Here is a 230,686-nt window from a genome sequence, read left to right as displayed (position 1 = left end):
CGCTGGCAATCATAATAGTAGCCACTGGGGTTTTAAACTCATGCGTCATGTTATTGATGAAATCTGTTTTCATCTCCGACAGTTTTTTCTGCTTTAAAATGGCATACAGGGTATAGGAGAAAATAAAAACAAGTACCAGTAACAGGCCGATGGATGAGGCGAGCGTTGCACTTAGGTTGGAAATAATTGCCGAATTTTTATCGGGAAAACTAACGAAAAGCATTCCGGGATCGCGAAAGATATCGTTTCCAAACAAAGGCGTTTTATAGGTGTTTTCGGGTAAAAATTCTCCTTTAACGTTAGATGCCGTCATATAAATGGTCGAATCTTTTCTGGCTAACGAAATCCTGTAAGCCGGCTCCAGTGAAATATTATTGGCCAGGAGTTCTTGCTTTAATAAACGGCCTAAGGAGCTAAAATTAATGCGTTTATAAATTGGCACATTGGTTTCCTGAAGTTCTTTAGATACATCCTCAACCACACTCGATCGGGTATATGAAAAAGTATCTTTGCCCAATGCAGCAATTTTCAGTTCTAACTTTTTCCTTTCAATCTCATCCTCGCGCTTAAATTTTTTCTGTAAATCGTTTGGGATCTTTGGAACATTTGCGAAACCAGGAGTGCCATCTCTGGGATCAAAAACCAAATACCTTAACGTATCGGGCAAACTTTGCAGGCTTTTAAATTCAAATGCTTTTGGTGGTGCTGTAAAAGGTTTAGTGCGCATGCTATAGCCTTTAATAATAAGGCTCTTAATATCAATAAACGCATCCATTTGCAAATCCAGTTTATCACCGTTTTTCGAACTCAACGAGTTATATTCCCGTTCAGAAATCACATTGGGCGCTCGGTAAGATACACGGATAATACTATCTTGCTGGTTCAGGTAACTCTCAATCTGATTTTCCCTTTCGGCTTGCCGCAGCTCTGCCTCTTGTACATATTGTTGCCGTAAATCCTTGATGTCTAACGCCCGTTGCCTGGAGTCTTGTAGTTGTTTCAGTTTATTTTCTGCGTCTTTCCGATTTAAGTGATCGGCAACATTTCTGCGCTGTAGTTTATTTACTACCGATGTTAGCGTTTGATTTACCTGCTCATCAAAAAGCTGAGATTTTAGTTTATACGATTCCCTGATGTAATACAGCTGCATTACAAAAACACCAAGCAAAGCTACTGTCATTAAAACAGTAATTAACCAAAAACTCTTTTTCTTCATGAACTAGATTGGTTTTAAGATTAAAAAAACCAGAGCATAATCTTCTTAAATCTAAACAGATATCAAAAATACTGATTAGCTAAACGAAGTGTTTGTTTTTAACATATTTTAACAGCGCTGAGAAGACTTCTGAAGTTTTTCTGTGGCACGGGCCTGGTAAACTTCAGAAGTCTAAGCGATGGAAGAATTTCGGATGTCTGGCAAAAGGGGCAAAAAAAATGCCGAGACTAAAGCCTCGGCATGGTTCAAAATTGTTTGCTTAAAAAAGATTCTTTATTTAGAAAGGCAAATCATCATCTTCACCTGGTGCATTGCTTACATCAACCGGAGCTGCATAAGCTGGTGTAGCTGCTGGAGCACCTGCTGCAACTGCATTTATGCGCCAAATAACCAAACTGTTAAAATATGATGTTTTACCTGCTTTATCTGTCCAAGGGCGACCACGTAAATTAAAGAAAACCTCAACCTCATCGCCTGCTTTAAATGTATCTAATAATGCAGTTTTATCTTGTAAAGCCTCAAAACGGATATATTCTGGGTATGTTGGATTTTCTGCGTATTCTACTATTAAATCACGTTTTTTAAACGTTTCACTTACTTGTTGTGTGGCACCTACTTCGTGTACTTTTCCTTTAATTTCCATATCTAATACTACTTAATGTACTATAAACATCAAATCTCTATAATTTTATTGATAACTTCGCATATATTATGATGCAAGTTTTCCACAATAAAAGCAAGGTTATTATCACCTGCAACAAGCGCCTTTCGCCTTATTTACAAGAAGAAGTTAAGGCTTTAGGTTATACCATCGAGCGGTCCTTTGCTACTGGTGTTGAGCTCAATATCACCCTTACAGAGTGCATTAAGCTCAATTTGAACTTGCGCTGTGCCAGTCAGATTCTATATGCCATAAAAAGTTTCAAGGCCATTACGCCCGATGATTTATACAATGAAATTGCAGCCATTGAGTGGGAAGAACTGATTGATTTTTCGGGTTATTTCTCGGTAACCTCAAATGTTGATAACCCAAATATTACCACGCCACTTTTCGCAAATTTAAAAGTAAAGGATGCAATAGTAGACCGCATGAAAGAGAAAAAAGGCATCCGCCCTAACTCTGGATCTGATGCAAACAAAACAGTAGTGCATTTATACTGGAAAGATGCAGACGCCGATGTTTTTATGGATACTTCTGGCGAAACCCTTGCCAAACACGGTTACCGTAAAATCCCCGGAAAAGCACCTATGTTAGAGGCTTTGGCTGCTGGGGTTATTTTAGCCACCAACTGGGATAAGAAATCGCCATTTATTAACCCAATGTGCGGTTCAGGAACTTTAGCTATCGAAGCAGCGCTGATTGCAACCAACCGTGCACCTGGATTATACCGCATGAATTATGGTTTTATGCATATATTAGGTTATAACGAAGAAGATTTTTTCGCTGAGCGTAGGATTTTAAAAGATCAGGTAATTAAAAATGTCGACCTTAAAATCATAGCTTCCGATCTTTCGGAAGATGCAGTTGAAGTAACCCGTAGAAATGCTAAAACTGCTGGTGTTGACACTTTAATCGAATTCGAAGTTTGCGATTTTGAGTTAACACCGGTTCCTGAAGATGGCAAAGGTGTTGTTGTTTTTAACCCTGAGTATGGTGAGCGTTTAGGAGTGCATAGCAAGTTAGAATTGACTTATAAACGTATGGGCGATTTTATGAAAACAAAATGCAAAGGCTATTCTGGATATATTTTCACCGGAAATCCTGATCTTGCAAAGAAAATTGGATTAAAAGCTGCTAAAAAAGTTGAATTTTATAATGGTAAATTAGATTGTCGTTTACTAGAGTATGAATTATATGATGGTTCTCGCCGGGCGCCATTAATTGAGGCCTAGTCTTTTTCATTGAAAATTAATATATTACGCTCTCTTACGTACCATAACGTAAAAAATTTTGAAGAATATGGAATTTGATGACATGGACCATATGCCCGAATGGGAACATTTTAGCCGATTTGGCCGGGATGATGAGGATGAAGAAAATCTATCAAGTGTTGATGCAGAGAAGGTCAGACTAAAAGTGACCAGGGCTAAAAGCCTTTACAACCAGGCAAGAGCCGTATATAAATATGCTGCCCTGTTCTGCGAAACACTGGAAGGAGAGATGGCCGAAATGACCGCTAACTTAATTATGCAGAATGCCCTCATGTTATGCCCTAAAATTGTTGGGGCAGAAGGTGCAGATATGTATATTCTAAGAATGGAAAATGCCTCTATTATCCGAACCAATTGCCGTGAATTAGAAACCCAGGTGAGAGCAGCAGATATGTTCGAAATCTGCACTCCAGAATATAAAGACATTGTTTTAGACGAAATTGAAAAATTTCGTCTACTCTTTATCGAATGGGTTAAATATTTCGAAAAAGACGAATTTGAAGATGACTGGGGCCTATATTAACCATAGTAATTAATTTGTCTGCATTTTCTTACTCCCTCCTTTTCTCTTATTGATTTCACTGCATGTTTTAAACATGCCATATCATTCCCCTCTCCTCTATTTAAGCACAACAAAACACTGATTATAAGACAAAAACAGAACACTTAAACATTTAGGTTATTTTTTTGTTGTAACATTTAGTTCATTAATCGTTTCTCGTAATTCCCAATAGTGCTAGAATTAATACTTTTAAAAACTGTTGCGGTTAAAGTTTCGTACATAATGAAAAAACATTAAAAAAATTTATCCCTTTTTTATGGAAGATGTATTGGCTTTAAAGACAAAGAATGTTGCCGGGAATATCAGAAAAATTAGAGAATACAGAGACTATACTCAAGATTATCTGGCGGCGAAATTAAAAATATCTCAAAATGCTTACAGCAAAATTGAACTCGGTTATAGTAAATTAACGATCGATCGTTTGTTTCAAATTGCAGCAATTTTGGAGGTTGAAGTATCTCATTTATTAACCCTTAACCACAATGATTTAATTAAAATTATTGCTGATGATGAGAATAGGACAGCAGCTGCGAGTTAATACCAGGTGCTGTTGATATCATTTCTTTTACCCTGCAAATAATTCCAATATCTTTGGAACAAATTTAGAACTATGCAGGCTGCCATTCAAAAAACCATCGATTTTGTTCAGAAAACATTGGCTAATGCCGAGGCAGGGCACGATTGGTTCCATATCGAACGTGTTTTTAAAACCGCTCAAAACATTAATCAACAAGAAAATGGCGATGAGCTTGTAGTAGCCTTTGCCGCATTGTTGCACGATATTGCTGATCCTAAATTTAATAATGGCGATGAAGAACTGGGCCCGAACATGGCTGCTTCATTTTTAGCATCGATAGCTGTTGATAATGAGGCTATTGCCCATGTTAAACTGATTATCCAGAACATGTCGTTCAAAAATAGTTTTGATGGCACTGGTTTCACCTCAAAAGAAATGCAAATTGTACAGGATGCAGATCGTTTAGACGCCATCGGGGCCATTGGTATTGCAAGAGCATTTACCTATGGTGGATTTAAAAACAGGGTACTTTACGATCCGGCTATTTTACCCAAAGAACACCTTACCAAAGAAAGTTATAAAAATACCACCGCGCCTACTATTAACCATTTTTACGAAAAACTGCTGCTCTTGAAAGACATGATGAATACTGAAGCAGGGAAAGCAATAGCCGTTGAAAGACACAATTTTATGCTGCTTTACCTGGAGCAATTTTATAAAGAGTGGGATGGCAAATAATCAGCAATAAGCCACAAAAATACCTAATAGTAAGTATTCCGAAACCGTGCATCAGGACTTAACTTTACAAAAATTAATCCTCATGCATCCTTATAAACTAAAATACCATAAAAATAGTGTTTTGTTAATCGCGATGGTTGGCATTCCTGTGTTCTTCATTTCCTTAATGTTGTATTGTCTTTTTAGTTTGCCTTCATCGCTTTCCGAAACGTCCACTTTGATATTTGTTTCGCTATCAATTATTTTAATGGCACTACTTCTATTATGGATTACCAAAACGCAGATTTTTGTACACAGTAAGATTTTAATCAGTGAAAAAGGCATAAGCTTTAAATTAAAAAGCACTTCTTTCTTATACCGGAGAAATGAGTTTTTTTCTGGATGGGAAAACGTAACGAGTGTAACCGAAATGTTCGATAATCACAATGGAGGTTACTTTTATCAAATTGAATTTAAAGACCCGGATTTCGTGGCAAACTTTAGTCCACTTAAAAACCATGAAACAGAGGCCGACCGTTTCTTTTCTGAACTGCAATACTATCAGGAAAGTTATAATATTGCACATCAACTGCCAATAAGTAGAAAGCTTAATCCTTCGAACGGTTTTTAGTTAACATTATTATTCCAAAATAGAATAGGTTAAATAAATCTATTTGCTAATATTTTTAGTTATTAGACTATCTTTGTTAGTAAATATATCCCTATGTTCGATCGAATCCGTGAAAAATTAAATATTCTTGCTGACGCCGCTAAATATGATGTTTCTTGTTCATCAAGCGGCGGCACGAGAAAAAACATCAATAAAGGCCTTGGCGATAGCCATACATCGGGCATTTGCCATACCTACACGGAAGATGGCCGGTGTGTTTCGCTTTTAAAAATCCTCCTAACCAATCACTGTATCTACGATTGTTTGTTCTGCGTTTCACGGAAAAGCAACGATGTAAAACGTGCGGCCTTTACCGTAGATGAAGTGGTAGAATTGACCATGAATTTTTATCGCCGTAACTATATTGAAGGCTTGTTCTTAAGTTCAGGAATTTTCAAGAATGCCGATTTTACCATGGAACGGCTGTTGTTAGTCGTTAAAAAACTCCGTTTGGAACAGAACTACAACGGTTATATCCATTTAAAAACCATTCCAGGCGCCAGTGATGAACTGATTAAGGAAGCTGGCTTATATGCCGACCGGATGAGTATTAATTTAGAAATGCCAACTGAAGCCGGCCTGAAGCTCTTGGCTCCAGAAAAAAATCATGATGATGTTATTAAACCTTTGGCATTTGTACAACAACAGATTACAGCATTTTCGGCAGATAAAAAGTTAATAAAACATGTACCCAAATTTGTACCCGCCGGACAAAGCACTCAGATGGTTATTGGCGCCACACCAGAGAGCGATAAAGATATCATGTACACTGCAAATGCCTTTTACAAAAACTTTTCGCTAAAAAGAGTTTATTATTCTGGTTATGTACCCATTAGCAACGACACGAGGATGCCTATACTTGGTACACAACCACCACTGCTTAGAGAAAACAGGTTGTACCAAACCGATTGGCTGATGCGGTTTTATGGCTTTAAAGTACAGGAAATTTTAAACGATGCCAACCCAAACCTTGATATTGATATCGATCCAAAATTGAGCTGGGCGATTAGAAATATGCAACATTTCCCCGTGGATATTAATACGGCTGATTATAAAATGATCCTCCGGATACCGGGTATCGGTGTAATGTCGGCTCAAAAAATTGTGCAGGCCAGAAAGTTCGGAAAACTCAGGATTGACCAGTTGAAAAAAATCGGCGTAGCTTATAACCGGGCCAAACACTTTATTGTTTGCCTGGATAGCCCTTATCAGCTGAAAGATTATCAGGGCACACAGATTAAGGCTTTTATTTTGGCCGAAAGCCAGAGTAAATATTTAAAAACAGATAGCAACCAGATGATTTTATTCTAAAAACCCCCAAGACCGTCATTTCGAGCGGAGTGCAACGAAGTCGAGAAATCTGTCTCAATAGATCTCTCTCCCGAAGGTTAGGGACTACACTTCAATCGATATGACGACCAACTTAAAAATCATATGACCTACATTTTCGATGGCACTTTTCAAGGTTTATTAACCGCTGTTTTTGAGTGGTTTGAACGTAAGCCGGGAAAAGTTGTGCTAAAATCCACTTCAATTTTTCAGCCTGAAGCTTTTGTGGAAAGTTTTACAGTTAATACCAATGCAGAAAAAGCAGATCGGGTTTGGGTGGGGCTGCAAAAGAAACTCAAAAAGGATTGGCAGCGCAAATATTATTGCACCTATTTATCAGAAATACCCGAGGCTTACAACCACCTCTTCCAGTTTACTGTGTACATTTTCCAAAATCAGTTGGGTGCAGAAAGTAATTATGGCAATCCGCATGTAATTGCACTGGCTAAATATGCCAAAAGTGTAGAAAGAGAAAAACACAGAATGGAAGCATTTATCCGTTTTCAAAAAACTGGTGACGGGATATTTTATGCCAATATAGACCCTGATTTTAATGTACTGCCTTTAATATCCAGTCATTTTAAAAACCGTTATGCCGATCAGCCCTGGGTAATTTACGATTTAAAGCGCAAATATGGTTTGCATTATAATTTAACAAGCGTTGAAGAAATTACGATCAGCTTTAGCAACGGTGCAGATAAGCAAAATCTTGCGCCAGTTTTAATGGACGAAAGTGAGGCATTGTACACTACCCTTTGGAAAGATTATTTTAAAAGCGCCAACATTGTCGCGCGGAAAAATACCAAACTGCATCTGCAGCATGTACCTAAAAGATATTGGAAATATTTAACAGAGAAAGTTCCAATTTAGCTAACAAGGTTGGCAAACTAATAGCATAAAAGTTAGTAAGTTGTCAACGCTGAATATCCATACAATAAATCTGGCTAAAAAAAATCAAAACTTACTGCCATGCTGACACCCGTATTCTCAATTAGCGTGAAAAGTTTGACAGTTTGGTGAAAATTTGTCCCGCTAAACCGCTTGGCATAAAAAGTGTTAATTGTAAGCTTAGTTAAAAAACTCAAATCAAAATAAAAAAATAATAAAAGTTATGGCGTTAAACCTTAAACCAATTGCTGGCAGTTCGAACAGAGTAATAGTTGAACCGGCTGCGGCAGAAGAGAAAACTGCATCAGGTTTGTATATCCCTGATACTGCAAAAGAAAAACCATCTAAAGGAACTGTAGTTTCTGTTTCTGAAGAAGATGCTGAAGGTAAAAAAGCGAGTGTAAAAGTTGGCGATGTTGTAATTTATGGTAAATACGGTGGTACCGAATTCCCTTACGAAGGTAAAGATTACTTAATTATGCGCGAAACTGATATTTACGCTGTTGTTGGGTAATAATTAATGATTGAATGGCTCAGTGTTTCAGTGAGTGAATTCAGCATAAATCAAAAAACAAAAGAATAGGAGAGAATATTCAATCATTCTCTTGTACAATCATTCAAAATTTAAAAAATAATGTCAAAACAAGTAAAATATAACGTAGAAGCTCGTGACGCCCTGAAAAGAGGTGTTGATATTCTTGCAAATGCAGTAAAAGTAACTTTAGGTCCAAAAGGCCGTAACGTAATTATCGATAAAAAATTCGGTTCACCAGCAATCACTAAAGATGGTGTTACAGTTGCAAAGGAAATCGAATTGAAAGATGCGGTTGAGAACATGGGTGCTCAAATGGTTAAAGAAGTAGCATCAAAAACAGCTGATATTGCTGGTGATGGTACTACTACTGCAACTGTACTGGCTCAGGCAATTATTACTACAGGTATTAAAAACGTTGCTGCTGGTGCAAACCCAATGGATTTAAAACGCGGTATTGACAAAGCGGTTGCTGCTGTTGTAGAAAACTTAAAATCTCAATCGCAAGCGGTTGGTGATGATAATAATAAAATTAAACAAGTTGCCTCTATCTCGGCTAACAACGATGAAGTTATCGGTTCGTTAATTGCTGAGGCAATGAGCAAAGTTGGTAAAGATGGTGTAATTACTGTTGAAGAAGCAAAAGGTACTGAAACTGAAGTTAAAACAGTTGAAGGTATGCAATTTGACAGAGGTTATTTATCTCCATACTTTGTTACCAATGCAGATAAAATGGAAGCTGAATTAGAAAATCCTTACATTTTAATCTACGACAAAAAAATCAGTAACATGAAAGAATTGTTACCGGTTTTAGAAAAAACTGTTCAAACTGGCAAACCATTGGTAATCATTTCTGAAGATTTAGATGGCGAAGCTTTAGCAACATTGGTCGTTAACAAAATCCGTGGTTCGTTAAAAGTTGTTGCTGTTAAAGCTCCAGGTTTTGGTGATAGAAGAAAAGCAATGTTAGAAGACATCGCGATCTTAACCGGCGGTATTGTGGTATCAGAAGAAAGAGGTTACAAATTAGAAAATGCTGATTTAACTTATTTAGGTTCTGCTGAGAAAGTTGTTGTTGATAAAGACAATACAACTGTAATTAACGGCGCAGGTAACTCAGATGATATTAAATCACGTGTTAGCCAAATTAAATCTCAGATCGAAACAACTACATCTGATTACGATAAAGAAAAATTACAAGAGCGTTTGGCTAAATTAGCAGGCGGTGTTGCTGTTCTTTACGTAGGTGCAGCTAGTGAAGTTGAAATGAAAGAGAAAAAAGACCGTGTTGATGATGCTTTACATGCAACCCGTGCGGCTGTAGAAGAAGGTATTGTTGCTGGTGGCGGTGTTGCTTTTATCCGTGCGGTTGAAGCTTTAGCTAACCTAAAAGGCGCTAACGAAGATGAAAACACTGGTATCCAGATCATCCGTCGTGCTATTGAAGAGCCATTACGTCAAATCTGCGAAAACGCAGGTATTGAAGGTTCTATTGTAGTTCAAAAAGTTAAAGAAGGTAAAGCCGATTTCGGTTACAATGCACGTACTGATGTTTATGAAAACTTAATTGGTGCTGGTGTTATCGATCCAACTAAAGTAAGCCGTGTAGCATTAGAAAATGCAGCGTCTATTGCAGCAATGTTATTAACTACTGAAGTTGTTTTAGCAGACGAACCTGAAGAAGGTGGTGCTCCAATGCCTCCAATGGGCGGCGGTGGCATGGGTGGTATGATGTAATACCATTCTGCAACGAAACGATTTCGTGTAAAAATACACCCTCAAGGCCTTATGCCTTGAGGGTTTTTTTATGCCTTATTGTAGCAAAAACGAAGCTTTATCGATTCTATAACCCATTCATTTAGTTGATGTTGGTGTAAAGTTTTATAAGCGTAGTACTAAAATCACGTTCTTTGCAAACGAATATTTATTGACGCGTCTTAGGTCTAATACTCATCTCTGAGATTTGATTAAAGCAAGGTTCACTAACAAAGCTTCCAGAACGCAATAAAATCATTCCCTAGTGTTAGAGATTTATGAAGATTCGTTGTAAAAGGAAATGGCTTTCTTTTGTCCTGCTTTTTGGGGCATTTTTGTTCACGTCGAATGTTTTCGCGCAGGTAACCATTGGCACAGTAGACCCAGGACCATATACACCGGGCAGTACCATTGCCGTTCCTTTTAAAGTACCAACCAGTTGCATATCACAGGGAAATCAATTTCAACTCTATTTATCAGATCAAAACGGCGATTTCACTACAGAAACGCTTATCGGTAATTATGTTGGTTTTTATAGCACCTATATAAACGGATTACTCCCTACAGGCCTTACACCCGGTACAGGCTATCGCGTTCGGGTAAAAACTACCTCTCCGGCCACAGCAAGCAACCCTTCTACCCCTTTTGAGGTTAAGACAGGAGCTGCTGTTGAAGCAAAATTAACATCAACATTATTAAATGCAACAAACGACGAAACTTTTGGCACCTGCACCAGTAAACCCAATAATTCGTTCTTTCTAAAAAACGAGTCTACAGCGAACAGTTCAGTTACTGCGGCAATAACCGATGAAGTAAACGGAGGTGCACCATCCCAAATCACCTTTCCTACAGCAATACAACCTTTCACCGCTCAACAGGCACATTATACCCTTTATACCAAAGCCGTGATGCCAGATGGTTCGGTTGCAACAAAAGCATATCTGCTAATAAACAATAAAGCGATAACGGCCTTTGGCAACACCGGAAATGCGGCATTATGTTTACCTACAGCCAATTTTACCTTTAATGTAGATGTTTCTTCAAGTTCGGGAATTCAAAACAATTTCCCTGGAGATATTTATACCATTACATGGGGTGATCAGACTACCACTATCCACACCCTTTGCGAAATTATTGCCAACGGTGGAAAGGTAACACATCTTTATAGCAGATCGTCTTGTGGAAGTGTTTCCACGTCAAGTGCAGGAACAATTTACAATGCCTTTGATGTATCCATCAGGGTATCGAATGCTTTCTGTACTACCATGGGTACACCCGTTTCTTCCTCCGCTAAAGTTGTGGTAAAACCGATAAATTCATTTGTTTTTAATACGCCAAGCTGTACCAATACAGATGTTACGTTTGTTAACACTTCTGTTTTAGGCGAAAATCCAACCACCAATACACCTGGATGTACACCCAATAACATCACCTATAACTGGTATGTTGATGGTGTGATCATAGAGTCTGACAAGCCAAAATCATATAATTTTGTATACAAGTTTCTTACGCATGGAGAACATACCATTACACTGGCAGCCAAGAATATTTCGACCGATTGCGATCCAGATCCTGTAGATATGAAAATATGTATTCAAGATCCGCCGAAGCCAGCATTTAGTTTACCATCTACCACCATCTGCTCAGGAACAATATTAAAAGCTTCCGATCTTTCAGTTTTAGATAATATTTGCGATGCAGCCAACAGTTACTTTTGGTCGGTTTCGCCTGCGGTTGGTTTTACAGGAGGCACAAGTGAAACAAGTAAAGAACCTGAGTTCAATTTCACCAGTCCAGGTACCTACACCATCACCTTAAATATTACTACGCCATCTTGCGGCGTAGTTGCAAGTCCGCCACAAACTGTTGTGGTAAATGAAAGTCCGGTAGCTACACTATCACCTGATATCACATTGTGTAATCTCGCTACTTACGATTTTAACAATACCACAACCGGGCCAACCCAAACATTAATAACTGGCACTACAAAAGATTTACCCGATAGTTATACCTGGACAGTTTCACCATCAGGATCGGGCATCTATAGCTTTACTAGCGGCACAACCGCCAATTCTAAATATCCATCGATAAAATTCGATAGTTACGATACTTATACCGTAACTGTTGTACACAAAAACAATTGTGGTACTGCCAGCGATACCCAAATCCTAACCTTCAGTACGGCCCCCGTAATTAGTGCGGGTCCAGATCAAAATATCTGTTTTAACGACCCTAGTTTTACACTTAACGGAACCATAACCGGCGCGACCACTACGCAAACCTGGATAGGAGGTTTAGGAACATTTACACCTGGCAGAAATGATTTAAACGCAACCTACATACCAACAGCAGCCGAAAAAACAGCGGGTACGGTTACTTTACGGTTAAGGGTTACTACTGCACTGGCCGCCCCCTGCAACCAGATTGATGATGATATCATTCTTAAAATAAAACCCAATATCAGTTTAACGAGCGTAGCAGCTAAAACCATCTGTACAGGTAATAGCGTTGCATATACCCCAACTTCTGCAGTAGCGGGCGTAACCTACACCTGGACAGCTACCGGAACCACGACTGCAACTGGCTATACAACCAGCGGAAGCGGGCCCATTAACGATATCCTCACCAATACCGATCTTAATGCCGATGCAAGCGTAACTTATATCATCACTCCCCATTTTGATGGCTGCGATGGAACGCCATTTAATTTAGTGGTTACCATTAAACCTAACCCTAGTGTAACACCAACAGTAGCCAATTCGACCATCTGTAATGCCACTTCTTCGGCCATAACCTTAACAACAAACCTAACAGACGTAAACTATACTTATACCAGCGCGATAACCGGAGCAATAACCGGAAATAGCAATAGAGCGGTAGCATCGGCAGGAGCACAGATCAACGATCTTTTAACCAATTCAGGCACCACCACAGGTACAGTAACTTATACCATTACACCTGTATCTACAAACGGCTGTCCCGGTCCACCTGCCAGCATTACCATTACGGTTTTGCCAAGCGCAACCCTGCCAAATGCCGGTCCGGATGAAGCGATCTGCAACACCAGCGCTTACACCTTAAAAGGAAATACACCAACAGTTGGCACAGGCAAGTGGACAATCGTTACCGCGCCAACAGCTGTAACTTTTGCTGATGACACACAGGGCAATACAACAATCAATGGTTTACTGGCAGGAAATAGCTATACCCTTAGATGGACAATAAGCGATACCAATTGTTCCACATCCAGCGATGATGTTCAGATTACGGTTAACCCGCTCAGTGTTGGTGGCACAACCACTGGCGACGTAAATGTATGTGCGGGTGCAAATGGCGGAAACATCAATTTAACGGGGCAGGTTGGAAATATTATCCGCTGGGAAAGATCTATCGATAACGGAGTTAACTGGTCTACAATTACCTCAACAGCAAATCCATATGTATTTTCTAACCTCACTATAAGCACGCAGTACCGCGCAGTAGTACAAAGTGGTAGTTGTGCAGAAGCCGTATCAACCGTAAGCACAATCACTGTAAATCCGGGTACTGTTGCAGCAAACGCAGGCGTAGATCAAAACTTGTGCAGTGGAAATGGCATTACTTTAAATGGCAATAATCCCACACCTAATAGCGGTATGTGGACTTTAACATCAGCACAAGCAGGCATTACCATAACGAACCCTGCACTGTACAACACTACCGTTACTGGTTTGGTACCAGGGCAAACTTATACCTTCAGGTGGACTATTTCTGGTTTCAATGGCTGCCCTCCATCTGTAGATGATGTAACGGTTACCTATTACTCACCTGTTACCAATAATATTGGGCCATCATCAGTACCAGTTTGTGCCGGACAAAGTATCACCATTACGGGCGATACCCCAACAGGCGGAACAGGAACATTCGCTTACCAATGGCAAAGCAGTGCTGATGGAAATACCTGGAGCAATGTTCCTTCGGCCATTAATAAAGATTTAAGTCTAATTGTAAGCACCTCAACCTATTTCAGAAGATTGGTGAACAGCACCATCTGTACTTCAATTAGTAATTCGTTACAAATTACAGTTTTGCCAGGTCTAACCAACAATACCATTTCTGCCGATCAAAACATCTGTATCGGCGCAGCTGCTGCAGCTTTAACTGGTGCGGTACCGAGTGGTGGCAGCGGAACTTATGTGTACCAATGGCAATCGAGCTTAAATGGAACAGCCTGGAGCGATGTATTGGGTGCGAACAGTGTAAACTTTACACCACCAACACCAACTATAAGCATTTATTACCGTCGATCGGTAGCCAGCGGCCCTTGCAGTAACAACTTAAGTAACCAGATTAAGATAACGGTTAATCCACATGCCCAGGCAGAAATTACCTATAATAAAAATGTTGGCTGTGCCCCTTTTATTCTAGATGCAAACAATATTGCTGCAACATTATATCCCGATAGAAACAGTGTTTATACCTGGTTTGCCAACAATGTACAAATCGGCATAGGATCAACATTTCCGGGTTACACCATCATGAATGGTAACGAAAGCGTAACCATAAAACTCGTTGTTACCAGTAGTTTGGGCTGTAATACGGATGAAAAAAGTGAGGTATTTAGCACGCTTCCAGTAATTACGCCTTCTTTTACTCCAAGTATATCTGAAGGCTGCGGCCCGCTTAATAATGTTACTTTTACCAATACCACGACTCCACTTACCGGCGCAACATTTAAATGGATTTTCGGCAATGGACAAACATCAACTTTAGCCCAACCACCAGCTCAAACTTTTTTGGCAGACCCAACCGGAAAAGACATTGTTTATGAAGTTACCCTAGAAACCACCACACCATGTGGTCCTCCAATTATCAAAACCGCAAAAGTTATCGTGCATGCAAAACCTGTTGCTATATTTTCTCCTGATAAGACCACTGGATGTTCTGAATTACTGGTAAACTTTATAAATACTGGACCCGAAAGTGCTGGCACAACCTATACCTACAATTTTGGGGATGGTACCACTTCAGATCCTCTTACTGATAGGAGCACAATAAGCCATACTTTCAAGACACTCGTAGTAAAGGACTTTATTGTGAATATGACAGCTAAGAATAGCTGTGGCGAGGCAAATGCAATTCCAGTTGTAATCAGGGTTTCGCCAAATAATATCATGCCCGCCCTAGTGGTAAATGGTAATGAGAAAAAAGGTTGCGCCCCTTGGACTGTAAATTTTTTAAATAACACCAGTGGGGCAAGTCGCTTCATTTATACCATTACTAATGAAGATTCTGGAGAAGCCCCTGTCCTGATCTCGACCACCAGTACAGGTGTTTTTCCTTACACTTTCTTTAAACCAGGACGATATACCATCAGACTAGATGCGGAAAATGATTGTTCCAAAAATTTTGCCACAGAAACCGTAACGGTTTTGGAATCGCCAACAGCCGATTTTACAGCAGATAAGACAGTAGGCTGTACCAATCTTATTGTTAAATTTAAAAACAACAGTAAAGGTGCAATAGCCTACACTTGGGATTTTGGCGATGGTTCTCCAAAATCAAATGAATTTGAACCACAGCATACCTTTTCCAGTTCAGGAATAAATTATACCGTTACCCTAACGACTTCTGGTACTGAATGCAGCACTCCTGTAAGTAAAACCGATTTTATCCACATTGTTGCGCCACCAGTGGCCACATTCACCGTTAGTCCCGGGAACGAAGTATCTATTCCCAACTATTCATTTGCTTTTAAAGATATCAGTACCGATGCCGTAAGCTGGGAATGGACTTTTGGTGATGGATCTGGATCAACCTTACAAAACCCAAACCATACTTATGCCAACGAAGGCACTTATACTGTAACCCTGAAAGTGCTGAACAAAGAAGGTTGTTCCTCTAGCACTTTCCAATCAGTTCGGATTATTGGTGTGCCGGGTTACTTAAATATCCCCAATTCATTTATGCCCGCAAGCGCAAAAAATGAGATTAAAATCTTTAAAGCAAAAGGTCGCGGCATAAAAGAATGGAACATGTCTGTTTTTAATAAATGGGGACAATTACTTTGGGAAACTACTAAACTGGATGATGGTGCACCGCTGGAGGGCTGGGACGGCACTTATAAAGGACAGGAACAGCCGCAAGGTGTTTATTACTGGAAAGTAGATATAAAATTTATTAATGGCAGCGATTGGAAAGGAATGACTTACGATTCATCCCCTCCAAAGAAAACGGGTGTAATATATTTAATAAGATGATGATGAGAGGGATAATATTATTTTGGTTTGCGTTAGTGTTGCCGTTAATGATTTCGGCGCAAGACCACATTTATTCGCAGTTTTACAATGCTCCTGTTTATTTAAATCCAGCTTTAACAGGTCAGTTTGAGGGCGACATTAGGTTTAATGCTTTATACCGCAACCAATGGACGGGTTTAGCAAGTGATTTTTCATACATGAGTGCTTCTGGCGACCTTAATCTACGGAGACTAAACAGTGGCATTGGAATAATTTTTAACCGTAGCAGCGAGGGCACAGCCTATCTGGTAAAGAATAATATTGCTGTAAGTTATGCTTACATTATCGGGGGAGACAACTTTGCCCTTTCATTTGGATTACAGGGTGGCATCACTAACCAAAAGCTAAACTGGGATAAACTTGTTTTTGGCGATCAGATCGACATCAACACGGGCTATATTCCTGGTAGTATTTCTGGCGCCGAAAGGCCAAGTGTGGATAGCCGGTATTATTTCGATTCAAATGCAGGGGCCAACCTGGTGGTGGGAAAATTTATGATGGGATTAGCGGTACATCACCTTAACCGTCCGGATGAATCCTTATCGGGTTTTCAGGCCAAGTTGCCGATGCGTATCTCAGGCAATTTAAGCTACAAGTTAACCCTGGTGCCAGATGAGTACGATCGCGATGGGAATTACCTCATTCCATCCATTGTTGCCTACAAGCAGGGCAACGTAAAATCGTTCAGTGCAGGTATGCAATATAAATATGCGGGCATAAACGCAGGTATATGGTACCGCAATGATGGCAATTCGAATGGAAATGATGCGATTGTGTTTTCTGTAATCTTCGATATTTTTAACCGTAGAACAAACGGCGAAAAATTCAGGCTAGGCATCAGTCACGATGCTACAACCTCTAAAATCAACTATACCAATACTGGCGGAACATCCGAAATTGGTGTGGGTTATGAAAAATATTTTCCAAATAGTTCGAATGGTGGCAGGGCAAATGGCCTAAGATGTTACGATTTTTATTAATTTGCCTTTGATAATTCAAAGCGATGAACGAGATCATAGACCAAAGCCATTTCATTACACAAAGTGAAATCAATAAATTTCTATTGGCTACCCTGCTTTGTGGCATAATCGGCGCAGAACGAGAATACAGAAGTAAATCTGCCGGACTCAAGACCATGATGATGATTGGTTTGGGTGCCACCCTATTTACCATCCTGTCCATTAAAATCGGGCCAACCAGTCAAGACCGCATTGCCTCGAACATTGTTACTGGAATCGGTTTCTTAGGCGCAGGGGTAATTTTCAAAGAAGAAAACCGTGTTAAAGGGCTCACCACCGCCTGTATCATCTGGATTGTTGCTGCAATTGGAATGGCTGTAGGCTCAGGTTATTACGAACAAGCTATAGGGGTTACCATTGTGGTTTTATTGGCGCTGATTATTTTCCCCTTTTTAGAAGAAATTGGCGACCGTCGTTTTACCAAAAGGCTTTACCGCATTGTTAAAAGACAGCATTCACATGGCGACGTAGAAAGCTATGAAGACGTTTTCCGCGATAGCAAACTTAAACCGCAACGAGGGAAACACCAATTGGTAGACAATATTATCACTGGAAACTGGACGGCAACGGGAACGCCCAAAAACCATCAGAAATTTGTAGACCGTATGCTTAAAGATGATGACATTATAGAGTTTGATTTTTAACCGGGTCGAACAAACCTACCCTTTGGGTTTGTAAGGCCAGTTTTTTCTCGTCAACCACCATCGTGTCCGACCAGCGGTCGTGCCAGGGATCACAGGGATTACTGAGGCCGCTAATTGCATTAAAAGGGATCACGCGGATCATATTTCGCGTAAATGCTTTTTGAAAATCGATCTCGCTACCATTTAAATTTACTGCCTTTGTTCCTGTAATGAGTTTCCCGATTGATTTCCCATGTGAAACAGCTTCTATTAAACTCATAATAAAGCCATAACAAACCATAGCGATCAATCGGTCTAAAAGATCATTAATTCCATCTAAAATTCCAGGAAGTAAAATTCCTATACAGATGTAAATGCCAAAAAGAATGATGTAAAAGACAATTAAGTCAATGATATAATTGGCGAGTCTTTTGCCAGAGCTGGCGCGACAGTATTCTAAATCAATTTCTTGATAGTTGTTGTTGAAGTCCATTTTAGAGCCTTTAAATTAGATCTTTCTAAGGTAAAATATTTTCACCACGGGCCAAAATTAATTTATTCAAAATCATAAAACAATCATAGCTTTGTGTAACTATATTCATAATGATCAAGGAACAAATTTCAGTTTTCGATATTTTTAAAATAGGCATAGGCCCATCCAGCTCACATACCTTAGGTCCGTGGCGGGCCGCACAACAGTTTACAGCTTCGCTTACCCAAAACAACTTGATTGATGAAATTGAGGGTATAAAAATATTGCTTTATGGTTCGCTTGCCAAAACAGGTAAAGGCCACGGAACCGATGTAGCTATCCTACTCGGTTTAACAGGAGCCGATCCTGTAACTTTTGATGTTGACGCCGTTACCCCTACTTTCGAAAGCATCCAAAGAGACAAGAAATTAAACCTTGCTGATCATTTAATAATCGATTTTGATTATAACGACGACCTGCTTTTCCTTTTTGCCGAAAGTTTACCCTTTCACCCAAATGCAGTTACTTTTCAGGCATTTTTAAAAGATGGAAAAGCATTTTCAGAAACCTATTACTCTATTGGTGGTGGTTTTGTTGTAAAAGAAGGAGAAGACAATAGTAAAAAACCACAGGTAGACCTTCCCTTTCCTGTAGAAAAAGCAAAAGACCTTTTACATTGGTGTTTATCTACAGGTTTAAAGGTGAGTGAAATCGTAATGGAGAACGAACTGGCCTGGCGCACTGAAGCAGAGACAAAAAAAGGCATCCTGCAGCATTTTGCGGTTATGCGCGATTGTATTTATCGCGGATGCCATACCACAGGGTTTTTACCGGGCGGTTTAAACGTGGCGCGAAGGGCATTTCCGCTAAATAAACGATTAATTGGTAAAAGTGAGTATTCAGATTATAATAGCTGGGTAGAAGCCATTAGAAAAGGTGGAAACGGCTTTAATTATACTTTAGACTGGGTAAGCTGTTTCGCGCTGGCTGTTAATGAAGAAAACGCATCTTTTGGTCGTGTGGTAACTGCCCCTACCAATGGTGCCGCAGGGGTAATTCCAGCCGTATTGCAATATTTCATTACCTTTTGCGATGGTTACAGCGAAGAAAAAATCATCCAGTTTATTGCCTGTGCTTCAGAAATAGGCAGTATTTTCAAAAAAGGAGCAACAATATCAGCTGCTATGGGCGGATGTCAGGCCGAAATTGGCGTTTCCTCAGCCATGGCTGCTGCAGCGCTAACGGAGTGTTTAGGCGGTTCACAAAGGCAGGTTTTAATGGCTGCAGAAATTGCCATGGAACATCACTTAGGCTTAACCTGCGATCCGATTGGTGGTTTGGTACAGATCCCTTGTATCGAAAGAAACACCATGGGCGCCATTAAAGCCATCACAGCCAGTCAGCTAGCCCTGCAAAGCAATCCTGATAAGGCAAAAGTAAGTTTAGATGCAGTAGTAAATACCATGTGGGAAACCGCTCTGGATATGAATGCCAAATATAAAGAAACATCAGATGGGGGATTGGCAACCAATATTCCGATCAGTTTGCCAGAATGTTAATTCAACATTGTTGCAATAAAATGACCGGTGTTATTGATTTATTACAAATTTTCCGGCGCCAAATCAACAAGTATTTTTACATTCGCTGAATTATTAATTATTCATAAAAAATGATCAACTACACAAAAATCAGTGTGATTGGCTTGGCTTTGTCGTTATCTATATCGGCGACTTATGCTCAAGACAATCTCGTTAATTCTTTAAAAAACAACCAAAGCGAAAACAGTGCTGCTTCTTTTAAGTTCACTGAAGTGATTAACCTGGCCAATACGCCAGTTCAGAATCAAGGATCTTCAGGTACTTGCTGGAGCTATTCTACCAATTCATTTTTAGAATCAGAAATGATTAAAGCGGGTAAACAGCCCGTAACATTATCTCAGCTTTTTTCGGCCCGTAACGCTTACGTAGAAAAAGGTAAAAATTACGTGCGTATGCATGGTGCGGTTTCATTAGGCGATGGCGGTGCTTTGCACGATGTAATCAACATGTACAGAAAATATGGTGCGGTTCCGCAAGAGGTATATACCGGATTAAATTATGGTACTAAAATCAATAAAACTGCAGAACTTGGCGATATCGAAAAAGGTGTACTAGAAGCGGTTGTAAAGAATGCAAATGGTGAGTTAACCCCAAACTGGTTAAAAGCCTATACTGGTGTAATTGATGCTTATTTAGGTGCTGTACCAGAAAACTTTACCTATAATGGCAAAAAATACACGCCAAAAACTTTCGCTCAGGAAGTAGTGGGTTTAAATGCCGATAACTATGTTGAACTTTCATCATTCAATGATCATCCATTCTATAGCAAATTTACTTTATTAGTGCCTGATAACTGGTCTTTCGATCAGGTTTATAACGTTAAAGTGAACGAGTTAACAGACATCATCGATAACGCTTTAAAAGGTGGTTATACTGTTGCATGGGCTACAGATGTAAGCGAAAAAAACTTCAGCTGGAAAAACGGTGTGGCTTTTGTTCCGCAAACACCTTTCTCAGATATGACCATGAAACAGAAAGCAGATATGTTTAACGGCCCGCAGCCAGAAATGGAAATTACGCAGGAGAACCGCCAACTTGCTTTCGACAACTATCAAACAACCGATGATCATGGTATGCACATTGTTGGTTTAGCCAAAGATCAAACAGGTAAAGAATATTATATCGTTAAAAACTCTTGGGGAGCGACTAACGATTATAAAGGATACTTATATGTAACCAAAAACTACGTAAAATATAAAACAACAGCAATTTTATTAAACAAAGCAGGTATTCCATCTGCAATTTCTAAAAAATTAGCTTTGTAATTAAACCTAAATCATTCAAGGAGCCGCAGAAGAAATTTTGCGGCTTTTTTTGTGGTATTAACCGCAAAGGGCACGAAGGTTTTCGCAAAACCTAATGGTCGTCACCCTGAATTTATTTCAGGGTCTATCCTAGCAAGAAAGATGCTGAAACGAGTTCAGCATGACGATCGTAGTAAGAAATTGTGTTAAAATTGGTCACGGCGGGTAAATGTTAATCAAACTTAAGCGCATAAGACTTCCTCCGCGCTCGCATATTTTGCGGTTAAAAACCGAGATAATTTTAAACCAGCCCTGAATAAGTTAATACCAACCACCATAAACCCGTGGTGATAAAACACAATAAAATTCCGATTCCAACCACCAGATTAGAAAGCTTAGGATTAAGGTTATACTGATCGGCTACCACACCGGCGGTTACCAGTGTTGGCATAGCCATTTCGAAAATCGTTATTTTGGTAATCATTCCATTCATGCCTAAAACAAGTGCCATAACCAAAACTATCAATGGCGCTAAAATCAGTTTATACAATAAAGCAAAGCTGATGTGCTTCAGTTCTTTAAACCAACCGCCAAATTTTAGCTGTAAACCTATTGAAAACAATGCCAACGGGCCAACCGTACCAGCCAGTTTTTCGAATAATGGATCTAATGAAGAAAGGTCAATAAAACGCGGGAGGGTCAACGCTAAAACACAACCAATAAGCGGTGGAAAGGTCATTACTTTTTTCAACACCAATTTCGGGCTTAACTTTTGATTCTGCGAGGAGCGGATGGCTACAATAACACCAATGGTAGATAAAAGCATAAAGGTAACCTGGTCGCAGATAATGGCGACAGCCAGTTCTTTTTCGCTAAAATAAGCCACAATTAAAGGAAACCCTACAAATGAAGTATTACTTAAAGAACTGGTTAGTTTTAAGCCACCAGCAGTGGCTTTGCTAATATTCTGGATGCGACTATACAGGGCAATAAATAACCAACCAAATAGCCAGACACAAATTGGTGCCAGCATAGGAAAGAATAGATCCTTAGTCCAGGTAATGTGGGGTAGATATTTAAAAGAAACTGCCGGTAGTGCGATATAGATAATCCAGGCATTAATGCCTTTGTGCGCATCATTGGGTAGCGATTTGCTTTTTCTGAAAAGAATCCCGGCTAAAATGCATAAACCTATAATAATGAAGTTTGCCATTGTTAGCGTAAAGATAATTTATAAAAGAAAAACGCCAATAAGAAATGTACTTATGGCGTTTTAAATATTTTATACCGAAGGTTTTGGTTTTTTCTTTTTGTTCCAAACCTTTTTCTTGCCCTTATGTTGAGGTCTCTTTTCTTCCACATGGGTAATTTCCATTGCAGCTATACTTTCTGGTAGTGGCATGCGGGGAACTTCCTTCTCGATTAATTTTTCGATGTTATCGAATTTACGCTTATCTCTTCCATTAACCAATGTAATGGCCGTCCCTTTGGTTGCAGCTCTTGCCGTACGGCCAATACGATGTACGTAATCAGCCGGATCGCCAGGAACATCATAATTGATTACCAAGTCGATTCCCTCTACGTCGATTCCGCGGGATAATACATCTGTTCCGATTAAAATTGGCAATCTCCTGTTTTTAAAAGCCAGTAAAATATCTTCGCGTTCTTTCTGCCCTAAGTCGGAGTGAAAAGCTTCGGCTTTAATGCCCAATCCTTTAAAGGTTTTATACAGCGCTTTTACTTTTTCCTTGGTCGAAACGAAAATGATACTGCTTTTGTATTGCCCGCTTTTAAAAATATCGGTTAATAAGGCCTGTTTCTGTTGGTCGTGGATGTTATAGGCTTGTTGATCGATCCCCTCAGCAGGTTTAGCTATTGAAATGGTAATCTGCTTCGGTTCGTGCAAAATCTTACCCGCCATGGTTCTTATTTTCGGTGCCATTGTAGCCGAAAACAAAAGTGTTTGCCTTTTCTTCGGCAGGTAGCTAATAATGCGGATAATATCATCGTAAAAGCCCATATCCAACATTCTATCTGCTTCATCTAAAATTAAATGCTGCAAATGCTCCAATTTTAACACGCCTGAGGATAAATGTGCCATTAGTCTGCCTGGAGTGGCAATAATAATATCTACGCCATCCCGCATAGAACGTTTTTGCTGTTCATAAGCGATACCATCGCCCCCACCGTAAACTGCTAAAGAACTGATATTGGTAAAATAAGCTAAGGCTTCAACCTGTAAATCGATCTGTTGCGCAAGCTCGCGTGTTGGAGCCAGGATTAAAGTATTGTTGTGCCTATCGGCAGCTTTGCTAATTTTATCCATTACGGGTAAAAGGTAGCTGGCCGTTTTTCCTGTACCGGTTTGAGCGCAGGCAATCAGATCATGATTATCTAAAATTACCGGGATGGCTTGTTCTTGTATTGGAGTAGCGCTTTTATACCCCATAGCCATTAAGCCTTCGTATAAATCGGGGTTAAAATTAAAATCGTTAAAATTCAATCTATTGTGTTTATGTCTTTTAGCAAAAGTACCTTAAAATACCGCTAATAGCAAACCGCATTTTAATATCGATATGTTAAATGATTTTGAAAGCCATATGGGCAACGTTTTAGGTGGGATAAAAACAAAAAAGCCCCGATTGTTTATAACAATCGAAGCTTGGAAATTATAATAGACGAAACTTAGTCTACCAGAATATCTTTCTCTGGTGTATTCGTTTCAGGGTTTTTAGGTAGAGTAACCTTCAAAATTCCATCAGCATAACTGGCTGAAATATTTTCTACTAAAACTTTTCCATTTAGGCCAAAAGCTCTTTCAAATGTGCCGTTGCTATATTCTCTGCGACTATACTTTTTAGCTGAATCGCCTTCTTCTTTAGCTTGGTAAGAAATGGTTAATACGTCATCTTTAGTAACCACCTTTAAATTTTCTTTAACCAAAGCTGGTGCAAAAAGCTCAATAATAAAGCTGGTTTCTGTTTCTTCTATATTAGCAGGGACTTTTCTGAAGCCCTGGTTAAACATCGCATGTTTGTGGTGACCGAAAGGACCACCAAAGTGCCTTCCAAATCTTCCTTCTGCACCAAAGCGACTATGCATCTTGCCCGAATGGCATTTATGTTCGTTGTACATTCTGTTTAATTTTAATTGTTATTTATTCTGTTAATTTATCGGCTTAAGCCAATATTAGTTGTAAGCCGCCTGCTCCGTTTTAGGGACACCCAATAGCTGTGTAATAATATTTGCGTAGGGATACGATGGCGAGAAAACAGCGTAATCAAATTTTAAACCCCTTATCTGAACCAAAATATCATCGATAAATTTCATCGGCTCAAGCAATGCGCTGATTAACCCTGATTTAGGTTTCGCTTCTTCATCAATTGCCTTTTTCTCTTGAAAAATATTCAGTTCCTGATTGTAGGCTTTAAAGTCAGCACCGATTTGTTCTATAGGAACTTTAAATTCATCCGAGCTAAAGAAAGTTACCTTCTCTCCCCGGGTAATCAGTTCGTTTGCCATATCTAAAATCGGACTAACATCGGCCTGAGATGGATCGCTTAAAAAAAGTACCTGTGACATAACGTTATCTATTTACTTGGTTTATACTGTCAACAGGACTAATCACGGTATCATCCATTTTTCTGCTGTGGTGACTGTAACTATGGTTTCTATGATGTTCTTGCCGGCAATCATCACGATAATGCCTGTTTTTAAAATCTAACCGGTCGCGGTATCCATTCTGAACGGCCAGTACATTTAAGCTGTAAAAAGTTCCTGCGGCAACAGCCAATGCCAGTAATATTCTAAATGCTCTCATGGCGGTTAATAATTTACGTTAATGTTGTTAACTGTTCCATTGCCTTGTACGGTTGGCCTGTACCATTGGTTATCGATCGGCACAATTGGGTTGTAATGATTCTCGAAACCATTAAAGCGGTTATGGAAATAATGGTGGCGCCTACCGATAAAAATTCTGAACATGAAACCGATCAGCGCGATGGCCAATATAAATTTGAACACAAATGGTATGAAGAAAGCGACTGCGCCAAGTACAATCCCGAATCCTATGGTTTTTAATATTTTTTTCATCTCCTTATAATTTTAAAGCACGGTAATCAATTCACCGTAAATGAGTTGAGTTACCAACACTGTTGTTTTTGTTATTTATATAAGAAGACGGCGCACTTTTATTTTTACTTTAAAATATTTTGATTTTTTTTATTTACTAAGAAATTTCATGCGCTGATGTCATCCTGAGCAGAGTCGAAGGATTTTTCAACGTATTGGTCGGTGAGACACCAACCGATAGAATTAATGACAATAAAAACAAAAAGCCCCGAATTTAATCGAGGCTTCCAAATTATTCCTTATTGCGATGGTGACCCCATCCGCCACACCTCCGTTTATATTCTTCCTTAAATTTTGCCCGCTCCTCTTCATTCATCGAATCCCATTTAGCACGCATTCCCCGGGCGCGTTCACGGAAACCATTATGCCCCCCATGGCCACCTTTATTAAAGTTCCCAAAAAGCAACCGGCACAGCACAAGTAAACCGAGCGCTTGCCAATAATTAAGTTTGCCTGCATGTGCCACCTCAGGTAAAATCCAATTCCATAAAAACATAACCACATAACCCAATACCGCTGCAATAAGCACCGCCACAGGTAAAAAGAAAATAAATTTCTTGCGCCGATTAAAATTTCTATTCATCATGTCTGCAAATTTAATAGTTAATAAATTCCTGATATAAATTTTGTAAACGGTTACGCAGGTGTTTTACCGCATAACCCTTTCTTGATATTAATGTTTTGATATTCTCTCCGCTTTCATCCGCCAGTTCCTGAAAAGTGCGTTCTTCCAATTCGTTCTGAACAAACACATAACGCTGATTCTCCGGTAGTTCTTCCAAGGCCAAAAACAGTTGATCCCAGAATAGCTTTTTTAAACTTTCTTCTTCTGGCGAGTAAGCCTCGGCAAGTAAAATTTCTTTAAAATTGATTTCGCCATCTTCACCCTCGAAAGTGAAATCTTCTAGCGATTCTTCTTTTTGTTTACGGTATTTATCTGTGATCTTATTTCTGGCCACCCGGTATAACCAGCCACTAATCTGCTCGATGGCGCCAGCCTCGGGTTGATTGCTGAGCTGAAACCAAACATCCTGTAAAATATCTTCCGCATCCTCATCTGTATTCACCCTTCCACGGATGAAACTGAATAAGCGCTTACCATAATTGGCAACCGTTGAAATGATATTTTGAGGTTCGTTTGTTGGCACTAAATTTTGCTTAATAACCCAGTAAACGGATGAGACTCAATATTACTTTAAATTTTCCTTACTTTTTTCAGAAAATCGATTTTTTAAATCAAAACAGACTGATTTTTAAAGACTTATAGCGATCCTTTTTTAAGTAATTCTTCGTACAGTTTTTGATAAGTCGGTGCAGCAATACCAAGTTTTTCGGCTTCGCGTACAATGTAGCCTGTTAACGACTCAACTTCTGTCTGCGGTTTTTGATTAAGATAATCGCGGTGCATGGATGAGGTAACCTCGTAGGGCATCGATTTCATTGTATTTAATGTTTTACCCGAAATGTCATCACTAATTGTTACGCCTTTAGCCAGGGCAAGGTTTTTTACTTCTTCAATTAACTTCAGAACAGTTTCAAGGTTCTCTTCCAGTACCTTTCCGATAGGGCAATCGAAATAGGATGTGGAAGTAGCCGTAGGGGAAATAAATATAAATTTTTCCCAGATGGCGGTAGAGATTTTATCCGAAACCGTTACATCGATTCCTGCGTCAAGCATTAAATCTTTCAGATGTAAAACCGCTTCGCTTATTGGTCCATCCATACCAAAAGATAGCTTTTGAATGTTCCCAGAGTTTTCGATTATACCCGGCGATTTAATTTTGGAAACGATAAATGCACAACCTTTTATAACATTTGCTTGGGGCAGGATTTCTAAAATTTCATCACTTGCACTAACGCCATTTAAAAGTGGCAATAATATCGTTCTGTGGTTGATTAAGGGCTTTAACTTTTCGATGGTTTGTTTTAAATCGTAGCTTTTCGTGCAGATTATGATATAATCGGCCACGCCAATTTTATTATAATCATCGGTAGCCAGATATGGCTTAGTTACAAAATTTTCGCTCCCTTTTATTACAGTTAAACCCTGGTTTTGTATCGCCTTTAAATGTTCGCCACGGGCAACAAAAACAACTTCTACATCATTTTCACTGGTGTATTTCTTCGACAGTAAGCCGCCGAAATATCCACCTACGCCACCAATTCCTATAATAACAATTCTTGTTTTATTTAGCATGTTAATCTTAATATGATAAATAGGTTATTTCAATGCACCCGTTGGGTTATTTCCTTTATCCACTACCGTTTTAATATTCCCGTCTAAATCAGAAACATATATTTTGCTATGCGTAAACGGTTTTTCAGCTCCGCTATAAAAAATCCGATCATCGGCAGTAAGAAAAACATAAGGAACGTTTATACCTTTTGGAGAAATACGCGTCACTTTTTTACTGGCCAGATCTAAAACATAAACTGCTTCGCTCGGTCCAGTTAATCCATCCAAAACATCGGCATTCCCTGCATTAAAGATTAGTTTCGTTCCGTTTTTTGTATAAAAGAAACGGTTGCTACTTGCTATGGAAAATTCTTTCCCGATCAAATCGGCTATCAATTTGGTATCGATTAACTTTCCACTACGATTAAAGGTGTAAAGCTTGGTAAGATCCTGTCCGACAATTTCCCTTTCATTTTTCCAGGTTGGGGCATAAACATTTATTTTAGATGCACTATCGAGCATCACATATCCCGAGTTATCGGTTTTTATAACGCCTATCTTCCATAGGTTTTTACTGTTAAAAATATTGAAAGCGATCGCACCTCCGTCAGGCGACCACATGGCCTGATAATAATTATGGCTATTTACCTGCAATTTTCCCTGGCTCTTGTTTTCCATATCGGCAACCCAAATAGATCTGTTCCCGGCAGAATCGCTCAGGGTATATGCCAGTTTATTTCCATCAGGAGAAATTGCCGGATCGGTAGCACCGCCGAACGAAATCTGTTTCATGGTATCGATACTCGTGGCTACAATTTTATCTCCATCTTGATAGGCCAGCGCGAAATTTTTACTGCTTAAAGAAACAGTATCTAAAACAGCTTTAGCATTTTCTGCCTCGGATTTATTGCTATTGCAGGCGGTTATTGTAATTGAAATTACAATACAAGCAAAGGCAAATGGTTTGTTGAACTTCATCATGTGCAATTTTACAAATAGTTTTCGTTTCTGTTATTCAGGACACCTTGCAGAAGCTATATTTTACTTAATACAAACTTTGTGCAGGTCGATTTTATCCTTCGCTATGGTTCCTGTTCCCCACGAAGCCACAATCAATACCTACACTTAAATCTAATTCGATCTGTGAGATACAGACCAAGGAAGAAGGACACAAACCGTGGCAATTGATTTCTTTCCGCCGTGGTTCGTGTTCTCATGAACCAAAATTAAACAGATTAAATCTTTTTCTTGTCTGCGTAACCAAATACTTTTTGCAATAATGTGGTGCTTCTTGAGCTGAAGTTGCTCCTGATCTTGAGTTCTTCCTTTGCCACTTCAATAAATAAACCATCTATTGCTTTTTGGGTAACGTATTCGGTTAAGTTGGTATTTACGGGTTTAACCAAAGGCAAACGGTTATATTGTGTTGTTAAATCACTGTAATACCTGGTGGCATTTACTTTATTTAAACTTGTGGTTACAATGGGGCTAAATTTTTGCATCAGCTGGGAAGTAGTTACCCTTTTAAAATATTCTGTTGCTGCGTCTTTATTACCTAACAGGATATTAGTCGCATCGGTTAAAGTCATCTGTTTAATGGCTGATATAAAAATGGGCTTTGCTTCGGTAGCAGCATCTTCTGCGGCACGGTTTAAGCTTACAATCACATTATCGCAAAGTTTGTTCAAACCTATGCCGCGTAATGTTCTTTCAACCTTTTGTGCTTCAGGAGGCATCAAAATTTTAACGGCCAGATTGCCTAAAAAGCCATCTTTAAGCGAAAGCCTGTCAGCACCTGCAGAAACACCAATTTGCAGTGCTTCCTTAATCCCCTGTCCTATTTCAAAAGTAGATGGCGTTCCGGTAGCAGCTGTGGTAGTGCCCTGTTTTTCGGTTACTTTTTTAAATATATCGCTCAGTTTAATCTGTGCGCTAACATTTAGGCTTGCAAATACCAGTATAGCTAGTGATGCCGATAAAATATTGATCTTTTTCATTTTTGTGTGTTTAATCATGTTTAGCAAAACAACTGCCATACTTTCTTATTTGCCTTCAAAGATAAGCCTTTGCACTTGGCAACAATGTTAAACCACTTAAAAAGATAGTGAACAACGTAAAATATTTAAGACCTTCTCTTCCTAAAAAATTAGTTTATGTCTCATCACTCAGAAATATTTTTTATACTTGAAAGATAATTCGAAATAGCTACCATTTTTTTGAGGTTTATAAAAAATACAGCTGGGAACGCCCAGCAAGACGACGCCAAACTGATTGCCGAGTATAGAAATACGGGCGATTTAGACGCGTTGGGTACGCTTTACAATAAATATATGCATTTGGTATTCGGGGTTTGCTTAAACTACTTCAAAGATGAAGAGCAAAGCAAGGATGCGGTAATGCAGATTTTTGAAGAACTGGTAACGAAGCTGAAAATACATGAGGTACAGAACTTTAAAAGCTGGCTTCATGTTTTAACGCGGAACCATTGTTTAATGGCGCTACGGAAATCGGCGAAGCAAAATAATGTCTCATTAGACGATACTTTTGTGGAAAATAGCGAATTTGTGCATCTTGATATAGACAACACAAAAGAAACGCAGCTTACCATTATGGAAAAGTGTATGGAAACTTTGCCCGAAGAACAGCGAAAAAGCGTAGATTTATTTTATTTACAAGAAAAATGCTATAAAGAGGTGGCCGATATTACAGGCTACGACATGCTTAAAGTTAAGAGTTACATCCAAAATGGTAAGCGGAATCTGAAGATTTGTATAGAGAAAAACAGTAGTGAATAACGATTGGTTAGATATTGATGTTCTGGAAGATTACCTGGATGGTAAGCTTGATGCTAAGGCTATGCACTTTATAGAAAGACAGGCTTTGGAAGACCCTTTTGTTGCCGAAGCATTGGAAGGACTAAAACAATCGCCCAAACGCAAGCAAACACTTTCTATTTTACAAAAACAACTGTACGACCGTGTTTCGGAGAAACCTATAAAACGCAAGCTTTGGGGCATTACTACCCAAAGGTTAAGTATTGCAGCAACCGCAACCGTAGCATTTATTGCGGTAAGCATTTTATTCTTTATGCGCGAAACTAACCGCAGGAATGCAGAACTTGCTGCCCATAAACAGGGCGGCGTGATGGTTCAGTTAGATAGTACTACAGCAATTGCTTCAAGTCAAGCTAAACCTAAAGAAGATACGGTTACGCAAAACTCTACAAAGGCAGCTTTGATAGATAAGGCAATTACAGCCGCAAAAACAGGGGATTTAGCGAAAAACACTAAAGCAAAACTTGTATTAGAACGGACAAAGCAACAAATGGCCGAGGTAAAAGAGGCGAAAATTGTAACCGAGAGCAATCATGCTAAAGCGAAAAGCGCGGTAGGCTTTGGCAATTACAGACCAAGCCCGGTTACGATAAGTGAGACTGTAGCGGCGCCAGCGCCAGCAATAGGCTCAAGTAAAATTGCGTTTAGTGGGAACGTTGTAGACCAAAGCAATGGCCAACCTGTTCAGGGTGCTGTGGTAAAGTTAGCTGGCTCTAAAAATGTAACCGCAACAGATGCTAAAGGTTATTTCTATTTACCTGCTGATAGCAATGCAAAAGATAAAGACTTATTGATTAATGCCATTGGCTTTAAAGAATTACCCGTAGCTGGCCTGCAAGACCCTAACGCGATAAAAAGTGCCTTAAGTGGGAATAAATCGCTAAATGAAATTGCATTAATTACAGGTTCGAACGGTCATAAAAAAGAAAATATTGCTGCACCAAAAATCACATTGCGGGCAGAACAAAACCTGGATGGGAAATCAGCTGATAGCATTACGAAACCTGTTCCCGTGTCTACCATCAACTATAACCAATACTTAGAGAATAACAATAAGCTTTATAACCCTAAAGGCCCGGAGCAATTTGTGATTTTAAGTTTCAAAGTTAAAAAGAACGGGCGGCCAACAAACATTGCTGTTATAAAATCCCTTAACAAAAAAGCTGATGCGGAGGCAAAACGACTGATTCAAGAAGGCCCGGATTGGGTATTGCCTAAAAACGGAACTGATTTAGTAGAAATAAGCGTTAAGTTTTAATTTTCAGCCATTTATTACGGGCTCAGCAAAAGGTTTCACGCACCCAATATTTCCTAATAACTTTCTATTTTTTTTAAAATTCACTCGCATGTCAGTCTGGGCGTACTTGAAGAAAACCACAGAGGACATAGAGAAAAAGCACAGAGGACATGAAGTTAGGCCCAAAAGCTCGGTGTTACTCCGTGTAAAAACTCCGTGGCCTCTGTGGTAAACACCATAAACCTAAATGCTCTCTGTGGTAAAAAACTAACACCAACAAAAAAGACCAAGGCAATTAGCCTTGGTCTTTTAGGTATATTAAAGGATTTTGTTTTTATTTTAAGTAATAGATCACCGCATAAATAATGGCCGCTAATGTGGCCGAAACCGGGATAGTTAAAATCCAGGCCCAGATTAAGTTGATGGTTACACCCCAACGTACTGCAGAAACGCTTTTTACTACACCAACCCCCACAATCGAACCCGTAATGGTATGCGTTGTAGAAACCGGAATACCGAAATGCTCTGTAATACCTAAAGTTACTGCTCCAGCACCTTCAGCAGCAACACCTTCCAGTGCGGTTACTTTGGTGATTTTGGAACCCATTGTTTTAACAATTTTCCATCCCCCGCTCATTGTACCTAACGATATTGCCGAATAACAGGCAATTGGTACCCATGCAGGCATGGCTTCGAAATTAGGAATTACTTTTGAAGCGATTAAAGCTGTTGCAATGATTCCCATTACCTTTTGTGCATCATTACCCCCGTGAAAGAAACTTAATGCAGCAGACGACAGCAATTGTAGGCGTTTAAACCATTTCTCGGCAGTTGCTGGCTTAGCATAACGACAGATATTGATAATGATCAGTGTTAATACAACTGATATAACCATACCGATTATCGGTGCCAGTACAATGAAAGAAACAATTTTTATTACATAACCCATGTTTACAGCATCAAGCGGGCTAGCGCCTATAAGTAAAGCATGTGTCATACCTGCACCAGCAAAACCGCCAATTAAGGTATGTGACGAACTTGAAGGGATACCATACCACCAGGTTAAAAGGTTCCAGATAATTGCAGCAACTAAACCTGCAAGAATAACTTCTAAAGTGATATAATTTTCGATTACCGTTTTAGCAACTGTATTGGCTACTTTGTGGTCGGTAAAATAAAAGTAAGCAGCGAAATTGAACAACGCAGCCCACAAAACCGCCTGAAAAGGCGTAAGAACTTTTGTAGAAACAACTGTTGCAATCGAGTTAGCGGCATCGTGAAAGCCGTTAATGTAATCGAAAGCAATAGCCAGAATTACAACAACAACCAATAAGGTAGTTACCATGTTTGTTTTTTATTAAGCGTTTTTAACCAAGATAGTTTCAAGCACATTCGCCACATCCTCACACTTATCTGTCGCTTTTTCTATCGTTTGTAAAACCTCTTTTTGTTTAATTAATTCAATCGCATTGGTTTCGTATTCGAATAAACGGGCTACCGCTAATGTAAATACATAATCAGCCTGGTTTTCGCCACTGTTAATACGGATACAAGCATCGGCAATTACACGGATATTTTTGAAACTGCGTAATTCTTTAATTGCTTTATCAATATCAGTACACATTTCTACCAAAAGCTCGGCAATTTTAACAATCGGCTCGTTAATGGTATTCATGTTATACATCTGCATACGGTTTGCAGTACCATAAATATAATCGGCAACATCATCAACGGCAGTGGCCAATGCATGGATGTCTTCTCTATCAAATGGCGTAATAAAGTTCCTGCTCAGTTCAAGAAAAATTGAATGGGTAATATCATCACCTACATGCTCCAAGCGCTCAATTTCTTTAAAAATTGTTTTTCTGCTTTCAGCATCACCCGTGCTAACCATTTCTAAAAGGGTTTCTGCAATTTTTAATGCATTGCTACCTGCTTGTTCGAAAAGCGGATGAAACTTTTTGTCTTGAGGTGTAAAGAACTTAAAAATATTGTTCATGTTAATTTTTAATATGTTGCAAAGCTACAAGCCCAATGTTAAGTTAATGTTAATTTCTTAATTATATTAACTAATTATTAGCTTATTTAGCCAGGCGTAGCTTATTTCTATACTTTTAGGTAACTGACAATGAAATAATTAAAGAAGTTCATTGGGCCATTAGTGTATTAGTTTGCCCTGCTTCTGTGTAATTAGTGCCTTCGTAACAAAAGAATTAAGGCTTGTGTACTGCTAAAAAGATGCAAATTATCCGCCTTTTTGTAGTGTAAAAGCAAAGGTAGTACCTATGCCCGGTGTACTTCTTACCGAAATGGTTTGTTGGTGTGCCTCTAAAATGTGTTTTACAATGGCTAGGCCTAAACCCGTACCTCCAACTTCTCTCGCCCGGTGGGTATCGATGCGATAAAAGCGTTCAAATAAGCGCAACAAATGTTTTTCTTCTATACCGATGCCATTATCGGTAACTTCGATCAAAACCTGGTCGTGCAGTTCAAAAATTTTAATGGCTGTTTCGCCACCATCAATACCATACTTAATACTGTTTACCAGCAAGTTAATTAACACTTGCCTAATCTTTTCACGATCAGCCGAAACCAGTGTAATGGCAGTATATTTATCTTTAAAAAAGAGTTTAATGTTTTTTGCTTCAGCACGATCTTCGAGGTTTTCCATTACCTCTTTCGCCAATTGTACAAAATCGAATTTCTGGTAGTTAATTGGCGATTCGCCTGTTTCTAATTTTGAAATAACGTCTAAATCATTGATTAAATAACTCAGTCGCTCTACATTGTTTTCTGCTTTTTTTAGGAATAAAACAGCCTGATCCGGATCATCTACCAAACAGTCCTGTAAAGTTTCGATATAGCCCTGGATGGCAAAAAGCGGGGTTTTAAATTCATGCGAAACATTTGAAAGGAATTCTCTTCTAAACTGTTCCTGTTTTTTTAATAAATCTATTTCTTTTTTCTTTGCGCCTGCCCACTCCTTTACTTCCTGCTCAACATCATTAATCGGATCGGAGCTCACGTACTCACCAAGCGCATCTTTTAAATCTTTGCCTAATTTAAGGTTATGGATGAGTTTGTAGATGAGTTTGATTTTGGTATAAATATATTTTTCCAACAGATAATAAAAAACCAAAAAACTGCACAGAAACGATACGCCAAAAGAAATAGCCATGTAATACAGGCTATGCTGAAAATAAAAATTAACCATCCCGATGGAAAGACCAACGGCAAGAGCAGTAAATAAAACCAGCACACTCAATTTCATGCTGCAATTTAAAGCTTTTTATGTTAAATGTGTGTTAAGAGACAAAGGCTATTGATTCATTTTTTACGGAGTATTAAAAAAACAAAAGAGGTTGTATCATAAGTTGTGATTCCATTTAAACTTGTCACGTAGAGCTTCCCGATGAATCGGGACAGGTAGTCGAAACGCTTTGCGAGGAATCTAAACAGGTCCTTCAACAGGCTCAGGATGACAATTCTATATTTATGATACCGCTTCGTTAAAAAACAAAAAAGCTTTCCCTTTTGAGGAAAGCTTTATAAAATACGGATAAGTATTACTTATTTCTTTGTCGAATCTGTTTTAGCCGGAGTCGAAGCAGCAGGTTTAGTGCCGTTTAAATTTCCGCCAAGTGGAGATGGTGATGGCGTTTTATCTAAACGCTCTTGTATAGCTGAGTTTCCAACTGCAGCAGTACCACCGCTGGTTTTAGCAATTGTAGTAACAGCAAGGGTTAACACTACTATAACGGTTAACAATACCCACGATCCTTTTTCTAAAACATCGCCAGTACGCTGTACACCAAACATGTTACTGGTGCCACCGCCTGTAGCTAAACCTCCACCTTTAGGGTTTTGTACTAAAACAAATAAGCCTAAGGCCACACACGCAATAATTAATAAAATGATTAAAAAGGTTACCATGGTAATATTATATTTTAAAATTTCTTTTCTATAGATTGGATAAGGTCGGCAAAGTAACGGCTTTTTTCCGGATATTTCAAACTTAATTTTTTATAAGTATCTATGGCTTTGTGATAAAGCATTTGCTCGATATAAATTTTAGCTAAAGTCTCCGAAACAAGGTCGTAATTATCTTCTGCGCTTTTCTTTGCCTTATTTTCATTGTCTATCTGTTCTGGCTTTGGAGGCTTGATTGTTGGATCTTCTTTTAAGAACCGCTCGATAATTTCAGCTCCCTTTGCATCTTTAATTTCGGCAGAAGGATATTCTGCTAAATGATCGGCTACCTCGAAAGGAGTTTGAATGTGAAAGATATGCTCCACATATTGCTGTTGAAACTCAGCTCTTTCTTGCAATTGGTTGTTTTGTGGCTGTGGTTTTACCTTACCAGCGTTAGGGTGAGCATAAGGCTGAAAAATCTGCTCGTGCTCTTTACGGGTTTTAGCCAACCACCATAAAAACGTGTACGGAAGCTTATCGTCGTTATATTGCGAAACAAAATTCCTTTCAGGCTCATCAGGAACAACCGTTTCAATTTCTGGTGCGGCCGTAACCACATCCGTACTTAGTTTTTGTTCAAAGGCAAAAAAATCGGTAGCAGCAACACTTTCAATAAAAGAATCATCATCTGCAGGTAAGTCCATGAAATGACTATCAATACCTGGCAGGTGATTTGGCATTTCTATAGGAATTACTGGGTTTTCTGAGTGAAGATCTGGAGCTATTTCTTCAAAAACGACCTGTTTATCCTGAGTATTTTCAGCAGCTGCCTCGTTAATTTCTTCTTCTGTTGTTTCGCGGACTGAAACCATATTTAATATATGGAACAGTACATGTCCCTGGCTATAGAGCGCGGCTTTGGGCACTGCTGATGCATTAGCCTTGGCTAACAGTAAATGAATAGGTTGAGCATATGGAAATTGCGTCACCATTTCCTGCAACATGGATACATGCTCTGATCCAACCTTTCCAGGTTGCGCAAGTAAATCTGCCAGTAGCTTTTTGTTATCCATTATCGAGGTTTGCCGCTAAGTTAAAAAAATGTAGACGGGTTTTGAAAATTTTGTCTTTTAGAATCCTGCTTTATTTACCACTGCGCAAATGCACGGTTAAAAATATCTTCCGATAATTGTTTGTTAATATTTTCGATAGCTCCAGGCAATAAGGTTTGAATTGGTGCCCCACTGATTGGAAAATCGAAATATTTGGTAAAGCTTTCTTCAAAACTTTCTTTTTCGTGTTCTTTTATATTGTTTTTATACTTTACAGAAACGGTTATGGTTAATCTGTTTGCACCCGAAGTAGGTGTAGCACTATTTTGAAGCGCAACCGGCTTAATATCATAACCCGTTATTCTGCCTTCAAATGATGCATCGCCTTCACCAGTAGGAGAAATAATCAATTTGGTCTGATTACGGATCCGGGTTTTTAACGATTCGGTAATCTGATTGCTTAGCGTTGGTACCACCAATGGTGCATTATTTTCAAATACGCGGACAACCACTGTTTTTAATCCTGTTGTTGATGCTCCACTGAATTTATAAGAACAAGCGCTCAGTATTGTAGCAACAAGGATTAAAGCAAATATTTTTATTTTCATCAGTTGTATAATTATTAATCTATTGCTCATTGTTTTTAAAGGCGATGAACTTATAAATTTAATTCTTTAATTTTTCTATACAGGGTACGCTCTGAAATGCCCAATTCTTGCGCAGCAAACTTACGTTTACCCTTGTGTTTTTTTAATGCTTTTTTAATCAGATCTGATTCCTTATCCACTAACGATAAAGATTCTTCTACCTCTTCGGCCTCGTGCGCAAAATAATCAGCATTGTTATTGTTGTTGATGTTATTATTGCTTGGTGTAGGTTGCTGAATGGTAAAAGCATGCTCTTGCCCTGCAGGCAGTTCTACATCGCGGTACAGCTGATTGATATACTGTGGATTATCTGCCAAAACGGTAGCGGTATTTCCACCGTGCTGAATAATTTCGGCAACTAGTTTTTTAAGCTCAACCATATCCTTCTTCATATCGAAAAGTACCTTATACAAAATATCTCTTTCTGTAAAATCTTCTTTCGACTGCGCATTAATCGTCATCGGTAGGTTACTTCCGGCCTCGTTCGGGATATAGTTTAAAATGGCTTGTCCGGTTACATTTCGGTCTTTTTCCAATACGCAGATCTGCTCGGCAATATTTTTTAATTGACGAACATTACCCGGCCAGCTATAATTGGTTAAGATCTGAATGGCATCTGGCTCCAAATGTAATGCAGGACTACGATATTTATCGCTAAAATCGGCAGCGAATTTTCTGAATAATAAATAAATATCTTCTTTACGCTCTTGCAAAGCCGGTATGCGCAATGGAACGGTATTTAACCTGTAATATAAATCTTCGCGGAATTTTCCGTTTTTAACACGGTTATATACATCAACATTGGTTGCGGCAATAATGCGAACGTCTGTTTTCTGAACTTTAGATGAACCTACGCGTAAGTATTCGCCGCTTTCTAAAATACGCAGTAAACGTGCCTGTGTACCTAAAGGAAGTTCAGCAACCTCATCTAAAAAAATGGTTCCGCCGTTTGCTACTTCAAAATAACCTTTACGTGCCTCGTGGGCACCTGTAAAAGATCCTTTCTCGTGACCAAACAATTCAGAATCAATGGTTCCTTCGGGAATGGCGCCACAGTTTACAGCAATAAAAGCACCGTGTTTACGGGCGCTCATTTGATGGATAATCTGCGAGAACACCTCTTTACCACTACCACTTTCTCCTGTTATTAACACCGACATATCAGTTGGTGCTACCTGGCTTGCAATATCGATGGCACGGTTAAGCAGTGGCGAATTGCCAATAATACCGAACCGTTGTTTAATATTTTGTGTATCCATTTATTCTTTCTAAAGTTACGTCACTCTGAACTTGTTTCAGAGTCTTTCAATTAAGATGCTGAAACAGGTTCAGCATGACGGGATTTTATGATACTATTTTACCAATTAGCGTAGCTGATGTACATTTTTCGATAAATACATTTGCATATTCGCCCGGCTTAACGCCTTCAATTGCAGGAAAAATCGCCATTGCTCCGCTATCTCCTCTTCCGCAATAATCCAGATCAGACTTTTTAGAAGTGCCTTCAATTAAAACACGAACGGTTTTACCTACCCACTCTTGTAAGCGCATCAACGAATGTGCCTGTTGTTTAGCTAAAATCTCAGCTAAACGGCGTTTTTTTACTTCTTCAGGAATATCATCTTCCAATTTACGGGCAGCTAAAGTTCCTGGTCTTTCAGAATAAGTGAAGTTATAAGCAAAATCATACTGCACGTAATCCATCATACTCAGGGTTTCCTGATGCTCTTCTTCTGTTTCTGTACAGAAACCAGCGATGATATCGGTAGAAATTGCACAACCGGGAATAATGTTACGGATAGCATCTATACGATTAATATACCACTCGCGGGTATAAGTCCTGTTCATTAACTCCAATATGCGGGTATTGCCTGATTGAACTGGCAAGTGAATATAATTACAGATGTTATCGTATTTAGCAATAGTATGTAAAACCTCATCGGTAATATCTTTAGGATGTGAAGTAGAAAAACGTACCCTTAAATCAGGACTAACCAAAGCTGTTTGCTCCAAAAGCTGCGCAAAATTTACGGTTTCTGTTCCATCTTCTGATGTCCAGGTATACGAATCTACGTTTTGGCCTAAAAGTGTAACCTCACGGTAACCGGCTTCAAATAAACCTTTTGCTTCTTCTACAATCGAATGTGCATCGCGGCTGCGTTCGCGGCCACGGGTAAAAGGAACCACACAGAAAGAACACATATTATTACAGCCTCGGGTAATGGAAATGAAGGCGGTAATTCCGTTGCTGTTTAAACGCACCGGACTAATGTCTGCATAAGTTTCTTCACGGGATAAAAGTACGTTAACCGCTTTATGTCCGCTTTCTACCTGCTCAATTAAGTTAGGCAGATCGCGGTAAGCATCAGGGCCTACTACTACATCAACCAAACGTTCTTCTTCTAAAAATTTAGATTTTAAACGTTCTGCCATGCAGCCCAAAACGCCAACAATTAATTTCGGGTTACGGCGTTTTTCGACACCAAATTGTGATAAGCGGTTCCTAACCCTGGTTTCAGCATTTTCGCGGATAGAACAGGTATTGATGAAGATTACATCGGCCTGGTGATAATCCCCTGTTGTTTCAAACCCTGTTTCAGAAAGAATAGAAGCAACAATTTCGCTATCAGCAAAATTCATTGCACAACCATAACTTTCGATATATAATTTACGGGCATCGGCTTTAATTGGTGTATCTAAAATTAAAGCTTCACCTTGCCTTGTTTCATCGTGCGTCTTATCCTGTACTTGTAAATCAATCATTATTTAAAAACATTTTGGGGATTGCAAAAATACATAAATAAAATTAAAAGTGACAAATTGACATATTTTGTTTAAATGTTTACAGTACGATTATGATCCTTCGACCTTTCACGTCATTTAGAGACACAAAGCAATCGTAAACCATAGTGTTAAAACAACAGCGTTAAGATTAGTCCGTATATGATTTATTTATAATGAGAGATCAAAAGTTTTTGGAAATGTAGGGTTCTGTGTCAATGGCAGGCTGCAGTCCCGCCCCCGCTTCTCCCCAATTGAAAAAATTGTGGCATCCCGCTACGGTCCCTTAGGTTTGAGAAAGATTATCAAAGAATTAAATTTGACAAAGGAAACCTTAAAAGCAGAGGTGAACTATGCTGCGATCCAGACTTACGATCTAGAACCTGTAACAGACCTCTGCTTTTTAGTTGAACAAGAACCATATAGAATTTTAGTCTAGCGGACTATTAAGGGATTCAGTTTTATTCAACTTTAGGATTTCCATTTCACTTAACCGTAAAGTTATGAATTATGAACTATTTGTTGGAATAGATATTTCCAAATCAACCATCGATGTTGCTGTTGTTACACAGGCCTGTTTCGAGAAGCCCCTCCACCATGTTTTTAAGAACAGCTATGATGGCTTTGGCCTAATGCTGGAATGGCTTTCCATACATGGTATCGCGCTTAAGAAGGTTCTTTTCTGTTGCGAGCATACAGGTATTTATATCTGCCCCATAACCAACTTTATGCATGCAAATGATTTATCTATATGGGTTGAAAACGGGCTGCACATTAAGCGTTCCATTGGACTTAAACGGGGGAAATCTGATAAGGCTGACGCACAGGCAATCGCAAGCTATGCTTTTTCAAATCAGCACAAAGCCCGTCCTTACCTCCTTCCTTCGGCAACAAGCTCAAAACTCAAACACCTGCTGGCACACCGCGAACAGTTGGTAAGACACCAGACCTCTTTTAAATGCACCTGCTCAGCGCTTAAAGGATTTGATAGGGAGAACGCTGGCTATTGCATAGCCGATAGCCAGGAAATGCTTGCCCTTTACGCCGAACGGATAAAAAAGGTAGATATCGAGTTGGCAGCCTTAATAACAGAGGACCAGGAACTAAACGAACAGTTCAGCCTTGTGCAGAGCGTGCATGGGATCGGAAAGCAGACGGCTATGTTTATCCTGATCCATACTGAAGCCTTCGCTGCATTTTCAGACTACAGAAAGTTTGCGAGCTATTGTGGAATAGTCCCATTTCCACATAGCTCGGGGACGAGTATACGAGGGAGAAACCGGGTAAGCAACCTCGCCAATAAAAAACTAAAGGCGTTACTGACCATGTGTGCGCTAAACACGATAAAAAAAGATAACGAATTCAAACGATACTATGATCGAAAAAAAGCTGAGGGAAAAAACGCTATGTGTGTACTGAATGTGATAAAAAATAAGCTACTGAGCAGAGCTTTTGCTGCTGTTAAAAGAGGTACGCCATACCTCCTGGAGCCTGCTGCATAAATCTAAAGTAATGCTTCTCAGAAAAAAAACTTTTTATTTGCATAAACCATAGAATACAGGTTTAGATTACATCTGTCCTTGCTACTATGAGGGGTTTCCATACCACTGTCCTAACCCACCTAGCCCTTGGCGAAGTGGTACCCTGCAGGCAGGAGGCACGACGGCCAAAGCGTACAAGCGAAGCAAAGGAACAAACGGTGTTACTTGTCCTGCCCTTGCGCTCCAAATAAACTTAAAAGACAACATCACCTTATGTAGCGAGAAATTAACTTGCGTTACTCAGCATCTTCTTTACTAAGATTGCTCCGTCGTTCCTCCTCGCAATGACGATAAACGGAGAAAACCTTTCGCTCTTCAATCTGTTACCTATTGATAAGCCATAACAAATGACAGCTCAGCATAGAAATAAAGTTTGGATCTGGATAGGAAGCATATTCGGCATATTGATTTTAATTGTTGCATTTGGCGCCATGTTTTTAAGTGCCCGATGGAAACCTATATTAACCGAAAAAATTAAGTCTGGGGTTTATAACGGCTCCCATCACCTGTACCGGATAAATTTTAAAAGCATTAATTTAAACATAATTACAGGTAGCCTGGCACTGCGCGATGTTACACTAATACCTGATACGGCCGTTTTTGACAGCTTAAGGAAAATACAATTAGCGCCTGCCCATACTTTCGAGCTTAAATTGAAGAAACTGCAGATCAGCCGTGTTGGAATATTAACGGCCTACTTTAAAAAGCGGATAGATGTAAATGAAATCCTTTTACAAAAGCCATCTATCAATATGATTTTTAACAAAGTAACCAAGAAAACCGATAGCATAAAAGATGAAAAATCGCTTTACGAACAGATTTCGAAAACTTTTAAATCGGTACATGTTAAAAGCATTAAAATTATAGATGCGGATTTCGACTATATCAACAAAACCGCAGCAAAGAAAACCAAAAACTCGATCAAACACCTCGATATTAACATTAATGATTTCTTGTTGGATTCACTGTCGGGAAATGATACAACAAGATTTTATTATACCAAAGATGCATCTTTTCAGCTTGCGGGTTATAAATCGATAACGAAAGATAAAATGTACTCCATGAGGGTTGACACCATTAAAGGTTCTACTGCATCAAAAAAAATAACGGTTAAAGGATTTAAACTTACACCATTGTACGATGAGCTTGCTTTTGCAAGAAAATACAAGATCCAAAAAGACCGGTATAACCTCAGTTTTGATAAAATAGAATTTAACGGTGTCGATTTTATTGGTTTAAATACCGACCAGAAACTTCATGCAAAATCGTTGAGGATTGGCCCTGCAAATGTAGAAGTTTTTATGAGCCGCGAATCGCCACCTCCGCCAGGATTTGATAAAGGCCAAAACTACCCGCATATGGCCCTAAAAAGATTAAACATGCCTACCCTGATCGATACGGTAAAGCTGAGAAACATTAATGTGAAATATTCGGAATTTAATCCTGCAAGCAAAAAAACCGGATCAGTTGATTTTAAGGCCCTAACCGGAAACATTTTAAATGTAACCAACGATAGTTTGCAATTGCGCAAAAAGAACCATGCTCTGGCAGATTTAAACGCTCTTTTAATGGGTACCGGAAAGCTGAATGTAAAAATCGATTTTAACCTTACCGATAATAATGGTGCATTTACCTACAGCGGGAATCTGGGTAAATTTGATATGAAAAATTTAAACCCACTATCGAAATCGTTGGGCCTAGTTGAAATAGAGAGCGGAAATATACAACATGTTGATTTTAAGGCGAACGGAAATTTAAGATCTGCATCGGGATCGATGAATATGTTGTACACCGATTTAAAGGTGAAGTTATTATCAGACAATATTGATGGAGAGGGGACCAAGGAAAAAGGTTTTTTATCTTTTTTGGCCAATGCCATTTTAGTTAAAAATGAAAATCCACAAAAAGGTGAAGCACCAAGAACAGCAAGCATGGCCAATACCAGAATTAATTCGGCTTCCTTTTTTAACCTGATGTGGAAAACCGTTTTTGTAGGCATAAAGGATATTGTAGGTGTTGGTGTGGTACCTGAAAAGAATCCGGTAAAACAACAAAAAGTAATCGCAAAGAAAATAAGGGAACAAAAACGGGCAGACAGAAAAGCAGCGCGGAAGGCCCGGAGAGAAAAAAACTGATCTTACATTTTTCAAATATATGTTTATAACCGTATATTGCTAATAAAACCACAGCCTCTCATTTTTTAATGCCTGATACCAGAAAATACCGCTATAAAGTTTTTAAATGGATTGCGTGTACATTACTCAGTGTTTTTATTGTACTTGCAGGTATAGCCTGGTTGTTAAATGTAAAATCCCGCCCTATTTTAACCGATAGGATTAAAACACTGCTATATAAATCAACCGATAGTTTATATACCATTAGTTTTACAAAGGTTTCTACCAATGTTTTTACGGGCAATGCCACTTTACAGAACGTAAAAATAATACCTGATACCAATCGGTTTAAGCAACTCATCGCCTTAAAAAGAGCCCCAAATAATTTATATACGGTTTCTTTAAAAAAGCTGGTAGTGAGGCGCTTCCACCCATTAACCTTGTACCGAGAAAAAAAACTTCAGTTGGAAGAAATCATATTTGATAAACCTGAGGTAACAATGGTTAACCAGCAATTTGCTTTTAACGAGGGCCGTGCGCCCAGGCCCATTAAATCACCTTACGATATTATCTCTAAAAACCTGAAAGAGTTTAGCATTAAAAGCATCAGGTTTAAGGATGTAAGTTTTAAATACATCAATAAAAATGTACCCAATTCAGTACCTTTCTCTATTGACGACCTCAATATTACCTTAACCGACCTGCTGGTAGATTCTACCTCTGCTGAAGATCCTTCACGTTTTTACTTGATTAAAGATATTGTGATCAATCTGAATAACTATGTATACCATACGCCAGACAAGATGTACAATATCCAATTAGATAAACTGGATTTCAGGGCAACAACAGGTAAGTTAAGAATTAACAGTTTTGCTTTGGTACCACTGCACGATGAAATGAACTTTGGCAAGGTTGCCGGGTTTGCGAAGGAACGTTTCAACATCAAGATGAGCGACATTATGCTTAATGGGATTGATTTGCCTTTATACATTAGTAAACAAGAACTTTGGGCAAAGGAAATGGCCATTACCAATGGTTTCGTTTCGGTATTTAACCATAATGGCCTCCCCCAAAAACACCAGAAAAGTAAAATCGGAAAATTTCCCCATCAGCTTTTGCAGCTTGTTAATGCGCCTATTCTGGTCCAGAAAATCCAACTGAAGGATATAAATGTGAATTACGCGGTTTACAACAATGAGAGTAACCAAAAGGGGCAGATTGCTTTTGAGCACACCTCTGGCATTATAAAAAATGCCACCAACCTCGATAAAATTAAAGCCATAAACCCAATTATGGAGGTTAACCTAAATACTTACCTATTTGGGCAGGGAAAGCTTGATGTAAACTTTATATTTGATCTTACCGCTAAAGATGGTGCCTTTTCTTACAATGGCGTTTTACACAATTTTAATGCGCGGGTCTTAAATCAGATTACCAAACCCTTAGGCTTGGTCCGCATTAACCGCGGGAGTGTAGATAAATTGAAGTTCAATTTTAAAGCGAACGATTTAGGTGCAAAAGGGACGGTAGCGTTCTCCTACTACGACCTTTCTGTAGCGCTGATGAAAAACGATCCTGAAAAAGATCACCTGGTTACCCGTGGTTTTCTTTCTTTCTTAGCAAATGCTTTAATTATCACATCAGAAAACCCCGGTCCGGACGGGAAGTTAGTACCTGTAACCGTAAATTACAGCAGGCCGGCAAATACATCTTTCTTTAATATGATCTGGAAGAGCCTTTTTACAGGCATAAAATACAGCATCGGTATTACTGAAGAAAAGCAGAATGAAGTACGTAAGCATATTGCAAAATTTAAAGCCATGCGGGCCAATCATATGCAAAGGAAACAGAAGCGCTTAGAGCGCCGGATAAAGCGTGAACGGGAACAAAATGAAAAGCGATAACATTTTGTAACCTTTTCTTATCTTTATTCTCTAAACCTTAAACTAAAATTATGATTATTGCCCTCATTATTATCGGATTTATATTCCTTATCGGGATTTTCTTTTACAACTCGCTTATCGGGAAGAAAAACCAGGTAACCAATGCCTTCTCAGCCATTGATGTAATGCTTAAAAAGCGGTTCGATCTTATTCCAAATCTTGTTGAAGTGGTAAAACAGTATACTACTTACGAGCAGGGAACCTTGACCAAAATAGTTGAACTAAGATCTAAAGCCGGCTCACCTAACATCAGCAATGCAGAAAAAGCAGATTTAGATACACAATTGAGCAGCAGTGTGAGAGGTTTAATGGTTAACATCGAAAATTACCCTGATTTAAAAGCCAATACCAACTTTATTAACCTGCAAACCACCTGGACCGAAAGCGAAGAACAGATTGCCGCTGCCAGAAGAACCTATAATGCTTCGGTAACCGACTACAATAATTCGATTATGATGTTTCCGGGGAGTTTATTTGCCGGAATGTTAAATTTCCAAGCCATTGCCGTTTTAGAAACCGCTGCCGAGGAACGCAAAAACATTAGCGCAAAAGAGCTTTTCAATAATTAATGTCGTTCGATGTTGCAAATAATGTAGCCTTACAGCAAGTTTTGGCTACAATGGAGGTAGAGCGCAAAAGAATTGCCAGCACCCAAACCAAAGGCTATATTTTTATTGCCGCGGGCATTCTGCTCTGTGTTATAGGCTTTTTCGTAGGTTTTCCTATTCCTGGTGTAATTGGCGGCTTAATACCTCTTATTTACGGCGGTGTTTTGTTATTTAAGATCAACGATTCTTTAACAGCTTACCAAAATGCCTACAAAACCAATGTAATTGGTGCTGCCCTTAAATTTTTAGACGAAAGCTTATCGATTAATCCCTACCAGGGAATTGAAGCTTCGGAGTTTATGTACACACAGTTGTTTACCAATGAGCCTGATCGTTATAAAACAGAGGATCTGGTAACAGGACGTGCTGATAAAACCCAGTTTTACTTTGCCGAGGTACATGCTGAATATAAAACCGTAACCCAAACAAAAGATGGAACGCGAACAGAGTGGCACGACATTTTTAAAGGAATCATTTTTGCCGCTGATTTTAACAAAAAGTTTAATGGTGTAACCATTGTGAGGCCAAAAGATTTCGGGGCAGCTTTTGGCGCATGGTTTTCAAAAAATCTGTTTTCTTTTGGCAGTAATGATGTTATCCAATTGGAAAATCTAGACTTTGATAAGACTTTTGTGACTTATGGCTCCGATCAGGTCGAATCCAGATACATCCTTACACCTGCCATGATGGAGCGGATATTAAACCTCAACCATCAAACAAAATATAACATCAGTTTATCCTTTATCGAATCGAGGATGTATATCGCTTTCCCTTTGAACCGGAACTATTTCGAAGCACCTGTTTTTAAATCGTTGCTAAGTCCGGAAACGGTGAATGAAGATGTCTCCACCATAAAGTTTATGTATGATATTGTTAAGGAACTGGATCTGAATACAAGAATTTGGGGTAAGGAATAAATCCGAAGTTAAGCAAGGCAGGGGGCTAGACCTACGAAGTCTTTCCAGCACACCGGCCATCTGAAACTTCGTGAGTCTTCGGCGCTAGCTCAAATGCTTTTTCACAATTTCTTCGAGTGCAGCAATATCAAATGGTTTCGATAGGTAACTATCGGCACCAGCTTCATCGGCTAATGAAGATATATCATTATTGGCCGAAAAATAAATTACCGGAATGTGCTTTAAATCAGGGTGATTTTTTAATGCCTTAGTGGCCTGTATCCCTCCCAGATCGGGCAACCAATTATCCATAAAAATTAAATCAGGCATATACGCTGCAACCTGTTCTTCTATATTATTGGCATTTTCAGATGTTTTTATCTCATACCCGGCATCTTCCAAAATAAATGTACAGAGATCAAGGATATCCCTATTATCATCAAAAACAAATACTTTTTTTGCAACTATCATATTAACCTCCGAAAAGCAATTAATCATTTAACTTATTTATATAATCAGCCATATCGTGGCTATCCAATATCGCATGCGGCTTAACATTCTGCACAGCCTGTTGCGGCATATACGGCATTATGGCCGTATTTGGATTCTGTATAACCACCCTACCTCCAAAATTGTTTACACTTTTTAACCCTTCTACTCCATCGGCATTAGACCCTGAAAGTAAAATACAGACCAGTTTTTCTCCAAAAACCTCAGCTGCTGACTGAAAGGTAACATCAATTGATGGTCGGGAATAATTTACTTTTTCCGAATAATCTAAAGATATACTTTGGTCGTCCTCTATCAGCATATGATAATCTGCAGGCGCAATAAAAACTTTGCCCGGGCTTAAAAACTCTTTTTCTTCTGCTTCACTAACCTCCAGTGTAGTTCGCGATTTTAGCAAATCGGTTAAAAGAGATTCGTTACTTGCCTTACGGTGGATCACTAATACAATAGGAAAACCAATATCGTTCCTTAGCGCAGGAAAAATTTCGAGCAATACATCTAAACTACCCGCAGAGCCACCAATAATTAATGCACCACAAGAGGTAGAATCTACAGTTTCCGCCATATTTTCTCCATTTTAACCCTTTTGTATTCTTTGGCTTTTGGCCAAAATTCCAAACTTTCTTTACTTCCTAAGGCAAGGTACCCTAATTTCTCGATGCTACCATCAAATAGGTTAAATACTTTATGCTGTAAGTCTTTATCAAAATAAATTAATACGTTTCTACATAAAATTAGCTGAAACTCATTAAAAGAATGATCGGAAACCAAATTATGCGTAGAAAAGATCATCTTACTATTTAAGCTTTCATCAAATTTTGCCAAAGAGTAGTTCGCCGTATAATAAGTAGAAAAATCTTTTAAGCCACCCGATTGCAGGTAATTCTCGGAATACTGCTTTAAATAATTTAAGGGAAACATCCCTTTTTTTGCCTTATCTAAAACCGATGGATTAATATCGGTGGCATAAATAAGCGATTTATTAAGCAAATTAAGTTCCTTTAAAACAATGGCAAGCGAATAAGCCTCTTCTCCGGTAGAACAACCTGCCACCCAAATACGGATAAACGGATAGGTACCCAACACAGGGAGAACATCGTTGCGCAGGGATTTATAAAAAGAAGGATCGCGAAACATTTCGGTAACGTTAACCGTAATTTCCTCTAAAAAACGCTTAAAATATTGCTTATCTGTTTTAACCGCGTAACGAAATTCGGCGAAACTTACAAAATTATCCAGTCCGTAAAGGCGTATAATTCTCCTTTTTATTGATGCATGAGAATATTCCAGAAAATCATATCCATGGCTTTCCAAAACATCATTCAACAGGATTTCTACCTGTTCATTATCTATCGCATCACTTATCACCTGTTATTTTGTAAAATTTTCGATTTGCATTAATAACTCGTCAACATTTATCGGTTTTGAAACATACCCCGATGCGCCTGCGCTTAAGCAACGTTCCTTATCGCCAACCATGGCCTGGGCAGTTACCGCTAACACAGGTATATTCTGCATTTTAGCTGATTTTTTCATGGCTGCAATAGCCTGATAGCCGTCCATATCCGGCATCATCATATCCATTAAAACGATGGCAACATTGTCGTGTTTCTCCATGATAGAAAAACCCTCCTGGGCACTTATAGCAGATAAACAATCGAAACCTTTGGCCTTTAAAACAGCTTTTAAAGCAAAAATGTTTCGGTTATCATCATCAATTATGAGAATTAATTTTTGAGGCATAAAAATAAAAATGGTTTATGATTTATGATGATTTTCGTATAACCAAACTCTTAATAACGATATCAGCTGATCCATATCTACCGGTTTGCTGATATAATCAGATGCGCCTGCAGCAATACACTTTTCGCGATCGCCCATCATGGCTTTTGCCGTAACGGCCAAAATAGGCAGGTTCCGGTATTTAATATCCTGCCTGATGGCTGTTGTAGTCTCGTAGCCATCTAGTTCCGGCATCATCATATCCATTAAAACAACATCAATTTCAGGGTTTTCATTTAATAGCTTGAGGGCTTCCTTACCATCGGTAGCGGCTACCACCTTCATCTGGTGCTGCTCTAACATCTTGGTTAAAGAGAAGATATTACGCACATCATCATCCGCCACCAGAACCGTTTTACCAACTAATACATCCTGTAATTCGGAAAACTTTTTAGGTGTTTTGCTTTTCTCCTTGCTTTTTTCTTCTACCAGATGAAGGAACAAACCTGCTTCATCCAAAATACGTTGATAAGAATGCGCCGTTTTTACAACGATGGAATCAGCATATTGCTTGATGCGGTTTTCTTCTCCCTTTGAAAGGTTTTTACCTGTGAAAATGATGATTGGTAAATTCTCTAAACCTGGTGTTTTCTTTACCACTTCAAGGGTTTCGTAAGCATGTTTATCAGGAATACCCATATCCAAAATCACGCAGTTAACCTCCGGCTTATGCAGCGCAGAAACACTTTCGTTTACCTGGTTAACAATTTCTGTCTGGATATTAAAATTGCTTAAAAAATAACTTAATGCCTTGGCATGTTGTTCGTTTTCTTCTACAATAAGTACCTTTTTAGGGTGACGGCTTAACGCATGCTCTAATTTTGAAAATATTTCCTGCATGTGCTCAAAGGCAAAAGGTTTATTTATAAAATCTACCGCGCCTTTTAACAAACTTTCTTTCTTAACCTGTAAAGAAGACATGATGTGCACTGGAATCGGACGTGTTGAAGGATCCGATTTCAGCTCTTCCATTACCTGCCAACCATCTTTAACGGGCAGTTGGATATCGAGTAAAATGGCAAGTGGTTTAAAGGTTTTCGCCATTTCAATCCCTGCATCGCCACGAACGGCAACCAAACCTTTATAATTTCTTTTTCGGGTAAAATCCAATAGTGTTTTGGCAAAAGGGGTATCGTCTTCGACAATTAAAATTACCTTATCATCAGGCTGAATATTATCCCGGTCATCTTCAACCTCTTGCGGAATATTTTCGACCGTTAAGTGGCTCACTTTTTTTACCGGAGCCTCTAAGGCGATTACAGGTTTCTCTACCTGAGGTACAGCGCCATCAAAACCTTTATTTTTATCAATGGGCAAGGTAAGTGTAAAAATACTTCCTTCACCCTCTGTGCTTTTTAAATCAATATATCCGCCCAATAGTTTGGCCAGCTCCCTACTAATTGAAAGTCCAAGGCCTGTGCCACCAAATTTGCGACGTGTAGAGCCGTCGGCCTGTTGAAAGGCTTCGAATACCATACCTTGCTTTTCGGGTGCAATGCCTACGCCCGTATCGGTAACTTTAAATACCAGCGCACCTAACTTTTCATTCTTATTAATATTTAGGGTTACCGCACCTACGCTAGTAAATTTAATAGCATTTGATAACAGGTTTTTAATAATCTGCTCTAAGCGCATTTTATCGGTATGAAAAAACTCAGGTACTTCTGCCGATTTTTCGATAACAAAGTTCAGGTTCTTATCTTTAGCCAAAGGATTAAACAGCGAACGCATGTTAAAAATGATCTCATCAACCTTAATATTTGTCCGATCGAGTTCCATTTTGCCTGCTTCAATTTTAGAAAGATCTAAAATTTCGTCTATTAAACTTAAAAGGCCCTGACCTGAACTTTGGATAACCTCTGCATATTCCTGATGCTCGCGGTCCATAGCCTCATTTTCGGCCATTAATCTCGATAATAACAATATCGAATTAAGTGGTGTTCTTAACTCGTGCGACATATTGGCCAAAAACTCTGACTTGTACCTCGTACTCAGTTCTAAGGCTTCTGCTTTTTGCTGAATTTCTATATTGCGTTCTTCAATCAGTTCATTTTTTTCTTCCAGTAAGCTGCTTCTTTCTTCAAGCTCCTGGTTGCTTTGCAACAATTCTTCCTGCTGCACGCGTAATTCTTCTTCACTGGCCTGGAGTTTCTGTGCCTGTGCTTCTAGTTCTGCGTTTAAGCCTTCTAATTCATTATGCTGAACTTGCAACTCTTCTGATTGTGCCTGTGTTTCTTCTAATAATTGCTGAAGCTTTTGTCTGTTCTGTGCGCCCAACAACGCGGTACCCACATCAGATAAAACCAAGTTTAAAAAGTGTAACTGCAGGTCGCTGTATTTACCGACAGTGCCTAATTCTAATCCACCTATTGAAATTTCATTTCTAATAATTGGAAGTACAATTAACTGTGCTGGTTTAATGTTTCCGGTAGCGTGTGTAATGGTTAATTCGTTCTGTGGAACATCATCCAGTAATATAGGCCTACCTGTTTTAACCGCCTGGCCGATTAAGCCTTGGCCAAGTTCTAAGGTTTGGGTTAGATTTTGTCCTTGCAAAGCGTATTGCCCTTTTAAATGCAGGTATCCGTCGTCTTTAAATAAATAAAGGGCACCGATCTGGCTTTTGGTATAATTGGCCAAAAACTCAATAATATCTTCTGCTAAATGGAAAACATCTTTTTCGCCAACCATTTTTACATTTAAGTTAGCTACACCAGTTTGCAACCATTCGTTCTCTTCTAATGTATCGAAAGATTTTTTCAATGATGATGACATTGTATTTAACGAATCAGCAAGTTCGCCAATATCATCCTGGGTTTGGCTATCGAGTTTTACGCCATAATTACCGCTGGAAATTTGAGAGGCAATTTCCTTAATGGCTACAATACGTTTCTCCATCTCGTATTTTTTATCCTCAATCTCTTTTTGAAGTTTAACGCGCTCATCAAAATCGACAGATACCTTTCTATAAAAAAACAATGTGATGAGTATTGCAAGAACGGCAGCAATTAAAATCAGGATAGGGGTATAAGCCGTAAGTTTATTTAGCTCAACGGTGCGGCTTTCGAGCAACCTTTTTTCTTCTTTAATCATTCTGGTTACCACTGCACGTGCCTGATCCATATAGGTTTTACCCTCTAAGAGTACCGTTGGATCGATCTGGCCACCTAACGATTTAATTTCTATTGTTGAGGTAATGATATTGAGCCTACGGGCCAGAATATTTCTTAATTCGGCAACATTTTTTTGTTGAACAACATTATCCTTCGTTTGGGCTTCTATCCTGTTTAAGGCAGCCATCGCTGTATCAGTAGACCCGTAGTACGGCTGAAGAAATATTTTGTTTCCAGTTAAAAGATAACCTCGTTGCCCCGTTTCGGCATCTTTTAAGGTAGAAATTACAGCTTCGGTGGTTAAGATAACTTCGTCACTATGTTTAACCAGTTCGGTACTTTTAATCAGGTTATTGATACTTACATAAGAGGCAAGTGAACTTATAAATAGAATAATTAGCGACAGGCCAAGGCCCAAACGTAAATTATTTTTAAGAGTTGTTTTCATTATATGGATTAAGGATAATTAGATCTGGTTTTTAAGGATTTCTTCTTCTGTGGTAGGGATGATAAAATAAAATTCAGAACCCTCGTCCGGCACACTGTTTACCCCAATTGTACCTCCATGGCGGTTAATAATTTCCGAACAGATATACAAGCCTATTCCAAGGCCATTAAACCGGTTGCTGTTATCTTCTACCCGATAAAATTTATCAAAAATCTTATCTTGCTGCTCTTTTGAAATACCAATACCAAAATCTTTTACAGCAAGATAAAGTTTTTCATCTTTAATATTCGTGGTTACATTAACCTGATTGGTACCTGGGGCATATTTAATAGCATTCGTAATAAAATTGATCACCACTTGTTCCAAGCGCATTTCATCACCAAATATCATTTCGTCTGTTTTGCCCAGTTTGCTGATTTTAAAATCGGGATTAGATTGCTGCAACATCTCGATGGCATTGTTTACCATATTATCAGCACAAAAACTTTTCATGTTAAACTTCATCTTTCCACTTTCAATTTTTGAAATATCGAGCAGATCGACAATTAATTCGTTTAGTTTTTCGAGCTGGGTACTCGCTTTTTCGAGATGATTCTGGGCCATGGTTTTATCATCTCTGTTGAGGCTGCGCTGCAACAACTGAATATAGCCCTTTACACTGGTTAAAGGTGTTTTTAACTCATGACTGGCAATGCTGATAAATTCGTCTTTTTTATGTTCGGCCTGCTTTCGGAATTCGATTTCTTCAAGCAATTTTTCCTGCACCTCGTTAAGCTTTCTATTCTGCTCGTAAATTCGATAAAACGTTTTTATTTTAAGGAGCAGCACATTAATATCAACAGGTTTGGTAATGTAATCCAGTCCACCGCTAAGGTATCCTTTAGTAATAAATTTTAACTCTGTATTTACAGCCGAAAGAAATATAATGGCGGTATCTTTTGCCTTGCTAAACCCGGAAATGGTTTCGGCTACTTCGAAACCATCCATATCTGGCATCTGTACATCGAGAATAATCAGGACATAATTGTTTTTTAAAACTTTTTTCAGCGCTTCTTCGCCAGATGATGCGGTATCAACCTCAAAACTGTGTGCCTGTAATACTTTCTGTAACGAGATCAGGTTTTCGGGCCTGTCATCAACTATAAGGATCATCTTTATTAAAACAAATAAGAAGCCGGGATAATTATGTTTGGTTTTGAGATAAAAACCTCATTAACTGTAAACAAACAATGCGCTTTTAAAAAAGTTTTGATTTTTTATAAATTATTTGAATTAAAAGTATCGCCCTGTCTAATATCTCCCGTTTCAAAGCCTTTTTTAAACCAATACATACGCTGTGCAGAGGTGCCGTGGGTAAAAGAATCGGGCTGAACATCGCCTGTAGCCTGTTTTTGCAATTTATCATCGCCTATGGCATTCGCAGCAGTTAATGCTTCTTCAATATCTCCTTCATCCAATTTAAAATCTTTAAGGTTTTGGGCATTATGCGCCCAAAGTCCAGCAAAAAAATCGGCTTGCAACTCTAATTTCACTGACAAGCGGTTGTATTCTTTTTCGCTCACCTGACCACGTGCCCGATCTAATTTTTCAGAAATTCCCAGTAAATTTTGAACGTGATGGCCAACCTCATGTGCAATTACATAAGCCTGTGCAAAATCTCCGGCAGCACCGAAACGATTCTTTAAATCATCATAAAATGATAAGTCGATATAAACTTTATGGTCGCCAGGGCAGTAAAACGGCCCTACATTAGCGCTTGCGTTCCCACAGGCCGTTTGTACAGCTTCTCTAAATAACCTGAGTTTAGGATACTCATATTGTTTGCCCATTGCCTGAAATTCCTTATCCCATACCTGCTCGGTTGATTCTAATACACCCGCTACAAACTGTGCCTGTGGATCGTTAGCTGGTACACCCTGTTTAACTTCTTCCGTACCTGTAGTAGCAGGAAGTTGACTAACCAAGCCAGTTAAATCTTTGCCGAAAATTAGGCCGAGCACTACGATTATTATACCGACACCGCCACCAAGGATGGTTTTCCCACCGCCACCGCTTCTTCCGTCTTCTACATTATTACTGCCTTTACCAAACCATTGCATAATTTACTTTTTTAGTTTAATGAATAACCTTAATTATGGGACAATTGTTATACTAAAGTATAAATTATTTTTATTGATTTATTCTTTTGGATTATTGCAAAAAAAGAAGCCGGGTTTTATACCTGGCTTCTCTGTATGATCTTCCTGCATTCGCAGAATGAATGCTAGCTATTAAAAACAGCAATTGCTTTTGTTATCCTTGTTTTAGTTTCTGCTGTGCCCAACAACACAGCAATATTAAAAACACCAGGCCCAAATTTACCGCCCACCAGCATAATGCGGAAAGGCAACATCAATTCTCCTGGTTTAAAGCCCTTTTCTTCGGCCAGGGCTTTAAAAGTTGCTTCGGCAGTACCCGCATCAGTTAATAGTAAACGATCAGCAAAAGCATTAAAAAAATCGGCTTTTTCTACTGTCCATTTTGGTTTTACCGAGTTTACATCATATTCTGCCGGCGAAGTAAAGAAGTAACTGCTCTGTACCACAAAATCGGGCAATAGTGTACAGCGGTCTTTAATTAAATCAATAACAGTATTTAAAAAAGTATTATCATTTACTTCAACTCCTGCTTTTTCCAACTCCGCCTTTACGCCTGCCGCTAAGCGCGCAGCGCCCTGCGATTTAATCCACTCATGGTTATACCATTTGGCTTTTTCGAAATCGAATTTAGCCCCTGCCTTACTAATTCTTTCTATAGAGAATTTTTCTTCCAGCTCTTTTAACGAGAATAACTCCTGGTCGGTACCATCATTCCAGCCTAAAAGTGCCAGCATATTGATAAAAGCTTCGGGCATAAAACCCATTTCTTTAAATCCTTTGGTTACATCGCCGGTTTTAGGATCGGTCCAGTTCATTGCATAAACCGGAAAACCTAATCGGTCGCCATCGCGTTTGCTTAATTTTCCATGTCCATCTGGCTTTAAGATTAAAGGCAGGTGTGCCCATGCAGGCATCTCCGCTTCCCATCCTAAATACTTCCAAAGTAAAATATGAACCGGTGCCGAAGGCAACCATTCTTCACCCCTAAAAGCATGGCTGATTTCCATCGCTTTATCATCAACCACAACGGCTAAATGATAGGTTGGCATTCCATCAGCTTTTAATAATACTTTATCATCAACCAACGAAGTTTCGAAACTTACATCGCCACGAATTAAATCATTAAAATGTACAATTTCATCGGCTGGTACTTTAATGCGGATAACATGTGGCGTTTTTGCCGCTAACAACTCTTCAACCTCACTAATGGTAAGGGTTAAAGAATTACGCATCTGCATGCGTGTAGCCTGTCCGTATTGAAAATTTGGGATTTCCTTACGTTTGGCGTCTAAATCTTCTGGAGTATCGAAAGCATAATAAGCATAACCATCGCTAATCAGCTGTTCGGCAAATTTCCGGTAACTCGGCTTTCGCTCGCTTTGGCGGTATGGGCCATAAGCGCCTGGATTGCTTGGACTTTCATCAGGTGTAATTCCGCACCAATCTAAACAGTTAACGATATATTCTTCAGCGCCTTCTACAAAACGGTTTTGATCGGTATCTTCTACTCGAAGTACAAAAGTTCCGTTATTTTTTTTGGCGAACAAATAATTGAACAAAGCGGTGCGTACACCACCTAAATGCAAACCTCCGGTTGGGCTTGGGGCAAATCTTACTCTAACTTTCTTATCCATAATTGGTTTGTTGAGCGATTGGCGTTAGGCGTTGGGCGCTCTAGCGCTTACCGCTCTGCGCAAAACGCAAGACGTTGCAAAGATATGTTTTTCATCCATTTTATAGTGTTTCATATATGATGAAGCTATTATGTATTCGAAATGATTGCTCAAGGTTTTTTAAAAAGCATAATGGTTTTATGTTTTTTCCGTTTTGTTATTGTAATTTGCCTAGCTAAAGCATGAATCCTTATCAAAAGAAACGCCGCTGGAAGTTTTTCCTTCTTATTTTTGCCATATTAATTGGCATTGCTTCAGTATTTTACACCGATTCTTTTGTAAAAAAAATGGAACGCGAAGAGGCAGACCAGTTTCATCTGTGGGTGAAAATTCAGGAACGGGCCATGTTTCTTTACGATAATGACGATTATCGTGTAATTGTAGAAACGGTACGTGCAAACACCAAAACACCTGTAATCTTGATCGATTCTGCTGGAACGATTACTTCTTTTTTTGGTTTAGACAGTACTAAAACCAATTACCCCGTTGCAGATGCTAAACTCACTTACGATAGTTTATATTTTGTACGGCAGTTAAGGCAGATGAAAGCAGAGCATCCGCCAGACGAAATGAATTTTTTGGGCAAAAAATTTAAGGCTTACTATCGCGACTCCTTCATTCTGACACAGCTGAGGTACTTCCCATACATCCAAATGGGGGTTATCTTCCTTTTCCTTTTAACAGCTTATGCAGCATTTAGTTCTGCGCGGAAAGATGAACAGGACCATGTTTGGGTAGGTTTAGCTAAAGAAACGGCACACCAGCTGGGTACACCAATATCATCACTCATGGCCTGGACAGAATTGATGAAATCGAAATTTGATGCAGAAGATGATCCGCTTATTGCCGAAATGGAGAACGATATTAAGCGTCTGGAAATCATTACCGACCGTTTCTCTAAAATCGGCTCTAAACCTATACTCGAAGATCATACGGTTTACATTGTAATCAGCGATTTTATCCGCTATTTTAAAGTACGTACCTCAGATAAGGTTAAATTCAGCATTACCGGCGATGAGCAGGTAAGGGCGATGTTAAACGTTCCATTATTTGATTGGGTGATTGAAAACCTTTTAAAAAATGCAGCAAACGCCATCGAAAACGAAGGGTCGATCTCCATTAACATTATAGAAAATTTAGCCAAAGAACAGGTTTTTATTGATGTGAGCGATACCGGAAAAGGCATTCCGAGGTCTAAGTTCGATGCGGTTTTTCAACCAGGCTATACTACACGTAAACGCGGTTGGGGTTTAGGTTTATCGCTTACCAAGCGTATTGTAGAAAATTACCACAGCGGAGAAATTTTTGTAAAAGACTCTGAACTGGGTAAAGGCACAACTTTTAGAATAATATTAAAAAGCAGTTTAAGATATGAACCGACCACAGCCTAACGAATATCCAACTTGGGGCGAAACTTATATCAGTAAAGTAGATCGAGATATTTTCGAAATTTTAAACGATCAGATACTAAGTATTCCGGCTTTGTTTAGGGCAAACGCCGATAAAGCTGATTACGCCTATGCCGAAGGTAAATGGACACTAAAAGAAATGCTAGGCCATATTATTGATGCTGAACGTGTTTTTGCCTTTCGCATTACTTGTTTTGCCCGAAAAGAACAGCAGCCTTTACCAGGTTTCGAGGAAGATGACTATGTAACCAATGCCCGTTTTGCCGAGCGTGATCTGGATGATCTTATTGAAGAGTTTATTGCACTACGTAAAGCCAACTTATACCTTTTTAAATCTTTAAATGAAGAAGAACTAAACAGAAAGGGAATTGCTTCGGGCAGGGAAATTAATGTAAAATCTATTTTATTTATTGTGGGTGGCCATATTATCCATCATGTTTACATTTTAAAAGAACGTTACCATGTGGTTTAAAAACTTTACGGTTGATGAGCTAAACGACCGTCCTAAAAATCATTTAGGTGCGTTGCTCGATATCCGCTTTACCGAAATTGGTGAAGATTTTATTATTGGAACTATGCCTGTTGATGAACGTACACATCAACCTGCAGGGATTTTGCACGGCGGCGCCTCGGTGGTTTTGGCAGAAACCTTGGGCAGTATTGCTTCTTATATGTGTATAGATCCTGAAAAGTATGTTGCTGTTGGTTTAGAAGTAAACGCCAATCATTTAAGGCCAGTAAAAAGTGGTTTGGTAAAAGGCATTTGCAAACCTTTACATATTGGGGCCAAAACCCAGGTTTGGGAAATCAAAATTTACGATGAGCGTGGAAAGATGAACTGTATTAGCCGTTTAACTGTTGCCATTATTAATAAGCCGCAGTAAATGTGCTGTCAGATGTTACCATCTGACAGTTATATTAATGCTTGGTCTTTTTTGTCAGATAGAAATATCTGACAACACAATATCCCACAGCACTAAAAAAATAAGAGAAATCAAGTTTTGAACAACTCTTGTTCTAAAACCTGACTCCTCTCCGATCCCCATCAGATGAAAGCATCTGACGGCAGGACTTATTTAATAATTAAAACTTGTTATTATCCAGCCATTTCTTCTCTACAAGGTAAGAAACGATTAAACCCAGTCCGCCGAAAATTCCGATGAAACCAAAGTAAATGGCTACCGATTGTCCTTGTTCACTGCGCGTCATGTCGCTGCCGAATACCCCTCTAACGGTGAAGAGCGCTACTAATAAACCTATTCCCAGGCCAACCAAAAGTAAACCGAACTTTAAACTTAAAAACGGTTTTGGTGTAGCCTTATGCACACCCGGATCGATTCCCCTTTCGATCATTGCCATTTTCTCTTTGTTTGATAGGTAACGGATTCCGAATACCATTGCGAATGCACCTAAAAAAAGTGAGATTGGGACTAATATACCTTCCATGATTATAATTTTTTAATTTATTAATATTCTATTGTTTAAATTGAACCGTGTTCTGTGTATTATGACTACACACTTTTTAATCAGGTTACACCCTTGCTGAAAAAAAATCGATAGCTTTATCAAACATTAAAAATTCCCTTGTACAGTCAGTTAAAAAATATAGAAATCTTTAAACTGCTCAGCATTGAGGCTTTAGAAAGGTTAGCGGCTGTATCTAAGCGGGTAGAACATCAGAAAGGAACGATTTTAATCTATGCAGATAAAACAGAGCCTTATTTCTATATCCTCGAAAGTGGTATTGCCAGAGCCTATTCCGACGGCCAAAACCAGCAGATAACCTTCTGGTTTGGACAAAGTGGTGCAGTTCTTTTTTCTTTTAACAGCTATATTAATAACAGCCCCGGATACGAAAACATTGAGCTATTGGAAAACTGCAGTTTAATTCAGATCAGGCTAGCCGATCTTTTTTCGCTTTACGATCAACATTTAGAAATTGCCAATTGGGGCAGAAAAATTGCAGAACAGGAATTAATTGCTACTGAAAGAAGATTAATCGACAGGGCTTTTAAAGGGGCAGCAGAACGTTATCAGGATTTTCTAGATCAATCTCCCCAGCTGATCAAAAGAGTAGCTTTAAAACATATTGCCTCATACCTGGGTGTAACACAGGTTACCCTGAGCAGAATAAGAGCAGCCCATAAATAAAATCATTTTTTAACATTTGTAAAATGCTGCCCGATAAATGTGCCTTAAATTTGCAGAAACACATTTATCATGAACTGGATTATCTTAATTATTGCCGGCCTTTTTGAAGTTGGCTTTACCACCTGCCTTAAATTATCGAACAATTTTTCGAATATAAAATGGAGTACAGCTTTTTTTGTTTGTATTATTTTGAGTTTCTTATTGCTAAATAAAGCAACCCAAACTCTACCTATGGGAACTGCTTATGCTGTTTGGACGGGTATCGGTGCCGTGGGCACGGTAATTATCGGCATTTTTTATTTCAATGAACCAGCAACCTTTTGGCGGATATTTTTTATCTGTACGCTCATCGGTTCTATTGCCGGTTTAAAGTTTTTCGCTTCGAATTAACACACAAATTCCGAAGTTTACCAGGCTTAAAGCGTAGGCAAAACTTCGGAAGTTTCCCCGGAACCTAAAAGATTCATTTTTGAGGCTGCTTGTGCACCTACGCTGTTTGTAAACCTGATGGCAGCGGCAGCTCCCGACTTCACGTCGGGACTACAGCGGACAGCAGGACTGCAATCTCCAATGAAAAACCATCCTTTCATTTCCAGTCAATAAAAAATCATATCGCCTATTTATCAACTAATTTTCTTTTCGGAGCGCAGTGCCTGTACAAGAAATCAAGTTGGTTCCCGTGTTCCGCTTGTACGCTTCGGCCTCGTTCCTCAGCCTGCAGGGTACCGCTTCACCCGGGGCTAAATGGCCAAAACAGCATTTCATATTCAGGGTTTTCAGGGCGCCACAACTTTGTGCGTAAACCTGATGGCAGCGGCAGCTCCCGACTTCACGTCGGGACTACAGCGGACAGCAGGACTGCAATCTCCAATGAAAAACCATCCTTTCATTTCCAGTCAATAAAAAATCATATCGCCTATTTATCAACTAATTTTCTTTTCGGAGCGCAGTGCCTGTACAAGAAATCAAGTTGGTTCCCGTGTTCCGCTTGTACGCTTCGGCCTCGTTCCTCAGCCTGCAGGGTACCGCTTCACCCGGGGCTAAATGGCCAAAACAGCATTTCATATTCAGGGTTTTCAGGGCGCCACAACTTTGTGCGTAAACCTGATGGCAGCGGCAGCTCCCGACTTCACGTCGGGACTACAGCGGACAGCAGGACTGCAATCTCCAATGAAAAACCATCCTTTCATTTCCAGTCAATAAAAAATCATATCGCCTATTTATCAACTAATTTTCTTTTCGGAGCGCAGTGCCTGTGCAAGAAATCAAGTTGGTTCCCGTGTTCCGCTTGTACGCTTTGGCCTCGTTCCTCAGCCTGCAGGGTACCGCTTTACCCGGGGCTAAATGGCCAATACAGCATTTCATTTTTAGGTTTTTTCAAGGCGCCACAACTTTGTGCGTAAACCTGTATTCTATGGTTTATGCAAATAAAAAGTTTTTTTTCTGAGAAGCATTACTTTAGATTTATGCGGCAGGCTCCAGGAGGTATGGCGTACCTCTTTTAACAGCAGCAAAAGCTCTGCTCAGTAGCTTATTTTTTATCACATTCAGTACACACATAGCGTTTTTTCCCTCAGCTTTTTTTCGATCATAGTATCGTTTGAATTCGTTATCTTTTTTTATCGTGTTTAGCGCACACATGGTCAGTAACGCCTTTAGTTTTTTATTGGCGAGGTTGCTTACCCGGTTTCTCCCTCGTATACTCGTCCCCGAGCTATGTGGAAATGGGACTATTCCACAATAGCTCGCAAACTTTCTGTAGTCTGAAAATGCAGCGAAGGCTTCAGTATGGATCAGGATAAACATAGCCGTCTGCTTTCCGATCCCATGCACGCTCTGCACAAGGCTGAACTGTTCGTTTAGTTCCTGGTCCTCTGTTATTAAGGCTGCCAACTCGATATCTACCTTTTTTATCCGTTCGGCGTAAAGGGCAAGCATTTCCTGGCTATCGGCTATGCAATAGCCAGCGTTCTCCCTATCAAATCCTTTAAGCGCTGAGCAGGTGCATTTAAAAGAGGTCTGGTGTCTTACCAACTGTTCGCGGTGTGCCAGCAGGTGTTTGAGTTTTGAGCTTGTTGCCGAAGGAAGGAGGTAAGGACGGGCTTTGTGCTGATTTGAAAAAGCATAGCTTGCGATTGCCTGTGCGTCAGCCTTATCAGATTTCCCCCGTTTAAGTCCAATGGAACGCTTAATGTGCAGCCCGTTTTCAACCCATATAGATAAATCATTTGCATGCATAAAGTTGGTTATGGGGCAGATATAAATACCTGTATGCTCGCAACAGAAAAGAACCTTCTTAAGCGCGATACCATGTATGGAAAGCCATTCCAGCATTAGGCCAAAGCCATCATAGCTGTTCTTAAAAACATGGTGGAGGGGCTTCTCGAAACAGGCCTGTGTAACAACAGCAACATCGATGGTTGATTTGGAAATATCTATTCCAACAAATAGTTCATAATTCATAACTTTACGGTTAAGTGAAATGGAAATCCTAAAGTTGAATAAAACTGAATCCCTTAATAGTCCGCTAGACTAAAATTCTATATGGTTCTTGTTCAACTAAAAAGCAGAGGTCTGTTACAGGTTCTAGATCGTAAGTCTGGATCGCAGCATAGTTCACCTCTGCTTTTAAGGTTTCCTTTGTCAAATTTAATTCTTTGATAATCTTTCTCAAACCTAAGGGATGGTAGCGACAGCTCCCGACTTCACGTCGGGACTACAACGAACAGCAGGACTACAGGCCACCATGGAAAACTGTCCTTTCGTTTCCAAAAAACTAAACTATTAGCATAATTCGTATCGTTATTGATAAATAATAAATTCCTTTAATCATGTTTCAGGTGTAACCTACTTATCTTTACTGTAGTCTTATTGCTAAACATGGAGCAAAAACCTACAGATTTAGAGCTGATCCAAAAGGTATTGAACGGCGAAACCGATCAGTATGCTTTGTTGGTAAAGCGCCATCAGCGATTTGTATTTACGCTTGCTTTAAGGTTTTCGAAAAACAGGGAAGATGCCGAAGAAATTGCCCAGGATTGCTTTGTAAAAGCATATAAAGCATTGGGCACCTTTAAACAAACAGCTAAATTTAGCACCTGGCTGTACACGATAACCTATACTACGGCGATGACTTTTTTAAGGAAAAACCGTTTAGATACTACGTCGATACATGATGAAAGCACCATTTTACAGCTGGAAAACCAGACCTCCAGTTTTAACGCAAATGGCTATGAGCGGCAGGATAGCCATGCTTTTTTAAATATTGCCATTGCCCAGCTTTTACCAGACGATGCTGCTATTATTACCCTATTTTATAAAGGTGAACAGAGTTTAGAAGAAATTGGCGAAGCACTGCACATGGAACCCAACACAATAAAAGTGAAGTTGCACAGGGCCAGGCAAAGACTTAAAGAAAAATTACAATATTTGTTAAAAGATGAAGTAAAGGAGTTACTATGAACACAATAGAACAACAGCTTTGGGATTATATTGACGGGAATTTGGATGATGCTTCAAAAAAAGCCATTGAAGAAAAAATTGAATCGGATGCTGAGATTAAATCCCAGTACGAGGATCTGCTAAAGCTTAATTTAGTTTTTGATGGGCTCGATCTTGATGAACCTTCTATGTCTTTCAACAGGAATGTGATGGAAAGTATTGCCTTAGTTCCCGCCCCTATGGCGATGAAAACAAAGGTCGACAAAAAGATCATTTACGGCATTGGAGGCTTTTTCGTGGTCTCGCTACTAGCCATATTAAGTTATGTATTTTATAATGCTAACCTCGAAATGCCTCAATTCGATTTGAAAGTGAATTTCGATTTCAACTTAGAGAAATACATTACGTCTACGGCTATTTATGCCTTTCTTTTTGCAGATCTGGTAATCGGATTAATCTTTCTCGATCAGTTTTTAAGAAAAAAAGTGGCTCAGAAGTAAGATATAGCTTAATGGTTCCCGCAGCTCAAATTGATTTACGCAGATTTATGTTCATCTGCGCCTTTCGCGGAATCTGCAGGAACTCAGCAATATAAATTTTAGCCCAGAGTTCTTAAAATTTCCAATCCCTTTGGCCATTCACCAAAACCGGCATCGGCATTAATATGGCCAGCATTACCGATATTAATAAATTCACTTCCCCAATTTTCAGCAAAAAATTCAGCCCTTCCTATTGTTACCCATTCATCATTTGAACTGGCTACAACAATGGTTTTAAAGTTTATTTTATCTAAAGGCACGTGATCAAAACCAACCGTTGAGAAAGTATATCGGGGTGCTTCTAAATCACTTGGTGCAACGAGTAAAGCTCCTTTAATTTTCTTTTGATATTGTTTTGCCCAATTGGCAATTGCGGTACAGCCCAAACTATGGCCGATTAAAATCACATCATCCAAATTATAATCAGCAATGGCCTGATCTATTGTTTCAATCCAATCTTTGCTGGCAGGTGTATCCCATTCTCGTTGATTAATCCGGATAAAATGATCTCCAGAATTTTCAAAATGCGTTTGCCAATGATCTGGACCAGAATTACCCAAACCAGGAACAATAAAATAGTAGGTCATAATAAGTGAGAATAGATCCTGAATGGAATTCAGGCAGCGAAAAATAAAACAAAAAAAGGCCGCCATCGCAAGAAAGCAGCCTTCTCTGTAAATATGATAAATAAATTAAATTACTTTCACATTAACGGCATTTAAGCCTTTTTTACCGTTAGCAACTTCGTACTGTACTTTGTCGTTTTCACGGATTTCGTCGATAAGACCTGTTGAATGAACAAAAATTTCGCTATCTCCATTTGCAGGTACGATAAAGCCAAAACCTTTAGTTACATTGAAGAATTTTACTGTGCCTTCTTGCATTGTATTAAATATTAAAATTAAGTATGCAAGGTAAGTTTTAATTTTTAAAATCAAAATAAATTTTAACATTTTTTTAACGTTAAAATTTTGTAAATAGCAGATTACTAAGGCTTTTTAATTGCCTTCCCAATCATAGTTAAAGTAATTTCACTGTTATGTGGAATCCCGAGTGTTGTTCCGGGAGCCACATCAAAAAGGTTTCTAACATAGATATCTGCTATCCCCTGAGCCACCTTTTTTTTAGCTTCAGCATTCTCGGGAAGTACATTATAAATCGTTTTTACGTGTATGCTTCCCTGAAAATCTACCACCGCCGCAACCTGGTAAGCAAAGTCTTTGTAAGCCCGATCTATCCGGATAATATATTGCGGAAACATATAATCATACGCTTCGGTCCTGTTATTCGCCCGATCAACCGTGCTGATTTTTTCTACTCTTACAATTTTACTTTTTGGTATAAACTGAACCGGATCTGTTGCAGCAAAAGCACTATCGCTATTCAAGTTAACTTTGGCAGCACGCTTCTCTATAAAAACAGTATCAGCCTTGCTTGGTTTTTGCAGATCGGCAGCCTTGGCCTTCAATTTGTTTTTAATATAATCCTGCGCATAAAAAGTCATATTTACATCCGAGCGAACATCTGAGGCAATTACTTTTCCATCAACCTGAATCCGCTGAAAAACCAAACTATCCTTACTGATGTGTTTTACTTTAAAAAATTCCGCAGCAAAATTATATACATTTCCATGATCGTACTGCATATAGAATTTTTGCATTCTTTGCTTCTGTGGACTCCATGCCGACATGGTATCTTCCTTAACCACTTCAATGATCCAGGATGGTTTTTGCATAAAACCTTCGGCATTAAAAGAAAGTCCGGTTTTAAAACGGCGTTTTACCTCTTGATAACGGATGCCTTTTACAGGCTCGAAAGTAAAATCTCTTAAAGTTGGGTCGCTGGTTTTAGAGCCAAACTTACATGCAGAAAGCATCAGCACAAAAAAGAAAAAGTATATCGTATTTTTAATCATTTCAACAAAAATCTTTGGCTAAAATAAGTTTTTTTAACCAGAGCTAAACATGCTGTTATAGATGCAGGTTATCTCCGTGTTTGTTTTTTCACCAAAATGACGTTAGCTACTTTGCGCTGCCCTTCGTGGTCCCATTTTTTATTATCTGTTGGATAGTTGACAACACCATTATCAGGCATTCCGTTTACCCACAAAGTTGTAGAACCCCCACCATCAAAATTTAGGGCACTGGTACAGCCTAACCAGCGCATTAACTTGGTTAGCTCGAACAAACTCAGGCCTGCGGAGTTTTCATTTCTTCCATCAACAGTTAACAAAATCACCCTGCCATTAGGCTTTACCCCTAAGCAGGTACGCGGATGGCGCAAACGGCTAAATCCGGTCGTATCTAGCTTTTCATCAACATAGTTTAAAGTTAATAAGGGGCCATTTAACAAAACATCCTGAGCGGCCAGTTTTGTTTCCCAATCGCTTGTTCCATCCCATTTTTTGATCGAAATTTTTCCGTTCTCAATTACAACTGCTGCTTCCTGATGCCTTGCCCGATTTCCATTTTTATCCAGGCGGTTAGTATTGATGGTTTTTCCATTAACGCGAACAAAATCTACCGAACCTCCATTTTTTACATCGAAAAAATTGCCGTTTACTGCGGCAATTGCTGTATCACGTAATCCAAAGTTACTGGTGTTAATCAGTTCCTTTTCTTCTGCTCCAATTGCAAAAACCGCCTTCCGGCCAGTATTTTTTATTTCTAAAAAAGAAATGTTTTCGTTTGCAGCGAAAAGATTTTTCTGATCGAAGTGATGCCGGAACAAAACCACCTGTTTGGCAATTCTGTTCTTATGCCATTTGGTTTTAACAATGGTAATTGAATCGGCATTTTGGCCAAATGCTGAGAAAGAAGCTGTAAATAAAACAACCGCAAAGAATAGTTTTTTAAACATAATCCTGTTTTGCGATAAAATTAAAAAACTGCTGTGTGTTTAGCTTAAAGCATCAAAAATTATACAAAGGGATTAAATAGATTCATCGTTTCGAGCGAAGTACAACCAAGCCGAGAACCACGAAGTGCTCAGCGAAGCTAAATCTGCTGCAATAGATCTCTCCCGAAAGTTCGGGATTGCACTGCAGTCGAGATAACGAACCTTTGGCTGAAAACCTTATAGGTTTGGCCCAAAAAAAAGCGGAGCGATCAATTTAATGATCTGCTCCGCTTTTTTAATGATTGAGTTTTGAATGAGAGAATAATTGAATTTGGATGCTGTATCACATACTATTCTCTAATTCAATACATCTATCATTTATTTCTTAGGATCTAAAATATCTTTAATTCTGATATTCAAATCTTCGTAATGTGCTTTAGTAATGGCATCACCGGCTGCTGCCCTGGCTTTTGTAGTTGCCAACAAGGTTTTTAACTCTGCTCTAACCAATGGTCTGATATCAGATAAACCAACATTGATTGGTGTTAAACCGTAACTTGCTGCATAATCTACCGGGAATCCAACCGGAAGTTCTGCTTCCTTAGTCATTAAATCCTGTAAACGGTCTACATAAGCACGTTGTAAATTACGTTTAAATGCATCTGCTCTTCCTGCAACAAAAACCGACGACCTTAAGTCCGTAAATAATTCAGGTAAGGTATACGCTTTTGCTGCACCGTTTTTAGTTTCGTTATCCAACAAACGAGCAATACGTGAAGCGGATAATAAATTGCCTAAAGTATTCGCTTGAACACTTTTAATGCGATTTAGCAATACACCATTATCAAATTTACTGAGTTGATCATTACTGATTAACCAAAGCGGGGTAGTAAATAACTGTTGATTGAAGAAAGCAACAGCTTCTTTTTGTTTTGCTTTAGGCAAATAAGCATAAACAGGCCCTTTTTGCTCGTAGGTTTTAAAGTTTTCACTTAATCCACCAACATTTGTTGCCACATGTCCCATATAACGGTTAAACTGGCCAACAATTTCAGTGTAGATTTCTTTTAAATCGCTATAGTCTTTACCTTTTTGATAGGTCCATTTTTCTACGTTAGGCAAAATGCGTTTTAAGTTGGCAATACCATAAGTACTTGCTTTCATTGCGTTGTCGCCCAAATCTTCGCTCTGCAAGCGAGGATCTAATGAAGTTCCCTGACGGCCATAGAAATACAAAGGATTACCTGCATTTTTCAATGTCCACTGATCTAAAATTTCTTTTTCCTGTTCTGCGGTTTTGTTTCCAGGAATCCAAGAATATCCCCATTTCACTACCCATTTATCGTATTCTCCAATTTGAGGGTGAAGTTTGGTTACACCATCGCCAGGTTGAGCGATGTAGTTAAAACGCGCATAATCCATAATAGATGGTGCAGTACCATGTTTATCTGTAAATGCTTTTGAACGTAACGAATCAACCGGGTAAGCATAACTCGAGCCAAAGTTATGTGGCAAACCTAAAGTATGGCCAATTTCGTGTGAAGAAACAAAACGGATTAATTCGCCCATTTGCGCATCCGTAAATTTAGCTTTACGAACTTCAGGGTTAATGGCTGCCGTTTGTACAAAATACCAGTTACGCAATAGGTTCATTACATTATGGTACCAACCGATATGCGTTTCTAAAATCTGTCCGGTACGGGGATCGCTAATGTGCGGACCATAAGCATTTGCAATATCTGAGGCAAAATAACGAACAACAGAATATCTCGAATCTTCTACGCTAAATTGAGGATCTTGTTGAGGCGTTGGTGCTTCTCTACCTATAATGGCATTTTTGAAACCTGCAGCCTCAAAAGCTACCTGCCAATCATTAATTCCCTGAATTAAAAACGGCACCCATTTTTTAGGCGTCGCAGGATCGATGTAAATTACAATTGGTTTTACTGGTTCTACCAATTCACCACGTTTATAGGCGTTAGTATCTTTCGGGACTAAATTCCAGCGGTGAATGTAAGCGGTACGCTCTGCCTTTTGTGCGTTGCTCCCGTAATCAATCTGCGATTGACCAAAGAAACCAACTCTGCTATCCATTATCCTTGCTTTTACAGGAGTTTTTGGCAATAATAACATCGATGTATTGAATTCGAAAGTGACTGCTCCATTACTATTGTCTGTTGGAGATTCTGCTGCGCGGTAAGTTTTAGCTGTTTTTACCTCAACGTTAATAGGGAAAGTTTTTACCGTATCGATGTAAGAGCGTGTTGCATCGTACATGGTAACTTTATAAGCTTTACGGATCTGATCGGTAGCACCAATGGCCATTACATCACCGTTATAAAAGTCGGTCACATCAATTACCACACCAGTAGTATCTTTGTTATAAGCTTTAATTTCAAAGCTGGCTAAGATTTGTGCAAGATTAGAATTTTGCACCGATTCGTACATATCGCTATTGGGATCGGCCTTTGTTGAATAACTTGGTACACGGATGTAAACCTGTTTACCTCTACGCTCCCATTTCCATACCTGTTCATTTAATTGTTCACCACCATATTGCTGGTTGCCAACTTTTACTCCTGCCGGTACTTTTGCCAATCGGGTAACCACAAGCATTTCGCGGTTGATCATTGAATCCGGTATCTCAAAATACCATTTATCGTCTACCTTGTGTGTTTTAAATAAACCGTTTGTTGTTCTGGCTTTTGAGGTAATTACTTCAGAAAATGGTTTAATTCCTTCTTTTTTGGGTGCCGCTGCCGGGGCTGCAGTTGGAGCCGCAGGAGTAGCCCCTTTTGTCGTTTTAGATTTTTTCTGGGCATATACCGAACCTGATCCGGCTACACCAAGTACTACGATACCTGCGAGAGCAAGTACCTTAAAGTTTTTCTTCATGTGTATATAAAAGTTAGTTTGCTTGGCAATAAGAGGTTAAAGTTAGAACCTTGTTACACGACAATTCTTTTGTAACTGGAAAATTACGCTTTTCAGATCCTCTTTTCTAGCCGGACTACTTTAAAATAGACTTGATTATCCCTAAAAATTTCAAAAATTACACTTCGATCTGCTTTTGATTTAAACATTTCAGTAAGTTCATTTAAAGAATAGGCATCTATACTTTTGAAATTTACCGCAATAATTTCATCATCAGGGCATAGTCCTGCTTTTTCTGCCGGACTATTTTCGTCTATTTCTCCAATCAGAACTCTTTTATACTCTTTCTGATCGAGATAAAGCACCATACCTACCATATCGTGTTCGAAAGGAGTTTTGCTTAAACCATTTGGCTTAACATAAATAAAACCTCCCTGGTAATTAAACTGGATATTAAATTTCCGCAACAAATCAGCCCCAACGTTCCCGTTCCGTTTTGATAAATCGATCTTATCCGCAATACTCTTAAAATCAGGGAATCCTGCAACAACGTCTTTAAAAACATAGCCGCCTAAATTAAACTTGTCTACACGGCCAACATATCCCTTAATCTGGCCGCTAAGGCTCATCCCTAAATTTGCTTTAATTTTTTTTTCAGGTAGCGGGAATTCGGTCCCATGGAGCATTTCGAGCGATAAAGCATGGCTGGCTCCTGTGTCCATTAAAAATCTGGCCTCAACTGTTTTACTGCCTGGAACATCAACAGTGCCTAAAATATAGGGCTTCTGATTCTCGATCTCGATGGGTATTTTTTTGCCGCGGTATTTAATTTTGGCATCGTAATCATAAATAATCAGCCTGTTTTCACTATATCTTATATCAACAATAAAGCTATTAAAAAAACTGAAGCCCAGCAAGCCGTAAATTTTCAGGCCCAAATGCCCCGAAAGGTTAAAGAGATCTTCTTTTAAGATTGCTGTTGGTATATTCTTAATGCTTGTACTGCCTACCTTAACATCCAGACTTTGAGAAACATAGGCTTCAACTGTTTCAATGCCCAAGCCAGATACTTTAATTTTACGGAGTTTACTAAAATTCAACGAATCGATAATCGATGGATCGGTAATAATCATAGGTCCAACTCCGGTATCAAGAACAAAATCATAAGGCCCCTTACCATTTACATACACTGGGATAACCATTAGGTTTTTGATGCACTTAAAAGTAATTGACTGTTTTTGCCGGTTTCTTTTAAAAAGGAATTCCTGGCCAAACCCAGAAAAAAAAAGAAATACCAACCCCACACAAATTGTTAGTTTGCGTAAACAGATTATTACACCGGGGTTATATTTGGCTAACATTAAACTAAATTTAATAAATTAGTTGATAATTATGCCCCCTAAATTTAGAACATGTTTCCTTTAAAAAATCATAATTTTATTTTTCTCGCATTTGCACTATCTATTTGTTTGTTAACAAGTTGCTCAACCAATAAAATCATTTCAAAAAAAGTAGCTAAAGAATTTAAAAATTCACAGGTAATCAAACAATATCAGGTTGGCTTCGCCCTTTACAATCCTGTAGATAAAAAAATGGTTTTCCAGAAAGATGCCGATAAGTATTTCACCCCGGCATCTAACACCAAACTTTATACTTTTTTTGCCAGCTTAAAAATGCTGCCAGATTTGATGCCGGCTTTAAAATATATTGAACGGAATGATTCATTGATTTTTTGGGGTACAGGCGATCCGGCTTTTTTACAGTTTGCTGTAAAAGACAAATCGGCTTACAATTTTCTTTTGGCTTCGAACAAAAAACTATTCTTTTCTCCCGGACGATATTCTGGTAGTTTCTTTGGCGATGGCTGGTCGTGGGATGATTACGATTATTATTATCAGCCAGAAATTACCGAAATGCCAATTATGGATAACATGGTTACTTCTACTTATGCCAGTCCAAATAAAATCAATATCGAACCAAGGGTTTTTGCCTCCTGTTTCGAAATAGATTCTACAAAAAAGACGGGCAGCTTTCAGGTAAGCAGAGATTTTTTAAGCAACCGTTTTCATTATCCTGCCGTTTCAGTGCAACCAGGCTACAATCAGCAAAACCCATATAAAACCAGTATGCAGGTTACCGTCGAAATATTATCAGATACCCTGCACAAACCTGTCGGCATTATAAACTTAAAAATACCATCGTATGCTAAAACTTTATCGGGTGCGAAGCGTGATTCTGTTTTAAAACACATGATGCTACCCAGCGATAATTTTATCGCCGAACATTTGTTATTGGTTTGCTCCAACCAGATTGGCGATACACTGAGTACAACGAAAGCGATCGATTACATTACGAAAAACTACCTTTCTTTTTTGCCTGATAAAGTAAAATGGGTTGACGGATCTGGTTTGTCCCGTCAGAATTTATTTACGCCGCGTGATAATGTATACCTCCTTGATTCCATTTACAGGTTGGTAAACAATCCGGAAAAGCTGTTTAGTCTGTTACCTGCAGGTGGTAAAAGCGGCACATTAAAAAGTGCTTACCCAAAAACCGACAAACCTTTTGTTTTCGGGAAAACAGGTTCGCTCGGGGGTGTTCATAATCAAAGCGGGTATGTACTCACAAAAAAAGGCAAAATGTACATTTATTCTTTCATGAACAACAGCTTTGTAAAACCAACTGCCGAGGTACGTGCAGAAATGGTGAGGATAATCACTTATATACACAATACTTTTTAAGCATATGTAGTCTCAAAAAACACCGAACCTATGAAAAAATTCTACTTATTGATTGGCATTTCTACCCTGCTTATCATATCATCTTGTAAGAAAAATGATCCCATAACCGATCTTACAGAACCTCCTATCCCTACTACACCATATATTCCCGACAATAGCTTTAAAATTGTAAGCTATTTTCCAAGTTACCGAGATCCAGCCAGTGTTGCCGATTCGAAGTTCAAAATGATTACGCACCTCTTTTATGCTTTTCTAAATCCCAATACCGATGGAAGTTTAGCAGCGTTAGCACAACCGGGCCGATTTACAACCGTAATGCAAAAAGCAAGGGCAAATGGCGTAAAAACCGGCATTTCGATATCGGGCACGAAAAGTATTTTTGTAACCATGGCGGCATCTGCAACGGCTAGAAACCTGTTTGTAAAAAATGTGCTCACTTTTGCCAAAACAAATAATCTGGATGGTATGGATATGGATTGGGAATATCCAAGCACCAGCGATGGCTCGGCAGATAATTATGTATTATTAATGAAAGAGCTTTCAGATTCGCTACACAAATACCATAAATTTTTAAGTGCAGCCATAACCCCTGGTGTATACGCCGGCAGTATTCGGGATGGATTAAAATCGGAAGTTTTCCCTGTTGTAGATTTCTTTAATATTATGGTGTATGATGGCATTGGCTGGGATAAAAATGAGCCTATACAACATGCATCCTATAATATGGCCGTTGCCAGTTTAAATTATTGGTTAAGTACCCGCGGCATGCCAAAAGAGAAAGCTGTTCTGGGTATCCCGGCTTATGGTAAAAATGCCAACAATTCAGCTAAGGCCTATCGCGATTTTGTAACAGCGGGGGCTGATGTAAGTTTAGATAATGCATCAATTGATGGCGTTCAATTTTACTTTAATGGAACCATAACCACCAAGAAAAAAGCTAAACTCGCCAAAGATATTGCAAATGGAATCATGTTCTGGGAATTCTACCATGATGACAATGGCGATAAATCTATTATCCGTGCTGCCAATGATGAGCTTGGAAGAAACTACAATTAATATGAAACCTAACTTTAAATCGATTGATCAGCCTTTTTCTAATCACATAAATATTGAGGGGAACACCTATTTATATTTTGGAGGGACGGCCTATTTGGGCATTCCCAAAAATCAGGACTTTATTCATCTGTATATTAAAGGGATTAAAAAATTCGGTTTAAACAACGGAACAAGCCGCACCAACAACATTCAGCTTGGCATTTATGATGATGCCGAAAAAGTAGCTGCAGCACGCTACGGAGCAGAAGCCGCACTGATTACTTCGAGCGGGTATTTAGCTGCACAGCTTACCGTTAAGGATTTATCCAGATTGGGGGAAGTAATTTATGGCCCTGCAGCACACCCTGCACTTTGGTTGGTAGAAAATCAAACCAAAAACGTAAAATTATTTCGAGATTGGGAACAGGAAACGATTGAAAGAATAAATTCATCTGAAGAAAAAACCTGGATTTTGATCAGTAATTCGATGAACAATCTTATGCCAGAAATTTATGACTTCGATTTTGTAAAAGAGATCCGTAAGGATAAAAATATAATCCTTGTTGTTGATGATTCGCATGGAATAGGCATAAACAACAATGGCATGGGGGCCATCGTAAATCTTCCGAAACAAGAAAATATCGAAAATGTAGTGGTTGCCTCCATGGCAAAAGCACTAGGGATAGATGCAGGTATTGTTTTGGCCCCTAATAAAATCATCGATAAACTTAAAAGTACAAATACCTTTATTGGTGCTTCTCCATCTGGTCCGGCAGGGCTTTATGCATTTATCCATGCTGAAGAAATATACAAGACAGCATTAAATAAACTGAAAAGCAACATGCTGATGTTTGAATCGACATTAAATCTTACCTGGAAACACGAATATGGTTTTCCTGTATATTTGCTGGGCGATGTTAATTTCTCAGAACGCCTTCTGCAAGAGCAAATCTTAATTTCATCTTTTCCATATCCAAATCCTAACGACACACCTTTAGATCGTATAGTACTTTCCTCCTGGCATGAGAAAGAGGATATTGAAAGGCTGATAACAGCTATAAATTTTTAACCTTTCCTTATCCAATTAATTTTTGAATATTTATAACATGAAAAAACTGCTTGTATTACTGTCGTTAACGCTCCTCTTTGCCAACATAATTTCAGCCCAAACGACCACAGTTTGGATTGTTAGGCACGCAGAGAAAGACAAGTCTAACCCACAGGATACCAACCCTAATCTCTCTGATGAAGGAAGAATAAGAGCAGGAGATTTAGCAACTTACTTAAAGAAAGTAAAGTTTGATGTTGCTTTTGCCACACCGACAAAAAGAACGCACCAAACATTAGATTCATTGGTGATTCCGAAGGTAATCGATTATAAAGACGTTAAATCGCTTGTAGACAGCATTAAAACCAATTACGTTGGCAAAACCATTATTGTAGCAGGCCATTCTAATACCGTACTCGAGATTATTGAAGCCCTTGGCGGCAAAAAACCTAAAGAGGAATTAACAGATGATGATTACGATTACATTTTTGAACTGGCTGTAAAAGAGGATAAAGCGAAGGTAAAAATGGAGCAATACGGGAGGCCACATCATTTGTAATTTGTGATGTCAGGTGTTACCACCTGACAATTATAGCGCTAAATTTAGTGTAAGATGGTAACATCTTATACCACTGAAAATATCAATCCGAAAGATCCTGAAACAAGTTCAGGATGACGATCACGATTGATTAATAACCATTAATAAGTCAAGGAAATTAAGATTTACACGGAGGCACTGTGATTGCTTCGGTCGGCTCTTATCCAGCCTCGCAATTACGAATTATGCCAGGGTATACTCCCAGCCCAATGAACTAATGACTATTGAACAAATGAACTAGTGGTTAATGAACCTCTAAAGCTTCTCGAAGGGAATATCCATCAAATCGTACTTTTTCCACCCCGAGAAATCGTAGTGCCACCATTCGTTCTCTAGTACATTCATCTGATATTTACCCATTATAGCAATTAGAAAATCACGGTTTTTCTTAGCCTCAGGCGATACCTTTTCATATTTCGCCGCAGCAGCAGCCAAGAAACTATCGTAAGGGGTCGGCATGGTTACTTCTTTGCCAGTTTTCAGATCAATCAGCGTTAAATCTACCGCACAGCCCCTATTATGTTTAGATCCTTTCGCCGGGTTAGCCACAAAATTTTTATCACTGGCCTTTTTATAAAACTCAACGGTAATAGCATAAGGCCGGTAACCATCGAATATTTTCAAGCCATAGCCTTTTTTATTTAATTCTTTTTGGATTTTTTTTAACGATTCTACTACTGGTTTTCGGGCAAAAGCCCTTGCCTGTTTATACATGACCTGCTGCATAAAATTATTCTTAGTGGCGTAGCGGATATCTAATTTAATATTGGGAATGGCCTTTTTGATTTCAACCAATTCGTTATTCGGATCTGTTTTTATAGCTGCCAGGTATTGATTATAGGAACTCACCACCACCAGCTTTTTTACGGCAATGGGTTTATTTTGGGCGCTAACAACGACTGAGAGGAAGAAAAATAACGTAAAGAGATTGATTTTCATATAAATTGGTATTTGGCATAGGGCATTACCACTGTTAAGTTAAAACAGTTGTCAGTCTGAGCCTGTCTAAGACTTTTACATTTGAATAACCAACAAAATGTTTTTCGATAAGGACATTTCGTGATTTATCCGCTAAATCGATAGTCTCGTTGCTGCAAAGTTTTATTGATTCGAAACCACCAATAATTCAAGATCCTTAAATGGCAGATTGAACATATCAGCCAGATCTTTATTGGTACAATTTCCTTGATAAATATAAAGTGCTTCACGAATACCCGGGTTATTCCACACCATGTTCATTAAACCTCCAAACTCACCAATATCTAATAAAATAGGCGCAAAAATGTTCGTCAAAGCGTACGATGCCGTTCTTGGCACACGCGAAGCAATATTTGGCACACAATAGTGAATTACATCGTATTTTCTAAACACTGGATTGGTGTGATTTGTCACTTCAGATGTTTCAAAACAGCCCCCTTGATCAATACTTACATCAATTACCACCGAATGTGGTTTCATCCGGGCAACCGTTTCTTCCATTACGATGCATGGACTACGCCCGTGAGTAGCCCTAATGGCACCGATTACTACATCGCAGGTTACAATAGCCTTATTCAAAACAATAGGTTGCATTACCGAAGTAAACACCCTGCTTCCTAAATTATTCTGCAGGCGGCGTAAGCGGTAAATGGAGCTATCGAAAACTTTAACCTCGGCCCCCAATGCCAATGCTGTTCTGGCGGCATATTCGCCCACCGTTCCAGCACCCAAAATAACAATTTCCGTTGGAGGAACTCCAGTAAAGCCACCGAGCATTAAACCTTTTCCGCCCGTTACATTGCTCAAATATTCTGCAGCAATTAAAATAGAGGTCGACCCCACTATTTCGCTCATCGCGCGTACCACGCTGAGTACATTACCTTCATCGCGAAGGTTCTCAAAGCATAATGCATTAATTTTTTTATGCATCAATGCTTTCAGATAATCCTGCTTTAGCGTTCCGGTTTGCAATGAAGAAATAAGCGTTTGCCCTTTATGCATCATCTCAATCTCTTCCAACATGGGCGGTGCAATTTTCACCAGGATATCAGCATCGAAAACTTCTTTTTTATTGTAGGCAATTTTAGCGCCCTGCTCTGCATATTCGGTATCAGAAAAATTAGCCCCAGTACCAGCTCCACTTTCCAAAACAACACGGTGCCCATTGTTTATCAATAATGCAACAGACAAAGGCGTTAATGCAATTCTATTTTCCTGGAAAGAAATTTCCTTGGGTATTCCTATATATAGACTGTTTTTTTTATTTCTGGTTTCTAGCTTTGCCTCTTGCGTTTGTAGTAAACCCTGACGAGCTATATCGGCCATTCCTTCGCGTAATCCTGTAGCCATGTTGAATTTAAAATTTTGATAGTTTTAGGTTGTTCAAGGTAAGGAAAATCTGTTAATTTATTGATAACTAATTGTTATACCTTCGAAAATCTGAATAATCTGCGGTTTTCATCCAGCACATTTATCTCAATTTTAATATGTTTTTCGGGTAGCAACTCTTCCACTCGCTCAGGCCATTCTATTAAACAAACGCCACCACCATAAAAATATTCTTCATAGCCCAGATCATAAGCTTCATGAATATCTTTTATTCTATAAAAATCGAAATGGAAAACCGAACCCTTAGGACTTTCATATTCATTGACGATAGAATAGGTAGGGCTCGAAACCACATCGTCAACACCTAAATGTTTACAGAAATTTTTAATGAAGGTTGTTTTCCCGGCACCCATATCACCCTCAAAAATGAAGACTTTTTGGCCACTGGCAAAATCTGAAAGCTGTTGTGCAACAGCAGGTAAATCGGCTAAACTGTTAACTTCGATATCCATTTTAAGAAAATAAAGGCAAAAGTAATACATAATTGCATTGCTTTTGCCTTTTATAGGTCGTCATTTCGACCGTAGTGTTCCAAAGGAACTCCTTCGGAGGAGAAATCTTTCCCGAATCATCTCGTCAAAGATTTCTCTCCCGAAATTTCGGGACTGTGCTCCAGTCGAAATGACGAATTTATTTATGTTTTACCTCGGCGAATACGTCACCACCGGAATAATCATTTCTTCGAGTGAAATACCTCCATGCTGAAAGGTTTCATTATAATAATTCACAAACTGATTATAATTATTCGGATAAACGAAATAGCTGTCTTCTCTTGCAAAAATATAACTGCTGCTGATGTTGATTTTAGGCAACAAGGCATCATGAGGGTTTTTAATCAAAAACACTTCTTTTGCATTGAAATTAAGGTTTCTACCTTGCTTGTATCTTAAATTGGTGTTTGTGCTCCTATCGCCTATTACTTTAACCGGTTTTTTAACACGGATGGTTCCGTGATCGGTTGTAATGATCACTTTTACCTTTTTCTGTGAGATTTTTTTCAATAAGTCCCAAAGTGGCGAATGCTCAAACCAAGATAAAGTTAACGAACGATAAGCGGCATCATCATTAGCCAACTCGCGGATCATCTGCATATCCGTGCGGGCATGACTTAACATATCAACAAAGTTGAATACAATGGCATTGAAATCATTCTGCAACAAGTTATTGGTCTGATCAACAAGATCTTTGCCCTGCTCAAATGTGAGGATTTTATTATAACTGAATTTACAATCTTTTCTTAAACTACGTTTAATGTTATCGGCTAAAAAGGCTTCTTCGTGCATGTTTTTTCCGCCCTCATCATCATCGTTCTGCCACAGCTGTGGGAAACGTTTCTCCATATCCAAAGGCATCATTCCTGAAAAGATAGCGTTACGGGCATATTGTGTTGCTGTAGGCAAAATGCTTGTATACATATCTTCTTCATCGATCCTGAAATATTCAGAAATTAGCGGATTAATGATTTTCCACTGATCGTAACGTAAATTATCAATCAGAATAAAAAAGACAGGTGTGGTATCGTTAATATGTGGGAAAGCTTTTTTCTTTAACAGCTCATTAGAAAGCAACGGGGCTTTATCTTTTTCTTTAATCCAACCTAAATAATGTTCTTCGATAAATTTAGTAAACTGTGTATTGGCCTCCTGTTTCTGCATGGTTAAAATTTCATGCATTTGCGGATCATCGAGTTTTTCAAGTTCCAGCTCCCAAAAAACTATTTTTTTATACACATCCACCCACTCTTCATAATTCAGCCTATCGCCCAACGTCATGCCTAATCGACGGAAATCCTGCTGATAAGCCATAGAAGTTTTCTCACTTACCAGGCGTTTGTTATCAATCAGTTTTTTAATGGTTAACAAAACCTGCTTAGGGTTTACTGGCTTGATCAGATAATCATCAATCTTACTCCCAATCGCATCCTCCATTAAATTTTCTTCTTCACTTTTGGTAATCAGCACAACAGGAACATCCGGATTCAGGTTTTTAATGGCCGATAAGGTTTCAATTCCACTCATCCCCGGCATATTTTCATCCAAAAAAACCAGGTCAAAATGAGCTTTCCCAAATGCCTCCAACGCATCGTTCCCATTGGTAAATGTAGTTACATGATAACCTTTATCATTGAGCAATAATATATGAGGTTTTAATAAGTCGATTTCATCATCGGCCCATAATATTTTAGTTTCTTGCATGTTATTGTAAAAATAGGTAAGTATTGCCTTTTAATTTTGGCAGGTAAATCAAACTATAAATAAAAATAGCAATTTTTGTACCGTATCTATCTATTTAACTATTTTTAACGATTGAACAAGAAGAAAATAATAAATGACCCCGTATACGGTTTCATCAGCATTCCGTCCGAATTAGTTTACGATGTGATCTCACATCATTATTTCCAACGTTTGCGTTACATCAAACAGCTTGGAATGACTCATTTGGTTTATCCAGGTGCATTACATACGCGTTTCCACCATGCATTAGGCGCCATGCATTTAATGAGTTTGGCCATAAATCTTTTAAGAAGTAAAGGACATACCATAACCGATGGCGAAGAAGAAGCCGCCATTTTGGCCATTTTACTGCACGATATCGGCCATGGCCCTTTTTCGCACGCATTAGAACATTCTTTAGTAACTGGAATTAGGCACGAAGATATTTCGGCAAAACTGATGCACGATCTAAATGTGCATTTTGACGGGCGGTTAGCCCATGCCATCGAAATTTTTAATGGCACCTATCCTAAAAAGTTTCTTCATCAACTGATTTCCGGCCAGTTAGATCTCGATAGAATGGATTATTTAAACCGCGACAGCTTTTTTACAGGTGTTAGCGAAGGCGTAATCAGTTTCGATCGGATTATCAAAATGTTTAACATTTATGATGATGACCTGGTGATTGAGGAGAAAGGCATTTATTCTATCGAGAAATTTTTAATTGCCCGCAGGCTGATGTATTGGCAGGTTTATCTGCACAAAACCGTTATTGCTGGTGAGATGATTTTGGTAAAGCTATTAGAGCGTGCAAAAGAATTATCAGCCGCTGGAGCCGATTTATTTGCTTCACCATCATTAAATTATTTCTTAAAAAACGATATCAACGAGGCCAATTTCTTTGCGCAGCACGAAAATCTGGAGCATTTTACCAACCTGGATGATCAGGATATTTATGCAGCAGTTAAGGTTTGGGCCAAACATCCCGATAAAATTTTGTCTACGCTGTGTAAAATGCTCACCTCAAGAAACCTATATAAGGTAGAAATGGGTAACGAAAAAGCAAGTGATGACCGCGTAAACTTTTTGCAGGATGCAGCCATTAATTTATTAGAAATCAAGCCAGAAGAAGCAAGGTATTTTGTTTTTACCGATTCTATTCAAAACCGTGCATATAACGCAAGGGTCGGAAATATCAAGATTCTGATGAAAAATAACGATATTGTTGATATAGCAAAGGCATCTGATTTGTCTAATCTGGAGTCGCTACAGAAAACGGTAGAAAAATATATCCTCTGTTACCCCAGAGGGATTTAAGGTTATTTAACAAAATATTTAGGTTTTAGTGCCGTTTTAAGTCTTATTATTGTGTAAAATATACACAGTTTAACCCGAGCAGGTTTTTTTGTTCATATCAATTTAACATATACCTTTGTACGATGCAATTTACTGCCACGCAGATAAGTCAGTTTCTAAACGGTTCCATTGATGGTAACCCCGATGTAGCCGTTACCGAACTTTCTAAAATAGAAGACGGAAAGGAAGGCTCTTTGTCTTTTCTTTCGAACCCTAAGTACGAAAACTTTTTGTATTCTACTCAGGCGTCAGTTGTGATCGTATCGAAGGATTTCGCCCCTACACAACCATATACCAGTACATTAATACGTGTAGAAAATCCATATAGCGCCTTTACAATCTTGTTGGATAAATATAATGAAGCCGTTAATGCCCAGACCGCACAATCTGGAACGGATAAACTGGCTTTTGTTCACCCAACTGCGAAAATTGGCAAGAACGTGTTTATAGATGCTTTTGCCTATGTTGCCGAGAATGTAGAAATTGCCGATGGCTGTAGAATAAATGCGCAAACCTTTATCGGTGCGAATTCTAAAATCGGCGAAAACAGCACTTTTTTCCCTGGCGTAAAAATTTATCACAATTCGATAATCGGCAGCAGGGTCGTTATTCATTCCAATACCGTTATCGGAAGTGATGGCTTTGGTTTTGCTCCGCAAAAAGACGGTACTTACAATAAAATCCCGCAGATTGGAAACGTTATAATCGAAGATGACGTAGAAATTGGCGCAAATACAACTGTAGATCGTGCAACAATGGGATCAACAATTGTAAAGAAAGGTGCAAAAATCGATAACCTGATCCAGATTGCGCACAATGTAGAGATTGGCGAGAACACCGTTTTAGCCGCACAGTCGGGCATATCCGGAAGTACAAAAATTGGCCCCAATAGTGTTGTTGGCGGGCAAGTTGGAATAGCCGGACACTTAACATTAGCCAAGGGCACTCAGATTGGTGCACAGGCTGGTATCAATTTTAATATTACAGAAGAAAATAAACAATGGCACGGTAGTCCGGCGCAACCATTGCGCAACTGGATGCGTGCCTCCGTAATTTTCAAACATCTTCCAGATGTAGAAAAAAGAATAAACGCGCTCGAAGAGGAATTGAAAAAGCTTACAGCTGAACTGGAAAAGAATACAATACACAATGAACGTTAGACAAAAAACGATTAAACAAGAAATATCGGCATCTGGTGTTGGTTTACACACAGGTGCTAATGTTACTTTAACATTTTGCCCGGCCCCGGAAAATCATGGCTTTAAATTTCAGCGTATTGATTTAGATGGCCACCCGATTATCGAAGCCGATGCAGACAACGTTACCGATACCTCACGAGGCACTACGCTTACCCAAAATGGTGCTAGCGTAAGTACTGTAGAACACGTAATGGCATCGCTGGTTGGTATGGACCTCGATAACATACTCATTAAATTAGACGGACCAGAAACGCCAATTATGGACGGTAGTTCTATCCAGTTTGTTGATTTACTGGAGGAAGTAGGTACAGTTGAGCAAAATGCAGATCGTGAGTATTTCACCATTCCGCATAACATTACCTATACCGAAGAAGATAGAAAAGTAGAAATTGTAGCCATGCCGTTAGACGACTATCGTTTTACGTGTATGATCGATTACAATTCCCCTGTTTTGGGCAGCCAGCACGCCGGCATTAATACCATTGCAGAGTTCAAGAAAGAAATTGCTTCTTGCCGTACTTTCTGTTTCCTTCACGAGTTGGAATATCAGTTATCGCACAATTTAATTAAAGGCGGCGATTTAAATAATGCCATTGTAATTGTAGATAAAGAAGTTACGAAGGACGAATTAAGCCATCTGGCGAAATTGTTTAACCGTAAAGACATTGATGTTGCTCCTCAAGGGATTTTGAACAACATGGAGCTGCGTTATCAAAACGAACCTGCCCGTCATAAATTATTAGATATGATTGGCGATTTAGCTTTAGTCGGAATGCATTTAAAAGGGCATATTATGGCTGCCCGCCCTGGCCACGCCGCGAACGTTGCCTTTGCAAAAAAGATTAAAGCAGCGATTAAAAAAGAAAAAAACAAAAAAATACAAAAGGTATACGATCCAAACGCAAAACCATTATTTGATGTAGTTAAAATAATGGAGATTTTGCCGCACCGTCAACCGTTTTTATTCGTTGATAAAATCCTGGAACTTTCTAAAAATCACGTGGTAGGTGTTAAAAACGTAACCATGAACGAAGAATTTTTTAGAGGTCACTTTCCGGGAGCTCCGGTATTTCCGGGTGTATTGCAGATTGAGGCGATGGCCCAGGTAGGCGGAATTCTTGTACTGTGTACCGTTCCGGATCCTGAAAATTACCTTACTTATTTTTTAAAAATAGATAACGTACGTTTTAGAGCTCAGGTTCTTCCTGGCGATACTATTGTTTTCCGTTGCGATTTACTCGAACCAATCAGAAGGGGCATTGCCCAGATGAAAGGCGTAGGTATGGTTGGCGAAAAAATCGTTGTCGAAGCCGAAATGATGGCTCAAATTTCAAAAGTTAAACAAGCAGAACCCGCCCAATAATGATACAACCTTTAGCATATATACATCCTCAGGCAAAGATTGCCGAAAACGTGGTAATTGAACCTTTTGTAGTGATACATAAAGACGTTGTGATTGGAGAGGGAACATGGATCGGATCGAACGTTACCATTATGGATGGTGCACGTATTGGTAAAAACTGCCGCATATTTCCTGGCGCTGTTATTTCTGGCGAACCACAGGATTTAAAATTTGCCGGCGAAATTACTACTGCAGAGATTGGCGACAATACCACGATACGCGAGTGCGTTACCATTAACCGGGGTACCAAAGATAAATGGAAAACCACGATCGGCAGTAATTGTTTAATTCAGGCTTATTCGCACATTGCGCACGATTGTGAGGTTGGCAATAACTGTATTTTCTCAAACAGCACCACTTTAGCCGGTCACATTACCATTGGAAACAATGTAGTTTTGGCAGGTTTGGTTGCAATACATCAATTTGTTAAAGTGGGTTCTTATGCTTTCGTAACCGGTGGTTCATTGGTACGTAAAGATGTTCCGCCCTATGTAAAAGCGGCCCGCGAACCACTTTCATACGCGGGGATTAATTCTGTTGGTCTGCGCAGAAGAGGTTTTACCAATGAGCAGATTGACGAAATCCAAGAGATTTATCGTGTACTTTTCGTAAAACACAATAACGTAACGAAAGCTTTAGACATGATCGAAGCCGAATTTAAACCAACAGAAATCCGTGATGAAATTGTAGATTTTATCCGTAATTCTAACCGTGGTGTAATGAAGGGCTTTGGAATGGGAAGCTAATTAAGATAGAAGGCTGAAGGGTTTGAGGTAGAGGGTAAAATCCATTGCCTTAACCAAATTCAAACAAATATTCATGAGTGATTTAACGCTAATCAGAACCGATTCAGACAATGCCGATTTTAGGACATTGGTTGCTTTATTGGATCAGGATTTAGCCATTAGAGATGGTGATGATCATACCTTTTATGCGCAGTTTAACAAGGTTGATGCTATTAAAGAAGTGATTATTGCCTATCAAGATGGAACTGTTGTTGGCTGCGGTGCCATAAAACCTTTTTCAGCAACAGAAGCCGAAGTTAAAAGAATGTTTGTACATCCAGATTATAGGAAGCAAGGCATAGCTGCTAAAGTTTTAAATGAATTAGAAAACTGGGCTACTGAACTCGGTTTTGCTGCATGTATTTTAGAAACCGGCAAAAAACAACCCGAGGCCATTGCACTTTACCAAAAAGTGGGCTACCACATTATACCCAACTACGGACAATATATTGGCGTTGATAACAGCGTTTGTATGACTAAACCGCTTATCGCTAAGCCCTAAATGCCCTGCTGCAAATGAATATCTCTTTAAATAATGTTGGCAGAAGGTTTAATAAAGAGTGGATTTTCAGGAATTTAAGTACTGAATTTTCTTCTGGTAATAGTTATGCAATACTGGGACCTAATGGCTCTGGAAAATCAACGTTATTGAGTGTTCTAACGGGTAGTTTATCTCCTTCTGAAGGAGAAATCTCGTTCTCAGATACCAAGGAAATTCCTGTAGAAAATATCTACAAATACATCAGCCTAGCTGCGCCGTATCTCGAACTGGTTGAAACATTTACCTTAAAAGAGAGCATTGATTTCCATTTTAAATTCAAAAATTTTGCTCCGGGGCTCGATTCAAAAAAGCTGATCACTATACTGGGACTAGAAAAAGCAGCGAACAAACAAATCAAGTACTTTTCATCGGGAATGAAGCAAAGAACCAAACTAGCTTTGGCATGTTGTACCGATACACCAATTTTATTTTTAGACGAGCCAACGAGCAATTTAGACGTTCAGGGAATAAATTGGTACCGCGAATTGATCGAAAATTTTGGAAAGGACCGCCTAACAATAATTGGCTCCAACCAAATACAAGAATACGATTTCTGCACAAACCAGATACAAATATCAGATTACAAGTAAGTTATCGTAAAAATCCAACTTCTACAAAACGTCTGTTTTGTCATACATTTGTATTATAAATAAATTTTTCAGAAAATATTTTCTACTTCACAAATTATACTTACCTTTGCACCACCAAAAAGAGAAACAATTATTTAATTTATCTCTTCAAGTAAAAGATCATATTTTCCGTATTTCGGAATCAAAATATATAGCCCGTAAAAGGCAAAGAGTTTTTCATAGTTTAGTTTGAGGTTTAGGTTGATTATGCCTTTGGAGTGGTTCCCAAAGGCATTTCTTTTATACGCGGATTTTTAAGGTTAATGTTCCCTAAAAACAATCATCCGCATATGTTTTTCAGACCAATTAACTAATGACTATTGAACCAGGGAACCACAGATTTTCCTTTCCAAATCATCATTCATTTTTTTAACTTTGGTGCTCAAAAATTAACAAAACTATATTTCATTATAAAATGGCAAAGGCATCAGAAGTAAAAAGCGGAAATGTGCTTCGTTTTAACGGAGAGTTGGTAAGTGTAGAAGAGTACATTCACCGTACTCCAGGAAATTTAAGGGCTTTTTATCAGGCCCGCATGCGCAATGTAAAAACCGGCAAAATTGTAGAGTACCGTTTCCGTACCGATGAAGAGGTGACCATTTGCCGTGTAGAAACCAACGACTATCAATATCTTTATGAAGATGGCGATTATTTGGTGGTGATGGACAACAACACTTTCGAGCAATACAATATCCCTAAGTTGCTTTTCGGAAATTCCATTAAGTTTTTAAAAGAGGGCATGAATATAACCATCGCTTTTGAAAGCGATGAACCAATTGTTGCCCAGCTCCCTAATAGCGTAGAGCTAGAAATTACCTACTCTGAACCCGCTGTAAAAGGCGATACCTCTACCAGTGCACAAAAATATGCCACTGTAGAAACAGGTGCCGAAATCAGAGTCCCTTTGTTTATCAACCAGGGAGATAAGGTTAAGGTTGATACCAAAACGGGCGAATACATGGAGCGGGTAAAATAGTATAACTGGAGGTCTAAATTTCCTTAAACCCTATGCCTTATACCTTAAACCTTTATAGGTTTTTATCAAAATAATTTTACCTTTGCCGTCACGAAAAACTGAAATATAAATCCAATTTAGGATAACACAATATGGCAAAAGCATCAGAAATTAAAACAGGTAACATTCTTCGTATAAACAACGAACTGGTTACTGTTGACGAATGGAATCACCGTACACCAGGAAAAGGCGGGGCGTTTTACACTGGTAAATTCCGTAACATTAAATCAGGCAGAATTGTTGAAGCACGTATGAATACCGACGAAGCGGTAGAAATATGCCGTGTAGAAACCAACGATTACCAATATTTATACGAAGAAGGTGACTATCTGGTAGTAATGGACAATAACAGCTACGAGCAGTTTAATGTAGAGAAAGCTTTATTTGGTTCGGCTATTAAATTCTTAAAAGAAGGTATGAACATTATTGTTTCGATGGAAAGCGAAGAAGCGATTATGGCTCAATTACCAAACTTTGCTGAATTCGAAATCACCTATTCGGAACCAGCTGTTAAAGGCGATACTTCTACAAACGCACTAAAAGCTGCAACATTAGAAAATGGTGTTGAGGTAAAAGTTCCAATGTTTGTAAACCAAGGAGACAAAATTAAAATCGATACCCGTACCGGCGAATACGTTGAGCGTGTAAAATAACTTGATTAGAATATATGAAAGCCTCTGAAGTGAATGCTTCAGGGGCTTTTTGGTTTATACATTTAGACCTGTAAGGTTTTAAAAACCTTACAGGTCTGTAAAAACAACCCGCTTCGCTCTCTTGTTATAAAAAACATAAATTTGAATACGATGTTAAAAGCCGAAATCAGAAAGAAAGCGTTAAAAGACAGATTATTGCTCAACGATGCAGAATACGAAAACCTAAGCGAAGCTCTCTTAGACAGGTTTAAAACGCTCGATTTTAGCCAAATTAAAACCCTGCATATCTTTTTGCCCATCACCGAAAAAAAAGAGCCCAATACTTTTTTACTGATCGAATGGCTTAATAAAACCCACCCGGAAATTAAAATCATTGTACCTAAAGCCGATTTTGAAACCGCTTTAATGACCAATCACGAATATTTAGGCCTAGGCGATTTAAAGAAAAACCTGTATAATATCCTCGAACCGCAAAAGGGAAACCTGCACGAGGGCGAGGTAGATCTTGTTGTTATTCCACTTTTAGCTTTCGATAAACAAGGCTACCGGGTAGGTTATGGTAAGGGCTTTTACGATCGTTTTTTACAGGATATAAATGCTCAAAAAATAGGCTTATCTTTGTACCCTGCTATTGAAAAAATCGATGATGTAAATGAACACGACATCAGGTTGGATTTTTGCATTACGCCAACAGAAATTATAAAATTTTAAGCTTAACAGCATGCCACAGGAAATCGTTATCAAAACCGAAAAACAATACGAAGACAATATGATTGCGGTATTCGAATTACAGGAAAAAGAAGAATTAACGGCCGAAGACCTGAAACAGATCGAACTGATGTTGAAGGCGGGAGAAAAATACGAAGCGGAGCATCTGTAAGATTCTACCCGCGAATCGTCACCCTGAACTTGTTTCAGGGTCTGTTTGCAAAATATCAATCTCACAATTAATCAAAAAAGGAAAGATGCTGACCACGTAGTAGCTACAAGGCAATTGAAAATACTATTTCTACTTGTAAAATAAATTCAGCATGACGATCTCTCGTTAGAAACGCTGTGCTTTAACAAAATCACTCACCAAATAAGCAACCAGTTTCGACGTTAGCCTGCTCACCCTACCATCTAACATCCGTGTAGCTCCCTCACTAATGTGCAAATAAGAAAATTGCTTTGCGCTAGTCAAAATTAACTTTCTGATATCGTTAACTGCAAAACCAGATGGTGTTTCGGCGCTGGAAAGCACATTCTGAACACAGTCCAGATCGATTTCCAGGCCCGCAACTGAACCTATTTCATTCACTATGTCAGTAAAGTTAGCGCCAGTTAAAATATCGTCAAAAAAAATAGCCTTAAGCTTTGGGTTTGTATCTATTTGATTTAAAATAGCTTCATTATTATAGTTTTGATGCAAGCCATACATGAAATAATTATTCAAGTAGTTTTCTTTTAATGCATAAGAAAACCCGTTCCCGCTGTGTCTGCCTTCCAACTCTCTTAAATCAGCATGAGCATCTACATTTAAAACAGCTATTGGGCTTTTATGTGCTAAAGAAGTACCCTTAATTATTGGATAAGCATTATTATGACCACCACCAATCACAATAGGTATTTTGCCTGCAGCTACAATTTTTTCAATTACGGGATAAACCAGCTCATCAATCTGTGCTACTTTGTTTCTTAAACCCATTATGGAAGAATCTTCGGGCTCATCGATTTCGAAATGACCTAAAACCAAAACTTCTTTGCCGTTTAAAAAGCGGTTGCTTTGGGCATTTAAAAAAGCCACCAAACTTGGCCGCCACATAGAGGCTGCACCAGCAATGCCTATGTTTGCACGTACGCCAATGTCTTCTGGAATACCTAACAGTACAAATTTAGAACTACTGGCTCTTAATCCTTCTACTGAAATTCTGTCACTTGATGAAGCTCCCTCATCGTGTTGGTACACACTAACCCTTTCGCCCAGTTTGGTTTCACCATCGCGGGCAATGATTAAATGATCGATGTCGCGCTGCGAATATATTTTAAGGTTATCCATTATAAATTTCACCGTTTAAAATAACAGTTTCTATTTGCGTTTCGCCAAAGCTATATGGCAAATAGGCAATCGAAGGCATCGGTTTGGTTATAAACAGGTTCGCTTTTTTACCGACAGTAATGCTTCCATAATCTTCACTCATCTCCATTGCTGCCGCACCGTTTAATGTTGCTGCATTTATCGCCTGTTCTGGGAACATCTTCATTTTAATACATGCAAGTGACACCACAAAATTCATATTTCCTGAAGGTGTTGAACCAGGATTGTAATCGGTAGCCAAAGCAACTGGCAAATCGGCTTTAATAAAGCTTTTGGCATCAGCAAAAGGAATACCTAGGTAAAACGAACAAGAAGGGAGTAATGTTACAACGGTCTCGGCATTTCTTAACGTTCGGATCGTTTCTTCATCGCTTTCCTCAAGGTGATCAACTGAAATGGCGCTATTTTGCACAGAAACCTCTACTGCCCCCGAAACGGAAAGCTGATTGGCATGCACTTTTGGTTTTAGCCCATATTTTGCACCCGCCTTTAATACCTGATCGGTTTCTTCAACAGAGAAAAATCCTTTTTCGCAAAAAACATCAATATAGTCAGCCAGCTTTTCTGCTGCTATCTGAGGCAGCATTTCATTAATAATTAAATCGATGTATCCCTGATGGTTGTTTTTAAATTCAGCTGGATAAGCATGGGCAGCTAAGAAAGTTGCTTTTATCGGAATCGGAAATTGATTTTTTAGCCTGCGGATTACCCTGAGCATTTTGATTTCACTCTCTGTGGTTAATCCATATCCGCTTTTAATTTCAACGGCACCCGTTCCCTGAAGAATCATCTGCTCTAATCTCACAGATGCACTTTCAAACAACTCATCTTCAGAAGCTTTTTGGAGTTTATTAGCAGAATTTAGAATCCCTCCTCCTGCAGCCGCAATTTCTTCGTAGCTTTTGCCCTGGATTTTCATTGCAAATTCTTCCTCGCGCGAAGCAGCAAAAACAATGTGTGTATGGCTATCGCACCATGAAGGGAAAATATATCTGCCTTCTGCTGAGATGTGAGAGGAGAGATTCGAGATATGAGATGGGATTGAATCCATCTTACCAAAATCCTTAATCAGACCATCTTCAATTAAAAGCCAGGCATTTTCGAGGACAGGTAACGAATCTAATTCACCGCCACGCAACACTAATTTATCTTTGGAATGTAAGCCTGCCAGGCCTTTTATATTTGTGATTAACATCTGGTTAGATTGAAGGTTAATTGTTTAAACTGTTTAATCGGGTTTTGGTTACAGTTAACCGATTTAAACAATTAATCAGTTAACCAAATACTTAATCGATCTCTAAAAGAACCGGGCAATGATCGGAATGGATTGCATCGGGTAAAATTCTAACATTTTTCAAACGGTTTTCCATAGGCTTCGTAGCCAAATGGTAATCAATCCGCCAACCCAGGTTCTTCCCTCTCGAGCCCGCTCGATAACTCCACCAGGTATAGTGATGTGGGTCTTTATTAAAATGACGGAAAGTATCGATGAAACCATTATCCAAAAATAACTGCATCCACTCGCGTTCCTCTGGCAAAAAGCCCGATGAATTGGCGTTTGATTTTGGGTTATGAATATCGATGGCTGTATGGCAGATATTGTAATCGCCACTTACAATTAGATTTGGGATCTCTTTGCGCAATTCTCCAATATACGCATCAAAAAACCGCATAAATTCGTACTTTTTAACCTGACGTTCATCTCCGCTCGAGCCAGACGGCATATAAAGGCTCATTAAAGAAAAACCATTAAAATCAGCCCTTAAAATCCTGCCCTCTTTATCTATCCATTCTTCACCACAGCCAAATTCGATATGATTTGGTTTAATTTTAGTCAGAATTGCCACACCACTATATCCTTTTTTTTCGGCAGGGAACCAATAATGATGGTAGCCAAGTTGCTCAATCAGGGCAATAATTTCTGGAATCTGCACCGGCAGGGCCTTTACTTCTTGCAGGCATACCATATCAGCATCTGTAGCCTGAAGCCAGCCAAAAAAGTTTTTGGTACTTGCCGCCCTAATCCCATTAACGTTATAGGAAATAATCTTCATTCAATAAATTTCAATTGTTGTGGGCGGTAAATTTAGAAATTAATTGAATAAATGCTTAGTAATTCAGATTTGCTTTCGTTAAATTTGTTTATGAGCATTGAAGAGCTAAAAATAGAGATCGCAAAAAAAGTATTCGAAACAGATGACGAAAATCTTTTGTCAGAGTTAGACATGCTTTTAAACTACAGCGAAAAGGTTGTTTTAGAGGAACTACCGAAACATGTTCAAGAGGGTATTAAAAGAGGGTTAAAGCAAGCTGAAGAAGGGAGATTAATCCCTTATGATGAAATTAAAAGAAGACTCTCTGAGAAATGGCATTAACAGTTTCTTTTTCAGAAGAAGCATACGAAACACTACTCGGCATTGGAATGTTCATCGAGGAAATCTGGGGATATGATTACGCTGAAAAATTTATCCACAGTGTTTATAAAAAAATTGATTTAATTGCCATTCAGCCATTCATTTACGAACCCATTTTATTAAACAGTCAAGTTAGAAAAGGCGTAGTTTCGAAATATACTTCTTTCTACTATAGGGTTTATCAAGAAGAAATTAGAATTCTGTTCTTCTTTGATAACAGACAAGATCCATTAATTACATAACCGTTTTATCTTTCAAAGAACCCTGCAGTAACTGCTTCTCTAACTTTTTCGCGGCTCTTCTTTTTAAAACGGTAACTTCCATTTTCACATCCTGCTTTGGACGGTTGTTTTTATCAGTTGCCAGAACGGCTATTTTATCTACCATATCCAAACCAATCACTATTTCACCATAAACGGTATAGTTCCGATCCAAATGAGGCGTACCACCTATCGTTTTATATACCTCACGCTGCCATTCAGGGATCTTAAATTTTAAACGTTTCTCTTCAACACTATTTAACTGCTGATCGGTAAAAATTTTTCCCTGAACCAGGTAAAACTGACTACCACTCGATGCTTTGGCCGGATTAACATCATCACCTTCCCTGGCAGCAGCCAAAACCCCTTTTTTGTGAAACAAGCTATCATTAAATTCCGCAGGGATCGTATATTTTGGTCCGCCATTGCCCAACAACGAATCTGGCTTGGCATTTTTAGAATCGGGATCACCACCCTGGATCATAAAATCTTTAATCACCCGGTGAAATAAAACACCATTGTAATATCCCGATTTGGTTAATTTCAAAAAGTTATCGCGGTGTAAGGGGGTTTGATTATATAGCCTAACGATGCATTCTCCAAATTCGGTTTTAATGCGTACATATTGATTTTTAGGCTTTGCAGCAAATGCTGAAAGTATCGAAAAGGCGCAGAGAAATAATAATATTTTCTTCATTTAATTGGTGTTTAAGGCTAAAGTAAGCTAAAAAATGAAATTCAATAAATAATTACTGGTATTATTCGATATTTTTTCCCTTACCTTTGTATTAATGAAGTTAAAACAAAAAATAGCACTTTCTTTGGCTGTATTCTATGCAGTTAGTGTTATGGGTTTGGCTTTAAGTCTCCATTTCTGTGGGGGCAAACTAGAAAATGTTAAACTTTTTAGCAATGAGGTTTCATGCAAATTCTGCAAAGACATTCCCGCCGAAAAGAAAGATGATGGTTGCTGCAAAAATACCCAGGTAACTGTAAAAGTTAAAGATAGTCACCAAACAGCGGCACAGGTACAAATGCCAAAGTTGTTTTCAATCCAACTTTTTCTTCATCCTCCGGTTTTAGAATTTCTGACGAACATTACTCCGAAATTTTTCAGTAAAATTTCCAATAAAGCCCCGCCACTTTCCTCGCGGATTGCCCTGCATATTTTCAATTGTATTTTTAGGAATTAGGATTTTAAATATCGGCTCGTCAATGCATCATTTTGCATTTCGACAGGCTCAATGTGATATTTTCTTAAATTCTAATTCAAAAAAATCATGAAAGCAATAAAAATATTCAGCATCATTATGCTATTCTTCGCCGTTAATGTTTCGGCACAACAAATATCTACAGCCGATTTACAGGTAACTGGTTTAACCTGCTCAATGTGCTCAAATGCAACACAAAAATCGTTAGAAACGCTAAACTTTATCAGCAGCGTAAAACCCGATTTAAACAAAAACACCTTTATTCTAACCTTTAAAAAAGATGCCAATATCAATCTTGATTTGGTTCGCAAAAAGGTTCAGGATGCTGGTTTTTCGGTTGGTGGTTTAACCGCAAGTTTCAATTTTAACCAGGTAAAAATAGACGATAAAGGTCAGGCAGTTGTTGATGGCAATGTATATCGTTTTGTAAATGCTAAAAGCAAAACACTTAATGGGACTGTAAAAGCCAGTATAGTAGACAAAAACTTCATCTCAGGTTCAGCATTTAAGAAGCAAGCCACAACTGCTAATTCTGATGCTTATGCAAGTGGTACTGGCATAGTTAACGGTAAAAAAACACGTATTTTTCACTTAGTTCTTTCTTAGGATGAGGCGGATATTCGTATTGGCGCTGATGATTATCGGTGCCTATACAAATGGTTTTGCACAAGAACTATATGTATTTACCGAACCTGCCAGTAACATGCCAACCAAATCGATTGGTGTAAGAATTACGAACGAAGGCATGTTCAATAATCCCGGTTTTGTAAGCAGAACTATTCCAGAGGTAATGATCGGCTTTAATAAAAACCTGATGATGCACACACAGGCTTTTCTATCTGATATGGATGGAAAATACCGCTTAGAAGGCGGGAGTCTTTACGCAAAGTACAGATTTTTATCTCTAGACGAAGCACATAGCCACTTTAGGGCATCAGCCTTTGGAAGGGTAAGTACCAGCAAGAGGCCAACTTATACCAGAGACATTAACCTCGAAGGTGACAACAGTGGTATACAGGGTGGATTAATTTTTACGCAGCTTTTGCACAAACTGGCACTATCAACAACATTGGGTTATACGCATGCTTTCGAAAACAGCGATAGGCAAATTGCCGGAATGCCACAGCCAAAAAATATGTTATCGTATAGTTTATCATCGGGTTATCTGGTTTTGCCTGTGGTTTACAAGGATTACAAGCAGCCGAACTTTAACGTATATTTAGAGTTATTGGGCAAAACAGATCCAAGTAGCGGTCAATCTTACCTGGATATAGCCCCAGCAATACAGATGATTTTGAATAGTACAACACGTATCGATTTGGGTTACCGTTTTCAGGCGACTGGAAATATGGCTAACCGGTATACCAAAAATATGTATCTGATTCGGGCAGAATTTAATTTCTTTAACGTTTTAAAATAATATATAAACAAATGAAACCATCATGGTTTTCATATTAAACTGAACATAAACCATGATCGCTTCATCACCATTAAAAACAATATAAAAAAGATGAGAAAAATATTAGGAATAGTTGCCATCATAACAATCGCAACAACAGCTTTAACTTACGCGCAAAGCAAAACAGATGTAGCTTTAAACCAGGCATTAACGGCTTATTACGATGTAAAAAATGCGTTAGCAACAGATAAAAAAGACTTGGCTATCGAAAAGGTAAAGGTTTTATCGGCAAAAGTAAATGCGGTTAACCATAAAGATTTACCCGCCGGTCAGCATAAAATATTTATGGACCAAGCGGCCATCATTAAAAGTAAAGCTGCTCAACTTGCTGGCTCGAATGACATCAAAACACAAAGAAAAGCCTTTGAAGGGATTTCTTATGCGATGATCAAAACCCTAAAAGGCCTGAAATTTAACAGTCAAACCGTTTATGTTCAACATTGCCCAATGGCGAAGGCAAGCTGGTTAAATGAAAAAGAAAATATCGAAAATCCATATTATGGAAGCATGATGTTCGATTGTGGTGACGTTGCAGAAACCATAAAAACCAACTAATGAAGCTGCATATCAAAAACATGGTATGCAACCGTTGTAAAATGGTGGTTAAAGCTGAGCTGGAAAAGCTCGGCTTTAAACCATTATTGGTTGAACTTGGCGAGGTTACCTTGGCTGAAAACATTTCTCCGGAGGATAAAATCAAGATATCGGATCATTTGACTCATTTTGGGTTCGAATTACTCGAGGATAAGAAAACCCAAATCGCAGAGCAGATTAAGACCACCATTATTAGTCTGGTACACTACACTCAAGAGCCATTAAAAATCAATCTTTCTACCTATCTCAGCGAGCAGTTAAAACTGGAATACACGAGCTTAAGCAGTATTTTTTCGGAGGTGGAAAACCAAACCATCGAGAAGTATTTCATTGCTCAAAAAATAGAAAAAGCAAAAGAGATGCTTACTTACGGCGAACTCACGCTTAGCGAAATTGCCTATCAACTAAATTATAGCAGTGTTGCACACTTGTCGGCACAGTTTAAAAAAGTAACCGGCATTACACCCTCGGCTTATAAAACAGTATCAACAGACAGCAGAAAAATGCTTGACGAGATATAATGAGTATAAAATAGAAATAGTTGATGGTTAGAAAGATCATAGTTGATAGCCATTGACCATAAGACCATCAGCTATTAACAACACGAAATTTCTTACCATAAATCAAGACTAATCACCTGATTCTGTGCTAGCTTTGTAGCTAAATAAATTTACTAGGTATGAAAAAATTATTCTTATTTCTGATCGCTACCTCAATCAGTGTAGCATCATTTGCACAAACAAGCTGGAAAATAGACCCAATGCACTCGTTTGTTAACTTTTCGGTTAAACACATGGGCATTTCGTTCGTTGATGGTTCTTTTAAAAAATTCGACGGAACAGTTACGGCTTCTAAACCAGATTTAACAGACGCTAAAATCAGCTTTACCGTTGATGTAAATAGCATTACTACTGGTGTTGATATGAGAGATGGCCACTTAAAAACTGACGATTTTTTTAATGCGGCAACCTACCCAACCATGAAATTCGAAAGCACTTCTTTCAAAAAATTAAGTAGCAACAACTACGAATTAAGTGGCAAATTGACTATCCGTGATGTAACCAAAGATGTAAAATTTGCTGTTGTTTATGGCGGCACGGCTAAAGATCAACAAGGCAATACTAAAGCTGGCTTTGGTGCTACAACAACCATTAACCGTTTAGATTATAATATTAAATATGACCCAACTGGCGCTGGCGTTGCAAAAGATGTAGCCATTAAATTAAACCTGGAGTTTGTTCAGGGGAAATAAAAAATAAGATCGTCATTCCGGGCTAGTCCCGGAATCTTTCATTTAAATAGATCCTGAAACAAGTTCAGGATGACGGTTAGTATAACTTCAAAAATATCATGTCTGCACTATCACAATTCAGGAACTTTACTCAACGTTTACCTCAAACGGATTTAATGCCAACGCTTTTTATCGGTCATGGCTCGCCAATGAACGGCATCGAAAACAATGAGTTTAGCCAGAGTTGGGCAGAATTGGCAAAAAATATTCCAGTGCCAAAAGCAGTATTAGTAGTGTCGGCGCACTGGTACACACATGGAACTTTTGTTACGGCGATGGATTTCCCTAGCACCATTCACGATTTTGGTGGCTTTCCACAGGCACTTTTTGATGTACAGTATCCTGCCCCGGGCGATCCCGAACTGGCCGCAGAAATTCCGGATTTAATCCACTCCACTCCCGTTGGTTTAGACCATGATTGGGGTTTAGATCATGGTACCTGGACCGTGGTAAAACATATGTACCCAAATGCAGATATTCCAGTTTTGCAATTAAGTATCGATTATACCAAATCACCTGAACAGCATTACGAAATCGCCAAAGAAATTTATGCACTCCGCAAAAAAGGGATATTGGTTATAGGCAGCGGAAATATGGTGCACAACCTCCGTATGTTAAGCTGGGAAATGATTAATGGCGGTGGTTATGATTGGGCAATTGAAATGAACGATAAGTTCAAAAATTTAATTGCAAACGGCGATCATCAACCTTTAATTAATTACCGCAACCTCGGTACCGATGCCATGTTGGCTATCCCTACCCCAGAGCATTATTTACCACTAATTTATACCCTTGGTATGAAAAACGATAAAGAAGAAGTTTCTTTCTTTAATGACAAGGCTGTTGGCGGTTCGTTAACCATGACCTCGGTTTTGGTGGGATAAGCAGGGGTTTAGGGTTTAGGGTTTAGGGTTTAGGGTTTAGGGAAGAACAGACCGTTAAAGAACTTGTTTTTTATCTGAAACCTTAATTTTCTTAACTCCTTAATGATGAAAAACAAAATAACGCTCTTACCATTGAGAAATTAACCGATTGGGCTCGAAACGACAATTATCAACAGCATGTCGATACGCTAAAATTCTATAAAACTTTATGATTATTCTGTAACGCTTATGGCCCTATGAAGCGGTAAATTTGTTTAAAGATTTTAATCATGACACACACCTATCAACTTACCGGCATGACTTGTGGCGGTTGCGAAAATAAAGTAAAAAGTAACCTGCTCGTTTTACCAGATGTAACCTCGGTCGAGGTTTCGAAAGACACCAATTCTGCCACCATTAGCATGGATAAACATATCGGCTTAGATACACTCCAACAAGCTTTGGGCGGCACAGATAGCAAATATCAAATTTCTGCAGCCCATCACAGCGAAACATTGGAAGAAGCAAAATCGTGGGCCGAAACTTATAAACCCATTTTATTGATATTCGGATATGTTACTGCAATATCACTTGTAGTCTCGTGGCAATCTACCGGAATTAATTTCATGGTGTTTATGCGCATTTTTATGTCGGGCTTCTTCCTCACCTTCTCTTTCTTTAAAATGCTTAACCTGAAACCTTTTGCCGAAAGTTATGCCATGTATGATATTGTAGCCAAAAAATTTAGCGCATGGGGATATATTTATGCTTTTATCGAACTCGGATTAGGATTATCTTTTGCTTTAAACTTATCACCTGTAGTTGTAAACTGGGTTACACTGGTTGTAATGACGATAAGTATCCTCGGTGTTTTGGAAAGTGTTTTAAATAAGAAAAAGATTCAATGTGCCTGTTTGGGTGCAGTTTTTAACCTACCCATGAGTACCGTAACCATTGTTGAAGATGCCATTATGATTGCCATGAGTGCAGCAATGCTGATTTTGATGTAAACTATTGCCGTTTATACCTAAACTCTGATTTTCGGCTTTTACCATTAAGCTCACCTTCTATCCAGGCGAGCAAATCATTTTTGCCCTGGTTTTGGTAAACTATTCTCTGTGGAAAATCATGTGTTTTATCTTCGAAAACATAGGTCTCATCTTTAGTAGTAATAAGTTTGAAACAAGTCTCTTTCCCTTCGTTCTGCCCCGTTACAGTCGAACAGTAAAAAGTATCTTTTCCGATCTTTTTGATTTTAAGGGTTTCGGTAAGCAAACTATCACCTTTGGCATTTATTCGATAGCTTTTGCCACTGAGTGTTTTATCTGGATTTTGCTTCCACTGTTCTACAATTTTACCCTTGGCGGTTTGCATTTCCCATGAGCCTAAAATAAAAGCAAAAGCTTTTGATGGGGCTTTTTGTGCATTCACATTGGTGCAAAAGCCGATAAGAATTAAGGCCAATAAATTTAAACGATTTATTTTCATTTTGCTATTGTATTGGTAATGTGTGCCAAATGATGTTTTCCATGCCAGGCGTACATACCTAACATGTTTGCTAATGTAAGTTCTTTTCCCTGAGCTGGATGAATGTATTTTCGTTGATAATCTTCCGGTTTCAATGTTTTTAAAAAAGCAACCCAGCGTTGGTGTAAAGCATCCAATAAATCAACAGATAATTTGACATCACCATTTTTAGCCTCTCCCGTTTCTGCCCAGCGCTCTTCATAATAAGGCCTGATTACGGGAACAACTTCAGTAATGGCTTGTTTGAAACGGATATAAGCATTGATGTGGCTATCGGGAATATGGTGAATAACTTGCCTCAACGTCCATCCTCCAGGGCGATAAGTTTGCTCTAATTCTTTTTCGGTCAAATTTTCAGCAGCCTTCCTAAGCTGATTAGGCAAAGCTTCTATTTCGGATATCCATATATCGATTTGCTTTTGATCGAAAACGCCTGGCATTGAAAATTGGCCAATCGGGTATTTAAGCTGCTCTAAATCCATGAAACCAAAATAGGCTTTTTGCATGAATTATTTTGCCACGGAAACACGGAATTCGCAGAATATTTTTACATCAATTTCTTCAGCCACCTCAACAAACCCATTTTTGCTGCATATGGCGGATAAATCATTTTGGTTAAGCCTAATTTTGATTGAAAAACCACGGCCCTTTCGTGCGAAAAAGTTTTGAAGCCGAAAATACCATGACAACTGCCTATACCGCTATTGTTCACCCCGCCGAAAGGTAAATTAGGATTACCGATATGAACCAATACGTCATTTACACAGGTTCCACCTGCACTTGTTTCAGTGAGAATTTTATTTTGTTTCGGTTTATTGCCTGAGAAAATATAAAGTGCCAAAGGCTTTTCTTTCCTGTTCACAAAATCAATTGCCTCCTGTATATTGTTGTAAGTAATTACAGGCAAAATTGGTCCAAAAATTTCTTCCTGCATAATCGTGCTGCTTTCAGCTACCGAAGTCAAAAGTGTTGGTGTAATAGTTAAATCCTGCTCATCCGATTTTCCCCCGAAGGCCAATACAGCTCCATCACGAAGGGCTTCTTCAATCAATTTATTTAACCTATGAAACTGTTTTGCATTGATGATTTTAGCATAATCTTTTTTATTAATTGTCGATCCCTCAAAAAACATTTTCTGAACAGCAGTTTTGTAATGTATCACAAAATCATTCAGCTTATTTTCTTTAATCAGCACATAATCCGGGGCAATACAGGTTTGTCCGGCATTAACCAATTTACCCCAGACAATTTTTTCTGCAGCTTTTTGTAGGTCACAGGTTTCATCTACAATAGCAGGCGATTTACCACCAAGCTCTAAGGTAACCGAGCTCAGGTTTTTTGCCGCAGCCTCCATCACCACCTTACCAATTGCGGTGCTTCCGGTAAAAAAGATATGATCGAATGGGAGCTTCAACAATTCGGAGGAAACATCCGCATTGCCTTCAAAACAAGCAATCTCTTGTGGATCAAAAGTATCTGAAATCAATTTACTGATCATGCCAGCTGTTGCTCCGCTCAGTTCAGACGGTTTCAGGATTACACAATTCCCAGCTGCTATTGCCGAAACCAATGGACTCATGATTAACTGCAATGGATAATTCCAGGGCGCAATAACCAGGCAAACACCTTTTGGTTCATAATAAATTTTATTGCTGGCAAAAAGATTGCTCATGGCTCTGCTTGCCGATTTTGGCTTCATCCAGCTACGCAGCTTTTTTATGGCATGGTCTATTTCTGCATAAGTAAAAAACAGTTCCGTTACAGTGGTTTCGAAGCTGTTTTTGCGCAAGTCCCGCTCTAATGCTACAAATATTTCTTCCTCGGCATTTTCTAGTGCCTGTTTAAGCTGCCTTAGTTTTCCAATGCGTGTTTTAGCATCCGTTTTTCTCAACTCGGATTTGTGTTTTTGCTGTAAATCGAAAACTGATTTTATTTGTTCTTTCATAATTAACAAAGGCTCACAATTTTTACTATATCAGCAATTTAAGAAAATATAAGGTCGGTGTGGTTATATGAAAATTAAACGGTTAATCGAGCTAGCTAAAATTGAGCGTTAAATTTAGTTAAAATGCATCCGTTTCATTAAAAATTCATTCATTTAAAGCATATTGCAGCAAATTTTAATATTCACAGATGAAAAGATTGTTTTTTGTTTTCGCATTCATAATTCCCATTGTTATACATGCCCAAACCCTAAAAACAGATGTATTGGTTATTGGCAGTGGCGATGCAGCCTATGCCGCATCTTTTCAATCGTTTAAATCTGGTGTTAAAACCATTCTACTCACACAAAAGGAACAGCTCGACCTTAAGAAAGTTTCTCAGGGCAGACCTAAAACTATGGAGGCCTTCTATCAGCGTTTCTTAAAAAGAGAAATCGAAAATGCAAAAAGCCTGGAGGCCCCTAAACCAAAGCCTGATAAAAAGAAACCCGTAAAAGTGACGGTTGATAGCACGCAGCTACTAAATGTGATCAATAACGCGCCTTACATCGAAATTAAACGCTCAGGCAGTGGTTGGGAAGTGAAACTCACAAAAGACAAAAGCATTAAAGCCAAGATTCTTGTACTGGCCGATAAACCAGATCAATTATTGACTGCATTAAAAATTACCAGCCTAAATCCTGCAACTTCAAATCAATTAAATTACAGTGAGAACTTATATAGAACAACAGTAGCAAGTGTTCCGTCCAAAGGAGCCAGTTTTTTATCATTATACAGCTTACTCATCCCGAACCAAGAAAACCTTTTATATATTTCTGCCGATCAGTTCGAAATTGGCCCTGCTGCTGGTGCAATCGCAGCCTATGCTGCATTTTTCGACACAAAAACCAGTCTGTCAAATTTAAAAAGGATACAGGGTGAGTTATTAGCCTATAAACATACTTTAATGCCTTTCGAGGATGTAAAAGCGATAGACTCTAATTGGCTAGCAATTCAAAAAGTTGGTGCTACGGGTATTCTTAAGGGAGAAATAAGGCAAGATAAAGCTTATTTCAATCCCGAAAAGGAGGTTACCTACGATGAAATTAAACAGCCGATCAAAGATTATTATTATAAGGCCCAGATCTGGTTTGATGATCATCAGAATATCCCCATCAATTTAGAAAACACCATTGCTATGATTTGTTATGTTGGCAATAAATCTGTTGAGGCAACCAAGACCGAACTGCAAAAAAAATGGAACAAAAACTATAAATTCGCTTCTAAATACGACCTTAAAAAAGTGTTAACCAGACGAGAGTTTGCGGTAATCATCAACGAGTACCTAAAGCCTTTCGATGATGTGAATGTAGATAAAACCGGAAGGGTAATTCGCTAGTTTTAACCACAGATGGGCACAGATAAGCACAGATCTGATATCTAATTTTAAAATTTCATCTGTGTTCATTCTTTTTTATCTGTAGTTAATGAAAAACGACACTTGTAACATTTCCATTTCCTTTTAAAATTGGATAGCGCTTTGCCTAAATTGCAGCCAAACCTAAAATTCATGAAGAAATATTTACTTTTCCTTTTGCTTTGCACAGGCGAATATGCTTTTGCACAACAATTAGCGCCTTTAACCGTCGAAAAGATAATGCGCGATCCAAAGTGGATGGGCGTTGCACCAACTAATTTCCGTTGGACTGCAGATAGCAAAACCCTGTACTTCAACTGGAACCCTGAAAATAAAGCCAAAGAAGAATTATTTAAAGTTTCGGCAACAGCTACCAAGCCCATTAAAGCAGCAGAAAAGGAAGATGAAAAACTATTAAATTTAAACTATACCTACAATACTGACCGCTCACTTGGCTTAATCGAAAAAAGTGGCGATATCTATTTGCAGAATTTCAAAAGCAATAAAGAAACGCGGTTAACCAGTACGCAAGAGCGAGAAAACAGTCCTGTTTTTTTAACCAATGGAAATATTGTTTATCAATTGGGCGATAATCTTTTCGAGGTAGACCTAAAATCAGCCGAAACCAAACAGCTTACTAATTTCGTTAAAGGTAAAAAAGCAGGCCGACCAGAAACCAAGCCGCTTACCGAACAGGATAAATGGTTAAAAGCACAGCAAACCGAACTCTTTGATATCATTAAAAAAAGAAATGCAGAAACCAGAAGTGGCGTGCGTGGTGGAAGAGGCCGTTCTGGATCAACATCTACAGATTCAAAACCATTAAAAGAGCTTTATACCGAAGATAAATTTTTAAATGGTGTAACCATTAATCCCGATGGGCGTTTTATTACTTATAAGCTAACCACTCCAGCCCAGAATAACCATAGTACTATTGTTCCGAATTATATCACATCATCAGGTTATACCGAGGATATTCCTGGCAGAACAAAGGTTGGGGAAAATGAAAATATTTCGCAGGGCTTTATCTACGATACCCAAAAAGATTCTGTTTATGCCATTCAGACTGCTACCATACCGGGCATTAAAGATCTTCCTGATTTTCTGAAAGATTATCCAAAAGAATTGGATACCCTAAAAAAGAAAAACGCAGATAGACCTGTAAATTTCTTTGGCCCCATTTGGAACGATAACGGAAGTACCGCAATTGTAGTTGCAACATCTACAGATAACAAAGACCGTTGGATCTTAAAACTAGATGCATTAACCGGGAAGTTTTCTTTAATAGACCGTCAGCGCGATGAAGCCTGGATCGGTGGCCCGGGCATTAGTGGTTTTTACCAGGGCAGCACCGGATGGATAGATAACAACCGCTTTTATTACCAAAGCGAAGCTACTGGATATTCACACCTTTATGTGGCTAATGTTGCCACAGGTGATAAAAAACAACTTACTTCGGGCAAATGGGAAGTGCAATCTGTTCAGCTCTCAAAGGATAGAAGTACATTTTATCTTAAAACAAATAAGGAGCATCCAGGGATTACAAACTTTTATAAAATCAGTGTAAATGGTGGTGAACTTGTTCAGATTACTACCATGAAAGGCTTAAACGATATCACCCTCTCGCCTGACGAAAAATACATCGCCATTAATTATTCCTTTATGGACAAACCCGGAGAGTTATATCTTCAGCCAAATAAGGTTGGTGCCAAAGCCGAAAAAATTACCCAATCTACCTCTGCCGAATTTAATTCTTACAGGTGGCGTCAACCGGATATGGTAAGCTTTAAAAACCGCTACGGTGCAGATGTGTATGCGAGGGTCTATAAATCCGACAATCCACACCCCAATCATCCTGCAGTAGTTTTTGTTCACGGCGCAGGTTATCTTCAAAACGTTCACTTTGGCTGGAGCACCTATTTCCGCGAGTTTATGTTCAATAATTTACTGGCCGATAACGGTTACACAGTAATCGATATCGATTATACAGGGAGTTCTGGTTATGGCCGCGATCACCGTACAGGTATTTACCGCCATATGGGAGGAAAAGATTTAACCGACCAGGTGGATGGCGTTAAATTTTTGGTAGAGAAATATGGTGTTAACCCGCAGCATGTTGGCTTGTACGGTGGCTCGTACGGTGGCTTTATCACCTTGATGGCCATGTTTAATGAAGCAGATGTTTTTGCCAGTGGTGCCGCTTTACGTTCGGTAACCGATTGGGCACATTATAACCATGGTTATACTTCGAATATTTTAAACGAACCGTTTAACGATCCGATTGCTTACAAAAGAAGCTCACCGATCTACTTCGCCGATAAGCTAAAAGGCAACCTTTTAATGGCGCACGGAATGGTTGATGTGAATGTTCACTTTCAGGATATTGTGCGCATTACACAACGATTTATCGAACTGGGAAAGAACAATTGGGAACTTGCCGTTTATCCGGTAGAAGACCACGGTTTTATTGAACCTAGCAGCTGGACTGATGAGTATAAAAGAATATTTAAGCTGTATGAGAATACGTTAAAAAAGTAGTTTTCCCTTAAGCTGGTCGTCATTTTGAGCGAAGTGCAACGCAGTCGAAAAATCTATCTCCATAGATCTCTCTCCCGAACATTCGGGACTACGCTTCAATCGAGATGACGGCCATTATGTGTATAATTTCTCAAAGATGCTTCGTGCCTCTGCATGCAGCAAAACAAAAAATAGAACCCTCCTATATCTCCGTAAAACAATATAGCTTTCATCTATATCGTTATCAATAAATACAATTAACAATTAGTGAAACGGGGTTGCTTCACATCTGTTTTAGCCTTACCTTTGTGGCATAAAATTAAAGACAAAAAATTATGGCAATAGTAGGCAAAAAATTCCCGAGTGTTAGTATTGATGCAATGTCAGACATGGGTGATGACTTGAAAATCAATGTATTTGAAGAGGCTGTAAACAAAAATAGCAAAGTATTATTATTCTGGTATCCAAAAGACTTTACTTTCGTTTGCCCTACAGAATTACACGCTTTCCAAGCTGCTTTACCTGAGTTTGAAAAAAGAAATACAATTGTAATCGGTGCATCTTGCGATACCAACGAAGTTCACTTCGCATGGTTAAATACGCCAAAAGATAACGGCGGTATTGAAGGTGTTACTTATCCAATCTTAGCAGATACTCACAGACAATTATCAGGCATCTTAGATATTTTAGATCAGGAAGTTAACTACGATGAAGAAGGAAATGAATCTTTCTCAGGTTCTAACGTAACTTTCAGAGCTACCTATTTAATCGACGAAACTGGTAAAGTTTTCCACGAAAGTGTTAACGATATGCCACTAGGTAGAAACGTTAAAGAATATTTACGTTTAATCGATGCTTACGCTCATGTTCAAAAACATGGTGAAGTTTGTCCTGCAAACTGGGAAGAAGGAAAAGAAGCAATGAACGCGAACAGAACTGGCGTAGCTGAATATTTAGCCGCTAACTAATTAAACAAAACGTTATGTTTTTAGAATTAACAGAAGATAATCTTCAACAATATTTGGCCGATAATTCAAAAGTAATGGTTCAGTATGCTGCATCTTGGTGCGGAAACTGCCGGATCATGAAACCGAAGTTCAAAAAACTGGCTTCAGAAAATGAAGATGTAGCTTTCTTGATTGTTGATGCCGAAAAACTTCCAAACTCACGCAAATTTGCAAACGTTGATAATTTACCAACTTTCGCAGCTTTTGAAGGCGGTAGCTTGGTAGATCAGGTGCAAACCAATAAAGCAGAAGGTTTAATTGAACTATTTAATAAGATAAAGTAATGAAGATTCCGGTTATAAGACAATTATTTCAAAACACCACTCCAGCACAACTGGAAACTACTTTGGAGGTTTTAGAGGCTTTTTGCGAATTTAGAGGTGTTAGCGAACACGAAGTTGATGTTGCAGGCGAAATGATTACCAATATTTGCGGTGCCTTAGAAGTACACCAGATGGTAAGCGAAGGTGCTGCCGAAAAGGACGCATTAAATGCTTTCGGCCAAAAGGTAATGGGTTCGATTGATCGATAATCGCTTTAAAGCTTAATCTGGCTTTTATAATATAAAATCCCTCGTTGATGAAAATCAGCGAGGGATTTTTGTTTGGCATTTTTTGTCTTTGCGAGGAGGCTTTTTCAGCCAACGAAGCAATCTTTCCTGCTATCAAAAACAAGTATCTATTAATAATCTCAATCATTGTTTTAGGTTATTTCGTTCGTATCGTCATGCTGAATTTATTTCAGCATCTTTCCTGCTATTAAGACCCTAAACTGAATTTACTGCGTAGCTTTCCGCTGCGCTATAGGTCAGGGTGACGCCCGAATATTTCTAACAAAAAAAGGTCTGTGAGGACACAGACCTTGGAGAGTATATTTTACCTTATATTTTAACCTGTAAGGTTTAATATAGGTTTGTAGATTGGGCTAAGCTAAATTCCTACCCGCATTTACAATACCAAACACCGTTCTTACCGCTAGCTTTTCTAAGGCGTGCTGGTCTTTTTCGTTTTGGTCGTGCTGTAGTTTTTCTAAAGCAAAATGCTGGATGAGTACCAGTGGTAAAATAATTTTCTCGCGGGTGGCAATTGACTTTTTATCTACAGGATAATTAGCCATTAATGTTGGCTGTCCGGACAGTTTTAAAAGCATCTCCTTAGCTAACTCGAATTCGTCGTGTAGTTGAGTCCAAAAAGCGCCAAATTCTTTATCTGCGCCCAAATGCGCTGTAATGGTAAAGTCTGATTTGCTCATGCTCATCATACAGTTATCAACAATCGTTTTCAAATAATCAGAATCTTGGTAAACTTTAACTACTTTATCCCAGTTACCAGCCTTTTCCTGGTTTTTTAAGGCTGTTCCCATTCCATAGAAACCAGGAACATTCTGTTTCAGCATACTCCAGGCGGTAACAAAACTGATGGCCCTTAAATCTTCGAGCTTCATTTCGCCTCCACCGTTTCTTTTAACCGGGCGACTGCTAATGTTAGCTTGCGACAATAGTTTTAAAGGAGATAATTTCTCTAAATAGCTCACAAATAATGGGTGCTCGCGCAAGTCGACAAAAGCTTTATAACTTTCTTCGGCCATTTCATCAAGCAGCGTTTTATTTTCAGGGTCTAACAGAATATTGTGTTTCTCTTTTAATCCGGAAGTAAGACCTGCATTGATTAATTGTTCGATATTAAATTCAGCACTTTCTACCGAACCATATTGAGAACTGATGGTTTGCCCCTGAACGGTTAACTGCATGTTCTTATTTGCAATTTCCTTACCCATAGAAGCATAAAAACGGTGTGTTTTACCTCCACCCCGTGCAGGCGGACCACCGCGGCCATCAAAAAACGCCAGCTGAATATTGTGCTTAGCAGAAACCGCAGATAATGATGTTTTTCCGTTAAAAATAGACCAGTTGGCCATTAAGTAACCACCGTCTTTGGTGCTGTCAGAATAACCCAGCATAATATCCTGTTTATTTCCACGGCTGGCTAAATGTGCTTTATAGAATGGATTACTATAAAGCGTATCCATAATTGTAGCTGCTCCCTTTAAATCGTTAACGGTTTCAAAAAGCGGCACGAAATCAATAGTCAACGATTCTTTACTCCAGCCATTCCAAAGGAAAAGCTCAATTAATTGCAAAATATCGCTGGCTTGCTGGCAATTACTGATAATAAAACGGTGACAAGCTTTTTCACCATTGCGCCTTTGGATGCCTTTAATTTCTTTAATTACTTCAATCGTATCTTTTGTCAGTGCATCGGGCTCGCTGGCGTAAACAACCGTTGCCTCTTTAAAAGAAATTAAAGCTAATTTCTCCGCTTCAGACAGTTTATCATAATCGGCAGGATACAGCGAAGAAATCGGCTTATTTGCGCGGCAATATGCATGTACATTCCTCAGCACACGGCTGTCCTGACGAATATCCAGCGACGCAAAGTAGTTACCATATAAATCTATCTTACGGATCAGATCGTTAACTAGGTCAACAAACAAACCTTCATGTTCGGCTAACAACGTTTCTTTAATTTTATTCAGGTTATCTCTTAGTTCATCAGAAATATCATGGAGCTCACAGGTCTGGTCGAAAGCATTTAGATACAATACGTCGTGCAGTTTTGCGATATTTTCTTCAACACCTCTAAAGGTGATGCGGCGTTTAATTACCCTGAAATCGCGGTAATAACAGCGGAAAAGGATCTGGCGCAACATTTTAGAAACTTCCAAAGTGGTCTCTGAATGAATGTTCGGATTTCCGTCCCTATCTCCTCCAGGCCAGAAACCCAGCTCTAAAATTTTCTTGGTCTCCAGGTTGTATTCATCAAGGTTCTGGTCTATCTCTTCCTGAATATTTGCTGCAGCAAAATAAAATGTATTTTCTAAAAACCAGGCCAGGTTTAAGGCCTCATCAACTGGCGTTGGTGATTTTTTATTAAAAAATGGCGTTTTACCCAATTGCTGTAATAAGGAGTTCATCGAAGTAAGGTCGTTATCACGGATGGCCTTAGTTAAATCGGTAATAATGGCCAATACACTTCCAGGGTAAAACTGGGTAGGGTGTGCGGTTAAAACCAAACGAAGCGAAAGTTCGTCAATCAACTTCTCAATTTTTGATAACATTGGTTTGTTATCAGCATTCTTTTTTAAAATAAATGCCAACGTGCTCTGTTCATCGGTGGTATTTAACTTGGTAAAAGAAGCATCTTCCACGGCATCAAAAAGTACCACCTGGCGTTCAATATACTGGATAAAACGAAAAAGAAGATCAACAATATCCTTGCGCTCGGTATAACTGGTATACTTGGCAAAAAATTCTTCGATAATCTGTGCAGGTTTTTCTCCGTTTGCGATGCCTTCTTCACAGCTCTTAAAAAACAGTGGAAGCAGTGTTCCGGTATCTTTAATTTTGTAAAAAGGCAAGGTGAGAAATAAACTGTTAAATAGTTCGAATTTTGAGATTACCTCATTATTAAAAATAGATTCTCGTTGCGTAGTTAAACGAAGTTTAGGCATAGCTTATGCAATAGTTTTGTATACCGTAATACTACAAAAAATGCATAAGGTATTAAAATTCTAAGGCTTACAATTTGGAAAATTGTAGAATAAATTTTAATTTTAGAATCTTATTTGGCCACCATGTGGTTAAGTAAGAACATTTGCAATGTTTAAGGGCATTGCATTGATTGTTAATTTTTTGGGTTAAAACAGCCGATGTAATAAAATACACCGGCTGTTTTTGTTTTTTACCATTTTTTACGGCATTTCTTTGCAAATATTAGTGCACATCGGCAGGAATGTTTGCATTTTTCTTAAACTTCTGAAGATACAGTAGTGGAATTGAGAACAACATAATCAATCCTGCAACCCAATATGCGTCATCATAAGTAAGTAACATGGTTTGTCTGGTTACAATTCCTTCCATCGCTTTTGCCGCCATAATTTTGGCATCGAACAGCGTTTGTCCTTTTGCCATAAAGCCTTTGATTAAGCCGTTAAAACGATCCACAAATGGTTGGTTATAATCGTTCACATTTGACAATAAAACACTTCTGTGGAAACCCGAACGTACGTGAATTAACGTAGTTAAAGCTGCGATACCGAATGAGCCTCCCAATTGACGCATCATATTGTTCAAACCTGATCCCTGGCCAATTTCTGGTCCTTTCAGATCCTGAATGGCAAGTGTAGTTAAAGGCACAAACAATAAGGCCATACCCACACCCCTGATTACCAGTGGCCAGAAGAAATCGCCGGTTCCTGATTGTAAAGTCGAATTACTCAACATCCAACAGAAAATGAAGAATGCCAACATCCCAAAGGTGGCCATAATCTGTGCTGGAACTCCTTTTTTAAGCATAATACCAATAAAAGGCATCATTATAATGGTACACAAACCACCTGGGAATAAGATTTCTCCTGTTTGCAAAGGTGAAAACCCTAGTAAATTCTGACAGAATACCGGAAATACGAACACCGAACCGTATAACCCGAAACCTAAAATGAATGAGGTAAACATACCCACAGAGAAACTTCTGTGCCTCATAATTTTAAAGTTCACAATCGGATGATCGGTGGTCATTTCTCTCCAAATGAAGAGCAACAGACCAAATACCGAAGTAACGGCCAATGCTGTAATGTATGGGGTAGCGAACCAATCTTCACTCTCCCCTTTTTCTAACAATGTTTGTAAACTACCTACTGCAATAGCCAATAATGCAATACCCCACCAATCGACAGGTTGCCCCTGCCCTGATTTCGGGGTTGCCCGAACAAAGGTGTACGTACAGTAGGCCGCGAGTATTCCGACGGGAATATTCACATAAAAGATCCATGGCCATGAACTGATTTCCAGAATATATCCACCAATGGTTGGCCCAACAGTTGGCCCAACTACAGCACCTAAACCAAATAAGGCAGTTGCAATACCTACATCTTCACGGGGCCAGGTTTCTATTAAAATAGCTTGCGCTGTTGATATTAAACCTCCTCCGGCCAAACCCTGAATAATCCTAAATAAAATAAGCTCATTCAATGAAGTGGCGTTTCCACATAAAAAGGAAACGAGTGTAAAAACGATAATGGAGGTAAGAAAGTAATTTTTCCTGCCGAATCTGTTACCCAACCAGCCCGACATTGGCAACACGATAACATTCGCTACCGCATAGCCGGTAGAAAGCCAGGCCACATCCTCTAGGGTAGCGCCCAGGTTTCCCTGTATTTGTGGAATTGCCACGTTTACGATAGTCGTATCAATCAGCTCCAATAATGAAGCTGTAATTACCGTAAATGTAATAATCCACTTTTTTAAACCTACTTCGGCCATTTTACATATTATTTAGTAGATACTGATGCTTTAACGCTCATTCCTGGGCGCAACTTAGCCAACAGTTCTTTTGATGGATGGATTTTGATTTTAACTGGTACACGTTGAACAACTTTAACGAAGTTACCGGTAGCGTTATCAGGAGGCAATAAAGATCCTTTTGCTCCAGTAATCGGAGAGAAATTATATACTTCACCGTGAATTTTTTCATCAGGATAAGCATCAACTTCGATCTCTACTTTTGAACCTTCTTTAATTTTCTCCAATTGAGTTTCTTTAAAGTTTGCCGTTACATAAATGCTTCCGTCGTTCACGATAGAGAATAAAGACTGACCAGCCTGAACCAATTGTCCTTTTTGAACATTCTTTTTAGAAACGATACCGGTTGCAGGAGCTTTAATATCAGTATATGATAATTGAAGTTTAGCAAAATCGATATCACTTTGACGCTGGCTGATTACATTGCTGCTCACCGCTAACTGTGATTGTGTAGTACCAACTTGTTTAACCGCAGCATTATATTGATCTTGTGCTGCACGATATGCTGCCAGAGCAGATTGTCTTGCTGCTTCTGCAGACTCCTTACTCGCCTTAGCCTGATCGAAAGCTTGTTGTGTAATTGAACCGTCTTTAACCAGGTTCTCATAACGATTATAATCTTTCTGCGCTAAATTTAATTTAACATTTGCAGCTTCAACATTTGATTTTGCTGCATCAACGTTTGCTTTTGCAGTACCGGTATTGGCCTGGGTAGCCACAATTTGCGATTGCGCCACACCAACACCTGCACTTGCTCCTTTTTGACCAGATTGTGCCTGCTCTAATTTAACTTTATAATCATTGTCATCAAGTTTCACTAAAATCTGTCCTTCAGTTACGTGTGTATTTTCTTCAAAATTGATATCCTTTACATAACCGCCAACACGGGCAACAACAGGACTGATATCGCCATCAATCTGGGCATCATCCGTATCTACGTGTTTGCTATAATAATTCCACTCGGTAATCCCGAAGATTACACCTATTACTAGTAAAACACCTAAAATGATGGGCACTACTATGTTCTTTTTTTTCTTTTCAGTTGTCATTGCTGTATTTATTGCGTTATTTTTCCTGTTGATTTTAATAGGGTATAGTAAGCCAAACCTGCGTCTGCCTTAGCTATCTCTAAGTTTATTTTTGCCTGGTACAATAAGGTTTCAGCATCGATCCGGTCGGTAACCGAAGCCACATTGTTTTTATATTTAGATGCCAATAACTTATCGTTCTCAGTTGCTTGTGCAATTGATGTTTCCAAAACCTGGATTTTGTTCATCGCCACCTGGTAACCCTGGAAGTTTTTGTTGATATCTGTTTTTACCTGATCAGACAAGATGTCTTTCTGAATGGTAATTGCACTCTGCTGAATTTTCGCCTCGCTTACCTTGTTTTTGTTTGTCCAAAGGTTGCCGAAATTCCATGAAACCGTAGCGCCCAGCGTAATTGGCATTAAATACTGGTTTGTTGGCGGAATAAAGTTACCGCTTGGATTAATGTAATATAGGTTTGCGCCAATACCAACGGTAGGCAAAGTATTCGCTTTAATGGTTTTGATGTTAAAATCAGCAACTTTGTGCTGCACATCAAGTTGTTTTAGCTCCTGGCGGTTAGCCATTGCCAGCCCGATGTATTCATTTAACGATCCTGGGGTTTTTAAGCCAGCTGTTGGATCAACAATTTTCACTTCAGTATCTTCAGGTAAACCTAATAAGATATCCAGGTTATAATTAATCACTTTACGGTTACTCTCGATATCCATTTGCGTTAGTGTAACATTTGCCTGTTGCAATTGGAAACGCAACACGTCGTTTTTGGTTACAATGCCTTGTTCGAAGAAACGTTGTGCCTGTTTAATCTGTGCGGCAATTGATTCTAAATTCTGATCAACCACTTTTCGGCTTTGCAGAACCTTATATAAAGAATAATAAGTATTAATTACCGCATAAGTGATTTCTTCTTTACTTTTATCAGCATCTAAACGTGCCACATCTGCCAGTAATTTGGTTGATTCTTTTGCATATCTTAATTTACCTCCACCGTACACTAATTCTTGTACCGCTGCAGTTCCAACAAATGCATCGGCTCTTTTAGGCAAATGGAAAGACGATTCGCTGCCTGGTAATGCAAAAGTAGTGGTTGGTATTTCAGCGTGGTTATACATAAAACTTGCATTTGCGGTAGGCAAAACATTGTCTTTTACAACCTCCAGCTGTGCAACAGCCTGATCGATTTTGTTTTGAGAAAGTTTTAAGTTTTTACTATTGGCTAAGCCAAGTTCTATTGCCTGGTTAATATTTAATTCTTTCGAGCTCTGTGCAAATAAAGCTGCCGGAATTAATGACGCCGCAAGCATTAATCTTATTGATCTGGGTATCATTTTTTTGTTGTTAAATAAACTGTTGTTAGATCTTGTAAGTGAGCAATTGTCCGCTCCTTAATAATTTTTTTATCTTTCGGGTCATTCAAGTTGAAGTTGGAGCATGATATAACCTTATGTGGAGAGATAACAATGTTGGTTATGGTGCCCATAATAGTGGCGATTACCATCCGAACATCCACCTTGTTAAAGGTCCCGTCTTCAATCCCGTCTGTAATAATGCGATCGATAAGCTGCATGTTGTGACTCATGGCGTCTTTTATCTTATCGTACATTTCTGGCCTTTGGGTTAAAGAAAGTTCTCTGTGCATCATTTTATGAAACGCCGTGTTATTCAGGATCCTATTTACATAGCCCTCTATAACTTTGTGTAATTTTTCTAATGCCGAAATCTTATCTTCATTGATGATTTTTAACTGAGAAGCAAAACCAGCAATACGCTCGTTCATAATCTCCACAAAAACCCCCTCTTTAGAGCCGAAATAATAATTTATCATCGCCATGTTCGCTCCAGATTCCTTAGCAATCTGGCGGGTGGAAGTACCTTCGTACCCGGTCTCGCAGAACAGCTTTTCAGCTGCATCGAGAATGGCTTGTCTTTTATCTACTTTTTCTGTTTTCATTTCTTTTGACGACACAAAATTAATCAAACGATTGATTAATTTCCAAATGTTTACCTACTTCTTTTACATTATCTTGATAAAACCCTATTTTTAAATGAAATAATCATCCGTCGTAATGAAAAATAAGTTCATTTTAGCCTTAACTTTCTCATTTGCCATATCGTTCTTATGCTCATTCATTGGTAGCAAAAGAAAAATCCAACAGAGCTGGATCAGGATTAATTTGCTTGGTTACCCTACCGAAAGTATTAAAGTTGCGGTATGGGCAAGCAAAACAGGTGAGATTCCTGCTCAATTTGAAATTATAGCAAAAGAAACCAACCAAATTGTATATACCTCAACCAATATTAAAAGCTTTGGCAGTTATGGCCCTTTTAGCCAAACCGCTCGATTAAATTTTAGTGATTTTAAACGCGCAGGCAGTTTCTACCTCAGGGCAAATGGAATTGTTTCTCCCCTGTTATTGATCAATAACAACGTGTATGAAAGTACAGCCGATTTCTGCCTACAATATATGCGCCAGCAACGGAGCGGTTTTAACCCCTATCTTAAAGACAGTTGCCATACCCATGATGGCTTTGTTTTATATGGCGCCAAAGCTGGCATTAAAGACAGTACACATTTTGATGCTTCTGGCGGCTGGCACGATGCCAGCGATTACCTCCAATATTCAACTACTTCGGCAAATGCGGCCTATCACTTACTCATGGCTTATCGCGATTTCCCCCAAGTATTTAGCGACAGGCAACAGGCAAATGGTTTGGATGGAAAAAATGGCCTGGCCGATGTTCTGGATGAAGCTAAATGGGGATTGGATTGGCTGTTGAAAATGCATCCACAAAAAAACATCATGTTTAACCAACTGGCCGATGACCGTGATCACATCAGTATGCGCATTCCAAAAGAAGACAGTCAATACGGAAAAGGTTTTGAACGCCCGCTCTATTTTATTACAGGCGAAACTCAGCAACGGGGCAAATTCATGAACAACACCACCGGAACCAGCTCTACAGCCGCTAAATTTACAAGTGCTTTTAATTTAGGATCGGTTTTATTTAAAGGGCATGATCGAGCCTATGCCCAAACACTTGCTGGAAAAGCCAAAACCGCTTATAAATTTGCGTTACAAAAACCTGGGGTAACGCAAACTGCATCTGTAAAATCGCCTTATATTTATGCTGAAGACAATTGGGTTGATGACATGGAGCTGGCCGAAACATCATTCAATTTCGGGAGAGAAAAGACCGATCGAAAGAAAATAAAACTGGCCTTAAACTATGCCCGGCAAGAACGCATCACGCCTTGGCTACAAAAAGACACCGCAGCGCATTATCAATATTATCCTTTCATTAACCTTGGTCATTACGAAGTTGCCAAACAAGATTCAAAAGATAAAACAGCCATTAACTATTACCAACAAGGAATTAAGCAAGTTTGGAACCGGGCGAAAAACAATGCCTTTTACCGTGGTGTTCCGTTTATTTGGTGCAGCAATAACTTAACCGTTGCCTTTGCCATACAGTGTAACTGGTACTCGGCATTAAGTGGCGATAAAACTTATGCCGAGCTGGAGCAGGCTAATTTCGACTGGCTTTTTGGTTGTAACCCCTGGGGAACGAGTATGGTTTATGGCCTGCCACAATGGGGAGATACACCAACCGATCCGCACTCGGCCTTTACCCATTTAAAGAATTACCCCATAAACGGCGGATTGGTTGACGGGCCTGTTTACACCAATATTTATAAAGGATTAATCGGGATCAAACTCAATGACGCTGATGAATATGCTGACTTTCAGAGCGACCTGGCCGTTTACCATGATGATTATGGCGATTATAGTACCAACGAACCTACAATGGACGGAACAGCCTCTCTTATTTATTTATTAGCGGCCAAAGAAACACAGGCTAAACCCCTACCCGACCACAAAACTTATAGCCTGGGCGCGAACATTCGGGGCGATTCTACCCAAAAGAAAATCTACCTGGTTTTTACGGGCGATGAATATGCTGATGGCGGTGAAAAAATAAGCAAGGTACTGGCACAGGAAAAAGTTAAAGCATCCTTTTTTCTTACCGGAAAGTTTTATCGGAACGCTAATTTCCAATCATTGATCAAAAAACTAAAAAATGAGGGGCATTACCTCGGCCCACATTCTGACAGGCATTTATTGTACTGCGATTGGGATAAACGCGACAGTCTCCTGGTTACAAAAACAGATTTCGAAACCGATTTAAACAACAATTACCAGGCAATGGCCGGTTTTGGGATTAGCAAAGAAGCGGCAGGCTATTTTTTACCACCTTACGAGTGGTACAACCAAACCATAGCCAATTGGACCAAAGCACAGGGTTTACAATTAATTAATTTCACTCCGGGAACACGTGCCAATGCTGATTATACCTACCCCGAAATGGGAAAAAGTTATCGGTCGAGCGATGAAATATATCGATCGATTACAACTTTTAACGAAACAAAACCCAATGGTTTAAATGGTTTTATATTGTTGCTGCACATCGGTACCGATGCCAGAAGAACTGATAAATTTTATAACAGACTCGAAGAATTGATTACTTATCTGAAGAAGGCTGATTATAAATTGGCTAGAATTGATAATTAATTAGAATATTGGGTATAATGACAAATTAAAATTTAAAATAAATATTAACTTTGCCTCCAAATAACAAAAAACATGAGTGTACAAGAGAACAGCAGCAATAATTTCAACTGGTTATATTATGCTTTAGGTTTATTCTTCGGAGTTTTAACCGGAGCAATCATTACGCAAAACTATATTTTCGCTTTGTTAGGTGGTGTTTTAGGTTTGTTAACAGCGGGCTTATTTTTAAACGCTATCGTAAAAGGAAGGAAATACTAGTTTTTTAGTCCTTTTATACAATTAGATCCTTTTAAGGATTAAAATTTAATTCCACAGCGAACGAGACCGTTATGATTTTACCAATAGCCGTAAAATCATGATTGCTCATCGCTACTGAAAACAAAAACCTACAAATGAAAAATATCTTCATTGTTGTTTTCGCTCTTTTTTGTTTTAGCGCAAAGGCCCAACAGGCCCCTACCGCTGAAGTAAAATTTCCTGTTGCAGACCCAAGCCCTGCAGATATTGTTTATTTTCCGCTTAATGCCCCAAAGGCAAAGGCGGGAGATCCAACAAAACCAGTTATAAAAATTGTTTATTCGCGCCCACAGAAAAAAGGACGTGATATTTTTGGCGTTTTAGAGCAGTATGGAAACGTTTGGCGTTTTGGTGCCAACGAAAGTACAGAGATTCGTTTCTTTAAAAAAGTAAACATTGGCGGTAAAAAAATTAAAGCTGGTACCTATAGCTTATTCGCCATTCCAAACAAAGATACCTGGACGATTATTGTAAATAGCGAAACCGATAAATGGGGCGCTTTTACTTATAATCAGGCTAAAGATATTGTTCGTGTGAATGTTCCCGTTAAAAGCCTGGCCAAACCGATCGAATATTTCTCCTTAACCTTTACAGAGATTACCGGAGGTGCTAATCTGGTTATTGGCTGGGACAGAACGCAGGTAGAATTACCAATCAACTTTTAAGTCCAAAAGAAAGAAAATATAAAGTCCCGGTTATTTGCCGGGACTTTTTGTTTTAATCGCTTTTTTATCTTCTTGCACCGATCAGTCTAAATGATGATTTATCATCATGACTCCTTTGTTTTTGCAAAAACTGACCGCTCCAATTGAGACATTGTTTGATAAACCTTTGCTCTTAATCGAAACTGGCCTAACGCGAAAAAGGACTTTAACATTAATTTGAAACGAGTTTCTTAGCATCGCTTTCGCTGCCGATAAAGACTTTGTACACCTGGGTAATTTTCCACTCGCCTTCCTTATCTTTCTCGATGATCACAAAGTTTTGTTGTGCACCATCAAATAATTCATAATTAATATCTACACGTGCAATTACAAGGGCATCGGTTTCAGAAACGATTGAGGAGCTGATGTTACAATCTCTTTGAATTACGCCCTCATTTTTCTTCATTTGGTTTAATACATCACTTGCTTTATGTTTAATTACCCTTACATCTCTATTCGACGTAAAAACAGCATCCTCGCTTAAAACAGCTTTTAACTTTTTATAGTCAGAATTCATGTAGCTGTCCATATAATAATTGATAACCGATTTATGGCTTGCAGTTGGTTTTTCAGCTGCAAAAACATTATTTGTGATTGTAATACCTAGTAATAAAATCACTAAAGCTTTTAGTCTCATAACTATCTGTGTTTTTTTATTAAAGGTCGGCCTGAACTGATAAAAATAATATGCCGATAACACCATAATGATGAGGTAACTAAAATGTGATAAAATGAAAAGGTTATGTTATCATTTGCTTAACTAAACGATAACATAACCTTTCTTCGGACTTTAAATTATTATGGATTTTGCTGTCCGGCTAAACCAGAATTAGCTTCCATTTCTGCCCTTGGTATTAGAAACTGCCATTTAACGTCTCCCGCAGGTATAGCTAATGTGCCCGCAACTGAAGTAGGAACGTAGTTAGGAACAACCGTTCTATCCAGCGGTAGGTTTAAGCGTTTTAAATCTAACCACCTATGGCCTTCTCCCCAAAGTTCAATTCTTCTGTTAAAAAGAATCTCATCAATTAAGGCCTGCCCTGTATTTACCGAAATCACCGCGCTTGGGTCTCTCTGTTTAACCAGGTTAAATAAAACCGTTCTGGCAGCTGCTTCACTTCCCGGAGTTTTTGCATAAGCCTCCGCTAAAATCAGGTACATTTCCGAGGTACGCATTAAAGGAACATCACCTAAAGATGGGCCACCTACTTCTTTAACTGAAAATTTACGGCTCATATAAGGCTGGCGGGCAAAATTTGCAGCAGGCAATGGGAAATTTACTGTAGTTGGTGCTGGTTCCCACATTTTTTTCCTAACATCCGTAGCTGATATCTGATTATATAATGCAGAATTAATCCTTTTTGGATTCCCGCGCATAAAGCTTGTATTTGCGTTGTAAGCAATCTGTGCAAAATACGATCCGAATGTGTCGCCTTGATCCAAGGTTGGCATAGAAGACCATATAAACTCTCCTAATGTAGCATTATTAAAGCCTGCCTGATAATCTGTAACAGACAATAGCGGATACTGGTTGGCATCTACAATATCTTTTGCATATTTAATGGCATTTGGATAATCCTGCATAACCAAGGCAACCCTTGCCCTGATGCCTTTAGCTACTGCTGCACCTGCGTGGCTCTTATTTGAGGCTGTTGCATTAAGCGAAATAGCGGTTTCTAAATCGCTAACAATTGCAGCATAAACACTTTCTACAGTTGCGCGTGGTTTATTGGTATCGGTTGAAGCCAATAAAAGTGGCACGCCAAGCTGATTGTTCGGTTTAGCTGCCCCATCGTAACGTTTACCAAAAAGTTGTACCAAACCAAAATAAGCATAGCCTCTTAAAGTTAGCGCTTCTGCTTTCACTGTATTTTTATCGGCAGCTGCACCCGAAGCCTGATCAATGTTATCGATAATGTAATTCACATTTCCGATAATCCGGTAATAGGTACGGTACATATACGTTAACAAGGTGCTGTTATCAGTACGATGACTAATCCATGATCCCCCATCAGAAGTATACCAATTTGACGAAGATATACCAACATCTTCGCCCATAAAGTCCATGTAAAGCATAATACCGCCTACACCGGGTTTGTTTTGCTGCGCATTATCGGGTACGGTGGTAGAACGTTCAAACATATAGCGGTAAACACCATTTAAGGCATTTTTTGCATTTGCAGCAGAAGTAAATAAAGCCGAATTATCAACCTGGTCTGTTGGTTTTGTATCGAGATAATCTTTTTTACAGGCCGTGATGCTTAATAAGCTGAAACCCGCAAAAAGTAAATATTTTTTATATTTCATGATCGTATCTTTTAAAGTGAAACATTGATTCCGAAACTAATCATGCGCGAAGGCACGTAATTAGTTGTGTTTAAACCCGTGAACGATTCGGTCGGATCCATTCCTTTGCGTTTGGATATTAAACCCAGGTTTTCGCCTGCCGCAAACACCCTAACATTGCTTAAAGTGGCGCCTTTAATCCAGCTTTGTGGTAAAGTATAAGATAGGTTTACATTACGGAAAGCAATATAAGAGGCATCAACTAACCAGCGGCTTGAGGTGCCGTTAAACTGGCTGGAACGCCCAATATCCAATCGTGGAATATCGGTAACCTGGCCAGGTGTCATCCATGAGTTTAATGCATCAACATGCAGCGCCGAACCATAGGTGCTAGCCATTAGCCCCTGGTAATTCTGATCGTAGAATTTACCTCCTATCTGGTAGGTTATCAGGAATGATAGCCCAAAGTTTTTATAATTAAAAGTGTTCGTAACCGATCCATATAAATCTGGAATGGCCGAACCAGAATAATCAGAACGGGCATTGTTAATGTCCGTAGTTAAAACACGTCCGTTAACCGTACGAAGATTGGTTGTTACGCCCGCATTAGGCTCAAATAAAGCCGAACCATCCGCTGGGTCTACTCCGGCCCATTGACGTAGATAATAGGCGTAAATGTCGCGCCCAACTTCAAGTCTTTTCGTTCCGCTGGTTACGGTTGGCGTTTCTGCCGGCATTTTGGTGATTTTGTTTTTTAACCAAGACCAATTACTTAATAAATTCCAGTTGAAGTTTTCAGATTTTAAAATATCGCCGCTTAATTGCAGATCGATACCTGTATTGTACATAGAGCCAATATTGCGACGGATAGAGGTGATCGGATCAGATAATGGCTGTGGAACTGCAAACAATAAATTCGATGAGCCACGTTTAAAATACTCGATCTCACCCCTCAAACGGTTTTTAAACAAACCAAAAGCAATCCCTGTATTAAAAGTATTTACCGATTCCCATTTTAACTCGGGTGTTGCAGCTGTAGCCAATAACAAACCTGGCTCGCTACCATTGTTCCAGCCCAACTCGTAAAAAGCCTGGTAATTGTAGTAAAGGCTATTGTGTTCAAAAAGGTTTGCATCAATTAAGTTATCATTTCCTACCTCACCATAAGAAGCCTTCAAGCGTAAATCACTGATCCAATTCATGTTTTTCATGAAATCTTCCTTGTTAACCGCCCATGATGCTCCCGCCGAGAAAAATGTTCCCCATCTCGATTTTGATGATAAACGAGAAGTACCATCGCGACGGATAGAGGCGTCTACAAAGTATTTCTCTAAATAATTGTAACCTACTTTACCGAAATAAGATTCTACACGATAAGTGTCTTTATATCCTCCTGCATCACTAGGGGTTACAAAATTCGGGAATTCTGTATTTCCATCTAAAATCTGGCTTTGTTTGGTTGCGCTTAACCTGCGCCAATCATAATCGTAGTTTTCATGACCAGCCAAAGCATTTACACTATGATTGCCAAATGTTTTACTGTACGATAATACCTGATTGAATGTATAACTCTGTGTTGGCGTGCTCCGTTTGGTAGATGAACCACCAACGGTACTCCCATCACCCACAACCGGGTTTCGGTACTCGCTGCTGTACGCATTGATAAAATCGATGCTGAAGGTTGGTTTAAAAGTAAAATCTTTTAAAAACTTAATCTCGGCATATGCTCTGCCATTTAAGGCAAGTCTACGGCTCAATACCTCGTTTAACAAAGTTTCATAAATTACATTTCGACCAGCTAAAGCGCCCTGTGGCCTATTAACAGAACCGGGATTTCCTCCGTAATCATACCATTGCTCGCCAGTAGTGGTTAAAACCGGATTGCCATTGGCATCATAAGCATGTATTGGATAAATAGGACCAATAGTTCTGGCAAAATTGAAAACATTCACAAAAGCCGTGGCACTACCTGTTGAGGCATCTTGTGCTAAATTTCCGTTCGATAAACTTCCTGAAAGGTTTACACCTGTTTTTAACCACGGCCTTAATTGTGTATTGGCATTAACGCGGGCATTAAAACGCTCAAAATCTGTTTTAATTAAATAACCATTATCCTTCAGGTAATTCATAGAGAAGTAATAGTCGGTTTTTTCATTTTTTGCACTCGAGTTAACATTAAACTCGGTCCGTTTTCCAACGCGCGAGGCCTGCTTAAACCAATCGAAGTCATCGTAACGCAATTGTGCATTAGGGTTTAATTTGCCATCTACACCTACAATCTGGTTATTTGGCACATTAAAAGGATTATATACCAATTGACCTTGAATGGTATTGGAAGCTTGTGTAGCCGCCGCTGGCTCGCTTATGCCCGTTCCTGTGGCGGGATAAACCAGGCTGTTTTTTAAAGCCTGCCACATTAAAGGATAATAATCTAATGCGCCAACCCGATCGTATTCTGGTATACCTCTTTTAGAAAAACCCTGACTGTAGCTGGCATTTAATGTAGGCGTACCCGATTTACCCTTTTTCGTGGTAATGATTACCACGCCATTTGCTGCTCTGGAACCATAAAGCGCGGATGAGGACGCATCCTTCAGTAAAGAAATACTTTCTATGTCGTTGGCATTAATATCGCCAAGCTCGCCATCATAAACCGAACCGTCTAATACAAAAAGAGGGCTATTCGATGCCGATATAGAACCAAACCCACGGATACGGATGGCCGAACTACTGCCCGGCTGGCCGTTGCCAGAGGTAGTTACCACACCTGGCGCAACACCCGATAAAACGTTGGTCACATTTGTAATGATCCGATTATCTAATTGCTTAGCACTCAAAGTAGCCACAGAGCCTGTAATTGCTTCTTTTTTGCTTGTTCCATAGGCTACAACAATTACATCCTGCAGGTTTTTAGAAGATGAAACCATGCGGATATTCAAGATTTCGCCAGTTATTCTTACTTCCTGCTCGGTATAACCAACATAGCTTAGCACTAAACTTTGTGCATTTGCTGGTACCGAAATCGAAAAGGTTCCTTGCCCGGTGGTTTGGGTTAATTGTGCGGTACCTTTTATTTTTATAGATACGCCCGGCAATGGTAAGCCATCATCCGCATCAACCACTTTACCGGTAATTGTTCTATTTTGCGCTAAGGCATTAAAATAAGACAAAACCGTCACCATTAAAATCAATAGTAATTTTTGTTTCATGTTTGGGAATAAATAGTTAGTAATTAATTAGTTCAGTAGGTTCTTAGCAGATGTGCACGTAAACCAAATCAATAAGCAATTTAGGCGCTGTGGAAATCCAAAAATGTGCGAAAATCACCATTCTTAAGAGAAGGAAGCTTTAAAAGCAAAAAGCAAACCCCAATCCTGGCAGTTTGCTTTTTTAATCATTATTAACCTAAACAGGAAAAAACTTCTACAAATTGTCCTGCAAGAGCTTCAAAAATAGTTTCATCCTAACATTCTAAATGTGCAGAAATCACTATTTATACTTTAGTTCAACCTACTCTTTCTATATTTTAGCGGGGTAATATCGAACGTGTGTTTAAATAACCTGATGAATGAGCTTGGGCATTCAAACCCTACCAAACCAACTATTTCGTTTAGGGAATAAGTGGTGGTTTGCAATAATTTTTTAGCCCTGTTTAACCTTAACTGCACTAAAAACTGGTATGGGCTAATTTCATATGCTTCTTTAAATGTTCTTAGCAAATGGTTAACCGATAAACAGGCCTGTTCGGCAATATTTTCTAATGTTATATTCTGATTGTAATTGCTGCTAATGTATTCTTTAGCAAGTGTTAATCTTTTTAAAACCTCTTCGCGGGTTTTTGCTTTGATAAAACTGAGCTTATCCAATTTTTGGGCCACCTCTTTATCATAAATTTTATAATAATTTAAAAGGCAGTGGTACAGATATTCATTAATCAGCATTTCGTCTTTCAAACCTTTATCTAGCTGGCTTTTTAAATGCATTACATTAAAGCGCATATCGCCAGAAAACGGGTAAAGTGATTCGATAAACGCAGGTGTTTCCCTGACTTCTTTATCAGCAAGTAAACTTTCGTTGCTGTTCGAAAAAGTATGATGAAAATCTTTAATAAAATTTTCGCCAAAAGAAATTGAAAATGTATTTACAGGGTTTATTGAATCTATTTTGCTGCTAAAATTCGTTCCGGCGTTCACCACTGCGAAAGTATCGGGATAAATGCTAAACTTACGTTTGTTAATTTCGCAATCTTCGGTTCCGTTAAAAACAAATTTAATGGTATAAGCATCGTTCTGTTGCTCGTAAAGGGCTTCGCAGGTGCTTTCGCTTATAATTTTATTTCTATTGCTCAATTCTTTTACGTACCTCATAACATTAATCCTCATTATAGTTACGTTGTTCCAATATGATAAAATGATTACCATAAGGATCAGAAAATTCGATACTTAAACCCTCACTTAAATAAGCTGGTCTATTTTTAAAAATAACCCCTCTCGATTTTAGCCTGCAATAATCCTCCAAACAATCATCGCTGGTTAATACAATTTTATTGGTCTGGTTTTGATGCTTTTGTTCCGATAGCAAAATATTGGTCTCATGATCTGCCTTAACCATGATTCCTTTTTCCTGTTCAGAAATCATTGTCGATTCTGTAGGCATCCCTAAACAGTTGGCATAAAATGCATCTGCATCATTTAGTTGCGTTACTTGCACATAAAAGAATTTTGCAGATTGGTTCATTTCCTTGTTTAATTGTATGATGTAAAATTAAACCGAAATTGAACCCAAAGCATCACCCAAAAAGGGTGATTTTCGCATTATTTTTTAGTAGAATGCGGGCATAGATCAAATAAAGCGCTTTTCTTTGGCTGTTTTAATCGCTTCTGATTTGGAATTCACATCGAGTTTGATGTAAATATTTTTTACATGGCTTCTTACCGTTTCCTGATCAATAAACAGATCGTTTGCGATTTGAGATTTTGTTTGTCCATTTGCAATCCGGTCTAAAATTTCGGTTTCGCGTTTAGTTAAGGGAGAATTCAGGTTTTTCTGAAAAGAATGCATTACAATGCGTGCCACATTTGTACTCATGGCACCTCCACCTGTGCTCACCTCTCTTACGGCATCTATAATTTTCGATGCGCTTGAGTTTTTAGTGAGGTACCCCCCTGCGCCCATGGTCAGGGCTTCGAAAACCAATTCAGGCGAATCGAAAACGGTGAGGATAATAATATTCGCGTTGGGTAAAGTTTTTTTGATAAATGGCAAAGCCTGCAACCCATTGGTGCCAGGCATCTGGATATCCAGCAGAATCACATCAGGATGATCGGCATCTAAGTGTTTTTTGGCCAAATCGTAGGATGCATAAGCGTTAACGACTACAAAATCTTCAACATCGCTTAATAACGATTCATAACCCATTCTTAAAATATCGTCATCTTCGATTAGAACAATTCGTAAATTCTGGCTCATTTTTGTGGTTGTTTTTTAATTAAGACGATTTTAGTACTCGTTTGTAACAGGAATTCTGGTAGAAATTGTTGTAGTGGTGCCTTTTCCCTTAATAGAAGAAATTTGAAAGGTCGATTTTATACGCTTGCAGCGCGTTTGAATATTGTTTAGCCCTCTTCCTTTCTGTACTGTTTCAATATCAAAACCTTCGCCGTCGTCTGTTGTTAAGATGTTAACGGTATCATGATCGGTTTCAATAACCATAATTAAAACCTGGCTAGCTTTGGCATGCTTTAACACATTGTTTAACATCTCCTTAAAAATTAACGTTAGGTTTCGGTTAAACTCCATTGACAGGTGTAGCTTTTGGTATTTGCTTAATACGCCTTCCATTTTAAATGTAACGCCCGTATTTTGGAAAAGATCGATTCCAAAATTTTTAATGTGCATCAGTATCTCAAAAAGATTATCGCTATGTGGATCTAACGCCCAAAGGATATCTTTAGTTCCGGTATACAACAGGCTGGCATTTTCTCTGATTAGCCTAATCAGTTCTTTTTGCTCTTTCTCGGTTCCGGCAACCTTTTTATCCAAAATTTCGGATAAAACATTAATCCGGGTTAGTTTATTGCCAATATCATCGTGAAAATCCTCAGCAGTTTGCTTTCTTATTTTTTCCTGTTCTTTTAATTTTAACTTTTCGAACCGATGTTTTTTACGTTCTCTGGTTTTAAAAATGAGGTAAAAGATAAGCCAGATCAGGAATATAAGCACCAAAAATGCACCAATCTTAAATATAACGGTATCGTAATACGGTGGTACAATGGTAAAGCTAAACTGTTCTATATTCGATTGTTGTCCATTTGCGATAGCATAAACCTGAAAAGTATAACTACCTGGCCTTATGGCCGAGTATTCGATCTCCGTGTTGGGTACAGGTTTGCTGAAATCATTATCTATCCCAACCAGTTTGTAACGGTAAAATACGCTTTCTGGATTGGTGAGGTAAACCCCTTTAAAACTTATCGAAATGTGGTTTTGACTGTAGTTAAGCTTATAAAATTTATCACCTTTTCCGTTCAGATCGATCGAAAGATCTTTAGCCCGATCATTTTTATGAAAAACACTTACCTGTTGAATATGAATAAAAGGATTTTTTTTGTTCTCCGTAAGCACATTGGTTTTACATTGAATAAGTCCATCTATGGTGCCAACCAATATGCTGTTTCTGTAATTGATAATTGCGTTTTGGTTACACTCTACAATTAGCGGATGATCTCTGAAAACTTCATAATTTTGTTGCTGTTTATTAAAAGTTAATTTGTTAATCCCCCGCCCTGTTCCGGCCCATAAATTATTTTGCTTATCGGTTGCAAGACTATAAATATCATTTGAATTTAACCCATCAGTAACAACATAACGTTTAATGGCTTTCGTTTTTAAATTCCAGGTGATGATCCCATCACCAAGCGTAGCAAAAATTAAATTATCCTCCTGTCTTATAATGCTCAGTACGTAAATATTGGTGAGCGATTTGATACGAAATGTTTTATCTATCTTTTTATTTTTAATAAGTGTAACGCCATTTGAGGTGCCAAGAAATACGCTATCCTTCCCCAATGGGTAAATACACGATAGATAGCCATCAAATCCGCTTATTCTTTCGGTTTTTCCATCCTTTAAATAAGTAGATGACCTGAGTCCGTTTATCCAGATCCCCCCTTCCTCATCTTCAGCTATCGAACTGTTATCAAATCGCTCTGGCTTTAGTACCTGGCTAAATTTCTGTCCGTCGTATTTCCAGATGCCTTTACCATAGGTGGAAAACCAGATATTTTTTGCTTTATCGGCATAAACGAAATAGATTTTTTTATCCTTAAAGGCGGGGATATCAATGTTTTGTACATCTTTCCCATCATACTTAAAAACGCCCTTGTTAAAAGTGCCAAACCATAGATTATCATTTTTATCTGCCGCTATTCCACTTATCGGATAAGCCAGGTTCTTGCCCTTAAACTTATTGTAGCGAATAAAAGCATCGCCTTCATATTTGTAAATACCATCACTAAAACAAGATATCCAGATATTGTTTTCAGCATCGCTAAATATTTCGTTAACCTGGTTATCACTTAATCCATTTTCTCCGTTAAAATTGATGATCAGGCCGTTTTTATTGATAAAATAAGCCCCTTTTTCCGAACCTACCCACATATTTCCACGGTGATCCTGTGCGATGGAATAATAGGTATCAATGCCCTCTTTTTTAAAAAAAGTTTTAACTATTCCGTTCTCCAGCGCGTAAATTCCGCTATGGTTGGTTAACAGATAGGCTTTATTCCTTACGGTTTTATCAAATAAAATCTTCCGGATAGATAAAGTATTAATGGCTGGCGGCAACTCCTGGTAGATTGCCCAGTTATTATTCTTTAGCTGATAAATACCCTTTTCTGATACAGCAGCATATAGATTTCCAGCGCTATCGCTGTTTATGGTATGAATTTTTTTACCAGCGATGGAATAAAAAACAATTTTATCCTTTTCAATTTTGAAAAGCTTATATTCACTTATTCCCCAAATAACACCATGCATGTCTTTAAGCAGGTGACTTACTCCTTTACCCGAAAACAGGGTGCTTATTTTTCCGCGTTTAAGGATGCTGATGCCTGTTTCGGTGCCAAAAAGCATTTGGCTCTGGTTATCCTCTGCAATACAGTTTACCGAGTTCGATCCTAACCCATCAGCTTTGCTGTACGAGGTAAATTGCCTGCCGTCGAAATTACTTACCCCGCCGAATGTGCCAAGCCAAAGCGTCCTGTCTTTTGCCTGATAAATTACCATTACCTGCGATTGAGGTAAGCCATCCTTTAAGCTGTAATTGGTAAAATTATAGCTTTGGGCCGATAGCTTAAGGCTAAAAAGCAAAATGAAAGAAACTATGAAATTTATCTTGATTATAGACAGTTTACTGCACATGTAATACAAAATAAGCATAATTTCTTTCAAAAGCCATCCCCCTTTTGGGGGGATATTTATGACGCGTTGCCCATGTATGGATCGGTTTGGGTAATTTCTCCTGTTTCTATTTTACCTGCATAACGGTGTTTAAATGTGGTATTGCCGGTCTGCACAATACTGAAATCGTACCAATTTGCATTTTTAACCAGGTTAAATGAAATATTTGCACTCGATTTTGGTCTGATTGTTACCGTTTTGCTCCCCGATTTGTATTTGTTATCTACAATTTGAAGCGTAACTAAACTGGCGCCCTTGTTCTCGATTGCGAAAACCAGGGTACCTGTAAGTTTTTTGGTTACCAAACCAGCTTGCTCCGGATATGCTTTTACAATAACGGAAGGATTTTTTTTGCTGCCTGTAAAATGCCTGTAAAAACCATTCGGACCACTTATTGTAAGATCATAAACTTCGTTATCAAAATCATCCAGTTTAATGCTGTCTTTTAACACATCGCCAGCTTTTACCGCATAAGCCCATGTTTTGCCTGCAACACCTTTAAATTTGGAAATGGTACTCATGTTGAAAGGTGCACCAACGGTTTCTATTTCGCTACCAAACAAGGTTTTTACCGATTGAAAAGTAAGTGCTAATTCATTGTTAACCAAGCTTGCATCAACCATTAAATGATAAGGCAGGGCACAAGCATGCTTGGTTCCATGCTCTTGCTTAGGGGCATGACTCGATGTTTCAGGAGAAAAGGCTTCGAATTTATTTATTTTTGCAACTTCAGTTTTATTGAGTGCAGTAGGACCAACCTGGGCAGGCTTATTTTTAGCATTACCGATATTGGTTACCACAACATCACGTTTTAGCGGTTCCGGAGATTTGATTTCTTCTCCATTATATGGCCTAAATACTGAGGTTAAATCGCCGCAAATATTCCTTCGCCAATCGCTAATGTTGTTACTTTTAATGGTTTTACCTGTTTTTTTTGCCAGCCATTTTTCCATAAACATTAATGATGAAGTATGATCGAAAACCTGCGAGTTTACAAAACCACCCTTGCTCCAGGGTGAGGCAATAACCAATGGTACACGATAGCCCAAGCCGATCGGACTTCCCTTTCTTGCTTCAAAATCAGTGGCATAGTTTATTCCTTCAGATACCTTTCCGCTGGTTGGATCATCAGGGTTTGGTACCACGAAAGGAGGCTGATGATCGAAGTACCCATCATTTTCATCGTACGTTAAAACAAAAATTGTTTTTTTCCATACCTCTGGGTTTTTGGTTAAAATGTCCAGGGCTTCGCTTACATACCAGGTTCCATACAAAGGCGAACTGGTATGATCAGAAAAACGTTGAGGCGCAACCAGCCACGAAACCGTTGGTAATTTTCCGCTGTCTACGTCTTTTCTAAATTGATGAAAAATATCGCCTTTAGGCACATTAATCGTTTCAGACTTCCCTTGGTCGTTCTTAAAAGTAAATGGTTCAAGATCAAGATAATCTTTTTGAGAAATGTTGGTCGTAAATGCTTTATCTACTAAGTTTTTTTCCTTTTGGGATAATTTATCGTATTTCTCCTGAACCTCTTTTGCGGTTAAAGCTGGTTTAACGGTATTATCGCCATTTTTTCTAAAGTAAGCAGATAATTTAACGTTGTGCCTGCTGACGTATTCTACAGGATTATCGCCGTAATTACCCAACCAATCATCTATTTCGCCTGCCGGAAGTTTGGAGGTCCACAATTCGTTTTGGTAAATGCGCCAATCGATGCCATTATCTTCTAATGTTTCCTGAAAGGTTGGCCAATCTACGAATACATTATTTTGCGATTCGGCCTGATCGTTATTGACCACCGCAACCCGGTTTGCACTTTTTTCTCCGCGAACAGTTCCTGTAAAAAAGAACAGTCTGTTTGGCGTTGTACCGGTTAGCGATGAGCAAAAATGCTGATCGCAAATGGTAAAAGCATCGGCCATGGCATAATAAAAAGGAATATCATTCCGATCGTAGTAAGCCAATGTCATTGGGGTTTTAACGGGCAGCCATTTATCATAACGCCCCCCGTTTCGTGCGGCAACCTGATCGTTCCACGAATGTGGTAAACCGCCTTGCCAGGTGATTTTGGTTTTGTTAATGTCTACATGAAAAGGGGCATAGGTATATCCTTGCCCGTCTTTCTGCAACCAAACTTTGTTTCCATCAGGCTGAATGTGTGGATGGGGATCATTAAACCCGCGCACACCTTTCATTTTACCGAACATATGATCGAACGATCTGTTTTCCTGCATCAGAAAAACAATGTGTTCTGCATCGTAAAATGTGCTACCCGGTTCAGGGTTAATCGACATGGCTTTTAGCACCGAACTGGGCAAGGTATTGGCCATACCAGTGGCTCCGGCAAACAAGGCCGCTTTTTTTAGAAATTCTCTACGTGAGTCCATAAATTATACAATATAGCTTAGATACCGCAAGTTATAATTTCAGTTGTCAATTAGCAATTTTCAGTCGACAGTTAATTTATGGTGCTAATCAGTCTGAAGTTCTTAGTCAATTTAATTATGACCATTGACTAATGGCTAATAAACTATTGAACGAACAAATTACTTCTGAAACACCCTCACATAGTCTACTTTCATACTTGCAGGGAATACAGCGTCATCTACGCCTTTTTTTCCACCCCAGCCACCGCCTACTGCTACATTTAAAATAATATGGAAGTTTTGATCGAATGGCCAGTCGCCAGATCCTTTTTTCGTATTTTTAAAGGTGAGGTATTTTTGGTCATCAATAAAGAAATCTATTCTATCGGTAAACCATTCTACAGCATAAATATGATATTCGGTATAAGGATTATCAACCTTTAAAGCCTTGCCAATCTGCGTTTTGATTACGTGGTTAAACTTCTCGGTGTGTACCGTTCCATGAACGCTATCCGGATCATAACCTACATGTTCCATAATATCAATTTCGCCGCTCTTTGGCCAGCCTCCGTATTTCCCTTCGGTTGGTAAAGCCCATATGGCAGGCCATAAGCCCCTGCCTTTTGGCAACATGGCGCGAACTTCTACTCTTCCATATTTAAAATCGAATTTATTTTTCGTTACCAATCTGGCCGAAGTATAATGGTTGTTTTCTTTGTCTGCTTTTACCGCAGTAATATTCAGATTCCCTTTTTTTACAATTGCATTTGTGCTATCTGCATCGGTATAATATTGAAGCTCATTATTGCCCCAGCCCTTTCCGCCTACATCGTAACTCCAGTTTTTTGCTAAAGGTAATCCGGCATCATTAAATTCATCAGCCCATTTCAGCTTCCAGCCCTTTGCAACAGGTGTTTTTTTGAGCTCTTCGAAAGTTAACTCTGGTTCGTTAGTGGTGATATAATCAACCTGATGTGCTAAAAGCCATTGAATTTCAGGAACTGTATTTACGGTCCAGGCGTTTACCGTTAATCCTAATTTATGGGCATTTTCAATCCACCCATCTTTTTGGTAAACGCTAAAATGATAGTCAACACCAGTTAATTTATCTGCTTTCATTTGTTCGGCACTGATTTCACCTTTTAAGTAGGCTACTTTTGCTTTTGGCAGGAGCGCTAAAATCCGCTTGCAGTAATCGTAATCAAAACTGATATATTCTGTCCAATCCACTACGCCAAGTTTCTGAACCATTTCAACGCATTTATTGGTCACCTCAATTCCGCGTTCTTTACTAATTAACGAAGGTTTGATCTCTAAAATCAGTTTAGTTGTTCTTTGCTTTTTACCTTCCAATAGATAGGCTTCGAGCGTTGGGATTTTTTCGCCATTGCTCATCGTTTTGGTCAATAAATCAGCATAATTTACTTTCTCGATAACCAAACCCTGAAATTCGGGATCGTGATTAATGACCAAAACATTGTCTGCGGTCATCCACACATCGAATTCCGATCCATAACAACCCAACTTTACGGCTTCGTTTAATGAAGCGATAGAATTTTGGGGGAAATTATTTTTCTTCCATGCGCCACGGTGGGCAATTACCTGGTTTTTGTTCCAGTTAAATTTTTGAGCAAAAGAGGCGGTAAAAATGAACAACATTAGTGCAGAAATAAATACTCGTTTCATATTTTGGTTTTATGATGATTGATCTGAAAATCATGATCGTTCCATCTCAATTGAAAACAATTTTGTGGGATGAAAGATCAAAAGTAGATTTTTAGCCCGAAAACAAAATAAAGTTAATGTAACCATTATATGAACAAAAACAAAAAAGCTTATCCATCCAGATAAGCTTTTCGATCATTAACTATTAAACATTCCACCCCTTCTACAAGGTGTAATTCTCATTTATCTAGAACCAGTTTCATCAATGGGTTCTGTTTTCATTTTATACTTACTGGCATAGGTAGCGGCCATTTTCACAAACCTGTTATAAGCTGCTTCATCCTGAGCGCGTTTATTTACCGCCGCAGCAGTTTTCATAAACTCAAGCCCACTATCATCTGTAACAATGGCATCAGCCCATTTACAAAAGAGCTTCAAAACTTCTGGAGTAAAACCATTCTTAACCAATAATGTGCTATAAAGCGCATTGAAGTGATATTGATATAAAACAGGATTTTTTATAGCGAATTTCAAAAAACCTACCGTATCTTTCTTCATTGCCAAATAATACCGGTTGCTTAGAGTTTGAAGGCATATCTTCCAGGTTTTATCAGAGAAATTTTTCTTCTGACTAATTAAAAAACTATCAAAATTGGCCTGATCTGCATTTGTTTTCAGTGCTTTACCAAGTTTTTGGTTCAATCCGTAGTCTATCACTGGTTGTAAAACTTCTTCTCCATAAAGTGAGGCATATACATTATAATCGGCAAAAATGGTTTCAATAGCCTTTTCATCAGCCGATCTGGTAACCAGATAAGGCAACAAGGCATTCTCAGCTTTAAAGTTTTTTAAAGTATCGCTATAGGTTGCTAAGATAGCTGGGGTTATTCCCTTCCGGGTTTTACAGAATTCTACATAAAACGACGGATATTTTTTTTCGTCATATTGTGTAGAAAAACCAGTTAAAAACTTCTGTTGGTTTGCTTTTTGGCGCGCATCGGCAAACAATGCGAGCAAATTCCCCGGATCTTTGTAGCCAGATGATGAGCTGATTAATTTTCCATCACCGTTTAACACCAGGAAAGTTGGGAATCCATTTAAAATATGCTGCACTTTTAAGGTATCGCCAAGCTTATCCTTAAAGATATCCACTTTGAGCATCAGGAAATTTTTGTCCATTTCTGCTTTAACCAGCTCGTTCGGAAAAACATTTTCATCCATTTGAGCACATGGGATACAGCCTGTGAAATAACAATCGACAAAAATAAGTTTGTTCTCTTTTTTGGCTTGTTTCAATACGCTGTTTAAGGATTGATTTTGTGCCAGACAGCCTATAACAGCGAACATCAGGCAAATGGTATGGATTATTTTTTTCATAAATCTATTTTTTGGTTATTGAGATATTTTGTTTTTCTCCATTTACAGTGTAGGCAATTTTGAAGATTTTACCTGCCGGAGCACTTAAAATCGTAAGCATTTTTTTGCTGTCTTTAAGCAAAACTGGGGCTGCAATGCCATCAATACTTTCAATTATCTGTCCTGCTTTTATCGTCTCGCTTTCTACCGGAGCAACCACACTTAATAACTTTAATTTTCCATCCTGATCAAAACCGAACAGATAAGCACCCAAAACAAAATCGCTAGGGAAATTTAGTGTATGGTTCGGGACGAAATGGATTTCCTTTTTCTGTAGGTTAATGGTGAAATTATAACGCTCTATGGTTCTGATGCCGATTGATCCATCAAAGCCCGGATTCCAGTTTTCACTCTGGCCACCTCCAGCCATGAGGGTAACGGGAAAATTTGTGAGTTTAGGCATGTTGGAAAAAGAGAATGCCGCAGCCCTTCCGCTGTAGGTAGGTGTGCTGATGCCCATACTTGTTGTGGTACCGTTATATTCAGGTTTAAAACCACTTACCAATAGTTTATTCTTTTTTACAAATGGCCTGAAACAAATGAGATTGTATGCTGCGCCAGTATCAAAAACAAATTCGCCTGCATGTTCCTGGCCAGGCATTATGCTTACCTCACCCGGAATAATAAATAACCCTGCAGGTACGGTAACCGGAACCGATTTCCCCTGGTCTTGGTACTCGTAATAGCCAAAATTATAAAGCGAAAGTTCTTTTTTATCGAAATCTACTTTGGTGATGTAGTTTTTGGCAATGCTGTTTCCGATAATACCGTCACTTCCTTTATGCATTTCGGGAAAAATGGCAAAACTTTGGTTTTTTAGCTTAAAAGTATCCAGCTGAATGGTATTTCCTTCTGAAACCGAGATCTGCATATTGCCCCCTACAACCGAGGTGTTTTGTTGGCGACTAGCTTTTATACCTACAGAATCGGCAAGGGCTTTGGTAATGGCCATTCCATCTGCACCTGTATCAAAAAGTAGTTTTAGCGGTCGCTGGCTATTGTTTACCTTAACCGTTAAAATGATAGCGCCATCTTTCACTTCGAAGGGGATTTTAGCAATTAATACCGATTTTTTATACCGGTTCATGCCATAAAGCTGATCGAAAATATCGGTGTAAAGGATTTTGTACTGCGCATCGGTGTAAATGGTGCTTTCTTTACCTGCTTTTGCTTTGTTAAACGGTATCACGGTAAGTTGAACATTTTCGTTCTGTTTTACCTCGTTTTTCAATTGAAGCGAATCGCAGGCATAACGTTCCAAAATCGCTTTTAACATGTTATCGGTCGATGGTCTGGAGTAAGCGGCAATAGAAAAATTGCTGCTTAAATTCTCCATTATTGGGTCGATAGATTTTTGAGCAAACATTTTATTCATGCTTTCTATTATCGTTTTGGCGTTTTGTGCCTGCACATTTAGCGCCGATCCCAAGACGCTCAAAAACAGTATTGCTTTAATTTTCATTTTATCTGAGTAGGTGGATTTAAAATCCATAAATTTTTTCGAGGGCCAGGTCAATATCATCAGTAGCACTCGAGGTAATACGAAGTATTATTTTACCCTCGCTGCTGAGCAGTATCTTGGTTGGGAAAGCCATAATGTTATAGTCTTTTACCAAATTCTGCTTATCCATATCCTCATTATTAAGCACATTGATATAGGTGAGCCCATCTTCTTCGATAGCCTTAAGCCAGGCTGTGCGTGCCTCGCTAAGTAATTTTTTCTGCTCTTGTGCTATGGCTATAATTTCAAAACCTTTGGATTGGTATTTTGCGTATAATGCCTTAAGATGTGGGTTACTGGCCCGGCAAGGCCCGCACCAGCTGCCCCAAAAATCGAGCAGTACAGTCTTTCCCTTAAAATCAGCCAAATTGATGGTTTTGCCATGATTGTCGGTTTTCAGAAAACCAATGGCATCCGATCCTTCAGGTGTAGCACTTATTTTTTTGATGTATGCCTTGATCCTCTCTGCAATAGGATGGTTTTTATATTTGGATGATAAACTGTTCCACGTGGAAATAAAATCGCCTGCGGTATACAGGTTTTGCATTCGGGTTAATAAAAATACAGAAGCAAAGGCATCCGGATGGTTTTTAACAAAGTCGCGCTTTACGTTAACCAATTTTCTGTTTATTGCAGTAGCCTCAGCACTAAGCGCCTTTGATTGCGCCGCATTCGTATTTTTTTCTCCATTAAAAAGCAACTGCATAATTTCGTAATTACGCATTTCATCTTTTTTTACCAGCTGTTTATAGGTGTCAAACACATGGTTTTCTTCATCTCCACTTACTTTAGCAAACTGAACCAATAAGGCATCGCCAGTTATTTGTATGCTTTTATCAAAAACAAACAGATCGAGAACGGGCGCCGGATTCGACACGGTTTTGTTGTCGTTTGTCGCATTTAAACCCCTTGATATCGAAACATCAAACCGGGCAATGGCAGGTCTTTGCAAACGGGGCACCTTTAAAGAAAAGGCATCGTTACTGGCATTTGCCCTGTAACTTCTGGATACACCAGCATCATCAGCAAAAGAAATCCAAACCGATTTATTTCCCAGGCCTTTTAATCGCCCGCTAATTTGTATGCTATCATTCTGGCAATATGCCCTGGGTAAAAAAAAGAGCAAAAGCGTAGCCAGCAATAGTTTTTTTATTGTTATCATTTGGTAAAAGAAAATGTAAAAAGCTTTGCCGCCGAGATAGCGGCAAAGCAATAACCTAATTGGCTAGCGTTTTTTGCAATAAAGCTTTTAACTCTGGCTGAGAAGGACGGGGTGAATCAACGGTTACAATTTTGCCCTGTTTATCGAAAACCAAAAAACGGGGAATGGTATTAATTTTATAGTATTTAGAAAACTCATTAGCTGGTCCGCCTGCAAAAAGCTGTAAGCCGCCCAAATTTTCATCTTTGATCATTTTAAGCCATTTTTCTTTATCCTTTTCAGCATCGGTAGATAAACTGATGATCTGCACATCTGTCCCTTTCATCTCCTCTTCCAGCTTCTTTAGAAATGGAATTTCAGCCTTACAAGGTCCGCACCAGGTTGCCCAGGTATCAACCAATACCACCTTTCCTTTAAAATCTTTCAAGCTATGCATTTTACCATTGTTGTCTGCATAAGAAAATTCGTAAGCATCGGTACCTGGTTTATAGGTTAATAAGGGGTTCATAATGTTGCTGCTACGCTCTTTTTGTGCTTTGGTAATCACGTATTTATCATATTTTGCCATTAAGGTTTGATAATCGCCTATTGCTTTATAACCGGCAGCATTTTCTAAAGCCAAATCACCCTTTAAAGTGTCATTTGGAAGATAAGAAGCAAAAATATCTACTCCCTCTACTCCTCTTTTATAGGCTTTGCCATCCTGACGCATATTTACACTGATGATGCCCGAAAGGGTGCGGTAACCCCATGGATAATTGTACACCTTATCGGTTGTTTTTGCGAAATCTACTGCTTTTAAACTGCTGTAAAAATTACTGTACTCTTCAACCGAAGGATGTGCAGAACGGGGTGTATTTAAAAAGTTAGTCGCATAACTGGCCAGATCTAAAGCCATAATATCTTTAATCTGTTTATCAAATTTTGCGTTACCTGTGCTTTTTCCGTTTAAGAACGTTTTACTTTTCGCTACAATTTCTTCTTGTTGAGGGAAATAATCAACAAAAGTACTCTGCACTTTCATAAAGTTGATGGCCTTTTGCTCCAATGGAAAAGTTAAATCATGCCACTGCGTTAATACCACATTTTCTTTTGAGTTTAGTTTTCCGGTTAATACGTAACTCGAATCCAACAGACTTATTGATAACTGCTCGCCTCCCTTAAAATAGAATTTATAATTATCGTTCGGGCTGTTTTCGTTACCTGTACCGATTACATATAAACCTTCGTACTCCGGATAGAACAAAAAACCAAACTGGCCATTGGCACTTGGACTGGCATTCGCAATTTCTATACTCTTTCCGTATTTCACCTTAAATAGTTTAACGGCTGATGATCTTTTCTTTTTTAAAAGACCTTTTACTTCAACTGGCGCCTGCGCCATTGCGGTAAGTGTAATGATGCACAAAACGGTGCTTAATAATGCTTTAATTTTCATTGGTTTAATTTGTATGTTGAAGAATTTTGATTAACGCTCTCTGTAAGTTAGACTCTTAATTTTTCCGAAGCCGCTATAATTGTTATATGGTATCAAATCGCCATTTACAGGTGGAACAGTATAAACGTTAAGGCTTCCGTTTTGACCTTCAGGTAATGCCAGATCGTATGATGCAACCATTAACTTATTTGAGTCTTTGTATTTTGTGGTATTCTTAAACTCATAAAACTGTAAGAAAGAGATTTTCTTCGTTCCCATATCAAGCATCAGTTTGGTCGATTTTAAAGACATATCGTATTCGTAAACTTTACCGCCAACGCTATAAAAAATATAACCTAAATCAGGGCTTACCGCATAGAATTCCGCATTGGCAAAATCTGTTGCTAAAATCTCGGCATAGTAAGACTGGGCATTGTTACCGCTGTTAAATCGGGCCAGGTAGCGTTTTGATGAGCTGGGATCTTTGAGCACACTAAATACCTCACCGCCATTAAAGGCTACCCATTGCATATAAACCAAATCCATTCCGGTAGTAAAATTGAACAACTTCTGTGCATCCGGAGGGTTTGGCAATGTTGTACAAGTTGCCGCTGAACCAGTATGTTTTACAAATCTACGGTTGGTGGTATCGTAAAATATAGCATGTGCGTTACTCACAATAGCCGGATTTCCTGCAATGAAAGGAGCAACCTTAAATCCTTTTTGCTCGGCTGTTATATAATTTATGGGCGCAGAATAATATATGCTTTGTACTCGCTCGTAATAATAAGCATCCTGATTTCCAATCATATATGCGGCGCTTCCTGCGCGTTGTTTAATAACATCTGCATAAAAACCCTCAGGAATGTTTCCATACATCTCATATGTTAACCCCATGGTTTTTGTCCATTTAAATGTATTAGGGTCGACCTTTTGAGTGCTTTTATCAGTACCGAAATAAACACCATAACTAATTTGATCGGGGCCAAGTAAAAGACCCGTGTTATAGGTATAAGCCATTACGGGTTTTCCATCTAGTTTTAGGTCTGAGCCAGTTGTGGCCAATAAATCTATAATCAAGTCGAAGGCATTGTTGGTATTTAACGAAAGCATATCTACTCTGGCTTTTCCCGATACATCACACATCAGCATCCAGCCTTCATTGATCTCATTTACCACTTTTAATGTAAAAGGATACCTGAATTTAACTCCGGTATTTTTATCAGTAACAGAATAATAGAACTGATAAGTACCAGCAATAATTGTCATTTTTAAATCGAGGTTCCTTGTTGTGGCCAATGTAAAAAGCTTTGAGCCGCCTAATCCATTCGGCCCAATGTAAGACCACTCGTAACTGTATTTGGATTCGTCTGCTCCGGCATCCTGTGTAAACTTCAAATCAGGTTTTAAAACGAATTGTTTACTATATATTGCAGTTAAATCTGGCGCAATACCCCCAACAGCAGATAATTCATTTATATCATTATAATTGTAATTGCCCAGGTCTTTTTTACAGGCATTAAACCCTCCTGTAATGCAAAGCGCAATTATTAATATATATTTCTTGAAAGTCATAATCAATTAATTTAAGAGATAGATTTATTGAACAGAAGAACCCATAATCATTTCTGATCCGTCTTCTTCGTAAATGGTTTTTCCTGCTGCTTTTTGATCGTTCAAATAACGCTGCATAAATTTTCCATATGCAGTAAGCTCAGCAATCGACATCGAGGTGTCCATGTAGGCCGGGTCTATCCCCAATACCTGAACAATCAAACTCAACTTTTTCCTAGTAAAAGTACCTAGGTACCCATCTAACCACCTACCTGGTTTTTTAATAATATCATTTATAAACCACCGGTATCTGATAAAGCTTAGTCTTTGCCCCGTGGTAGCATTAATTAATTTATCTACCATATCGGCACTAAAGTTTTCGTTGGCTTCGAGCTTAAAAAACAGTGTAAAATTCTGTGCCTGCATATCAACAGATCTATGAAATTTAATCTTAACGGTATCCTGAAGTTTATTTTTTTTGATACTGAATGTTTGAGGTAAAGCATCGTAATGTTTTCCTTCTATGGCCGTCGAAACCGGATCGATTATCAGTTTATAAGAACGGTCTTTATCGCTTACTGTACCAGTTGTTTTGATTATCATATTTACAACTGAATCTGTACTTTTCGCCAAGGAAAAAGACATCACGGTCGAATCCCTAATTACTTCGCCAGTAAAAGCGGGCAATCTCCCAGCTTCATTAAAATAGATATTGTTTTTACCACTGTAGGTTTCCAGGTTTTTTTTGCAAGAATTTGCCAATATCAATATCAGTAAACCTGCAGTATAAAATTTAATTTCTTTCATTGGATTAATTTTTTTTGGTTAACGATATTGACTTTCTGATAATGGTAATGGCACTACCGGAACAATGGTAATATTGCCACTGCCGGTTCCGTTACCTACCGAGGTTACATTCCGGCGTTTGTAGTAATAAAACAGCTGTCCTTCTCCAAAAAATTCCTTTTGATATTCTTTTTGTAGTTCGGTATTTACATTCACGGTAGTAGATAGGTTAGCTAAGCCCCTGTTAAGACGCACCACATTTAATTGGTTAATCCCATCTGCAGCAACTGGTTCACATTCAGCAGCGATGTAGTACATCTCACTAATTTTTAAAAGCGGAATGGTAAACCTGAAAGTTTTGGTTTTATCTACAACATCTGCATATTTATAAAAGGTTCTGTAGCTTTTTATACCAGTTGATGGGATCTGCCAATTTAAGTTATACCTATAATCGCTTTCGTTAGATTCGAAAACGGCTGTTAATCTTGCTGGTGCAGGCGCCAAAATGTTGCCCTCTGTAACCGCCGGATCAAACAGCGCAAGGTAATTGTTGTAAAGCTGGGTATTCATTGTCCCAAATATCATTTCAGTAGAAAATACACGGTCAGGATTTACTTTCTCACTTAAGGCATTGGTGGTGGTAGTCCACTTAAATTTATCGGCCTGCTGAATAACTGATTTCGCTGCCGCGAGTGCCGATACTTTGTCTCCGCGATATAGGTAGGCTCTGGCCAATAAACCTTTAACAGCATAATAATTTAAGCGGTAGTTGCGACTATTGTTAACAAAATCAACCTCCGCATTTGCAGCGGGAGGATTAATCCCCGCAGTAATAATGATATCATTTTTGAGTAATTCTTCTGCGTGCTGAAGATCGCTCAAAACCTTTTGCATGATTTGATTTGCGGGCAAAAGCGGATTAATTTTCGATTGACTGTTTTCGTAATATGGAATAGATTGTTTGGTCGAATCTGCTGAATTGTATTTAGGGCCATATAGTCTTAAAAGATCCAGGTGAAGTAAAGCCCTCATGGCCAAAGCCTCTCCCTTATAAAGAGATTCCGTTTTCGTATCCAATACGCCAGTATATTTCTCAAGATTTTCTAAAAAACTATTGATATTTAGAATCGTAGAATAGGCGTCAGTCCAAATGGCATCGAATTTGGTGGTTGCCGGTTTATCCCCATAGGCATAAGAGGCAATTTTATATAAACTATGCGTTGATGGCACATTATATCGCTGTGCTAAAATCTCCACTGTAGAAAGGGTAAGGTTTTCTCCATATAGATTAGATTTAGCCAGGTTTATATACAAGCCATTTAATGCCGTATTAATTCCGCTTTTGCTTGAAAATACCTGCGCTTCTATAACCTTATCTTCTGGTTGAACGTTAAGGAATTTTTTGCAAGCGCCCAATAACAGCGTCAATACAATTGCTGCTACAGATAATTTTATACAATTCTTTTTCATCTATATATTTATTAAAATGAGGCCCTAAAACTAAATGATACGGTTCTGGCAAAAGGATAATCTATACCTCGCTCCTGCCTAATGGTCGATGCGGTGAAAATATCGTTTGCCAGTGCATTAACGGCGAAAGAGCGCATGCCCAACTTTTTAACCCAGGTTTTATTGTCGAAAGTATAGCCAATATTGATGGCCTCACCAGTTATTATATTTTCCTTTTGTACAAATCTTGAAGAAATCGGAGTGGTAGCGGTTTGCGATATAGATTTAAACTGTGCCACATCTCCAGGGCTTTGCCACCTGTCATACAAGGCTCTTTTATCCTGGTTAAGCGTTATATTCGAAAAGCTGATATTTTCAACCTTATCAAATAAAACCTTGTTAAATACATCTCCCCCGAGCTTATACCTTACATTAACGCCAAAAGTAAATCCTTTAAACATTAGGTTTGTGGTAAATACGCCTTCAACCGTTGGTGTTGTATTTCCTACCGGCAATATATTAGCGGCATTATAATCAAATGAGTATTGGCCACTTGGTGTTAAAAATACTTCCCTTCCTGTTGCCGGATCGATACCTAAAGACTTGGCAGCCCAAATGGTTTCAGCACTATACCCATCTGTAAATCTCAAAATACTTTTACTTAACTCCTGTTGTTTGTTTAATGAGTTCAATGTGTTTCCAAAGCCTGCATATTTACTCTTAAACATCGAGCCCGTAAGACCAAGCATCAATACAACTCTTTTTGCGGTATTATAAATGGGCGAATAATTTAATTTCACTTCTACCCCTTTATAAGTTAAGGTACCCGCATTTAAAGGATAGCTAAAAACACCTGTTGATGAGGGTAAATCAACCGCTACCACTAATGGGTCTGTTTTTTTAGTGTAGGCATTAATGTAACCCGTAAACCTGGTGTTAAAAAGCATAAAATCCAATCCTCCACTAATTTGTCTTGTTTTTTGTGGGGCTAAATCTGGGTTTCCAAGAGTGCTTAAATCAATGCCTTGTCCAAATTGATTGTAATTGCTATTACTGTTGTAATTATAAACGGATACAGAGGTTACATTTCCGTAATTCTGATTACCCGTTACTCCAATATTCCCGAATAGCTTTAATCTGTTTATCCAACTTTTTCCTTTAAAAAGTTCTTCGTTATGAATGTTCCAGCCTAAACCAACCGAATAATATGGCGAAAACTGCTTATTTCTTCCAAAAGCGGTCGAACCATCCAAACGGTAAGAAGCATCCGCCAAAAATCTATTATCGTAAGCATAGTTTGCAGAAAGAGTTCCGTTTAGTGTTCTGTAAATACTAGATGCAGCTTTAGGCGCTCCGTTCTCGGCATAACCATAGGCAAACCGCGGATTCCCATTGCTTCCTTGCGGGAAACCTTCAGAAAGGGTGATAAAACTATCATCCTGCTTTTCATTAATTGTTGCCCTAAAATTTGCATTCAAAACATGCTTTTGGGCAATTGCTTTATAGTAGGTAAGCAACAGATTTGCCTGATAAGATAAATTATTCGAACTACTATCCTGATAAGTTCCCTTTCTTAATAAAGTAACATCTTCAAAATCACTACTTTCTGGTGCCCTAAAAATCTTTCCTTTTTTATTACCCTTTGTAAGTTGAACCGCACCATTTAATCTTAAATCGGGCGTTAAATCATAATTGATATTTAAATTGTTCTGAACCTCTAAATTTTTAGTATTGTCGTATTGCGGAAGAGTGGCATCATACAACGGATTCCTAACTTTAATCTCCACACCGTTTGACTGTCTCGAAATCTCTAAATATCGGTCGGTGTAGTTCTTTTCAAAATATGGATTTGCATTTACATAATCTGAAAAGGAGCCATAAGGAGAATTATAAGCAGAATAACCCCTGATGTAGGTAATATTATTAACGTTTAACTTGTTTTTCCGGTAAGTAAGATTAATGCTTCCACTATAGCTATCTCTTCCTGAGCCTTTCATCGCACCGGTTTGGGTTTTATAATTCATCCCTACGCCATAAGTAAAAGTATTATCCCCACCCTGTACAAAAACGGATGAGTTGTTGCTGTAGCCAGTTTGTATAGGTTCGCTTAGCCAATAACTATCAACCCCTCTTTTAATTTTGGCTAAATGCGAATTATACAGTTGATCTAAATAAACCTGTTGCGTTGGGTTTCCGTCTGCTGCAGAATATCTTCCCGATAACCTTTCGAATTCTAGCTTTTCGGTTGCATTCATCAAATTGTATCCAGATAAATCAGGACTTTCTACCCTGAAATCATTTGAATAAGTAAACTGAAGTTCTCCCGATTTTGGTCTGATGGTTTCAATAACAACCACGCCGTTTGATGCCCTGGCCCCATAAAGAGCTGTTGATGCCGCATCTTTTAATATCGTAACCGATCCCACCCTGTTAATATCCAAATCCACAATGGTTTGTAAAGTTGATTCGAAACCATCTAAAATAAATAATGGCTGGTTCGGATCTCCTCCAAACTGATCTCTTAAACTGGCACTTGGTACACTACTTTTACCCCTTACCTCAATAACAGGTAAAACATTTGGATTAGAACCCGCTAAATTATTTTCTATCAATAAAAAAGAAGGATCTAATGTTCTTAAACTTTGGATAATGTTGTTATTCCCAACCATTTTTAAGTCATCACCAGAAAATGTGGCTGTACTCCCCGTAAAGGTGTTTCTATTCCTATTGATACCTGTACCTGTTACAACGACCTCTTTATCAAGCAACGTATTACTTTCTCGTAGTTCAATAGAAAGCGAGAAAGTTCCTCCGTCTTTAACTTGGCCGGTAACTGTTTTTGTTTCGTAACCAATAAAATTGATGGTGAACCTGTATGGCCCTGCCACTAGTCTTGGAAAGCTAAATACACCGTTCTTATCAGATGAGGTTGTTGTTTTAACCCCCGTTTGTACATTTTGAGCGATAACAGTTGCGCCTACAATGGTTTCTTTTGCGTCTTTAATAACCCCTTTAACAGATGGCGTTTGTGCATAAGCACTTAACCCCAGATAAAGGCAAAGCAGTAGCAGTAAGACACGTTTTGGAACGTTCCTTTTAGTAAAAATTTTAATCATGAAGTTAGTTAGTTTGGTCTAGTTGTGTTTAGGGTTTTTGTTTACTTCTTCTTTATATTATATCCCACGGCTGTTTTTTCTGGGGTCAGGTTATTGAGCGAACAAAGCATATTTAAGAAAGAGTCAATGTCATCGCGTCCGAATTCATATTGTCCAGTAAATACTTTTTTGTTTAACTGACCCGCAGAATATTTTATTTTAATGTTCAATTTCGTTTCAAGTGCATCAAAAACGCCGGCTAAAGATTCATTGTCGAAAATAATGGCATTTTCGGTAACAATAGCCTTATTCTGATCTAAAACTTCCAGTTTCTTAGCCGGCAGGATATTAACCTCTTTCACATTTGCAACATAGGTTTGCATATTTACCGTAAATACTTTCCCCGGTAATAAATAAACGGTTTTAACACCTGCCGATAAAAGTTTTTGCTGGGGTTTAACCACCACCTTTCCTTCAATTAACTTCACCTTGGTATAAAGACCTTTTTTGAAGGCTGTAATTTTAAAAACGGTACCTAAAGCAGTAGTAGCAAGGTTATTGGCAAAAACCGTAAAAGGTTTTGTCTTATCTTTATGTACCCTGAACAATGCCTGTCCTGTCAAAACCACATCTCTTTTTCCCTGATCAAACGGAAAATAACTCACCTCACTGTTTGGATCTAGTTCAACAATGGTTCCATCCGGAAGTGTGTGCGTCTGTTTTATAGAAGATGTATTGGTTATGAACTTAGCAACCCTGGCAGGCACTCTCGCTTTAGTTAAAGCAGTAACATTAGCGGTAGAAACCTGATTACTGTTAAATTTATAAACCACCAATCCTATGGTAGCAATCAATGCAATCGAGGCGGCATAAGCTAAATAACGTAGCCGGCTTCTCTTCACTTCTATAGTATCGTGGATATGGTCTAATACATTTACATAAATCCGGTCTGATACTTCGCCATCAACTTTTTCATTCGGTTCAAAATGCTCCCATTCCTCGCTGTTTAAATAAATTTCACGGTTGTCTCCATCAGCTAAAAATTTACTTACCATGCGGGCTTCCTCGGCAGTACACTGGCCGGCAAAAAACTTCTCAACAAGCTTTTGGTTGATTTGCATAACTACATTACGTTTTTGAAAGTACTTTACCCCTATTAGGCTGAAATTATTTTATATTATTTCTTAAAATAGCGGTTATGACGGTCAAAAAAGCTATAATTATTTATTAATAATGGCCGACATGATAATAGCCAAAGAAATAATAGAAGAAAATGCTGCTCTTAACTGTTTTAATGCCTGCGATATGTGATTTTCGACAGTTTTTGGAGAAATAGAAAGCATTTCTGCAATTTCTTTATAAGAATAACCCTCTACTTTACTTAATTTGAAAACTTTTTTCCTAACAGGGGCCATTTGTTCGATGGCCTGCTCAAGCGCATGATGCATTTCTGGTTGATCAACTTCATTCTGCAGGGCATAATCATTTTCAACCACCGTTAAATGTTTTTTGCCAACAGCCTCTTTCCTAAGCTGATCGATAAGGATAGTTCCAGCAATACGGAAAATCTGAGCTGATAAACTATATTCCGAAGAAAGATTTTCCCTCTTTTCCCAAAGCCTGATAAAAGTAAGCTGCACCACCTCTTCAGCCATATAAACTGAACCTGTTTTTTTCAGTACATAGGCATAAAGTTTTTGGTTGAACAAACGGTAAACTGTTTGAAAAGTTTGTAAACAACCCGACGTTAAATCAACAACATAGTCCATTAATAGGAATTCCTAAGAAAATAAAAAGGGTGATTTTGTTAGTTATTCGGAGCGGATGATAGGCCAAAGATATTTTTTCATTTAATAAGAATCAACCCATTGTTGATCTTTTAACGCATTTTGATGCAAAATCCAGCTCAATGCAACTAATCAAACGTTTGTCTTATTTTTACCGTTTTCATTATTTTAAGAGAGTTTCGATAAAAAACCAGTAAATAATCAAAATTGATAACCGATTTGTAATAAACACGTTATGCTAATATCAGATTTCTTTCAATTGATTAGAACTATTTTTACATTTACAGTGATATGGTGAGCAATAACTACAGCGATTTATTACGGAAGATTGATGAGTTTATCCGCAAATTTTACCTGAATAAAATTTTGCGTGGGAGTATTTATGCCGCAGCCATACTTTTAGGCCTGTATCTGATTGTTTTTTTGAGTCTTTATTACCTCAATCCAACTGCAGGTTTTAAAACCTTTGTATTTTTTGCTTATTTACTTGTTGGGGCCTTACTTGTTGGCTTTCTAATCATCAAACCCTTGCTATCGATGCTCAAATTAGGCAAACACCTTACTTTCGACGAAGCATCGGTTATCATCGGAAATCACTTTTCCGATATTAAAGATAAATTGCTCAATACGCTGCAACTTCATCATTTATCTGAAAATCACCCCGAAAACAACCGTCTCATTCTTGCCAGTATCGATCAAAAGATCCTGGAGCTTAAACCTGTCCCCTTTTACAACGCCGTTAGCATTAATGATAACCGGAAATATTTAAAATATCTTTTTGTTCCCCTTTCTATTATTCTCCTAATTGCCATTATCGCACCTGCTATTTTACGCGAGGGCACAAACAGTTTTTTTAAGTATGACGAATACATTGCACCTAAAGCGCCTTTCAGTTTCACGGTTTTAAATAAGAGTTTAACCGTTACTCAGGGTGATGATGTAACCCTAAACGTTAAACTGGCCGGCGACGAACTCCCTGCCGAAATTTACGTTGAAGACGGAAAAAATACCTATAAACTCGAAAAAGAAAATATCAGCAAGTTTAATTACAGCATCAAAAATATACAGAGCGATAAAAAATTGGTTTTTAAAGGTGGTGGCTTTAGTTCAGCTGTTTTTACAGTTTCGGTTAAACCACGCCCTGAACTACTAAATGCAACCGCAACTTTAAATTACCCTGCTTATCTGGGTAAAAAACAGGAACTGATTGCCAATGTTGGCGATATGCTCCTGCCCGAAGGCACAAAAGTTACCTGGAACTTTAAAACCGGCCAGAGCAGTTCACTGCTGTTCATTTTAAATGGAACCGAAAACGTTTTAAAAGTTGAGGATAACGAATCGGCTTTTAATGCAACCATCAGGAATAATTCAAAATATAGCATCACGCCTAAAAACCAATATGTAACAATCAGGGATTCGCTTTCACACCAAATTACCGTTGTTAAAGATCAGGCACCGGGTATCAACGTTGAAGAAAAGCCCGATTCTGTGAGCAATAAAGCTTTATATTTTAGCGGACAAGTAACTGACGATTATGGTTTTAGCCGCTTAAGTTTTAAATACAATATCAAAGAAAATAACCGCATTGTGGGTACGGTTAGCAAAAATATTGCCATTAAAAGCAATGTGACCGAAAATAGCTTTTTCTATTTCTGGGATTTAAAAACAGCCGCTGCCAAACCTGGTCAGGAAATTGAATATTATTTTGAAGTAGCCGATAACGATGGCGTAAATGGGGCAAAAGTTACCCGATCGGAAATTAAAACCTTTAAACAACCTACCAAAAAAGAAACCGCCGAACAAGTAAATGCGAGCAACCAGGCATTAAAACAGAAAATGCAATCGGCCATACGTTTAGCCAATACCATCGAAAAAGAAAGTAAAAAAGTGGCCGAAAGCCTCATCGATAAAAAACAGATTTCTTTCGAAGATAAAAAACAGATTGAAGCCCTTTTAGACAAGCAAAAACAGCTTGATGAAGTTGTTAAGGAAATAAAAGAACAGAACGATAAAAATATTCAGCAACAGGAAGACCAAAAGCAAACTGAAGAGCTGCTGGAAAAACAGAAGCAGATTAAAGACCTGTTTGATAATGTACTGGATGAGAAAACAAAAGAACTTTTGCAAAAGCTGCAAAATCTGATGAATGAGAAAAATAAAGACCAAACGCAGAACGAACTCTCAAAAATGCAATTGGACAATAAAACCCTCAAAAACGAACTCGACAGGATCTTAGAACTCTACAAACAACTAGAATTCGAACAAAACCTTCAAACCGATATCGATCGTTTAAATGAACTGGCTAAAGCGCAAAAGGAACTTGCTGAGCAAACCAAAGATAAAAAACAGGACAATGAATCGTTAAAGCAAAAACAGGATGTACTTAACAAGGAGATGAAAGACCTGAAAGACGATCTGAAAAAACTGGAAGAAAAAAATCAATCACTTGAAAGGCCAAATCCTTTCGAAAATCCTGAAAAAGAGGTACAGGATATACAAAAAGAACAACAGGACAGTAAAGATGCTTTAGATAAAAAGGATTCGAAAAATGCAAGCCAGAAACAGCAAAAGGCTGGCGAGCAGATGGAAAAGCTGTCTAAAAAAATGAGTGATATGCAACAGCAGGGCGAAGAAATGGAAAACAACCTGAATGCAAAAGAGTTGCGTCGCCTCTTGGAAAACTTACTAACTACCTCTTTCGATCAGGAAAAAGTAATGCTTGCTTTAAAGAAAATGAATGCGGCCGATCCTTCTTATACCAGTAATGTTCAGAAACAACGCAGCATTAAAGACAACCTTAAAACCATTGCCGATAGCTTGTACAGTTTAAGCAAGCGTGTTCCGCAGATAGAATCGACGGTTAACGAGGAGATGAACAAGATCAATTTCAACCTGGATAAAAGTTTGGAAAGTTTGGGTGATAGAAGAACGCCTGAGGCTAATCGTTTTCAGCAGTTTACCATGACTTCTATCAATAATCTAACCTTGATGTTAAGTGAAGCGCTAAGTCAGCTGCAAAACATGCAGAAAAATGGTAAAGGTGGCAGTGGAAAGAAACAAAAGCAAGGGATGAAGCAGCTTTCGCAGATGCAGGAACAGTTGAACAAAAGCATGCAAAAAGCCCGGGAGCAAATGCAAAAATCAGGTGACAATAAGGGTACAGTTGGCAAAGGACAAATGAGCCAGGAGTTTGGCAAAATGGCCCAGCAGCAACAGATGATCCGTCAGGCGCTCGAAAAGATTAACCGTGAAGAGAACAAAGATGGAACCGGTAAAATGGGCAACCTAAACGAAGCCATTAAAGAAATGAAACAAACCGAGAGCGATCTGGTTAACAAGCGTTTGCAACAAGAAACCCTAAACAGGCAAAAAGATCTCTTAACAAAGTTATTAGAGGCAGAAAAAGCCGAACGCGATCAGGAAGAAGATGCTAAACGGGAAAGTAAAGCCGCTAAAGAGTTCCCCCCATCTTATCAAAAAATGGTCGATCAGTTTAAAAAACAGCAACAAAACGGTAATGATATGCTGCAAAAAATGCCTCCTAGTTTAAATTATTACTATAAAAACAAGATCGCTGAATATTTAAAGTCGTTGAATATGGAACGATGATACCAGGTGCTTCGTCATGCTGAACTTGATTCCCATCGAATTTGTCACGTTGAGCTTGTCGAAACGCTTTGCAAGACATCCAAGAGGTCCTTCGACAGGCTCAGGATGACAAATCTATATTTATGATGCCGCCTCTACGCACCACTTTAAATTTTTAATTAAATTTGCGGCCATAAACACAATAACATGCCTGCAATATCATTTTTCACAGAATCAGTTAGCTATAATCTTCCTCAGAAACTTAAGGTGAAGAAGTGGATTAAGGCTACCATCGAAAGAGAAGGCTTTAAATTGCAGGAACTTAATTTCATTTTCTGTAGCGACGAATACCTGCTGGGTATCAACCAGCAATATTTAAACCATGATACTTATACCGATATCATTACTTTCGATAACTCAGAAGAAGAAAAACAGATTGTAAGCGATATTTTCATCAGCATTGAGCGCGTTAAAGAAAACGCCAAAACCTTCAAAACACTGGAGTTTGATGAGGTTTGCCGCATTATGATCCATGGTACGCTCCATTTACTGGGTTACAAAGACAAAGGAAAAGCCGCTAAAAGCCTTATGACGCAGAAAGAAGATGAATATTTAAGCTATAGAGCAGAAGTTGGCCTGATCTAAGCTTCTTTTTAGTTACGCATTACATTCATTTTCAGGTTATCTACCAGCCTTTTATCATTTGCATGGCAGAACCAACTAACCACAGCACTTGACTCCCCTGTTATTTACTTTTATTCAAGTAAACCATTACTAGCATTTTTAATGCATAAATTTCGGAGTTTAAACGGGCTTTGTTCGGGTACCATTGTCACAACTCTGTCTTAAGTCCGAACCAACTCCGAACCAAACCCGTCTCAACCCTTAATTTTCCTTAAGTTTTTTGCCAGCTCTTTCAATCAGACTTTGCTGTATAGTACATTTTAACAGCTATTTTAAATCTATTGTTATCAATTTGTTTGGAATACCTTCCTGCGCTTGGTTCCCGTTCGTCTAATAGTTATGGGCGTTCGTCGACAATTAGACTATACTGGTATAATACACCGAAATTCCCTGCAACATTTTCAACCAACTGCAGTCTTATATTCAAAAAACGGCAATTACATAGTGCGCTAGAATTTATACCCTGTGCATTATATCAAGATAAAGTTTAGTTTTAGTTAATGATTGAAGCAGCGGTGGAGCGAGTCCGACCGCTGTTTTCTTTTTACTGAAATGATGCAGCAAATGGCATATGAACTACTGAACAGATAATCCAATACATCAATATTCTGCCATTTTTAGCTGATACAGAAGCCCTTTACAATTTGTTTATGCCGTTCCAAATATTTTATACTTACTTTTGCACTAATTTTCCTTTATAAATCCGAAATACAAAAAAATTGAGCACACTAATTGCGGCAGAAGGCTTAGGGCATGGTTATCATGACGAATGGCTATTTAAAAATTTAACCTTGGGTATTAACTCTGGTCAGCGCGTGGCGTTGGTTGGAATTAATGGTGCAGGTAAGAGTACACTTTTGAAATTATTGGCAGAAAGGTTCCCTCCGCTCGAAGGTAAAATTGTTAAAAATAAAGCTGTTAAAATCGGTTTTCTCGATCAAGAACCACAATTTACAGAAGGTTTTTCTATTAGCGACCACATATTCTCTCTTGAGAATAAACAACAACAGTTGATTAAGGAATATGAAGAATTAATTGAAAACCCTAATCCAGACGAAAAAACGCTTAATCGGTTGTATGAAGAATTAAGCGAACACAATGCCTGGGAATATGAACATGAGATTAAAACCATTTTAAACAGAATGGGTATTACTCATCTTCAACAGAAAATATCTACCCTATCTGGTGGACAAAAGAAACGTTTGGCCCTGGCTAAGCTTTTAATCGAAGATCCGGAAATTTTGGTGCTTGATGAGCCAACCAACCATTTGGACATTGACACCATTGAATGGCTGGAAAAATTGTTAACTACCGGACAAAAAACAATTTTACTCGTTACCCACGATAGATACTTTTTGGATAATGTTTGTAATACCATTGTGGAGTTAGATAGAGGAAAAATATTTAACTATAACGGAAATTATGCTTACTTCTTAGAAAAGAAAAGCGAAAGGGAGGCCTTAGACGCAACGGTTTTACATAAGAACCAACAGCTATTAAAGAAAGAATTAGAGTGGATGAGACGTATGCCACAGGCCCGGGCGACGAAATCTAACGCAAGAATTAATGCTTTTTACGATTTAGAGGAAAAAACCAAGAAAAAGACTGATAATCAGAGTATTAACCTCCAAATGAAGATGTCTCGCCAAGGTGGGAAAATAATTGAACTGGAACACATTAAAAAAGCATTTGACGGACGTCCGATCATCAACGACTTTAGTTATACCTTTAAAAAAGGCGACCGTATTGGTTTAGCCGGAAAAAACGGAACAGGAAAATCGACCCTGTTAAATATTATTACCAGCCAATTGAAACCAGATGCTGGTAAAGTAGATACCGGTGAAACTACTGTTTTCGGTTACTACAAACAAGGCGGTTTAACTTTCGATCCAAAGGAAAGGGTAATTGATATTGTAAAATCTGATGCTGAATATATCAAAATGGCTGATGGTTCTGTAATTACAGCCTCTGCCCTATTAACCCTATTTCTCTTCCCGCCAAAGAAACAACACGGCATGGTTGAAAAACTAAGTGGTGGAGAAAAGAAGCGTTTGAACCTGATGAAAGTACTGATGCAAAATCCAAACTTTTTAATTTTGGATGAGCCAACAAATGATCTGGATATCGACACACTAAATGTTCTTGAAGAATTTTTAGAAAACTTTCCTGGCATATTAATGCTCGTTTCTCACGACAGGTACCTGCTCGATAAAATGAGCGATCAACTATTTATCATGGAAGGCGAAGGTGTAGTTAAAATTTATAACGGCAATTATTCTGAGTATCGTTTAAGTTTAGAGCAACCAAAAGCAAAAGCAGAAACTAAGAAAACCCCTGCCCCAACCACAGAACAAGTATCTGTTAAAGCGGTAAAAAAATTAAGTTTCAAGGAGCAGAAAGAATTAGAAGATAGTGAAAAAGGTATCACAGAAACAGAAAACAAAATAGCTTTGCTTAATGAAAGCCTGGTTAAAATTGATGCGGCCGACTATGTAAAAATCCAGGAAGTTTCCAACGAGATAGAATCGCTTCAGGCCAAGCTTGACGAATTCACCATGCGCTGGCTTGAACTTTCAGAATAAACGATTGCAATTCAAAGATGTTTTCTACGTTATGTTTCACGTGGAACATTAGTAAAACACAAAAGGGAAATGTCATCCTGAGCGTAGTCGAAGGATATATAATTAAAATAAAATTAATAGTTTTCTATCACTTTCAGACAAACTATAATAAGCCAGTAAACCAATTGTTCCACGTGGAACAATTAAAGAAATATAATATAAAATGTTTTCAAAATACGATTTGATTGTTGTTGGTGCTGGTCATGCAGGCTGTGAAGCTGCTGCTGCTGCTGCCAATTTAGGATCATCTGTTTTATTAATAACAATGAATATGGGTACTATTGCCCAGATGAGTTGTAACCCTGCTATGGGTGGCGTAGCTAAAGGACAGATTGTTCGAGAGGTAGATGCTATGGGCGGTTACTCTGGTATTATTTCAGATAAATCGACTATTCAATTTAGAATGCTTAACAAATCAAAAGGCCCTGCCATGTGGAGCCCAAGAGCACAGATTGATAGGATGCGCTTTGCAGAAGAATGGCGTTTAGCATTAGAAAGAACACCAAACCTTGATATCTGGCAAGATAGTGTTGTAGGCCTATTGGTAAAAGATAATACGGTATATGGGGTTAAAACATCTTTAGGTATCAAGATAGAAAGCACTGCAGTAGTGCTTACCAACGGAACCTTTTTAAATGGTGTAATGCACATAGGAGAAAAGAAATTTGGAGGAGGTAGAACGGCAGAAAGAGCGTCAACAGGAATTACCGAACAACTGGTAGAGCTAGGCATGGAAGCGGGCCGAATGAAAACCGGCACTCCCCCACGTGTAGATGGAAGAAGTTTGGATTATACCAAAATGGAAGAACAATGGGGAGACGAAAACCCAGGTAAATTCTCCTATACCGATACCGAAGTTTCAACCGATCAGCGTTGTTGCTGGATCACCTATACCAATGGAGATGTTCATGAAACTTTAAAAGAAGGGTTTGAAAAGTCGCCAATGTTTACTGGAAGAATTAAAGGTTTAGGCCCGAGATACTGTCCATCCATTGAAGATAAAATTAACCGTTTTGCGGAGCGTGACAGACATCAGATTTTTGTTGAACCTGAAGGATGGAACACATGCGAAATTTATGTAAATGGATTTTCGACTTCTCTTCCGGAAGATGTACAATTTAAAGCCTTAAGATTAATACCAGGTTTTGAGCAAGCAAAAATGTTCCGACCAGGTTATGCGATCGAGTACGATTTCTTCCCACCTACCCAATTGTCTTTAACATTAGAAACTAAATTGATCAGTAATTTATTTTTAGCAGGACAAATTAATGGAACTACTGGTTATGAAGAAGCCGCTTGCCAAGGTTTCATGGCAGGTATAAATGCACACCAAAAAATCACTGATAAACATGAACTGATCATGAAAAGATCTGACAGTTATATTGGTGTTTTAATTGATGACCTGGTAACCAAAGGAACGGAAGAGCCTTATCGTATGTTTACATCGAGAGCGGAACACCGTTTGTTATTAAGACAAGACAATGCTGATATCCGCCTATCTCCCATCGGACATGAACTGGGTTTAATTTCTGATGAACGTTTAGAAAAGGTAAATCAGAAAATTGCAAATGCAGATGCTTTGGTTAAGTTTACCAGAAACCAGGGTATTGAAATGAGCGATGCAAATCCAATGCTCGAAAGTTTAGGGTCGAGCGTTTTAAATCAAAATGTAAAAATACACAGTTTGGTCGGCCGACCTCATGTTGGTTTACCCGATCTGATCAAAGTAAGCAAAGCGCTTGCGGAAGCCACAAAAGATTTAGATAACGAGACGATTGAGCAAGCCGAAATCAAAATTAAATATGAAAGTTATTTTGAAAAGGAAAATGAGATTGTAGCTAAAATGCTGAAGATGGAAGACAAAGAAATTAAACCGGATTTCGATTACAATAAAATTGTTTCCATTTCAAAAGAAGCCAGAGAAAAATTATTTAAGATCAAACCACGTACTTTAGGTCAGGCTTCACGGATTTCGGGTGTTTCACCTTCAGATATATCAGTTTTAATGGTTTACATCAATAAGTAACTGATTATCAGAACTTTACGTATTTTAAAACAGACTTAAAATAAAGCGATATAAGCTAAAAAAAAGATTTTTTAATGTTACAGTTCCAAAAAGTATAAAAATTCGTCAGAACGTTTAAAATATGCCAAATTTAAAAGCTCAGTATTTTAACCTTAAAAATTTAGCGGTTGTAACAACCTTGCTCCTATTTTTTGGTTGTGCAAGTATACAAACACCCCAAGGTGGACCAAAAGATACCAAGCCACCAAAAGTTTTAAGCATGACTCCAAAAAATCAAACGAGGAATTTTAATGCTAAAAAAATTGTGATCGAGTTTGATGAATATTTTAATCTTAAAGATGAGTTTAAAGAATTTTCTATTTCACCGGATCAGGAAAAAATTCCTGAGTTAAAAAAGAGGCAAAAAAGATTAGAAATTAATCTTAAGGATTCTTTAGAAAAAAATACGACCTATACCTTAAACTTCGGAAAATCTGTGGCCGATGTTAATGAAGGAAACGTAGTTAAAAATTTATCTTATGTTTTTTCTACCGGCCCGGAAATAGATTCGTTATCGTTAAGTGGTAAGGTCATCAATTCGCTAACAGACGAACCTGAGAAGGAAGTTACCGTATTTATACTACCTTTAGAAAGAGACACCATTTTTGGAAAAAAACGTCCATCAATTTATACCACTACAGACAGTGCCGGAACGTACAAATTAAATAACCTAAGAAAAGGTACTTATAAGGTATATGCGGTTAAAGAAAGTAGCGGAGGAGGAGATAAAATATACCAGCAGATTTCGGATGAAGTTGGATTTGTAAAAGACCCTATTGTAATAGATAAAAATATAGAGAACGTAGATCTGCAGATATTTAAAGAGTTAGCTCCAGAATTCCGCGTATTAGACCGAAAATTAAATAACGACGGAAGTATATCAATCAGTTTAAATCAGCAGCTTAAAAGTCCTAAAATAACCATTACAGACCCACCAGCTGTAGATGTAGGTAAGTTTGTCCATTTCTCTAAAAACAATGATACTGCCAAAATCTGGTTAAAGGATTTAAGTTTCGATTCGGTTAAGGTTGCCATACAAGACCAGGGTAAGGTTTTACAGACTTTAAATTTTACCAGGGGCAAAAAAGACACTTACACACGCGATGTAACGATTTCTGATAATTTATCGGGCGGTAAATTAAATCCTTTCCAGCAGTTAACGCTGACCTTTCCTTTTCCGATGACTGCGGCAGATCCATCTAAAATCACCCTTTTAGAAGATTCTGTGAAACGAACAACTTTTGAGGTGGTAAAAGACAGTGTAGATTTTCTTAAATATTACATTAAATACCCCTGGAAAAATAAAAGAACTTATGATTTAAAATTAGCTGCCGGTGCATTTACTGCCATATTCAATGCTAAGAATAAAGATGTAACCAAACGTTTTTCACTCGAAAGTGCGGATGCTTATACCACTTTGGTATTAAATGTAACTGTTCCAGATACCACTAAAAGATATGTTGTGCAGTTTTTAAATGAAAAAAAAGATATCATAAAATCTTTTCCGGTCAGCAAAAATTCGAAAGTTACTTTTTCTAAATATCCAGCCGGCAAATATATGCTCAGGGTAATTTACGATGATAATAAAAACGGAATCTGGGATACGGGAAATGTTAAAGCAGGATATCAGCCTGAAAAAGTATGGTACTTAAAGGCTTTAATGGATTTAAAACCGAATTGGGAACGCGAAGATCCACTGGTGATACCTCCACCCTCCAACTAAGTAAAAAAACTGTCATCTCGACTGGAACGCAGTAAATTTATTTTATTAGCAGTTTTTATATTGTTAAAGGCCTAATAGCTAATTCGTGGTCAGGGTTTTAATGGCAAAGATGCTGACCACGTAGTAGCTACAAGACAACTGAAAATACTACTTCTAAAACAAGTTCAGGATGACGGAAACTATTGGTTAAACCAACCCGAATACATGATATAATTATCAGGCAGTTTATTCAATAAAGCCCTTTGCTCTTCAGTAATGGGCTTTATTTTTTTTGCAGGCGTGCCGGCATATAAATAACCCGTTTCGCAAATGGTATTCTCTAATACTACAGATCCAGCTGCAATAATACAATACTCTTCTATAACCGCGTGATCCATTACAATGGCACCCATACCGATTAAAACATTATCCTGAACAGTACAGCCATGCACTATGGCATTGTGCCCTACAGATACCCTATTACCAATGTGTGTGGAGGCTTTTAAGTAAGTTGCGTGAATTACCGCACCATCTTGTATGTTTGATTCATTTCCGATTGTAATGGCATTTACATCGCCTCTGATTACAGCATTAAACCATACGGAACATTTATCACCTATTATTACATCTCCCACTATTGTGGCGTTCTCTGCAATAAAATTATCTTTTCCAATCTCAGGATATTTATCTTTTACGGGTAGTATTAAAGGCATGTCAGATGTAATATAGTTTATGGATAATGTAAGTAAGTTTTATGATGTCATGCTGAGCTTATCGAAGCACTATGTTAAGATCTTCGACAGGCTCAGACTGACAATAGCTAAAAAACAGTATCTACCAGTTCTTTTGCATGTTCAGGATAATCGGTAGTGTAATGTAACCCCCTGCTCTCCTTCCGCTGCATCGCAGATTTGATCACCAGATAAGCCGTTTGAATTACATTACGCAATTCGCAAAGTTTAACTGAAACTTTATTCTTTTTATAAAATTCCTCCGTTTCCTGGTAGATTAAAAATAAACGACGATGTGCTCTTTCCAAACGGAAATCAGACCGGACAATACCTACATAATCGCCCATAATTTTTTGCAATTCCCTAAGGTTATGCGTAACCAATACATCTTCATTGCTTTGGGTAACCCCTTTCGAATCCCATTCAGGAATATGATCTGGAATAATATTATTTTTAAAGTTCTCGATAGCATCCTGATAAATGCGGTGAGCGAAAACCGTAGCTTCTAATAAAGAATTTGAAGCCAAACGATTAGCACCATGCAAACCTGTTGAAGAACACTCACCACAGGCATATAAATTTTTAATCGAAGAGCGACCATATTCATCAACCAGAATGCCACCACACATATAATGAGAGGCAGGCGTAACCGGAATATAATCTTTCGTCATATCTATTCCTATTGATAAACACTTGGCATATATATTAGGAAAGTGTTTCAAAATATCAGCCTTCTTACGCATCGTAATATCCAGGTAAACAAATTCGTCGCCTGATTTCTTCATTTCATTATCTACTGCACGGGCAACAATATCGCGTGGTGCTAAAGACTTACGTTCATCATATTCATGCATAAACTCCTCGCCATTCTTACGTCTTAAAACACCACCAAAGCCCCTAACAGCTTCCGATATCAGGAACGATGGGTACTCTCCGGGATGGTACAAAGCTGTTGGATGGAACTGAATGAACTCCATATTCCTCACTTTTCCTTTTGCTCGGTAAACCATTGCCATACCATCGCCTGTTGCAATAACCGGATTTGTTGTGGCCGAATACACATGTCCGGCACCACCCGAAGCCATTACAGTCACATTTGCCACAATCTTTTCCACATCGTTAAGCTCTGTGTTAAAGGCATATATACCATAACAGTTAATATCTTCGGTACGTTTATCCACAAACTCACCCAGGTGATGCTGTGTAATTAACTCGAGCGCGAAGTAATGTGTTAATATCTCTATGTTGTTATTCTCATGAATTTCATTCAGCAACACCCGTTCAATCTCATATCCGGTGATATCTTTATAGTGTAAAACACGGTGTTCAGAGTGCCCGCCTTCCTTCGCTAAATCATAAAAACCCGAGTTATCCTTATCGAAGTTTATACCATAGTCAATGATCTCCTGAATACGTTGAGGCCCCTCTTTTACAACGATTTCCACAATTTTTTCATCACATAATCCATCACCGGCAATCAAAGTATCTTCAATATGTTTCTCAAAAGAATCACCTTTATCTACCACGACTGCAACACCGCCCTGAGCGTATTTTGTATTCGATTCGTCTTCGTTCGACTTGGTAACAATTAAAACCTTACCAAACTTTGCTGCTTTAAGCGCAAAACTCAAACCCGCTATACCTGAACCAATTACCAGAAAATCTACTTTCCTCATTAATAAAAACATTTACTTTATCCACGATGTTAACAACTAGTTGATAAATGTTAACTCTGTGTCTAAATTATCCTAACAAATAAATTTGAATGTTTAAAGCTACTCTAAAAAGACAATTTGCCACAATCTTTTAAGTAATTTTTGAGCACCTTTGTACAAGTAATTAACTTTTTACCCACTTATAAACAATTAACATTCGAGTATTGATAAAAATTGAGCGACTTTTCGATAGTGCTGAAAATCAAACTCATGATATTAGAGAAATGTAATCTAAATGTTAGTAAACGATTAACAACTTATATAAAAGAACTTTTTTTCGAAACTTGCCAACAATACTAACACACTAATAAACAAACAAGATTTATTTATTTAAAAATACTTATTAATTATTGAGACGTTGAAAGCTTTATCTTTGACCAACGTCAAAATTCAAAAAAGGAAAATTTTAAAATGAACATAGATGTCTTAGAAGAAATCAATAAAAAAGGTTTCGCAGAAGAAGAAATTGATCCTACGCTTGATCTTTTTGCCGAGATTGAGAAGTTAAAAAAGGAAAAGAATGCCATTATTCTTGCACATTACTACCAAGAGCCTGACATTCAGGATATTGCAGATTATATTGGCGATAGTTTAGGATTATCGCAAGAAGCGGCAAAAACAGATGCTGATGTAATTGTGTTTGCCGGCGTGCATTTTATGGCCGAAACAGCAAAGATTTTATCGCCTGATAAAACTGTTTTATTACCGGATGTAAAAGCAGGATGCTCATTAGCAGATAGTTGTCCGCCCCATCTGTTTAGAAAGTTTAAAGAAAAATATCCAGATCATCTGGTTATCACTTATGTAAATTGTACGGCCGAATTAAAAGCTTTAAGTGATATTGTTTGTACAAGTACGAATGCGGTTCAAATTGTAGAGAGTTTACCTAAAGACCAAAAAATAATATTCGGTCCCGATCGAAATCTAGGTGCTTATGTAGCAAAGAAAACCGGGCGCGATTTGGTATTGTGGAATGGTGCCTGTATGGTACATGAAATTTTTTCGCAGGAGAAAATTACAAAATTGAAAGAACGCCATCCGAATGCTAAGTTTATTGCACACCCAGAGTGTGAAGAAGTGGTTTTGAAAATGGCTGATTATATCGGTTCAACAACCGGACTTTTAAAATATACCATTACCAATCCGGCTACCGAATTTATTGTAGCAACCGAAAGTGGCATTATCCACCAGATGGAGAAGGCAAATCCAACAAAAACATTTATTCCGGCGCCGCCGAATAACAGTTGTGCTTGTAACGATTGCCCATACATGAAAAGAAATACTTTAGAAAAACTATATTTATGTATTAAAAATGGTTTGCCAGAAGTAACTGTACCTGAGCATATTATTGAGCTTGCCCGTAAACCGATTCAAAGAATGCTGGATATTTCAGCGGAGCTGGGGTTATAAAATAGATCAAACCTTACAGGTTTTTAAAACCTGTAAGGTTTATTTAAATATTTATGGAAAAAAACAACATTCTTAAAAATTACTCGGGCTTATTATGGCTTTTGGCAGGAATAACTGTTGGAAGTATTGTGGGTTTAATTTTTGGGAAAAACGTTGAAAGTATAAAGCCGTTAGGAGATATATTTTTAAACCTGTTGTTTACTGCAGTTATTCCATTGGTATTTTTTGCGGTTTCATCGGCAATTGCGAATATAGACAGAACCAAAAAGTTAGGGAGATTATTAACCGTTATGGTTCTGGTTTTTCTTTCTACCATACTCATTTCTGCAGTTTTAACCTTGGTAGCTACCTGGGTTTTTCCGATCCATCAGCAATTAGGAAATGCGCCTTTACCAACTGAACCTGAAAAAATACAGTCGTTTGGCGAACAAATGACCCAACTTTTAACCGTGGGAGAATTTTTCGAGATCGGAAGCAGGAAAAACATGCTTGCACTAATTATTTTTTCGGTACTGGTTGGTTTTTCTACGCTATATGCTGGTAAAGAAGGCGATGGATTTAAGAACTTCTTGGTTTCGGGTAATGAAGTGATGAAAAAACTCATCATTTTGATTATGAAATTAGGACCGATTGGTTTAGGTGCTTATTTTGCCTATCAGCTTGGGGTTTTCGGTCCACAGCTTTTCGGAACCTATGCAAAAGCTTTAGGTTTGTACTACGGTGTAGGCGCATTTTATTTTATCGTTTTTTTCACCTTATATGCTTTTGTTGCAGGTGGGTTTAAAGCAATAAAAGTATTTTGGAAAAATAACATTGTGCCGTCTTTAACTTCAATCGGAACCTGTAGCAGTATTGCCACTATTCCGGCAAATTTAGATGGCGCGCGAAAAATGGGCGTACCCGATTACATTACCAACGTGACCATTCCATTAGGTTCAACCTTGCATAAGGATGGTTCGAGTATCAGTTCTATTGTTAAAATTGCGGTTGTTTTTGCCATTTTTGGAAAGGATTTAGTACATGTTGATACCATTATTTTGGCCTTAGGCATTACTGTTTTAGTGAGTATAGTGGAGGGAGGAATACCAAATGGAGGTTATATTGGCGAGTTATTAATGATTTCGGCTTACCAATTGCCACCTGAAGCGCTACCGCCAGCTATGATTATAGGAACTTTGGTTGATCCGATGGCTACTTTGTTAAATGCCACTGGCGATAATGTAGCGGCCATGTTAATTGCCAGGTTTACGGAAGGTAAAAATTGGATGGAGAATAATAATTTGTCATCCTGACGCAGGAAGGATCTGCAAATGATGGAGCAATACCTGAGTGATGAAAGATTCTTCGTTCCTCAGAATGACAATTAATTTTAAAAAATAAAAATCGGGGGCTTCGCCCCTAACTATTGTATATGTTTGAAAATAAAGAGCGTACAGATATTAATGAATTAGGTGAATTTGGGTTGATTAAACACCTCACTACTAATTTTAAAATTAAAAACGATTATTCGGTAAAAGGTGTCGGCGACGATGCTGCTGTTTTAGATGCTAAAGGAAAGCAGATCTTAATTTCGACCGATTTATTGTTGGAAGGGATTCACTTTGATCTGGCTTATGTGCCTTTAATGCACCTAGGTTACAAAGCTGTTCAGGTAAATTTGAGTGACATTTATGCCATGAACGGAAAAGCAAGTCAGATTACAGTTTCGCTGGGTTTGTCGAGCAAATTCCCCTTAGAAGCTGTTGAAGAAATTTATAAAGGAATTGAACTGGCCTGCAACAAATACAACATCGATTTAATTGGCGGAGATACTTCATCAAGCAAGCAGGGTTTGGTGATTAGCATTACCAGTATTGGTTATGCCGATGGCGATAAAGTAGTGTACAGAAATGGCGCTCAAGAACATGATTTATTATGTGTTTCGGGCGATTTGGGTGGTGCTTATTTAGGCCTGCAGATTTTGGAGAGAGAGAAATTAATTTATCTGGAAAACCCACAGATCCAACCAGATTTAGAAGGTAAGGATTATATCATTGAAAGACAATTGAAACCAGAAGCAAGGATGGATATTGTTGCGCTTTTAGATGAAATGAATATCAAGCCAACCGCTATGATTGATGTTTCGGATGGTTTAGCTTCCGAAATTTTGCATTTGGCGGAACAATCTGATAAAGGAATAACCATTTATGAAGAGAAAATACCTTTAGATCCAATGACTTATGAAACCGCCCGTGAATTAGGTTTAGATCCAACGGTTTGTGCTTTGAGTGGTGGAGAAGATTATGAGTTATTGTTTACCATTAGCCAGGAAGATTATAAAAAACTGAAACATGATGTAGATATCACAGTGATCGGCCATGTTACCGATAAAAACTCGGGCTGTAAAATGGTTTCAAAATCAGAAAAAGTACACGAGCTGAAAGCCCAGGGCTGGAATGCTTTTAAGAAATAGATGAAAATATTTAGTTATCATTTGAAGAGACCAGCAATTTACATAAGTGTTGGTCTTTTTATTTTTTCTTTGATTAGACCAGCTTTTGTTTTTGATGGTGGTAGAGGTCTGGAATCTGATAAATCATTTATCTACTTGCTAATTGGTGGAATTGGATTATTTGGAGGCGGCACTGCGGAATTTTTAGTTTGGTTAGCTAATCCATTTTATTTCATAGCATTATTTTTATTTGCAAAAAATAAAAAAGTATCCATATTGTTTATTCTGATTGCTAGTTTATTGGCTATTTCTTTTTCAAGTTGGGAGGAAATATTGATTTCTGAAAGTGGATCCAACGGAAAAATAGTATCATTTTCTTCTGGTTATTATTTATGGGTTACAAGTATACTTGTTCTCTGTTTTGGAATTATATATTATTTTGGTAAGCATAGATTAAAGATAGATTAACCAAATCATAAGCTTTTAATATGGCATATAAGGTACTAATAGCTGAGTTAAGTACAGGGCACGTATATAATACAAAATTGGAATTGTTCTTAGGAATTGGTGAGACTATTAGCTACTTTGATCATTATGAAGAAGCTATAAATTATTCCGATTCAATTGTAAATAATAATCCAGAGTTAGAATGTTGGATTAAAGATGAAAAGGATATCATCTTGAGATATAAAAGCATTAATGAAGAGAAACTATTTGATTTGCATTAAGATTGCCAGCCAGATGGGCGTCGGCGGCAAAACAGTCTTCTCGTAATGACGATTTTTTTCTAAATTCAAAAAAGACTACAGTATTCACTGAAAAAGATAAAATTTTCAAAAAAATCGTTCAAAGGATCTCACAAAAAATCACTAACTTTGCAAGTTTTTAGCTATAATTTTAAAACTGAACAAAAACTCGATTTGCCTATTCCTCATTGATATCCAGATATTTAGTATCAATCTGTTTGGTGGTTTTTGCACCTAATTTTTTAATCTTTTCTGAAGTGTTGGTTAAATTTCCGGCGCCGGCTGATAGTTTATTAATGGCTTTATCGTAAGCATCCTGTCCGTTTTTAATGTGTTTACCAATGTTTTCCATGTCAGCAACAAAACCTACAAACTTATCGTACATGCTTCCACTTAAACGGGCAATTTCCATTACATTCCGGTTTTGGCGTTCCTGTTTCCACATGCTGGCAATGGTACGTAAGGTGGCTAGTAAGGTTGAAGGGCTCACAATTACTACCCTTCTATCCCATGCAAAATTGAAAAGTTCGGCATCTTTTTGTACGGCAATACTAAAAGAAGATTCGATCGGAACAAACAATAAAACAAAGTCGGGAGAATTTATTTTATATAAATCCTGGTAGTTTTTTGAAGACAGCTCTAATATGTGATTCTTAATTGAGGCGAGATGCTGTTTTACGTAGCCTTCACGCTCTTCATCCGTTTCTGCAGATACCGAATGCTCATAAGCAACCAACGATACCTTAGCGTCGACCACAAGATGTTTATTATCTGGCAGGTCAATTACCACATCGGGCTGGTACCGACCGCCTTCGGCGGATATATGCGAGGCTTGAATGCGGTATTCCTGATCGCGCACTAAACCCGAGCGTTCCAAAACCTTTTCCAAAATCACTTCCCCCCAATTTCCCTGCTTTTTGCTATCGCCTTTTAAAGCTTTGGTTAAATTGTTGGCATCTTCCTGAATCTGTTTACTTTGATCCATTAATAGCGAAATTACACCTTTCAATGTATTTCTTTCATCTGATTCGGCTTTGTAAACCTTTTCTACTTTATCTTCAAAAGCTTTAATATTTTCTTTCAAAGGATTTAAGATGATATCCAGATTAGTCCGATTCTGTTCAATAAATCTGCTCGATTTTTCTTCCAGTATTTTATTGGCAATTAACTCAAAGTCTTTGTTTAATTTTTCTTGCGACTGCTCAAAACTTAGCTTTTGTTCAGCAAGTTTTTCTTTTTCGGCCAGGTAAAAAGACCTGGTACCTTCAAGTTCGCGATTAGCATCGGCAAGCCGGTCGCGCTCAGCCTGTAATTCATCAATTAAGCGTTGCTGTTCTTGTTTAAGTAACACAGTAATATGTTCTTTTTCGGTAGATAAATTAGAAACACGTTCGTCGGCTTTGGCCAGACTGATTTTTAAAGATTCATTTTCACTTTTTGTTCTTTCGAAGTCTTCTACCGAGATCATAGAAAGAGCAGCCTGCGGTTTCTTCAATAATAAAATAACCAGGACTATTAAAATAACGATTAGTAAAGCAATACCCGCAATCTCCATAATGATAAAAATTTTAGCAAAAATGAAGATTTAAAATAGATATACCAAAAAATTTTAGTTATTATGAACAGAAAATAACGGAAAAAAATTTCTATAATTGGGCATTAGTATTTTATAAATGAACGCATTAACAGTCCTCATATCCTGTCCCGATCAAGTTGGCTTAGTCACAAATATTACCCGTGTACTGGCTGCGCATCAATTGAATATTGTTGCCATGCGCGAGTTTGTAGACGAAGCGAATAAATCGTTTTTTACCCGTATTGCCTGTACCGGAAATCTGGGGGATGCTGAAAAATTAAAGGAAAAACTTTTAGAAAACCTGCCAAATGCAGCCGAGGTAAATTTAATTACCCAACAGGAAAAACAGATTGCTGTTTTGGTGACCAAGGAGTACCATTGCCTGGCAGAAATACTGATCAAAAACCAATTTAAAACCTTGGGGGCCAACGTAAAATGTGTAATAGGCAATTATGAAAGCCTGAGAGATTTTACTGAAAAATTGGGTATTCCTTATTTTTACGTCGATCATACCAATAAGGATAAAAGTGAATTTGAGGCTGAAGTTAAAGCGATTATCAACCGGTTTGAGGTAGACTATTTGGTGCTGGCCAAATTTATGAGGATTCTATCCGCTGATTTTGTAAAAGATTATGCAGGTAAAATTGTTAATATCCACCATTCCTTTTTACCGGCCTTTATAGGTGCCAACCCCTATCGCCAGGCTTTTGAACGCGGGGTGAAAATTATTGGTGCTACTGCCCATTTTGTTACTGATAACCTGGATGAAGGCCCGATTATTACGCAGCATACTAATCATATTGATCATAATTTTGGCGTGAAGGAAATGGTTCGGGCAGGCAAAGAAATAGAGAAAAAAGTATTGTTAGAAGCCCTGGAGCTTATTTTCGAAGACCGCGTTTTTGTGAGTGGGAATAAGACGATTGTGTTTAAGTAAGCATATGCGTTTAGGGTTTGACGGATTGCGAAGCCGCGAAGAGTCGTCATTGCGAGAAGGCTTTTTCAGCCGACGAAGCAATCTTACAACGATAGCTACTTACGGTTAGCAATGAGGATTGCTTTGTGTGCTTCGTTACGAGTACTTGTTTTTCTCGCCTATCATCATTTCGAGGAGTAATTATTGCATAGAATAGATATTCATGATAGTTAACTGATTATGTTTTGCCTGTCCGCACGGTCTTGCCTAGTGCTCACCGCCGCCGAAGGGCTCTTTCTTTTTGGCAGCAAAAAGATTAGCGGAGCCAGCTTGAACACCATTAAAAAATAAGCACAAGTGAAAAAACAAAACCGGGGGCATTGCCGAGTTCATTAATACAAATGAAAACAACAGAAATCCATTAAGAAAGCACCGGCTGAAAATTTATTCATTTTTATTATAGTTTTCAGCTGCATTTATGACGGCTTCACCGTTTTTTTTAAGCGGATAGGATGGCTGGGTCAGTGGAGCCCGAAAAATTTGTCAGGCCGGATTTAATTAGAACGAAGATACAGTGCTTTGGCCTAGCTAAGCGGAAATGCCGATTCTACGAAGAAAGATTTATCTCGTGTTAGATCTCTCCATTACACTGCGTTCCAGTCGAGATGACGATGCTTTTTAGAAAGATCTTAAAAAACTCTGTGTGCTCTGTGTTTTTTCTCTGTGTTCTTTGTGGTAAAAAAACTATAAGCTTTTCAGCAGCAGATTCGCCACATCTTCTCCTGTTTGTGCACCAATTGCTATACCCATGCCGTTACACCTGGTGGCGCAAAAAATATTTGGCTTAATCTCTTCTATAAATGGTTCCAGAGTTTTTCCAAAAGCCATAATGCCGCTCCAGCGGTAATCGATTTCATAATTTACTTTAGGGAGGATTACGTTTTTTAATAAATCTTCTAACGCTAGCCGAACGGCCTCTGTTTGGCCAAATTTGGTGGTTTTTTCGGCTTTAAAATCGATATTTCTGCCACCACCTAATAAAACTCTGTTATTTATATTTCTAAAGTAATAATAACCTTTATTGTAATGGAAAGTACCTGCTATTTTTAGTTCTTTAATGGGTTTGGTGATTAAAACCTGACCACGGCCGGGACTAACGTCAATAGCTGGGAATAAATCTTTTACAAAAGCATTGGTGGTTACAATTAACTGTTTACAAAAAAAGTGTCCGTTTTTGGTTACCAGTTGTGTACCCCTGTTTTCTTCCAGGATCTGATCTACCGCACAATTATTAAATATACTAATGCCGAGTTTTTGCGCATATTGAATTAAAGCAAACATCATTTTACCACTATCAATCTGTGCTTCGTAGCGGTTTTCGATTAATGTGCCGATACCTTCAAAGCCAAATAAACTAATTTTATTATTGGCAAAGGCAAAAGCATTGGCACCAACAATATCGTTAATGAGACGGTTATAATGTTCAATTTTGGATACACATGTGTCGGCCAGAAAAACCTCATCATTTTTAAATAATTCGTACCCGCCTAAACATTGGTAATCAATGGTTTTATCGCTTAATAAATTGCGTAATTTAAGTAGGCCCTTCCAGCGCTTTTCTATAAGTAGTGCCAGACCATTTAAGCCGGCACATTCTTCTTGCTCAATGAGTTCAGAAATGCTACCGAAGCATGCAAAACCCGCATTTTTGGTGCTGGCACCTGTTGGTAAAAAGCCCCTTTCGAGTATGGCAATTTTTAAAGTCGGAACAGTTTTTATAAGCTGGATAGCAGCATTTAAACCCACAATTCCACTACCGATAATAATGATATCGTAAGTAAAAAACGACTCCTTCTCCCAATATGAAAACGCTGTTGGCATAGTATAAATGTACCATTTTTTAACAGTCAAATAATATGGGAACGCTTTTTGATATGTGTTACACGAAAAACATACAGAAGAAAATGGGAGTTTATTTAATATTAATCATCCCGGTATTACTGCTGAGCATGTTTGTACAATGGCGGTTTAGAAATAAATTTTCTAAGTATGCCGAAATGCAACTTAGCTCAGGTTTATCGGGCAAAGAGGTGGCAGAAAGAATGCTACATGATAATGGGATATACGACGTGAAGGTGATGAGTACCGAAGGACAACTAACAGATCATTACAATCCATCAGATAAAACCGTTAATTTAAGTACAGATGTATATTATAGCCGAAGCGTAGCAGCAGCAGCTGTAGCGGCACACGAATGTGGCCATGCCGTGCAACAGGCGAAATCGTATAACTGGTTACAGCTAAGAAGCAGCATGGTTCCGGTGGTAAGTATATCATCTAATCTTTTACAATGGGTATTATTAATTGGTGTATTGTTAATAGGCTTTACCGGAAATCCAATTGTTTTGGCAATTGGTGTGGTAGGTTTAGCACTGGTAACCATATTTAGTATCATTACCCTACCGGTCGAATTTGATGCCAGTAACCGTGCATTGGCCTGGCTAAAAAACAATAATGGTGTAATGCAAACGCAAGAAGAAAATGCGCAGGCTAAAGATGCACTTTGGTGGGCAGCCATGACTTATGTGGTAGCAGCTGTTGGTGCATTAGCCAATTTATTGTACTACGCATCGATGCTTTTTGGAAGAAGCAGAGATTAAAGAGATATTTAATTATGAAAAACACAGAGCGGCCAGGGTTAATCCTGGCCGTTTTTGGTTTACCGTCACCCTGTCCCAGAATGTTCAGGATCTTTTTTAGCATAGATTGATATAAAGTATAAACCAACATAGGTCATATCCGGTTTTTGGAAAGCAGGTTTTGCAGTGCTTAGCAAGGCTCCGGTCCCGCTCCCGCTTCTGCCGATAGAAAAAATCGGCATCTCGCTTCGATCCCTTAGGTTTAGGTGGCAAGGTAGGATGTACTATTTGGGGTTGCAGGGTTCAAGAAGAAGGGTGTATACGCCATGCTGTAAACCTTTGATATTAACAGAACCATTGCAATTTAAACCTGATTGCAATGGGAAAGCCCGTAAACGAGGAATCCCGATTCATCGGGACGGACTTGAAATGAAAAGCAGGACTAACATTAAAATAAAATGCTTCAATTGCTTTTCTAAAGAATAGATAAAAAGAGATTGGTTGCTGTTACATCCTCGTTGAGACACCTATAGACTTAATTTGATTAAGAGATTTCTCCATTTCGTTTCACTTCAGTCGAAATGACGATTTGTGGCAGGATGGATTAAGGATTAATTCAGTTTATAAGGAGCGATTAACTGAAATTCTGGAATATCAACCTCGAACTCTGATCCATCTATATCACGTTTCATTAAGTACGCGCCTTTCATACTGCCCATATCGGTTTTTAGGTTACATCCAGAAACATATACATGTGTTTCGCCAGGTTGGATAATAGGTTGCAAGCCAACAACGCCCTCACCCTCTACCTCTCTTCGGCTACTGTTCGAATCGAAAATAAACCACTGGCGGCGCATTAATTGAACAGCATAATCAGAAAGATTAGAAATTTCTACGCGATAAGCGAACATATAATGCTCGTTAGCCGGATTTGAATATTCTGGCTGGTACACTGTTTCTACTGAAACCTTAACCCCGTCTGTAATAGCTGTAACCATGATTTACTAATATATAAAAAAACCTTTCAAAAATCAAGCCAGTACTTTAGTGGCATCATAGTCGGCAAATTTCTCTGCCACTTCTTCTAAAATGCTGTAAATGTTGTTAATATCTGGCTCGGCCACCAACCGCATACGGTAAGGTTTAAAATCTGGCAGGCCTTTAAAATAGTTTGCATAATGGCGGCGCATTTCGAAAATTCCGGTTTTAGGCCCTTTCCATTCAAGCGATTTATCTAAATGTGTACGGCAGACTTCAATACGTTCTTCAATAGTTGGTCCGGCAAGGTGTTCACCCGTTTTAAAAAAGTGTTTTACTTCGCGGAAAATCCATGGATAACCAATGGCAGCACGACCGATCATAATGCCATCTACCTCGTATTCCATACGCCAGTTGGCTGCTTTTTCGGGGCTATCAACATCACCGTTTCCAAAAATCGGTATTTTAATGCGTGGATTACGTTTAATCTCCCGGATAAGCGACCAGTCGGCCTCGCCTTTATATAACTGTGCTCTTGTTCTGCCATGAATGGTAAGTGCCTGAATGCCTACGTCCTGAAGCCGCTCGGCCACTTCGTAAACATTTTTGGTATTATCATCCCAACCAAGGCGGGTTTTAACGGTAACAGGCAAATGTGAAGCTTTAACTACGGCTTCTGTCATTTTTACCATTTTATCGATATCCTGTAGCAAGCTGGAGCCTGCGCCTTTACACACTACGTTTTTAACCGGACAGCCATAATTAATGTCAACCAGGTCGGGCCCTGCTGCAGAAGCAATTTCTGAGGCTTCGCGCATGTGATCGATATCGCCACCAAAAATCTGGATGCCAATTGGCCTTTCGTATTCGAAAATATCAAGCTTTTGTATGCTTTTTGCAGCATCGCGGATCAAACCCTCCGAAGAAATAAATTCAGTGTACATCATATCGGCCCCGTTTTTTTTGCACACATAACGGAACGGCGGATCGCTTACATCTTCCATTGGAGCCAGTAATAACGGGAACTCACCTAAATCTATATTTCCTATCTTAACAGACATTTTCTATCTTCAACGATTAATAAAAACATACAAAGGTACAAATAATGAATTTTGTAACACCTAACAAGGAGGAAATCAATCCTTTCTTACAATTACTTTTACTTTTATTTTACGCAGTTACAGGCGGACTTGTGTTTGGACTTCTGGCTGTTGCTATCGTTTTAATGATATATGGCTTGGGGATAGTAAGTAATTTAGATCTACTTTTGGCAGGCGACCCTAAGTATATTGTAGGTTTTAAAGTGATACAAATACTAAGTTCGATCGGAACATTTATTTTACCACCAATTGCCCTTGCCTTAACAGAAAGAAAGAAAGTAACAGAATTTTATCTTTTCAGACAGCCAAAATTCTTATTGGTTGTTCTGGTGCTGGCTATTATGATACTGAGTATGCCATTTATGGAATGGACCGTGATATGGAACCAAAAAATGGTTTTGCCCGATTTTTTGCATAAGATAGAGCAGTGGATGAAGGAAAAGGAGGCTATTGCAATGAAAATAACAATTCAATTGATCACCGTACGCAGTAATTTCGATTTTATTGTAAACCTCCTCATGATTGCTGTTATACCTGCAATTGGCGAAGAGTTGATGTTCCGTGGAGGGGTGCAGCGATCGTTAAACAGGGCTTTTGAAAACCCCCATGTTGCGATTTGGCTATCTGCGATTATTTTCAGTGCCATCCATGTTCAGTTTTATGGTTTTGTGCCACGTATGTTATTGGGTGCGGGTTTTGGCTATTTATATTATTATAGCGGAAGCATCTGGTATGCCATGCTGGCGCACTTTATAAACAATGCCTATGCGGTTTGTGCGGCTTTTTATATGCAAAAGCACCATATGCCACTTGATAAAGCCGATGAACCGATCGGTTTTCCATGGTATGGCTATTTAATTAGTGCAATAATTACCATAGCTTTGTTTAAAATTTTTAAAGATAACGCAGCACGTGAGCGAAAATTGGGTTAAAGTATATACCACCAGCGATGCCTTTGCGGCCGAGGTATTAAAACAGGGATTAACAGAAGCCGGAATTCTGGCAGTAACGATAAATAAACAGCTCTCGGCATATAATATTGGCGAAATAAATGTTTTGGTGAATAAGGTAGATTTCGATAAAGCCATAGAATACATCGTTGAAAACGAAATTGAATAGTAGAAATGATCTTAAACCTTACACCCTTTATCGCTTACCTTAAATGAAAACCAGGGCAATAACCGCTTTCTTTTTTACCATTGTAATGCTGGGCTCTATCCTGCTTGGGAGCTACACTTTTACCATCTTTTATCTTGTTTTAAGTGTTTTGGCATTGTTTGAATTTTACAAGCTGATTAAAAACTCCGGAATAAGACCACACCGTAATATCGGTTTGGTAGCCGGTTCATTAATATTTTTTATGGCGGCTGGCTTACACTACCTCAAATATGATGTGAAGTATTTGCTGCTTTGTATTCCGCTAATTTTCTCGGTTTTTATTACTGAGCTATATAAAAAGAACAAAATTCCATTCGCCAACATCTCGTACACGTTTGTTGGTTTTGTGTATGTAACTATTCCTTTCTGTTTTTTTCATGCCCTGGGTTTTTTGAAAAACTGGAACGAATATAGCTTTCATCTTCCCCTGGCATTTTTACTGATGCTTTGGGCAAACGATACAGGCGCTTACCTTTTTGGTGTAAAATACGGTAAACGTAAGTTGTTCGAACGCCACTCGCCAAAGAAAAGCTGGGAAGGATTTTTCGGAGGCATGTTCACCAGTGTTTTAGTCGCTTTTGGTTTATCATTTCTGTTTACCGAAAGTCCAGCCTGGGTTTGGATCGGTATGGCTGTATTGATTGCTAGTTTTGGTACACTGGGCGATTTAGTAGAATCGATGCTTAAACGCAGTTTGGATACGAAAGATAGTGGTGGTTTATTACCGGGACATGGTGGTTTGTTAGATCGTTTTGATGGTTTGTTATTGGCTGCTCCAGTAGTTTATGCCTACCTGTATTTGATTTTATATTAATCGTTTAGCCACAAAGACACGAACGCACAAGAAGATTATGATGTTGTTTCTTAAGCAGTAGCCGTTACAACGTAATATTCTCTTTCTACCTGTTCGCCGGTTTTACTTTGTACCAGCTCTATTTTTTTAAGCGTATTTTTAATGGCAAACCCCGCTTTTTCTAATAGTTCTGTTACGGTTTCTATATTGTAAAGTGTAAAACCATAAGGTGTAAAAGGGAGGTTTTGCATGAAAGTTTTATCGGCAAAACATATAGCCAAAGTTCCCTTAGGTTTTAATATCCGCTTAATTTCGTTGAGGTATTCGCTTGGATTTGTCCAAAAGTATATCGTATTAACTGTAAAAATTTTATCAAATAGACCATCCTCAAATGGCAATTTAATGCCATCTGTTAGCTGAAGGTGAACCTTTCCTTTTGTTATGAAATCCTGATTGATCTTTTCGGCCTCGGCAATAATGGTTGCAGAAATATCAGCACCGAAATAATGGAGGTTTTCGGCTTTTGATAAGAGTTGGGCAATATGCCCGCCGTTACCATGACCGATTTCTAAAACAGTTTCATTATTTTTAAGGTCTAATGCTGCAATTGCAGAAGTAGTCATGCCGATATTATTGGCATGCATCATTTCACCTGTTTTAATGCCGTGTTCGCCTTCAGGACAAGCCAATTGTTTAGCAATATTTTTTAAGTCTTCTTCGGAAAGTTGCTGTTCCATAATCAAATTTAAAGATTTAGGCGTTATGATTTTTACATCTTTTTGGCCAAAGCTTATATGATTATTTAATCACCTGGACAGGTTTTTTATTTTCATCAATGGCCACAAAGGTGAAATCGCCATGTACGGCCAATTCTCTTCCTTCGGCATACATCTGCTCGATATAAATTTCTACATTAACCTTTAAACTGGTATTCCCCACATGGTTAACCTTGCCGATAAGCTCTACAATTGTACCTGCGGGGATTGGTTTTTTAAAATCTATCCTGTCGCTGCTTACCGTAACCATAATCTGGCGGCTAAAGCGGGTTGCAGTAATAAAAGCAACCTCATCCATTAAATGCATGGCTGTTCCGCCGAAAAGGGTATCATAATGATTGGTTGTATTGGGGAAAACGGCTTTAAAAATGCTGGTTTTAGAATTTTCTATTCTTTCTTCTAGGGTCATGGGTTAAATATAGGTGCTGTAAAAAGCTTTGACAACTTTCTGGTTATTTTTAGTAGAAAATTGCCAAAGTAAAAGATTTGCCCTTGAGAAATGGATACTGAAAATGTAAAAAAATGTGCTCTCAGTAATTTTGGTAATGCTATTAAGTAGTGAAATAACTAAAATGATGTCATCCTGAGCTTGTCGAAGGACAATCTTTTTAGTTATTTCACGATAAGGGTCTTCGACAAGCTCAGACTGACAACAATCGAATTCTTAATTTAATAGTATTGGTTTTCTCTGCGACAAAATTAAAATTAATTCACCTGAAGATCTGCAGCAAGTACCTCTTCGGCTTTACGCATTTCTTTAGCGGCTTCTACCATTTCTATTAAGGCCTTTTTGGTTTCATCCCATCCGCGGGTTTTTAAACCACAATCAGGGTTTACCCAGAGTTGCCGGGAGGGAATAACAGCTTTCGCTTTTTTGAGTAGCTGAACCATTTCCTCCCGCTTAGGCACCCTTGGAGAGTGAATATCGTATACACCCGGGCCAATTTCGTTTGGATATTTAAAATCGGCAAATGCGTCTAATAATTCCATCTGCGAACGTGAGGTTTCGATGGTGATTACATCTGCATCCATATCGGCAATGTTTTGGATGATATCATTAAACTCCGAGTAGCACATGTGCGTGTGGATCTGCGTATCGTCTTTCACACCACTTGCCGAAATTTTAAAGGCTTTAACCGCCCAGTTCAAATAGTTTTGCCAATCAGCTTTGCGCAATGGTAAACCTTCTCTAATGGCTGGTTCATCAATCTGAATGATTTTTATACCTGCATTTTCCAGATCACAAACCTCATCGCGGATAGCCAGGGCAATTTGAGTACAGGTTTCTGATCGTGGTTGATCATTACGTACGAACGACCATTGTAAAATCGTTACCGGTCCTGTTAACATACCCTTCATGTATTTTGAGGTAAGCGATTGTGCATAGGCGGTCCACTTTACAGTCATGGGTTTCGGACGCGAAACATCGCCAAAAATAATAGGGGGTTTTACGCAGCGCGAGCCGTAACTCTGTACCCAGCCATTTTTGGAGAAAGCGAAACCATCCAATTGCTCACCAAAGTATTCAACCATATCGTTACGCTCAAATTCGCCATGAACCAAAACATCCAGATCGATTTCTTCCTGCCAGTTTACGGCTTTTGCGGTTTCTTTTGCAATGAGGTCATCATATTCTTCAACGGTAAAAGTTCCGTTTTTAAGCTTTGCTCTCCAACTTCTTACTTCTGCAGTTTGCGGAAACGATCCGATGGTAGTAGTGGCGTAACTTGGCAGATTGAGTTCCTGTTGCTTAATTTTTCTGTTCGGAAATGGACTTAAACGTTCTGCATCCTGCTCTTTTAATCCTAAAACACGTTGTTTAACTTCAGGATTATGGATGATTTTAGAAACTTTACGGTTAGCAATCGCGATCTTATTTTCCTCAAGTTTTTGCAGGGTAGATGCAGGGCTTTCGTTGGTGATCAGTTTTTTTAAAGTAGCTACCTCCGCAATTTTTTGTTTCGCATAAGCCAGCCACTGTTTAATTTCAGCCGAAAGATTTTGCTCATTGGTTTCATTGTCTAAATCAACTGGTGAGTGGATTAAGGAACAGGATGGGGCGATCCATACTTTATCCGGGCCTCTTTTTTCTACAACTTGATTAATGATTGAAACGGATTTTTCGAAATCATTTTTCCAGATGTTTCTTCCGTCTACCAAACCTAACGAAAGAGTGGTATCTTCCTTTAACGAAGCTAAAATATCCGTCAATTGACCCTCAGCACGTACCAGGTCGATATGTAAAACATTGACCGGTAATGAGGTAGTTAGTGCTAAATTATTGCCCAAGCCTTCAAAATAAGTAGCCAAAACAATTTTTAACCCAGGAAAAGCTTTTCTGATCTCTTTATAGGCATATTCGTAAGCTTTCTTGTCTTTTTCGGTAAGGTCTAAAGTCAAAAAAGGTTCATCAAACTGGACATATTCTACATCCAAAGCATCTAAGCGCGATAAAATCTCGATATAAACCGGAAGGAGATTTTTGATCAGGTCGATCTTTTCAAAGCCGGATTCTTTTTCTTTTCCCAATAAAAGGTAAGAAACCGGGCCGATTAAAACAGGTTTTGTAGTAATGCCCAATTGTTTTGCCTCGTAAAACTCATCGATAATTTTGGTAGAGAAAAGTTTAAAAGGCTGATCTTTGTAAAATTCAGGAACGATGTAATGGTAATTGGTATCAAACCATTTGGTCATTTCCATCGCTACTACATCTAATCCCTCTTTTTGATAACCTCTTGCCATAGCAAAATAGAGATCAAGCTCTGAATTTCCTTTTTTCAGGATCACCTCGTTGTACCTTTTCGGGATGGCCCCAAAAGTTAAAGAATGATCGAGCACATGATCATAAAAAGAAAAGTCGTTCGAAGGAATGACATCAATTCCAGCTTCTTTTTGAAGGTTCCAGTTTTCGTGGCGAATGTTTTTTCCCACCTGAAGCACATTTTTGTACCCAGTTTTATCTGCCCAGTAATTTTCGCAGATTTTCTTTAATTCCCTTTGGCTACCTATTCGCGGATAGCCCAGATTTTGCGTTAGCATCTCTTTTAAAGATTAAGTAAATAAATCGTTTAAAAGCTCATAGCAATATTTTATAATGTTTTCTGTTAAAAATAAAAAGGAAAGGTTCGCGCACAAGCAGCCTACTCATCAGCAAAAAGCTTAAAGCAAGCATATAAAATGATTAATTTTACCGTGTACAATCAGACCTGACCAATTACTTTATAACGCGAAAGCACCGTCAATTCAATATAGGCAGGTCTCCTGACTTATTCCCGATCTTATCGCCTTCCCATACCGGTAAACGGCACAGTGGCATGAATGATAAGACCGTTGTCTTTTTAAAGACAGAATTTACAGTTGCGCGACAGCTCGTGATTTGCACACGATTCCCTATTAATCCCGGTTGTAATTCCGGGAACCTGTATCGGTTGATGAAAAATAAAGTTAAGAACTTACATCAAGGCAAATGTATGGATTAGGATTTAAAACTTGTAACAAATTTACAGCAAGCCGTTTTTAGCGCTTATTCTCTATTATATTTGATTACCTAACTAAACTTTATTATGATAAAAATCTACTTTAAAAGGCTTTGCTTTGCTTTTTTACTGGTAAATAGCTGTGCGGTGCTGGCGCAGGATGTACCAACGCCAAAATCGCATTTTGGTTTCGACATTGGCGACGATTACCAATTGGCCAATTATACCCAGACAGAAGCTTATTTTAAGAAACTCGCGGCAAGTTCTGACCGCATTAAACTGGTTGATATTGGCAAAACCGAAGAAGGCAGAAGTCAATACATGTTAATCGTTTCTTCGCCAGAAAACCTCAAGAAATTAGATCGTTACAAGGAAATTTCGCAACAGCTGGCACACGCAGAAATTACAGCGGAGCAGGCAAAAGCATTGGCCCAGGAAGGTAAAGCAGTAGTTTGGATTGATGGTGGCCTGCACGCCAACGAGGTGGTGGGTGCACATCAGCTGATCGAAACCGCTTATGAGTTTGCCTCCAGAAAAGACCCTGAAACCCTGCGCATTTTGGATAACGTAATCATTTTGTTTACCCATGCCAACCCTGATGGGCAAGAACTGGTGGGCAATTGGTACATGAGGGAGAAAGACCCAAAGAAAAGAACAACCTCAGGTTTGCCTGTTTTGTATGAAAAATATGCAGGTCATGATAACAATCGCGATTTCTTTATGTTAAACCTTAAAGAAACGCAGAATATCGGCCGTCAGCTTTTTGTAGAATGGATTCCGCAGATCATGTATAACCATCATCAGGCTGGTCCGGCAGGAACCGTTGTTGCCGGGCCTCCCTACCGCGATCCTTTCAATTATGTTTTTGACCCAACGTTATTAACCAGTTTAGATGCCGTTGGTGCGGCCATGCACAACCGCATGAATGTAGAAAACAAACCTGGTTATACTCAACGTGGAGGATCGGTTTACTCTACCTGGTATAATGGCGGTTTAAGAACCACCACTTATTTTCATAATATGATTGGGCTCCTGACCGAAATTATCGGGAACCCTACACCGTCCGAAATTCCGTTAGTTCCTTCGAGATTATTGCCTAACGGCGATTCACCAAACCCGATTACCCCGAGGAAATGGTATTTTAAAAACTCGATCGATTATTCGGTATCGCTAAACTATGCCGTTTTAAACTATGCACAACGTTATCGCGACGAATTGTTGTACAACATTTACCAGATGGGCAGAAATTCGATAGAACGTGGTAAAAAAGATACCTGGTCTTTTTCTCCTAAAAAAATAGAAGCCATTAATAACGCTGCTAAAGGTGAAAAAGGTGCACCAATTGCCGGAGGAGATGCAGATTTTGGGCCAAGGAGGCAGATCAGTATGAAAGCTTTTGATACGGTGATGAAGGCTCCGGCGAACAGAGATCCCCGCGGATACATTTTAAGTGCCGATCAGCCGGATTTTAACTCTGCTGTTAAATTTTTAAACGCCTTGATCAGAACGGGTATTGTGGTTCAAAAGGCAACAGCTTCATTTGCCGTTGCAGGGAAAAATTATCCTGCCGGAAGTTATGTCATAAAAACCGATCAGGCTTTCCGTCCGCATGTTTTGGATATGTTCGAGCCTCAGGATCACCCAAATGATTTTAAATATGAAGGAGGTGCACCAATTCCGCCATACGATGCTGCCGGATGGACGTTAGCCTATTTAATGGATGTGAAATTCGATCGGATTCTAGATGATTTTTCTGGTCCGTTTGAGAAAAATCCGTACGGTGCTTTATTGAGGTTTGAGCATAAATTGCCTTCAGGATCGGCTTATGTGTTAAGTGCGGCACAAAATGATTCCTATACCGCAGTAAATGACTTATTGAAAAACAAGGTTGAAGTTTACCGGTCGACTGAAAATGGTGATTTTTATGTTTCGTCAGCGGGGAAAGCGATACTGGAAAAAGCGAATATCAAACTCAAAAGTGCATCCGCTCCAAAGAATAAAATTAAAGTCTCTGCTGGCAGAATTGCGCTTTGGGATACCTATGGAGGCTCTATGGCCTCAGGGTGGGTACGCTTTTTAATGGAGCAATACCATTATAATGCAACAGTAATTTATCCGCAGGATATCGATGCCGGGAACTTAAAATCTAAATACGATGTAATTGTTTTTGTGGGTGGTGCCATACCATCGATACAGGGCGGAGGATTTGGAAACAGATCTTTCGGACCAAAAGCAGAAGAAATCCCTCAAGAATTTAGAAATCGTTTGGGCAGGATTACCGCTGATAAATCGATCCCTGAGTTAAAGAAATTCTTAGAAGCTGGAGGCAATATTGTAACTATTGGCAGCAGTACCAATTTAGCCTATCACTTAAACCTCCCTGTTCGCAATGCAATGGTTGAAATCGTAAATGGAGAGGAAAAGAGATTGCCAGCTGAAAAATATTATGTCCCGGGAAGTGTTTTAAATGTTGGCGTAGATACAACTTTGCCAAGCAATTGGGGCATGGAAAAGGAAGCTGATGTATACTTTGATAACAGCCCTGTTTTTAAGCTCACAGGCGACGCCATTGCAGCAGGAAAGATTAGACCTTTAATGTGGTTCGAAAATGCCACACCGCTGCGCAGCGGCTGGGCCTGGGGGCAGGCTTACCTGCAAGATGGTGTAACGGCCTTCGAAGCGAAGGTTGGTAAAGGAAAACTGCTTGCTTTCGGACCAGAAATTGCTTTCAGGGCACAAACGCATGGTACTTTTAAACTGATATTTAACCAGTTGTATAAATAATAATTAGGTCTGTCATATTGAGATTTGTGAAGAATCGGGAAAAGTAGTTGAAAGACTTAAAAACAGCATTTATGCTGTTTTTTCAGCAGACTGCTATTGAAAAATCTAATCATATAAAGGGCGTCATTTCGACTGGAGCGTAGCGAAATGGAGAAATCTTTTAAGATAGCTCAATGATTTCTCCACTGCGGTCGAAATGACGATTTTTCGAGGTAAAAACTCTGTTGAGAAGTGAAAGCCACTATCCTTAACGATAGCGGCTTTTTACTTTGGCCTTACTTTAGCCAACTGTAATCACCTTAATTTTGTATTATGAAAGTAGAAATCTGGTCGGACGTAATGTGTCCGTTTTGCTATATCGGGAAAAGACATTTTGAGCAGGCGATAGAGAAATTGCCGTTCAAAAACGAAATTGAAGTGGATTGGAAGAGCTATCAGCTCAATCCTGAATATCACAATACCAATAACGAAAGCGTTTACGATTACCTTTCGCGGAGTAAGGGAATGCCAATTGAGCAAGCTAAACAAATGACAAAACAGGTGGTTGATATGGCTGCGAATGCAGGTTTAAGTATCGATTTTGACACGAATATCCCTGCCAATACCTTTAATGCACACCGTTTGATCCATTTGGCGGCAAAACATAATCTTCAGGATTTAGCCGAAGAAAAGCTGTTTGAAGCGCATTTTGTAAACAGTAAAAATATCGGTGAAACAAGCGTTTTGATAGATCTTGCCGTAGAAATTGGTTTAGATAAGGATAAGGCTGAATCGGTTTTGAATGGAAATGAGTTTGCTGAAGCTGTTCGTTATGATATTTATGAAAGCCAGAATTTAGGAATCCGGGGTGTACCTTATTTTGTAATGGACCGCAAGTACGGCGTTTCGGGCGCTCAGCCTGTTCAGGCATTTACCGATGCGCTTACCCAAAGTTTTACGGAATGGAAAGAGGCTCAGCCAAAAACTACGCTGACTTCATTAAATAAAAATGATGATGCAGTTTGTGATGAGAATGGTTGTGAGATATAGATTTATTTCCCGCAGATTATGGTGATCAACGCAGATTTTTTCTGGGATAAATGTTAATCTGCGGATTTTTGCAGATTAGTCGTCATCTCGACTGGAGCGCAGCACAATGGAGAGATCTATCTAGATAGATTTCTCGGCTTCGTTACACTCCGCTCGAAATGACGTTATCTCTTTTGGTGATGCATCACCGCTGATTCTTCAAAGGCGTTAATAAATACTCCAGACCATTTACCCGGATCTCAAACATCGTAGCCATTAAATCGCCCAATTTCCCTTTGGGGAAGCCTTTATCCTTATACCAAAGCAAATAACTTTCAGGGATATTGCAGATCAGGTAACCTTTATATTTTCCATAAGGCATTTGCATTTTCACTAAATCGAGCAATAAGGTTGGATCTAACATTTATAATATAAAATCTAAATAATTCTCTTTATTAATTATAGAAAATGTGGCTTCAGGGTAATTTTTGGCAAAAAAGCCAGGTATTTTCTTTTTTTGATTGCCCCATTTAAAATCAGCAGCTAAAATTTCTCCGTTCTTTACTTCTATTAGGTCGATTTCCTGCTGATCATAGGTTCTCCAAAAGTAATGGGTGGCATTTTGCTGTTCGTATTCCATTTTTTTGATACGCTCGCTAAAACAATAATTTTCCCATAAAAGCCCTTGGTCGTTCCGGAGCGCAATTAACCTAAAATCATTAATTATTGCATTGCGGATCCCGTTATCATAGAAATACCATTTTGAAGATTTTGTAATTTCTTTACGTAAGTTATTACTATACCCACCAACTTTATAGATGATGAAAACCTTTGAAAGTAAATCCAGGTAACGGTCTACAGTGTTTTTACTGATACCCAACGTGCGCGAAATTTCATCTATAGAAACTTCTGAGCCTACTTGGTAGGCGATAAGTTTTAATAACTCCAGTAATTTTGTGCTGTTCTGGATGTTTTCGTACATCAGAATGTCTTTTAACAGGTATGATTTAACCAACTCTGTTAAGTATTGGGCTTTTTCAGCCAATGAACCTAAATGGAATAACTCTGGGTAGGAACCAAAAATTAACCGTTCTTCAAGATTTTGTGTGGTTTGCAGCGCATTTTCCTGCTTATCTAATTCAACCTGTGCTATGGGATAAAGATAATAGGTTAAACTTCTTCCCGTTAGTGGTTCCCCTGTTTGGTTCGAAAGATCAAAAGTAGAGGATCCGCTTGCTATTATTGTCAGTTCTTTGAAAGTATCGATCAGTAACTTTAGTATTTTTCCAATTTCAGGTATAACTTGAGCCTCATCAATAATGAGTAATTTGGCATTTCCCAATACTCTTTTGTAATTGGCCGCAGTTCGTGTTGATAATAGTATCTGTACATCCTGATCTTCTCCATTTAAAGAGAGATGATCAATACTGGCATCTTTGATGATGTTTTCTACCAGCCAAGTTTTCCCTACCCTCCTGGTACCAAAAATTAAGATTACTTTATTCTTCCCAATCTTGTTGAGGATAATTGGCTGTAAAGATCTAACAATTTGACTTTCCATTGGTCAAATATAGTAAAAAAACGTTAATTCAGTCAATGGACTGACTCAATTAACGTTAATTCAGTCAACGAACTGACTGAATTAACGTTTTTAGTCGATGAGCTCTAAAGTTTCGATAGCTTCTTCAACAGTACTTATGTTATCGAAAGCAATCCTTAAGGTGTTTTTTACCTCTTTTAAATTACACATACGTGGATGGTTCTGTGCAAAAGTTAAAATCTTGGTAAAGGTATTCGAATCGAAATAAGCAGATTGTTTATCACTTAAGAAATATCCTCTTAAGCTGTTTTTCTTGAAACTAATTTTCTCAAAGCCCAATTTTTTGCCCAGCCACTGCAAGCGTACCACACTTAACATCGTTTTTACCTGCGGCGGAACCGGGCCGAAACGGTCGGCCAAATGTTTTTCAAAAACGGCAAGTTCAGCCTCGTTATCAAGTTTGGAGAGCTCTGTGTATAAGTTATAACGCTCGGTAATGTTGGTGATGTAAGCATCCGGAATGTACAATTCCAGATCGGTATCTACTTGTGTAAAGCCCACAAACGGACGGGCAGGTTCATTTTCGAACAAGCCTTTAAATTCTGCTTCTTTTAATTCCTGAATAGCTTCATCCAATATCTTGTGATACATCTCAAACCCGATCTCCGCAATAAAACCACTCTGTTCGGCACCGAGTAAATTTCCACTTCCACGGATATCTAAATCCCGCATGGCCACATTAAATCCGCTTCCTAGGTCAGAAAATTCTTCAATGGCGCTTAAACGCTTCCGGGCTTCAGAAGTTAAAGTAGATAATGGGGGTGAAAGTAAATAACAGAAAGCTTTTTTGTTGCTCCTGCCTACCCGGCCACGCATCTGGTGCAGATCGCTTAAACCAAACATGTGTGCATGGTTAATAATGATGGTATTGGCATTGGGGATATCTAAACCCGCTTCTATAATAGTTGTGGCAACCAGAACATCTTTTTCTCCGTTAATAAAATCGAGCATTACATCTTCCAGTTGATCGCCATCTAACTGCCCATGGGCAATCCCAATCCTGGCTTTTGGAACCAGTTTCTGGATCAGTCCACCCAATTGCATCAGGTCGTTTACCCGGTTATGGATAAAGAAAACCTGTCCGCCACGGTCTAATTCGAACTGAACGGCCTCCTGAATCAGTTTATCATTAAAAACATGCAATTCGGTACTCACCGGTTGCCGGTTTGGCGGAGGGGTACTGATGATGGATAAATCTCTTGCGCCCATTAAAGAAAAATGCAGCGTCCTTGGAATAGGAGTTGCCGTAAGCGTTAAAGTATCAACATTTACCCTAACGGCTTTTAACCGTTCTTTTGCGGTAACGCCAAATTTCTGCTCCTCATCAATAATCATGATGCCGAGATCCTTAAATTTTACATCCTTGCTCAGCAAACGGTGTGTGCCGATTAATATATCAACCTTACCGGCAGCGGCCTCGGCAAGAGTATCTTTAATCTGTTTACTGGTTTTAAAACGGTTAATATAATCAACCGTAACCGGGAAATCTTTTAAACGCGACGAAAAAGTTTTGAAATGCTGTAAAGCCAAAATGGTTGTAGGTACCAGGATCGCCGCCTGTTTGCCTTCTGCTACCGCTTTAAATGCAGCACGCACGGCGATCTCTGTTTTTCCGAAGCCAACATCACCACACACTAAACGGTCCATTGGATGCGGCGATTCCATATCCTTTTTCACATCCTGAGTAGCCTTTAACTGATCGGGGGTGTCTTCATAAATAAAAGAAGCCTCCAGTTCAGTTTGTAAATAGCTGTCTGGTGAAAATGCCGTTCCAGCCTGGGTTTTGCGCAGAGCATAAAGCTTGATCAGGTCCCGGGCGATATCTTTAACTTTTTTTTTAGTAGTTTTTTTTAGCTTATCCCAGGCATCGGTGCCCAGCTTATTCATCTTGGGTACTCCGCTTTCTTTGCCACTGTATTTCGCAATGCGGTTTAAGGAGTTGATGTTTACATAAAGCAGGTCGTTATCTGCATAGATTAAACGGATCATTTCCTGTGTTTTGCCATTTACCTCAACCTTTTCAAGCCCGGCATATTTGCCGATGCCATGATCAATGTGGGTAACGTAATCGCCGGATTTTAGTTCCCGAAGATCTTTCAGGGTAATGGCCTGGCTTTTCTGATAACCTTTTTTAAGCTTGTATTTATAATATCGATCGAAAATCTGATGATCGGTATAAAATGCCGTCTGGATCTGCGGATCTATAAAACCCTCGCGCAGCATGCTATTAATTGGCGTAAACTTGGCCGTTTTATCAATATCCTCTAAAATGGCATATAAACGCTCGATCTGTTTTGGCGAATCGGTAAAAATAAAATTAACAATGCCTCCTTTTTCATTTTCCTTAAGGTTGTGAATGAGTAGGTTGAAATCTTTATTGAACGATGGCTGTGGTTTGGTTTCAAACTCAAAACGGTTATCCGTTTTATAAAAAAACTGCTTTCCGAATTCTATCAAAGGAAAATCCTGAAGATGATCGCCCAGTAACTTTTCGTCAGTAAAGGCAAATTTCGGATCAATCCATTCGGGGTTTTGAGTTTTATCTGTTATAGATAAAGCTTTCCAAAGTTCAACAGCTTTTTTAAAGCCCGCTTTAATAATATCGAGGGTAAACTCTACATCCTTAAACCAGAGCTGTGTATCCTGATCGATATAATCAAGGATACTGATATTGCTTTCCGTTAAAAATTTCGCCTGAACATTTGGGACAATGGTAAGCGACTTAACATCGGCAACGGAAAGCTGACTTTCAATTTCAAAACTCCTGATACTTTCTACCTCATCACCAAAAAACTCGATACGGTAAGGAAGATCGGATGAGAAAGAAAATATATCTACAATGCCGCCGCGGATAGAAAATTGGCCGGGTTCGTAAACAAAATCTCTTCTGTCGAAATCGTAATCAATTAAAAATTCGTTGATAAAATCGATACCCAACTTGGCGCCTAAACTAATTTCTAATGTGTTTTTTTCTAAGGCAGAGCGATCAATCACCTTTTCGGCGATGGCTTCGGGATAAGAAACCACAATCTTTCCGTATTCCGAATCGTGGTTCAGTTCGTTCAAAACCTCTGCACGTGCCAAAACGTTTGCGGTATCTACCTGTGTAAAATCAAATGATTTACGGTAAGAGGAAGGAAACAATAAAACCTGTTTATCTAAAACGCTTTCCAGGTCAGACTGAAAATAAGCAGCTTCTTCCCTGTCCGGTAAAACGAACAGTATGGGTTTATGTAATATAAAGTAAGAAGACAGGGCAACAATAGCATCGGCCGAACCCACCAATCCCTTTAATTGTATCTTTGGGTTTTTGCTGCTGTTCAACGCTTTGGTAAATTGGGTTACCCTATCGTCGGTTTTGTATCTGTTTATTAAATCGCGAATGTTCAAGGCACAAAAATAAGCTTATCTTTTAATATTAACCTGCAATTTGTGTAAAGGTTTTTTTAACTATTTTTGGCTGGGTTGCAGGTAAAAATCAAAAAAGGAAAAAAATAAGATCTTATTCTTAGATTCCATTACTCGTTTTGTCGAAATATATCCCCCATTCGTCGATTAGGGGGCAAATTGATGTAACAAAGGGTACACTATAACCTCTAAACCATATAAAAAGTGAAACAATGAAATACATTAAAAGCTTTCCACTAGAACTTTTTTTCTGGGTAGCAGCTTTAGTATTACTGGCAACAGCGAATAGCCACGAGCATCACTTCACACTTTGTCCGCTGGCTAATTTGGGCTTTAAAGACTGGTGTCCGGGATGCGGTATAGGCAGGTCAATCAGTCATATTTTACATGGCGAGTTTACCGTAAGCTTTTCCGAACATTGGTTTGGGTTTCCGGCACTTTTGATTATAGTTTATAGAATTTACACATTGATAAAAAATAAAAATAAGTTTAAAATTTCAACAACAAATACATAGAAACCATGGATATATATCAATCACCTCTAATGTCGTTACCAGGCATAACGCCAGAAGAATTTTCATACTTACAACAGGCTACCACCGGATTAACCGAGCAACAGTTGCGTAATTTCTTGATGGTTTACAGCAGCAAAAGGAAAAATCCATCAGATATGCTCATTTTCTGTTTAATCGGTTTATTTGCTGTTCCAGGGCTGCAAAGGTTTATCATCGGTCAGATCGGAATGGGTATTTTATATCTCTTAACCGCAGGTTTATGTTTTATCGGATCGATTATCGATGTGGTAAACCACAAAACTCTTGCCTTTGAACATAACCAGAAAATGGTTTTCGAAAGCTTGCAGATGGTAAGAATGGGCGGTTTTCAGTAAACCATTCATTTTTAGGATCCTCAATATTTCTTTTGGAAAGCAAAGACAGAACAGCTTTTAATGTTCGTCTCACCATACACGACAAGTCCGTCCCGATTTTATATCGAGACGGGCTTTTTGTTTGACATTTAACTATATTTATCAAATGAAATTAGCCGAAATAACGAACTATTTAGAAAGCATAGCGCCACTTAATTATCAGGAAGATTATGATAATTCTGGTTTAATTGTAGGTAATCCGAATATGGAAATCCATGGTGCTTTGGTGGCTTTAGATTGTATAGAAAAGATTGTAGATGAAGCAATTTCAACGGGTTGCAACCTGATTATTACCCACCACCCCATTGTTTTTAAAGGCTTAAAAAAGCTAAACGGTAAAAATTATGTAGAGCGGGTAGTGCTTAAGGCAATTAAGAATAATATTGCACTTTATGCCATTCATACGAATCTTGATAGCATTCATACTGGTGTAAATGCAAGGATTTGCGAGCGTTTGGGTTTAACAGGAACCAAAGTACTTTCGCCAAAAACGGGTTTGCTAAAAAAACTGGTTACCTATTGCCCGCAGGCACAAGCTGAGCAATTGCGGTCGGCATTGTTTTATGCCGGGGCAGGGAACATTGGCAATTACAGCGAGTGTAGTTTCAATGCCGATGGGTTCGGCACCTTTAAAGGAAATGAAGATGCTGATCCTTTTGTAGGTGAAAGAGGTGTTCGCCACCGTGAGGCCGAGGTGCGGATTGAAATGGTGTACCCAACACAAGCCGAACGCAAAATTCTGGTTGCTTTGTTCGAGAACCATCCTTACGAAGAAGTGGCCTACGATATTTACAAACTCGAAAACAAACATCAATTGGTGGGTTCGGGTATGGTAGGTTGGCTGGAATACGATATGGATGCCTATGATTTTTTACATTTAGTAAAAGATAGAATGCAGGCCAAAGTGGTTAGGCACACCGAGGTAATTGGCAAAAGGATCAAAAAAGTGGCGGTTTGTGGCGGTTCAGGAAGCTTCCTGTTGAAAGAGGCCATTGCGGCTGGAGCAGATGCTTTTATTACCGCAGATTTTAAATATCACGAGTTTTTTGATGCAGAGGAAAAATTGATCATTGCCGACATCGGACACTTTGAAACTGAACAATTTACCTCAAATTTATTGCTTGAAATTATTCAGAAAAAATTTACTAACTTTGCAATCCGTTTAACGGAGCAAAATACAAACCCCATAAATTACTTGTTTTAATGGAACAAACCGTAGAACAAAAGCTAAAGGCTTTATACGAATTACAAAATATCCACACAAAAATTGATAAGATCCGCCAGGTACGTGGTGAATTACCAATGGAAGTTGCCGATCTTGAGGATGACGTTTTAGGATTAGAAACTAGAATTGCAAAGATCAAAGGCGAACTTGATGATCTTGAGGATGCAATCGTAACCCGTAAAAATACAATTAAAGATGCGCAAGCAGCCATCAAAAGATACGATACTCAATTAAAAGAAGTTAAAAACAACCGTGAATACGATGCTTTAACGAAAGAAATTGAGATTCAAGGTTTAGATATTCAGGTTTCTGAAAAGAAAATTAAAGAACACGGTTTCGAAATCACTTCTAAAACTGAAATCTACGAAGCTGCTAAAGCGGAGTTAGATGGCAGAAAGAAAGATTTAGAAGTTAAAAAAGGCGAGCTTGATGTAATTACTGCTGAAACTGAAAAAGAGGAGCAAGATTTACAAAAGAAAGCTGATAAAGCCGAGCCTCAAATCGAAGAGCGTTTATTGGTTGCCTACAAACGTTTACGCAAAAATGCTGTGAATGGTTTAGCTGTAGTAACAATCGATCGCGATTCTTGCTCAGGTTGCTTTAACCAGATTCCACCTCAACGTCAGTTAGATATCCGCCAACGTAAAAAAATTATCGTTTGCGAGCACTGCGGCCGTATTTTGGTTGATGAAGCTTTAACCCACGAAGTAGCAGAAGCTTAATCCGCATCATAAAATTATTAGAACGTCCCGATTTAATCGGGACGTTTTTTGTTTAGACCTATTTTCTGGTGTTTACACAAAACAAGAATATGATTTTAGCGTTTAATGTAGATATTTGTTTAATGTGAACTACTGTTGCTATAGCGCAGAATCAAACTGAAATATATTCCCGAATGACTAAAATCTTCCCTGTTTTTGCGTTTTCTGCTCTTCTCCTGCTTCCGGCGTCTTTATTTGCAAATTTCGATTTTAACAACAATTGCTTAAATGCCTATAAAAGTATATTCGAACTTAAATTAGGCAATGCAAGAGCTTATATCTCTACCGAAAAAAAACAGCACCCCAATAATTCCATTATTCCACTTTTAGAAAACTATGTAGATTATTTTACAGTCCTAACATCCGAGAGCAAGGCTGATTTTGACCGCCTGAAGGGAAATAAATCTACACGGTTAGATCAAATAAGTGATGATGATAAAAATTCCCCCTATTATCTGTACGCACAGGCCGAAATAAATTTGCAATGGGCACTCATCCGTGGGCGGTTTGGAGAATATTTTAATGCTGCAATGGAAGTTAAAAAGGCCAATAGCCTTTTGCAGGAGAACAATAAGAAGTTTCCAAACTTTCACCTTAACCTTAAAGGTTTGGGTTTGATTAACGCAGTTTTGGGCAATCTTCCGGATGGAGCATTAAAAACGGCGTTGTCTACTTTTGGAATTAAAGGCAACCTCCAGAACGGATTAAATATGTTCGAAAAACTGGCCGATAATCTGCCAAAATCGTCCTACGAGCCTTTTTACGAAGAAGTGGTGTTTTATTATGCCTATGTATTAACCGATGTGGCGCATAGCCCGCAGGCCTATGCAAAAACCATAAAATATACTGAGCGGATTGCCGATACCAGTTTGTTAAAAAGTTATTTGCAGAGTTATGTATGCATTAAAAACGGCCATAGCGAAGAAGCCATCGCTATTTTGGCCAAGCGGCCTGAAGGAGGGGTTTATCAGCCTTTTCCTTATTTAGATTATCTGGAAGGTATTGCGCACCTGAATAAATTGGACCTTAATTCAGGAATCTATTTTAACCGCTTTTTGCAGGCAACCAAGGGCGTAAACTTTGTGAAGGATGCTTACCTTCATTTAGGCTGGATCTCTCTTCTGAAGGGAGATAAAGCGGCTTACACGGCATTTGCCGCCAAGGCTGTTAAAAACGGCTACACCTACATGGAAAAAGATAAACAGGCGAAGGCCGAAGCTGCTTCAGGAACGCCAACAATTGACCTGTTAAAAGCCCGGCTATTGTTTGATGGTGGTTATTTAAGCAAAGCCTTACAGCTACTTGATGACAAGAAGGTAACGGATTACACTAACGATAAAGACAAAACAGAACTGAACTACCGGTTAGGTAGAATTTATGATGATTTAGGGAAAGACGATCAAGCATTAACAGCCTATCAGGAGACAATTAATGAAGGCAAGAATCTAAAATATTATTTTGCTGCCAACGCAGCAGTGCAGATGGGTAAGGTTTACGAAAGAAGGAAAAATAACGCGAAAGCGAAAGAGGCTTTCAATACGGCGATTGCCATGAAAAATCATGAATTTGAAAGCAGTATTGAAAGCCAGGCTAAGGCCGGATTAAAGCGGTTAGCAAATTAGAAACGGTGTATAAAAGCATTAATATGCATCCCTGCTCCTACTGAAGCAAAAACAGCGACATCACCAGGTTTAACCTTATAGTCTTTAACTTCGCCTTTTAAGACCAGATCCAATAAGGTTGGCACAGTGGCTACCGAACTGTTCCCTAACCATGAAATCGTCATTGGGACTAAGTTTTCCGGGACTGTATCTTTACCATAAAGTTTAAACAAACGTTTCATGATAGCCGTATCCATTTTTCCGTTGGCCTGGTGGACGAATACAATATTTACATCTTCAACGCTTAAGCCTGCTTTATCAATGGCCTTTTTAATCACCTGAGGCACCTGAACTACCGCAAACTCGTACAGCTTACGACCATTCATTTTTAAATAAAGGTTTCCATTGGTTTCATCAGGATGGGAGCTCTTGCCCATGGTTAATAAATTGCCATGGTTTACAGCATGCGTTTCTGTTTTATGTGCTAGTATTCCTCTTTTTTCTTCTGATTCTTCTGCCTCGAAAATTACGGCACCTGCACCATCCGAAAAGATCATGCTATCGCGGTCATGTGGATCGATAATGCGGCTTAAGGTTTCTGCACCAATAACCATAACACGCTTCGCGTCTCCGCTTTTGATATAGTAATCTGCCTGTATTGCACCTTGAACCCATCCTGGGCAACCAAAAATGATATCATAGGCAACGCAATCTGGATTTTCAATGCCCAATTGTTGTTTTACCTTTGAAGCTAAAGATGGCAATATGTCAATGCGGTTGCTGCCCGAAGGGATATCACCAAAATTATGACAGAATATAATATAGTCTAGGGTTTCTTTATCAATGCCAGCATTTTCAATGGCTTTTTCTGCCGCCTTTGCGCCAATATGATTGCTTAGCTGCTCGGGGCATGCGTAACGTCTTTCTACGATCTCCGTAATCTCAGAGAATTTATCAATGATCTCTGAATTCTCTTTCTCCAATAGATTCCCATTCTCAAAAAACGTCGAATTTAAGAATTCATTACCAGAAATGATATTCTGTGGAATATAACTCCCAGTACCGGTTATTACCGTATTTATTGCTCTGCTCATAATTATAATACCGCATACTAAAACGGTATGTAGTATAAAAATATCAATTATATTCGATAAACGAAAATAAATTAAATATTAGCGGAGCTTATTTTCAAGTGCGAATTTTAATAATCCTGCTTTTCCTGTTACGTTGAGCTTCTGCGCCATATTTTTACGGTGCGTATCAACAGTGTTTAAAGCTATAAATAATTTTTGAGCAATTTGCTGTGAAGTATAGTCGTCACTGATCAATTTCAATATTTCCATTTCCCGGGCTGTTAAGTTATGGCTTTTTTGGAAATGATCACTGTCATTAAAAACAGAGGACGGTTGAACATCGGATTTTATTTTTTGGAAATATTTTTCTCCGTTCTGCAGGCCGGAGATAATTTTAAATAGTGTTTCTGCATCGGTATCCTTTTGAATAAAAGCCATTACCCCTATGCCCTCGAGTTTTGCGGCTAGGGTAGCAGTATAGTACATCGATAAGACCATTATTTTAACAGAGGGAAATAATTGCCTGATTTTTTCGGCGGCAATTTCACCGTCTAAAACCGGCATGTTCAGATCAAGAATTAAAATATCAGGTGTCTGGGTGTTCAAGAGGTGCAAAATTTCCTTCCCATTCGATGCCATACCGATTATTTTAAAATTGGGCTGTTCAGAGAGAATGGCCGATAATCCTTCGGCAAAAAGTTTATGATCATCAGCGATCATCAGGGTGGTGGGTTTCTGTTGAATCGTGTCCATTATTTTAAGGGGATATCAATTACTGTTGTTGTACCGTTTTGATTACTGTCTACCTGGATTTTACCGTTAAGATAATTTACCCTTGATAGAATATTTTGTGTACCTAAACCCTTTTTATCTATATCGGGATTAAAACCGATGCCGTTATCTTCGGCCATAATGCTAATTCTTTCATCGAAAGATAAAATCTGTATAGTTGCCTTCGATGCAAAAGAATGCCTGATGATGTTATTTACCAGTTCGTTAACAATCCGGTATATGGTAATTTCCATTCCGCTTTCAATGGGGTGTTCTACCTGAAAAACAAATTCGAATGCGATTTTACCTGAATGGTTCAGGGTTTTAAAATGCTCATTTAATGTTTCAATTAAACCCAGTTGCTCAAAGTTTTTTGGCATTAAATTATGTGATATTTCCCTTAAATCGGCGCATGCCTTTTCGATCATACTGATGGTTTGGTCGTAAAATATACGGTCGTTTTCAGTAAGCTTTAAAACTTTGTGCTGAAAAGCGGTGATGTTTAGTTTTATAATCGAAAGTGTGCCGCCGAGGTCATCATGAAGATCGCGGGCCAAACGTGTCCGTTCATCTTCCTGTGCATTAAAAATGCCATCGGCGAGGTCTACCTGGTGTTTACTTTTTTCTTCCAACAGGATTTCTTTTTCTTTTTTTAGAAAATTATAGCGCTGTGTTAATGCAAATGAAAGGAAAATGATTTCGGCTGTTAAACCTACTACTAAACCATTTGGCTTTAATAAATTAAAATTGGTAAGCCCTAATGTGTTAAAAACATAGTTAAAAACCCCAAATAACAACATCACGGTCGCAATAAAATAATACCACCCCAACTTGTAGCCTGCTCTGATTCTTTCCACTACACAGATAATTATAATGATTACCGTAAGGAGTGCAAGAAAATTGTTGATGTAAAAAACCGTTTTTTCTAAGAGGATAAACGATTTGAAAAGCATAAACACCGGAATGATGGACATGGCCCAGCAGAATCTTTTATAATAGTTGGTAAAGCGATATAATCGACTGTTGGTGCTGTTTTGGTTAACAAACAGCTGCATTACCTGAATTAACAGTCCACAGCTCAGTGATGCCATAATCAACCGCATGTAATCCTGAAGACCAGGTAAATTTGGGTAGAACCATTGAAAGGCCAACCCCTCTTCTTCCAGGATAAAAATTAGGGTGCAAAAAATGTAAATCGCGTAATATAGGTGGATGTTATCCCTAACCGAGGCAAACAGCAATAGGTTAAAAATCACTGCGAAAACAAAAATGCCTGTGTAAAATCCAAATAGGGTATGCTGCGGAATTTCCGCCTGAATAATATCAACATCCCGTCCGATAGATATTGGCATGTACATGTTCTGTCCGCGTTTGTCTGCCCACAAATAAAAAGTGGCCTTTTCATGAGGCAAAAGAACCATTGGGTAGATAAAGCTTCTATTGCGATAAGGGCGTTGTTTAAAAGGGAAATGATCGCCTGTTAAGCCTAAGGGGTAAATCTTTCCTTGCTGATCTACTTTAAACAGCTGGAGCTGGTTAATGCTTGAGCTCTGCTCCTTAAACATGAGGTGCACAGATTGATTTAGGGTATTTTCGATATCAAAAGCAACCCAGTAATAAGATTGGGTGTAACCTTTACTAAAAACTTTTCCTGGTATTAGTGGGGTAAGTTTACGAGCCTGCTTATATTTTATGATGGAATCGATATTCAGGTTTAAATTTTTGTCTTCATAGAAATATCCATGCTTGCTGATGTTAAATTTTTTGGCGGTATCGATCAAAATTGGATTACCCTGTTGAGCAAAGCACACCCGCAGTGGATTTATAAAAAATAAGAATAACAAGAAAACTTTATTCATTGATGAGAGAATTAGCAGTAATGTTTAAGGTAACGCCTAATATTTCATAAATATAGTATATAAACCATGTACTAAATATACCGAGTAAAGGGTATATAAACCGGTTGGTTGATCGGGTATTTTTACAATGAATTAAACAAAATAAAATGAAAAGTTTCTTGACCACCGTTTTACTGCTGTTTATGGTACAGGCGGCCAATGCCCAATCGCATGTTTCGAAGAGCGAATATGCACGTTATAACTGCAGATTTGCTCCTAAGGGCTGGAATAACTCGGAGGGAAAACTGATGTGCCCTGCTTGTGACAAAGAAAATGAAGACGCCCGCAAAAAGAAGATCGCAGATGATAAGGCAGCCTATGAAGCAGGTAAGATCAGAAATGCAAAACTTAAGGCTGAAAACGAAGCAAACTTTAAAAAGAAGCTGGCCGAAACGGCAGAGAAGAGTAAAGTAACTGAAGTGCATGTTACCATGGGCAAAATGCCTGTAACCGACAGTAAAAAACCAGAGCAGCCGGTAAAGAAAGGCCCGGTTAAACTAGCTAAAGATATAGAACTCTATGCCGGTTGGGGAATGGGAATGTTTACCCACAACAGCCGGACAAATTTCTTTTTAAACGAGAATAAAGATACGGTGTTAAAGAGTAACGACTATTTAGAAACCTATGCTGTGTGGCGCGAAAACAAGAATAATTTTCCAAAAAACATTGGTATAGTGCTTTTAAAGGAGACCAATAAAATATCAAACGGAAGAGAGCAGAATGTTGCCGATATAGTAGACCTTAAAGGCAAAAGGTATTTCAACGATAACACCATTAGTACCATTTTCCACCTGGCTGATGATTATTTTGTGATTTGCAAAAGCCCAACCCTTCCTGAATGGCGCTCTTATGGAAATAATTATACTGGTTACGAAAACGTTGAAATTTACAATCTCAAAACCAAGAAAAGTATAAAATTGGATAAAGATGCCGGCCGGTTTGTAAGTATATCCATTTATGTTGGCGGGCGTAAAATGGGCGATCCAGGTCTCGAACCTTTCCTCTCCCGTGTATACATCAATTATGATGAAGATGTGTATTGTCTTAATGCCAATAGAGAAATGGTAGTTAAAAAAATACTAAAAGCGGATCGGTAGTTGAGGGTAGGCGAAAAATGCCATCCATAAGCCTTTCGCCTGCATTTAAGATAAACATACGAAAATTAGATAACTACAGATGAGACTTAAAATTATTTTATTACTAATTTCTATCGTGTCAATTACCAATGTAAGGGCACAAAATTGTAAGCCAGATTCTTCTAAAAGAGAACGCATTACAACAGCTAATATTCCAAACGATTACTCGTGTTATATGGAAATGACCAGGGGCTGGCATAAATATTATGGTTCTGGTGCTTTAATCCATCCGAGGGTAATTATTACGGCAGGGCATAACCTGGCTTACTTCCCCTTTGTAAAGCGATTGCCATTCGTTCTTTTTAGAGGCACAAGAAAAGTTGACTTGTACTTCGGATCGATAGATAATAAAACCTATAAAGCCAAAAGATCTTTAAAATTAAAGAGTGGAGAAAACAAATTCTTCAAATCTGCATATTGGATAAATTCTAAAATTAACCGCGACTTTTCAATAATAATTTTACCCGATTCTTCTCTTTTTAAAGAGGTGGGCGGTTATTACAAATTTATGCCTCTTAAGCCGGAAGAGTTGCAAGGTGCTGATTTGCACCTCACGGGTTCGCCAGGAGATAAAGACTTATTTGAAATGTGGACGCAGGATACAAAGAACTTTTCGATTATTGATGCTTCCTTAAGGTACGATCTGTTCACGATAGTTAGAAATAGTGGCTCGCCAGTGTGGGTTAAAAAAGATGATACAGTAAGGTTAGCTGGTGTGCATTCAAGAGGTTTTATCAATTGTAACGGAGCGGTTCTAATTAACGACGAAACCTATAATCAAGTTGTTGAATGGTGCAAGAAATCGGGAATAGCGCTTTAAACCATAAAAAATCAAACTGTTTTATTACATCTAAACACGCAATCATGAAAAACCTCTTGAGTTTATTATTCTTCCTGTTTATTGTTGGCCAATCTTTAGGCCAAACCACAACGAAAGGTACCGATATTATCGGGCAGTCATTTGTAACCAAAACCAGTATTTCTGTAAAAGTTTACAATCCTTTGAGCAAAGAAATAGATGAAAATTTTTCTTTTTTGCTCAACGATGGAACTAAATTTTATGTATACGAAATTGTCGATAACGGGTATATTGTTTCTGTTTGGAATTATAAATTGACTGCAGAAAAAGATAGTTTTTACAAAATGTTACCTGCTTTGAAAGAGAGAAATTCAGATAATTTGCCAATTAGCAGGAAAAAGACGGGTACTAAATCTTATTATAATATATTCAAGGCAGAAGTTGGAATTAAAACTGCTGATTCAGCTAAATCGTCGCCCTTAAATAAATACAATAATTTGGCATACGTAGATTCATGGGGAAACGATATGCAGTTTTTTATTCCGCTCAAAGACTTTAATGATAAGTGCGAATCCATTTATCCACACAAGAGAGGGTTTACATGGGGTTTTTTAACACTGCCCGTTAAGGCCAGATTTGGAAATTCTAAAGCGCCATTTACATTTGAAGAGAAAATAAATTTTGGGATATCAGCAGGGATTAAATGGCAGCATGTTAATACTGTCTATTCTGCTAGTAATTTATTAGGCGGGGTATCTGTAGGTGGTGTTAAAATAGATAAAGACAATTCTGCTTCAGCAATTTCATTGTCTGCTGGATATATGTACCAATATGATAAGTTTCAGATTGGTATATTTACTGGTCTCGACTTTATAGACAAGTCGGGTACTGTAAACTGGGGCTATCAGGGCAAGCCTTGGGTAGGATTTGCTATAGGTGTGAGTTTATTTGGCGAAAGCAAAACATCAGCGTCAGGAGATCAAACTCAGTAAGGTAATATACATATAACTATATTTTCAATTATAACGGCTCTTATGAAAAAACATTTTCTGATATTATTTTTAATGTTCTTTACCGTTTACGGTTCTTTAGCACAAGAAACTGAAAGGTCATTGCACCGTGCCGGAATTGTTGTAGACCAGGATTATTTTCTAAAATTTGTAAAACCATCTTACGCTACAGATAGAAATTATACCATGGGCGCGGGGTTGATATATCAGGATAAAAAACTAGGTAGAACATGGGTTTTCACTCCACATAGATTTTTGGCAAAAACTATTTTTGGTATTAATTTAACCGATTCGAGTATTAACGATGCAACAATAATGCTTGCTAATACAACATTTACTCCCGAATATTTAGGCAATTTGCACGATCCCGTTAGTGAATTTAAACGGAGAAACGATAGGCCATTTTCAAATCTAAATTTTATCGGCAGCAGCCTTGGGTTTTTAGATAACTCGGGCAATGAACTGTTAACAATAGGGATTAATATAGGTGCAATAGGTTTAAATGTTTCTAAAGCAGTACAAACAACCATTCATCGCGATCATTGGTTTGGTAATACCGCTGATATCCCGTATGGGTGGGAAGGCCAGATATCAAAAGGAGGAGAGCCAACTCTTTTGCTTACGGGAAAAAAGGATTGGTTACTTATTGGTAAGAGCGGAGGAAACGATGTGGGCTTTTTTCAATTGAGTACCAATGCCGAGGTGCGTTTAGGTTATTATATAAGTACAGGCTTAGGTTTTAATGCAAGATTGGGTTTACTCGATAAGAAGAACTGGGCTATGAATACTTTGCCAATGGCAAATGCAACAAAAAAATTCACTCGGCTGAATAAGAATTTGGGTGAGGTGTATCTCATGGCGGGTGTAAAAGGTAATGGATGGCTTTACAATGCCCTGTTGATGGGGCAGTTTAGAGACAGTCCTTATGCTTTAAGCTTTAAACAATTAAACAAAGCTACCTTGGATTGGAATTTAGGTTTTGGCACAAAAATACCTACTTGTGGGAAACACGCAATAAGGCTATCGGCTATGGCCGTTGGACGATCGCCGGAGTTTAATACCGTAAGCGAATTTAACCGGTGGCACTCATGGGTAAGCCTTCAGGCGTATTACGAGTGGTAGTTAACTAAAATCATCAATCAGAAACACAAAAAGCTCTTTAGGCCCGTGCGCGCCTAAAACCAATGTTTTTTCGATATCGGCAGTTCTGCTTGGGCCCGTAATGTTGCTGATCATTGATGGGATTTGATTACCATACTTGTTCTTCAATAACAGAAATGCATCTTTAAGATCTAAAACCAACTGACTGGTTCTGGCGATCACAATGTGGTGATGCGGAAAGATGCTGAGCCTTCTTCCTGCGGCACCCTGGTTCGTTACCATTACACTTCCGTTACGGGCAATTAGGGCCTCGCAAAGGGTAATCCCTACCTCGGCCTGTTCAAAATCTTTATCGGTCTGGTAAAAAGGGAATTCGTATTTGCTTAAAAACTGCTGAAGTTCTGGTTCCCAGCAATATATTTTCCGCCATTTAAACTTATCAGCCAGTTGCAGCATGTTTTCAAAAAAATCGATTCCATCCTCGCAGAAGATAAAATTACCGGATATAGCCGTTAGCTGTTTGGCAAATAATACCTCTAGCTCATCTGTATTTTTTTTATACAATTGACTCTCTTCTAAATTAGGATAAGGGTTTTCGCGCTTCTCTAATAGTGCTTTCCTTATCTTTTTTAGTATTTGTTCTTTCGCTGTCGTATTATCCTTCATTATAAAAAAAAGCTACCCTAATAATTAAACTAGGGTAGCAAATGTAATAATAGAAATTATTTATTTATGCTTCTACCGGAGTAATATGTCCGGGAGTTCCGCTTTCTCCTTGGTTTTCGAATAATCGCTTGCCAAAAATCACTTCTAAGTCGTCTTTAAATAAAACTTCTTTTTCGATCAGGATATCGGCCAATTGGATCAATTTATCTTTATTTTCTTCTAATAAACTAATTGCCCTTTGGTATTGGCCTTCAATTAATGCTGAAATTTCTTTGTCGATAGTTAAAGCAGTATCCTCTGAATATGGTTTAGAGAAATTATACTCGTTCTGACCAGATGAATCGTAATAAGTAATATTTCCTAATTTATCGTTCAAGCCATAAATGGTAACCATTGCCCTGGCTTGTTTATTTACTTTTTCTAAATCGCTAAGTGCACCGGTAGAAATCGTATCGAACATCACTTTTTCTGCTGCCCTACCACCCATCGTTGCACACATTTCATCAAGCATTTGGTGAGGGCGAACAATTAAGCGTTCTTCTGGTAAATACCAGGCTGCACCTAAGCTCTGTCCGCGTGGCACAATCGTAACTTTAACTAAAGGCGCAGCATGTTCCAACAACCAGCTTACTGTGGCATGACCGGCCTCGTGAATCGCAATAGCGCGTTTTTCACTTGGGGTGATGATTTTGTTTTTCTTTTCTAAACCACCTACAATTCTATCCACAGCATCTAAGAAATCTTGCTTATCAACTGCCGATTTATTTTTACGGGCTGCAATTAATGCCGCTTCGTTACAAACATTTGCAATATCTGCTCCTGAGAATCCTGGCGTTTGTTTTGCCAAAAATTCGGTATCAAGCTCTTCTGATTTTTTAAGCGGAGTAATGTGAACTTCGAAAATTTGTTTACGCTCGATAACATCCGGTAAATCAACATAAATCTGTCTGTCGAACCTGCCTGCTCTTAATAAAGCCTTATCTAAAACATCTGCACGGTTAGTAGCGGCTAAGATAATAACATGTGTATTGGTACCAAAACCATCCATTTCAACCAAAAGTTGGTTTAGGGTGTTTTCTCTTTCGTCATTTCCGCCCATTACACCGTTTTTACCACGGGCACGGCCAATGGCATCAATCTCATCGATAAAGATGATACATGGCGATTTGTCTTTTGCTTGTTTAAATAAGTCACGTACACGTGATGCTCCTACCCCAACAAACATCTCCACAAAATCAGATCCTGACAGGGAGAAGAAAGGAACCTGAGCCTCGCCTGCAACAGCTTTGGCCAATAAGGTTTTACCGGTACCTGGCGAACCTACAAGTAAAGCACCTTTAGGGATTTTTCCACCTAAATCGGTATATTTTTTAGGATTTTTTAGGAAATCTACAATTTCCATTACCTCTGTTTTTGCTTCTTCTAAACCTGCAACATCGTTGAAAGTGATGTTTACCTGGCTTTCTTTATCAAATAATGTTGCTTTTGATTTTCCGATACTGAAGATCTGACCGCCACCGCCGGCACCACCGCCCATTCTGCGCATCATAAAGATCCAGAAACCGATTAAAAGCAATACAGGTAAAATGATACTTAAGAACCAGCTTGCTAATGGATTGCTGCGACTGGTTTTTTCTGCCAATACCCTTGGTTGGTTAGCAGGAAGGTCTTTTTGCGAATCGGCAAGTTGTTTATCAAGGCCATCCATTGTGCCGGCATTGAAATATACAACAGGGCTAGCATTGTTATTATTTACAGTAAACGTGCTATTGCTTTTATATGCATCATATACTGGTTTTTTTAAGCTATCCTTTTTGATATAAACCTCTACACGGACCAAATCGTCGGATTTATAGGCAACAACTTTTTGTACGTCACCTTTAAGTAACATCTGTTGTTCAAACTTTTGATAGGTAACCTCTTTACCGCCATCGGTAGTAAATAAAAACTGTGCTGCTATAATCGCAATGATAATGGCTGCATAAACCCAGAAAATATTAAATTTTGATCCTTTTTGTGGTTTTTTAGGGATATTTGGAATCCTTTTTCCTTGTTTTTCGTTGGTATTTTGATTGTCGTTCATTTGTCTTTGTCAAAATGGTTCTATAGGTTATGCGCTTTGATAATTTGTGCTTTCTGCATCCCCCCAAAGTTCTTCTATGCCATAAAAGTGGCGCTTTTCGGTTTTAAAAATGTGCACAACCACATCGAAATAATCAAGAATAATCCAATCTGCTGATTCGAAACCTTCCTTGTGTCTTGGATCGGCTTGAGTGGCCTTATATATTTCTTTTTCGACACTATCGGCAATGGCTTTTACCTGAGTACCGGAGTTGGCGCTCGCAATAATAAAGTAATCAGCCACTGAGGTATGAATATTTCTAAGATCTAACCGCACTATATCTTCTCCTTTTTTTTCCTGTATGCCGTGAACGGCTAACTCAGAAAGGTATGTAGAAAGGGCTACTATTTTCTTTTTTACCATTAAAATGCTTTAATTTTGGAATTACAATATTATAAATTCAACACTTGCAAAATAACACTTTTTCGACACTATTTGTTGGTCAAAATTTAATCAAATTAAAAGAAGTTGATTCTACTAATAACTTTTTAAAAGATTTGGTGTCAAAATCCGAGCCATTAGCCGAAGGGACTGTAATTATGGCAGATAATCAGTTCGCCGGAAGAGGGCAACAGGAAAGCGTCTGGCAAACACAGGCGGGAAAAAATATAAGCACAAGCATTTATTTAAAACCTTATTTTTTGCCCCTCAATAAGCAGTTTTATTTAAATATAGCCGTTAGTTTAGCCGTTAGTGATGCTTTATCGTGTTTTGTTACAGAAGGGATAAAAGTAAAATGGCCTAATGATCTGTATTACCAAAATAAGAAATTAGGCGGAATATTAATCGAAAATACACTGACAGGCAGTTCTATTAAATCATCAGTAATTGGCATTGGTTTAAATATTAATCAATCCGAATTTTCGGATAATATTAGCCAACGTGCTACTTCCGTCATTCAAATTTTACAAAGAAATGTGTCTTTAATGGATATTATGGATAAATTATTCATATTTATGGAAAAATACTACTTAATTTTGAGGACCGGGAAATATGGTATTTTACAAAATGATTACCTTTCAAGGCTTTACAACTTTAACATTCCAGCGTTGTATATGCAAAATGGAGCGTTTTTTGAAGGTACTATAATAGGCGTTGAAGATGACGGTAGGCTAACCGTTGATACAAAGAACGGCTTAAAAGTCTTTAATTTTAAAGAAATAGAATTTACACACACAAAATAAACATATAATGAAAAAAATCACCCTGGTGCTTTCAATGGTACTCTTTACCATTGCTGGCGCATTTGCTCAAATCGAAAAACCTGTTACCTGGGCTTACTCTGCAAAAAAAGTAAGTAAAACAGAGGCTGTTATTTATTTAAAAGCCACTATTGATGACAGATGGCACATTTATTCGCAAAATGTAAAAGACGGTGGGCCAGTAAAAACAACATTTACTTTTACGCCTTCTAAAGATTTTAGCCTGGTAGGTAAAACAATAGAACCCAAAGCAATTGTTAAGTACGAAAGTACATTTAAAATGAATGTAAGTTATTTTGAAAAAGCGGTAATTTTTCAACAAAAAATTAAGCTAAACAAAGCAACTACAGTAGTTAAAGGCGTGGTAGAGTTTATGGTTTGTAACGATAAGCAATGTCTTCCGCCAGAAGAAGTTGAGTTCAGCGTTCCGGTTAAATAGTTGACATCAAAATATTTACAAGCAGTCCTGAATTTTCAGGACTGTTTCTTTTTAAAGTAAAATCTACGTGTTGTAGTGGTTTATAAAAAATCGTTTCTAAAATTATTCTTAATTTCACGGTTTCAAAAATACACACACAAAACACACAAATGAAAAAGGTTTTATTATTGTTGTTAATGGCTACAATGTTTATTGCATTGCCAGCCGTTAAGAGTTACGCCCTGGTAACACAAGACACCACAGCAACCGCTCCTCCTGATGATATTGTTTTTACCGAAGTAGGTTCTGCACAGGATAGTGCAGCCAATAGTCAGGTAAAAACGGAAAAAGATACCCTTAAAAAGGATACAGCAAAAGTAGAAAAAGCTACGGTAGCAGGTAAAGATGCTCCAAAACAATCGCTTTGGGTGACCTTTGGTTTAGGCCTTTTGGCTGGCATTGCCGCTTTTTTTCTTCCATGCATTTTTCCCATGGTTCCGCTTACTGTTGGTTTTTTTACCAAAAGAGCCGAAAGCAGAGCAAAAGGAATCAGAAGTGCCATTATTTATGGCCTATCGATCATTGTAATTTATGTTGGTTTAGGCGTAATTATTACCTTGATCTGGGGCGCCAGTGCATTAAATGAAATATCTACCGATGGATTTTTTAATATTTTCATCTTCCTTATACTCATTGTTTTCGGTGTATCGTTTTTAGGCGCCTTTGAAATTACCCTGCCAAGTTCCTTTGTAAATAAACTTGACGCAAAATCGGATGCTAAAGGTTTAAGCGGAATCTTTTTCATGGCAGCAACCTTAGCGGTTGTTTCCTTCTCTTGCACAGGCCCACTGATCGGAACCTCTTTAGTGGCCATTAATACCGATTTGCTAACACCTGTTGTGGTCATGTTTGGTTTCTCATTATCGCTAGCGGTAATTTTTACCCTATTTGCCATTTTCCCTAGTTTAATGACTGGACTGCCAAAATCTGGCGGGTGGTTAAACTCCATTAAAGTTTTTCTCGGCTTTTTAGAGTTGGGCTTATCTTTAAAATTCCTTTCAACAGCCGATTTGGCTTATCACTGGGGCATATTGGATAGAGAGATTTTCTTGGCCATTTGGATTGTACTCGCGTTAATTTTAGGTGTTTATTTATTGGGGAAAATCAAATTTTCTCACGATAGTGATCTTCCTTATGTTTCAGTGCCAAGGTTATTTATTGCAACCGCTACTTTCGTGTTTGCGATATATTTAATTCCGGGCTTGTGGGGAGCTCCTTTAAAAGCCGTAAGTGCACTGGTACCTCCACTTTCTACTCAGGATTTTGTAATCGGACAAGATAGTGGTGGTGGATCAAACCAAACAACAACAATTGGCCATGCTAAACGTAAATATTCTGAATTCCTGCACATTCCGCATAATATTGATGGATTTTTTGATTACCAGGAAGCGTTGGCTTACGCAAAGGAGGTAAAAAAACCACTATTTCTTGATTTTACAGGCCATGGCTGTGTAAATTGCCGCGAAATGGAAGCAAGAGTTTGGTCTGACCCGAGAGTGCTTAAAAAATTAAAAGAAGATTATATTGTTGTATCACTTTACACGGATGATAAAACTGATTTACCGGTTGCTGAACAATTTGACTCTAAAATTTTAGGAACGAAAGTGAATACGGTTGGTAAAAAATTTAAACATTTGCAGGCCGAAAGATTTAATACCATTTCGCAGCCATATTATGTACTTTTGGGTACTGATGAAAAAGAATTAGTTTCGCCTCCTATCGGAGTAGAATTTAATATAGATAAATATTTGCAATATCTGGATAATGGATTATCAGAATTTGCCAAGAAACAAACAAATGAATAAGATTAAGAATATTGGTGTTTTAACCTCTGGCGGTGATTCGCCAGGCATGAATGCCGCAATCAGGGCTGTAGTAAGAGCCTCAATTTATTATGATATCGAAGTAACCGGGTTTATCCGTGGGTACGAGGGGTTGATCAACAATGATTTTATCCCTATGGACCGTAAATCTGTAGCAAATATTATCCAGCGAGGAGGAACCATTTTAAAAACCGCACGCAGCGAAGCCTTTAAAACCGTTGAGGGTAGAAAAAAAGCTTATGAAAGCCTAAAAGCCAATGGAATTGATGCCCTGGTTGTAATTGGTGGTGATGGAACATTTACAGGTGCAAATATTTTTTCAAAGGAGTTCGATTTCCCAATTGTTGGTTTGCCTGGTACTATTGATAACGATTTAGCCGGAACAGATTTTACCATTGGTTACGACTCGGCCATTAATACCGTTATCGACGCTGTGGATAGAATCAGAGATACAGCCGAATCGCACGACAGGCTTTTTATAGTGGAGGTAATGGGGCGCGACTCAGGGTTAATTGCTTTAAGAAGTGGAATCGGTGTGGGCGCCGAAGCCATTATGATTCCAGAAGCAAACATGAATGCAGACGACGTTTTGCATAAACTGGAACATAGCCGTAAAGATAAAGCATCGAAAATTATTATTGTTGCCGAAGGCGATGATACCGGTGGTGCATTTAAAGTTGGCGAAATTTTGCAAGAAAAATACCCGCATTACGATACTAAAGTTTCAGTTTTAGGGCATATCCAACGGGGTGGAAAACCAACCTGTATGGATCGTGTGCTGGCCAGCCGCTTAGGCGTAGCTGCAGTAGAGGGTTTAATTAATGGCGAAAGCGGTGTTATGGCTGGACAGATTAACCGTGAAATTGTTTTTACGCCCTTTGATCATGCCATTAAACACATTAATGCTGAAAAAGTGAGTTCTAAATGGCTTAAATTAATCGATATACTTTCGTTTTAATCGAAAACAGGATAAAAAAGAAAAGTCTTTCCCGCACCGGAAAGACTTTCTTGTTTTTGCTTAGTTCTCGCAATAAGCAAATTTCTTAATCTTCTAAAATTACAGCTGTACCATTGGCGCTCACCATTAACATGCTGCCGCCGCTGCCTACCGTTTCATAATCTAAATCTACACCAACAATTGCGTTTGCCCCTAATGCGGCTGCGTACTGTTGCATTTCGTTCACTGCTGTATCTTTTCCCTCTCTTAAAACGCGTTCATAAGAACTCGACCTGCCCCCTACTATATCTGTTATGCCAGCAAATAAATCTTTAAAAATATTTGCACCAATAATGGTTTCTCCGGTAACAAGACCTATATATTTTACAATTTTTCTGCCCTCAACTGAAGGCGTTGTGGTTACTAACATAGTTTCAGTTTTAATAATTAGAACAATTTTTTTTAGAAATGTTACATTTTTTTAGAAAAGCCAGTTTTCACTTTTAGGCGAGGCAATAGCCAATGCTAAATAAGGAAAGATGAATCTAAAGTTATAACAGCCAGATTGAAGATAGAGATCAAGGAATCGAGGAGGTTGTAATATTCGACACCAATAACTTGATAGCAACACATGGCAACTATCTAAGTACCAAAGAGATTATATTGATTAATTACATTCATAGGCGTCGACTTAAGTCGACCCCTATGAATTAATATTATAGTAATAAGCCCGCTACTTCCTCCCAGGTATTTACACGTTCGTATTCTGTTACAAGCAAATTGTGGGGCGAAGAGAATAATAAAGGGCGACCGGTAAAATTTACAAAGTTTTTAATACGGTCGTCGATTATAATATCAACATTCACAATTTTATTTCCGCAGAACATCATATGTTGCCAATCGATGAAAGGGAAATGCTCGGCCATCCAGTCGTACTTATCAACCAATGAATTACGGAACTCCATCGCTGCTGAAACAATATAAACATCATATTTCTCTTGTAAGGCCTTAATTACCCGTTGACTATCTTCAATAACTTCAAGATCACGGAAAAAACCAGGTTCATTTATATATTCGAACCATTTCTGGTTAACATCTTGTGGAACATGGTGATAGATTTCGTTTCCAGCATCAATTTTTAAATCCAAAGGAACGTTAAAATCCCGGTTATATAGTTTAATAAATTTTCCAAGGGCATCGGCAATTACCTCGTCCATATCAATCGCAATTCTTTCCATTTTGTATCTGCAAATATTTCGGCGCAAATATCCTGAAAACAAAGAAATTAAACTATGTTTTTAATTTACAGTATTTTAGTTATCTTTGCAGCCCCGCAGCATGAAGCTCCGGGAACTATGTTGAATACATAAATACAAAAAGAAATGGCAACTAAAATCAGATTGCAAAGATTCGGTAAAAAAGGAAAACCTTTTTTCCACGTTGTGGTAGCAGATTCTCGCTCTCCACGTGATGGTAAATTTATTGAGCGTTTAGGTTCTTACAACCCAAACACCAATCCTGCAACCATCGAAATTAACTTCGAAAAAACTTTAGCTTGGGTAAACAGTGGTGCACAACCAACTGATACCGCTCGTGCTATCCTTTCTTACAAAGGTGTTTTATACAAAAAACACTTAGAAGGTGGTGTTAAAAAAGGAGCTTTAACTCAAGAACAAGCAGATGAAAAATTTGCTGCTTGGTTAGATGCTAAAGCTGGTAAAATTTCTGGTAAAACAGAAGGTTTAGCTACTTCTAAAGCAGATGCGCGTAAAGCGGCATTAGCAGCAGAAGCTAAGAAAAAAGAAGATAAAGCAGCAGCTATCGCAGCTAAAAATGCACCAGTTGCAGAAGAAGTTGTTGAAGAAGAGGTTACTGAAGAAGCACCGGCTGTTGAGGCTGAAGCAACTGAAGAGGCTCCTGCAGCAGAAGCTACTAAAGAAGAAGGAGCAGAATAATTTTAATTATTTTGTCTCATAAAATAGCGTTCCGAATTTCGGAACGCTATTTTTATTTAAAAGATATTATTTATAGTTCGTCATGCTGAATTTATTTCAGCATGTTTCTTGTCATAGATCCTGAAATAAATTCAGGATGACGTTACTTTTTAAGGCACATTTAGTCGATATGAAACATGAAGAAGCATTTTATATAGGATACGTTACCAAAACGAGGGGTTTAAAGGGAGAGGTTCAGGTATTTTTCGAATTTGATGAATACGAACAACTCGAATTTGATGTGGTATTTGCTGATATGAACGGTAAGCTTGTTCCGTATTTTGTGGCTTCGGCAAAACTGCAGGCCAATAAAACCGGCTATTTTAACTTTGATGACGCCGATCATATCGATAAAGTGCAGCCGCTATTAAAAAAGAAATTATACCTGCCCCTATCACAAATGCCAGAACGCGAAGAAGGAGAATTTTTCTATACCGATTTTAAGGGCTATTTAGCAATAGATGAAACTTTAGGCGAATTGGGCGAAATTTTGGAAGTAAACGAATATCCGCAACAATTTGTGGCTACTGTGATGTATAAAGAAACCGAAATCCTGTTCCCGCTAAATGAAGATTTTATTGTAGAATACGATGAGGATGAAAAAAGCTTGACTTTGGATCTGCCTGAAGGTTTGCTGGATATTTATCTGGAAAGCTAAAAAATTAAAAATGTTTTCTTGTTACTGTTAAGTATGTTTTTGTAAAATAAAACAATTGCCATTAAAAACATTACACAGGCCGAATTGGCTGATTTGATCCAGGTTTCGAGACAGACCATTAATACGATCGAATCAGGAAAGTATGTTCCATCAACAGTATTGGCCTTAAAAATGGCGAGGGTTTTTAATAAACCGGTCGAGGAAATATTCGATTTAGAAGAAGGAGACTAATGATCCCCCCAAAAAATCGCCTTCGGACTAGAGACTTCAGACTAAAGACTTACCTTTGCGTTATGCGTTTCGATATTATAACCGTTTTGCCAGCTTTATTAGAAAGTCCGTTTGCTCATTCTATTTTGCAACGCGCACAAAAAAAAGGCATAGCCGAAATTGTTGTTCATAACCTGAGGGATTATGCCATCAACAAACAAAAAAGTGTAGACGATTACCAGTATGGCGGGGGTAGCGGTATGGTGATGAGTATTGAGCCTTTTGCGGCCTGTATTGAAAAGCTTCAGGCAGAAAGAACATACGATGAGGTTATTTTCATGAGTCCCGATGGTGTTACTTTAAACCAGAGCACAGCCAATGAACTCTCTATTAAAAAGAACATCATTATTTTATGTGGCCACTACAAGGGCATAGATCAGCGCATACGCGATATCTTTGTTACCAGGGAGATATCGGTAGGTGATTATGTTTTAAGCGGTGGAGAGCTGCCTGCAGCGATTGTGGTAGATGCTGTTGTGCGTTTAATCCCGGGTGTTTTAAATGATGAGACCTCTGCCCTATCTGATAGTTTTCAGGGAGAACTGCTTGATGCGCCGGTTTATACCCGCCCGGCAGACTGGCGTGGACATAAAGTACCCGATGTTTTATTAAGCGGTCATGAAGCTAAGGTGAACGAATGGAGGCACGAACAAGCCTTGGAGCGGACGAAAACCCGGCGTCCTGATCTTTTGGAATAGAAGCATTTAGCACAATCGAATGTGGAATTCATAAAGATTGTGGAAAAAATTAAAATAGGTTTTTTTATATGAAAAAAAATCCCTAATATTGCAATCCGATTTTCAAGGTAAAGAAAGTTGGTTTAATAGCTTAAAATCATGGATTTAGTAAAATTTGTTGAAGAGCAGGCCATCGCGAAAAAAGATTTTCCTGCGTTCAAGTCTGGCGATACAGTGAGCGTACACTATAAAATTCGCGAAGGTAATAAAGAACGTGTTCAAATTTACCAAGGTGTTGTAATACAACGTAACAGTGCAGGTGCTAATGAAACCTTTACCGTTCGTAAAATGAGCAACGGCGTTGGTGTTGAGCGTATTTTCCCTTTTAGTTCTCCAAATATTGAGAAAGTAGAAGTGAATAGCTATGGTAAAGTTCGTAGAGCGAAGTTGTTCTATTTACGTGCTTTAACTGGTAAAGCTGCTCGTATCAAATCTTTGAGAAAATAATATTCTTTATTATAAGATATAGCCTTCACGATTAATTTCGTGGAGGTTTTTTTGTTTGTACCTTTGTTAAATGTTAGATTCTGCTTTTTTCGACCAAGTTTTTTGGGGCAATACCGTAAAAGCCTATTTCCTTTTTGGGGGGATACTTTTTTTAGGCTTAGTTTTTAAGAACATTGTTTCTAAGCTGTTAAGCAGGTTGCTCTTTAAGCTTTTCAGAAACTTTTCAAATCAATCGCATAACGATGCTTTCGTTGCCTTATTGGTAAAACCCATCGAGGTTTTTATTCTGTTAACCACACTTTATCTATCCATCAACCAGTTAAAACACCCGCTAGAGGTGGCTGTATTCCATTACAGCAAATTAATTGGCAAGGTTAAAGAGTTGATACCTGTAACAATTGGCGATTGTATTGACCGGATATTTTTGTTTGGGATCATCCTGTCTATTTTTTGGATTATTTTAAGGATAATCGACTTCATTAGCCATGTGCTTCTGTATAAAGCTTCGCTTACAGATAATAAGGCCGATGATCAACTGGTGCCCTTTTTAAAAGAGCTGTTTAAAACGATCGTAATCTTTATCGGTTTTTTCACCCTTCTGGGTTTTGTTTTCGAGGTTAATGTATTAACGCTGATTACAGGATTGGGTATTGGTGGTATCGCCATTGCTTTGGCTGCTAAAGAGAGCTTAGAGAACTTAATCGGTTCATTCACCATTTTTTTAGATAAGCCTTTTACCGTTGGCGACCTGGTAAAGGTTGATGGTGTGGAAGGAACGGTTGAAAAAGTAGGTTTTAGGAGCACAAGGATCCGAACTTCTGAAAAAACGATGGCTACTATACCCAATAGAGGTATGATTGATGGTGTTTTAGAAAACCTTTCGCTGAGGAATTCGCGCAAGGTCTCTTTTATTATCGGGCTTACTTATGAAACCAATTCGGAATCACTTAGAAAAATTATTACCGAGATAGAAAGTTACATCAATAATCATCAAGGTACCAGTGATGATGGAAATGCTTCCTTTAAGAGCTTTGGCGATTCGGGCTTAAATGTAGAGGTTAACTATTTTGTAACCGTACTGGAATATGCTGTTTTTCTTAAAATCAGACAGGAAATCAACCTCGAAATTATGGATATCGTTATCCGTAATAAGTCGGATTTTGCCTACCCTACACAACGCTTAATTAGCGATAGACCAGCTCCAGCAGGCAATAATGAAGAGGTAGGTAATGATGCCACTGATTAAAAATCTACCAAGTCTGATCCCTTGGTCTGTGGAGACATAGACCACCCTTTAATTAAGAAAGTGCTATAAGTTTGGCCGTATTGGACTAATAAAGAATTACTTTTTTGGAAAGCAAAGTCTGTAGGAATGATTAAAGTTTGTTCCTGCTATCCAATGCAAGTCCTCTCCCGATGAAAAATCGGGATGCGGGCTTTCCGTTGCTATCAGGTTTATGTGGCGGCTTTTGTGCTTTAAGATTGAATCTGCTGATCCCTTGGTCTATGTCTCTCACAGACTACAGCGTTAATCCAATGTAGTAAAAACAAAAAAGCCGATTTAGCATCAACTAAACCGGCTTTTTTAAAAATATTATATCCTTAACTTAAAGTCGCCAGGGTAGTGATTCCACCTTTTACAACCTGGTTAAGTTCTACGTTCACTTTTGTGCCAACAGGCAAAAATACATCAACCCTCGATCCGAATTTAATGAAGCCAAATTGTTCCGTTTGAACTACCTGATCTCCTTCTTTTACGTACCATACAATTCTGCGGGCTAAAGCACCGGCAATTTGACGGAACAATACGGGGGTACCATTTTTATGCTCCACAACAGTTGTAGTACGTTCATTCTCTGTTGATGATTTTGGATTCCACGCAGCAAGGTATTTTCCAGGGTGATATTTGAAAAACTTCACCACTCCTGAAATTGGATTACGGTTAATGTGAACATTTATTGGCGACATAAAAATCGAAACCTGTAAACGTTTATCTTTAAAATATTCTCCCTCTTCTGTTTCTTCAATTACCACTACTTTGCCATCTGCAGGGCAGATTACCAGGTTTTCGCCTGAAGAGAAGCTGCGGCTTGGGTTACGGAAAAACTGTAGTACAATAATAAATAATGCAGCTGAAAAGATATAAATGAACCAGCGCAACCAGGTTATGTCGTGGTATTTATAATCAACTACTGCATTGATTACGAAGATAAACAATATGCTTAAGGCAATGGTGGTATAGCCTTCTTTATGTATGGTCATTGTTTTAGAAATTATTGGGCAAAGGTGCGAAAAATAAATTAATCCAATCTAAAAATTATGCCTCCGTTGCTCTGTAAATATCAGTCAAGTTTCTGCCAAGGCCATTATAATCTAATCCGTAACCCACTACAAACTCGTTAGGTATTTCAAAACCAACGTATTCTAGTTCTTCAATTTCATATTTTAACGCACTTGGTTTAAGCAAAAGAGAAGCGACTTTAATTGAGGCAGGATTTTTTTCTTTTATCGTTTTTAAAATATGCGTTAAGGTTAAGCCTGTATCAACAATATCTTCCACAATGATAATATCTCTGCCGTTGATATTGTCGGGCAGTCCGATTAATTCTTTTACATTCCCCGAACTTGCTGTTCCTTCGTATGAGGCCACTCGCATAAAAGCAACTTCGCAGGGTAAGTTTATTTCTTTGATTAGATCTGCCATAAACAAAAAACTACCATTTAATACACCAATAAATAGCGGGCATTTGCCCTCGTAATCAACATTGATCTGGATGCCCAATAAACGGATCCGTTTGTTTAAGGTATCGTTCTCTAAAAATATCTCGAACTCTTTATCCTCTACTTTTATTTTGTGCATGCTGCTGTTGAAAGGTTATTGTTGTTTAATTGTATAAATCGGTTAACTGGTTAATCTAAGAACTGTAAACTACCAATTGCAAACTTAGTCATGGTTAATTGTTTAAATCTGCTAATCATCTCTAAACGCCCAACGCTAAACCCCAAACTAATTTTGGTTAATTGTTTAATCATTTGGCTCAACTGTAACTGCCAATTGGAAACTGATTACTGCTGAGTTTTTTCCAATTCCTTTTGTCGTCTTCGTTCTTCCCTACGCTCCTGCCTCAATTGTTTTTTGGTTTTAGTGGTATCGGCTGGGGTGGTTATCTGTTTACTTGTGGTATCTTTTTTAGATCCGCCACCAAAAAGGCGTTCGAAGAAACTTTTATTTTTATCGTGTACAATTACTACTGGTAAGCCGTCTCCGTCATCATCAAATGCTGTAGTATCAACAACAGCCGTATCAGGTGCTAAATACTGGCGCAGACCTTCTCTTAAACGTACATTATAGAACCCATAACCAGAAGTATCGCTCGCTATTAAACCTCTCCTTGCCATAATATTCCCCATAAACCTAAAATAGTTGAACATGTACGGTTTCAAACTACCATTGGCCATGAATTTATACATCGATGCCTTTGGTTTAGGAACAATACTTGCCAGGAACAATCCATCGCCGATGGTTAAATCGGCAGGTTGCTTTCCGAAATAATAACGCGAAGCCTCTCCTATTCCATAAATATTCTGGCCTAGTTCCATAATGTTGAAATACACTTCGAGCATCCGTTGTTTGCTTACCAGGTGATTATGCTCAATAAGCCAAACAATTAATATCTCTTCGGCTTTACGGGCCAAGGTTTTTTGACGGCTTAAATAAACGTTTTTAACCAGCTGCATACTGATGGTACTGCCTCCGCGTTTAAATTTCTTTTCTTTAAAGTTTACGGCGATTGATTTACGGATCGATTCCTCAACAAAGCCGTTGTGCGTAAAAAATGAAGGATCTTCTGCTGTTAAAACCGCGTTAATAAAGTTTTTCGATATTGAGGATAAAGGTGTAAAATTTGGGTTTGATGGGCCTATGGTAATATCGCGCATCGGTTTGCCATACTCATAAGGCGTATAAACAAATGGATTGTTGATTTTTTGCAGATTGGTTTTACCCCATTGTACAATTTTGAAATCAATTGGTGTTAAGGTAGAACTAAAGCGCACACTGTCTGGTATTTTCGTGTCCAAATAAAAATTAAGGTTGTATTTAACCTTGCCCTGTACTTTTAATCCTTCCAGCGATTCGAATAAGCCTTGCGGAAAAGCATCTAAAACGCCTTGCGCATCCTGCTCTTCGGCATTTAACTTTAACTCATATATTTTGTTCTTTCCTAAAGTATATTTAACAAAAGGATGGATCTGTGCATTTTTTAGGTAGGCTGTTGAAGTACTGTCTAAAGCAATGAAATTAGGTCCCACCAAAATATCCGCATCCAGTTTTGCACTTTGTACAATGATATCGTTTGAAGCAATGCGTGGCTGATTAATGAGCATGTTTTTTACCGACCAGGAGCCAGAAATTTTATAATCGTCGCCGCTGTATTTTGCGTTTTTAAGTTCGGTTTGTAAGGTATCAAAACTGATTTTTGCGTGTAGCTTGTTGTTTAAGTAAGGTAATTCCAGTTTTTTTCCATCGGCATAAGCGGTAAAGCTCAATTCTTTGCTACCTGGGTTTACATAACCGTTTACATGCCATGTAGATTCGTTATTGTTTACATCAATGGTTGATTTTAAATCGCCACCATCAATTGTAGCCGTTGTTGCAAAACTCAATTTGGCCGTATCATGATCGTTTAATTTAAACACCATGTTCTTTACATCCATATCGTCAGGGATTTTGTATAAAACCTGATTTAAGATGTTACTGGCTATTTCCGGTAAGTTGGCTTTTCCATTGGTTTGGGTGCTGTCTTTTTTCTTGCGCTTTAAGATGAAATCGATGTTTGTGGTCGAATCTTTAAGTACAACACTTACAAAACCATTGTTCAGTTTTACTTCTGAGAGTTTTACTTTACCAAAAATGAGCGGGAAAAGTTTAACCCCCACACTGAGTTCGCCAATGTTCGAAAGCGTATCCCTATCTTTAGGAACTACAGAAATATTGGTCATTTTTACGGTACTCAGACCTGTAAAACCGGCCGATCCGATTTTAACCTCCAAACCATAATCCTTATCGGCCTTGGCTATTGCTTTGGCCACCATTTTTTTAAGAAGTGCTTCCCTTTTGCTATAGGCTACCGCACCCAATGCAATACAAACAACTAAAAAAACACCTAAAACCCAGGCTCCGATTTTTAAATATTTTTTGGGGATCTTAATTTTTGGTATTCGCATATAGTCGTTAAAATGGTTAATTGCTTAAACGTAACAATTAAATGTTTATTTCGTGTTAAAATTACAGTTAAAAAGCCTAAATAAAAGTATTTATGGCTATGTTTTGTTAATTTTGAATTTAAATTAATACCATGCAGATTAGCCCGCAACAAGTTTTAGATGCGCTTAAAAATGTTGAAGATCCCGATCTTAAAAAAGATCTGGTTACTTTAAACATGATTAAAGATTTACAGATAACAGATAACCAGGTCAATTTTACATTAGAGCTTACTACGCCTGCATGTCCGATGAAGGAAATGCTAAAAAATGCATGTACAAATGCCATCAAGCATTTTGTATCGCCAACGGCAGAAGTAGCAATCAATGTAACTTCGAGGGTTACCCAGCCAAACAATTCATCATCGTTAGATAACATCAAAAACATCATTTTGGTTTCATCCGGAAAAGGAGGAGTTGGTAAATCTACTGTAGCGAGTAATCTGGCAGTTGTATTGGCTAAAGATGGTGCCAAAGTTGGCCTTATCGATGCCGATATTTATGGGCCGTCAGTACCCACCATGTTCGATCTGGTTGATGCCAAGCCGGGTGCTGAAGAAACCGCCGATGGTAAAACCAAAATTTTACCGATTGAGAAATACGGGATCAAGTTATTATCGTTAGGCTTTTTTGCTGATCCTGGCCAACCAGTGCCATGGCGCGGACCAATGGCTTCAAACGCAGTAAAACAATTGTTTAACGATACCAATTGGGGAGAACTGGATTATCTGATCGTAGATCTTCCACCGGGAACGGGCGATATCCACATCACCATTACACAGAGTTTCCCAATTTCGGGCGCGGTTGTAGTTACTACACCTCAACAGGTTGCCCTGGCTGATACACATAAAGGTTTAGCGATGTTCAGAATGCCGGGAATTAATATCCCGATTTTAGGTGTTATAGAAAACATGTCGTATTTTACACCAGCAGAATTACCTGACAATAAATATTATATTTTCGGAAAAGGTGGCGGTACCGAACTTGCAGCACGTTTTGATGTGCCGTTTTTAGGCGAAATTCCAATTATCCAGAGTATTTCGGAAGCTGGAGATAAAGGGAAACCGGTGGCATTAAACCAAAATCCTTTGCTTGATGTTATATTTGGAGATATTGCAAGTAAAATTGCCCAACAAATATCCATCAACAATGCGCAAATGGTGAATTGCTAAAAAATTACTATTTTTATAAATTAAAATATATATAATGAATTTAACAGAACAAGTAGAACAGGCATTGGAAACTATCAGGCCATATTTAAAGGCTGATGGAGGTGATGTTTCTGTTGAAGAAATTACATCTGAAGGAACGGTAAAGCTTAAGCTTTTAGGTAACTGCGGTTCTTGCCCGATGAGTTTCATGACTATGAAATCTGGTATCGAACAGGCCATTATGAAAGCCGTTCCTCAGATCACTTCGGTAGTTGCCGTTAACATGGCCGAGCAAGATTAAGCTTTAACACTATTTAACAAGGAAGTTTTATTAATAAAATTACTTTTGTCTTAATGAGATATTGTGTTGCCCTAATTTGCCTTATTTTTTCTGTAACCGCTTTTGCGCAACAAAAGCCGGCACAGGATAAACTCATCCAATTTTCTGGGATTATTACCGATATCGATAGCTCAAACGTGATTCCTTATGTTACCATCACCAATCTTTCTGCGAAGAGTAAAAGGGTTGGTGCTGATTATAGAGGGTATTTTACCTTCATTGTAAATCCTGGCGACACTATCTTGTTCACCGCCATTGGTTACAAGAAATTTTCTACAGTAATTCCTGAAAGCACGCCAGATAGCAAGTACACCATCATGGTTAAACTGAAAGCCAATGTGATCGATTTACCATCGGTGCGTGTTTTCCCTTGGGCAACAACAGAAGAGTTTACCCGTGAGTTTTTATCAATGAAACTGGCGGATGATGATATGGCCATTGCCAAAAAGAACCTTTCACGCTCTTCCATTGATGGTTTAATCCAAACTCTACCTCGTGATGGACAGGAAATCGGGAGTCAGAATTACCGGTATAATTTTGATAGGATGGTCAATAAGAACATGGTGCAAACTAATCCCCTGCTTAATCCTTTCGCATGGGGCAAGCTAATGCAGCAGATTTTTGATGGCGATAAGAGTAGGACGAATTAGTTGGGAGTCTGGAGTCTTTAGTCTTTGAGTGCAGAAGACCAAGCACTATTTAATCATTATCTTAATTTTATTTTAGTTAGCCGTCATCCAGAACTTGTTTCAGGACTATGCTATAAAGATCCTGAAATAAATTCAGGATGACGCCAGAGAGCAATTAATGGTGATGGGCTTTAAAGCAAAAAAGGGAAAACGTTTCCATTTTCCCTCTGATATCTTACATCAAAACTTATCTTTTCTTACTTTTATTAGGGAATTTCATTTTGTAATCTGTTTTGATATTTCCTTTCGAAATTGCATCCAATTTGCTTTTAAGCATGGTTTTACGGAGCACACTCACTTTATCGGTAAATAGTTTTCCTTCGATATGATCGTATTCGTGTTGGATTACGCGCGCAGGCATTCCGTCTACATCCTCGGTGTGTTCAACCCAATTTTCATCAAAATAAGTAATTTTGATATTCGGCTTACGCATAATGTTTTCGCGGATATCAGGAATACTTAAGCAGCCTTCGTTAAAACTCCAGGGCTCTCCCGTTTCTTCCAAAATCTCTGCATTGATAAATACTTTTTTATAGCCTGGTTTGCCATCTTCATCTTCACCGGTATCAACAATAAACAAACGGATAGGTAAGCCAATTTGAGGAGCAGCTAAGCCCACACCATTTGCATAATACATGGTATCGAACATGTCGCTGATTAATTGTTCTAATCCTGGATAATCTTTATCAATATCGGTTCCTACCTTTTTTAAAACAGGATCGCCGTAAGCTACTATTGGTAATTTCATTGTATTATATTTTTTCAGATCTAGATCTGAGCTTATTAATTATTACAAATCGCTGTCAGTCTGAGCTTGTCGAAGACCTATAGTTAAGTCCTTCGACAAGCTCAGGATGACAAAACGAGTGGTTTTGACTTACAAAAATAAGAATTATTCCTCTATTGGGCAGAAAGTAAAGATATTCAGTTGCTCGATATTTAAAATCTCATCGGTAACTTCTGCCATTTGCTTGGTGGTAACGACATTTATTTTCTCAAAAACAGTTTCCAAAGAATCTATTTTGTTGTGATCGATCAGGCTTTTGGCCATCGAAATGATTAAACCGATTCTGTTTTCTTCCCCCAGTGCAATCTGTCCGATAAATTTGTTTTTGGCTTTTTGTAACTGCAATTCATTTAAAGGGTGTTCTCGGAGTTTTTTGATCTCCTTAAAGATTAAAGATAGTGCTTTGGCCTGCTTTTCTTTATCTGTTCCGAAATAAATGGAAAAAATACCTGTATCGCTTAAGGGCGAAAAGTTGGACTCGATGGTATAGGCAATTCCGTATTTCTCTCTTATCTGCAGGTTCAAAACCGAACTCATTCCGTTGCCACCGAAGTAGTTGTTCAATAACATCAAAGGCACTTTTTCCGATTGGTGCGTAGAATATGCCTGCCTGCCTAAAATGCAATGCGCCTGCATGATCGGTTTATAAATTGTAGTATTGCTTGGTGCGGTTATACCTGGTTTAATTCTGACTTTAGCTGGATTGTTCTCTTCAACAGCAGCAAAATGTTTGCTCCCTTTATTTACAACACTTTTTAAGGTGTAATTCCCTAAAACGGCCACCACAATTTCGTTTGTGCGGTAATTGGCCTTCCTGAAATTGATTACATCCTCGCGGGTAAAATGCTGAACAGATTCGGCTGTGCCGAGAATATTGTTGCCGAGTGCGTGGCCAGCGAAAAGCATATCCTCAAAGTCATCATTAATAGCTTCTTCCGGTTGATCGAGGTAAGAAGAAATTTCATCCAGGATCACGCTTTTCTCTTTATCCATCTCTTCTTCAGGGAAGGTAGAGTGGAATATAATATCATTGAAAAGATCTAATGTTCTATCAAGGTATGGATTTAAAAAAGAAGCGTGTACACAGGTGTATTCTTTTGTGGTATAGGCATTTAAATCTGCACCCACACTCTCCAGGCGGTTTAAAATCTGGTTGGTGCTCCGTTTTTCGGTGCGCTTAAAAATCAGATGCTCAATAAAGTGTGCTAAACCCGCTTTGTTTTCAGGCTCGTCGCGCGATCCTGTGTTGACGATGATGCATGCGTGAGATATGGCAGAGGCCGAGGGCACATGCAATAAGCGTATGCCGTTTGGCAAAGTGTGAACATTGTATTCCATTGGGAGGCAAAGATAAGGCTAATTGCTTACAATGACTCGGTATCTGGGTATTGCAATTGTAAAGCGGAAATCAATTTATCCTTAGTTGGCCTTTTGAGTATCAAAAAAATAAAATTAGCTGCACCGAATATCAAAAAGAATGAATTATGTGTCATAAAAAAACCAACAATATTGAAAAGAGCACCCCCTTCTAACATTGCCGAGCTAATGATAAACGCACTTTGATACATATTAATCTTTGTATCGGCAGGAGCATTTTTGTCGATTTTTGCCATTAAGTTTCTGTAAAAAAAGATACTCGCCGAGATGGTGATCAATCCCATAATCGGAAATATTGGGTTAAAAGGCGAAGTGGTTTTAGGGTTGGCATCAAAAAACATCATTTCGCGGTTGAGAAAGATGGTTACTAATGCAAAGAGGAAAACCCCTGAACATAAAGCAAGGTGGATAATTTGAAGTGTTTTTAGTTTGGTGTTCATTGTTGGTTTATAATGTTATTTTAGGTTGATTTAAATAAAAGTATCGTCATTGCAAGGTACGAAGCAATCTTAATGCGCATGCAAGTAGCGATCGTTTTAAGATTGCTTTCCCGAGATCGGGACAGGCTGTCGGCTGAAAAAGCCTTCTCGCAATGACGGATTTATGGAAAATTATTTAGTTATTCCCTCCAGCGAGAATAAAAATGCCCAGCGCAACGAAACATCTTTTAAATAATCGAACCGGCCAGATGCACCGCCATGGCCAAATTCCATATTGGTTTTGAGCAATAAAACATTCTTATCAGTTTTGGTTGCCCTTAATTTAGCTACCCATTTGGCAGGTTCGAAATATTGCACCTGGCTATCGTGTAAGCCTGTAGTAACCAGCATATTCGGATAAGCTTTTTTCTCTACATTTTCATAGGGAGAATAGCTTTTCATATAATCGTAAGCTGCTTTTTGTTTCGGATTGCCCCATTCGTCAAATTCATTGGTCGTTAGCGGAATGCTTTCATCCAGCATGGTATTAACTACATCTACAAAAGGAACATCGGCAATAATACCGTTCCATAAATCAGGCGCCATATTGGCTACAGCGCCCATTAATAAACCACCTGCACTACCACCATGCGCATACAAATGGCCTTTTGAAGTATATTTCTGATCAACAAGGTACTCCCCTGCCGAAATAAAATCGGTAAAAGTGTTTTTCTTTTTCATCAGTTTACCATCTTCATACCATTGACGTCCCATTTCTTGTCCGCCACGAATATTGGCTATAGCGAAAACAAAGCCACGGTTTAACAAACTCAGCCTGGGTGAAGAGAAATTTGCATCCGTGCTCGATCCATAAGATCCATACGCATAAAGTAGTAATGGAGCTTTGCTATTCTTTTTGAAGCCTTTTTTATAAACTAAAGCAATAGGAATTTTAGTGCCATCTTTTGCCGTAGCGAAAATACGTTCAGTTACATAATCTTTTGGATCGTAGCCGCCAACAACTTCCTGCTGTTTCATTAGCTTTTTATCCTTTTTCTCCAGATCGTAATCGTAAACCGAATTTGGCGTAGTTAGAGAAGTATAGGAATAACGTAATGTTTTACTGTTATACTCGGGGTTCGCGCCAACGCCAGCAGCGTAAACAGGTTCATCGAACTTAATATAATAATCGCTACCATCTTTCTTGAGTACACGCAATTCCGTCAAGCCGTTTTTACGTTCCGATAATACCAAATGATCTTTAAATTCCTCTCCATATTCGAGCAAAACATCTTTTCGGTTAGGAATAACCTCTTTCCAGTTTTCTTTTTCTGTTTTATCCAGCGGGCATTGCATCAAACGGAAATTTTTGGCATTCCAGTTGGTTATGATGTAAAACTTATCATCTACGGTTAAAATATCGTATAAAACATCTTTTGAGCGGGGTGAAAATACTTTAAACGCTGCCTCTGGATGATCGGCATCAATCATCCTATATTCGGTAGTTAATGTTCCCTGCGACGCAATGAAAATAAAACGGCCATTTTTCGATTTCATCACACCGATATAATTACTGTTGTCTTTTTCATCATAAACTATGGGATCTGTTTTAGCATCGGTACCAAGTGTGTGTTTTTTGATTTTTTCGCTTAATAATGTAACCGGATTTTTTGATGTATAAAAAAGTGTTTTATTGTCATTTGCCCATGCTACGCCACCTTCGGTATTGTTAATGGCATCCTTTAACATTTCGCCGGTTTCTAAATTTTTAACATTGATAGTATATTGGCGGCGCGAAACCTGATCTACCCCAAAGGCTAAAAGTTTATTGTCGGGACTAACACTAAATCCGGTTGCGCTATAATAGGCATGGCCCTTTGCCAGCTTATCCACATCCAAGAGTATTTCTTCCGTAGCTGATAAGCTCCCTTTTTTACGGCAATACTTAAAATATTGTTGCCCATCTTCAGTTCTGGTATAATAGAAGTACCCATTTTTGAAAACAGGAACAGATTCGTCTTTTTCTTTAATCCTACCTTTCATTTCTTTAAACAGATCGGCCTGAAATTGATCTGTACTTTTCATCATCGTGTTGAGATAGGCGTTTTCGGTTTTTAAATAGTCGACAACTTTTGTGCTGTCAGGACCTTTTTTAAAATAATCAATCATCCAATAGTAGTTATCTACCACGGTATCGCCATGTATTATTCTTTTGTGCGGAATTATTTCTGCTATAGGGGCCTTAGCGTCGGGCCATTTAATTGCTTTCATTTCTTTTTTTTGAGGGTTGTTGCAAGCCGTAATTGCACTAAGTACGATTAGGCCAGGTAAGATACGTTTCATAGTGGTTTGAAATTTAGGTTGAATGCAATTTAAATAAATAGTTCATTAGTTCAATGGTCATTGGTTTAATAGTAGTATGGTGGTTAATAGGTTAGTTGTTTAAATTGGTTAATAGACCCCAACCGCCAAACGCTCAACACCAAACTAATTGCCATTTTTGTAAAAATCCATTATGCCTATAGATAATCATCTGAATTAGGAAAATTGATGGTAAATTGCCGCATCAAATTGCTTGAAATAATAATGAAATTAGGGTACAAAAAAATAGTTGTTAAAGTTGGTTCGAATGTAATTACACAGGCGAATGGTTTGCCTGATGAAGCAAGGATTAAACATCTTGTGAATCAATTGGCCGATATAAAAAAACTTGGTATTGAGGTTATTTTGGTTTCTTCGGGTGCGGTGGCGTCGGGCAGAAGTTTGATCAAGGTATCTGAAAAACAAGATGCGGTAACTACCCGACAACTATTGGCAGCTATTGGTCAGGTTAAACTGATTAATACCTACGCTAATTTTTTTGCAGCACATGAAATTCAGTGTGCACAGGTTTTGGTTACCAAAGAAGATTTCCGCGACCGGGCACATTATTTAAACATGAAAAACTGCTTACAGATTTTGCTTCAGAATGAGGTAATCCCTGTGGTGAATGAAAACGATGTGGTTTCGGTTACTGAACTGATGTTTACCGATAATGATGAATTGGCTGGATTAATTGCTTCGATGTTAAATGCCGACGCTTTGATTATCCTATCGAATGTAAACGGCATTTACAACGGCGACCCGAAAATTGAAGGATCGGCTGTTATTGAAGAAATTAATGGTTCGGTTGTTAACCTGGCCTCTTTTATACAAACTGGTAAATCTCAATTCGGTCGTGGTGGTATGATTACTAAATCGACCATGGCACAAAAAGTGGCAAAACTGGGCATCACTGTTCATATTGCCAATGGAACGAAAGAGAATGTGCTCACTTCTTTATTAAATAACGAATTGGTACATACGCGCTTTGTGCCCGAAAAAAGTAAATCTGGCAAGAAAAAATGGATTGCGCATTCAGAAACTGCCGCAACAGGCGTTGTGAAATTAAATGACGGAGCAAAAACGGTATTAACCTCTGGTAAGGCCACCAGTTTATTGCCGGTAGGGATCATCGAAATACAAACGGACTTTTTAAAAGGCGATATTATTAAAATTATTGACGAAAAAAATAACCTTATAGGATTGGGAATAGCGGAATACGGATCAGATAAAGCCAGAGAACGCATCGGACAGAAGAAACAGAAAGCGCTGGTACATTACGATTATTTTTACTCGGCTATTTAAAGGGTTTTACCGCAAGGGACGCAAAGAGATGCGCGAAGGCACGCAGAGGTAGGGCAAAAAAGTTGTAAATATGCAATAGACTTAGCGTTCTCTGCAAAAAACTTAGCGCTCTTTGCGGTTAATAATTAACAACATGGATTACAAACAATACTTCGAAAAAGCAAAACGAGCAAGTCGTACCCTGGTTGGCCTTGGTAAAGAAACAACAGATGCAGTTCTAACAGATCTGGCTGCGGCTTTAGTGGCCAATACTGAATTAATTCTTGCTGAAAACATAAAAGATTTAGCTAAAATGCCTATCGAAGACCCCAAATACGACAGGTTGAAGCTTAGTGCTGCACGCATTGAAGATATTGCGAACGATCTTAAAAATGTTGCGGGTTTAAGTAGTCCATTAGGCAAAATCCTTTCAGATAAAACGCTGGAGAACAATCTACATATCCAAAAAATTAGCGTGCCATTGGGAGTGGTTGGCGTAATTTACGAAGCCCGCCCTAACGTTACGGCCGATGTTTTTTCACTTTGCTTTAAAACCGGAAATATAGCTGTGCTAAAAGGAGGCAGTGACGCTGAGTTTTCGAACCTGGCCATTGCAAGCGTAATACATGGCGTACTGGATACGTACGGAATTAGTCCTGACGTTTTAACACTTCTGCCAGCGGAAAGAGCAGCAACCGAAGCTTTGCTAAATGCAAGAGGTTTTGTTGATGTTTTAATTCCGAGGGGAAGTCAATCGTTAATCAACTACATCCGCGAAAACAGTAAAATTCCTGTTATTGAAACAGGTGCCGGGATTGTACATACTTATTTTGACGAGACTGGTGATTTGGATAAAGGCAAAGCGATTATTTTTAATGCGAAAACCAGAAGGGTAAGTGTTTGTAATTCTCTGGATTGTGTGCTAATTAACCAAAATCGGCTTAATGATCTGCCTGCGCTTTTATCTCCTTTGGCTGATGGAAATGTTGAATTGTATGCCGATGAAAAAAGTTTTGAATTATTAAAAGTTTCTTATCCTGAACAATTATTAAACCTGGCTACACCAGAGCACTTTGGTACGGAGTTTTTATCTTTAAAACTAGCGGTTAAAGTAGTGGCTGATTTAACTGAAGCTTTGAACCACATTGCCGATTATAGCTCTAAACATAGTGAGGCCATTATTTCTGAAGATGCTGTGAATATTGCCCAATTTTTAAACGAAGTAGATGCTGCTGCGGTTTATGCTAATGCTTCTACCGGATTTACTGATGGTGCACAGTTTGGTCTGGGTGCCGAAATTGGCATTAGCACGCAAAAACTCCACGCCCGCGGTCCAATGGGTTTGGAAGAATTAACCAGTTATAAGTGGGTGGTACGGGGTGACGGGCAAGTGAGGGGGTAATGTTTGATGGAAAATGTTTGGTTAATGGTTTAATAGATCATGGCTGATGGCTTATAAGCCCCTGGGCTATTGACTAAAAAAACATGGACCATCAACGGCCAAACCTATAACTCAAACACTTCCCCTCTTTCGGGTACTTCTACATTAAAGCCCTCTTCCTGTAACGCTGTTGACAGGCTCTGCAGGCTTTTATCTTCACCATGAACTAAGAAAACTTTTTTGGGCTGCCCTGTCTGTTTAATTGTTTTCACTAAATCGTTATGATCGCCGTGGCCACTGAGCAGATCGGTTTGGTGTATAGTGGCATAAACCATCATTTCCCGGTCTTTAATCCGAACTATCGGTGCTCCGCTTAATAGTTTGTAACCAAGCGTTCCTTTGGCACAATAACCAATAAAAAGAATGGTGCAATAATAGTTCTGAATGTTATAATACAAGTGATCCTGAATCCGCCCGCCTTCTAACATTCCTGCAGAAGAGATGATGATACAAGGATCGAAATAATTGGAAACATCTTTACTTTCTTTCATGGTTTGAACGTAGGCCAGGTGCTCAAATTCAAACTCATCGCCCATGGTTTGGTAAAAATCTTTCGCTTCCTGGTTTACCAGGTTATGGTGTTTGCGGTAAACCTCGGTAGCCTGGATGGCCATAGGGCTATCTACAAAAATCTGAATAGGTGGCAACAGTTTTTTGGTGAAGATCTGGTTTAGGGCAAATACCAACGATTGTGTACGGCCAATACTAAATGCAGGAATAATCAATCGTCCAGGGCTTTTAATACAGGCTTCGGTAATTTCCTGAACCAATCTTTCCTCTAAGGTTTGATCTTTGGTGTGCATCCTCCCGCCATAGGTTGCTTCGCTTACCAGATAGTCAACTTCTGGCAGCGGCTCAGGGTTAACCAATACCGGATAATTTTCTCTGCCAATATCGCCTGTAAAAGCAATTTTCTTCTCTGTGCCGTTATCATTTATGGTTAAAATAGCTGCAGCGGCGCCAAGCAAATGACCAACTGGTACAAAGGTTAGGCTAATATCTCCGTTGATCTTGAAAGGCTTGTTAAAGGCAATGGTTACAAAACGATCGATCGTATCCATTACATGTTTGTGCAGATATAGTGGTTTTGGACCGCTGAAGTTACCGCGTTTTGTTCTTGGTTTGCGACTGGCTTTTCTTAAAAAAAGCTCTACTGAATCGAATAATAATATCGAAGTCAGATCGGCAGTTGGTGGCGTACAAAGTACCTGGCCATCAAAACCCAGGCGAACCAGCGTAGGTAAATTGCCAGAGTGATCGATATGTGCATGGGTTAAAATAACGAGGTTTATACTTGCCGGGTCGAAAGGGAATTGCTGGTTTTCTTCCTGGTAGGTTTCCTTCTCATAATCTAATCCACAATCTATCAGTATTTTATAATGCCCAATTTCGAGTAGGTGCATACTCCCTGTTACCTGTTGTGCTGCTCCCCAAAACGTTAACTTCATCTTCTTGTCTATCGCGTAAAATCTTTAGCCGTAAAGTAATATAATTGAAGGGATTTTTAAACAATAAGAAGTAATTTTTTAATTATGGAATATTAAAAGGCGCTCAATTACCGATGTCGATTTTTATCAGGAAGCTCAGGTTGCAGCAATTATGCAACGAAAGATTTTTTATCTTTGAAGAAAAATATCCGCCATGCAAGAACCTTTTGATATAGAAATAGGGCCAATTAATTATTCAGTTTTTCCTGAAGGAAATGATTCTTATACCATTTTTAAAGATGGAAAAGAATACATTCAGATTCAAAAAGATACTTCATCTATCTGGTTAAAAATGGACTATAAAACCGAACTTCCCATTTTTGAGGAAGACGAAGAAGTGAATGCAATTGGGCAGGCCATTGAAAAGTATGTGCCTGAAGAAGATGATGAGGACGAAGAATTATAGCTTGCCTGTAATATTTATACAGGTTGAGAATATCAACCTGTATAAAAAATAATTAAATCAGTTTCAGCAACTCTTCAGCTACTTTTTCAGATGAGGCTGGATTTTGTCCGGTTATCAACAAGCCGTCAACCACAGCATAGGGATTCCAATCAGCGATTTTGCTGTAATGCCCGCCGTTTTTTACCAACATATCCTCAACCAGGAAAGGCACTACTTTTGTTAATTGTACGGCCTCTTCTTCAGTATTGGTAAATCCGGTTACATTTTTGTCTTTCACCAGGTATTCGCCATTCACTTTTACATCTTTAAGTACCCCTGGCGCATGACAAACGAAAGCAACCGGCTTATTGGCGGTATAAAATTCGGTTATGAGTTGTTGCGAGGTTGTGCTTTCTGCTAAATCCCAAAGTGGTCCGTGGCCACCAGGATAAAAAACCGCATCGTAATCACTCATTTTTACATCTTCCAATTTAATGGTGTTTTTTAATTTATCCAATAGAACAGTATCCTTATCCATTCTCCGCGTAGTATCGGTTTGAAATGTGGGATCTTCGCTTTTAGGGTCAATGGGTGGTTGGCCACCTTTTGGCGATGCCAATGTAATTTCTATGCCCTTATCGCTTAAGGCATAATAGGGAGCAGCTAGCTCTTCTGACCAAAAACCTGTTTTTAAACCTGTATTTCCCAATTCGTCGTGGCTTGTAAGCACGAATAAAACTTTCTTGTTCATATCTTTTATGTATTTATAAAACAAAATTATGGTGCTATTTCTCAATGGCAAAGGATTAGCGTCACATATTTGGTGTGCGCTAAATCACACTTTTGCGGAAAGCCTGCTTAACGTTTCCCTTGAAATGCCTAAGTATGCTGCAATAATAGTTTTAGAAACCCTTTGTGTAAGTTGTGGATATTGTTGTGATAATTGCTCAAAGCGTTCTCGAGGACTTGTGCTAAGCAGCGATAAAATCCGTTGTTGTAAGGCAATATAACCAAAGCTATTTTTCACTCTGAAAAAATGCTCCATTTTATGGTGTTCAGCACATACTTTGTCTAAGTTCTCCTTGGTAATGGACAATAATTCTACATCTTCTAAGCAGCTGATATTAGTAATTGAGTTTACATTGCTGTAAAAAGCTCTGAAATCAGAGATCCACCAGTTTTCCATGGCAAACTGTATAATGTATTCCTTGCCATTGGCATCGGTGAAAGTGGCTTTTAAAAGTCCTTTAATTACAAAATAGATGTTTTTTACAGGTTCATCTTCCTGGATCAAATATTGGTGTTTTTTGAGCTTTTTAAGCCTGAAATGGGCAATTATAAGTTCAAACTCTTGATCGGTAAGCGGAATGATTTCTTCGAGGTGTTTTTTTAGTTCCAGACTCATGCCATAAATTTAACTAAATTAAGCATGAAACTCCATTTTTTTTGATTTTGGAATGAAGTGAGGTGCAAAAAATAAGGCCCGATTATTAACCGGGCCTTATTTTAAATTATTCGTTATTATCTGGTACAATCTGCCGTCCAGAGTTGGCTGTCTCTCACTACCCTGATGGTTAGCTTGCTGGCATCAATACTGATACCGGTTAAACCCGATCCAATACTTACATAACTGTTATCGCCTGATTTTTCAAACTTTACACCTGTAATATCAGGAATGTTGTTACCAAAGTAAAAATTATACGTTTCACCAACTTTACTTACGGTTACTTTTCCATCGCTACTGGTAATAGTAGTCTCTCCACTGCGGTATGAAACTGAACCTTTGTATGTGCCTACAAAGAAATCGCGATCTGCGGGATCGGTATCTTTTTTACACGATACCATTACGGTTAATGCTATTAAAAGCATGCTGAAAATTTGAACTGTCTTTTTCATCTCTTTCACTTTTTTTATTTTAAATAGGTAATAAATGTAACAGCGTTATGACAACGACTGTGCCAAAGCGTTGCGGCCATTGGCTGAATAAGCCTTTAAAATCTAGTGAAATGAAATTATTTTTAAATTTAAAATGTTGTAATACAGTGTTTTGATTGATTTTTGAAAAAGCAGATAATGAAAATTTTTTAAATGGGCATCCTGGAGTTAGCGTTAAAGTTTTAGCATGGTAAAACTGTTCAGTTTAAAAGAACTTGTTCAATTTAGACATTGATAAAATCTAACATTTCAACCTTTTTGAATTTACTGCTGTCTTTTAGCGATTCACTTAAGTAAGGTACCTCGGGATGGCCATCTTTTTTTTGAACGGGGATGCAGGCAAAAGAGATAAAACCAATAAGAATATGGAGGATTTCATGTTACTCTTTGGTATAGTTTGATGGACCATTAATATTAATTTTTTCGCCCAAAAAATGAGGTTTTCTACCAATCATTAAGTCGATTGTAGATTTTACAACGGCAAAATATTCTCTAAAAGAGGCATATTTGTAACCCTGATACGTTCCCTTATCGGCAGCAAAGCCATATGACTTAACACCCAGTTTATTGCCGATATTAATACACCGGTTTAAATGATATTTTTGTGAAACCAGAATGGCTGTATCAATATTAAAGATGTATTTAGATCTATATAAGGTAGAGTAGCTATCAAAGCCGGCATAATCAAGATAGATCTTATTGGTATCAACACCATGCTGATAACAGTAAAGTTTCATCACCGTTAACTCGTCATGCTCATCGCTACCATTATCGCCAGACAACAGAATTTTATCAATTTTATTGTTTTTATAAAGTTCGATGCCAGCATCAAGCCTATCTTTTAAGTATTTGCTAGGTTTATTATTGTTAATGCCTGCTCCAAAAATAATGGCCACTTTGGTACCTGGTGTGTCTTTTTCTTTTGAAAAAATTACCGGATCAGTTTGAGATTTTACAAATAAATTTATGCCCAATACTGCAATAATGCCCAATAAGGAGGCATAGATTAGCAATTTTA

General features: G+C 38.5%; 207 protein-coding genes and 1 riboswitch (2 of these 208 running past the window's edge). Of the genes, 102 read left to right on the top strand and 105 right to left on the bottom strand.

Annotated elements, in window-relative coordinates:
* Both ACN9MR_RS23890 and ACN9MR_RS23885 read right to left on the bottom strand, forming a co-directional pair.
* On the bottom strand, positions 1 to 1,216 hold the 5' portion of the coding sequence (locus tag ACN9MR_RS23890) for a sensor histidine kinase (protein ID WP_426326986.1). It extends 605 nt beyond the left edge of the window; 1,216 of the gene's 1,821 nt are visible here — the first part of the coding sequence; it begins with the start codon at positions 1,214 to 1,216; its stop codon lies off the left edge, out of view.
* A 277-nt stretch (positions 1,217 to 1,493) separates the two neighbouring features.
* On the bottom strand, positions 1,494 to 1,859 hold the full coding sequence (locus ACN9MR_RS23885) for a DUF3127 domain-containing protein (protein WP_057933226.1): 366 nt from the start codon (positions 1,857 to 1,859) through the stop codon (positions 1,494 to 1,496).
* Positions 1,860 to 1,930: 71 nt separating this feature from the next.
* On the opposite strand from ACN9MR_RS23885, the gene ACN9MR_RS23880 reads away from it, so the two are divergent.
* The 12 genes from ACN9MR_RS23880 (at position 1,931) to ACN9MR_RS23825 (ending at position 18,059) form a co-directional block, all read left to right on the top strand.
* The gene (locus tag ACN9MR_RS23880) at positions 1,931 to 3,109 is read left to right on the top strand and encodes a THUMP domain-containing class I SAM-dependent RNA methyltransferase (protein ID WP_426330242.1); all 1,179 of its coding nucleotides are present in this window, start codon (positions 1,931 to 1,933) and stop codon (positions 3,107 to 3,109) included.
* Between the two features lie 67 nt (positions 3,110 to 3,176).
* Positions 3,177 to 3,671: a hypothetical protein gene (locus ACN9MR_RS23875; RefSeq protein WP_057933225.1), complete on the top strand. Its 495-nt coding sequence runs from the start codon at positions 3,177 to 3,179 to the stop codon at positions 3,669 to 3,671.
* A gap of 295 nt (positions 3,672 to 3,966) precedes the next feature.
* The gene (locus ACN9MR_RS23870) at positions 3,967 to 4,248 is read left to right on the top strand and encodes a helix-turn-helix domain-containing protein (protein ID WP_029274217.1); all 282 of its coding nucleotides are present in this window, start codon (positions 3,967 to 3,969) and stop codon (positions 4,246 to 4,248) included.
* 72 nt (positions 4,249 to 4,320) lie between these two features.
* A complete protein-coding gene (locus ACN9MR_RS23865; protein WP_426326985.1) occupies positions 4,321 to 4,965 on the top strand; it encodes an HD domain-containing protein in 645 nt (214 codons plus the stop codon).
* 247 nt (positions 4,966 to 5,212) lie between these two features.
* The gene (locus ACN9MR_RS23860; protein ID WP_426326984.1) at positions 5,213 to 5,575 is read left to right on the top strand and encodes a hypothetical protein; all 363 of its coding nucleotides are present in this window, start codon (positions 5,213 to 5,215) and stop codon (positions 5,573 to 5,575) included.
* A 93-nt stretch (positions 5,576 to 5,668) separates the two neighbouring features.
* Positions 5,669 to 6,925 carry a putative DNA modification/repair radical SAM protein gene (locus tag ACN9MR_RS23855; protein WP_426326983.1) on the top strand — a complete coding sequence of 419 codons (1,257 nt, stop codon included), beginning with the start codon at positions 5,669 to 5,671 and terminating at the stop codon, positions 6,923 to 6,925.
* Between the two features lie 123 nt (positions 6,926 to 7,048).
* Positions 7,049 to 7,813 (top strand): TIGR03915 family putative DNA repair protein, encoded by a 765-nt coding sequence (locus ACN9MR_RS23850; protein WP_426326982.1) that lies wholly within the window; start codon positions 7,049 to 7,051, stop codon positions 7,811 to 7,813.
* A gap of 241 nt (positions 7,814 to 8,054) precedes the next feature.
* The gene (locus tag ACN9MR_RS23845) at positions 8,055 to 8,345 is read left to right on the top strand and encodes a co-chaperone GroES (protein WP_010599229.1); all 291 of its coding nucleotides are present in this window, start codon (positions 8,055 to 8,057) and stop codon (positions 8,343 to 8,345) included.
* A 120-nt stretch (positions 8,346 to 8,465) separates the two neighbouring features.
* Positions 8,466 to 10,100, top strand: a complete 1,635-nt coding sequence (gene groL / locus ACN9MR_RS23840) for a chaperonin GroEL (protein ID WP_057933220.1) — start codon at positions 8,466 to 8,468, stop codon at positions 10,098 to 10,100.
* A gap of 296 nt (positions 10,101 to 10,396) precedes the next feature.
* Entirely contained in the window at positions 10,397 to 16,357 is a 5,961-nt protein-coding gene (locus ACN9MR_RS23835; protein ID WP_426326981.1) for a PKD domain-containing protein, read from the top strand.
* Positions 16,354 to 17,376 carry a PorP/SprF family type IX secretion system membrane protein gene (locus tag ACN9MR_RS23830; protein WP_426326980.1) on the top strand — a complete coding sequence of 341 codons (1,023 nt, stop codon included), beginning with the start codon at positions 16,354 to 16,356 and terminating at the stop codon, positions 17,374 to 17,376. Before ACN9MR_RS23835 ends, ACN9MR_RS23830 begins: the two co-directional genes overlap by 4 nt.
* Before the next feature lie 23 nt (positions 17,377 to 17,399).
* Positions 17,400 to 18,059, top strand: a complete 660-nt coding sequence (locus ACN9MR_RS23825; RefSeq protein WP_426326979.1) for an MgtC/SapB family protein — start codon at positions 17,400 to 17,402, stop codon at positions 18,057 to 18,059.
* Here ACN9MR_RS23825 and ACN9MR_RS23820 read toward each other — a convergent pair.
* Positions 18,040 to 18,531 (bottom strand): RDD family protein, encoded by a 492-nt coding sequence (locus ACN9MR_RS23820; RefSeq protein ID WP_426326978.1) that lies wholly within the window; start codon positions 18,529 to 18,531, stop codon positions 18,040 to 18,042. The two genes, ACN9MR_RS23825 and ACN9MR_RS23820, sit on opposite strands and share 20 nt — an antisense overlap.
* Positions 18,532 to 18,641: 110 nt before the next feature.
* On the opposite strand from ACN9MR_RS23820, the gene ACN9MR_RS23815 reads away from it, so the two are divergent.
* Together ACN9MR_RS23815 and ACN9MR_RS23810 are read left to right on the top strand one after the other, a co-directional pair.
* Positions 18,642 to 20,069, top strand: coding sequence for an L-serine ammonia-lyase (locus ACN9MR_RS23815; RefSeq protein ID WP_426326977.1), 1,428 nt, complete (start codon positions 18,642 to 18,644; stop codon positions 20,067 to 20,069).
* Positions 20,070 to 20,179: 110 nt separating this feature from the next.
* Positions 20,180 to 21,373 carry an aminopeptidase C gene (locus tag ACN9MR_RS23810; RefSeq protein WP_426326976.1) on the top strand — a complete coding sequence of 398 codons (1,194 nt, stop codon included), beginning with the start codon at positions 20,180 to 20,182 and terminating at the stop codon, positions 21,371 to 21,373.
* A gap of 280 nt (positions 21,374 to 21,653) precedes the next feature.
* Here ACN9MR_RS23810 and ACN9MR_RS23805 read toward each other — a convergent pair whose 3' ends face one another.
* The 11 genes from ACN9MR_RS23805 to ACN9MR_RS23755 form a co-directional block, all read right to left on the bottom strand.
* Positions 21,654 to 22,565, bottom strand: a complete 912-nt coding sequence (locus ACN9MR_RS23805) for an AEC family transporter (protein WP_426326975.1) — start codon at positions 22,563 to 22,565, stop codon at positions 21,654 to 21,656.
* A gap of 69 nt (positions 22,566 to 22,634) precedes the next feature.
* Positions 22,635 to 23,855, bottom strand: a complete 1,221-nt coding sequence (locus ACN9MR_RS23800) for a DEAD/DEAH box helicase (protein ID WP_057933211.1) — start codon at positions 23,853 to 23,855, stop codon at positions 22,635 to 22,637.
* 182 nt (positions 23,856 to 24,037) lie between these two features.
* Positions 24,038 to 24,487: an Hsp20/alpha crystallin family protein gene (locus ACN9MR_RS23795; protein WP_426326974.1), complete on the bottom strand. Its 450-nt coding sequence runs from the start codon at positions 24,485 to 24,487 to the stop codon at positions 24,038 to 24,040.
* A gap of 54 nt (positions 24,488 to 24,541) precedes the next feature.
* Positions 24,542 to 24,934 carry a hypothetical protein gene (locus tag ACN9MR_RS23790; protein ID WP_426326973.1) on the bottom strand — a complete coding sequence of 131 codons (393 nt, stop codon included), beginning with the start codon at positions 24,932 to 24,934 and terminating at the stop codon, positions 24,542 to 24,544.
* Positions 24,935 to 24,938: 4 nt separating this feature from the next.
* A complete protein-coding gene (locus ACN9MR_RS23785; RefSeq protein ID WP_426326972.1) occupies positions 24,939 to 25,172 on the bottom strand; it encodes a hypothetical protein in 234 nt (77 codons plus the stop codon).
* A gap of 5 nt (positions 25,173 to 25,177) precedes the next feature.
* Entirely contained in the window at positions 25,178 to 25,444 is a 267-nt protein-coding gene (locus ACN9MR_RS23780; protein WP_426326971.1) for a hypothetical protein, read from the bottom strand.
* Between the two features lie 271 nt (positions 25,445 to 25,715).
* Complete coding sequence (locus ACN9MR_RS23775; RefSeq protein WP_207908390.1) at positions 25,716 to 26,069, bottom strand: hypothetical protein; 354 nt, start codon at positions 26,067 to 26,069, stop codon at positions 25,716 to 25,718.
* A gap of 10 nt (positions 26,070 to 26,079) precedes the next feature.
* A complete protein-coding gene (locus tag ACN9MR_RS23770; RefSeq protein WP_057933206.1) occupies positions 26,080 to 26,631 on the bottom strand; it encodes an RNA polymerase sigma factor in 552 nt (183 codons plus the stop codon).
* Positions 26,632 to 26,744: 113 nt separating this feature from the next.
* Positions 26,745 to 27,680 (bottom strand): ketopantoate reductase family protein, encoded by a 936-nt coding sequence (locus tag ACN9MR_RS23765; RefSeq protein WP_426326970.1) that lies wholly within the window; start codon positions 27,678 to 27,680, stop codon positions 26,745 to 26,747.
* 24 nt (positions 27,681 to 27,704) lie between these two features.
* Positions 27,705 to 28,640, bottom strand: a complete 936-nt coding sequence (locus tag ACN9MR_RS23760; protein WP_426326969.1) for a TolB family protein — start codon at positions 28,638 to 28,640, stop codon at positions 27,705 to 27,707.
* Positions 28,641 to 28,894: 254 nt separating this feature from the next.
* Complete coding sequence (locus ACN9MR_RS23755) at positions 28,895 to 29,656, bottom strand: DUF4197 domain-containing protein (protein WP_426326968.1); 762 nt, start codon at positions 29,654 to 29,656, stop codon at positions 28,895 to 28,897.
* Positions 29,657 to 29,875: 219 nt separating this feature from the next.
* Here ACN9MR_RS23755 and ACN9MR_RS23750 point away from each other — a divergent pair, with 219 nt between their 5' ends.
* Together ACN9MR_RS23750 and ACN9MR_RS23745 are read left to right on the top strand one after the other, a co-directional pair.
* Positions 29,876 to 30,454, top strand: a complete 579-nt coding sequence (locus ACN9MR_RS23750; protein WP_426326967.1) for an RNA polymerase sigma factor — start codon at positions 29,876 to 29,878, stop codon at positions 30,452 to 30,454.
* Complete coding sequence (locus ACN9MR_RS23745) at positions 30,447 to 31,751, top strand: carboxypeptidase-like regulatory domain-containing protein (RefSeq protein WP_426326966.1); 1,305 nt, start codon at positions 30,447 to 30,449, stop codon at positions 31,749 to 31,751. Before ACN9MR_RS23750 ends, ACN9MR_RS23745 begins: the two co-directional genes overlap by 8 nt.
* A 313-nt stretch (positions 31,752 to 32,064) precedes the next feature.
* Here the strand turns inward: ACN9MR_RS23745 and ACN9MR_RS23740 are convergent, their stop codons facing one another.
* The 8 genes from ACN9MR_RS23740 to miaB all read right to left on the bottom strand — a co-directional run bounded on the left by ACN9MR_RS23740 (position 32,065) and on the right by miaB (position 40,104).
* Positions 32,065 to 33,075 carry an inorganic phosphate transporter gene (locus ACN9MR_RS23740; RefSeq protein ID WP_057933200.1) on the bottom strand — a complete coding sequence of 337 codons (1,011 nt, stop codon included), beginning with the start codon at positions 33,073 to 33,075 and terminating at the stop codon, positions 32,065 to 32,067.
* Between the two features lie 12 nt (positions 33,076 to 33,087).
* Positions 33,088 to 33,729, bottom strand: a complete 642-nt coding sequence (locus ACN9MR_RS23735) for a DUF47 domain-containing protein (RefSeq protein ID WP_029274248.1) — start codon at positions 33,727 to 33,729, stop codon at positions 33,088 to 33,090.
* Positions 33,730 to 33,975: 246 nt separating this feature from the next.
* Positions 33,976 to 35,001, bottom strand: a complete 1,026-nt coding sequence (locus ACN9MR_RS23730) for a sensor histidine kinase (RefSeq protein ID WP_029274249.1) — start codon at positions 34,999 to 35,001, stop codon at positions 33,976 to 33,978.
* Between the two features lie 299 nt (positions 35,002 to 35,300).
* Entirely contained in the window at positions 35,301 to 35,663 is a 363-nt protein-coding gene (gene secG, locus ACN9MR_RS23725; RefSeq protein ID WP_426326965.1) for a preprotein translocase subunit SecG, read from the bottom strand.
* 14 nt (positions 35,664 to 35,677) lie between these two features.
* The gene (locus ACN9MR_RS23720; RefSeq protein ID WP_426326964.1) at positions 35,678 to 36,715 is read right to left on the bottom strand and encodes a hypothetical protein; all 1,038 of its coding nucleotides are present in this window, start codon (positions 36,713 to 36,715) and stop codon (positions 35,678 to 35,680) included.
* A 74-nt stretch (positions 36,716 to 36,789) separates the two neighbouring features.
* Positions 36,790 to 37,302: an LptE family protein gene (locus tag ACN9MR_RS23715; RefSeq protein WP_131030593.1), complete on the bottom strand. Its 513-nt coding sequence runs from the start codon at positions 37,300 to 37,302 to the stop codon at positions 36,790 to 36,792.
* A gap of 50 nt (positions 37,303 to 37,352) precedes the next feature.
* On the bottom strand, positions 37,353 to 38,600 hold the full coding sequence (locus ACN9MR_RS23710) for a sigma 54-interacting transcriptional regulator (RefSeq protein ID WP_426326963.1): 1,248 nt from the start codon (positions 38,598 to 38,600) through the stop codon (positions 37,353 to 37,355).
* A gap of 85 nt (positions 38,601 to 38,685) precedes the next feature.
* Positions 38,686 to 40,104, bottom strand: coding sequence for a tRNA (N6-isopentenyl adenosine(37)-C2)-methylthiotransferase MiaB (gene miaB, locus ACN9MR_RS23705; protein WP_426326962.1), 1,419 nt, complete (start codon positions 40,102 to 40,104; stop codon positions 38,686 to 38,688).
* 521 nt (positions 40,105 to 40,625) lie between these two features.
* Here miaB and ACN9MR_RS23700 point away from each other — a divergent pair.
* The 5 genes from ACN9MR_RS23700 to ACN9MR_RS23680 all read left to right on the top strand — a co-directional run bounded on the left by ACN9MR_RS23700 (position 40,626) and on the right by ACN9MR_RS23680 (position 47,245).
* Complete coding sequence (locus ACN9MR_RS23700) at positions 40,626 to 41,624, top strand: IS110 family transposase (protein ID WP_426325762.1); 999 nt, start codon at positions 40,626 to 40,628, stop codon at positions 41,622 to 41,624.
* Between the two features lie 386 nt (positions 41,625 to 42,010).
* A complete protein-coding gene (locus tag ACN9MR_RS23695) occupies positions 42,011 to 43,798 on the top strand; it encodes a hypothetical protein (protein ID WP_426326961.1) in 1,788 nt (595 codons plus the stop codon).
* Positions 43,799 to 43,866: 68 nt separating this feature from the next.
* Entirely contained in the window at positions 43,867 to 45,681 is a 1,815-nt protein-coding gene (locus ACN9MR_RS23690; protein ID WP_426326960.1) for a hypothetical protein, read from the top strand.
* Positions 45,682 to 45,731: 50 nt separating this feature from the next.
* Positions 45,732 to 46,289: a LemA family protein gene (locus ACN9MR_RS23685; protein ID WP_426326959.1), complete on the top strand. Its 558-nt coding sequence runs from the start codon at positions 45,732 to 45,734 to the stop codon at positions 46,287 to 46,289.
* Positions 46,289 to 47,245 carry a DUF3137 domain-containing protein gene (locus ACN9MR_RS23680; protein ID WP_426326958.1) on the top strand — a complete coding sequence of 319 codons (957 nt, stop codon included), beginning with the start codon at positions 46,289 to 46,291 and terminating at the stop codon, positions 47,243 to 47,245. The genes ACN9MR_RS23685 and ACN9MR_RS23680 overlap by 1 nt, the downstream gene beginning before the upstream one ends.
* 84 nt (positions 47,246 to 47,329) lie before the next feature.
* Here the strand turns inward: ACN9MR_RS23680 and ACN9MR_RS23675 are convergent, their stop codons facing one another.
* The 8 genes from ACN9MR_RS23675 to gltX all read right to left on the bottom strand — a co-directional run bounded on the left by ACN9MR_RS23675 (position 47,330) and on the right by gltX (position 56,849).
* Positions 47,330 to 47,695, bottom strand: coding sequence for a response regulator (locus ACN9MR_RS23675; RefSeq protein WP_131030586.1), 366 nt, complete (start codon positions 47,693 to 47,695; stop codon positions 47,330 to 47,332).
* A 19-nt stretch (positions 47,696 to 47,714) separates the two neighbouring features.
* On the bottom strand, positions 47,715 to 48,299 hold the full coding sequence (locus tag ACN9MR_RS23670) for a chemotaxis protein CheB (protein ID WP_426326957.1): 585 nt from the start codon (positions 48,297 to 48,299) through the stop codon (positions 47,715 to 47,717).
* Positions 48,284 to 49,102, bottom strand: coding sequence for a CheR family methyltransferase (locus tag ACN9MR_RS23665; protein ID WP_426326956.1), 819 nt, complete (start codon positions 49,100 to 49,102; stop codon positions 48,284 to 48,286). Before ACN9MR_RS23665 ends, ACN9MR_RS23670 begins: the two co-directional genes overlap by 16 nt.
* Positions 49,103 to 49,105: 3 nt before the next feature.
* The gene (locus tag ACN9MR_RS23660; protein ID WP_057931074.1) at positions 49,106 to 49,477 is read right to left on the bottom strand and encodes a response regulator; all 372 of its coding nucleotides are present in this window, start codon (positions 49,475 to 49,477) and stop codon (positions 49,106 to 49,108) included.
* Positions 49,478 to 49,492: 15 nt separating this feature from the next.
* Positions 49,493 to 53,077 (bottom strand): response regulator, encoded by a 3,585-nt coding sequence (locus ACN9MR_RS23655; protein WP_426326955.1) that lies wholly within the window; start codon positions 53,075 to 53,077, stop codon positions 49,493 to 49,495.
* Positions 53,078 to 53,095: 18 nt separating this feature from the next.
* Positions 53,096 to 54,229 (bottom strand): hybrid sensor histidine kinase/response regulator, encoded by a 1,134-nt coding sequence (locus tag ACN9MR_RS23650; protein WP_426326954.1) that lies wholly within the window; start codon positions 54,227 to 54,229, stop codon positions 53,096 to 53,098.
* A 104-nt stretch (positions 54,230 to 54,333) separates the two neighbouring features.
* On the bottom strand, positions 54,334 to 55,176 hold the full coding sequence (ypfJ, locus tag ACN9MR_RS23645) for a KPN_02809 family neutral zinc metallopeptidase (RefSeq protein ID WP_426326953.1): 843 nt from the start codon (positions 55,174 to 55,176) through the stop codon (positions 54,334 to 54,336).
* 164 nt (positions 55,177 to 55,340) lie between these two features.
* Entirely contained in the window at positions 55,341 to 56,849 is a 1,509-nt protein-coding gene (gltX, locus tag ACN9MR_RS23640; protein ID WP_426326952.1) for a glutamate--tRNA ligase, read from the bottom strand.
* Between the two features lie 221 nt (positions 56,850 to 57,070).
* On the opposite strand from gltX, the gene ACN9MR_RS23635 reads away from it, so the two are divergent.
* The 3 genes from ACN9MR_RS23635 to ACN9MR_RS23625 are packed head-to-tail and all read left to right on the top strand — an operon-like array spanning position 57,071 to position 59,181.
* A complete protein-coding gene (locus ACN9MR_RS23635) occupies positions 57,071 to 58,279 on the top strand; it encodes a sensor histidine kinase (RefSeq protein ID WP_426326951.1) in 1,209 nt (402 codons plus the stop codon).
* On the top strand, positions 58,260 to 58,769 hold the full coding sequence (locus ACN9MR_RS23630) for a DinB family protein (RefSeq protein ID WP_426326950.1): 510 nt from the start codon (positions 58,260 to 58,262) through the stop codon (positions 58,767 to 58,769). The genes ACN9MR_RS23635 and ACN9MR_RS23630 overlap by 20 nt, the downstream gene beginning before the upstream one ends.
* Positions 58,759 to 59,181, top strand: coding sequence for a hotdog fold thioesterase (locus ACN9MR_RS23625; protein ID WP_426326949.1), 423 nt, complete (start codon positions 58,759 to 58,761; stop codon positions 59,179 to 59,181). Before ACN9MR_RS23630 ends, ACN9MR_RS23625 begins: the two co-directional genes overlap by 11 nt.
* A gap of 199 nt (positions 59,182 to 59,380) precedes the next feature.
* Here the strand turns inward: ACN9MR_RS23625 and ACN9MR_RS23620 are convergent, their stop codons facing one another.
* On the bottom strand, positions 59,381 to 59,743 hold the full coding sequence (locus ACN9MR_RS23620; RefSeq protein WP_057931066.1) for a DUF6249 domain-containing protein: 363 nt from the start codon (positions 59,741 to 59,743) through the stop codon (positions 59,381 to 59,383).
* A gap of 138 nt (positions 59,744 to 59,881) precedes the next feature.
* Here ACN9MR_RS23620 and ACN9MR_RS23615 point away from each other — a divergent pair, with 138 nt between their 5' ends.
* Both ACN9MR_RS23615 and ACN9MR_RS23610 read left to right on the top strand, forming a co-directional pair.
* Positions 59,882 to 60,448: a Crp/Fnr family transcriptional regulator gene (locus ACN9MR_RS23615; protein ID WP_426326948.1), complete on the top strand. Its 567-nt coding sequence runs from the start codon at positions 59,882 to 59,884 to the stop codon at positions 60,446 to 60,448.
* A gap of 69 nt (positions 60,449 to 60,517) precedes the next feature.
* The gene (locus ACN9MR_RS23610; RefSeq protein ID WP_184465705.1) at positions 60,518 to 60,838 is read left to right on the top strand and encodes a DMT family transporter; all 321 of its coding nucleotides are present in this window, start codon (positions 60,518 to 60,520) and stop codon (positions 60,836 to 60,838) included.
* Between the two features lie 1,074 nt (positions 60,839 to 61,912).
* Here ACN9MR_RS23610 and ACN9MR_RS23605 read toward each other — a convergent pair.
* Positions 61,913 to 62,911, bottom strand: coding sequence for an IS110 family transposase (locus ACN9MR_RS23605; protein ID WP_426325762.1), 999 nt, complete (start codon positions 62,909 to 62,911; stop codon positions 61,913 to 61,915).
* 417 nt (positions 62,912 to 63,328) lie between these two features.
* Between ACN9MR_RS23605 and ACN9MR_RS23600 the strand changes: the two genes are divergently transcribed.
* Positions 63,329 to 63,910 carry an RNA polymerase sigma factor gene (locus ACN9MR_RS23600; protein WP_426326947.1) on the top strand — a complete coding sequence of 194 codons (582 nt, stop codon included), beginning with the start codon at positions 63,329 to 63,331 and terminating at the stop codon, positions 63,908 to 63,910.
* On the top strand, positions 63,907 to 64,389 hold the full coding sequence (locus tag ACN9MR_RS23595; RefSeq protein ID WP_426326946.1) for an anti-sigma factor family protein: 483 nt from the start codon (positions 63,907 to 63,909) through the stop codon (positions 64,387 to 64,389). The genes ACN9MR_RS23600 and ACN9MR_RS23595 overlap by 4 nt, the downstream gene beginning before the upstream one ends.
* Before the next feature lie 98 nt (positions 64,390 to 64,487).
* Here ACN9MR_RS23595 and ACN9MR_RS23590 read toward each other — a convergent pair whose 3' ends face one another.
* The 6 genes from ACN9MR_RS23590 to ACN9MR_RS23565 form a co-directional block, all read right to left on the bottom strand.
* A complete protein-coding gene (locus ACN9MR_RS23590; protein WP_426326945.1) occupies positions 64,488 to 65,015 on the bottom strand; it encodes an RBBP9/YdeN family alpha/beta hydrolase in 528 nt (175 codons plus the stop codon).
* A gap of 105 nt (positions 65,016 to 65,120) precedes the next feature.
* Complete coding sequence (locus ACN9MR_RS23585; protein ID WP_025141747.1) at positions 65,121 to 65,312, bottom strand: cold-shock protein; 192 nt, start codon at positions 65,310 to 65,312, stop codon at positions 65,121 to 65,123.
* Between the two features lie 104 nt (positions 65,313 to 65,416).
* Entirely contained in the window at positions 65,417 to 66,343 is a 927-nt protein-coding gene (locus tag ACN9MR_RS23580; RefSeq protein WP_426326944.1) for a hypothetical protein, read from the bottom strand.
* A gap of 68 nt (positions 66,344 to 66,411) precedes the next feature.
* Complete coding sequence (locus ACN9MR_RS23575) at positions 66,412 to 67,287, bottom strand: phosphodiester glycosidase family protein (protein ID WP_426326943.1); 876 nt, start codon at positions 67,285 to 67,287, stop codon at positions 66,412 to 66,414.
* Between the two features lie 357 nt (positions 67,288 to 67,644).
* Entirely contained in the window at positions 67,645 to 70,161 is a 2,517-nt protein-coding gene (locus tag ACN9MR_RS23570) for a zinc-dependent metalloprotease (RefSeq protein ID WP_426326942.1), read from the bottom strand.
* Between the two features lie 92 nt (positions 70,162 to 70,253).
* A complete protein-coding gene (locus ACN9MR_RS23565; RefSeq protein ID WP_426326941.1) occupies positions 70,254 to 71,342 on the bottom strand; it encodes an aspartyl protease family protein in 1,089 nt (362 codons plus the stop codon).
* Positions 71,343 to 71,552: 210 nt separating this feature from the next.
* Here ACN9MR_RS23565 and ACN9MR_RS23560 point away from each other — a divergent pair, with 210 nt between their 5' ends.
* From ACN9MR_RS23560 to ACN9MR_RS23545, 4 genes are read left to right on the top strand one after another with little or no spacing between them, the layout of a single operon-like run.
* Positions 71,553 to 72,881: a D-alanyl-D-alanine carboxypeptidase gene (locus ACN9MR_RS23560; protein WP_426326940.1), complete on the top strand. Its 1,329-nt coding sequence runs from the start codon at positions 71,553 to 71,555 to the stop codon at positions 72,879 to 72,881.
* A 30-nt stretch (positions 72,882 to 72,911) separates the two neighbouring features.
* Entirely contained in the window at positions 72,912 to 73,937 is a 1,026-nt protein-coding gene (locus ACN9MR_RS23555) for a glycoside hydrolase family 18 protein (RefSeq protein ID WP_426326939.1), read from the top strand.
* 1 nt (position 73,938) lies between these two features.
* Complete coding sequence (locus ACN9MR_RS23550) at positions 73,939 to 74,985, top strand: aminotransferase class I/II-fold pyridoxal phosphate-dependent enzyme (RefSeq protein ID WP_426326938.1); 1,047 nt, start codon at positions 73,939 to 73,941, stop codon at positions 74,983 to 74,985.
* A 37-nt stretch (positions 74,986 to 75,022) separates the two neighbouring features.
* The gene (locus tag ACN9MR_RS23545; RefSeq protein WP_426326937.1) at positions 75,023 to 75,523 is read left to right on the top strand and encodes a phosphoglycerate mutase family protein; all 501 of its coding nucleotides are present in this window, start codon (positions 75,023 to 75,025) and stop codon (positions 75,521 to 75,523) included.
* 294 nt (positions 75,524 to 75,817) lie between these two features.
* Here the strand turns inward: ACN9MR_RS23545 and ACN9MR_RS23540 are convergent, their stop codons facing one another.
* The 4 genes from ACN9MR_RS23540 to ACN9MR_RS23525 all read right to left on the bottom strand — a co-directional run bounded on the left by ACN9MR_RS23540 (position 75,818) and on the right by ACN9MR_RS23525 (position 80,124).
* Positions 75,818 to 76,501, bottom strand: coding sequence for a M15 family metallopeptidase (locus tag ACN9MR_RS23540; RefSeq protein WP_426326936.1), 684 nt, complete (start codon positions 76,499 to 76,501; stop codon positions 75,818 to 75,820).
* A 162-nt stretch (positions 76,502 to 76,663) separates the two neighbouring features.
* Positions 76,664 to 77,890 (bottom strand): alanine dehydrogenase, encoded by a 1,227-nt coding sequence (locus tag ACN9MR_RS23535; RefSeq protein ID WP_426326935.1) that lies wholly within the window; start codon positions 77,888 to 77,890, stop codon positions 76,664 to 76,666.
* A gap of 74 nt (positions 77,891 to 77,964) precedes the next feature.
* A complete protein-coding gene (gene tsaE / locus ACN9MR_RS23530; protein ID WP_215124754.1) occupies positions 77,965 to 78,381 on the bottom strand; it encodes a tRNA (adenosine(37)-N6)-threonylcarbamoyltransferase complex ATPase subunit type 1 TsaE in 417 nt (138 codons plus the stop codon).
* 189 nt (positions 78,382 to 78,570) lie between these two features.
* Complete coding sequence (locus tag ACN9MR_RS23525) at positions 78,571 to 80,124, bottom strand: PglZ domain-containing protein (protein WP_057931049.1); 1,554 nt, start codon at positions 80,122 to 80,124, stop codon at positions 78,571 to 78,573.
* A gap of 111 nt (positions 80,125 to 80,235) precedes the next feature.
* On the opposite strand from ACN9MR_RS23525, the gene ACN9MR_RS23520 reads away from it, so the two are divergent.
* The 10 genes from ACN9MR_RS23520 (at position 80,236) to ACN9MR_RS23475 (ending at position 88,602) form a co-directional block, all read left to right on the top strand.
* Positions 80,236 to 81,459: an HD domain-containing protein gene (locus ACN9MR_RS23520; protein WP_426326934.1), complete on the top strand. Its 1,224-nt coding sequence runs from the start codon at positions 80,236 to 80,238 to the stop codon at positions 81,457 to 81,459.
* A gap of 122 nt (positions 81,460 to 81,581) precedes the next feature.
* Complete coding sequence (lpxD, locus tag ACN9MR_RS23515) at positions 81,582 to 82,658, top strand: UDP-3-O-(3-hydroxymyristoyl)glucosamine N-acyltransferase (protein WP_426326933.1); 1,077 nt, start codon at positions 81,582 to 81,584, stop codon at positions 82,656 to 82,658.
* The gene (locus ACN9MR_RS23510) at positions 82,648 to 84,060 is read left to right on the top strand and encodes a bifunctional UDP-3-O-[3-hydroxymyristoyl] N-acetylglucosamine deacetylase/3-hydroxyacyl-ACP dehydratase (RefSeq protein ID WP_426326932.1); all 1,413 of its coding nucleotides are present in this window, start codon (positions 82,648 to 82,650) and stop codon (positions 84,058 to 84,060) included. Before lpxD ends, ACN9MR_RS23510 begins: the two co-directional genes overlap by 11 nt.
* Positions 84,060 to 84,845, top strand: a complete 786-nt coding sequence (gene lpxA / locus ACN9MR_RS23505) for an acyl-ACP--UDP-N-acetylglucosamine O-acyltransferase (RefSeq protein ID WP_025141731.1) — start codon at positions 84,060 to 84,062, stop codon at positions 84,843 to 84,845. Before ACN9MR_RS23510 ends, lpxA begins: the two co-directional genes overlap by 1 nt.
* Before the next feature lie 73 nt (positions 84,846 to 84,918).
* On the top strand, positions 84,919 to 85,386 hold the full coding sequence (locus ACN9MR_RS23500) for a GNAT family N-acetyltransferase (protein WP_426326931.1): 468 nt from the start codon (positions 84,919 to 84,921) through the stop codon (positions 85,384 to 85,386).
* A 14-nt stretch (positions 85,387 to 85,400) separates the two neighbouring features.
* The gene (locus ACN9MR_RS23495) at positions 85,401 to 86,015 is read left to right on the top strand and encodes an ABC transporter ATP-binding protein (protein ID WP_426326930.1); all 615 of its coding nucleotides are present in this window, start codon (positions 85,401 to 85,403) and stop codon (positions 86,013 to 86,015) included.
* 454 nt (positions 86,016 to 86,469) lie between these two features.
* Complete coding sequence (gene efp / locus ACN9MR_RS23490; protein WP_426326929.1) at positions 86,470 to 87,030, top strand: elongation factor P; 561 nt, start codon at positions 86,470 to 86,472, stop codon at positions 87,028 to 87,030.
* Between the two features lie 131 nt (positions 87,031 to 87,161).
* Positions 87,162 to 87,722, top strand: coding sequence for an elongation factor P (gene efp / locus ACN9MR_RS23485; protein ID WP_086548521.1), 561 nt, complete (start codon positions 87,162 to 87,164; stop codon positions 87,720 to 87,722).
* 150 nt (positions 87,723 to 87,872) lie between these two features.
* Entirely contained in the window at positions 87,873 to 88,433 is a 561-nt protein-coding gene (locus ACN9MR_RS23480; protein ID WP_426326928.1) for a 5-formyltetrahydrofolate cyclo-ligase, read from the top strand.
* 10 nt (positions 88,434 to 88,443) lie between these two features.
* Positions 88,444 to 88,602: a hypothetical protein gene (locus ACN9MR_RS23475; RefSeq protein ID WP_157255332.1), complete on the top strand. Its 159-nt coding sequence runs from the start codon at positions 88,444 to 88,446 to the stop codon at positions 88,600 to 88,602.
* A 165-nt stretch (positions 88,603 to 88,767) separates the two neighbouring features.
* Here ACN9MR_RS23475 and ACN9MR_RS23470 read toward each other — a convergent pair whose 3' ends face one another.
* The 3 genes from ACN9MR_RS23470 to ACN9MR_RS23460 form a co-directional block, all read right to left on the bottom strand.
* A complete protein-coding gene (locus tag ACN9MR_RS23470; protein ID WP_426326927.1) occupies positions 88,768 to 89,760 on the bottom strand; it encodes a formimidoylglutamase in 993 nt (330 codons plus the stop codon).
* On the bottom strand, positions 89,753 to 90,994 hold the full coding sequence (gene hutI, locus ACN9MR_RS23465) for an imidazolonepropionase (RefSeq protein WP_426326926.1): 1,242 nt from the start codon (positions 90,992 to 90,994) through the stop codon (positions 89,753 to 89,755). Before hutI ends, ACN9MR_RS23470 begins: the two co-directional genes overlap by 8 nt.
* Before the next feature lie 91 nt (positions 90,995 to 91,085).
* Entirely contained in the window at positions 91,086 to 91,853 is a 768-nt protein-coding gene (locus ACN9MR_RS23460) for an exodeoxyribonuclease III (RefSeq protein WP_426326925.1), read from the bottom strand.
* Positions 91,854 to 91,943: 90 nt separating this feature from the next.
* Between ACN9MR_RS23460 and ACN9MR_RS23455 the strand changes: the two genes are divergently transcribed.
* Together ACN9MR_RS23455 and ACN9MR_RS23450 are read left to right on the top strand one after the other, a co-directional pair.
* Entirely contained in the window at positions 91,944 to 92,174 is a 231-nt protein-coding gene (locus ACN9MR_RS23455; RefSeq protein ID WP_426326924.1) for a hypothetical protein, read from the top strand.
* The gene (locus tag ACN9MR_RS23450) at positions 92,165 to 92,455 is read left to right on the top strand and encodes a type II toxin-antitoxin system RelE/ParE family toxin (protein ID WP_426326923.1); all 291 of its coding nucleotides are present in this window, start codon (positions 92,165 to 92,167) and stop codon (positions 92,453 to 92,455) included. Before ACN9MR_RS23455 ends, ACN9MR_RS23450 begins: the two co-directional genes overlap by 10 nt.
* Here the strand turns inward: ACN9MR_RS23450 and ACN9MR_RS23445 are convergent.
* Positions 92,448 to 93,170, bottom strand: coding sequence for a peptidylprolyl isomerase (locus tag ACN9MR_RS23445; protein WP_426326922.1), 723 nt, complete (start codon positions 93,168 to 93,170; stop codon positions 92,448 to 92,450). The genes ACN9MR_RS23450 and ACN9MR_RS23445 overlap by 8 nt on opposite strands.
* Positions 93,171 to 93,264: 94 nt before the next feature.
* Between ACN9MR_RS23445 and ACN9MR_RS23440 the strand changes: the two genes are divergently transcribed.
* The 8 genes from ACN9MR_RS23440 to ACN9MR_RS23405 all read left to right on the top strand — a co-directional run bounded on the left by ACN9MR_RS23440 (position 93,265) and on the right by ACN9MR_RS23405 (position 98,901).
* Positions 93,265 to 93,666: an HYC_CC_PP family protein gene (locus ACN9MR_RS23440; protein ID WP_057931037.1), complete on the top strand. Its 402-nt coding sequence runs from the start codon at positions 93,265 to 93,267 to the stop codon at positions 93,664 to 93,666.
* An 87-nt stretch (positions 93,667 to 93,753) separates the two neighbouring features.
* Positions 93,754 to 94,290, top strand: coding sequence for a heavy-metal-associated domain-containing protein (locus ACN9MR_RS23435; protein WP_426326921.1), 537 nt, complete (start codon positions 93,754 to 93,756; stop codon positions 94,288 to 94,290).
* A 1-nt stretch (position 94,291) separates the two neighbouring features.
* Positions 94,292 to 95,104, top strand: a complete 813-nt coding sequence (locus tag ACN9MR_RS23430; RefSeq protein WP_426326920.1) for a hypothetical protein — start codon at positions 94,292 to 94,294, stop codon at positions 95,102 to 95,104.
* 90 nt (positions 95,105 to 95,194) lie between these two features.
* Positions 95,195 to 95,698 (top strand): DUF3347 domain-containing protein, encoded by a 504-nt coding sequence (locus ACN9MR_RS23425; protein WP_426326919.1) that lies wholly within the window; start codon positions 95,195 to 95,197, stop codon positions 95,696 to 95,698.
* Complete coding sequence (locus tag ACN9MR_RS23420; protein ID WP_426326918.1) at positions 95,698 to 96,258, top strand: helix-turn-helix domain-containing protein; 561 nt, start codon at positions 95,698 to 95,700, stop codon at positions 96,256 to 96,258. Before ACN9MR_RS23425 ends, ACN9MR_RS23420 begins: the two co-directional genes overlap by 1 nt.
* A gap of 158 nt (positions 96,259 to 96,416) precedes the next feature.
* Positions 96,417 to 96,989: a YceI family protein gene (locus ACN9MR_RS23415; protein WP_426326917.1), complete on the top strand. Its 573-nt coding sequence runs from the start codon at positions 96,417 to 96,419 to the stop codon at positions 96,987 to 96,989.
* A 98-nt stretch (positions 96,990 to 97,087) separates the two neighbouring features.
* Positions 97,088 to 97,912, top strand: coding sequence for a 4,5-DOPA dioxygenase extradiol (gene ygiD, locus ACN9MR_RS23410; protein WP_426326916.1), 825 nt, complete (start codon positions 97,088 to 97,090; stop codon positions 97,910 to 97,912).
* A 269-nt stretch (positions 97,913 to 98,181) separates the two neighbouring features.
* Positions 98,182 to 98,901 (top strand): heavy-metal-associated domain-containing protein, encoded by a 720-nt coding sequence (locus tag ACN9MR_RS23405; protein ID WP_426326915.1) that lies wholly within the window; start codon positions 98,182 to 98,184, stop codon positions 98,899 to 98,901.
* A gap of 1 nt (position 98,902) precedes the next feature.
* Here ACN9MR_RS23405 and ACN9MR_RS23400 read toward each other — a convergent pair whose 3' ends face one another.
* Genes ACN9MR_RS23400 through ACN9MR_RS23390 form a run of 3 tightly spaced genes read right to left on the bottom strand, consistent with a single transcriptional unit; the run spans position 98,903 to position 101,363 of the window.
* Positions 98,903 to 99,379, bottom strand: a complete 477-nt coding sequence (locus tag ACN9MR_RS23400) for a DUF6265 family protein (RefSeq protein WP_426326914.1) — start codon at positions 99,377 to 99,379, stop codon at positions 98,903 to 98,905.
* Positions 99,376 to 99,924 (bottom strand): YfiT family bacillithiol transferase, encoded by a 549-nt coding sequence (locus ACN9MR_RS23395; protein WP_426326913.1) that lies wholly within the window; start codon positions 99,922 to 99,924, stop codon positions 99,376 to 99,378. The genes ACN9MR_RS23400 and ACN9MR_RS23395 overlap by 4 nt, the downstream gene beginning before the upstream one ends.
* 41 nt (positions 99,925 to 99,965) lie before the next feature.
* The gene (locus ACN9MR_RS23390) at positions 99,966 to 101,363 is read right to left on the bottom strand and encodes an aldehyde dehydrogenase family protein (protein WP_426326912.1); all 1,398 of its coding nucleotides are present in this window, start codon (positions 101,361 to 101,363) and stop codon (positions 99,966 to 99,968) included.
* A gap of 188 nt (positions 101,364 to 101,551) precedes the next feature.
* Between ACN9MR_RS23390 and ACN9MR_RS23385 the strand changes: the two genes are divergently transcribed.
* The 5 genes from ACN9MR_RS23385 (at position 101,552) to ACN9MR_RS23365 (ending at position 106,813) form a co-directional block, all read left to right on the top strand.
* The gene (locus ACN9MR_RS23385) at positions 101,552 to 102,739 is read left to right on the top strand and encodes a hypothetical protein (RefSeq protein ID WP_426326911.1); all 1,188 of its coding nucleotides are present in this window, start codon (positions 101,552 to 101,554) and stop codon (positions 102,737 to 102,739) included.
* Positions 102,740 to 102,910: 171 nt separating this feature from the next.
* On the top strand, positions 102,911 to 105,295 hold the full coding sequence (locus tag ACN9MR_RS23380) for a prolyl oligopeptidase family serine peptidase (protein ID WP_426326910.1): 2,385 nt from the start codon (positions 102,911 to 102,913) through the stop codon (positions 105,293 to 105,295).
* 314 nt (positions 105,296 to 105,609) lie between these two features.
* Complete coding sequence (locus ACN9MR_RS23375) at positions 105,610 to 106,242, top strand: peroxiredoxin (protein WP_039479644.1); 633 nt, start codon at positions 105,610 to 105,612, stop codon at positions 106,240 to 106,242.
* Between the two features lie 14 nt (positions 106,243 to 106,256).
* Entirely contained in the window at positions 106,257 to 106,565 is a 309-nt protein-coding gene (locus ACN9MR_RS23370; protein WP_025141703.1) for a thioredoxin family protein, read from the top strand.
* The gene (locus ACN9MR_RS23365) at positions 106,565 to 106,813 is read left to right on the top strand and encodes a DUF6952 family protein (RefSeq protein ID WP_010599336.1); all 249 of its coding nucleotides are present in this window, start codon (positions 106,565 to 106,567) and stop codon (positions 106,811 to 106,813) included. The genes ACN9MR_RS23370 and ACN9MR_RS23365 overlap by 1 nt, the downstream gene beginning before the upstream one ends.
* Before the next feature lie 392 nt (positions 106,814 to 107,205).
* Here ACN9MR_RS23365 and ACN9MR_RS23360 read toward each other — a convergent pair whose 3' ends face one another.
* The 5 genes from ACN9MR_RS23360 to ACN9MR_RS23340 form a co-directional block, all read right to left on the bottom strand.
* Positions 107,206 to 109,791, bottom strand: a complete 2,586-nt coding sequence (locus ACN9MR_RS23360; protein ID WP_426326909.1) for a phosphoenolpyruvate carboxylase — start codon at positions 109,789 to 109,791, stop codon at positions 107,206 to 107,208.
* A gap of 262 nt (positions 109,792 to 110,053) precedes the next feature.
* Positions 110,054 to 111,601 (bottom strand): DHA2 family efflux MFS transporter permease subunit, encoded by a 1,548-nt coding sequence (locus ACN9MR_RS23355; protein ID WP_426326908.1) that lies wholly within the window; start codon positions 111,599 to 111,601, stop codon positions 110,054 to 110,056.
* 8 nt (positions 111,602 to 111,609) lie between these two features.
* A complete protein-coding gene (locus ACN9MR_RS23350; RefSeq protein WP_426326907.1) occupies positions 111,610 to 112,689 on the bottom strand; it encodes an HlyD family secretion protein in 1,080 nt (359 codons plus the stop codon).
* An 8-nt stretch (positions 112,690 to 112,697) separates the two neighbouring features.
* Positions 112,698 to 114,017 (bottom strand): TolC family protein, encoded by a 1,320-nt coding sequence (locus tag ACN9MR_RS23345; RefSeq protein WP_426326906.1) that lies wholly within the window; start codon positions 114,015 to 114,017, stop codon positions 112,698 to 112,700.
* Positions 114,014 to 114,640 (bottom strand): TetR/AcrR family transcriptional regulator, encoded by a 627-nt coding sequence (locus ACN9MR_RS23340; protein WP_426326905.1) that lies wholly within the window; start codon positions 114,638 to 114,640, stop codon positions 114,014 to 114,016. Before ACN9MR_RS23340 ends, ACN9MR_RS23345 begins: the two co-directional genes overlap by 4 nt.
* Positions 114,641 to 114,755: 115 nt before the next feature.
* On the opposite strand from ACN9MR_RS23340, the gene ACN9MR_RS23335 reads away from it, so the two are divergent.
* The 3 genes from ACN9MR_RS23335 to ACN9MR_RS23325 all read left to right on the top strand — a co-directional run bounded on the left by ACN9MR_RS23335 (position 114,756) and on the right by ACN9MR_RS23325 (position 118,222).
* Positions 114,756 to 117,260, top strand: coding sequence for a glycoside hydrolase family 9 protein (locus ACN9MR_RS23335; RefSeq protein ID WP_426326904.1), 2,505 nt, complete (start codon positions 114,756 to 114,758; stop codon positions 117,258 to 117,260).
* A gap of 72 nt (positions 117,261 to 117,332) precedes the next feature.
* Positions 117,333 to 117,518, top strand: a complete 186-nt coding sequence (locus ACN9MR_RS23330; protein WP_025141696.1) for a hypothetical protein — start codon at positions 117,333 to 117,335, stop codon at positions 117,516 to 117,518.
* 134 nt (positions 117,519 to 117,652) lie between these two features.
* Positions 117,653 to 118,222, top strand: a complete 570-nt coding sequence (locus ACN9MR_RS23325; RefSeq protein WP_426326903.1) for a DUF2911 domain-containing protein — start codon at positions 117,653 to 117,655, stop codon at positions 118,220 to 118,222.
* A 211-nt stretch (positions 118,223 to 118,433) separates the two neighbouring features.
* Here ACN9MR_RS23325 and ACN9MR_RS23320 read toward each other — a convergent pair whose 3' ends face one another.
* The 19 genes from ACN9MR_RS23320 to ACN9MR_RS23230 all read right to left on the bottom strand — a co-directional run bounded on the left by ACN9MR_RS23320 (position 118,434) and on the right by ACN9MR_RS23230 (position 147,190).
* The gene (locus ACN9MR_RS23320) at positions 118,434 to 118,898 is read right to left on the bottom strand and encodes a hypothetical protein (protein ID WP_426326902.1); all 465 of its coding nucleotides are present in this window, start codon (positions 118,896 to 118,898) and stop codon (positions 118,434 to 118,436) included.
* A gap of 161 nt (positions 118,899 to 119,059) precedes the next feature.
* Positions 119,060 to 120,568 carry a RagB/SusD family nutrient uptake outer membrane protein gene (locus tag ACN9MR_RS23315; RefSeq protein ID WP_426326901.1) on the bottom strand — a complete coding sequence of 503 codons (1,509 nt, stop codon included), beginning with the start codon at positions 120,566 to 120,568 and terminating at the stop codon, positions 119,060 to 119,062.
* Between the two features lie 11 nt (positions 120,569 to 120,579).
* Positions 120,580 to 123,756: a SusC/RagA family TonB-linked outer membrane protein gene (locus ACN9MR_RS23310; RefSeq protein WP_426326900.1), complete on the bottom strand. Its 3,177-nt coding sequence runs from the start codon at positions 123,754 to 123,756 to the stop codon at positions 120,580 to 120,582.
* 291 nt (positions 123,757 to 124,047) lie between these two features.
* Entirely contained in the window at positions 124,048 to 124,914 is an 867-nt protein-coding gene (locus ACN9MR_RS23305; RefSeq protein ID WP_426326899.1) for a helix-turn-helix transcriptional regulator, read from the bottom strand.
* Positions 124,915 to 124,918: 4 nt separating this feature from the next.
* Complete coding sequence (locus ACN9MR_RS23300; protein WP_184466192.1) at positions 124,919 to 125,284, bottom strand: VOC family protein; 366 nt, start codon at positions 125,282 to 125,284, stop codon at positions 124,919 to 124,921.
* A 105-nt stretch (positions 125,285 to 125,389) separates the two neighbouring features.
* Positions 125,390 to 126,016, bottom strand: a complete 627-nt coding sequence (locus ACN9MR_RS23295; RefSeq protein ID WP_426326898.1) for a response regulator — start codon at positions 126,014 to 126,016, stop codon at positions 125,390 to 125,392.
* A 30-nt stretch (positions 126,017 to 126,046) separates the two neighbouring features.
* The gene (locus ACN9MR_RS23290) at positions 126,047 to 128,917 is read right to left on the bottom strand and encodes a ligand-binding sensor domain-containing protein (protein WP_426326897.1); all 2,871 of its coding nucleotides are present in this window, start codon (positions 128,915 to 128,917) and stop codon (positions 126,047 to 126,049) included.
* A gap of 107 nt (positions 128,918 to 129,024) precedes the next feature.
* Positions 129,025 to 131,397, bottom strand: coding sequence for a phosphocholine-specific phospholipase C (locus tag ACN9MR_RS23285; RefSeq protein ID WP_426326896.1), 2,373 nt, complete (start codon positions 131,395 to 131,397; stop codon positions 129,025 to 129,027).
* 159 nt (positions 131,398 to 131,556) lie between these two features.
* Positions 131,557 to 133,062: a glycerophosphodiester phosphodiesterase family protein gene (locus ACN9MR_RS23280; protein WP_426326895.1), complete on the bottom strand. Its 1,506-nt coding sequence runs from the start codon at positions 133,060 to 133,062 to the stop codon at positions 131,557 to 131,559.
* Between the two features lie 222 nt (positions 133,063 to 133,284).
* On the bottom strand, positions 133,285 to 134,418 hold the full coding sequence (locus tag ACN9MR_RS23275; RefSeq protein WP_426326894.1) for a thioredoxin family protein: 1,134 nt from the start codon (positions 134,416 to 134,418) through the stop codon (positions 133,285 to 133,287).
* A gap of 4 nt (positions 134,419 to 134,422) precedes the next feature.
* On the bottom strand, positions 134,423 to 135,919 hold the full coding sequence (locus ACN9MR_RS23270) for a retropepsin-like aspartic protease (protein WP_426326893.1): 1,497 nt from the start codon (positions 135,917 to 135,919) through the stop codon (positions 134,423 to 134,425).
* A 19-nt stretch (positions 135,920 to 135,938) separates the two neighbouring features.
* Positions 135,939 to 137,120: a TlpA family protein disulfide reductase gene (locus ACN9MR_RS23265; protein ID WP_184466178.1), complete on the bottom strand. Its 1,182-nt coding sequence runs from the start codon at positions 137,118 to 137,120 to the stop codon at positions 135,939 to 135,941.
* A 55-nt stretch (positions 137,121 to 137,175) separates the two neighbouring features.
* On the bottom strand, positions 137,176 to 138,558 hold the full coding sequence (locus ACN9MR_RS23260; protein ID WP_426326892.1) for a TlpA family protein disulfide reductase: 1,383 nt from the start codon (positions 138,556 to 138,558) through the stop codon (positions 137,176 to 137,178).
* Positions 138,559 to 138,588: 30 nt separating this feature from the next.
* On the bottom strand, positions 138,589 to 140,112 hold the full coding sequence (locus ACN9MR_RS23255) for a PKD-like family lipoprotein (RefSeq protein WP_184466174.1): 1,524 nt from the start codon (positions 140,110 to 140,112) through the stop codon (positions 138,589 to 138,591).
* A gap of 24 nt (positions 140,113 to 140,136) precedes the next feature.
* A complete protein-coding gene (locus ACN9MR_RS23250) occupies positions 140,137 to 140,898 on the bottom strand; it encodes a DUF4843 domain-containing protein (RefSeq protein ID WP_184466172.1) in 762 nt (253 codons plus the stop codon).
* Positions 140,899 to 140,916: 18 nt separating this feature from the next.
* A complete protein-coding gene (locus ACN9MR_RS23245) occupies positions 140,917 to 142,347 on the bottom strand; it encodes a RagB/SusD family nutrient uptake outer membrane protein (protein WP_184466170.1) in 1,431 nt (476 codons plus the stop codon).
* Between the two features lie 11 nt (positions 142,348 to 142,358).
* The gene (locus ACN9MR_RS23240; protein ID WP_426326891.1) at positions 142,359 to 145,442 is read right to left on the bottom strand and encodes a SusC/RagA family TonB-linked outer membrane protein; all 3,084 of its coding nucleotides are present in this window, start codon (positions 145,440 to 145,442) and stop codon (positions 142,359 to 142,361) included.
* Positions 145,443 to 145,483: 41 nt separating this feature from the next.
* Positions 145,484 to 146,542, bottom strand: a complete 1,059-nt coding sequence (locus ACN9MR_RS23235; protein ID WP_184466166.1) for a FecR family protein — start codon at positions 146,540 to 146,542, stop codon at positions 145,484 to 145,486.
* A 99-nt stretch (positions 146,543 to 146,641) separates the two neighbouring features.
* Positions 146,642 to 147,190: a sigma-70 family RNA polymerase sigma factor gene (locus ACN9MR_RS23230; protein WP_184466164.1), complete on the bottom strand. Its 549-nt coding sequence runs from the start codon at positions 147,188 to 147,190 to the stop codon at positions 146,642 to 146,644.
* A 309-nt stretch (positions 147,191 to 147,499) separates the two neighbouring features.
* On the opposite strand from ACN9MR_RS23230, the gene ACN9MR_RS23225 reads away from it, so the two are divergent.
* From ACN9MR_RS23225 to ACN9MR_RS23205, 5 genes are all read left to right on the top strand, one after another.
* On the top strand, positions 147,500 to 150,817 hold the full coding sequence (locus ACN9MR_RS23225) for a DUF4175 family protein (protein WP_426326890.1): 3,318 nt from the start codon (positions 147,500 to 147,502) through the stop codon (positions 150,815 to 150,817).
* Positions 150,818 to 151,003: 186 nt separating this feature from the next.
* Complete coding sequence (gene ybeY / locus ACN9MR_RS23220; RefSeq protein ID WP_184466160.1) at positions 151,004 to 151,441, top strand: rRNA maturation RNase YbeY; 438 nt, start codon at positions 151,004 to 151,006, stop codon at positions 151,439 to 151,441.
* Positions 151,442 to 152,199: 758 nt separating this feature from the next.
* Positions 152,200 to 154,062, top strand: a complete 1,863-nt coding sequence (locus ACN9MR_RS23215; RefSeq protein WP_184466158.1) for an ABC-F family ATP-binding cassette domain-containing protein — start codon at positions 152,200 to 152,202, stop codon at positions 154,060 to 154,062.
* A gap of 202 nt (positions 154,063 to 154,264) precedes the next feature.
* A complete protein-coding gene (gene mnmG, locus ACN9MR_RS23210; RefSeq protein ID WP_426326889.1) occupies positions 154,265 to 156,127 on the top strand; it encodes a tRNA uridine-5-carboxymethylaminomethyl(34) synthesis enzyme MnmG in 1,863 nt (620 codons plus the stop codon).
* Positions 156,128 to 156,248: 121 nt separating this feature from the next.
* Positions 156,249 to 157,889, top strand: coding sequence for an Ig-like domain-containing protein (locus ACN9MR_RS23205; protein ID WP_426326888.1), 1,641 nt, complete (start codon positions 156,249 to 156,251; stop codon positions 157,887 to 157,889).
* 179 nt (positions 157,890 to 158,068) lie between these two features.
* On the opposite strand, the gene ACN9MR_RS23200 is transcribed toward ACN9MR_RS23205, so the two are convergent.
* Together ACN9MR_RS23200 and nadB are read right to left on the bottom strand one after the other, a co-directional pair.
* The gene (locus ACN9MR_RS23200; protein WP_426326887.1) at positions 158,069 to 158,581 is read right to left on the bottom strand and encodes a gamma carbonic anhydrase family protein; all 513 of its coding nucleotides are present in this window, start codon (positions 158,579 to 158,581) and stop codon (positions 158,069 to 158,071) included.
* A 107-nt stretch (positions 158,582 to 158,688) separates the two neighbouring features.
* The gene (gene nadB / locus ACN9MR_RS23195; protein ID WP_184466151.1) at positions 158,689 to 160,275 is read right to left on the bottom strand and encodes an L-aspartate oxidase; all 1,587 of its coding nucleotides are present in this window, start codon (positions 160,273 to 160,275) and stop codon (positions 158,689 to 158,691) included.
* A 408-nt stretch (positions 160,276 to 160,683) separates the two neighbouring features.
* Between nadB and nadA the strand changes: the two genes are divergently transcribed.
* From nadA to ACN9MR_RS23170, 5 genes are all read left to right on the top strand, one after another.
* A complete protein-coding gene (gene nadA / locus ACN9MR_RS23190) occupies positions 160,684 to 161,724 on the top strand; it encodes a quinolinate synthase NadA (RefSeq protein WP_280739777.1) in 1,041 nt (346 codons plus the stop codon).
* A gap of 53 nt (positions 161,725 to 161,777) precedes the next feature.
* Positions 161,778 to 163,016, top strand: coding sequence for a dicarboxylate/amino acid:cation symporter (locus tag ACN9MR_RS23185; protein ID WP_426326886.1), 1,239 nt, complete (start codon positions 161,778 to 161,780; stop codon positions 163,014 to 163,016).
* A 119-nt stretch (positions 163,017 to 163,135) separates the two neighbouring features.
* On the top strand, positions 163,136 to 164,176 hold the full coding sequence (gene thiL, locus ACN9MR_RS23180; RefSeq protein WP_426326885.1) for a thiamine-phosphate kinase: 1,041 nt from the start codon (positions 163,136 to 163,138) through the stop codon (positions 164,174 to 164,176).
* Positions 164,177 to 164,623, top strand: coding sequence for a hypothetical protein (locus tag ACN9MR_RS23175; RefSeq protein ID WP_426326884.1), 447 nt, complete (start codon positions 164,177 to 164,179; stop codon positions 164,621 to 164,623). It begins immediately after the preceding gene.
* Positions 164,624 to 164,643: 20 nt separating this feature from the next.
* Positions 164,644 to 164,883, top strand: coding sequence for a hypothetical protein (locus ACN9MR_RS23170; RefSeq protein ID WP_426326883.1), 240 nt, complete (start codon positions 164,644 to 164,646; stop codon positions 164,881 to 164,883).
* A 196-nt stretch (positions 164,884 to 165,079) separates the two neighbouring features.
* Here the strand turns inward: ACN9MR_RS23170 and ACN9MR_RS23165 are convergent, their stop codons facing one another.
* Entirely contained in the window at positions 165,080 to 166,456 is a 1,377-nt protein-coding gene (locus ACN9MR_RS23165; protein ID WP_426326882.1) for a DNA recombination protein RmuC, read from the bottom strand.
* 118 nt (positions 166,457 to 166,574) lie between these two features.
* Here ACN9MR_RS23165 and purU point away from each other — a divergent pair, with 118 nt between their 5' ends.
* A complete protein-coding gene (gene purU, locus ACN9MR_RS23160; RefSeq protein WP_426326881.1) occupies positions 166,575 to 167,414 on the top strand; it encodes a formyltetrahydrofolate deformylase in 840 nt (279 codons plus the stop codon).
* Between the two features lie 723 nt (positions 167,415 to 168,137).
* Here purU and ACN9MR_RS23155 read toward each other — a convergent pair.
* Entirely contained in the window at positions 168,138 to 169,274 is a 1,137-nt protein-coding gene (locus ACN9MR_RS23155) for an NAD(P)/FAD-dependent oxidoreductase (RefSeq protein ID WP_426326880.1), read from the bottom strand.
* 83 nt (positions 169,275 to 169,357) lie between these two features.
* Here ACN9MR_RS23155 and ACN9MR_RS23150 point away from each other — a divergent pair, with 83 nt between their 5' ends.
* Positions 169,358 to 170,053, top strand: coding sequence for a zinc metallopeptidase (locus tag ACN9MR_RS23150; protein WP_057930995.1), 696 nt, complete (start codon positions 169,358 to 169,360; stop codon positions 170,051 to 170,053).
* A 590-nt stretch (positions 170,054 to 170,643) separates the two neighbouring features.
* Here the strand turns inward: ACN9MR_RS23150 and apaG are convergent.
* Both apaG and dusB read right to left on the bottom strand, forming a co-directional pair.
* Entirely contained in the window at positions 170,644 to 171,030 is a 387-nt protein-coding gene (gene apaG, locus ACN9MR_RS23145) for a Co2+/Mg2+ efflux protein ApaG (RefSeq protein WP_029274928.1), read from the bottom strand.
* Between the two features lie 33 nt (positions 171,031 to 171,063).
* The gene (gene dusB / locus ACN9MR_RS23140; RefSeq protein WP_184466137.1) at positions 171,064 to 172,071 is read right to left on the bottom strand and encodes a tRNA dihydrouridine synthase DusB; all 1,008 of its coding nucleotides are present in this window, start codon (positions 172,069 to 172,071) and stop codon (positions 171,064 to 171,066) included.
* 44 nt (positions 172,072 to 172,115) lie between these two features.
* Here dusB and ACN9MR_RS23135 point away from each other — a divergent pair, with 44 nt between their 5' ends.
* Genes ACN9MR_RS23135 through ACN9MR_RS23125 form a run of 3 tightly spaced genes read left to right on the top strand, consistent with a single transcriptional unit; the run spans position 172,116 to position 174,082 of the window.
* Complete coding sequence (locus tag ACN9MR_RS23135) at positions 172,116 to 173,042, top strand: CPBP family intramembrane glutamic endopeptidase (protein WP_426326879.1); 927 nt, start codon at positions 172,116 to 172,118, stop codon at positions 173,040 to 173,042.
* On the top strand, positions 173,023 to 173,229 hold the full coding sequence (locus ACN9MR_RS23130; RefSeq protein WP_184466133.1) for a putative signal transducing protein: 207 nt from the start codon (positions 173,023 to 173,025) through the stop codon (positions 173,227 to 173,229). Before ACN9MR_RS23135 ends, ACN9MR_RS23130 begins: the two co-directional genes overlap by 20 nt.
* Positions 173,230 to 173,272: 43 nt before the next feature.
* Positions 173,273 to 174,082, top strand: a complete 810-nt coding sequence (locus ACN9MR_RS23125; protein WP_426326878.1) for a phosphatidate cytidylyltransferase — start codon at positions 173,273 to 173,275, stop codon at positions 174,080 to 174,082.
* A gap of 50 nt (positions 174,083 to 174,132) precedes the next feature.
* Here the strand turns inward: ACN9MR_RS23125 and ACN9MR_RS23120 are convergent, their stop codons facing one another.
* The 3 genes from ACN9MR_RS23120 to metE form a co-directional block, all read right to left on the bottom strand.
* The gene (locus tag ACN9MR_RS23120; RefSeq protein WP_426326877.1) at positions 174,133 to 174,798 is read right to left on the bottom strand and encodes a class I SAM-dependent methyltransferase; all 666 of its coding nucleotides are present in this window, start codon (positions 174,796 to 174,798) and stop codon (positions 174,133 to 174,135) included.
* Between the two features lie 61 nt (positions 174,799 to 174,859).
* Positions 174,860 to 175,246: an acyl-CoA thioesterase gene (locus ACN9MR_RS23115; protein WP_025141655.1), complete on the bottom strand. Its 387-nt coding sequence runs from the start codon at positions 175,244 to 175,246 to the stop codon at positions 174,860 to 174,862.
* Positions 175,247 to 175,542: 296 nt separating this feature from the next.
* On the bottom strand, positions 175,543 to 177,876 hold the full coding sequence (gene metE / locus ACN9MR_RS23110) for a 5-methyltetrahydropteroyltriglutamate--homocysteine S-methyltransferase (RefSeq protein ID WP_426326876.1): 2,334 nt from the start codon (positions 177,874 to 177,876) through the stop codon (positions 175,543 to 175,545).
* 195 nt (positions 177,877 to 178,071) lie between these two features.
* Positions 178,072 to 178,275: riboswitch (cobalamin riboswitch) on the bottom strand.
* 125 nt (positions 178,276 to 178,400) lie between these two features.
* Here metE and ACN9MR_RS23105 point away from each other — a divergent pair.
* Together ACN9MR_RS23105 and ACN9MR_RS23100 are read left to right on the top strand one after the other, a co-directional pair.
* Complete coding sequence (locus tag ACN9MR_RS23105) at positions 178,401 to 181,097, top strand: M14 family metallopeptidase (protein WP_426326875.1); 2,697 nt, start codon at positions 178,401 to 178,403, stop codon at positions 181,095 to 181,097.
* 312 nt (positions 181,098 to 181,409) lie between these two features.
* The gene (locus ACN9MR_RS23100; RefSeq protein ID WP_426326874.1) at positions 181,410 to 182,126 is read left to right on the top strand and encodes a DsbA family oxidoreductase; all 717 of its coding nucleotides are present in this window, start codon (positions 181,410 to 181,412) and stop codon (positions 182,124 to 182,126) included.
* Between the two features lie 184 nt (positions 182,127 to 182,310).
* Here the strand turns inward: ACN9MR_RS23100 and ACN9MR_RS23095 are convergent, their stop codons facing one another.
* The 3 genes from ACN9MR_RS23095 to mfd all read right to left on the bottom strand — a co-directional run bounded on the left by ACN9MR_RS23095 (position 182,311) and on the right by mfd (position 187,095).
* Positions 182,311 to 182,529: a DUF3820 family protein gene (locus tag ACN9MR_RS23095; protein WP_025141651.1), complete on the bottom strand. Its 219-nt coding sequence runs from the start codon at positions 182,527 to 182,529 to the stop codon at positions 182,311 to 182,313.
* Positions 182,530 to 183,666 carry an ATP-binding protein gene (locus tag ACN9MR_RS23090; protein ID WP_426326873.1) on the bottom strand — a complete coding sequence of 379 codons (1,137 nt, stop codon included), beginning with the start codon at positions 183,664 to 183,666 and terminating at the stop codon, positions 182,530 to 182,532.
* 90 nt (positions 183,667 to 183,756) lie between these two features.
* Positions 183,757 to 187,095, bottom strand: coding sequence for a transcription-repair coupling factor (gene mfd / locus ACN9MR_RS23085; RefSeq protein WP_426326872.1), 3,339 nt, complete (start codon positions 187,093 to 187,095; stop codon positions 183,757 to 183,759).
* A 230-nt stretch (positions 187,096 to 187,325) separates the two neighbouring features.
* Here mfd and ACN9MR_RS23080 point away from each other — a divergent pair, with 230 nt between their 5' ends.
* The 5 genes from ACN9MR_RS23080 to ACN9MR_RS23060 all read left to right on the top strand — a co-directional run bounded on the left by ACN9MR_RS23080 (position 187,326) and on the right by ACN9MR_RS23060 (position 191,649).
* Positions 187,326 to 187,628, top strand: coding sequence for a DUF2752 domain-containing protein (locus ACN9MR_RS23080; protein WP_426326871.1), 303 nt, complete (start codon positions 187,326 to 187,328; stop codon positions 187,626 to 187,628).
* 5 nt (positions 187,629 to 187,633) lie between these two features.
* Positions 187,634 to 188,002, top strand: coding sequence for a TM2 domain-containing protein (locus ACN9MR_RS23075; RefSeq protein ID WP_057930984.1), 369 nt, complete (start codon positions 187,634 to 187,636; stop codon positions 188,000 to 188,002).
* A 145-nt stretch (positions 188,003 to 188,147) separates the two neighbouring features.
* Positions 188,148 to 189,245, top strand: coding sequence for a Nif3-like dinuclear metal center hexameric protein (locus ACN9MR_RS23070; RefSeq protein WP_426326870.1), 1,098 nt, complete (start codon positions 188,148 to 188,150; stop codon positions 189,243 to 189,245).
* Positions 189,245 to 189,988 carry a zinc ribbon domain-containing protein gene (locus ACN9MR_RS23065; RefSeq protein ID WP_184466118.1) on the top strand — a complete coding sequence of 248 codons (744 nt, stop codon included), beginning with the start codon at positions 189,245 to 189,247 and terminating at the stop codon, positions 189,986 to 189,988. The genes ACN9MR_RS23070 and ACN9MR_RS23065 overlap by 1 nt, the downstream gene beginning before the upstream one ends.
* Positions 189,989 to 190,161: 173 nt before the next feature.
* A complete protein-coding gene (locus ACN9MR_RS23060; RefSeq protein ID WP_426326869.1) occupies positions 190,162 to 191,649 on the top strand; it encodes a tetratricopeptide repeat protein in 1,488 nt (495 codons plus the stop codon).
* Here the strand turns inward: ACN9MR_RS23060 and ACN9MR_RS23055 are convergent.
* The 3 genes from ACN9MR_RS23055 to ACN9MR_RS23045 all read right to left on the bottom strand — a co-directional run bounded on the left by ACN9MR_RS23055 (position 191,646) and on the right by ACN9MR_RS23045 (position 195,331).
* Complete coding sequence (locus tag ACN9MR_RS23055) at positions 191,646 to 192,722, bottom strand: 3-oxoacyl-ACP synthase III family protein (protein WP_426326868.1); 1,077 nt, start codon at positions 192,720 to 192,722, stop codon at positions 191,646 to 191,648. The two genes, ACN9MR_RS23060 and ACN9MR_RS23055, sit on opposite strands and share 4 nt — an antisense overlap.
* A 78-nt stretch (positions 192,723 to 192,800) precedes the next feature.
* Positions 192,801 to 193,454 (bottom strand): response regulator, encoded by a 654-nt coding sequence (locus ACN9MR_RS23050; protein WP_426326867.1) that lies wholly within the window; start codon positions 193,452 to 193,454, stop codon positions 192,801 to 192,803.
* Positions 193,454 to 195,331, bottom strand: coding sequence for a sensor histidine kinase (locus ACN9MR_RS23045; RefSeq protein WP_184466111.1), 1,878 nt, complete (start codon positions 195,329 to 195,331; stop codon positions 193,454 to 193,456). Before ACN9MR_RS23045 ends, ACN9MR_RS23050 begins: the two co-directional genes overlap by 1 nt.
* 146 nt (positions 195,332 to 195,477) lie before the next feature.
* On the opposite strand from ACN9MR_RS23045, the gene ACN9MR_RS23040 reads away from it, so the two are divergent.
* From ACN9MR_RS23040 to ACN9MR_RS23025, 4 genes are all read left to right on the top strand, one after another.
* Entirely contained in the window at positions 195,478 to 196,467 is a 990-nt protein-coding gene (locus tag ACN9MR_RS23040; RefSeq protein WP_426326866.1) for a hypothetical protein, read from the top strand.
* A 79-nt stretch (positions 196,468 to 196,546) separates the two neighbouring features.
* Positions 196,547 to 197,326 (top strand): trypsin-like serine peptidase, encoded by a 780-nt coding sequence (locus ACN9MR_RS23035; RefSeq protein WP_426326865.1) that lies wholly within the window; start codon positions 196,547 to 196,549, stop codon positions 197,324 to 197,326.
* A 44-nt stretch (positions 197,327 to 197,370) separates the two neighbouring features.
* Complete coding sequence (locus ACN9MR_RS23030; RefSeq protein ID WP_426326864.1) at positions 197,371 to 198,297, top strand: hypothetical protein; 927 nt, start codon at positions 197,371 to 197,373, stop codon at positions 198,295 to 198,297.
* A gap of 42 nt (positions 198,298 to 198,339) precedes the next feature.
* Entirely contained in the window at positions 198,340 to 199,437 is a 1,098-nt protein-coding gene (locus tag ACN9MR_RS23025) for a hypothetical protein (RefSeq protein ID WP_426326863.1), read from the top strand.
* Here the strand turns inward: ACN9MR_RS23025 and ACN9MR_RS23020 are convergent, their stop codons facing one another.
* From ACN9MR_RS23020 to rsfS, 3 genes are all read right to left on the bottom strand, one after another.
* Complete coding sequence (locus ACN9MR_RS23020) at positions 199,438 to 200,082, bottom strand: LutC/YkgG family protein (RefSeq protein ID WP_426326862.1); 645 nt, start codon at positions 200,080 to 200,082, stop codon at positions 199,438 to 199,440.
* 64 nt (positions 200,083 to 200,146) lie between these two features.
* Positions 200,147 to 202,165, bottom strand: coding sequence for an ATP-dependent zinc metalloprotease FtsH (ftsH, locus tag ACN9MR_RS23015; RefSeq protein WP_426326861.1), 2,019 nt, complete (start codon positions 202,163 to 202,165; stop codon positions 200,147 to 200,149).
* Between the two features lie 27 nt (positions 202,166 to 202,192).
* Entirely contained in the window at positions 202,193 to 202,567 is a 375-nt protein-coding gene (gene rsfS, locus ACN9MR_RS23010; RefSeq protein WP_057930976.1) for a ribosome silencing factor, read from the bottom strand.
* 44 nt (positions 202,568 to 202,611) lie between these two features.
* Here rsfS and ACN9MR_RS23005 point away from each other — a divergent pair, with 44 nt between their 5' ends.
* The 4 genes from ACN9MR_RS23005 to pfkA all read left to right on the top strand — a co-directional run bounded on the left by ACN9MR_RS23005 (position 202,612) and on the right by pfkA (position 206,665).
* Positions 202,612 to 203,388, top strand: a complete 777-nt coding sequence (locus ACN9MR_RS23005) for a biotin--[acetyl-CoA-carboxylase] ligase (RefSeq protein ID WP_426326860.1) — start codon at positions 202,612 to 202,614, stop codon at positions 203,386 to 203,388.
* Between the two features lie 7 nt (positions 203,389 to 203,395).
* Positions 203,396 to 203,845: a protein-disulfide reductase DsbD domain-containing protein gene (locus ACN9MR_RS23000; RefSeq protein ID WP_426326859.1), complete on the top strand. Its 450-nt coding sequence runs from the start codon at positions 203,396 to 203,398 to the stop codon at positions 203,843 to 203,845.
* A gap of 149 nt (positions 203,846 to 203,994) precedes the next feature.
* A complete protein-coding gene (locus tag ACN9MR_RS22995; RefSeq protein WP_426326858.1) occupies positions 203,995 to 205,689 on the top strand; it encodes a protein-disulfide reductase DsbD family protein in 1,695 nt (564 codons plus the stop codon).
* Positions 205,682 to 206,665, top strand: a complete 984-nt coding sequence (gene pfkA / locus ACN9MR_RS22990) for a 6-phosphofructokinase (protein ID WP_426326857.1) — start codon at positions 205,682 to 205,684, stop codon at positions 206,663 to 206,665. The genes ACN9MR_RS22995 and pfkA overlap by 8 nt, the downstream gene beginning before the upstream one ends.
* An 85-nt stretch (positions 206,666 to 206,750) precedes the next feature.
* On the opposite strand, the gene ACN9MR_RS22985 is transcribed toward pfkA, so the two are convergent.
* Positions 206,751 to 207,074, bottom strand: coding sequence for a heavy metal-binding domain-containing protein (locus ACN9MR_RS22985; RefSeq protein ID WP_029274899.1), 324 nt, complete (start codon positions 207,072 to 207,074; stop codon positions 206,751 to 206,753).
* 286 nt (positions 207,075 to 207,360) lie between these two features.
* The gene (locus tag ACN9MR_RS22980) at positions 207,361 to 207,882 is read right to left on the bottom strand and encodes a 5' nucleotidase, NT5C type (RefSeq protein WP_426326856.1); all 522 of its coding nucleotides are present in this window, start codon (positions 207,880 to 207,882) and stop codon (positions 207,361 to 207,363) included.
* A gap of 144 nt (positions 207,883 to 208,026) precedes the next feature.
* Here ACN9MR_RS22980 and ACN9MR_RS22975 point away from each other — a divergent pair, with 144 nt between their 5' ends.
* From ACN9MR_RS22975 to ACN9MR_RS22950, 6 genes are all read left to right on the top strand, one after another.
* Positions 208,027 to 208,599: a 30S ribosomal protein S16 gene (locus tag ACN9MR_RS22975; RefSeq protein ID WP_426326855.1), complete on the top strand. Its 573-nt coding sequence runs from the start codon at positions 208,027 to 208,029 to the stop codon at positions 208,597 to 208,599.
* Positions 208,600 to 208,768: 169 nt separating this feature from the next.
* A complete protein-coding gene (gene rimM / locus ACN9MR_RS22970; protein ID WP_426330241.1) occupies positions 208,769 to 209,296 on the top strand; it encodes a ribosome maturation factor RimM in 528 nt (175 codons plus the stop codon).
* A 54-nt stretch (positions 209,297 to 209,350) separates the two neighbouring features.
* Positions 209,351 to 209,527 (top strand): helix-turn-helix transcriptional regulator, encoded by a 177-nt coding sequence (locus ACN9MR_RS22965; protein WP_426330240.1) that lies wholly within the window; start codon positions 209,351 to 209,353, stop codon positions 209,525 to 209,527.
* A 62-nt stretch (positions 209,528 to 209,589) separates the two neighbouring features.
* Positions 209,590 to 210,264 (top strand): tRNA (guanosine(37)-N1)-methyltransferase TrmD, encoded by a 675-nt coding sequence (gene trmD / locus ACN9MR_RS22960; RefSeq protein WP_426326854.1) that lies wholly within the window; start codon positions 209,590 to 209,592, stop codon positions 210,262 to 210,264.
* A 138-nt stretch (positions 210,265 to 210,402) separates the two neighbouring features.
* Complete coding sequence (gene rplS, locus ACN9MR_RS22955; protein ID WP_057930964.1) at positions 210,403 to 210,750, top strand: 50S ribosomal protein L19; 348 nt, start codon at positions 210,403 to 210,405, stop codon at positions 210,748 to 210,750.
* A 70-nt stretch (positions 210,751 to 210,820) separates the two neighbouring features.
* Entirely contained in the window at positions 210,821 to 211,996 is a 1,176-nt protein-coding gene (locus ACN9MR_RS22950) for a mechanosensitive ion channel family protein (RefSeq protein WP_426326853.1), read from the top strand.
* Positions 211,997 to 212,352: 356 nt separating this feature from the next.
* On the opposite strand, the gene ACN9MR_RS22945 is transcribed toward ACN9MR_RS22950, so the two are convergent.
* The 3 genes from ACN9MR_RS22945 to ACN9MR_RS22935 all read right to left on the bottom strand — a co-directional run bounded on the left by ACN9MR_RS22945 (position 212,353) and on the right by ACN9MR_RS22935 (position 215,976).
* Positions 212,353 to 213,012, bottom strand: a complete 660-nt coding sequence (locus ACN9MR_RS22945) for a phosphatidylserine decarboxylase family protein (RefSeq protein WP_108197006.1) — start codon at positions 213,010 to 213,012, stop codon at positions 212,353 to 212,355.
* A 55-nt stretch (positions 213,013 to 213,067) separates the two neighbouring features.
* On the bottom strand, positions 213,068 to 213,610 hold the full coding sequence (gene hpt / locus ACN9MR_RS22940) for a hypoxanthine phosphoribosyltransferase (RefSeq protein WP_426326852.1): 543 nt from the start codon (positions 213,608 to 213,610) through the stop codon (positions 213,068 to 213,070).
* A 206-nt stretch (positions 213,611 to 213,816) separates the two neighbouring features.
* Complete coding sequence (locus tag ACN9MR_RS22935; protein ID WP_426326851.1) at positions 213,817 to 215,976, bottom strand: transglycosylase domain-containing protein; 2,160 nt, start codon at positions 215,974 to 215,976, stop codon at positions 213,817 to 213,819.
* A gap of 131 nt (positions 215,977 to 216,107) precedes the next feature.
* Here ACN9MR_RS22935 and ACN9MR_RS22930 point away from each other — a divergent pair, with 131 nt between their 5' ends.
* Genes ACN9MR_RS22930 through ACN9MR_RS22920 form a run of 3 tightly spaced genes read left to right on the top strand, consistent with a single transcriptional unit; the run spans position 216,108 to position 218,153 of the window.
* Positions 216,108 to 217,184, top strand: a complete 1,077-nt coding sequence (locus ACN9MR_RS22930; protein WP_426326850.1) for an Mrp/NBP35 family ATP-binding protein — start codon at positions 216,108 to 216,110, stop codon at positions 217,182 to 217,184.
* 34 nt (positions 217,185 to 217,218) lie between these two features.
* A complete protein-coding gene (locus tag ACN9MR_RS22925; RefSeq protein WP_029274884.1) occupies positions 217,219 to 217,464 on the top strand; it encodes a NifU family protein in 246 nt (81 codons plus the stop codon).
* A gap of 53 nt (positions 217,465 to 217,517) precedes the next feature.
* Positions 217,518 to 218,153 carry a hypothetical protein gene (locus tag ACN9MR_RS22920; RefSeq protein ID WP_057930958.1) on the top strand — a complete coding sequence of 212 codons (636 nt, stop codon included), beginning with the start codon at positions 217,518 to 217,520 and terminating at the stop codon, positions 218,151 to 218,153.
* A gap of 226 nt (positions 218,154 to 218,379) precedes the next feature.
* Here the strand turns inward: ACN9MR_RS22920 and def are convergent, their stop codons facing one another.
* The 4 genes from def to ACN9MR_RS22900 all read right to left on the bottom strand — a co-directional run bounded on the left by def (position 218,380) and on the right by ACN9MR_RS22900 (position 223,118).
* Positions 218,380 to 218,940 (bottom strand): peptide deformylase, encoded by a 561-nt coding sequence (gene def / locus ACN9MR_RS22915; RefSeq protein ID WP_426326849.1) that lies wholly within the window; start codon positions 218,938 to 218,940, stop codon positions 218,380 to 218,382.
* A gap of 144 nt (positions 218,941 to 219,084) precedes the next feature.
* Positions 219,085 to 220,317 carry a M16 family metallopeptidase gene (locus ACN9MR_RS22910; RefSeq protein WP_426326848.1) on the bottom strand — a complete coding sequence of 411 codons (1,233 nt, stop codon included), beginning with the start codon at positions 220,315 to 220,317 and terminating at the stop codon, positions 219,085 to 219,087.
* Between the two features lie 26 nt (positions 220,318 to 220,343).
* A complete protein-coding gene (locus ACN9MR_RS22905) occupies positions 220,344 to 220,796 on the bottom strand; it encodes a hypothetical protein (protein WP_426326847.1) in 453 nt (150 codons plus the stop codon).
* A 171-nt stretch (positions 220,797 to 220,967) separates the two neighbouring features.
* Positions 220,968 to 223,118 (bottom strand): S9 family peptidase, encoded by a 2,151-nt coding sequence (locus ACN9MR_RS22900; protein WP_426326846.1) that lies wholly within the window; start codon positions 223,116 to 223,118, stop codon positions 220,968 to 220,970.
* Positions 223,119 to 223,361: 243 nt separating this feature from the next.
* Between ACN9MR_RS22900 and proB the strand changes: the two genes are divergently transcribed.
* Together proB and ACN9MR_RS22890 are read left to right on the top strand one after the other, a co-directional pair.
* Complete coding sequence (proB, locus tag ACN9MR_RS22895) at positions 223,362 to 224,441, top strand: glutamate 5-kinase (RefSeq protein WP_426326845.1); 1,080 nt, start codon at positions 223,362 to 223,364, stop codon at positions 224,439 to 224,441.
* 133 nt (positions 224,442 to 224,574) lie between these two features.
* A complete protein-coding gene (locus ACN9MR_RS22890) occupies positions 224,575 to 225,822 on the top strand; it encodes a glutamate-5-semialdehyde dehydrogenase (protein ID WP_426326844.1) in 1,248 nt (415 codons plus the stop codon).
* Between the two features lie 104 nt (positions 225,823 to 225,926).
* Here the strand turns inward: ACN9MR_RS22890 and ACN9MR_RS22885 are convergent, their stop codons facing one another.
* Positions 225,927 to 227,309, bottom strand: a complete 1,383-nt coding sequence (locus ACN9MR_RS22885) for an MBL fold metallo-hydrolase RNA specificity domain-containing protein (protein ID WP_426326843.1) — start codon at positions 227,307 to 227,309, stop codon at positions 225,927 to 225,929.
* A gap of 193 nt (positions 227,310 to 227,502) precedes the next feature.
* On the opposite strand from ACN9MR_RS22885, the gene ACN9MR_RS22880 reads away from it, so the two are divergent.
* A complete protein-coding gene (locus ACN9MR_RS22880; protein ID WP_057930949.1) occupies positions 227,503 to 227,754 on the top strand; it encodes a hypothetical protein in 252 nt (83 codons plus the stop codon).
* 52 nt (positions 227,755 to 227,806) lie between these two features.
* Here ACN9MR_RS22880 and ACN9MR_RS22875 read toward each other — a convergent pair whose 3' ends face one another.
* The 4 genes from ACN9MR_RS22875 to ACN9MR_RS22860 form a co-directional block, all read right to left on the bottom strand.
* Positions 227,807 to 228,484 carry a type 1 glutamine amidotransferase domain-containing protein gene (locus tag ACN9MR_RS22875; protein WP_426326842.1) on the bottom strand — a complete coding sequence of 226 codons (678 nt, stop codon included), beginning with the start codon at positions 228,482 to 228,484 and terminating at the stop codon, positions 227,807 to 227,809.
* 84 nt (positions 228,485 to 228,568) lie between these two features.
* On the bottom strand, positions 228,569 to 229,138 hold the full coding sequence (locus ACN9MR_RS22870) for a Crp/Fnr family transcriptional regulator (protein ID WP_426326841.1): 570 nt from the start codon (positions 229,136 to 229,138) through the stop codon (positions 228,569 to 228,571).
* Positions 229,139 to 229,254: 116 nt separating this feature from the next.
* Complete coding sequence (locus ACN9MR_RS22865; RefSeq protein WP_426326840.1) at positions 229,255 to 229,629, bottom strand: hypothetical protein; 375 nt, start codon at positions 229,627 to 229,629, stop codon at positions 229,255 to 229,257.
* 419 nt (positions 229,630 to 230,048) lie between these two features.
* A protein-coding gene (locus ACN9MR_RS22860) for a SanA/YdcF family protein (RefSeq protein WP_426326839.1) crosses the window boundary here: on the bottom strand, positions 230,049 to 230,686 show its 3' portion. The gene runs 19 nt beyond the window's last position; only the last 638 of its 657 coding nucleotides appear in the window; its start codon lies off the right edge, out of view; its stop codon occupies positions 230,049 to 230,051.

It is taken from the genome of Pedobacter sp. R-06 (genome assembly GCF_049913135.1).
Lineage (GTDB): Bacteria > Bacteroidota > Bacteroidia > Sphingobacteriales > Sphingobacteriaceae > Pedobacter.
Note: the sequence above shows the minus strand (reverse complement) of the source record. Positions and strands in the feature narration are given on the sequence as shown.

What these genes read in the sequence shown, in the direction of transcription:
- ACN9MR_RS23365 (WP_010599336.1), top strand. Translation starts at nt 106,565, where the DNA reads ATGAAGATTCCGGTTATAAGACAATTATTTCAAAACACCACTCCAGCA.
- ACN9MR_RS22975 (WP_426326855.1), top strand. Translation starts at nt 208,027, where the DNA reads ATGGCAACTAAAATCAGATTGCAAAGATTCGGTAAAAAAGGAAAACCT.
- ACN9MR_RS23475 (WP_157255332.1), top strand. Translation starts at nt 88,444, where the DNA reads ATGCCACAGGAAATCGTTATCAAAACCGAAAAACAATACGAAGACAAT.
- ftsH (WP_426326861.1), bottom strand. Translation starts at nt 202,165, where the DNA reads ATGAACGACAATCAAAATACCAACGAAAAACAAGGAAAAAGGATTCCA.
- ACN9MR_RS23265 (WP_184466178.1), bottom strand. Translation starts at nt 137,120, where the DNA reads ATGATAACAATAAAAAAACTATTGCTGGCTACGCTTTTGCTCTTTTTT.
- ACN9MR_RS23720 (WP_426326964.1), bottom strand. Translation starts at nt 36,715, where the DNA reads ATGGATAACAAAAAGCTACTGGCAGATTTACTTGCGCAACCTGGAAAG.
- ACN9MR_RS23685 (WP_426326959.1), top strand. Translation starts at nt 45,732, where the DNA reads ATGATTATTGCCCTCATTATTATCGGATTTATATTCCTTATCGGGATT.
- ACN9MR_RS23495 (WP_426326930.1), top strand. Translation starts at nt 85,401, where the DNA reads ATGAATATCTCTTTAAATAATGTTGGCAGAAGGTTTAATAAAGAGTGG.
- ACN9MR_RS23285 (WP_426326896.1), bottom strand. Translation starts at nt 131,397, where the DNA reads ATGGACTCACGTAGAGAATTTCTAAAAAAAGCGGCCTTGTTTGCCGGA.
- ACN9MR_RS23420 (WP_426326918.1), top strand. Translation starts at nt 95,698, where the DNA reads ATGAAGCTGCATATCAAAAACATGGTATGCAACCGTTGTAAAATGGTG.
- ACN9MR_RS23795 (WP_426326974.1), bottom strand. Translation starts at nt 24,487, where the DNA reads ATGTACAACGAACATAAATGCCATTCGGGCAAGATGCATAGTCGCTTT.
- ygiD (WP_426326916.1), top strand. Translation starts at nt 97,088, where the DNA reads ATGTCTGCACTATCACAATTCAGGAACTTTACTCAACGTTTACCTCAA.
- ACN9MR_RS22920 (WP_057930958.1), top strand. Translation starts at nt 217,518, where the DNA reads ATGAGATATTGTGTTGCCCTAATTTGCCTTATTTTTTCTGTAACCGCT.
- ACN9MR_RS22870 (WP_426326841.1), bottom strand. Translation starts at nt 229,138, where the DNA reads ATGAGTCTGGAACTAAAAAAACACCTCGAAGAAATCATTCCGCTTACC.
- ACN9MR_RS23240 (WP_426326891.1), bottom strand. Translation starts at nt 145,442, where the DNA reads ATGATTAAAATTTTTACTAAAAGGAACGTTCCAAAACGTGTCTTACTG.
- ACN9MR_RS23785 (WP_426326972.1), bottom strand. Translation starts at nt 25,172, where the DNA reads ATGAGAGCATTTAGAATATTACTGGCATTGGCTGTTGCCGCAGGAACT.
- ACN9MR_RS23625 (WP_426326949.1), top strand. Translation starts at nt 58,759, where the DNA reads ATGTGGTTTAAAAACTTTACGGTTGATGAGCTAAACGACCGTCCTAAA.
- ACN9MR_RS23585 (WP_025141747.1), bottom strand. Translation starts at nt 65,312, where the DNA reads ATGCAAGAAGGCACAGTAAAATTCTTCAATGTAACTAAAGGTTTTGGC.
- ACN9MR_RS23030 (WP_426326864.1), top strand. Translation starts at nt 197,371, where the DNA reads ATGAAAAACCTCTTGAGTTTATTATTCTTCCTGTTTATTGTTGGCCAA.
- ACN9MR_RS23880 (WP_426330242.1), top strand. Translation starts at nt 1,931, where the DNA reads ATGCAAGTTTTCCACAATAAAAGCAAGGTTATTATCACCTGCAACAAG.
- ACN9MR_RS23845 (WP_010599229.1), top strand. Translation starts at nt 8,055, where the DNA reads ATGGCGTTAAACCTTAAACCAATTGCTGGCAGTTCGAACAGAGTAATA.
- nadB (WP_184466151.1), bottom strand. Translation starts at nt 160,275, where the DNA reads ATGAGGAAAGTAGATTTTCTGGTAATTGGTTCAGGTATAGCGGGTTTG.
- ACN9MR_RS23580 (WP_426326944.1), bottom strand. Translation starts at nt 66,343, where the DNA reads ATGATTAAAAATACGATATACTTTTTCTTTTTTGTGCTGATGCTTTCT.
- ACN9MR_RS23310 (WP_426326900.1), bottom strand. Translation starts at nt 123,756, where the DNA reads ATGAAACAAAAATTACTATTGATTTTAATGGTGACGGTTTTGTCTTAT.
- ACN9MR_RS22945 (WP_108197006.1), bottom strand. Translation starts at nt 213,012, where the DNA reads ATGACCATACATAAAGAAGGCTATACCACCATTGCCTTAAGCATATTG.
- ACN9MR_RS23175 (WP_426326884.1), top strand. Translation starts at nt 164,177, where the DNA reads ATGAAAATATTTAGTTATCATTTGAAGAGACCAGCAATTTACATAAGT.
- ACN9MR_RS23835 (WP_426326981.1), top strand. Translation starts at nt 10,397, where the DNA reads ATGAAGATTCGTTGTAAAAGGAAATGGCTTTCTTTTGTCCTGCTTTTT.
- ACN9MR_RS23425 (WP_426326919.1), top strand. Translation starts at nt 95,195, where the DNA reads ATGAGAAAAATATTAGGAATAGTTGCCATCATAACAATCGCAACAACA.
- ACN9MR_RS23445 (WP_426326922.1), bottom strand. Translation starts at nt 93,170, where the DNA reads ATGAAGAAAATATTATTATTTCTCTGCGCCTTTTCGATACTTTCAGCA.
- ACN9MR_RS23095 (WP_025141651.1), bottom strand. Translation starts at nt 182,529, where the DNA reads ATGTTAGATCCAACCTTATTGCTCGATTTAGTGAAAATGCAAATGCCT.
- ACN9MR_RS23875 (WP_057933225.1), top strand. Translation starts at nt 3,177, where the DNA reads ATGGAATTTGATGACATGGACCATATGCCCGAATGGGAACATTTTAGC.
- ACN9MR_RS23435 (WP_426326921.1), top strand. Translation starts at nt 93,754, where the DNA reads ATGAAAGCAATAAAAATATTCAGCATCATTATGCTATTCTTCGCCGTT.
- efp (WP_086548521.1), top strand. Translation starts at nt 87,162, where the DNA reads ATGGCAAAAGCATCAGAAATTAAAACAGGTAACATTCTTCGTATAAAC.
- lpxA (WP_025141731.1), top strand. Translation starts at nt 84,060, where the DNA reads ATGATACAACCTTTAGCATATATACATCCTCAGGCAAAGATTGCCGAA.
- mnmG (WP_426326889.1), top strand. Translation starts at nt 154,265, where the DNA reads ATGTTTTCAAAATACGATTTGATTGTTGTTGGTGCTGGTCATGCAGGC.
- ACN9MR_RS23200 (WP_426326887.1), bottom strand. Translation starts at nt 158,581, where the DNA reads ATGCCTTTAATACTACCCGTAAAAGATAAATATCCTGAGATTGGAAAA.
- ACN9MR_RS23560 (WP_426326940.1), top strand. Translation starts at nt 71,553, where the DNA reads ATGTTTCCTTTAAAAAATCATAATTTTATTTTTCTCGCATTTGCACTA.
- ACN9MR_RS23730 (WP_029274249.1), bottom strand. Translation starts at nt 35,001, where the DNA reads ATGAAATTGAGTGTGCTGGTTTTATTTACTGCTCTTGCCGTTGGTCTT.
- ACN9MR_RS22900 (WP_426326846.1), bottom strand. Translation starts at nt 223,118, where the DNA reads ATGAAACGTATCTTACCTGGCCTAATCGTACTTAGTGCAATTACGGCT.
- trmD (WP_426326854.1), top strand. Translation starts at nt 209,590, where the DNA reads ATGCGTTTCGATATTATAACCGTTTTGCCAGCTTTATTAGAAAGTCCG.
- ACN9MR_RS23850 (WP_426326982.1), top strand. Translation starts at nt 7,049, where the DNA reads ATGACCTACATTTTCGATGGCACTTTTCAAGGTTTATTAACCGCTGTT.
- ACN9MR_RS23100 (WP_426326874.1), top strand. Translation starts at nt 181,410, where the DNA reads ATGAAAGTAGAAATCTGGTCGGACGTAATGTGTCCGTTTTGCTATATC.
- ACN9MR_RS23325 (WP_426326903.1), top strand. Translation starts at nt 117,653, where the DNA reads ATGAAAAATATCTTCATTGTTGTTTTCGCTCTTTTTTGTTTTAGCGCA.
- purU (WP_426326881.1), top strand. Translation starts at nt 166,575, where the DNA reads ATGAACGCATTAACAGTCCTCATATCCTGTCCCGATCAAGTTGGCTTA.
- ACN9MR_RS23350 (WP_426326907.1), bottom strand. Translation starts at nt 112,689, where the DNA reads ATGACAACTGAAAAGAAAAAAAAGAACATAGTAGTGCCCATCATTTTA.
- ACN9MR_RS23655 (WP_426326955.1), bottom strand. Translation starts at nt 53,077, where the DNA reads ATGAAAACAACTCTTAAAAATAATTTACGTTTGGGCCTTGGCCTGTCG.
- ACN9MR_RS23205 (WP_426326888.1), top strand. Translation starts at nt 156,249, where the DNA reads ATGCCAAATTTAAAAGCTCAGTATTTTAACCTTAAAAATTTAGCGGTT.
- ACN9MR_RS23255 (WP_184466174.1), bottom strand. Translation starts at nt 140,112, where the DNA reads ATGACTTTCAAGAAATATATATTAATAATTGCGCTTTGCATTACAGGA.
- ACN9MR_RS23070 (WP_426326870.1), top strand. Translation starts at nt 188,148, where the DNA reads ATGAAATTAGCCGAAATAACGAACTATTTAGAAAGCATAGCGCCACTT.
- rsfS (WP_057930976.1), bottom strand. Translation starts at nt 202,567, where the DNA reads ATGGTAAAAAAGAAAATAGTAGCCCTTTCTACATACCTTTCTGAGTTA.
- ACN9MR_RS23635 (WP_426326951.1), top strand. Translation starts at nt 57,071, where the DNA reads ATGAATCCTTATCAAAAGAAACGCCGCTGGAAGTTTTTCCTTCTTATT.
- ACN9MR_RS23270 (WP_426326893.1), bottom strand. Translation starts at nt 135,919, where the DNA reads ATGAAAATTAAAGCAATACTGTTTTTGAGCGTCTTGGGATCGGCGCTA.
- ACN9MR_RS23535 (WP_426326935.1), bottom strand. Translation starts at nt 77,890, where the DNA reads ATGGCTACAGGATTACGCGAAGGAATGGCCGATATAGCTCGTCAGGGT.
- ACN9MR_RS23450 (WP_426326923.1), top strand. Translation starts at nt 92,165, where the DNA reads ATGGCATTAACAGTTTCTTTTTCAGAAGAAGCATACGAAACACTACTC.
- ACN9MR_RS23570 (WP_426326942.1), bottom strand. Translation starts at nt 70,161, where the DNA reads ATGAAGAAAAACTTTAAGGTACTTGCTCTCGCAGGTATCGTAGTACTT.
- ACN9MR_RS22865 (WP_426326840.1), bottom strand. Translation starts at nt 229,629, where the DNA reads ATGAAAAAGACAGTTCAAATTTTCAGCATGCTTTTAATAGCATTAACC.
- ACN9MR_RS23775 (WP_207908390.1), bottom strand. Translation starts at nt 26,069, where the DNA reads ATGATGAATAGAAATTTTAATCGGCGCAAGAAATTTATTTTCTTTTTA.
- ACN9MR_RS23650 (WP_426326954.1), bottom strand. Translation starts at nt 54,229, where the DNA reads ATGATCCTTATAGTTGATGACAGGCCCGAAAACCTGATCTCGTTACAG.
- ACN9MR_RS23590 (WP_426326945.1), bottom strand. Translation starts at nt 65,015, where the DNA reads ATGACCTACTATTTTATTGTTCCTGGTTTGGGTAATTCTGGTCCAGAT.
- ACN9MR_RS23885 (WP_057933226.1), bottom strand. Translation starts at nt 1,859, where the DNA reads ATGGAAATTAAAGGAAAAGTACACGAAGTAGGTGCCACACAACAAGTA.
- ACN9MR_RS23320 (WP_426326902.1), bottom strand. Translation starts at nt 118,898, where the DNA reads ATGAGACTAAAAGCTTTAGTGATTTTATTACTAGGTATTACAATCACA.
- ACN9MR_RS23455 (WP_426326924.1), top strand. Translation starts at nt 91,944, where the DNA reads ATGAGCATTGAAGAGCTAAAAATAGAGATCGCAAAAAAAGTATTCGAA.
- ACN9MR_RS23460 (WP_426326925.1), bottom strand. Translation starts at nt 91,853, where the DNA reads ATGAAGATTATTTCCTATAACGTTAATGGGATTAGGGCGGCAAGTACC.
- ACN9MR_RS23710 (WP_426326963.1), bottom strand. Translation starts at nt 38,600, where the DNA reads ATGGATACACAAAATATTAAACAACGGTTCGGTATTATTGGCAATTCG.
- ACN9MR_RS23715 (WP_131030593.1), bottom strand. Translation starts at nt 37,302, where the DNA reads ATGAAAATAAAAATATTTGCTTTAATCCTTGTTGCTACAATACTGAGC.
- ACN9MR_RS23250 (WP_184466172.1), bottom strand. Translation starts at nt 140,898, where the DNA reads ATGAAAGAAATTAAATTTTATACTGCAGGTTTACTGATATTGATATTG.
- ACN9MR_RS22995 (WP_426326858.1), top strand. Translation starts at nt 203,995, where the DNA reads ATGAAAAAGGTTTTATTATTGTTGTTAATGGCTACAATGTTTATTGCA.
- ACN9MR_RS23375 (WP_039479644.1), top strand. Translation starts at nt 105,610, where the DNA reads ATGGCAATAGTAGGCAAAAAATTCCCGAGTGTTAGTATTGATGCAATG.
- ybeY (WP_184466160.1), top strand. Translation starts at nt 151,004, where the DNA reads ATGCCTGCAATATCATTTTTCACAGAATCAGTTAGCTATAATCTTCCT.
- ACN9MR_RS23540 (WP_426326936.1), bottom strand. Translation starts at nt 76,501, where the DNA reads ATGAAAATCAATCTCTTTACGTTATTTTTCTTCCTCTCAGTCGTTGTT.
- ACN9MR_RS23080 (WP_426326871.1), top strand. Translation starts at nt 187,326, where the DNA reads ATGAAATACATTAAAAGCTTTCCACTAGAACTTTTTTTCTGGGTAGCA.
- ACN9MR_RS23700 (WP_426325762.1), top strand. Translation starts at nt 40,626, where the DNA reads ATGAATTATGAACTATTTGTTGGAATAGATATTTCCAAATCAACCATC.
- ACN9MR_RS23595 (WP_426326946.1), top strand. Translation starts at nt 63,907, where the DNA reads ATGAACACAATAGAACAACAGCTTTGGGATTATATTGACGGGAATTTG.
- ACN9MR_RS23025 (WP_426326863.1), top strand. Translation starts at nt 198,340, where the DNA reads ATGAAAAAACATTTTCTGATATTATTTTTAATGTTCTTTACCGTTTAC.
- ACN9MR_RS23300 (WP_184466192.1), bottom strand. Translation starts at nt 125,284, where the DNA reads ATGAACCAATCTGCAAAATTCTTTTATGTGCAAGTAACGCAACTAAAT.
- dusB (WP_184466137.1), bottom strand. Translation starts at nt 172,071, where the DNA reads ATGTCTGTTAAGATAGGAAATATAGATTTAGGTGAGTTCCCGTTATTA.
- ACN9MR_RS23865 (WP_426326985.1), top strand. Translation starts at nt 4,321, where the DNA reads ATGCAGGCTGCCATTCAAAAAACCATCGATTTTGTTCAGAAAACATTG.
- ACN9MR_RS23385 (WP_426326911.1), top strand. Translation starts at nt 101,552, where the DNA reads ATGAAAAGATTGTTTTTTGTTTTCGCATTCATAATTCCCATTGTTATA.
- ACN9MR_RS23150 (WP_057930995.1), top strand. Translation starts at nt 169,358, where the DNA reads ATGGGAGTTTATTTAATATTAATCATCCCGGTATTACTGCTGAGCATG.
- ACN9MR_RS23395 (WP_426326913.1), bottom strand. Translation starts at nt 99,924, where the DNA reads ATGCAAAAAGCCTATTTTGGTTTCATGGATTTAGAGCAGCTTAAATAC.
- ACN9MR_RS23050 (WP_426326867.1), bottom strand. Translation starts at nt 193,454, where the DNA reads ATGGACACGATTCAACAGAAACCCACCACCCTGATGATCGCTGATGAT.
- ypfJ (WP_426326953.1), bottom strand. Translation starts at nt 55,176, where the DNA reads ATGCAATGGTTTGGTAAAGGCAGTAATAATGTAGAAGACGGAAGAAGC.
- ACN9MR_RS23575 (WP_426326943.1), bottom strand. Translation starts at nt 67,287, where the DNA reads ATGTTTAAAAAACTATTCTTTGCGGTTGTTTTATTTACAGCTTCTTTC.
- ACN9MR_RS23430 (WP_426326920.1), top strand. Translation starts at nt 94,292, where the DNA reads ATGAGGCGGATATTCGTATTGGCGCTGATGATTATCGGTGCCTATACA.
- thiL (WP_426326885.1), top strand. Translation starts at nt 163,136, where the DNA reads ATGTTTGAAAATAAAGAGCGTACAGATATTAATGAATTAGGTGAATTT.
- ACN9MR_RS23235 (WP_184466166.1), bottom strand. Translation starts at nt 146,542, where the DNA reads ATGCAAATCAACCAAAAGCTTGTTGAGAAGTTTTTTGCCGGCCAGTGT.
- ACN9MR_RS23135 (WP_426326879.1), top strand. Translation starts at nt 172,116, where the DNA reads ATGAATTTTGTAACACCTAACAAGGAGGAAATCAATCCTTTCTTACAA.
- ACN9MR_RS22910 (WP_426326848.1), bottom strand. Translation starts at nt 220,317, where the DNA reads ATGGAATACAATGTTCACACTTTGCCAAACGGCATACGCTTATTGCAT.
- rimM (WP_426330241.1), top strand. Translation starts at nt 208,769, where the DNA reads ATGAAACATGAAGAAGCATTTTATATAGGATACGTTACCAAAACGAGG.
- ACN9MR_RS23755 (WP_426326968.1), bottom strand. Translation starts at nt 29,656, where the DNA reads ATGAAAAAGATCAATATTTTATCGGCATCACTAGCTATACTGGTATTT.
- ACN9MR_RS23415 (WP_426326917.1), top strand. Translation starts at nt 96,417, where the DNA reads ATGAAAAAATTATTCTTATTTCTGATCGCTACCTCAATCAGTGTAGCA.
- ACN9MR_RS23075 (WP_057930984.1), top strand. Translation starts at nt 187,634, where the DNA reads ATGGATATATATCAATCACCTCTAATGTCGTTACCAGGCATAACGCCA.
- groL (WP_057933220.1), top strand. Translation starts at nt 8,466, where the DNA reads ATGTCAAAACAAGTAAAATATAACGTAGAAGCTCGTGACGCCCTGAAA.
- ACN9MR_RS23735 (WP_029274248.1), bottom strand. Translation starts at nt 33,729, where the DNA reads ATGAACAATATTTTTAAGTTCTTTACACCTCAAGACAAAAAGTTTCAT.
- ACN9MR_RS23860 (WP_426326984.1), top strand. Translation starts at nt 5,213, where the DNA reads ATGGCACTACTTCTATTATGGATTACCAAAACGCAGATTTTTGTACAC.
- ACN9MR_RS23125 (WP_426326878.1), top strand. Translation starts at nt 173,273, where the DNA reads ATGAAAACCAGGGCAATAACCGCTTTCTTTTTTACCATTGTAATGCTG.
- ACN9MR_RS23810 (WP_426326976.1), top strand. Translation starts at nt 20,180, where the DNA reads ATGATCAACTACACAAAAATCAGTGTGATTGGCTTGGCTTTGTCGTTA.
- ACN9MR_RS23600 (WP_426326947.1), top strand. Translation starts at nt 63,329, where the DNA reads ATGGAGCAAAAACCTACAGATTTAGAGCTGATCCAAAAGGTATTGAAC.
- ACN9MR_RS23830 (WP_426326980.1), top strand. Translation starts at nt 16,354, where the DNA reads ATGATGATGAGAGGGATAATATTATTTTGGTTTGCGTTAGTGTTGCCG.
- ACN9MR_RS23605 (WP_426325762.1), bottom strand. Translation starts at nt 62,911, where the DNA reads ATGAATTATGAACTATTTGTTGGAATAGATATTTCCAAATCAACCATC.
- ACN9MR_RS22925 (WP_029274884.1), top strand. Translation starts at nt 217,219, where the DNA reads ATGAATTTAACAGAACAAGTAGAACAGGCATTGGAAACTATCAGGCCA.
- ACN9MR_RS23040 (WP_426326866.1), top strand. Translation starts at nt 195,478, where the DNA reads ATGAAAAGTTTCTTGACCACCGTTTTACTGCTGTTTATGGTACAGGCG.
- ACN9MR_RS23115 (WP_025141655.1), bottom strand. Translation starts at nt 175,246, where the DNA reads ATGACCCTAGAAGAAAGAATAGAAAATTCTAAAACCAGCATTTTTAAA.
- proB (WP_426326845.1), top strand. Translation starts at nt 223,362, where the DNA reads ATGAAATTAGGGTACAAAAAAATAGTTGTTAAAGTTGGTTCGAATGTA.
- ACN9MR_RS23360 (WP_426326909.1), bottom strand. Translation starts at nt 109,791, where the DNA reads ATGCCTAAACTTCGTTTAACTACGCAACGAGAATCTATTTTTAATAAT.
- ACN9MR_RS23105 (WP_426326875.1), top strand. Translation starts at nt 178,401, where the DNA reads ATGATAAAAATCTACTTTAAAAGGCTTTGCTTTGCTTTTTTACTGGTA.
- pfkA (WP_426326857.1), top strand. Translation starts at nt 205,682, where the DNA reads ATGAATAAGATTAAGAATATTGGTGTTTTAACCTCTGGCGGTGATTCG.
- efp (WP_426326929.1), top strand. Translation starts at nt 86,470, where the DNA reads ATGGCAAAGGCATCAGAAGTAAAAAGCGGAAATGTGCTTCGTTTTAAC.
- ACN9MR_RS23565 (WP_426326941.1), bottom strand. Translation starts at nt 71,342, where the DNA reads ATGGTTATCCCAGTGTATGTAAATGGTAAGGGGCCTTATGATTTTGTT.
- ACN9MR_RS23045 (WP_184466111.1), bottom strand. Translation starts at nt 195,331, where the DNA reads ATGAATAAAGTTTTCTTGTTATTCTTATTTTTTATAAATCCACTGCGG.
- ACN9MR_RS23340 (WP_426326905.1), bottom strand. Translation starts at nt 114,640, where the DNA reads ATGAAAACAGAAAAAGTAGATAAAAGACAAGCCATTCTCGATGCAGCT.
- ACN9MR_RS23000 (WP_426326859.1), top strand. Translation starts at nt 203,396, where the DNA reads ATGAAAAAAATCACCCTGGTGCTTTCAATGGTACTCTTTACCATTGCT.
- ACN9MR_RS23790 (WP_426326973.1), bottom strand. Translation starts at nt 24,934, where the DNA reads ATGTCACAGGTACTTTTTTTAAGCGATCCATCTCAGGCCGATGTTAGT.
- ACN9MR_RS23780 (WP_426326971.1), bottom strand. Translation starts at nt 25,444, where the DNA reads ATGAAAAAAATATTAAAAACCATAGGATTCGGGATTGTACTTGGCGCA.
- ACN9MR_RS23440 (WP_057931037.1), top strand. Translation starts at nt 93,265, where the DNA reads ATGAAGTTAAAACAAAAAATAGCACTTTCTTTGGCTGTATTCTATGCA.
- ACN9MR_RS23550 (WP_426326938.1), top strand. Translation starts at nt 73,939, where the DNA reads ATGAAACCTAACTTTAAATCGATTGATCAGCCTTTTTCTAATCACATA.
- secG (WP_426326965.1), bottom strand. Translation starts at nt 35,663, where the DNA reads ATGGTAACCTTTTTAATCATTTTATTAATTATTGCGTGTGTGGCCTTA.
- ACN9MR_RS23225 (WP_426326890.1), top strand. Translation starts at nt 147,500, where the DNA reads ATGGTGAGCAATAACTACAGCGATTTATTACGGAAGATTGATGAGTTT.
- hpt (WP_426326852.1), bottom strand. Translation starts at nt 213,610, where the DNA reads ATGCACAAAATAAAAGTAGAGGATAAAGAGTTCGAGATATTTTTAGAG.
- ACN9MR_RS23670 (WP_426326957.1), bottom strand. Translation starts at nt 48,299, where the DNA reads ATGGCGGAAACTGTAGATTCTACCTCTTGTGGTGCATTAATTATTGGT.
- hutI (WP_426326926.1), bottom strand. Translation starts at nt 90,994, where the DNA reads ATGTTAATCACAAATATAAAAGGCCTGGCAGGCTTACATTCCAAAGAT.
- ACN9MR_RS22930 (WP_426326850.1), top strand. Translation starts at nt 216,108, where the DNA reads ATGCAGATTAGCCCGCAACAAGTTTTAGATGCGCTTAAAAATGTTGAA.
- ACN9MR_RS23345 (WP_426326906.1), bottom strand. Translation starts at nt 114,017, where the DNA reads ATGATACCCAGATCAATAAGATTAATGCTTGCGGCGTCATTAATTCCG.
- ACN9MR_RS23305 (WP_426326899.1), bottom strand. Translation starts at nt 124,914, where the DNA reads ATGAGGTACGTAAAAGAATTGAGCAATAGAAATAAAATTATAAGCGAA.
- ACN9MR_RS23380 (WP_426326910.1), top strand. Translation starts at nt 102,911, where the DNA reads ATGAAGAAATATTTACTTTTCCTTTTGCTTTGCACAGGCGAATATGCT.
- ACN9MR_RS23470 (WP_426326927.1), bottom strand. Translation starts at nt 89,760, where the DNA reads ATGGATAACCTTAAAATATATTCGCAGCGCGACATCGATCATTTAATC.
- ACN9MR_RS23090 (WP_426326873.1), bottom strand. Translation starts at nt 183,666, where the DNA reads ATGGAAAGTCAAATTGTTAGATCTTTACAGCCAATTATCCTCAACAAG.
- ACN9MR_RS23230 (WP_184466164.1), bottom strand. Translation starts at nt 147,190, where the DNA reads ATGGACTATGTTGTTGATTTAACGTCGGGTTGTTTACAAACTTTTCAA.
- ACN9MR_RS23740 (WP_057933200.1), bottom strand. Translation starts at nt 33,075, where the DNA reads ATGGTAACTACCTTATTGGTTGTTGTTGTAATTCTGGCTATTGCTTTC.
- ACN9MR_RS23405 (WP_426326915.1), top strand. Translation starts at nt 98,182, where the DNA reads ATGACACACACCTATCAACTTACCGGCATGACTTGTGGCGGTTGCGAA.
- ACN9MR_RS23555 (WP_426326939.1), top strand. Translation starts at nt 72,912, where the DNA reads ATGAAAAAATTCTACTTATTGATTGGCATTTCTACCCTGCTTATCATA.
- ACN9MR_RS23480 (WP_426326928.1), top strand. Translation starts at nt 87,873, where the DNA reads ATGTTAAAAGCCGAAATCAGAAAGAAAGCGTTAAAAGACAGATTATTG.
- ACN9MR_RS23545 (WP_426326937.1), top strand. Translation starts at nt 75,023, where the DNA reads ATGAAAAAACTGCTTGTATTACTGTCGTTAACGCTCCTCTTTGCCAAC.
- ACN9MR_RS23170 (WP_426326883.1), top strand. Translation starts at nt 164,644, where the DNA reads ATGGCATATAAGGTACTAATAGCTGAGTTAAGTACAGGGCACGTATAT.
- ACN9MR_RS23055 (WP_426326868.1), bottom strand. Translation starts at nt 192,722, where the DNA reads ATGAGCAGAGCAATAAATACGGTAATAACCGGTACTGGGAGTTATATT.
- ACN9MR_RS23760 (WP_426326969.1), bottom strand. Translation starts at nt 28,640, where the DNA reads ATGATGAAGTTCAACAAACCATTTGCCTTTGCTTGTATTGTAATTTCA.
- ACN9MR_RS23680 (WP_426326958.1), top strand. Translation starts at nt 46,289, where the DNA reads ATGTCGTTCGATGTTGCAAATAATGTAGCCTTACAGCAAGTTTTGGCT.
- ACN9MR_RS23690 (WP_426326960.1), top strand. Translation starts at nt 43,867, where the DNA reads ATGCCTGATACCAGAAAATACCGCTATAAAGTTTTTAAATGGATTGCG.
- ACN9MR_RS23390 (WP_426326912.1), bottom strand. Translation starts at nt 101,363, where the DNA reads ATGAAAGAACAAATAAAATCAGTTTTCGATTTACAGCAAAAACACAAA.
- ACN9MR_RS23695 (WP_426326961.1), top strand. Translation starts at nt 42,011, where the DNA reads ATGACAGCTCAGCATAGAAATAAAGTTTGGATCTGGATAGGAAGCATA.
- ACN9MR_RS23065 (WP_184466118.1), top strand. Translation starts at nt 189,245, where the DNA reads ATGGAACAAACCGTAGAACAAAAGCTAAAGGCTTTATACGAATTACAA.
- metE (WP_426326876.1), bottom strand. Translation starts at nt 177,876, where the DNA reads ATGCTAACGCAAAATCTGGGCTATCCGCGAATAGGTAGCCAAAGGGAA.
- apaG (WP_029274928.1), bottom strand. Translation starts at nt 171,030, where the DNA reads ATGGTTACAGCTATTACAGACGGGGTTAAGGTTTCAGTAGAAACAGTG.
- ACN9MR_RS23815 (WP_426326977.1), top strand. Translation starts at nt 18,642, where the DNA reads ATGATCAAGGAACAAATTTCAGTTTTCGATATTTTTAAAATAGGCATA.
- ACN9MR_RS23335 (WP_426326904.1), top strand. Translation starts at nt 114,756, where the DNA reads ATGAAAAATAAGTTCATTTTAGCCTTAACTTTCTCATTTGCCATATCG.
- gltX (WP_426326952.1), bottom strand. Translation starts at nt 56,849, where the DNA reads ATGGATAAGAAAGTTAGAGTAAGATTTGCCCCAAGCCCAACCGGAGGT.
- ACN9MR_RS23620 (WP_057931066.1), bottom strand. Translation starts at nt 59,743, where the DNA reads ATGGAAGGTATATTAGTCCCAATCTCACTTTTTTTAGGTGCATTCGCA.
- ACN9MR_RS22885 (WP_426326843.1), bottom strand. Translation starts at nt 227,309, where the DNA reads ATGAAGTTAACGTTTTGGGGAGCAGCACAACAGGTAACAGGGAGTATG.
- ACN9MR_RS23275 (WP_426326894.1), bottom strand. Translation starts at nt 134,418, where the DNA reads ATGAAAAAAATAATCCATACCATTTGCCTGATGTTCGCTGTTATAGGC.
- ACN9MR_RS22875 (WP_426326842.1), bottom strand. Translation starts at nt 228,484, where the DNA reads ATGAACAAGAAAGTTTTATTCGTGCTTACAAGCCACGACGAATTGGGA.
- ACN9MR_RS23630 (WP_426326950.1), top strand. Translation starts at nt 58,260, where the DNA reads ATGAACCGACCACAGCCTAACGAATATCCAACTTGGGGCGAAACTTAT.
- ACN9MR_RS23295 (WP_426326898.1), bottom strand. Translation starts at nt 126,016, where the DNA reads ATGAGCCAGAATTTACGAATTGTTCTAATCGAAGATGACGATATTTTA.
- ACN9MR_RS23370 (WP_025141703.1), top strand. Translation starts at nt 106,257, where the DNA reads ATGTTTTTAGAATTAACAGAAGATAATCTTCAACAATATTTGGCCGAT.
- ACN9MR_RS23525 (WP_057931049.1), bottom strand. Translation starts at nt 80,124, where the DNA reads ATGCAAGAAACTAAAATATTATGGGCCGATGATGAAATCGACTTATTA.
- ACN9MR_RS23020 (WP_426326862.1), bottom strand. Translation starts at nt 200,082, where the DNA reads ATGAAGGATAATACGACAGCGAAAGAACAAATACTAAAAAAGATAAGG.
- ACN9MR_RS23870 (WP_029274217.1), top strand. Translation starts at nt 3,967, where the DNA reads ATGGAAGATGTATTGGCTTTAAAGACAAAGAATGTTGCCGGGAATATC.
- ACN9MR_RS23820 (WP_426326978.1), bottom strand. Translation starts at nt 18,531, where the DNA reads ATGGACTTCAACAACAACTATCAAGAAATTGATTTAGAATACTGTCGC.
- ACN9MR_RS23280 (WP_426326895.1), bottom strand. Translation starts at nt 133,062, where the DNA reads ATGAAACGAGTATTTATTTCTGCACTAATGTTGTTCATTTTTACCGCC.
- ACN9MR_RS22890 (WP_426326844.1), top strand. Translation starts at nt 224,575, where the DNA reads ATGGATTACAAACAATACTTCGAAAAAGCAAAACGAGCAAGTCGTACC.
- ACN9MR_RS23330 (WP_025141696.1), top strand. Translation starts at nt 117,333, where the DNA reads ATGAGTGTACAAGAGAACAGCAGCAATAATTTCAACTGGTTATATTAT.
- miaB (WP_426326962.1), bottom strand. Translation starts at nt 40,104, where the DNA reads ATGATTGATTTACAAGTACAGGATAAGACGCACGATGAAACAAGGCAA.
- ACN9MR_RS23660 (WP_057931074.1), bottom strand. Translation starts at nt 49,477, where the DNA reads ATGCCTCAAAAATTAATTCTCATAATTGATGATGATAACCGAAACATT.
- ACN9MR_RS23400 (WP_426326914.1), bottom strand. Translation starts at nt 99,379, where the DNA reads ATGAAAATAAATCGTTTAAATTTATTGGCCTTAATTCTTATCGGCTTT.
- ACN9MR_RS23825 (WP_426326979.1), top strand. Translation starts at nt 17,400, where the DNA reads ATGAACGAGATCATAGACCAAAGCCATTTCATTACACAAAGTGAAATC.
- ACN9MR_RS22980 (WP_426326856.1), bottom strand. Translation starts at nt 207,882, where the DNA reads ATGGAAAGAATTGCGATTGATATGGACGAGGTAATTGCCGATGCCCTT.
- lpxD (WP_426326933.1), top strand. Translation starts at nt 81,582, where the DNA reads ATGCAATTTACTGCCACGCAGATAAGTCAGTTTCTAAACGGTTCCATT.
- ACN9MR_RS23675 (WP_131030586.1), bottom strand. Translation starts at nt 47,695, where the DNA reads ATGATAGTTGCAAAAAAAGTATTTGTTTTTGATGATAATAGGGATATC.
- ACN9MR_RS23060 (WP_426326869.1), top strand. Translation starts at nt 190,162, where the DNA reads ATGACTAAAATCTTCCCTGTTTTTGCGTTTTCTGCTCTTCTCCTGCTT.
- ACN9MR_RS23120 (WP_426326877.1), bottom strand. Translation starts at nt 174,798, where the DNA reads ATGGAACAGCAACTTTCCGAAGAAGACTTAAAAAATATTGCTAAACAA.
- ACN9MR_RS23035 (WP_426326865.1), top strand. Translation starts at nt 196,547, where the DNA reads ATGAGACTTAAAATTATTTTATTACTAATTTCTATCGTGTCAATTACC.
- rplS (WP_057930964.1), top strand. Translation starts at nt 210,403, where the DNA reads ATGGATTTAGTAAAATTTGTTGAAGAGCAGGCCATCGCGAAAAAAGAT.
- ACN9MR_RS23260 (WP_426326892.1), bottom strand. Translation starts at nt 138,558, where the DNA reads ATGAAAATTAAAGCATTATTAAGCACCGTTTTGTGCATCATTACACTT.
- ACN9MR_RS23510 (WP_426326932.1), top strand. Translation starts at nt 82,648, where the DNA reads ATGAACGTTAGACAAAAAACGATTAAACAAGAAATATCGGCATCTGGT.
- def (WP_426326849.1), bottom strand. Translation starts at nt 218,940, where the DNA reads ATGAAATTACCAATAGTAGCTTACGGCGATCCTGTTTTAAAAAAGGTA.
- ACN9MR_RS23315 (WP_426326901.1), bottom strand. Translation starts at nt 120,568, where the DNA reads ATGAAATATAAAAAATATTTACTTTTTGCGGGTTTCAGCTTATTAAGC.
- ACN9MR_RS23500 (WP_426326931.1), top strand. Translation starts at nt 84,919, where the DNA reads ATGAGTGATTTAACGCTAATCAGAACCGATTCAGACAATGCCGATTTT.
- ACN9MR_RS23765 (WP_426326970.1), bottom strand. Translation starts at nt 27,680, where the DNA reads ATGCTAAATAAAACAAGAATTGTTATTATAGGAATTGGTGGCGTAGGT.
- ACN9MR_RS23165 (WP_426326882.1), bottom strand. Translation starts at nt 166,456, where the DNA reads ATGGAGATTGCGGGTATTGCTTTACTAATCGTTATTTTAATAGTCCTG.
- ACN9MR_RS23805 (WP_426326975.1), bottom strand. Translation starts at nt 22,565, where the DNA reads ATGGCAAACTTCATTATTATAGGTTTATGCATTTTAGCCGGGATTCTT.
- ACN9MR_RS23245 (WP_184466170.1), bottom strand. Translation starts at nt 142,347, where the DNA reads ATGAAAAAGAATTGTATAAAATTATCTGTAGCAGCAATTGTATTGACG.
- ACN9MR_RS22880 (WP_057930949.1), top strand. Translation starts at nt 227,503, where the DNA reads ATGCAAGAACCTTTTGATATAGAAATAGGGCCAATTAATTATTCAGTT.
- ACN9MR_RS22985 (WP_029274899.1), bottom strand. Translation starts at nt 207,074, where the DNA reads ATGTTAGTAACCACAACGCCTTCAGTTGAGGGCAGAAAAATTGTAAAA.
- tsaE (WP_215124754.1), bottom strand. Translation starts at nt 78,381, where the DNA reads ATGGATATCGAAGTTAACAGTTTAGCCGATTTACCTGCTGTTGCACAA.
- ACN9MR_RS23855 (WP_426326983.1), top strand. Translation starts at nt 5,669, where the DNA reads ATGTTCGATCGAATCCGTGAAAAATTAAATATTCTTGCTGACGCCGCT.
- ACN9MR_RS22950 (WP_426326853.1), top strand. Translation starts at nt 210,821, where the DNA reads ATGTTAGATTCTGCTTTTTTCGACCAAGTTTTTTGGGGCAATACCGTA.
- ACN9MR_RS23155 (WP_426326880.1), bottom strand. Translation starts at nt 169,274, where the DNA reads ATGCCAACAGCGTTTTCATATTGGGAGAAGGAGTCGTTTTTTACTTAC.
- ACN9MR_RS23185 (WP_426326886.1), top strand. Translation starts at nt 161,778, where the DNA reads ATGGAAAAAAACAACATTCTTAAAAATTACTCGGGCTTATTATGGCTT.
- ACN9MR_RS22905 (WP_426326847.1), bottom strand. Translation starts at nt 220,796, where the DNA reads ATGAACACCAAACTAAAAACACTTCAAATTATCCACCTTGCTTTATGT.
- ACN9MR_RS23610 (WP_184465705.1), top strand. Translation starts at nt 60,518, where the DNA reads ATGAACTGGATTATCTTAATTATTGCCGGCCTTTTTGAAGTTGGCTTT.
- ACN9MR_RS23355 (WP_426326908.1), bottom strand. Translation starts at nt 111,601, where the DNA reads ATGGCCGAAGTAGGTTTAAAAAAGTGGATTATTACATTTACGGTAATT.
- ACN9MR_RS22935 (WP_426326851.1), bottom strand. Translation starts at nt 215,976, where the DNA reads ATGCGAATACCAAAAATTAAGATCCCCAAAAAATATTTAAAAATCGGA.